Source organism: Pseudomonas sp. p50(2008) (assembly GCF_015351605.1).
Lineage (GTDB): Bacteria > Pseudomonadota > Gammaproteobacteria > Pseudomonadales > Pseudomonadaceae > Aquipseudomonas.
In genome coordinates this window covers 343,029-571,269 of record NZ_JACMYF010000003.1, presented here as the reverse complement: position 1 = coordinate 571,269, position 228,241 = coordinate 343,029, and the positions used below count along the sequence as shown (strand labels likewise).

Sequence of the window (228,241 nt, the reverse complement as noted above, 5' to 3'; positions counted from 1 at the left end):
CAGTATCAGGGCTCGCTGAACCATGGCGCCGCTGACACTGCGCGCAGCATCAGCCTGTTCTTCAAGGTTCACGACGCAGAACTGGCCTTTCAGCCGGGATGGCCACATGTAAGCAAGGTCAGCGGCGACGTGTTCATCGAAGACAGCGGCGTGCGGATTCTCGCCAGCAAGGGGCAATTGCTCGATACCCAGGTTCGCGATATCTACGTCAACATTCCCCATGTTCCTGCCGGCAAGAACAGTCATCTGTTCCTTGATGGCGCGTTCTCTGGCGTACTGGGCGATGGTCTGAAGATCCTCCAGACAGCACCGATAGGCACTGCGGAAACCTTTGCCGGTTGGGAAGGCGAGGGCGAGCTGCAAGGTAAGTTGAAACTGGATATTCCTCTGGCCAAAGGCGAGCAGCCGCAGATTCTTGTCGACTTCAAGACCGCCAAGGCACGACTGAAATTGCGCGACCCCGCCTTGGAGCTGACGCAGCTCAAGGGGGATTTCCGTTTCGACAGCGCCAAGGGGCTGAGCGGGCAAAACATTTCGGCGCGCGCTTTCGATAAACCGGTGAGTGCACAGATTTTTGCGGACGGCAGCGCGGGTAATCTCAAGACCCGTGTGACGGCATCGGGTCAGGTGGAGGTCAAGAAACTCACGGACTGGCTGAGCGTCACCCAGCCATTGCCGGTGTCCGGCCTGATTCCTTATCAACTGCAACTGAGCATCGGCGGCCCTGACAGCCAGTTACTGGTCAGCTCCAACCTCAAAGGCGTCGCCGTTGATTTGCCGGCTCCCTTCGGCATGACGGCTGACACGGGGCGCGACACGACATTCCGCATGACCCTGCAAGGCACGGATCGACGTTACTGGGTCAATTACGGCGAGCTGGCGAACTTCACCTATGAAGCGCCGGCCGGAAACTTCAACGACGGACGCGGTGAGTTGCTTCTTGGTGGCGGACGAGCGGTTGTGCCGGGCGCCAAGGGGCTTCGGGTACGGGGCACGCTGTCGGAACTGGATGTCGGCCCCTGGAAAGACCTGGCGGACAAATATGCCGGCCAGGATCCGGGTGGTAGTGCCAAACAGTTGCTCAGCAGCGCAGACTTGAAAATCGGCAAGCTCAGCGCTTTCGGCACGACCCTTGATCAGGCGTCGGTGCAGGTCAATCGCAAACCGGCCGCGTGGGCGTTGCAACTCGACAGTCAGCAGGTAAAGGGTTCGGTCGGTCTTCCCGATGCGAAATCCGCACCGATTGCGATCAATCTGCAAACCGTACGTTTGCCCGCACCGGATCCGACGGTCCTCGCCGACGAAAATTCGCCAGACCCGCTGGCCTCAGTGGACCCGACGAAAATCCCGGCACTGGATATCACCATCAATCAGTTGTACCAGGGAAAGGACCTGGTGGGCGCCTGGTCGCTGAAGGTCCGTCCGACGGCCAAGGGCATTGCGCTGAATACGCTGGATCTTGGGCTCAAGGGGATCTTGTTGCAGGGTAGCGGCGGCTGGGAAGGCACGCCCGGTGCTTCGAACAGTTGGTACAAAGGCCGGATCAGCGGCAAGAACCTCGCTGATGTGTTGAAGGGCTGGGGGTTTGCGCCGAGTGTCACCAGTGAAGATTTCCATATGGATGTCGACGGTCGCTGGCCGGGCTCACCCGCTTGGCTGGCCACCAAGCGCTTCTCCGGCACCCTCGATGCGTCGTTGAATAAGGGGCAGTTTGTCGAGGTTGAAGGCAGTGCCCAGGCCTTGCGAGTGTTTGGCCTGCTCAATTTCAACTCGATCGGTCGACGCTTGCGCCTGGATTTCTCCGACCTGTTTGGCAAAGGCTTGAGTTACGACCGGGTCAAAGGCCTGTTGGTGGCGACAAACGGTGTGTACGTAACCCGTGAGCCGATCCGGATGACGGGGCCGTCCAGCAACATCGAACTTAATGGGACGCTGGACCTGGTGGGCGACAAGGTCGACGCCAAGCTGATGGTCACCTTGCCAGTCACCAACAACCTGCCGATCGCGGCGTTGATCGTCGGCGCACCGGCTATCGGCGGCGCTTTGTTCCTGATCGACAAGCTGATCGGTGACAGTGTGTCGCGGTTCGCCAGCGTCAAGTACACCGTCAAAGGCCCGTGGAAAGAGCCGAAGATCACCTTCGACAAGCCTTTTTGAAATCATGTCTTTGGTCCGATGGAGTAGCATGGCAGCTCCTGTATTGATTTCAAGTAAGGAAAAGGCCATGTCCATAGCGGTGATTCAGATGGTCAGCCAGAGCGATGTACTGGCCAATCTGGCCCAGGCTCGACGTCTGCTTGAACAGGCGGCTGAAGGTGGCGCGCGCCTCGCGGTGCTACCGGAAAACTTCGCCGCCATGGGCCGTCGAGACATCGCTGACATCGGTCGCGCCGAAGCATTGGGAGACGGACCGATCCTTCCCTGGTTGAAACAGGCCTCCCGCGACCTCAAGTTATGGATAGTGGCCGGCACCTTGCCGTTGCCGCCGGTGGATCAACCGACGGCAAAAGCCAATGCCTGCTCATTGTTGGTGGACGATCAGGGCGAAACAGTGGCGCGCTACGACAAACTCCACCTGTTCGATGTGGATGTGGCAGACACTCGCGGGCGTTATCGCGAATCCGATGACTATGCTTATGGCAGTGGCGTCGTCGTGGCGGATACACCTGTCGGCCGAGTTGGCCTGACGGTGTGTTACGACTTGCGCTTCCCGGAGCTGTACAGCGAATTACGCGCTGCCGGTGCGGAGTTGATCACCGCGCCGTCAGCCTTTACCGCCGTGACCGGGGAAGCACATTGGGACGTGTTGATCCGGGCCCGGGCCATCGAGACACAATGCTACGTGCTCGCGGCGGCTCAGGGTGGAACGCACCCCGGCCCCCGAGAAACCTGGGGCCATGCCGCGATCATCGATCCTTGGGGTCGGGTGTTGGCGCAGCAGGATAAAGGCGAGGCCGTGCTGCTGGCCGAACGCGATAGCAGCGAACAGGCGTCCATCAGGGCGCGGATGCCGGTGTCCAGTCACCGGCGCTTTTTCTCGCAGGGCGCACAGCGACCTGCCTCAGAACGACGAATTTAAGGCGTAAAGCATATGAGCGAGTTGTTGTCCTCAGTCAGTGAACACCTCCTGGCGCCCGGCGGCGTCACCATCGAGAGCCTGCAAGGTGTGCTCGGGGATCTGGCCGGCCCGGGCATCGATGCCGCGGACCTGTATTTCCAGGGCCAGATCTCCGAGTCCTGGGCGCTGGAAGACGGCATCGTCAAGGAAGGCAGCTTCAACCTAGATCAAGGCGTCGGCGTGCGTGCACAATCGGGGGAGAAAACCGGTTTCGCCTACAGCAACGCCATCACCCTCGAAGCCCTCGGCGCAGCAGCCCGCGCGGCGCGTTCGATTTCCCGCGCTGGGCAGAACGGCACCGTGCAAGCGTTCACCACGCAAGATGTGGCGCAGTTGTACGGTCCCGACAACCCGTTGGAAGTGATGAGCCGTGCGGAAAAAGTCGAATTGCTCAAGCGTATCGACGTCGCGACCCGGGCCCTTGATCCGCGTATCCAGCAGGTTACGGTGAGCATGGCCGGTGTCTGGGAGCGCATCCTTGTAGCCTCTACCGACGGCAGCCTGGCGGCAGATGTGCGGCCGCTGGTGCGTTTCAATGTCAGTGTTATTGTCGAGCAGAACGGGCGTCGAGAGCGTGGCGGTCACGGCGGCGGTGGTCGTACCGATTACCGTTATTTCCTCAGTGATGACCGAGCCATGGGGTATGCCCGTGAAGCGCTGCGTCAGGCGTTGGTCAATCTCGAAGCTATTCCTGCGCCTGCGGGTACATTGCCAGTGGTATTGGGTTCCGGCTGGTCCGGCGTGCTGCTGCACGAAGCAGTCGGTCACGGTCTGGAAGGCGATTTCAACCGCAAGGGCAGTTCGGCATACAGCGGGCGGATGGGCGAGATGGTTGCGTCCAAGCTCTGCACGATCGTGGATGACGGCACGCTGGCCGGCCGTCGCGGGTCGCTGAGTGTCGATGACGAAGGTACGCCGACCGAGTGCACCACGTTGATCGAAAACGGCGTACTCAAAGGCTACATGCAGGACAAGCTCAATGCGCGACTGATGGGCGTAGCCCGCACCGGTAACGGTCGTCGCGAATCCTACGCACACTTGCCAATGCCACGCATGACCAACACTTACATGCTGGCAGGCGAAAGCGATCCGGAGGAAATCATTGCTTCGGTAAAACGCGGCATCTATTGCGCCAATCTGGGTGGCGGTCAGGTCGACATCACCAGCGGCAAGTTCGTGTTCTCCACCAGCGAAGCGTATCTGATCGAAGACGGCAAGATCACGGCCCCGGTCAAAGGCGCAACGTTGATCGGCAACGGACCTGAAGCCATGAGCAAGGTGTCGATGGTCGGTAATGACCTGTCGCTGGACAGCGGCGTAGGGACGTGTGGCAAGGATGGGCAGTCGGTGCCGGTGGGCGTCGGCCAGCCAACGTTGAAGATTGATGCGATCACCGTGGGTGGCACAGGATCGTAAGAAACATGCATCTCCCGCATAGGAGCTGCCGAAGGCTGCTCCTACAGGGGATGTGGTTGGTCGTTACTCAGCGCAGACCGCGTTGAGTCTCGTCCAGCTCACGGATGTACTTGAAGATTTTACGGCTCGAAGCCGGTGGCTTATTGGTCGCCAATTCGTGCTGGGCCTGACGGATCAGGGAGCGCAGTTGTTGACGATCAGCCTCCGGGTAGTCGACCACGAACTTCTCCAGGACCGCATCGTCGCCCGCGATCAAGCGATCGCGCCAGCGTTCCAGGCCATGGAAACGTTCGTTGTACTGCCGGGTGGAGGCATCGAGTTGATCGAGCAGAGTCAGAATGGCGTCAGTGTCCTGGTCGCGCATCAGTTTGCCGATGAACATAAGGTGCCGTTTACGCGCGATATTCGCGGTGTGCTTGGGCGCATCGGCCAGTGCCCGGCGCATGGCGTCGGTCAAGGGCAGTTTTGCCAGCAAGTCAGGCTTGAGTGTTGTAAGGCGCTCGCCAAGATCAACCAGAGCATGCAGCTCGCGTTTGACCTGGGATTTGCTTTTTTCTCCCGTATCGAGGGAGTCGTCGTAAGAATCAACCATGGTGGCCGTCCGCAAAGAATCGCCGCCATGATAACCAGTCGGGGGCCGCTTGTCCGGCCCGGTCGATCGAAGACCCTCGCCGAAAGCAGAATTTGAGTGGAGAACAGCATGAGTGCAGTTGAAAGCGTCGGCCCACAAGCGTTGCCGGCACTGCAGGAACAAGTCGAGCAGATCATCGCTGAAGCCAAACGCCAAGGCGCCAGTGCCTGCGAAGTGGCCGTTTCCCTGGAGCAGGGCCTGTCGACTTCGGTTCGCCAGCGTGAAGTCGAAACCGTCGAATTCAATCGCGATCAGGGCTTCGGCATCACCTTGTACGTGGGGCAGCGCAAAGGCTCGGCCAGCACCTCCGCCAGTGGGCCGGAAGCCATTCGCGAAACCGTTGCTGCCGCACTGGCGATCGCCAGGCACACCTCCGAAGACGAGGCCTCGGGCCTGGCTGATGCTGCGCTGATGGCCAAGGATCTTAAGGACTTCGACCTGTTCCACGAATGGGACATCACTCCTGAGCAGGCCATCGAGATGGCGCTGACCTGTGAAGCCGCGGCGTTTGCAGCGGACAGCCGGATCAAGAATGCTGACGGCACGACCCTGAGTACGCACCAGGGCTGCCGCGTCTATGGCAACAGCCACGGGTTCATTGGCGGCTATGCATCGACTCGGCACAGCCTGAGCTGCGTGATGATCGCCGAAGCCGACGGCCAGATGCAGCGCGATTACTGGTACGACGTGAGCCGTCAGGGCAATTTGCTCGCCGACCCTGTGAGTATCGGCCAGCGTGCTGCTCAGCGTGCTGCGAGCCGGTTGGGTGCGCGCCCGGTGCCGACGTGCGAAGTGCCGGTGCTGTTTTCCGCGGAATTGGCCGGTGGTCTGTTTGGCAGTTTCCTCTCGGCGATTTCCGGCGGCAGTCTGTATCGCAAATCGTCATTCCTTGAAGGCACTTTGGGGCAGAAGCTGTTTCCGGAGTGGCTGACTATCGATGAGCGCCCGCACTTGATGCGCGCCATGGGCAGCTCGGCGTTTGACGGTGATGGTCTTGCCACTTACGCCAAACCGTTCGTCGAAAAGGGCGAGTTGGTGTCGTACATCCTGGGTACCTATTCCGGTCGCAAGCTCGGTATGCCGAGTACCGCCAACGCCGGAGGGGTACACAACCTGTTCGTCACCCATGGCGACGAAGATCAGGCTGCCTTGTTGCGCCGCATGGGCCGAGGCCTGTTGGTGACCGAATTGATGGGCCAGGGTTTGAATATGGTCACCGGCGACTACTCCCGTGGCGCAGCGGGTTACTGGGTCGAAAACGGCGAAATCCAGTTCGCGGTCCAGGAGGTCACCATTGCCGGCAACATGCGCGACATGTTCAAGCAGATCGTTGCCGTGGGTAACGACCTGGAACTGCGTAGCAACATTCGCACGGGTTCGGTATTGATCGAGCGGATGACGGTGGCGGGTAGCTAACCCTTACCGCAATGCCAAAAAGGCGCACCACCCAATTGGGTGGCGCGCCTTTTTATTTGGGCTCATGAAAAACCTTGTGGGAGTGGGCTTGCCCGCGATGGCGGTGTGTAAGGCGACATGGATGTGGGTATACGGGCCTCATCGCGGGCAAGCCCGCTCCCACAATGAACTCGCTATATCGCTGGGGTTGTGTTGGTTCTCATTATCATCTAATAATAAATCTCATTACCGAATGAGCCCCGGATCATGAGTTCTGCCTTGCACGAGCAGCCCTATCAAGAAAGCTGGCGCTGGATGAGTCGCCAGATTCGTTGCGCAATGGACCCCGACGAGCCGCGCCTGATCGAGCATTACCTGGCTGAAGGCCGGTATTTGGCATGTTGCACGGCGACTTCTCCCTGGACCATCGCCGAGACCTCTTTTCGTCTCCTGCTCGATACTGCGGCCGATGTGGCGCTGCCGTGGCACTGGCGAAGCCTGTGTCTGGATCAGGCCTGGCGTCCATTGCGAGATCTGGAGCGCCTGTCTTTGTGCAAATGCCGACTCAAACGCTGGCAAAGCTACACCTGGCAACTGGCGACCTGCGAGTTGCAACCCTCGATTCCCCTCATAGAACTGGTGCAAGGATTTTCTGATGACCAAGACACGTATTGAGCGCGACAGCATGGGCGAGCTGCATGTCCCGGTAGATGCGCTCTACGGCGCACAGACCCAACGTGCAGTGAACAACTTCCCGATCAGTGGCAAGCCGATGCCCGTTCAGTTCATTCGGGCGCTGATCCTGGCCAAAGCGGCAGCCGCCCGTGCCAACGTTGAGCTCAAGCAAATCAGCGAATCCCAGGGCAAGGCGATTGTCGATGCCGCGCAAGGTCTGCTCGAAGACGACTTCATGCAGCACTTTCCGGTGGACATCTTCCAGACCGGTTCGGGCACCAGCTCCAACATGAACGCCAACGAAGTGATCGCCACGCTGGCCAGCCGTTTGCTGGGCGAGTCGGTCAATCCCAACGATCATGTCAACTGCGGCCAGAGCAGCAACGACATCATCCCGACCACCCTTCACGTGAGCGCCGCGCTGGCATTGCACGAGCAACTGCTTCCAGCGCTGTTGCGGCTTGTAGAGGTCATCGAGCGCAAGGCTGAGGAGGTCCATCACCACGTCAAGACCGGCCGCACGCACCTGATGGATGCGATGCCAGTACGCATGAGCCAGGTCCTCAACGGTTGGGCACAACAGCTCAAGGCCAACATCGGCCACTTGCAGGACTTGCTGCCAAGCCTTCAATCCCTGGCTCAGGGCGGAACGGCGGTCGGCACTGGCATCAACGCCCATCCCGAATTTGCGGCGCGGTTCAGTGAGCAGCTGAGCAAACTGACTCTCGTGCCGTTTACGCCGGGCAAGGATCTGTTTGCGCTCATTGGCTCGCAGGACACTGCTGTCAGCGTCTCTGGCCAGTTAAAAGCCACGGCGGTGTCGCTGATGAAAATCGCCAACGATCTGCGCTGGATGAATTCCGGCCCGCTGGCCGGTCTCGGCGAAATCGAACTTGAAGCGTTGCAGCCTGGCTCTTCAATCATGCCGGGCAAGGTCAATCCGGTGATTCCGGAAGCCACTGCCATGGTCGCCGCCCAGGTGATCGGCAACGACACGGTGATCACCATCGCCGGTCAGTCGGGCAATTTCGAACTCAACGTGATGCTGCCGATCATCGCCCAGAACCTGCTCAGCAGCATCGAGCTGCTGGCCAACTCCAGCCATCTGCTGGGCGAGAAGGCCATTGCCAGCTTCAAGGTCAACGAAGCCAGGCTCAAGGAAGCGCTGTCACGCAACCCGATCCTGGTGACAGCACTGAACCCGATCATTGGTTACCAAAAAGCCGCCGAGATTGCCAAGAAAGCCTATCAGCAGGGCCGCCCGGTAATCGATGTCGCTTTGGAACATACCGACCTGACACGCAGCCAACTGGAAGAGCTACTCAATCCAGAGAAGCTCACTGCAGGCGGCGTGTAATCACCGCAATCGCTTTGGAGGCTCACCATGGAGCATTGGAAACGCACGATCGAAAGGGCAAACCGTTGTTTCATGCTGGGCGAACTGGTCGATGCCCGAGAGGCCTACTTGCAGGCATTGGCGCTGGCCCAAGTGTTGTTCGAGCGCTGGCGGGACGCTGATGAAGCGGTTGCGGCCTGCGTGATCTCCCACCACAACCTGGCGGACTTGCATTTGCGTCTGAATCAGCCGGAGGAGAGCGCCGAGTACTTGTGCGCCATCCACCAGCGGCTGCTGCAGACCATGCAGAACGCGCGACTGGCACCGGCGCTGCGTGAAGCCGCGTTGCGTCAAAGCAGTAAAACCTATGTCGAGCTTTTGAACTTCATCAGTGAGCACGGTGAATACCCTCGTACTCATCGCCTGCTGCACATCGATGCCGCTTCAGCTGCCAATCCACCTGCGTCTCTTCATCATGGAGTTCACTGAAAATGGCTTTTACCTTGCCTGCATTGCCTTACGCCTACGATGCACTGGAACCGCACATTGATGCCAAGACAATGGAGATCCATTACACCAGGCATCACCAGACTTATATCAACAACCTGAACGCAGCCGTCGAAGGCACCGAATTCGCCGAGTGGCCAGTGGAGAAACTGGTGGCTGCCGTTCAGCAACTTCCTGAAAAACTTCGAGCAGCGGTCATCAACCAGGGCGGCGGACACGCCAATCATTCGCTGTTCTGGGAAGTGATGGCACCACAGGGTGGCGGCACACCTGAAGGTGCGCTGGCCAAGGCGATTGAAGAGCAGTTGGGTGGTCTGGACAGCTTCAAGGACGCGTTCACCAAAGCCGCACTGACTCGATTCGGCAGTGGCTGGGCCTGGTTGAGTGTCACCCCGCAGAAGACCCTGATCGTCGAAAGCAGCGGTAACCAGGACAGCCCATTGATGAATGGCAACACGCCCATCCTCGGCCTGGACGTCTGGGAACACGCCTACTACCTGCAGTATCAAAACCGTCGTCCGGAATACATCAACGCGTTTTACAACGTGATCAATTGGCCGGAAGTCGCAGCGCGCTATCAGGCTGCGCTGAGCTAAGTCTTCTATAAATACCAACCAGGGCTGATTATGGGCACTGAAACACTGGCGACCGGAAGTGGACGAATGTTTCGTTACGCGTTGGGATCGCTACTACTGCTGGCTGGCATGTCGTTGTTGTTTGTCCAGGGGCTGGCATGGCTGGATCTTGAGCCGAAACTGATGCGCGCATTACAAGGCGGGGCTATCTGCGCCTTGGGTACGGCCTTGGGCGCGGTGCCGGTTCTGGTCATTCGGCGGATGCCTCAGACCGTGAGCGATACGCTGCTGGGTTTCGGTGCCGGGGTGATGCTGGCGGCGACGGCGTTCTCGCTTATCGTGCCAGGCATCTCTGCTGCTGAAGGTCTGGGTCTGTCGCCTTGGGCCGCCAGTGGCCTGATCAGTTTTGGCATCATGCTCGGCGCGTTCGGGTTGTATCTGGTCGACCTGAAAGTCTCTGGCGCCAGTCCGGAAATGTTGGTCGGCACGCTGGAGCGACCGGTGATTCCGCCGCGGATCTGGTTGTTCGTGTTTGCCATCATCGCCCACAACATTCCCGAAGGCATGGCCGTCGGTGTTTCGGCAGGTGGTGGAATGCCTGATGCCGACAGCCTGGCGATGGGCATCGCGTTGCAGGACGTGCCGGAAGGCCTGGTAATCGCGCTGGTGTTGGCGGGGGCGGGCATGTCCAGGGTGAGGGCATTTCTGATCGGTGCAGCGTCAGGGCTGGTTGAGCCGGTTTTCGCACTGCTGTGCGCCTGGCTGGTCAGCCTTGCTGAGCTGCTACTACCGCTAGGACTGGCGCTGGCTGCCGGGGCGATGCTGTTGGTGGTCACGCACGAAGTCATCCCCGAGTCGCGCAGTAACGGTCACGACAAGCTGGCCAGCCTTGGGTTGCTGATCGGGTTTTGTCTGATGATGGTGATGGATACGGCGCTGGCCTGAGGTTAAAGATCTTTTGGCTTTACTCGCCTTCGCCGAAGTAGTCGTTGATCAACGCTTTGAGATCATCAAGCGCCTTTTGCTCATCTTCGCCTTCGGTGCTGATGTAAATTTTGGTCCCCTTGCCGGCCGCCAGCATCATCATTGCCATGATGCTTTTGCCGTCAACCGTTGATTCCGGCGTGCGTCCTACTCTGATCGTGCAATCCTTGAACTGCCCGGCAACGCCGACAAATTTTGCAGAAGCGCGAGCGTGCAGGCCCAGCTTGTTGATAATTTCGATTTCCAGAGCAGGCATCGCGATGTGAATCCTTTAGCTGAGGTCGCGGTGGCGGACCTGGACGTTCTTCAGGGATTGTTGCAGGGTCTGACCCAGGCGTTCGGTCAGGTAGACGGAGCGGTGATGCCCGCCGGTACAGCCAATAGCGATGGTGACATACGCGCGGTTGCTCGCGGCAAATCTTGGTAGCCATTTGAGCAGGTAGGTGGAAATGTCCTGGAACATCTCCTCTACGTCCGGTTGCGCTGCCAGGTAGTCGGCAACTGGTTGGTCCAGCCCGGACTGCTCGCGCAACTCGGGCTTCCAGTACGGATTGGGCAGGCAGCGCACATCGAACACCAGGTCGGCGTCCACCGGCATGCCACGCTTGAACCCGAAAGACTCCACCAGGAACGCCGTGCCGGGCTCAGGCTGATTGAGCAGCCGCAGCTTGATGGTGTCGCGCAGCTGATACAGGTTCAGGTTAGTTGTATTGACCTTGAGGTCAGCCAGGTCGGCGATAGGGCCCAGTAAATTGGTTTCGTCGGAGATCGCCTCGGCCAGCGAGCGATTGGCGTTGCTCAGCGGGTGCCGGCGACGGGTTTCCGAAAAACGCTTGAGCAGTGTTTCCTCGTCGGCGTCCAGGTACAACACATCGCACTTGATGTGTCGGCTGCGGACTTCTTCCAGCAGCTCTGGAAACCGCGACAGGTGGCTCGGCAGGTTACGCGCGTCGATGGACACGGCCACCAGCGGTTGCGCCAGTTCCGTGTGAATCAGTGCGCGTTCGGCCAATTCAGGCAGAAGCCCTGCGGGCAAGTTGTCGATGCAGTAGTAACCGTTGTCTTCAAGGACATCGAGCGCGGTACTTTTACCTGAGCCGGAACGGCCACTGACAATGATCAAGCGCATGATTACTGACCGTTCTGCTCGTCCAGGACAACCTGATACAAGGCTTCATTGCTCGAGGCACTACGCAGTTTTTCGCGCACTTCCTTGCGATCGAGCATGCTGGCGATCTGACGAAGTAGCTCCAGGTGCGCATCGGTGGCGGCTTGCGGGACCAGCAGAACAAACAGCAGGTCAACCGGAGCGCCGTCGATGGCGTCGAAATCGATGGGGGCGTCCAGGTGCATCAATGCACTGATTGGACTTTCGCAGCCTTTGAGGCGGCAGTGGGGGATCGCGATGCCGTTGCCAAAACCGGTAGAACCGAGTTTTTCACGGGCGACCAGGCTCTCGAAGACATCCTGCATGGCCAGATCCGGCACTTCGCGGTGGATTAGGTTGGCAATTTGCTCGAGGGCTTTCTTTTTGCTGCCGCCCGGCACGTTCACGAGGGAACGGCCGGGGGTCAGGATGCTTTCAAGTCGGATCATGGGTTGGGAGTGTTAACGACCGGTTGCGCCCTGGAGGAGGCTCTGGGTCTTTTCCTTATGCTTTTTGAGTTGGCGATCCAGCTTGTCGGTCAGCAGGTCGATGGCGGCATACATGTCTGAATGCTCTGCGTTGGCGACCACTTCTCCGCCGGGGATATGCAGCGTGGCTTCGATTTTCTGCAGCAGCTTCTCGACAGTCATCGTGACTTGCACGTTTGTGATCTTGTCGAAATGCCTCTCTAACCGGTCGAGTTTTTCGCCGATATAGGTGCGCAGGGGTTCGGTCACTTCCAGTTGGTGTCCACTGATGTTGACTTGCATACAGCTTCTCCTTCGTTGCCAGTGCATAAAGCGGTAGATCAGATGATCTACCACTGGAACGCTGTGGCGTGGCTTACATCAACCGCTTACGTTCGCTCGAAGGCGCGATCCCGAGGGATTCGCGGTACTTGGCGACGGTGCGGCGAGCCACCTGAATGCCTTGTGCCTCCAGTAAACCAGCGATCTTGCTGTCACTCAACGGCTTTTTCTGATTTTCCGCGGCAACCAGTTTTTTGATGATCGCGCGGATCGCCGTGGAAGAGCATTCGCCGCCTTCGGAAGTGCTGACGTGGCTGGAGAAAAAATATTTCAGTTCATAAATGCCCCGGGGGGTATGCATGAATTTTTGCGTGGTTACCCGTGAAATCGTCGACTCGTGCATGCCCACCGCCTCAGCGATGTCATGCAGTACCAGCGGTTTCATGGCTTCGTCGCCATACTCCAGAAAACCGCGCTGATGCTCGACGATCTGGGTGGCTACTTTCATCAACGTTTCGTTGCGGCTTTGCAGGCTCTTGATGAACCAGCGAGCTTCCTGCAACTGATTGCGCATGAAGGTGTTGTCTGCGCTGGTATCGGCGCGGCGAACAAAGCCGGCGTATTGGGCGTTGACCCGCAGTCGAGGCACCGATTCCTGGTTGAGCTCGACCAGCCAGCGTTCGTTGTCCTTGCGCACGATCACATCAGGAACGACGTATTCGGCTTCACTGGATTCGATTTGCGAGCCCGGGCGTGGATTAAGACTCTGAACCAGTTCGATCACCTGGCGCAGTTCGTCTTCCTTCAGCTTCATGCGGCGCATCAGCTGGCTGTAATCACGGCTGCCCAGCAGGTCGATGTAATCGGTGACCAAACGCTTGGCTTCGGCGAGCCAAGGGGTTTTGGCGGGCAACTGGCGCAGTTGCAACAGCAGGCATTCACCCAGGTTACGGGCGGCGATGCCGGCGGGTTCGAATTGCTGGATGCGGTGCAGGACGGCTTCGATTTCATCGAGCTCGATGTCCAGTTCCGGGTCGAAGGCTTCGAGAATTTCCTCGAGGGTTTCGTCCAGATAGCCCTGATTATTGATGCAATCGATCAGGGTCACGGCGATCAGGCGATCAGTGTCGGACATCGGTGCCAGGTTCAGTTGCCATAGCAAGTGGCTTTGCAGGCTTTCGCCGGCGGATGTGCGGGTGGTGAAATCCCACTCGTCGTCATCGTTGCTAGGCAGGCTGCTGGCGCTGGTCTGGTAGACGTCTTCCCACGCGGTATCAACAGGCAATTCGTTAGGGATGCGCTCGTTCCAGTCACCTTCCTCGAGGTTGTCCACCGTAGGGGCGGTTTCCTGGTAGGAGGGTTCCGAAACATCGGCGTTAGGTTGCTGTTCGGCTTTGTCGGCCAAAGGATCGGCGTTGTCGAAGTCGTCGCCTTCTTCCTGGCGTTCGAGCATCGGATTGGACTCCAGAGCCTCCTGGATTTCCTGTTGCAGGTCCAGGGTCGACAATTGGAGAAGGCGGATGGCCTGTTGCAGCTGAGGTGTCATCGTCAGCTGCTGGCCCATTCTCAAGACTAGCGATGGTTTCATGGCAGGGGCTTAAACCTTATTCGCCGGCGCGCTTGCGCCATCCACTACAGGGCGCCGAGGCGCCAAACATAAGCAAATTATATGCCCGAAACCGCAGCGTTTGCCTAGAGCGCTGTAACAATAAAAAAACGTTGATTTTTTATCGGTACGAGCGCTCGGACGAATGACCAGGCACTTCCGCGCTTACAAGCGGAACTCGTGCCCCAGGTACACTTCCTTGACCAAGTCGTTGGCCAGGATCGTGGCGGAGTCGCCTTCGGCAATCAGTTGGCCATCGTTGACGATATACGCCGTTTCGCAAATATCCAGGGTTTCACGGACGTTGTGGTCAGTGATCAGGACGCCGATGCCCTTGGCCTTGAGGTGATAAATGATCTGCTTGATGTCACCCACCGAAATCGGGTCCACGCCGGCGAACGGTTCGTCGAGGAGGATGAATTTCGGGTTGGTGGCCAGCGCGCGTGCAATCTCCACGCGGCGACGTTCACCGCCGGACAGGCTCATGCCGAGGTTGTCGCGAATGTGGCTGATGTGAAATTCCTGAAGCAGGCTTTCGAGCTCCTTCCGGCGGCCCGCCTTGTCGAGTTCCTTGCGGGTCTCGAGGATCGCCATGATGTTATCGGCCACCGACAGTTTGCGGAAGATCGACGCCTCTTGCGGAAGATAGCCGATACCGGCCTTGGCTCGGCCGTGCATTGGCTGATGGCTGACGTCGAGGTCATCGATCAGTACACGGCCCTGATCGGCCTGCACGAGGCCGACAATCATATAAAAGCAGGTGGTCTTGCCGGCGCCGTTGGGCCCGAGCAAACCGACGATCTGACCGCTGTCGATGGACAGGCTGACATCACGCACAACCTGGCGGCTCTTGTAGGCTTTGGCCAGATGCTGAGCTTTCAGAGTTGCCATTACTGGGCCTTCTGCTCGTCGGTTTTCTTTTTAGGTTGAATCACCATGTCAATGCGTGGACGCGACTCGGTCACCTTGCTACCTGTAGCGCGACCAGCGCTCGCCAGCTTTTTCTCGGTGTCATAGACGATTTTCTCGCCTTGAGTGACGTTGTTGTCCTTGTCGATGACCTTGGCCTTGTCGATCAGTACAACGCGGTTTTGCGTGGCGTGGTACTGGATGGTCACACCCCAGCCCTGAACGGGTTTGGCATCGCCGGCGGTTTGCAGTTGCTCGAAGTAAGCCAGGTTGCCGACCGAGGTCACCACGTCGATGTCGCCATTCGGCGCGCGGGTCATGGTTACCTTGTTACCGGTAACCTTCATCGACCCTTGGGTGATGATCACGTCGCCGGTGTAAGTGGCAACACCGTTCTTGTCGTCCAGTTGGGCATCGTCGGCCTGAATGCGAATTGGCTGTTGCTGATCGTTCGGCAGAGCCCAGGCGCTCACGCTTCCCAGTGCTGCGCCCAGACTGAGCAAAATAGGGAGGGTTTTAACGAGCCTCATACTGTCCTCTTACGTTCGATAGCAGGTGTATCCTGCTTTCTTTCAAATACGCTTTCATTCCCGTACCAGTCGAGACGCCACCGGCGCCGTCGATTCTAACGGGTTGCTCGGTCTGCGCATATTGCTCCTGCGGGAACACCGTCATGCGAGTACTGGTGATCAAGGTGTCGCGATTCTTCTCGTCGGTGCGTTTGACGCGGACGTTGTCAATCAGTTCGACTTCGGTGCCGCCTGAGTTCACTTCACCGCGTTCGCTGGTGACGTGCCATGGAAAATCTGTACCGCGGTACATGTTCAGGTCGGGTTTGGTAACCAGAGTAATGTCCGTGGCTTTCACGTGCTCGGCTTTCTCCGAGGTCATTTCATACTGCACTTTGCCGTCTTCGAGGTATTGCAGCGTGTGAGTGTTGGTCGCATACCAATCGATAGGGCTTTCTTCTGTATTGGTCGGAGGCTTGTCGAGGAAGCGTTCCGGGCTGATGTTCCAGTAGCCGACCGCGGCAAATATCGCCGCGATGCAACCGAACACCAATATGTTGCGAAACTTTTTGCTCAGCATAATGGGCTCACAGGTATGCAGCGTTCGCCGCATCAAGGCGGCCTTGGGCACGCAGGATCAATTCGCAGAATTCGCGAGCGGCACCTTCACCACCACGGGCATGAGTGACGCCATCAGCATGTTCGCGCACGAAACTGGCGGCATTGGCCACTGCCATGCCCAGGCCTACGCGGCGTATCACCGGCAGGTCCGGCAGATCGTCGCCGAGGTAGGCGACCTGTTCATAGCTTAGGCCGAGTTGGGCAAGAAGCTCGTCAAGCACCACCAGTTTGTCTTCGCGACCCTGGTAGAGGTGGGGAATGCCGAGATTTTTTGCCCGGCGCTCAACCACCGGAGTCTTGCGACCGCTGATGATAGCGGTCTGAACGCCGGCTGCCATCAACATCTTGATGCCCTGGCCGTCGAGGGTGCTGAAGGTTTTGAATTCGCTGCCATCTTCAAGGAAGTAAAGGCGTCCGTCAGTCAGGACACCATCGACGTCGAAGATCGCCAGCTTGATGTTCTTGCCGCGTTGCAGCAGATCGGTACTCATTACATGACTCCCGCGCGGAGCAGGTCGGAGAGGTTGAAGGCGCCGATCGGACGGTCCTCCTTGTCCACGACCACCAGGGCGTTGATTCGATGGTCTTCCATGATTTTCAGGGCTTCCGCGGCCAGCATGTCGGCGCGTGCGGTTTTGCCGTGAACCGTCATGACCTGGTCGATGGTTGCATTATGGATGTCGATGGCGCGGTCGAGGGTGCGGCGCAAATCACCGTCGGTAAAGATCCCGGCGAGTGTGCCGTCGGTTTCCAGGATCGCGGTCATTCCCAGGCCCTTGCGGGTCATTTCCATCAAGGCGTCCTTCAGCAGGGTGCCGCGCGGAACCTGCGGCAGCGCTTCACCCGCGTGCATGACGTTTTCCACTTTGAGCAGAAGACGACGGCCAAGGGCGCCACCTGGATGGGAAAAGGCGAAGTCTTCAGCGGTGAAGCCGCGTGCTTCCAGCAATGCGACGGCCAGCGCGTCACCCATGACCAGGGCGGCAGTGGTCGACGACGTGGGCGCCAGGTTCAGCGGGCACGCCTCATGTTCGACGTGGACGTTGAGGTTGACCTCGGCGGCTTTGGCCAGCGTCGAGTCAGGATTGCCGGTCATGCTGATCAGCTGGATGCCCAGGCGCTTGATCAGGGGCAGCAGGGTCACGATCTCGGAGGTCGAGCCGGAGTTGGACAGGGCAAGGATGACGTCGTCACGGGTGATCATGCCCATGTCGCCGTGACTGGCTTCGGCCGGGTGCACGAAAAAGGCCGTGGTGCCAGTACTGGCGAGCGTGGCAGCGATCTTGGTGCCGATGTGCCCGGATTTCCCCATGCCGACTACGACTAGGCGGCCTTTGCTGGCCAGAATCATCTCGCACGCGCGTACGAAATCTGCATCGATACGTGGAAGCAAGCCTTGTACGGCTTCCAGTTCGAGGCGGATGGTGCGTTGTGCTGATTGAACAAGCTCGCTGGATTGGCTCATGTCGGGAATCGTATAGCCTGATGAAAAGGCGGCGATTATAGCGGTTATGATCGAAACCCTCACGTAAGTTCGTCGCGCTTTGTCACTCCCTGTTACTAATCCGCTCTGAATGAGGCTTTTGCCCGTTCATGTGTCTGAATATCGGCCGGCTTTAGCCTTGGGCGGCGAGCCGTTGCAGTGATATAGTTCGCCGCCAGTTCGGCCTGTCCGGGAGGTATGTGCTTTCGCCAGAAAGTCAGGCGTCCGAGTGTGAGGCTGCATCGCAAGGAGTTTAGATGAGTGCCGATAACGCCTACGCGGTCGAGCTGAAGGGACTGACCTTCAAGCGCGGTGCGCGCAGCATTTTCAATAACGTCGATATCCGTATCCCGCGCGGCAAGGTCACCGGCATCATGGGACCTTCCGGGTGTGGCAAGACCACGCTTTTGCGGTTGATGGGCGCCCAGTTGCGTCCCACCGCCGGCGAAGTCTGGGTCAACGGCCAGAATCTGCCGAAATTGTCTCGCAGCGATTTGTTCGATGCGCGCAAGCATATGGGTGTGCTGTTCCAGAGCGGCGCACTGTTTACCGATCTCGATGTATTCGAGAACGTCGCCTTTCCGCTACGTGTTCACACCGAGCTTCCTGAAGAAATGATCCGGGACATCGTCCTGCTCAAATTGCAGGCGGTGGGTTTGCGTGGGGCCATCGACCTTATGCCTGACGAATTGTCCGGTGGCATGAAGCGTCGTGTCGCACTGGCCCGGGCGATTGCGCTGGATCCGCAGATTCTCATGTATGACGAGCCTTTTGTGGGGCAGGACCCGATCGCCATGGGCGTATTGGTGCGCCTGATCCGCTTGCTCAACGATGCATTGGGCATTACCAGTATCGTGGTTTCCCATGACCTGGCGGAGACCGCCAGCATCGCCGATTACATCTATGTAGTCGGCGACGGACAGGTATTGGGGCAGGGCACGCCGGACGAACTGATGAATTCGGATGATCCGCGTATCCGTCAGTTCATGACAGGCGAACCCGATGGTCCGGTCGCGTACCACTTTCCAGCGACGGATTACCGCGCAGATCTTCTGGGGAAGCGTTGATGCGCAAGATTTCACTAATAGAAAGAGTGCGCCGGTTCGGCCACGCGGCAATCGATGCCGTCGCGGTGTTCGGGCGTGCGACGCTGTTCCTGTTTCATGCCTTGCTCGGCCGTGGCGGCATTGGCGGCGGTTTCGGCCTGCTGATCAAGCAACTGCACTCTGTGGGCGTGATGTCCCTGGTGATCATTGTGGTCTCCGGGGTGTTCATCGGCATGGTGCTGGCGCTGCAAGGTTTCAACATTCTGTCCAGCTATGGTTCGGAACAGGCGGTCGGACAGATGGTTGCCCTGACGCTGTTGCGTGAATTGGGCCCGGTGGTCACTGCCTTGCTGTTCGCAGGACGCGCAGGGTCTGCGCTGACGGCCGAAATCGGCAACATGAAGTCCACCGAACAGCTGTCCAGTCTGGAAATGATCGGTGTCGACCCGCTCAAGTACATCATTGCCCCGCGCCTGTGGGCCGGCTTCATTTCCCTGCCGGTGCTGGCGATGATTTTCAGCGTGGTGGGTATCTGGGGTGGTTCGTGGGTGGCCGTCGACTGGCTGGGTGTCTACGAAGGCTCCTACTGGTCGAACATGCAAAACAGCGTGACGTTCACCGAAGATGTGCTCAACGGCATCATTAAAAGTATCGTCTTCGCCTTTGTTGTTACCTGGATTGCCGTATTCCAAGGTTATGACTGCGAGCCCACTTCCGAGGGGATCAGTCGTGCCACTACCAAGACCGTTGTGTACGCCTCGTTGGCTGTACTCGGCCTGGACTTTATTCTGACCGCCTTGATGTTTGGAGATTTCTGATGCAAAACCGCACCCTGGAAATCGGTGTCGGCCTTTTCTTGCTGGCTGGCATCCTGGCTTTGCTGTTGCTTGCGTTGCGGGTCAGTGGCCTGTCCCCTAGCGCAACAACCGATTCTTATAAACTTTACGCTTATTTCGACAATATCGCCGGTTTGACGGTCAGAGCTAAAGTGACCATGGCCGGTGTGACGATCGGCAAGGTGACAGCGATCGATCTGGACCGCGACAGTTTCACCGGTCGAGTGACGATGCAGCTGGAGAAGCGCGTAGATAATCTGCCGACTGACTCCACCGCATCTATCCTGACTGCTGGCCTGTTGGGCGAGAAATACATCGGTATCAGCGTGGGTGGGGAAGAAGCCCTGCTCAAGGATGGCGGAACCATCCACGACACGCAGTCGTCGCTGGTGCTCGAGGACCTGATCGGTAAATTCCTGCTCAACACCGTTAGCAAAGAAGCCAAATGAGGAGCTTTTGAATGATCTCTATCTTGCGACGTGGCCTGTTGGTATTACTCGCGGCCTTGCCGTTGATGGCTAACGCCGTGGCGGCGCAGTCGGCGCACGATCTGGTGCAGGACACGACTACCCGGTTGCTGGCCGATCTGGCTGCCAACAAAGAAAAGTACAAGCAGAGCCCGAACGAGTTCTATAACGCCCTCAACGGGATTGTCGGCCCGGTGGTCGATGCTGACGGCATTTCGCGCAGCATCATGACCGTCAAGTATTCCCGGAAAGCCACGCCGGAGCAGATGCAGCGCTTCCAGGAAAACTTCAAGCGCAGCCTGATGCAGTTCTACGGCAACGCGTTGCTTGAGTACAACAACCAGGGCATTACCGTTTCGCCGGCCAAAGATGAAAGTGGCACCCGTACCAGCGTTGACATGCAGGTCAAAGGCAGCAGCGGTTCGATCTACCCTGTGTCCTATACACTCGAGAAAATCAACGGCGAGTGGAAAGTACGCAACGTGATCATCAACGGTATCAACATCGGCAAGTTGTTCCGCGATCAGTTCCAGGATTCGATGCAGCGTAATGGCAACGACCTGGACAAGGTCATCAACAACTGGGCCGGCGAAGTTGCCAAGGCCAAGGAAACCACCGAGCAAGCGGCCGAGAAGCAAGCCCAATGAGTGAGTCGGCGGTTCAGATGATCGAAGCCGGCGAACTGCTGCTCAGCGGCACTCTGGATTACCGCAGCGGCCCTGTTTTGCGTAAGCAGGGTCAGGCGCTGATCAAGGCCAGCAAGGCTGCGGCATTGGTCGTGGATTGCTCGCAGGTGGTGAAATCCAGCAGCGTCGGTTTGTCGTTGTTGTTGTGCTTCATGCGAGATGCCCAGGCGGCCGGCAAGGCCCTGAGCATCCGCGCGATGCCCGAAGATATGCGCGAAATCGCTCAGGTCAGCGAACTGACCGAGCTGTTGGCGCATCCCTAACCCGCATCTATAAAGAAGCCCCCCGTCAGAGTCCTGCTTAGCGGGGTTCGCAGGCGCGGGGCTTTTTTGTATGATGTCCGACCCGCGCGCACTAGGCGCCGATTGAGGTTGAGCATGCAGGCCGTAGAAGTGAAGAGCTTCCTTGAAGGAAAGCTGCCTAATACAAAGGTGGAAGTTGAGGGCGAAGGCTGCAACTTCCAGCTGAACGTGATTAGCGATGAACTGGCGGCGTTGAGCCCGGTGAAGCGTCAGCAGCAGGTCTATGCCCATTTGAACCCATGGATCACCGATGGCAGCATCCATGCGGTCACTATGAAATTTTTCAGCAGCGCGGCCTGGGCCGAGCGCACCTGAGCCCACGGGCGTCGAGATTCTTATGGATAAATTGATTATTACCGGTGGCGTTCGTCTTGATGGCGAAATCCGCATCTCCGGGGCAAAGAACTCTGCCCTGCCGATCCTGGCTGCAACCCTGCTGTGCGATGGTCCGGTGACTGTTGCCAACCTGCCGCACCTGCACGACATCACCACCATGATCGAGCTGTTCGGCCGCATGGGCATCGAGCCGGTGATCGACGAGAAGCTCAGCGTCGAAATCGACCCGCGCACCATCAAGACCCTGATCGCCCCGTACGAACTGGTCAAGACCATGCGTGCGTCGATCCTGGTACTGGGTCCGATGGTTGCCCGTTTCGGTGAGGCCGAAGTCGCACTGCCTGGCGGTTGCGCCATCGGCTCGCGTCCGGTTGACCTGCACATCCGTGGTCTCGAAGCCATGGGCGCGGTGATCGACGTGGAAGGCGGCTACATCAAGGCCAAAGCGCCTGAAGGTGGCCTGCGCGGCGCTCACTTCTTCTTCGACACCGTCAGCGTGACCGGCACCGAAAACATCATGATGGCGGCCGCTCTGGCCAAGGGTCGCAGCGTTCTGCAAAACGCCGCTCGCGAGCCTGAAGTCATCGACCTGGCGAACTTCCTGATCGCCATGGGCGCCAAGATTTCCGGCGCAGGTACTGACACCATCACCATCGATGGCGTTGATCGTCTGCACCCGGCCACTTACAAGGTGATGCCTGACCGTATCGAAACCGGCACCTACCTGGTTGCCGCTGCCGTGACTGGCGGTCGCGTGAAGGTCAAGGACACGGATCCGACCATCCTTGAAGCCGTTCTTGAGAAACTCAAGGAAGCGGGTGCTGAAATCACCTGCGGCGAAGACTGGATCGAGCTGAACATGCACGGCAAGCGGCCGAAAGCCGTCAACGTGCGGACCGCTCCATACCCGGCGTTCCCGACTGACATGCAAGCGCAGTTCATCTCCCTCAACGCCATTGCCGAAGGCACCGGTGCCGTGATCGAGACGATCTTCGAAAACCGCTTCATGCACGTTTACGAACTGCACCGCATGGGCGCCAAGATCCAGGTCGAAGGCAACACGGCCATCGTGACCGGCACCGAGAAGCTCAAAGGCGCGCCAGTCATGGCCACCGACCTGCGTGCATCGGCCAGCCTGGTCATCTCGGCGTTGATCGCTGAAGGCGACACCTTGATCGACCGCATCTACCACATAGACCGTGGTTACGAGTGCATCGAAGAGAAACTGCAGATGCTCGGCGCCAAGATCCGCCGCGTACCGGGCTAGTTTCTGCTGTATGGGCGCAGGGACGCGTCCGTTGAATTGTTCAGAGTCGAGCCGGTTTCCGGCTCGATGTGTGTTCGGCGCCGATTGCGACCGGGCATGAGTACCTTGATAAGGACTGACGTTTCCCATGTTGACCATCGCACTGTCCAAGGGCCGCATCCTTGACGACACCCTGCCGCTTCTGGCTGAAGCGGGCATCGTGCCGACCGAGAATCCGGACAAAAGCCGCAAGCTGATCATCCCCACGACCCAGCCTGATGTACGTCTGCTGATCGTTCGCGCCACCGATGTGCCGACCTACGTCGAGCATGGTGCGGCGGATCTGGGCGTCGCCGGTAAAGATGTGTTGATGGAATACGGTGGCCAGGGCCTGTACGAGCCACTGGACCTGCAAATTGCCCAATGCAAGCTGATGACCGCGGGCAAGATCGGGGCGATCGAGCCCAAGGGCCGTCTGCGCATCGCTACCAAGTTCGTCAACGTTGCCAAGCGTTACTATGCCGAGCAAGGTCGTCAGGTCGACATCATCAAGCTGTACGGCTCGATGGAGCTGGCACCGCTGATCGGTCTGGCCGACAAGATCATCGACGTGGTCGACACCGGTAACACGCTGCGGGCCAACGGCCTTGAGCCACAGGATTTCATTGCGGCCATCAGCTCCCGGCTGATCGTTAACAAAGCTTCGATGAAGATGCAGCACGCCCGTATTCAGGCGTTGATCGACACCCTGCGCAAGGCAGTGGAGTCTCGACACCGCGGCTGATTCACCTGCGCGACGTTAAGTCGCGCCCGTCTATCCGCCTCATAGCCAGAATTCTCAGGTGCCCAAGCGGAAACGACTGCTAAGTTAGGGCGCCTGAGTTTTTGCCATTCCTATGAGGCTCTCGCTATGACCGCACCGACTGCAATTCGCCGACTCAACGCTGCCGATCCTGATTTCGCACATCATCTGGATCATCTGCTGAGCTGGGAAAGTGTGTCTGACGACTCGGTCAATCAGCGGGTGCTGGACATCATCAAAGCCGTGCGCGAGCGTGGCGATGCGGCGCTGGTGGAATTCACCCAGAAGTTTGACGGCCTGGAAGTCGCCTCCATGGCGGACCTGATCCTGCCGCGCGAACGCCTGGAACTGGCCCTGACCCGAATCACCATTCCTCAGCGCGAGGCGCTGGAAAAAGCCGCCACCCGTGTGCGCAGCTACCACGAAAAACAGAAGCAGGATTCCTGGAGCTACACCGAAGCCGACGGCACGGTGCTGGGCCAGAAGGTCACGCCGCTGGATCGCGCCGGTCTATATGTGCCGGGCGGCAAGGCGTCGTACCCGTCGTCCGTGTTGATGAACGCGATTCCGGCCAAAGTCGCGGGCGTGACCGAAGTGGTCATGGTCGTGCCGACTCCGCGCGGTGAAATCAACGAGCTGGTACTGGCTGCCGCCTGCATCGCCGGCGTCGACCGGGTGTTCACCATCGGCGGTGCCCAGGCCGTTGCCGCACTGGCTTATGGCACCGAAAGCGTGCCGAAGGTCGACAAGGTGGTGGGCCCTGGCAACATCTATGTCGCCACCGCCAAGCGCCACGTGTTCGGCCAGGTCGGTATCGACATGATCGCCGGCCCGTCGGAGATTCTTGTGGTGTGCGATGGTCAGACCGATCCTGACTGGATCGCCATGGACCTGTTTTCCCAGGCCGAGCACGACGAAGACGCTCAGGCGATTCTGGTCAGCCCGGACGCCGAGTTCCTCGACAAGGTTGCCGCGAGCATCAACAAACTAATGCCGACCATGGAGCGCGCCGAGATTATCGAAACATCGATCAATGGCCGTGGCGCCTTGATCCTGGTTCGAGACATGGAGCAGGCCATCGAAGTGGCCAACCGCATCGCGCCGGAACACCTGGAGTTGTCGGTGGCTGATCCACAAGCCTGGCTGCCGCAGATCCGTCACGCCGGTGCGATTTTCATGGGCCGTCACACCTCTGAAGCCTTGGGCGATTACTGCGCCGGTCCGAACCATGTGCTACCGACTTCTGGCACCGCGCGGTTCTCGTCGCCGCTCGGTGTGTATGACTTCCAGAAACGTTCGTCGATCATTTTCTGCTCCGAGCAGGGTGCGTCCGAACTGGGCAAGACCGCTTCCGTGCTGGCCCGTGGCGAGTCGCTGACCGCCCACGCACGCAGCGCTGAATACCGCATCGTCGACGGCAAGCAGGGGAACTGAAATGAGTAAATTCTGGAGCCCGTTCGTCAAGAACCTGGTGCCCTACGTACCGGGCGAGCAGCCGAAACTGGCCAAACTGGTAAAGCTCAACACCAATGAAAACCCTTACGGTCCATCGCCCAAAGCCCTGGCAGCGATGCAGGCCGAGTTGAACGACAACCTGCGCCTGTATCCGGACCCGAACAGCGATCTGCTGAAAAATGCCGTGGCCAAGTACTACGGCGTTCAGAGCAATCAGGTGTTCCTCGGCAACGGTTCTGATGAAGTCCTGGCGCACATTTTCCACGGCCTGCTGCAGCACGATAAGCCGCTGCTGTTCCCTGACATCAGCTACAGCTTCTATCCGGTTTACTGCGGTTTGTACGGCATAGCATTTGATGCGGTGCCGCTGGACGAGCAGTTCCAGATCAATCCGGCCGACTACACCAAGCCGAACGGCGGGATCATTTTCCCGAACCCGAACGCGCCGACCGGTTGCCTGCTGGCGCTCGAGGCTGTCGAGCAAATCCTCAAGGCCAACCCGGATTCCGTGGTTGTGGTGGACGAGGCTTACATCGACTTCGGCGGCGCAACGGCTATCACGCTGGTGGATCGATACCCGAACCTTCTGGTGACCCAGACCTTGTCCAAGTCCCGTTCGCTGGCGGGTCTGCGGGTTGGGCTGGCAGTAGGACACCCGGACTTGATTGAAGCGCTGGAGCGGATCAAGAACAGCTTCAACTCTTATCCGATTGACCGTCTGGCCATCGTCGGCGCCGCCGCCGCGTTTGAAGATCGCGAGTACTTCGACAAGACCTGCCGTCTGGTGATCGAGAGCCGCGACAAGGTAGTTGGGCAGTTGGAGACGAAGGGTTTTGAAGTGTTGCCGTCGGCAGCGAACTTCATTTTCGCCCGTCATCCGCAACACGATGCGGCCGGGCTGGCAGCAAAGTTGCGCGAGCAAGGTGTGATCGTTCGCCACTTCAAGCAAGAGCGCATTGCGCAGTTCCTGCGGATCTCCATTGGCACGCCCGAGCAGAATCAGGCACTGATCGACGGTCTGGGCGATCTTTGACCCGTACCTGATCCTGTAGAAGCATGCAGTGCAGCGTTCCGGCTTGCCCGCGGTGTTCCCACCGCGGGCAAGCTTGTTTTTACAGATCGAGAGTCAGGCTGACAGTGAAATTGCGCGGCTCACCGGGGTTCACCCAGTAGTTGCTGTACGAGCGCTCGAAGTATTTCTCATCGAAAAGGTTGTTCAGGTTCAGGCCGACGGTGACGGTGTCGCTGGCTTTGTAGTGCGCCAGCACGTCCACGGTGTGATAGGCCGGCAATTCAAAATCGCTTCCGGACTCACCCGAACGATCGCCGACATAGGTGAAGGCCGCGCCGACATCCGAGCCACGCAAACGACCCTCCTGAAACTCATAAACCCCCAACACGCTGCCGCTGCGTTTCGCTACGCCGAGGATGCGGCTACCAGTGGGAATGACGTTGTCGCCTTCGGTAACCTCGGCATCAATGTAGGCAAGCGCGCCGATCACTCGCACCGCGTCGGTCATTTGCCCGGTGACTTGCAGATCGAAGCCCTGACTGCGGGCCTTGCCCATGGCGCGGCTGGTGTCGGTGCCCGGGTCGAGTGCGAGGACGTTTTCCTTTTCGATATGGAAGAGTGCAAAGGTGCTGCTCAAGCGATCGTCAAACAGCTCGCTCTTGATCCCGAGTTCGTAGCCGACGCCTTGTTCCGGGTCGAAGGATTTCCCGCTGGCATCGAGGCCGTTGTTCGGCTTGAACGAAGTTGAGGCATTAGCGAACACTCCGACTTCGGGTGTCAGTTGGTAGAGCAGGCCGGCCCGTTGCGTAAGCGCGTCATGGCGCTGACGACTGTTGGCGCCTCGGGTGTGATCGTCGATGCGTTGCTCGAAATGCTCGAAGCGTATGCCGAGCATGCCGCGCAGTTTCTCGGTGAAGATAATCTGGTCCTGCAGGTTCAGCGCGTGGCTTTCGACGTGTTCGAAGAAGTCCGTGCCGGACCGTGTGCCGTCAGGTTTCGGCCGTCCATAGACCGGATGATAGATGTCAATGTCGTACGGGCCACCGGCAATTGTGGTCACGCGTTCGTTCTTGCGGTAGTTCTCGTATTCGCTGCCGATCAGCAGTTCGTGCTGCCAGCTGCCGAGGTCGAACAGGCCGCGCAGTTCGAGTTGCGTGATGCTGTCGTGCCAATCGTTGTCACGCTCGCGGTAGCGGCGATTGACCGTGTGCCCGTCGGCATTCAGCGGTCGAGCCTCCGAGGCGAAGCCCCAGAGTTTGCCTTCCTTGTAATGACTGGCGAGGCGCAGGCTCCAGCGGTCGTCGAGCTGATGTTCGAGCGCGGCTTGCAGCCTGTTGTTGTGGTTATCGATGTCACCATCGTTGGGCTCGCCCAGGAACGTCGAGCGCGACACACCGTTCCATGTGTTGTTCGGTGCGACGATGCCGCGGTCGAACGTCGAGTTGTGACGGACGAATTCGCTTTCCACCAGCAGGTGGGTGTCAGGGTTCAATTGCCAACTGAAGGAGGGTGCGACAAACACGCGCTGGCTGTCGACGTGGTCGCGAAAGCTGTGGTTGTCCTCGACCGCCAGGTTCACTCGAGATAACACACTGCCGGCATCGTCCAGCGGCGTATTGACGTCCACTGCGGTGCGATAGCGATCCCAGCTGCCGGCACTGGTATGCAACGTGGTGAAGGCTTCGGGCTGTGGTTTCTTGGTGACGATGTTCACCGTGCCGCCAGGATCACCACGGCCATAGAGGCTGGCGGCGGGGCCTTTGAGCACCTCGATACGCTCGATATTGGCCACGTCCGGTGTGCTCGGATAGCCACGGTTGGCGCTGAATCCGTCCGTGTAGAACTCGGAGGTGGTGAAGCCGCGCACACTGTATTCGTAAAGCGTCAGGCCTCCGAAGTTGTTCTGTTTCGACACACCGCCGGCATAATCCAGTGCGCGCTCGACGCTGGTGCTGCCCAGATCCTTGAGCACGCTGGCGGGAATCACACTGATGGATTGCGGGATATCACGGATCGCTGTGTCGGTTTTGGTCGCACTGGAGGAGCGCGTGGCACGGTAGCCTTTGACCGGCCCGGTGGGGGATTCGTACTCGGAGGTGACGCTGATGGCGTCCAGTTCGAGTGTGCCGGACTCTTCGGCGAAGACCGGATCACCCAGCAGGCTGAGGGTAAAACCTGCTACGGAGGCCATTGTTCGAGACGACATGTTATGTTGTTCCAATAGTGATATTGAAACAATATAACATGTCTAATGAGAATGTCTGCCGTTAACCCGAGTGTCTCGGGTTAGTGCTCACTCTTCTTCTTTTTCTTTGATCGGGGCCGGTGGTGGGCGCAGGCCGATCTCGGCGGTGAGCTTCAACTCCTTGCCGTTACGCATCACTTGAATCGACACCTTGTCCGTCGGTTTGATCCGCGCCACCTGGTTCATCGAACGACGGCCATCTCCAGCCGGTTCGCCGTCGATGGCGAGGATCACATCACCCAATTGCAGGCCGGCCTTCTGCGCCGGGCCGTCACGGAAGATCCCCGCGACCACGATGCCCGGACGCCCCGACAGACCAAACGACTCCGCCAGTTCCTGAGTCAATGGCTGCACTTCAATCCCGAGCCAGCCACGAATCACCTGGCCGTGCTCGATGATCGACTTCATCACCTCCATGGCCAGCTTGACCGGAATCGCGAAGCCGATGCCCTGGGAGCCGCCGGACTTGGAGAAGATCGCCGTGTTGATGCCCGTCAGGTTGCCGTTGGCATCCACCAGCGCGCCGCCGGAGTTACCCGGGTTGATCGCGGCGTCGGTCTGGATGAAGTCTTCGTAGTTGTTCAAGCCCAGCTGATTACGTCCAGTGGCGCTGATGATGCCCATGGTCACGGTCTGGCCGACGCCGAACGGGTTGCCGATGGCCAGTGCCACGTCGCCGATGCGGATGTTGTCGGAGCGGCCGATGGTGATCGACGGCAGGTTTTTCAGATCGATTTTCAACACCGCAAGATCGGTTTCCGGATCGCTGCCGATGACGCGTGCGAGGGTTTCACGGCCGTCCTTGAGCGCGACCACAATCTGATCGGCGCCACTGGTAACGTGGTTGTTGGTCAGAATGTAGCCTTCCGGGCTCATCATCACGCCAGAGCCGAGGCTCGACTCCATGCGCTTCTGCTTGGGCGAGTTGTCGCCGAAAAAGCGGCGGAACTGCGGGTCCTCAAACAGCGGATGGTTCGGCTTGTTGATGACTTTAGTGGTGTACAGGTTGACCACCGCAGGCGCTGCGGTGGTCACGGCGTCTGCGTACGACACCGGGCCTTGTTGCACACTGGTGGTTTGTGGCGCTTGCTGCAGGTTGACGTCGAGGCTTGGAAGCCCGACCCATTGCGGGTAACGCTGGATTATCAACAGAGCGATAAGCACGCCGGCCAACAGCGGCCAGCCGGAAAAACGCAGCGCCTTGAGCATTAAGCACGTCCTGAAAGGTTGCAGGCGGTATGAGACCGCCCATAATGTCGCGCATTATACGAGGCCAAGCGCGCCTCTGAACGGGATATTTAGGAGTCTTTTATGGCCGTCGCCTTGAGCACCCTGGTCGAAGAAGCCGACCGCTACCTCGCCAGTGCAAAGATTGCCGATTATTGCCCTAACGGATTGCAGGTCGAGGGCCGGCCGCAAGTGATGCGCATCGTCAGTGGCGTCACTGCAAGCCAGGCATTACTGGATGCCGCCGTCGAAGCGCAGGCCGACCTGGTGCTGGTGCATCACGGTTATTTCTGGAAAGGCGAGAACCCGTGCATCACCGGCATGAAGCAGCGTCGTTTGAAGACCTTGCTCAAGCACGACATCAGCCTGCTGTCTTATCACCTGCCGCTGGACCTGCATCCGGATGTCGGCAATAACGTGCAGCTGGCTCATCAGCTGGACATCACGGTCGAAGGCCCGCTTGATCCGGGTAACCTCAAAATCGTCGGCCTGGTGGGCTCGCTGAATGAGCCGATGACACCGCGTGATTTCGCTCGTCGAGTTCAGGACGTCATGGGCCGCGAGCCGTTGCTGATCGAAGGCAGCGCGATGATTCGTCGTGTCGGCTGGTGCACCGGTGGTGGGCAGGGCTACATCGATCAGGCCGTCTTGGCGGGTGTCGATCTTTACCTCAGTGGTGAAGCGTCCGAGCAAACCTTCCACAGTGCCCGTGAAAACGACATCAGCTTCATCGCTGCCGGTCACCACGCGACTGAGCGCTACGGCGTGCAAGCGCTGGGCGATTACCTGGCCCGCCGCTTTGCCCTCGAGCACATCTTTATCGATTGCCCGAATCCGATCTGATTTGCGTAGCCCCGCTGCGATCTTTTGATCTTAAAATCAACGTCAAAAGATCGCTGCCTTCGGCAGCGCCTACAGGGGGCAGTCCCAACCAGTCAGAGTAATCCACGCCCAAACGAGGGGGTATATTCATATACCCTTTCGATCTAGCTGGCGTCCTGATTAGAAGCAGTCGCTGTGCTAGCATTCCCCGCTCGAACACGGCCCGCTGGCCGTCCATAAGATCGTTTTCGTGAGTAGCCATGGTCGACAAACTGACGCATCTGAAACAGCTGGAGGCCGAAAGCATCCACATCATCCGCGAGGTCGCCGCCGAGTTCGATAACCCGGTGATGCTGTACTCCGTCGGTAAAGATTCCGCCGTGATGCTGCACCTTGCGCGCAAGGCGTTCTTCCCGGGCAAACTGCCGTTCCCGGTGATGCACGTCGACACCCGGTGGAAGTTCAAGGAGATGTACGCATTCCGCGATCGCATGGTCGAAGAGCTCGGCCTGGACCTGCTGGTGCACGTGAACCCCGATGGTGTTGCGCAGGGCATCAACCCGCTGACCCACGGTAGCGCAAAGCACACCGACATCATGAAAACCGAAGGCCTGAAGCAGGCTCTCGACAAGTACGGCTTCGACGCTGCTTTCGGTGGTGCCCGTCGTGATGAAGAGAAGTCTCGCGCCAAAGAGCGCGTGTATTCCTTCCGCGATACCAAGCACCGCTGGGACCCGAAGAACCAGCGTCCAGAACTGTGGAACGTCTACAACGGCAACGTCAACAAGGGTGAATCCATCCGTGTGTTCCCGTTGTCGAACTGGACCGAGCTGGACATCTGGCAGTACATCTACCTCGAAGGCATCCCGATCGTGCCGCTGTATTTCGCCGCCGAGCGCGACGTCATCGAGATGAATGGCACCTGGATCATGATCGACGACGAGCGCCTGCTCAATCACCTGAGCGAGGAAGACAAGAAGCGTATCGTCAAGAAGAAAGTCCGTTTCCGTACACTGGGTGACTACCCGCTGACCGGTGCGGTCGAGTCCGAGGCCACCAGCCTGACCGACATCATTCAGGAAATGCTCCTGACGCGAACTTCCGAACGCCAGGGCCGGGTCATCGACCACGATGGCGCAGGCTCGATGGAAGAAAAGAAACGTCAGGGTTATTTCTAAGGGGTTGTCATGTCGCACGTATCTGATTTGATCAGCGAGGACATCCTCGCCTACCTGGGCCAGCACGAACGCAAGGAAATGCTGCGCTTTCTGACCTGTGGCAACGTCGACGACGGCAAGAGCACCCTGATCGGGCGCCTGCTGCACGACTCCAAGATGATCTACGAAGATCACCTGGAAGCCATCACCCGCGACTCGAAAAAAGTCGGCACCACTGGCGACGATATCGACCTGGCGTTGCTGGTCGACGGCCTGCAGGCCGAGCGGGAGCAGGGCATCACCATCGATGTTGCCTACCGCTACTTCTCCACCGCCAAGCGCAAATTCATCATTGCCGACACCCCTGGCCATGAGCAGTACACCCGCAACATGGCCACGGGTGCTTCTACCTGTGACCTGGCGATCATCCTGATCGATGCCCGTTACGGCGTGCAGACTCAGACGCGTCGCCACAGTTTTATCGCCTCGTTGCTGGGTATCAAACACATCGTGATCGCCGTCAACAAGATGGACATCAATGGCTTTGATGAAACCGTCTTCGAGTCGATCAAGGCCGATTACCTGAAGTTCGCCGAAGGCATCGCCTTCAAGCCGACCACCATGGCGTTCGTGCCGATGTCGGCGCTCAAGGGCGACAACGTCGTGAACAAGTCCGAGCGCTCGCCGTGGTACACCGGCCAGTCGCTGATGGAAATTCTCGAGACCGTCGAAATCGCCAGCGACCGCAACTACACCGACCTGCGTTTCCCGGTGCAGTACGTCAACCGTCCGAACCTGAATTTCCGTGGTTTCGCCGGCACCCTGGCCAGCGGTGTCGTGCACAAGGGCGACGAAGTCGTTGTGCTGCCGTCGGGCAAAAGCAGCCGTGTGAAATCCATCGTCACCTTCGAAGGTGAGCTGGAACACGCAGGTCCAGGTCAGGCGGTGACGCTGACCATGGAAGACGAGATCGACATCTCCCGCGGCGATTTGCTGGTGCACGCCGATAACCTGCCGCAAGTGACCGACGCCTTCGACGCGATGCTGGTGTGGATGGCCGAAGAACCGATGCTGCCGGGCAAGAAATACGACATCAAGCGCGCCACGACGTACGTGCCGGGTTCGATCACCAGCATCGTCAACCGCGTTGATGTGAACACCCTTGAAGAAGGTCCGGCCAGCTCGTTGCAGCTGAACGAGATCGGTCGCGTCAAGATCAGCCTCGACGCCGCTATCGCGCTGGACGGTTACGCAAGCAACCGCACAACCGGTTCGTTCATCGTCATCGACCGCTTGACCAACGGTACTGTCGCCGCCGGCATGATCATCGCTCAGCCGTTGGCACATGGCAGCAGCACGCATCACGGCAAACTGGCTCACGTTGCCACCGAAGAGCGTGCCCAGCGCTTCGGCCAGCAGCCGGCCACCGTGCTGTTCAGCGGCTTGTCGGGCGCGGGCAAAAGCACCTTGGCTTATGCGGTTGAACGCAAGCTGTTCGACATGGGGCGTGCGGTGTTTGTGCTGGATGGCCAGAACCTGCGTCACGACCTGAACAAAGGTCTGCCACAGGATCGCGCCGGTCGTACCGAGAACTGGCGTCGTGCGGCGCACGTTGCGCGTCAGTTCAACGAAGCCGGCTTGCTGACGCTTGCTGCGTTCGTGGCACCGAGTGCCGAAGGTCGTGAGCAAGCCAAGGACCTGATCGGCAAGGAGCGTCTGCTGACGGTCTACGTCCAGGCCTCGCCAGCGGTCTGTGCCGAGCGTGACCCACAAGGTCTGTACGCAGCGGCCGGGGATAACATCCCGGGCGAATCCTTCCCGTTCGACGTGCCGCTGGATGCCGACCTCGTGGTCGATACCCAAGCGCTGTCGCTGGAAGAAAGCGTCAAGCAAGTGCTGGATCTGCTGCGCCAGCGCGGCGCGATCTAAGCGTTAGCCGCTAATAAGAAACCCGCCGATGAGTGATCATCCGGCGGGTTTTTTTGTTTCGGATCAACTCGGGCAACTGTAGGAGTGAGCCTGCTCGCGATAGCGGTGGATCAGTCGACGTAAACTCTGAATGTACGACCGCTATCGCGAGCAGGCTCACTCCTACAGGAGATCAATGTTTGCCTGGATACTCGCGATGCATCTGCTCCAGCAACGCATCCTTGTCTTCCCACAGCTGATTGATCCAGCCCTGGAACTGCAATCGGTACTCTCCATCCTGGTCGTAATTCTTGCCAATGAACTGCGGCGGAATCTTCAGCTCCTGAAAATGCACCACCACGTCCTTGACGTTCCCGCACAACAGATCCCAATACCCCGGACGACCGCCTGGATAGTGAATGGTCACATTGACGATGGATTCGAGCTGCTCACCCATCGCATCGAGTACGAAGGCAATACCACCGGCCTTGGGCTTGAGCAGGTACTTGAACGGTGACTTCTGCTGCGCATGCTTGCCCTCGGTGAAGCGCGTGCCTTCGACAAAGTTGAAAATACCCACCGGGTTATTACGAAACTTGTCGCAGGTCTTGCGGGTGGTTTCCAGGTCTTTGCCTTTCTTCTCCGGGTGCTTTTCCAGGTACGCCTTGGAGTAGCGCTTCATGAACGGAAAGCCCAGGGTCCACCACGCCAGACCAATCACCGGCACCCAAATCAGCTCTTGCTTGAGAAAGAACTTCAGCGGCTGGATGCGACGGTTGAGCACGTACTGCAGCACCATGATGTCGACCCAGCTCTGGTGGTTGCTGGTGATCAGATACGAATGCTGATAGTCCAGCCCCTCGAGGCCACTCAGGTGCCAGCGAGTGCGGCAGACGAGGTTCATCCAGGCCTTGTTGTTGCTGATCCAGGCTTCGTGCGTATGGCTCATCAGCCAGCGCGTGAATCGCTGGGTCAAGGCGAAAGGCAGTGCCTTGAAGATCGCCACACAGAACAGGAATGAGCAGAGCAAAATGGTATTGAGTGCCAGCAGTAACGATGCAATCACACCGCGCACGGCGGCAGGCAGGAAATCCAGCATTTAAAGATCCATAGGTCGGTTGGCAGCTTGGATCGCGGTCAACGCGATGGTGTACACAATGTCATCGACTTGCGCGCCGCGTGGCAGGTCGTTCACCGGTTTGCGCAGGCCTTGCAGCATCGGGCCGAGGCTGACGCAATCGGCACTGCGCTGCACGGCTTTGTGCGTGGTGTTGCCGGTGTTCAGGTCGGGGAACACGAACACCGTGGCGCGACCGGCCACCTGGCTGTTCGGCGCCAGTTGCCGGGCCACGGTTTCGTTGGCGGCGGCGTCGTACTGCAACGGGCCGTCGATCAGTAGAGAATGTTGCTGCTCGTGGGCAAGCAACGTCGCTTCGCGCACCTTCTCGACTTCTTCACCGCTGGCTGATTCGCCACTGGAGTAGCTGATCATGGCTACCCGTGGCGTAATGCCGAACGCGGCCGCCGAGTCAGCACTTTGCAGCGCGATTTCGGCCAGTTCGCTGGCACTCGGATGCGGGTTCATCACGCAATCGCCGTACACCAGTACTTCTTCCGGGAACAGCATGAAGAACACCGACGACACCAGCGTGCAGCCCGGTGCGGTCTTGATCAACTGCAAGGCCGGGCGGATGGTGTTGGCGGTGGAGTGAATGACGCCAGAGACGAGGCCATCGACTTCATCCAGCGCGAGCATCATGGTGCCGATAACCACAGTGTCTTCCAGCTGCTGCTCGGCCATCGGTGCATTGAGGCTTTTGCTTTTGCGCAGTGCGACCATCGGTTCGACGTAGCGCTCGCGGATCAGGTCCGGGTCGAGAATTTCCAGTCCCGGCGGCAGCTCGATGCCTTGCGCGCGAGCCACCGCTTCGACGTCCTCGGGTTTGGCCAGCAGTACGCAGCGGGCAATCCCGCGTGCCTGACAAATCGCCGCCGCCTGGACGGTCAACGGCTCGCTGCCTTCGGGCAGGACGATACGTTTGTTGGCCGCCTGGGCCCGCTGGATCAATTGATAACGGAATACGGCAGGCGACAGGCGCATTTCCCGTGGCGTGCCGCAGCGCTGGTGCAGCCAGTTGGCGTCGAGGTGGCTGGCGACGAAATCGGTGATGATCTCCGCGCGCTCACGGTCGTCAATCGGGATTTCCTTGTTCAATCCGTTCAGCTGGTTGGCGGTGTCGTAGGAACCGGTGCTCACCGACAGCACAGGCAAGCCAGCCTGCAGCGCGCCTCGACACAAATCCATGATGCGCGGATCGGGCAGGGTATCGCTGGTCAGCAGCAGGCCGGCCAATGGTACGCCGTTCATGGCGGCGAGGCTGACAGCGAGAATGATGTCGTCGCGATCGCCTGGGGTCACCACCAGTACACCGGGCTTGAGCAGCTCCACGGTGTTGCGCATGGTGCGGGCGCAGATAATGATTTTGGTCATGCGCCGGGTTTCGTAATCGCCGGCATTGAGAATCTGTGCGCCCATCAGGTCGGCGACGTCGCGGGTACGCGGTGCATTCAGTTCCGGCTGGAACGGGATGCAGCCCAGCAGACGGAAATCGCCGCTGCGCAGCAACGGCGAGTGTTCTTTCAGGCGCGAGGCGAAGACGTCCATGCTTTCGTCGGTCTTGACCTTGTTGAGGATCACGCCGAGGACTTTCGGGTCCTTCGGACCGCCGAACAATTGCGCCTGCAATTCGACGCGACCGGACAGTTCGGTCAGCACCTCGTTTTCCGGCGCCGACACCAGGATCACATCAGCGTCCAGGCTCTTGGCCAGGTGCAGATTCACCCGCGCGGCGTAGCTGGCGCTGCGGGTTGGCACCATGCCTTCGACGATCAGCACGTCCTTGCCGATAGCGGCCTGCTGGTAGAGGGTGATGATTTCTTCGAGCAATTCGTCGAGCTGACCATCGCCCAGCATCCGCTCGACATGCGCCAGGCCCAGCGGTTGAGGCGGTTTCAGACCATGGGTACGCGCCACCAGTTCGGTGGAGCGTTCCGGTCCTGTATCACCAGGGTGCGGCTGGGCAATCGGTTTGAAAAAGCCGACCTTGAGACCGGCGCGCTCGAGCGTACGCACCAGCCCGAGGCTGATGGAGGTCAGACCCACGCCAAAATCGGTGGGGGCGATAAAAAAAGTTTGCATGCGGATTCTCTAAGGGAGCGCAGGGGTGACCCTCTATATCTGACGGTCTACCGAAATTCAGTCGCCAAGGTTATCGCTAACCGAGCCCTGTGCGCACCAACCACAATCAAAGGGTTGGCCTATTTTTTCATTACGCAGCGATGGGTCCATGACCCAGGTCCGGGATTGCCACGGCGGCTGGTGACGCAGGTGTTGGGTATGACCGCAGGAAAGCTCGGCCACCCAGTGGCCGTCCTCGTCCTGATGGAAGCCTGTGACCGTAGAGTTCTGTGCTGCCATCCGTCTGTCCGGGTTGTGTTCGCTTTCGGGCGATTGCTTCGCTAAACTTGGTCTTTCTATATTCTTATGCAAAAGGTCTCGCCCCATGCTGATCGCCGCCAATAAGGCTGTCTCCATCGACTATACCCTGACCAACGACGCTGGTGAGGTCATCGACAGCTCCGCCGGCGGCGCGCCGCTGGTTTACCTGCAAGGCGCAGGTAACATCATCCCGGGCCTGGAAAAGGCACTGGAAGGTAAAGCCGTTGGTGATGAACTGACTGTTGCCGTAGAACCGGAAGATGCCTACGGCGAATACGCTGCCGAACTGGTCAGCACCCTGAGCCGCAGCATGTTCGAAGGCGTTGATGAGCTGGAAGTGGGCATGCAGTTCCACGCTTCCGCTCCGGACGGCCAAATGCAGATCGTGACCATCCGCGACCTGGACGGCGACGACGTCACTGTCGACGGCAACCACCCGTTGGCCGGTCAGCGCCTGAATTTCCAGGTCAAGATCATCGACATCCGTGATGCGAGCCAGGAAGAAGTCGCTCATGGCCACGTCCATGGCGAAGGTGGCCATCACCACTGATTTTCTGCGCTAAGCTCAGAGAACTGGAGAGGCGCCCGAGGGCGCCTTTTTTAGTCCGCGGTTGTCCATGGCAGCGCCGCCAGGTGGCTGTTTCGAGCAGAACACGGGAATTTGGAGTTCGTCATGAGTGCTTTTCACGACCTTAAATTGACAGCCCTGGATGGTCAGGAGCTACCTCTGGCGCCTTTCAAAGGGCGCGTCGTGCTGGTGGTCAATGTTGCCTCCAAATGTGGCCTGACCCCGCAATACGCGGCGCTGGAAAACCTTTACCAGCAATTCAAGGACAAAGGCTTCAGCGTACTGGGCCTGCCGTGCAACCAGTTTGCCGGACAGGAACCGGGTACCGAGCAAGAGATCCAGGATTTCTGCAGCCTGAACTATGGCGTGACCTTTCCGTTGTCCAGCAAGCTGGAAGTCAACGGGCATGATCGTCATCAGTTGTATCGTCTGCTGGCAGGCGAGGGTGCCGAATTCCCGGGCGACATCACCTGGAATTTCGAGAAGTTCCTGCTGGGCAAGGACGGCCGTGTGTTGGCCCGGTTTTCGCCGCGCACGGCGCCGGACGATCCGACGATCGTTCACGCGATTGAAAAAGCGCTGAGCTAGAAGATCAAAAGATCGCAGCCTGCGGCAGCTTCTACGGGGATACGCATTCCATGGTAGGAGCTGGCACAGGCTGCGATCTTTTGTTTCTGCCTTTTGACTCTAAATCACCAAAATCAATAATACTTCCCATCCCATTGCGCCCTCCATATTATAGCCGTCATAAAGCCTATCCCGTGGAGCGTTCCCATGCCCGTAAAAGCCCTGTTCAAACCGTTCCACCTCGGCACCCTCGAATTGCCGACCCGCGTCGTCATGGCCCCCATGACCCGCTCGTTCTCGCCGGGTGGCGTGCCTAATTCCAAAGTCATCGAGTACTACCGTCGTCGCGCGGCGGCGGGCGTGGGCCTGATCATCACCGAAGGCACCACCGTCGGTCACAAGGCCTCCAACGGCTACCCGAACGTGCCGCATTTCTACGGCGAGTCGGCGTTGGCGGGCTGGAAGAAAGTGGTCGATGCGGTGCACGCAGAAGGCGGCAAGATCGTTCCGCAACTGTGGCACGTCGGCAGCGTTCGTCGTATCGGTACCGAGCCGGACGCCAGCGTGCCGGGTTATGGCCCGTCGGAAAAATTGAAAGACGGCCAGGTCGTGGTCCACGGCATGACCAAGCAGGACATCCAGGACGTCATCGCCGCCTTCGCCCAGGCCGCGAAAGACGCGCAGAGCATCGGTATGGACGGCGTGGAAATTCACGGTGCCCATGGCTACCTGGTGGACCAGTTCTTCTGGGAAGGCAGCAACCAGCGCACCGATGAATACGGCGGCAGCCTGGCGAACCGTTCGCGTTTCGCCATCGAATTGATCCAGGCCGTGCGCGCAGCAGTGGGTGAAGGTTTCCCGATCATCTTCCGTTTCTCGCAATGGAAACAGCAGGATTACACCGCGCGTCTGGTGCAAACCCCGGAAGCGCTGGGTGAGTTCCTCCAGCCGTTGTCTGACGCGGGTGTGGATATTTTCCACTGCTCGACACGTCGTTTCTGGGAGCCGGAGTTCGACGGTTCGGAACTGAACCTCGCGGGCTGGACACGCAAGCTCACCGGCAAACCGACCATCACCGTGGGCAGTGTCGGCCTGGACGGCGAGTTCCTGCAGTTCATGGTCAACACCGACAAGATCGCGCAGCCGGCCAGCCTGGAAAAACTGCTGGAGCGTTTGAACAACGATGAGTTCGATCTGGTAGCGGTGGGTCGTGCGCTGCTGGTCGATCCGGACTGGGCGCAAAAAGTACGCGACGGTCGTGAAGAAGACATCCTGCCGTTCAGCCGTGAGGCGTTGATGACGCTGGTTTAAGTCGCATTTGAACTGACGCCATCGCTGGCATGCCAGCTCCCACAGGGTTTTGTGCCGGTCACATAACGTGTGAACGTCCCGGAACACTGTGGGAGCGGGCTTGCCCGCGATGGCGGCGTCGAGGTCTATAGAAAATCAAGGTACTGTCGGTGCATTCGGCACCACCAACTCCCCCACACAAGCCCCCCGCAACTGCCCTTCGAACTGCTCGATAATCGCCGGCCACCCCTGTCGACTGGCGTGCTGTCGGGCATTCAGCCTGACGCAACGCAAGGTTTCGCGCTCCTCAAGCAACCACGTCGCCGCATCGCAAAATGCATCCTCATCCCCTGGCATCGCCAGCACACCGTTGTAGCCATGACGAATATGTTGCGCCGCTGCGGCCTGATCGTAAGCCACCACGCCCAGCCCCGAAGCCAGCGCCTCCAGCACCACGTTGCCAAACGTCTCGGTCAGGCTGGGGAACAGAAATACATCCCCCGACGCATAGTGACTAGCCAGCGCTTCACCGCGTTGTGCGCCGCAGAAGATCGCTTCGGGTAATTCCTTTTCCAGCGCCACACGCTGGGGCCCGTCGCCAATCACGATCAGTTTGAGATTCCTCTGTGGATAACTTGCCTTCAGCGTGTCGAAACAGCGTTTGAGCAGACCCAGATTCTTCTCGGGCGCCAGACGGCCGACATGGATCACCGCGATGTCGCGCTCGGCCAGTCCCCACTGTTCGCGTAACGCCGTCAGCCGTTTGGTGGGATGGAACAATTGGCTGTCGACCCCACGAGACAACAACGCCAGGCGCTCGAAATGCCGACGCTCCAGCTCCAGCCGCTGGCTCACACTGGGCACCAGGGTCAGGTTCGAGCGGTTATGAAACCAGCGCAGGTAATGAGTCAGCAACCGCGTCAACAGTCCAAATCCATACTGGCTGGAATACTGCTGAAAGTTGGTGTGAAAACCACTCACCACCGAAATGCCCAGGCGCCGCGCAGCGCGCAATGCAGAGAGTCCGAGCGGTCCTTCGGTAGCGATGTAGAGCACGTCCGGCCGATGACGTTTCCAGCGGCGCAGCAACTTGTGCATCGACGACTGTCCCCACTGCAAACCCGGATAACCCGGCAAAGGCCAGCCCCGGCACAACAGAAGATCATCGTTGCTGCCGGTTTGCCGGTCACAACCCTGCCGGGGCCGCACCAGCTCCACTTGATGCCCGCGCGCGCGCAAACCGTCGCACAGACGGCCAAGGGTATTGGCCACGCCGTTTATTTCGGGAGGGAACGTTTCGGTGATCAGGGTGATATGCAGAGCTGTCGTCATGGCCTCAGTGTCGGCTGAGGCCATGTCGTCGTCATGACGGTGTGATGATGGATTTGTGACGGGATCAGCGTTGGGTCACCAGGTTTTCCGCGCCGCGTTCTCGCACCCAGAACAGGGTCGCGCCGGCCACGGCGGCCGGCATCATCAGAATGTTGACTACCGGAATCAGCAACACCAGATAAACACTGCCGCCGAAGCTCATGCTCTGCCAGCGTTTCTGGCGCAGCCAGGCGAGCATCTCGTTCCAGCCGAGCTTGTGGTTGTCCGCCGGGTAGTCGATGTACTGGATCGCCATCATCCACACCCCGAACAACAGCCACAGTGGCGCGGCAATAATGTTCACCACGGGGATAAACGACAGGATGAACAACCCGATTGCCCGCGGAAGAAAATAACCGAGCTTGCGCATTTCCCGAGCCAGGGTGCGCGGAATCATGGCAATCAGTTCGCCCCAGCTGAACGCCGGGAAGTCATCAGTGCCGCGCACCACCACTTCAACCTTCTCCGCGAGAAAGCCGTTGAAGGGGGCGGCAATGATGTTAGCCAGCATGGTGAAGGTGAAAAACACCATCAGCACCACCAGCACGACAAAGAGCGGCCACAGGACATAGCTTAGAAAACTCAGCCACTCGGGCAGGGACGGCATCAGCGTATCGACCCACAGGCTGAATTGATGGCTCGCCAGATAGATCAATCCGACGAACAGCACCAGGTTGATCACCAGGGGTAGCAACACAAACAAACGCAGACTCGGGCTCAGGACCAGCTTGAGGCCTTCGCGCAGGTATTGCGGGCCGGACAGAACGGGGGCGGGCATATCGTGCTCCGAGCAAAGGGAAAACGCGCCGACCTTACCGGCTTTGCCCAAGAGGCGAAAGCGCGGCAGCGACATCGACATCAACTGTAACAAAGGCGCCTGAATATGCGCGGCGATGGCATAGAGACCACCTATGAGCTGGATTGTTAATCCGTATTTCCTTAATCTTCGCCCCCTCGATACGCTGCACCCATTCTTTTTTCAGGACTGTCGAGTTCAAGCCTTCCCCAAGTGCTTTCAACGGTCCTTTTTTATTCCCGCCGGCAACCCGGCGTTCCGCGCCAGATGTTTCGGCCCGGTCAACAGGAGCAGGTCATGTCTGAAGTCCGTCATTCGCGAGTGATTATTCTCGGTTCCGGCCCTGCCGGTTACAGCGCCGCGGTCTATGCCGCCCGTGCCAACCTCAAGCCACTGCTGATCACCGGCATGCAAGCCGGCGGTCAACTGACCACCACCACTGAAGTCGATAACTGGCCGGGCGACGTCCACGGCCTGACCGGCCCGGCGCTGATGGAACGCATGAAAGAGCACGCCGAGCGCTTTGAAACCGAGATCGTTTTCGATCACATCAATGCCGTCGACTTCGCTTCCAAGCCTTACAGCCTGACTGGCGACAGCGCCACCTACACCTGCGACGCGCTGATCATCGCGACCGGCGCCAGCGCTCGTTACCTGGGCCTGCCGTCGGAAGAAGCGTTCATGGGCAAAGGCGTTTCGGCCTGCGCGACCTGCGACGGTTTCTTCTATCGCAACAAGCCAGTGGCTGTGGTCGGCGGCGGCAACACCGCTGTTGAAGAAGCCCTGTACCTGGCCAACATCGCCAGCACCGTGACCCTGATCCACCGTCGTGAAACCTTCCGCGCCGAGAAGATCCTGATCGACAAGCTGAATGCACGTGTGGCTGAAGGCAAGATCATCCTGAAGCTGAATTCGAACCTGGACGAAGTTCTGGGTGACAACATGGGCGTGACCGGTGCTCGCCTGAAGAACAACGACGGCAGCTTCGACGAGCTGAAAGTCGACGGCGTGTTCATCGCCATCGGCCACACCCCGAACACTTCGTTGTTCGAAGGTCAGCTGACGTTGAAAGACGGCTACCTGGTCGTGCACGGCGGCCGTGAAGGCAATGCGACAGCCACCAACCTCGAAGGTATCTTCGCGGCCGGTGACGTGGCTGACCACGTTTACCGCCAGGCCATCACCTCCGCTGGTGCCGGCTGCATGGCGGCACTGGATGCCGAGCGTTACCTGGACGATCTGCAGAACGCCAAGTTCTGAAATCGTTGAAATGAAAAAACCGGCCTCGGCCGGTTTTTTTCTGTCCACAAATTACCCTGTACCTACTGGCGAATCTGTATCCCTGTACCTACTGGCTAACCTGGAACCTTGTAGCAGCTGGCGAAGCCTGCGTTCGGCTGCGCAGCAGTCGTAAACAGTACGCCGCGGTCAGTCAGAAAAACCGTGAATGCAGATTTACGACTGCTTCGCAGCCGAACGCAGGCTTCGCCAGCTGCTACAGGGATAGGTGTTCGCCTTCAGCCTTTCAGCCTTTCCTGCACGAAGTCCATCACCTTCAACGACTGATAGATCGCATTCGCCGCCACCCGTCCAAACGGACCGCCATTCCAGTCCAGCAGGTACGGCTTGAACAGTTCATATCGCAAACTCTCCCCGCACACCGCCTCGGCGATCACCCGGCCGCCGATCGAGCCGGTGTTCAAACCATGACCGCCAAACGAAGTGCACGCCCAGACGCCCGGTTCCAGCAAGCCCAGGTTAGGCATTTTGTTGGTGGAGTAACCCATCAGGCCGGACCAGGCGAGATCGATTTTCACTGCGGCCAGCTGCGGGTACACCGCAACCATGTCCGCCTTGAGCATGGCCGCCAGGGCTTTCTCGTTCTGTTCATTGCGCGTGGTGATGCGGCCACCCCACAGCAAGCGGTCGCCTTCTACGACGCGGTAATAGTCCGATGCACGTCGGTCGTCAGAGAACGCAGCACCGGAGTCCAGCACTGTCTTGATCGAATCACCCAGGTGTTCGGTCAGCACCACGTAGGTGGCGATAGGCAGGTAGGCGCGACTGAGTTTCTGCAGCTCCGGTCCCCCGTAGCCGCCGGCGCAGAACACCAGATCCTTGCAGCGCACACTGCCGCGCGTGGTCTTGACGATTTTATCCGCACCTTCGCGCTGCCAGGCGAGCATCTTCGAATGTTCGAAAATCCTGCCGCCAGCTGCTTCAATGGCAAGGGCCAGGCCCAAACAATAATTCAGCGGGTGGAAATGCAGGGCGTTCGGATCTTCGACACCCTGGAAGTAGCGCAGCGTTTGAGCCCGCTCGCGGACCTGGGCAGTGTCGAGGAAATTGAGTTCATAGCCGAAGTCACGGCGCATGGTGTCGATGTGGTTTTTAATGCTGGCGCCATCGTCGTAGCGCTTGACCCGAATCGTACCGGCGGACGGCGCGCAGCCCGTCAGGGCGAGTTCTGTGATGTTGTGGCGGACGATCTCCACGCCTTCGACAGACATCTGGAACAGCGAGCGTGCGTGTTCCAGCCCGAGTTTTTTACGGATCGCGCCAGACCCTTCCGCCCAGCCCGGCGACACCACGCCGCCATTGCGACCGGATGCGCCCCAGGCCACCTGATGGGCTTCGAGGATGATCACGCGTTTGCCGCGCCGGGTCAGTTCCAGTGCGGCGGTGAGGCCGGCGATACCCGCGCCGATGATGCACACATCGCAGGTTTCATCGGTGTTCAATTCGGCCCGGGCCGCGCGGGGCAGCGAGGTTTGGGAATACCAGGTGTTGGGAAAGGACATGGTCGATCCTTGAGAAATTACCGCTCAGATGTCAGAGCGGACCTTGTGGCGAGGGGATTTATCCCCGTTCGGCTGCGAAGCAGTCGTAAATACGTTTTGACGCTGAAATGCCGGGGCCGCTCCGCAGCCCAACGGGGATAAATCCCCTCGCCACAGGGCTCGCTCCTACAGGGGGGCAAAGTGTTTACTTGACGGTCGAGTAATCCACGCCATACCACTTGTTCGACAGCTTGGTCAGCGTGCCGTCCTTGTGCATTTCGCCGATGATTTCACCGAGCTTGGCCTTCAACTCCGGGTCACCCTTGTCGGTGGCAACGGCCAGTGGCTCGTAGAACGCGACATCGTTGTCGACGGCGCGCAGCGGGTAGCCCTTCTTGACGGCGGCGTCCAGCGTGCTGCGTTGCGTGAGAATGGCGTCCAGTCGAGCGCCGTCGCCCAGGCGCAGATCGTCCAGCGGTCCGACGGAACCGGCGTAGGTCTTCATTTTTTCTGTTTTCACGTCGTAGACAACAGGCGGCACATCCGTGGTTTCAATGGCCAGCGCCTGGCTGAAATAGTCCTCGGACGTGGTGCCACCTTCGACGCCGATGGTTTTGCCATTGAGCGCCTTGTGGTCAGTGACCTTGGATTTGTCATGCACCGCAAAGACGTAAGGCACGTAGTAATAGGTGCCCGGGAAATCAAGAATGCGCGCGCGACTTTTGGTTGCGGTCATCGAACCCACGGACATGTCCCAGCGACCGTTCCACTTGCCGGCGGTGATCACGTCCCAGTCGGGCGTGATGAACTTGACCTCGACCCCGAGACGCTTGGCGATCTCCTTGGAAACGTCGATGTCAAAACCGTCGATTTCATTTTTGTCGTTGATAAAGCCCTGAGGAGGCCAGGTCGCCGACGTGGCGACGGTCATGGTTTTACTGCTCTGAATCTTGTCCAGCACTGCGCCAGCGTTGGCGGCACCAACGAACAACAGCGACAGTGCGGCGGTGAGGGTGATTACGCGTTTACTTCTGACCATGTCCATCTCCATGTCTCGTTATTGTTATGAGGGCAAAGCGGTCTTCAGTGGCCGATGATTTGCGACAGGAATTTCTGCGCGCGTTCGGTCTGTGGGTTATTGAAAAATTCGGCGGGGGTCGCTTGTTCGATGACCTGACCCTGGTCCATGAACAGCACGCGATCGGCGACCTTGCTGGCGAAACCCATTTCGTGGGTCACGCAAATCATGGTCATGCCATCGGTAGCCAGTTCGCCCATCACGTCCAGCACTTCGTGGACCATTTCCGGGTCGAGGGCAGAGGTCGGTTCATCAAACAGCATCACTTTGGGATTCATGCACAGGGCGCGGGCAATCGCCACCCGCTGTTGCTGGCCCCCGGACAACTGCGACGGGTATTTGTCGGCGTGTTCGGCGATCCGTACGCGCTCCAGGTAGACCTGGGCGCGTTTTTTCGCTTCCGCGCTCGACACGCCTTGCACCAGTTGTGGCGCCAGGGTCAGGTTGTCCATCACGCTCAAATGCGGGAACAGGTTGAAGCTCTGGAACACCATTCCGATTTCACTGCGCACGGCGCTGACGCTTTCTGCCTCGCTGGTGAGGGTGATGCCGTTGACCTGAATGTGGCCTTTCTGGAAATTCTCCAGATGGTTGATGCAGCGGATCATCGTCGACTTGCCCGAACCCGACGGCCCGCACACCACCAGGATTTCGCCGGTGGCCACGGTCAGGTCGACATCGCGCAACGCGTGGAAATTGCCGTACCACTTGTTCAGGCCAGAGATGGAAATCATCGCAGGGCTGGCTAACGCAGGGGACGCCAGGTCGAGTCGCTCAGCGGTATTGGTTCGAGTCATCACACATCAACCCCTTGCCGTGGATCGATTGACCCGTTTTTCGATTCGCGCCTGCACCCGTTCGAGGATGAACGACAGCGCCCAGTAGATCATCGCGGCAGTGATCAACATTTCCAGGTGGCGGAAGTCCGCACGGCCCTGTGTCTTGGCCAGGTACATCAACTCCCAGACGCCGATCACCGACACCAGGGAACTGTCCTTGAGCATGGCGATGAACTGGTTGCCGGTGGGCGGGATGATCACGCGCAAGGCCTGGGGCATGATCACCCTGCTCAAGGTTTTGAACGGGCTGATGTTCAGGGCCCGGGACGCTTCCCACTGGCCGACCGGAATGCTCTGGATGCCCGCACGGAAAATCTCCGTCATATAGGCGCCGTAGCACAGCGACAGGGCGAGGATGCCGGCGGGCACCGCGTCGACGACGTAGCCCAGTTGCGGCAGGCCGAGGTAGATCAGGTAAATCTGGATCAGCAGCGGCACACCGCGAAAGAACGAGGTGTAGAACGAGGCGAGGGCATTGGCGAGGCCGTTGCTCGACAGCTTGGCGACCGCGCCGATCAGCGCCAGGACGAAAGCAATCACAATCGCGACGGCTGAGATGTACAGCGTGGTGGCGGCACCCTGGATGATCAGGAAACCGATCTTGTCGAGAATGAAGCTGTAGGAGAGGTCGAAGGTATCGAAGAACGCCAGGAACAGGATCAGCAGTTCGATCCAGACGACGGTGGTCTGGACCTTGAACTTCAAGCGTCCGAGGACGTGGAAGTTCAGCGTGCCGAGTACGGCAATGGCCAGGCCGATGGCGATGTTGCGAGCGGTCAGGCTGTCCGGGGTATCGCCCAACAGGGGCTGGAGAAAGTGGCTGAGGGCGCTGTTACCGAGATTCATCAGGTAGGCGCCCAGGAAAAGCACTACGGCTACGCCGAGCAGGAACTGTGGATCATTGGACTTTTTCTTATAAATTATATTGTCGTGATACATGACTGCCTCAGCTGATAGGTGGTGATGATCTCGCTTGATAGATGGGGGCGTTGGCTAATCCGATTGGTCGGTCGCCTCCGAGTATTGCGATGCATTTTCAGGGACTGCAAGCGAACATAATTCGCTACGTCAGTCCCTGAGCTCATTTTGCTATCAGCGCAGTTTCGCCAGGCACCGCTCGAGGATGTCCAGGCCTTCCTCGAGCACGGCGGCTTCTGTGGTCAGCGGCGCCAGCAAACGAATGATGTGGCGCGACTTGCCGCTTGGCATCAGCAGCAGGCCGGCGTCCCGGGCCATGACCAGTAGCTGAGTCAACTGGGCCGATGCCGGTGAGCCATCGGCATTGATCAGTTCGATTCCCCGCATCGCACCGACCCCGGTCAAGCGACCCAGGTAGGGGGAAAGCGTGTTGGCGCGCCAGGATTCGTAGCGGCTGACGATGGCTTCTTCCTGTTGCGAGCCCCAGGCCTGCAGGTTCGCATCGCTCATCTCGTCCAGGGTCGCCAGCGCGGCGGCGCAGGCGATCGGATTACCGGAATAGGTCCCGCCCAGTCCGCCCTTGGGCAATGTGTCGAGCAACGTCTTGCGCCCGACCACCGCACCCAGTGGTAGGCCGCCGGCGATACTTTTGGCGAGCAGGATCAGGTCCGGCTCGATACCCAGGCGCGAAAACGCGAAGCGCTGTCCGGTACGACCAAACCCGGACTGGATTTCATCGGCGATCAACACAATGCCTTTTTCATCACAGAAACGTCTCAGCGCCTGGGCAAACTCCACGTCCATCGCCAAAAATCCCGCTTCACCCTGCACCGGCTCGACGATAAAGCACGCCACATCCTCGACATCGATTTCGACGCTGAACAGACGGTCCATGGCTTTCAGGGCCTCGGCGCAGGTCACGCCGTTGTCCTTGCTCGGGAAGGGCAGGTGATACACCGGGCCAGGCAGCACGCCGACTTTCTGTTTGTAGGGTGCGACTTTGCCGTTGAGGTTGAGGGTGGCCAGGGTGCGGCCGTGGAAGGCGCCGTCGAAGGCGATCACCGCGGTACGACCGGTGGCGCCGCGCACGATCTTGAGGGCGTTTTCCGCGGCTTCCGCGCCGCTGTTGGTGAGCATGCCGCTGACCGGATAGCCCACGGGCATAAACGCCGTCAGACGCTCCATCAATTCAATGTAGGGCGAATGAGGGGCGGCATTGAACGCATAGTGAGTCAGCCGGGTGGCCTGTTCGCGAATGGCGTCGACGATGCGCGGGTGGCAATGGCCGAGGTTAAGCACGCCAATGCCGCCGACAAAGTCGATGTAACGCTTACCCTGGGTATCCCAGACCTCGGCATTTTTGCCGTGGCTGAGGGTGACGGGATGGACGATGTTGATCGACTGGCTGACGGATTCGCTGCTCATGGATGACCGACTCTGAAGAAGGGATGCTTCTTTTTATCTAAGCCGTGAGCAGCGGTACCCGGCAAACGAAATAAAGTTGCCGGGTCAATCTTAAAAGTCGGGATGTGTCGACAAACAAACTGTAGGAACAACGCTTGTGTGGGAACAAAGCTTGCTCGCGATTGCGATCTCGAGGACGCCATCGCGAGCAAACTTTGCTCCCACAGAAAAAGGCTTTAACGGCGGGTCAGTGGCTGCGCGGTGAACTTCACACCGGCCAATCCATGCGCCATCAACGCCCGAATATTCCCGTGATCGCTGCCTTCAGGCGTCGCAACCACCGAACGGTAATGCTCGCCGAACGCCAACAGGGCTTCTTCATCGCTCAAGCCTTCCAGCAGCGCCAGGCCCAGGGTCTTGCACGATCCTTCGTTCTGCCCGGCAGCGTTCTCCACGTCACCGTTGTTGAACGCCTGGGGCTGATAGTCGTAACCGGCGGATATGAAGGACAGGGTGTCGGCAAAAACGTGTTCGCCGCTGTTGAGGCTGGCGCGCAGGGTGTTCAGATCACTCATGGGGTTTTCCTTTGGCAAACGCCGCTTGTTGTTCGGCGCTGGCTTCTTGCTGGTATTGGGCTTTCCACTCGGCGTACGGCATGCCGTAGACGACTTCACGGGCGTCATCGAGGCTGACATCGATCTGGCGTTCGTCCGCTGCAGCCTTGTACCACTTGGACAGGCAATTACGGCAGAAACCGGAGAGGTTCATCAGGTCGATGTTCTGCACATCCTTGCGGCTATCAAGGTGGGCGACCAGCCGGCGGAAGGCGGCGGCTTCAAGTTCGAGGCGTTGTTGCTCGGTCATGATGGGCTCTGGGCTACTGATTCGTGCGCGGAATGATAAAAGTCTGGCGAACAATGCGCCAGACGCGGTCAGCGACTTGCCGCCAGCGTAATCGACACTGACTCGGCGAAACGCAAGGCGTGGGGCTTGTCGACTTCGACCTCGGCGTACAGCACCGACTCGTTGACCATGATCAGATCGAGAATTTCCTGGGTCAGGCGTTCGAGCAGGGCAAAGCGGTTGCCCTCCACGTGAGCGATGATCGCTTTGGTGATGGTGCGGTAGTTCAGCGCGTGATCGATATCGTTGTCGCGCACCGCTTCCTGGGCCGCGTACAGGATGGTCAGATTGATCAGTACGTCTTGCTTGTTGAGGATCTCGTCCTCGTTGATTCCGATGAAGGTGCGCAAACACAGGTCCTTGACCCGGATGCGTGCCATTCCTGGCTGAAGTTGTGGCATTGCTACTTGCTCCGTCCAATCAATTGCAGGAATTCCTGGCGGGTATTGCTCGAGTCGCGGAAGGCGCCAAGCATCACCGAGGTGTTCATGGTTGAATTCTGTTTCTCGACGCCGCGCATCATCATGCACATGTGCTTCGCTTCAATGACCACGGCAACGCCGGCGGCGTTGGTCACCTGTTGCACTGCGTCGGCGATTTGCCGGGTCAGGTTTTCCTGGATCTGCAGGCGACGGGCGAACATGTCCACCAGCCGCGCGATTTTCGACAGGCCCAGCACCTTGCCTGTAGGAATATAAGCCACATGGGCCTTGCCGATGAAGGGCAACAGGTGATGCTCGCACAACGAATACAGCTCGATATCGGCAACGATGATCATCTCATCGGTGTCCGAGGCGAACAGCGCGCCGTTGACGATCTCTTCGACACTTTGCTCGTAACCATGACAGAGGTACTGCATGGCCTTGGCGGCGCGTAGGGGTGTATCTCGCAGGCCTTCGCGTTCGGGGTTTTCGCCAAGACCGATGAGGATCTCGCGATAGCTCTCGGACAGGCAGTTCCGGGGCAGGGATAACGTCATGGTAGATCCTCGCGGGGCACTTACTTGAGGTGCCTTCCGCCATTGACGGTCAGGGTCGTGCCGGTGACATAAGGGTTGTCGAGCAGATAGCGCAGGCTTTGGTAGATCACGTCGCTGCCGGGTTCGATGCCCAGCGCGGACTTTGCCAGCGCCTTGGCGCGGTACGCCGCGTCGTCGTCAGGGTTGAACAGTAGCAGGGCCGGCGCGATACCGTTGACCTTGATTGCCGGCGCGTATTTTGCGGCGAAGGACAGCGTCAGGCTGTCGAGCCCGGCTTTGCTGGCGCAATAGCCAATATGCTTGCTGCTGCCCTTGCGGGTCACGTCATCGCTGATGTGCACGATGTCGGCGGGGCTTGAACGCTGGAGCAATTCAACACAATGCAGGTTGATCAGGTATGGCGCCAGCATGTGAACGTTAAACATCCGGCTGAACGCCACTGCGTCGGTGTCCGGGGTTTCGGCGAGCCATTCGGAGGCGTTGTGAATAATTGCCCGCAGGCAGTCGGTATGGGTTTTCAGTTCGGCGATGAACGCGAGGATGCCGGCTTCGCTGGAGAAATCCGCGAACACGGCCGTCGCGCCCAAGTCGCGCAAGGCCTGTACGCCTGGGCGTTCACTGCGGAAAGTGAAGATTACCGCGTGGCCGTCTTCGAGCAAGCGCCGGGCACAGTGCAGGCCAACACGCTGACCTGCGCCGGTAATGAGAATAGGAGCTTCGGAAGAGGTCATGAACGGCTCGCATCGCGGTGAGAGCAAAACTATACCAGCGACGAGGCAAGTCCACCCCTGTCCCGTAGGCGCAAAGCTTGCTCGCGATAGCCGTTCTGCTTCAGGGGGCCTGTTGCCGAAAGGCTCAATGATTTTGCGTTGAGGTTTTCACGGACAAAGGTCGCGCCGGTGTGTTGTTCAGCCAGCCGGCCAGTAAACGGGTCGACAACGGAATAAAGAAGTAAACCATCAACGGCGTCAGGCACAGCGTGCTGATGAACACTCGCGGCAACAGGCTCATCTCGCCGAGCAACGGTCCCACTGCAAAGTTGAACAGCAACGACACCGGGAAGAACGCCAGCCAGATCGCCACCGCCTGTTTCCAGCGAGGCGGACGGGCGCCGACGGCACCAAACCAGCCTTCGATACCACTGACTCGATGCTCCTTAGGATGGGCGAACAAGTCGCTGCCGCGCTCAAGCCAGGCGGTGCGCGAGGCGGAGTGCTCCCATGCGTGCATGGTCTGCTCGTTTTCGAAGCGGAAGATGATCTGGAATTCGTTATCGCCGGGCGGCGGAGCAAGCACGCCTGAACCGAGATAACCCTGGAAGTCGGTGGCCAGCTGTTCGCCTTCGCGTAGCCAGGCCATCAGGTCCTGATAGCGGCCATCGGCGACGCGACGCGCAACCATCAGCGTAACGGGTGAGGTAGACATCATGTATCTCCGTAAGACAAATGCGTCACTCCGGGTAGGAGTTTCGCCAGACTCAGCACCGGGGTATTGGGCTGCGCCTTGAAACAAGCAAGGATTGTTCCTGATTCTGGATATTTCGCCAGTGTCTTTCATCGCTCATCAATGGCTTGGAAAGTCAGGGGCATGGAGGAGTAGACTACGTTCGATATCGAACATGGAAGTGAACGCCAAATGCCTGCACACACTGACATTGCACCCGATGCGTTGCACGCGCGCTCATTGGAACAGGAAGAGTTGTTCCCTATTCGCGAAGTCGCACGACTGACCGGCATCAACCCGGTCACTCTACGCGCCTGGGAGCGTCGCTATGGCCTGATTCAACCAACGCGCACCGAAAGCGGGCATCGGCTGTACTCGATGTCCGATATCGAAAAGGTTCGCAGCATCCTCGGCTGGATCGAACGCGGCGTTGCGGTCAGCAAGGTCGGCAAGATCCTGGCCAGGACCGAACCCCTTCAGGTGCTCGCGAAAATCATTCCGGATGAACTGGTACAGGCCGATTACATTCAGTGGCAACAGCAAGTCCAGGTCGCGGTGAGTGCGTTTGACGAAGTGAAGCTCGAGCAGGTTTATGGGCAGATCTTCTCCAGTTACCCGCTTACGGTGGTCTTCCAGGACATCCTGATCCCGCTCTGGAAGCAACTGTTAAGGCGCCATGAGGCATTCGGTCAGACCAGCGAGTGGCTTTTTCTGGATGGTTTTCTTCGTTCCCGAGTGTTGCAACGGCTGCTGCTGGTGCGGGTGCTGCAACCGCGTCGGGTCATTGTCTGTGCCTTGGATGAGCAGGTCCGCGAACTCGATGTGCTGATCACGGCGCTGTATCTCAGCCATGTCGACTCGGCGATGCAGTTGCTGTCGATCGGTCAACCATTCGATGAACTGACGCTTGTCTGCGAAAGGGTAAAACCCCAGGCGCTGATCCTGGTGTCCAATCACGCCCCCGCTGCTGATTTGCCCCGTCGTCTGAACCGTCTGGTCCTGAGCCTGGATTGTCAGTTGTTGCTGGCCGGTGATGCATCGGACCTGGCGCAGGAAAGCCTGGCCGGGTCGTCGGTCGGGTGTCTGGGTAATGAGGGGGCCGTGATGCGCCAGCGCTTGAAGCAGTTTCTGGCGGGTAATCTGGATACCTGATCGAACGATGCAGGGTCAGAGATGCAGGGCGGGGTGAGTCAGTCGATGCTGTTGAAGGATGAACTGGCGCAGGCGCTCGGTTTCGTCTTTGTCGCTCTGGCTCAACTGATAAGCGAAGAAGCCATTCTCTGTTTCTCGCTCGAACGTGCCGCGCAACGCGATTCGTTCATAGCCTGAGGGGCTGAACCACAGCGCAAAATGTTTTGGCGGTTTGGTCTTGTTGCGCACTTCCAGCAAAATTCCTTTGAACGACACCTCATGCACCCACATCGTGCCGGGCTGGCCGTTGGCATTTTCCAAGGCTACAGGCTCCTCCAGGGCCAGGCGCCATGGCCGGACCATGGGGCCGTCTTCATAGATGCTGGGTACACCCAGGCGCAAATGCAGCGCGTGAAATTCGTCTTCCACCAGGTGCAGCGGAAAGGTCATTTGCTGATTTTCGAAGTTGGCCTGGATGGTGACTTGCTCATTCGCGGCAAGGCGCGTGAGCAAATCACGGATTTGCGAACCACCATTAACGAGCAGGCTCGACGTCGCATCCCGCATATTGAGCTGCGGGTTATGTTGCATGGTCTGGATGAAATCCAGCTCATCCTGGGTAAGGAGCGCGTCGCGGTGCATGATCCACTCGAAGGATATAGTTACAAAGTCACTGGTGATTGTAGTTAATGACAATTAATCCGCGATTTTGTTTTGCCCATTCGTCGCATTTATTGCAGCAAGCTGCGCCTGGACCTCGGCGAGCTGCGCTTCCAGCTGCGCTACACGCTGTTGTGCCTTGACCTGGACGCTCACATCTTTCTGTACACCCACGAAATAGGTCATCCCGTCGCTTGGATTTTTTACTGTAGAAAGCGACAGTTCATTCCAGAATGGTGTGCCGTCCTTGCGATAATTGCGCAGGATTTCCCGGCAGGACCCGCCGCTTTTCAATGTCTGGCGAATGATTTCAATGGCTTGCTGGTCACGGTCTCCAGACTGCAGAAAGCGGCAATCCTGATAAAGGATTTCTTCGCTGGTGTACCCGGTCAGCCGTTCGAAGGCCGGGTTCACGTAAATCAGGATGTTGTCCTGCTCACCTTCCTTCTCGGCAATGACGATACCGTCGTTGGAGGCGTTGATGACCAGTTGAAGCAGCTGTGCGTTGATCATTGAAGAATCCCTTCCTTTTTGATGACTAGCCGCATTCTAAAAGAACATTGCCAAGGCTGCTGTTAACATCCCGTTTTTTTATTCAGTACAGGATCAGATTGATGAAAGTCGCCATCCTTTCCGGCTCGGTGTACGGCACGGCTGAAGAAGTCGCCCGCCACGCTGCAGGTATTTTGAAAGCCGCGGGCCATGACGCCTGGTACAACCCTCGCGCCAGCCTGGCCGATATCCAGGCCTTTGGCCCCGACGCTTTTCTGGCGGTGACGTCGACCACCGGCATGGGCGAGCTGCCCGATAATCTTCAGCCCTTGTACTTCGCCATCCGCGACCAGTTGCCGGCAGCCTGGCGTGGTTTACCGGGGGCGGTGATCGGCCTGGGAGACGCGAGTTACGGCGATACGTTCTGCGGCGGTGGCGAGATGATGCGCGAACTGTTCGGCGAATTGGGCATTCGCGAAGTGCTGCCGATGCTGCGTCTGGATGCCAGCGAAAGTGTGACCCCCGAAACCGACGCCGAGCCTTGGCTGGGGGAACTGGTCGACGCATTGCGTAACTGACTCGTACGGCCATCAAGCTGGCTGCCAATGCAACTACGCGAACCTCGGGGGCTGACTAGACTGCTGACACGTGCAAAACAATAAGAACAGGAGTTCCTTGTCGTGAGCGTAGCCCCCGTCCAGTCCCCCCCTAACGTCAAAGAACAGGTCAGCGCTGCCGAGTGGCAGACTCGCGTCGATCTGGCTGCCTGTTATCGGTTGATCGCCCAGCATGGCTGGGATGATCTGATCTTCACGCACATTTCGGCCAAGGTGCCCGGCACTGAAGACTTCCTGATAAACCCGTATGGGCTGATGTTCCACGAGATCACTGCATCGAGTCTGGTCAAGGTCGATCAGGCCGGGAACAAGCTGATGGACAGCCCCTACGAGATAAACCCGGCGGGGTACACCATCCACAGCGCCGTGCATGAAGTTCGTCACGATGTTGTCTGTGTCTTGCACACCCACACGGCCGCCGGTGTCGCGGTGTCGGCGCAGAAGCAAGGCATTTTGCCGATCAGCCAACAGTCGTTGTTTGTCCTGTCCAGCTTGGCCTATCACGCCTACGAAGGTGTTGCGCTCAACCATGAAGAGAAAGCGCGGCTGCAGTCCGATCTGGGTGAAAACAACTTCATGATGCTGCACAACCACGGGCTGATGACGTGCGGCAGCAGTATCGCTGACACCTTCCTGATGATGTTCATCTTCCAGCGCGCCTGCGACATCCAGGTGCTGGCGCAAAATGGTGGTGCCGAACTCATCGCCATCCAGCCGCAGATTCTGGCGGGGGCCAAGGCAATGATTGCAGGCGTCACCAAAAGTGCTCAAGGGATGGGTGGCGCACTGGCTTGGCCAGCGTTGCTACGCAAACTCGATCAACAAGACCCGGGTTATAAACTCTAATGCCACTCGCCGAGATTCCCCTGTGTGTCTGGCGCAAACGCGGCCAGACGTTTGATTTCCGTGGCCAATCCATTCGTTACTGGACGGCGGGGCAGGGTGAGCCGTTATTGCTCATCCATGGCTTTCCGACTGCCAGCTGGGACTGGCATTACCTGTGGCAGCCGTTGGCGCAGCGTTATCGGGTGATTGCGTGCGACATGCTCGGTTTCGGCGATTCGGCAAAACCGGCGAACCACGAATACAGCCTGTTGGAGCAGGCCGATTTGCAGCAGGCACTGCTGGCGCACTTGAGCGTCAAGCAACCGGTGCACCTGCTGGCTCACGATTATGGCGACAGCGTTGCTCAGGAATTGTTGGCCCGGCACTACGAAACGGGCATTGATCTGGCCAGCTGCGTGTTCCTCAATGGCGGCCTGTTTCCCGAAACCCATCGGCCGATACTCATGCAGAAGCTGTTGCTCAGCCCCTTGGGCTGGATGATCGGTCGCGCCTTTTCCCGGGATAGTCTGGTGAAGAGTTTTCGGCAGATCTTCGGTCCACAACGTCGACCCAGCGAAAGCGAGATGGATGATTTCTGGAGCCTGATCGACACTCATCGCGGGCCACGGATCATGCACAAATTGATCAGCTACATTCCTGAACGACGTGCGCAGCGAGATCGCTGGGTCACTGCGATGCAGCGCAATGAAGTGCCGGTGCGGGTGATCGACGGTGAAGCCGACCCGATTTCCGGCGGGCACATGGTCGAGCGCTATCGGGAGCTGATTCCAGACCCTGACACGGTGCTGTTGTCCGGTATCGGTCATTACCCGCAGATCGAGGCGCCTGCGCAGGTGCTCAAGCATTACCTGGATTTTCGCGACAACCTGGTTTCACCGACGCGCAAAGTGGCGTGTTCCTGAAAAGATCGCGGCCTTGATTCACTCTGTAGTTTTCCTGATGTACCCGGATCAAACTGTGGGGGTGAGCCTGCTCGCGATGGCGGCTTGATCGGCGGTGAGATTCTTGCTGGAGTACATATCCATTCCTGCGGTCACGGCTTCTATGGGTTTCGCCCTTACGGCGAGTCACTTTGAAAAGCGCAAAGTAACCAAACGCTCTTGCCCCTTTCGTCCGGTGCCTCGCCTGGGCTCGGCATTCCCTCGCTCCGGTCCTGCTCCGTTGGCCCGCCGCGATCGGCCATCCATGGCCGTGCGCGGCTAACCCGGCATCCATGCCGGGTTGCCCACTGCGCAGAACCTGCGTTCGGCCTTCCGAGGGGGCAAGAAGATCAAAAGCAGATCAAAAACAAAGCGAGGCGGCCTGACAGCCGACCTGACTCTCAATGTCTGCGCGCTCCTCTGTGGGAGCCGAGCTTGCTCGCGATGGCGGCCTCAAAGCCGATCGATATCTTCCTGATGCACCCGAATCAAACTGTAGGAGCTGGCCTGCCGGCGATGGCGGCCTGATCGGCGGTGAGATTCTTGCTGGAGTACATATCCATTCCTGCGGTCACGGCTTCTATGGGTTTCGCCCTTACGGCGAGTCACTTTGAAAAGCGCAAAGTAACCAAACGCTCTTGCCCCTTTCGTCCGGTGCCTCGCTCCGGTCCTGCTCCGTGGGCCCGCCGCGATCGGCCATCCATGGCCGTGCGCGGCTAACCCGGCATCCATGCCGGGTTGCCCACTGCGCAGAACCTGCGCTCGGCCTTCCCATGGGGCAAGAAAATCAAGATCAACAGCAGATCAAAAGCCAATGCGAGGCGGCCTGACAGCCGTCCTGACTTTGCGGGCGTGCCCCGCTCAACGTTATCCCTGCAGGAGGGGTGCCACGTCTTCGACGCCACGCTGTCGCGCAAGGAACTGGGTGTTCGCCGCATTGGATGTCTAAAGATGAGTAAAAAGCTCATTTTTAAAATCAATGGTTTAACGTTTGTTCCATAAGAGCTGTCGAGTGCAACGAGGCTGCGATTCTTTCAAATCCCCCCGGTCCCATTTCCAATCCACAATCCCGACCGCATCATCCCCCTGCCTTATCGCGCACCATTCAGCCTCACCTGTGTTCATTGTGACCAGCAACGCCGTGCCTGACACTCGGACTCATCGTCCTTTGTTCTGCTGGAGTTAAACCCTATGAGTGAGTCTGTTCGCTTCGAAGATAAAGTCGTGATCATCACGGGTGCCGGCGGCGGTCTCGGCCGGGCTCATGCTCTGCTGTTTGCCAAACAGGGCGCGCGGGTGCTGGTCAACGACCTCGGTGGCTCGGCTCAAGGCGAAGGCGCCAACGCTTCAGCGGCAGACCGGGTAGTGGCGGAGATTCGCGAGGCCGGCGGCACTGCCGAGGCCAACCACGACTCAGTGACCGATGGCGACAAAATCGTGCAACACGCTTTGGATGCCTTCGGCCGTGTCGACGTCGTGGTCAACAATGCCGGGATCCTGCGCGACAAGACCTTCCACAAAATGGAAGACGCCGATTGGGACCTGGTCTACCGCGTCCACGTCGAAGGCGCCTACAAAGTCACCCGCGCCGCCTGGCCGCACCTGCGCGAACAGAACTATGGCCGGGTGATCTTCACGGCGTCGACCTCGGGCATCTACGGCAACTTCGGCCAGTCCAACTACGGCATGGCCAAGCTCGGCCTCTACGGCCTGACCCGCACACTGGCCATTGAAGGGCGCAAGAACAACATCCTGGTCAACGCCATCGCCCCGACTGGCGGCACACGCATGACCGAAGGCCTCATCCCGCCCCAAGTGTTCGAACAACTCAAACCGGAACTCGTCAGCCCGCTGGTGGTGTACCTCGCCAGCGAGAATTGTCAGGAAACCTCGGGACTGTTTGAGGTCGGCGGCGGCTGGATGGGCAAAGTGCGCTGGGAACGCAGCCTGGGGGCAGGGTTTGACCCGCGGGTTGGATTCTCCCCCGAAGATGTGGCGGCGCATTGGCAGCAGATTTGCGATTTCGAAGGGGCGGCGCATCCGAAGGACAATATTGAAGCGTTGAAAGAGATGATGGGGAATTTGCAGAAGTATTCGATGTGATGAGAGCGGCAGGGGCAGAATTAAAGTTCTGTCCCTGCTGATATTGGTTATTCGGTTTCAGCATCAGATACTTCATCAATGATTTGTTGGCGAAGTAATTCAGCTTTTGCATCTAAGTATGCTCTTTCTGTGGCGACGCTGCTGCGTGGCGACGTTCGCCGCTTTTTTTGCCTGCTCTTCAGCTATTTCCAGTTGCTCATCCAAGGCTGCAAACCTCGCTAAAAGACGATTGTGGATTTCGCATTCCTCGTCTTTAGGCCTCGTCTCGGCGAGCGCATAGACATCAAAAAAAGCTGATTCTGATTGCTCTGATGGATTTCACATTTTTGTACCCGTCAATGCGCACTTGGTGGATGGATGACTCCAGGTCAATACAAGCGTTGGTTTGCGCCCGACAAGGGTAATGCGTCAGCGAAAAGGTTGGGTCTGAGAAGGGTGTAGGTTTTTACTTGAAGATTTGACAGCGCTTCCTATTAATGTGGATTTGTATCAATTTGTCTGCAACGCAGATAGATAAATCCTGCGTTCTTGAAGTATATGAATGTAGGACGGCACTCTTGTCCGAAGCGCCATTTGACACTGCGCTACAAAAACAGCGCCCATAAAAAAGGCCGCTGCAAACGCAGCGGCCAAAGTAAGACGTTGGATCAAGGAGCTACAAATCAACGTCTGTGTACACGGGGCGAAGAACCGGAAAACGCGATTCATCTGAAATCGGTAGATATCGGCGTGGACTGAACACACGCATCGTTACTGGCATCCAGGCTGTTTCCCTGAGAGCCCGGTAAGAATAAAGCCTTGTCTGCAAAGGAAAAATAGCGAATCCGGACATGCAGTGTTGCAGCCTGAGCAACAGTCCCCAGTCACCCACGATCCTGTAGCAGCTGCCGCAGGCTGCGTCCGGCTGCGCAGCAGTCGCGAAACCAATCACCGCGTTGTATCAGGAAAAAACTGCCTGCTGGAATTGCGACCGCTGCGCAGTCGGACGCAGCCTTCGGCAGCTGCTACGGGTCGGAGTTTGTACACGCCATGCGATTCGTTGATAACGCACAATCCAGCCCATTCATAACCCGCGCAAAACCTGATTCCACAACGCCAGTCATCCTTTAGAGCTACACCGCGAATACCTCCTTCGTGCGCTTATCGCTCCCAGTCTGCAGCAGTAGGGTGTGGCCTTCTGTCACTCACCGGGGAAGACGCATGACAAAAACAACAATGCGCGCCATCTTCACGCCGCAGGCGCTGGCCGCTGCGGTGGCCTTGGGCTGCTGTGCCCAGGCGCAGGCTGTTTCGTTCAATATCGGGGAAATCGAAGGGACGTTCGATTCTTCACTGTCGGTGGGTGCGAGCTGGGGCATGCGTGATGCCGACAAGTCACTGGTGGGCACTGTAAACGGCGGGACGGGCCAGGCTTCTACCGGGGATGATGGGCGGTTGAACTTCAAGAAAGGCGAAACCTTCTCGAAGATCTTCAAAGGGATACACGACCTCGAACTCAAGTATGGCGACACCGGCATGTTCGTTCGAGGCAAATACTGGTACGACTTCGAGCTGAAAGACGAGGACCGTCCCTTCAAGCCGATCAGCGATCACAATCGCAAAGAGGGCTCCAAGTCTTCGGGCGCTCAGATTCTCGATGCCTTCGTTTATCACAACTACTCTCTTGCCGATCTGCCGGGCACGGTGCGTGCCGGTAAGCAGGTGGTGAGCTGGGGCGAAAGCACCTTCATCGGCAACTCGATCAACAGTATCAATCCGGTCGACGTCTCCGCGTTCCGGCGCCCGGGGGCCGAGATCAAGGAAGGCCTGATTCCGGTCAACATGCTGTTCGCATCCCAGGGGCTGACGGACAAGTTGACCGTAGAAGGGTTCTATCAGCTGGAGTGGGATCAGACCGTTCTCGACAACTGCGGGACGTTCTTCGGCGGTGACGTGGCCGCGGACGGCTGTACCAAGGGCTATACGGTCGCGAGCCCGGCCATCGCGCCTTTGCAGCCGATCGCCGCAGCCTTTGGTCAGGGCTTCGAAGTCACCAGGGAAGGCGTGGTGGTGCCCCGTGGCGGCGATCGCGATGCCCGCGATTCCGGGCAGTGGGGTACGGCGCTGCGCTGGCTGGGTGACGACACCGAGTACGGCTTGTACTTCATGAATTACCACAGTCGCTCCCCGAATGTGGGGACCACGACCGCTGGCCTGGGGACGCTCGCCAGCCTTCCGGGGATCGTCGCCACCGCTAACCGTCTGGCACCCGGCACCGGCGCGGCGCTGGCCCAGAGCGTGATGCTCGGTCGCGGCCAGTATTACCTCGAATACCCCGAGGACATCCGTTTGTACGGCGCGAGTTTTTCCACCACCTTGCCGACCGGTACGGCGTGGACCGGCGAAATCAGCTATCGCCCCAATGCGCCAGTGCAAATCAACAGCACCGACCTGACCCTGGCCATGCTCAACCCGATTGCGGGTGGCGCCGCTTCTCCGATTGCTTCCGCACCCGGTGCCGACAACAAGGGCTACCGTCGCAAGGAAGTGACGCAGATCCAGAGCACCCTGACGCACTTCATCGATCAGGTGGCGGGTGCAGACCGTCTGACCCTGGTGGGCGAGGCGGCCGTGGTTCGGGTCGGTGGACTGGAGGCGCGCTCCAAGCTGCGTTATGGCCGCGACTCGGTGTATGGCCAGTATGGTTTCGGCGGGGACACCGATGGTTTCGTGACCTCGACATCCTGGGGTTATCGCGCTCGCGCCATCCTCGATTACAACAACGTGATCGCCGGCATCAACTTCAAACCCAATCTGTCGTGGTCCCACGACGTCTCCGGTTATGGCCCCAACGGGCTGTTCAACGAAGGCGCGAAGGCCGTCAGCGTCGGCGTCGATGCGGACTACCGCAACACCTATACCGCGAGCCTCAGTTACACCGATTTCTTCGGTGGTGACTACAACACGCTGGAAGATCGCGACTTCCTGGCGTTGAGCTTTGGCATGAACTTCTGATCTGGCTGACAAGGATAATTTTATGCGCACGATGATTCTGCAATGCGGCGTCCTGGCCCTGAGCCTGCTGGCTGCCAACGTGATGGCTGCGGTGTCGCCGGAAGAAGCGAACAAGCTCGGCACCAGCCTGACGCCGCTGGGAGGCGAAAAAGCCGGGAATGCCGACGGCTCCATCCCTGCGTGGACGGGGGGGCTGGCAAAAAATGCCGGTGCCGTGGACAGCAAAGGTTTCCTGGCCGACCCGTTCGCCAACGAAAAACCGCTATTCACAATTACTGCGGCGACGGTCGACAAGTACAAGGACAAGCTGTCCGACGGCCAGATCGCGATGTTCAAGCGCTATCCGCAGACTTACAAAATCCCGGTCTACCCCACGCACCGCACCGTTGCCGTGCCAGCGGAAATCAACGAGTCGGCCAAGCGTAGCGCCCTCAATGTGACGCCGATCAACGACGGTAACGGATTGGCCAACTTCACCGGCAATCGCTATTACGCTTTTCCGATACCCAAGAATGGCGTCGAGGTCATCTGGAACCACGTCACCCGTTACCACGGCGGTAACCTGCGTCGCACCATCACCCAGGCAACGCCGCAGTCCAATGGTGACTTCACGGTTATCCGGTTCAAGGACGAAGTCGCCGTGCCTTCGTTGCTGGGGGACCTGAAGCCGGGCAGCGATGAAAACGTGCTCAGTTATTTCAAACAGGAAGTCACCGCGCCCGCGCGACTGGCGGGCAACGTGTTGCTGGTTCACGAAACCCTCGATCAGGTGAAGGAACCGCGCAAGGCCTGGATTTACAACGCCGGACAGCGGCGTGTGCGACGGGCGCCGCAAGTGGCCTATGACGGTGTGGGCACGTCGTCCGACGGCCTGCGGACCACCGACAACTTCGACATGTTTTCCGGTGCTCCGGACCGTTATGACTGGAAGCTGATCGGCAAGAAAGAAATGTACATCCCGTACAACAGCTACAAACTCGATTCGCCTGACCTCAAGTACACCGACGTAATCAAGGCCGGTCATATCAATCAGGACCTGACCCGCTACGAGCTGCACCGGGTCTGGGAAGTCGTCGCCACGGTCAAGCCCAACGAGCGGCATGTGTACGCCAAACGGCACATGTACATCGATGAGGACAGCTGGCAAGTGGCCCTGGCTGACCACTACGACGGACGTGGCCAGCTATGGCGGGTCGCCGAAGGGCATGCGCAGTTCTACTACGATTACCAGGTTCCGGCGTACACGGTCGAGGCTTTGTATGACCTGATCGCCGGTCGCTACATCGCACTGGGAATGAAGAACGAGGAAAAGCGCAGCTTTGAATTCAACATCGACGCAAAAGCAGGGGACTACACCCCGGCAGCCCTGCGGAGTACAGGCGTGAGGTAAACGTCCTACAGGCTCTTACACAAAAAGGTGACCTCGCGGTCACCTTTTTTATGGCGGTTGATCAGTGCGCTGAATACTTCTTCAACAAGGCCTCGCGAGAAGACTAGGGTGGCGCCACAACGATAAAAAAGGCGCACCACAATGACTGCCATGACGCCATGTCTGGACCGTCCTGGACACTTGCCCCGATTAGCCTCCCATCACCTGTCTCGCACGCGGTTGATCGAGCCTTTGCTGGTGTCGACGGCCCGGGTGAAATTGTGCTGTGCGCCTGCCGGTAGCGGCAAGAGTGCCTTGTTGGTCGAGTGCCTCTTACGGGCGCCCGAAGGAACTCAAGTCTGTTGGCTGGCGTTGGCGGGAGAGGCGTTGAGTGCGGCCGATTTTCGACAGCGGCTGGCAGAAGTGTTGGGGCTTGCCTCGCCGGATAAGTCAGGTTTTCTATCGTCCCTGACTCGGTTGCAGACGCCCGTCTGGGTGTTTCTTGATGACTATTGCCGCATTCGCTCTGCGGAACTTGACGAATGCCTCGATCAAATACTGGCCGTCAGCAGCCCTATGGTCACCTGGTGGGTCAGTGGTCGCCGCCGTCCGCAGATCAACTGGCCCCGATTGTTGCTCAATGACGAACTCTACGATTGCGAGCCCGCCACGCTCGCATTCAGTCAGTCTGAAGTCGAACAGTTGCTGCATTTTCTGGAGCCGGAAAAAGCCGTAAAAGCCGCCAGCAGGGTATTTCAGCTAAGCGGCGGCTGGTGTGCCGGTGTCAGGATCGCCCTGCTGCAAAAATGCGATTGGACTCGTAATGTCGCGCTGGGACGAGCGGACACCCTGCATGATTATCTGGAGCACGAACTGTTCGGCAGTCTGGCACCCGAACTGAAGGAAACCTGGACGGTGCTGGCGCATCTGCCGCGATTCAACAGCCGATTGTGCGAGCATCTGTTTGGCGCGGGCGAAGGCATTCAACTTTTGCAAACGCTGCAGGAGTTGGGTTGTTTTATCGAGCCCTGGCAAGACTCCACAGACTGGCTGCAGATATTCGCGCCACTGACGCGATTGATGCGCGAAGAGCCATGGCCCGAAGGGCGTTCCTGGCATCGTCGCGCCTGTCAGTGGTTCGCGGGCGAACGTGATTGGAAAGCCGCGTTTGAGCAGGCATTGCTGGCTGAAGAATTCGAGGTCGCGGTGAGCCTGCTGCAGCATTTTAATTTCGCGCATTTGTTCGAGGCTCAGACGGTGACGCTTCTGTTGCAACTCCACGAGCAACAGAGCGAGACATTGATGTTCGGGTCGCCCCAACTCATCGGTTTGATCACTGCTGCCTTGTTGTTTGCCGGACGATTCGAACAGGCAGGTGAATCCATCACGCAGTTGTCACGTTTCACGCCTCAGCCTTCGGAATTTCTTCAGCGGCAACTGATAGCACGCTGGCAGGCGCAACAAGGTTGGTTGCTGCATTTGCAGGGGCGCATGGACGCTTCCCGTACGCACTTGCTGGACGCGTTGGATGAACTGGATCCGGAGCTCTGGACTGCACGGCTCATGTGCTTGTCCGGGTTAACCCAACAGGCCCTGCTGAGGGGTGAACTCGACGTTGCGCAGGCACTTAACCGAGAGGCGTTATGCCTCGCTCGAGCGCAAGGTTCATTGGTGTATGAGGCGTTGCTGGAGCTCGACCACGCACAGTTGCTTGAACAGCGGGGGGCGTTGGGCAGAGCAGAACACCTGCTCGCCACTGTGCACGATCTGCTCTGTGCACAAAAACCGCTTGCCGAGCCCTTGCTGGGACGGATTGCCCTGCATCGCGGGCGCTTGAGTCTGTGTCAGGACCAGGAAGTACAAGCGGCCATGTACTTCGAGGCAGGCCTGCAGATTTGCCTGCGAAGCCAGGACAAGCGAGCGCTGTATGGCTTTCTCGGCTTGGCCAAACTGGCGGCCAACCGACAGGATTACGCCCAGGCATTTGTCCAGCTGCGTGATGCGGAACGTCTGATGCAACAACGGCGGATTCCAGACACGGTCTACCGCGGGGTCCTGCTGCAGTTGAGCTGCCATTTCTGGCTGCAGCAGGGCCGGCCGGAGCTGGCTCACGAAGCGTTGATCCGAGTGTTGCGTCACTATCACGGTCCCCACGCACGCCAGGCTCCTCCGGCGACGCTGGAATTGATTCCCGGTCTGGAATACCTGCGGGTCCTTGCAGAGGTTTATCTGGGCGTGGCGCAATCGCCGCTGGCGCAGCTTGAGACGTTGTCGCAGTGGGCTGGACAACGGGGGATGGTCGGGCTGCAAGCGCAACTGCTGCTGGCTCTGGCTGAGGTTGCGTGGCTGACTGGCAACGCGCAAGTCGCCCGGCAAGCGATGCAGGACGGATTAGCAATCGTCGAGCGTTGTAACTTTCAACAAGCTTTGCGCGATTTGAAACTGCGCCAGCCACGGCTGCCTGAGGCCATCGATATTTCGGAGTCGGGCAACGTTCAGGACACGATGGCCTCACCCCGGACCTGCTTGAGTCATCGTGAAATAGAGGTGCTCACCTTAGTCGCTCAAGGCAACTCAAACCAACAAATTGCCGACTTGCTTTTCATTTCACTGCACACGGTGAAAACCCATGCGCGACGAATCAATGGCAAGTTAGGCGTGGAGCGTAGAACCCAAGCGGTGGCCAGAGCGAAAGTTTTAGGAATTGTTGTTTGAAGTGTAAGCAGGCACTTTGCCTGCTCGCGAACGCACACAAGTTTTGAGTTGAGCTCTACCGGAGTGTCCGTTTATAAGTCATGCGCCGTGAAGTTGACTGTCTGCTCACCCTAAGTATCGGATGACTGCTTGGCAACGGCATTAACTTATAACTGTAGTAACGGTTTTCGTTGCGACGTATGCAAAAGGAAAATGCATGGACACTAATGGATTAAACAAGGCCGGCGGTGAAGGGCAAGCGATTGCTCAACTGTCGAGGCCAACCTTCGCCACCCAGTTTCATGAGTTGCCGGATTGGCTACAGCGTGCAGGGGAAGATGATCGCCAGTATTACTTTGAAGCTGAACAGACGCTGGCGGCAGGAGAGGCAGCGCTGGATCAACTGCTTGGAGAAACCAAATCCCTTAAAGCGTTCGCAAGATTCTACGCGCAAGAGATCGTCAGGCTCATGACCGGTGAAGTCGTCGACCCGGATGAAATCTTCGTCAACGTAGGCCATACCTTTTTCGTTGGGAAACAGAAGGTCGTGCAGTCCAATCGACTGACGCTTCCCGAATTCATGCTCAACGATATGAATGACGCCCCCACCGTTCCACTGGAAATCAGTCTGGAGGGGGAACTGATTCCGTCCAGCTTGAGCGTCGACGGTATTCTGGACGCGATGGGCGATGCGAGCATGCGCGCGCTTTACGCTGAAAAATTCGAGAAGAAATATACCGACGAGGTTGTACTCCAGGCCTGGCAACACATGCTGGAAAGCCGCATTCGCCTGAGTGTCTTTAGTGCGAAGTTACAGGGGCATATCAGTGATGAGGCGCTGAGGACTGTGACAAGTGCCGGGCAGGATGACAGCGAGTCTTTCATGGGGGATCTGACGCTTGGACCTCTGAAAACCGCGGTCCGGGGCATGATTGTCTACTGCGGTCCCAAAGGTGAAGAAGGCTTTTGCGCTCTTTACGCGCCAGAGGCGCCGGGTGGCAGGGGGTGGTTTGAGTTTGCGAGCTTCAGACAGCTGAACGCCCATCTATTTGACTGGATCACTCAACCCGAAGGGCGCAGCTACCTGAGCGGACAGTCTCAAGCCCGTGAGCGTGACAGCGCCGACGCCTACATGCGACGTGTACTGGAGCTGCCAAGTCAGTGGCTCGGCATCAAGCACAACACCTGGTCGAACAGTGGAGAAGGTGTATTGCGCGAGGCCGTTATGCAGAATGTCGGTTGGCTGCGAGGGGAGTTAAACGCTGTTGTCCCTGCGGGATATCGTTCGGCAACCGTCGGTCAACGGCAATACTTCTCCCGGATAAATACCGAACTGAAAGGTTTGACCCACCTTGCCAACGACGCTGCAGCGCTGATCAGCTACGAGCAATTTGCCTATGATCTGGTCAAAAAACGCGCTGAAGAGGTGCTGGCACAAAATGGCGAGACGGTAACGGTGGACCCTGACCTGATCATGGTGGCGCTGGCTCCTTCGCAAGAGATGACCTTGTCTCAGCTCATCATCAACGAACGTCACATCACTGAAGAAAGCGGCCCTGAACATAGCCCTGGTCTCTACCCGGCGATTCGGTTGTTACCCGGTCATCCACCTGTTTCCAGCTTGCTGCTTAAATACGTACCGGGCTGGTCGAGGACATTGCGACCGGGTGAGAAGTACGTTGCAATGTTACGGTCCAGTTACCTGAACAAAGACGCCCCGGGTTATACATTGAAACGCGATGTGCACGTGAATGTGCAATTACATGAAATGCATCGTGCGGCATTGGCGGAACTGTTCAGTGGTTCTCTGGATCGCAGTCAATACAAGCAGATTGAGTTGCTCATTAATCAGTTGCGCGAACCGGAGCCTGCCGTAACTCATGAAGATCCGGAGATTACCTGGCGCCAAGCTGTTTACGCCTTTCATTTGAAAGGCTGCCGGATCGAAGGTGTTTATGTGTTCCGCTTCATGAGCGCTGAAACCCGGCAGGACTTCTTGTATACCCCTGCATCGCCAGATGGCAGGTTGTTCAGGCTAATGGGCGAGTTTTGCGATTCGGTGAAGACCGGCGGGCTTGGAAGTTATTACACCGACCGAGCCAAGTACACCCGGCAGAAAGTCGTCAATGAGTACATCAATAGTGTGCAGCGGGGCAGCGCAGTAGTATTGCCGTCGTTGCAAATCGATAGTCGTGTCAGCGATTTCTCACGGTGTTACGCGGATAAAATCAATCAGATCATCAACGGCGTTGACGCGAAAACCACCAGTCTCATGGAGATTGTCGGAAAAATCGTATACGACACCGCCGTTGCGGCAGTCGCCATCGTTAGCATTCCGTTCGCGCCTATCGGTCTAGGACTGAGCGCTGTAGTAATGACAAAAGCGGTCATTGACGGGGTGGAGGCTTACCAGGAAAGCAATTATGAACAGTTGTTTTCAAGTTACCTTGATTGCATGTTGGAACTGACCACTATGCGCATCGGCCACTTGGGCTTCTCCCTGGTGCAGAAGGCGATTGCCAGACAGTTGGGCAATGTTAATACCTGCATGGGTGCCATTTCAGCTTGCACAGGAAAAACGATGGATCTCGCCGTCGCCACGGAACTGATGAAGCAGGCGCTCGCCGAGCCCGATTCAAATGACAAGACCCTTCTGGCGTGACTCTACAATGATTTAACCAGCGCTGGCGGGTGGTTCATAACCCATCCGCCAGCTCACGGCCTGCGTCGCCGTCAATAAGCGCTGTGCGGCGGGACCGTTTTCATCGGCATGAAACAACGATGCCGGACCTACGATGGTCAACACCGCCACCACCTGTCCAACCGCATTGAATACCGGTGCCGACAAGGCGTCGACACCCGGCATCAGCAAGCCATGTACATGATGCAGGCCACGCTCGCGGATCTGTTCGCACAAGGTCGCGTAAACATGATCGTCTGCCAGCGCATGGGCATTCGCGCTCTTCAGTTCCTGTTCACGCAGATCCAGGGTTTCGCGCTTGGGAAGGTAGGCGCCAAACACCAGCCCTGTGGAGGAACTGAGCAGCGGCAACACCGAACCCAGTTGCGTGACCACTGTCACGGCGCGTACCGCCGGTTCGATATGCACCACCGTTGCGCCCTGATTGCCCCACACCGCGAGAAAACAGGTTTCGTTCAGCTCGTCGCGCAACTCGGCCAGGGGCAGGGCGGCGACTTTCAGCACGTCCATACTGTTGAGTGCCGCCAATCCCACACGCAAGGCTTCACGGCCGAGGCCGTAATGGTTGGTGGCGGCATTCTGCTCGGCAAACCCGCTGGCAATCAGCGCCTGCAAGTAACGGTGAACCTTGCTCGCCGGCATTTGCACGTGTTCGGCCAGGCGCGACAGTGATGTCGAGGGGGACAACTCTGCCAGCGCTTTGAGGATGTCGGTTCCGACCTCGGCCGAGCGGACTTTCTGTTTGCCGTTGCTTTCGCTAGTCATGGGGAGGCGGTGTGATCCAGGGACGAATGGGCGTCTTTATAGCTTGACGGTCAATACCAATCAAATTACGTTATGCGTAATCGAATTACGATAAAAATAACCCGGGCGTGCCGATACCTCTTCGATAGAGCGACAGGCCACGGCCTACTCCCTGTTCAGGAGGCTCCATGAACCTCGATTCAACGGCGCCCGCGCTGGCTTATCAGTCCGGCTTCGGCAATGAGTTCAGCAGCGAGGCATTGCCAGGCGCGTTGCCCGTCGGACAGAACTCCCCGCAAACAGCCCCCTACGGTCTCTATACCGAATTATTCTCCGGCACGGCATTCACCATGGCCCGCGCCGAAGCGCGCCGGACGTGGATGTATCGCATCCAGCCGTCGGCGAACCATCCGGCGTTCGTCAAGCTGGAGCGGCAACTGGCAGGTGGCCCACTGGGTGAAGTGACCCCCAATCGTCTGCGTTGGAACCCGCTGGACATCCCGGGTGAGCCGACTGATTTCATCGACGGCCTGGTGAGCATGGCCGCTAATTCGAGCGCGGAAAAACCGTCCGGCATCAGCATCTATAGCTACCGGGCCAACCGCTCCATGGAGCGGGTGTTTTTCAATGCCGACGGCGAGATGCTGCTGGTGCCGGAACAGGGTCGGCTGCGCATTGCCACCGAACTTGGCGTGCTGGAGCTCGAACCGCTGGAAATTGCCGTGTTGCCCCGTGGCCTGAAATTTCGTGTCGAACTGCTCGACCCGCAAGCGCGCGGCTACCTCGCCGAAAACCATGGCGCACCGCTGCGTCTGCCAGACCTCGGCCCGATCGGCAGCAACGGCCTGGCCAACGCACGGGATTTCCTGACCCCGGTCGCGCATTACGAAAACCTCAAGCAACCGACCACGCTGGTGCAGAAGTTTCTCGGCGAGCTGTGGGGTTGTGAGCTTGATCATTCGCCGCTGAACGTGGTGGCCTGGCACGGCAACAATGTCCCTTACAAATATGACCTGCGCCGTTTCAACACCATCGGCACGGTCAGCTTCGATCATCCTGATCCATCGATTTTCACTGTCCTGACCTCGCCCACCAGTGTCCACGGTCTGGCGAATCTCGACTTCGTGATTTTCCCGCCACGCTGGATGGTGGCCGAGAAGACGTTCCGTCCACCTTGGTTTCACCGCAATCTGATGAATGAGTTCATGGGCCTGATCAAAGGCGAATACGACGCCAAGGCGGAAGGTTTCGTCCCCGGCGGTGCGTCCCTGCACAGCTGCATGAGTGCCCATGGGCCTGACGGCGAAACTTGCACCAAGGCGATCAACGCTGAGTTGGCCCCGGCGAAAATCGACAACACCATGGCCTTCATGTTTGAAACCAGCCAGGTGCTGCGCCCGAGCCGTTTCGCGCTGGACTGTCCGCAGCTGCAACCCCATTACGACGCTTGCTGGGCCTCGCTGCCCGCCACTTTCGACCCGACCCGGAGATAACCCATGACTCAGACTTCCATCACTCGTAGCTGGGTTGCCTCTGCCAACGGCCATGTTGATTTCCCGCTGCAAAACCTGCCATTGGGCGTCTTCAGCGTGAACGGCGGCGCACCTCGCAGTGGTGTTGCCATCGGCGACCATATCTTCGACCTGGAAGCGGCACTCGATGCCGGGCTGTTTGAAGGCACCGCGAAAGCGGCGGTAGAAGCCACTCGTGGCGGTCAACTGAATGCATTTTTCGAGCTGGGCCGAGAAGCACGCGTGGCCTTGCGTGAACGTCTGCTGGAGCTGCTGAAAGAGGGCAGCACCCTGCATGGCAAGATCGAAGCCCAAGGCGCAAAACTGCTGCCAGTGGCGGCAAACTGCACGATGCACTTGCCGGCGAAAATCAATGATTACACCGATTTCTATGTCGGCATCGAGCACGCACAGAACGTCGGTAAGTTGTTCCGCCCGGACAATCCCTTGCTGCCGAACTACAAGTACGTGCCGATCGGTTACCACGGCCGTGCTTCGACCATCCGCCCATCAGGCACCGATGTCCGTCGCCCTAAAGGCCAGACGCTGCCGGCCGGTCAGACCGAGCCGACATTCGGCCCGTGCGCGCGCCTGGATTACGAACTGGAACTGGGTATCTGGATCGGCCAGGGCAATGAGATGGGCGACTCGATCGCCATCGGTGACGCCGCCGATCACATTGCCGGTTTCTGCCTGCTCAACGACTGGTCCGCGCGGGATATCCAGGCCTGGGAGTACCAGCCGCTGGGCCCGTTCCTGTCGAAGAGTTTCATCACCAGCATCTCGCCCTGGGTGGTGACGGCTGAAGCCCTCGAACCGTTCCGTCGTGCGCAACCAGCGCGTCCTGAAGGCGACCCACAACCACTGCCGTATCTGTCAGACGCGCGCGATCAAGCGGCTGGCGGCTTCGACATCGAACTGGAAGTACTGCTGCTCACCGAAACGATGCGCGAGCAGAACCTGCCCGCCCACCGTCTGACCCTGAGCAACACCCAACACATGTACTGGACCGTGGCGCAGATGGTCGCGCACCACAGCGTCAACGGCTGCCAGTTGCAGGCCGGTGACCTGTTCGGTTCGGGCACTTTGTCAGGTCCGGAGAGTGGTCAGTTCGGCAGCTTGCTGGAAATCACCGAAGGCGGCAAAAAACCAATCGAACTGGCGTCAGGCGAGGTGCGTAAATTCCTCGAAGACGGTGACGAAATCATCTTGCGCGCTCGTTGCAGCCGTGACGGTTTCGCCTCCATCGGTTTCGGCGAGTGCCGCGGCAAAGTGCTGCCGGCGCGCTAAGAGGGTCGGGTCATGGAACTCTATACCTACTACCGTTCGACATCGTCTTACCGCGTGCGGATCGCGCTGGCACTCAAGGGCCTGGACTTTCAGGCGCTGCCGATCAACCTGATCGCCCCGCAAGGAGGCGAGCATCGCCAGCCGCCGTACCTGGGCATCAATCCCCAGGGACGGGTGCCGGCCTTGCGCACGGACGACGGTGAGTTGCTGATCCAGTCGCCCGCCATCATCGAGTACCTGGAGGAGCGTTATCCACAGGTGCCGTTGCTGTCCAGGGATCTCGTCGCTCGTGCCCGCGAGCGCGGCGTCGCGGCAGTGATCGGCTGCGATGTGCATCCGCTGCACAACGTCAGCGTGCTCAACAAGCTTCGGCAGTTGGGCCACGACGAACCGCAGGTGGTGGAGTGGATCGGACACTGGATCAGCCAGGGCCTGTCGACGGTGGAGCAGCTGATCGGCCTGGAAGGTTACTGCTTCGGCGCCGAGCCGGGTCTGGCGGACTGTTATCTGATTCCTCAGCTGTATGCGGCCGAGCGGTTCAACATTTCACTTGAAGCGTATCCACGAATTCGCCGGGTGGCGGCACTGGCGGCCACTCACCCGGCTTTCATCAAGGCTCATCCGGCGAATCAGCCGGATACGCCCTGAACCGTTATACCTGTCCCTGGAGGACATGGGATTGATGAATCAGTGGACGATGGAGTTCGGAGGCAGATGCCCGAGCCGCTCTGTCAGGCGAATCCGTTGAATAGGATCGTCGCTGAGCATCAGCGCATGCTCCAGATCGAAGCGCTCGGCGTTGGGGCAGTCCAGGCGTTGATAGAGACTGGCCCTGGCCAGGTAATCGGCGGCGCTGGCATTTCCCAGTTCCAGCACTCGTTCGGCATCGATCAGGGCACCAATGTAGTCATCGTGGGAAAGGTGCAACTGACGCAGGTTGCGTGACAGGCGTTGCAGCATCTGGACGGGCGCGGCGGTGACGAGGTGCTCGGCGCTGAGTTTCATGTTCGGACCGTACTGGCGTTGCAGCAGCTCGCGGCAGTCGTTGGGATACAGACGGCGGCCGCCACAGGGGTCCAGGAGATGATCGGCGCCCGGTACGCGAAGTAGAAAATGCCCGGGGAAGTTGACCCCGACCATGGGGATCTCCAGGCATCTGGCCAGTTCCAGTGCAATCAAACCAAGGGCCAGCGGTTGCCCGCGCCGGCGTTCCAACACTTTGTCGACCAATGCTGCTTGCGGGCGCAGGGGCGAGAAATCGTCCTGTGCAAATCCCAGGTCATTCATACGGCGCAACAACGGCTGGGCCAACTCGCTTACTGGTAACATCGGCAGGCCATGACTGACCCGCTGTTGCAGGTCTTTGAAGTCTTCCAGCACCAAGCCGGGATTTACTGCTTTGTCATGCTCGGCGGCGATCCACAGCGCCGCTTCGAACAGCGCGGGCGGTGATCGTTGCAGGCATTCGAAAAAGCGTTGGCGAGGCGTCATCAAAATCTCCGAGGGAATGCCTCGTTTTAGCCCCGTCTCCATCATTCGTCCAGTACCTCGCCAGGTTATGTCCGAAAGCCTGAATGGCGGCGCCGCTTATTCCGGCGCGCTCCAGCAAATTTCGGGCGCGAGCCTATACTGGCGACTACAAGTCGTGATTCGGGAGCCCCTACGATGTTCGCTCTCATGCAAAGCAATCGCCTTGAATCGCTGCATCTGAGCGTTGACCCGATGACCGGGTTGAAGGCGGTAATTGCTATTCATAACAGTCGCCTCGGGCCAGCGTTGGGCGGCTGTCGTTACCTTACCTATCCTGACGACGAATCCGCTGTCGAGGACGCGGTGCGCCTGGCCCAGGGTATGAGCTACAAAGCCGCGCTGGCGGGGCTTGCTCAGGGTGGTGGTGTCGCGGTCATTGTCCGCCCCGTGCACGTGGAAAGTCGCGCGGCGCTGTTTGAAGCATTCGGCCGCTGCATCAACCAGCTCGACGGTCGATACATCACGGCCATCGACAGCGGCACCTCGGTCGCGGACATGGACTGCATCGCTCAACAAACCCAGCACGTCACCAGCACCACCTCGGCCGGCGACCCGGCGCCGCATGCCGCCATGGGCGTGTTCACCGGGATTCGCAGCACCGCGATGGCCCGGCTGGGTAGCGACAATCTTGAAGGCCTGCGAGTGGCGATCCAGGGTCTGGGCAACGTTGGCTATGCGCTGGCAGAACAACTGCACGCCGCTGGAGCCGAGTTGCTGGTCAGCGACATCGACCACGGCAAAGTGCAATTGGCGATGGAGCAGCTCGGTGCTCACCCGATCGCGAACGATGCACTACTCAGCACACCTTGCGACATCCTCGCGCCGTGTGGCCTGGGTGGCGTCCTCAATCGCCACAGCGTTGCGCAATTGCGTTGCTCGGCGGTGGCCGGTTCGGCGAACAATCAGCTGACGCATCTGGACGTGGCGGATCAACTGGAGCGGCGCGGCATTTTGTATGCGCCGGATTATGTGATCAATGCCGGTGGGCTTATCTACGTGTCACTCAAACATCGTGGCGAAGAGCTGACCACTATCACGGCGCACTTGTCGAAGATCAGTTCACGACTGACCGAGGTATTCGCTCACGCCCAGGCGGAAAAACGGTCGCCAGCGCGGGTGGCGAATGAATTGGCGGAGAGAGTGTTGTACCGATAGAAAGATGAAAATGAAAAAGGCCCTGAGTCATCTCTGACTCAGGGCCCATTCAATTCTGGCGCTGCTTACTTCGGCGTCTTGGCCGCTTTGGCAGGCTTGGTCGGCGTAACGGCTTCAGCCGGTTCGGCGACGTCGGCAACTTCAACCGGTGCAACGATTTCAACAGGCGCGCTCAACAGCTCGGAAAGGGCATCCGGCTGGCTCTTGAACGCTTTGGCGAACACATCGCGGTTCTTCGCCATGTAGATCCCGGCTTCTTCCACTTGCTGTTCGGTCAGGGACGGAACAGCTTTTTGCAACACTTCGGCCAGCAACTCGGCCAGTTCGAGCATTTTGTCATGACGGTCAGCTTCGGCTTTATCCATGAACAAGCGCTCCAGATCTCGGCTGCTGCGGTATACCACTTCGACGGCCATTCACCACCTCACATGCCTTCACATTAAGTTGTCTTATTCGACCACTGTATTTATATACAGCGAAAAGGATAAGCGAATCCCTGCGCTTTGGGTAGTGGCTTTTCAATGTAGACCGAATTCAGGTGGTCTGCGTAAACCTGTGGGAGCCGAGCTTGCTCGCGATGAGGACCGCGAATCCACCCCAAAAGTGTCCAATAGCAGCCCATCGCCATCTCACCCAACAGCCTCTGGCCTTTTTTCTGCATGCAGAACAACCGTCACGTCCAACCCGCATCATCCGGTCGAACCGACCTAAGGAAGAAACATCGTGAAAATCAATTGGGCCGAGAAGCTGCGGCAGAACGTGCATCAACTGGCCGAATCCCTCGGCAATCTCTTCGTTGAGACGTTCCACTACCTGGCGCTGTTCGCCATCGGTGCGGTGACCGCGTATGCCGCGGTGATGGAATTTCTGGGGATGATCGAAGAGGGGCACATCAAGATTGATGACATCTTGCTGCTGTTCATCTACCTGGAACTGGGGGCGATGGTCGGGATTTATTTCAAGACTAACCACATGCCTGTGCGCTTCCTGATCTACGTAGCGATCACTGCACTGACGCGGCTGCTGATCTCCAACGTCTCGCACCACAACCCGCCGGACGTCGGAATCATCTACCTGTGCGGCGGCATTCTGCTGCTGGCCTTCGCGATTCTGGTGGTGCGTTACGCCTCGTCGCAGTTTCCTTCGGTGAAGATCGAGCACCCGCAACGCAAGGCGGGTGCGGGTTCCAGCGAGCATCCTGAAGTAGAGAAGGGCGAGCTTTAAATCCCCATGGCGGGGCGGGGCTGACCTTTGATGAGGGGCGGCGGCAGGTTGCGATTGTCGCCGTCTGTCATCGCTTCAAGAATCGCCATTGCACTGTGGCCTTGCTCGATGGCGATGCCGAACTGGATGCTTTGCACCAGGCGCTTCAGGCGTTTTGGATCATTACGCTGCTCGGCGCTGATCATCCGTTTGGCCACCACACGGCCACTGTTGGACAAGGTCAGCATGATGCTGCCGTCCAGACCCTGAATGCTCAGGTTGATCTGATAATCCGGTGCAAAGGCATCGGTAATGAGCTGAAAAGGGTTGTCCATGATGCGTCACCGCCTGATTGAACGTGCAGTTGTTGACCGGCCATGATCATGTTGGTTCGCAATACCGGACCATTGGCAAGTCGTTCGCAGTCTCAAGTGGGATGTAGCAAGGGGCATGCCGGAAAGATTGTCATACAATAATCACGTCCCTCAATCGCTTCGCCACACACCTGTAGCAGCTGGCGCAGCCTGCGTTCGGCGGCGAAGCCGTCGTGAATCCGGAACTCGCGGTATAACTGAAACACCGCGTTATCTGATTTCACGACGGATCCGCCGCCGAACGCAGGCTGCGCCAGCTGCTACAGGGAACGTGCCTTATCTGCCCGATTCAGGGCAGAAACGAGTAAATGATCGCTGACAGTGCAATCAAACCGATCAACACCACAAACACGTTCGAGGCCTGACCCGAGTACTGGCGCAAGGCCGGCACGCGGCGGATGGCGTACATCGGCATCAGAAACAACAGACACGCAATGATCGGCCCGCCGAGGGTTTCAATCATGCCAAGGATGCTTGGATTGAAGGTCGCCACGGCCCAGCAGCTGAGGATCATGAACAGTGCGGTCGCACGATTCAGCCAGCTCGCCGACATCACTCGCCCACGACCCCGCAGGCTTTTCACGATCAGGCCCTGGAAGCCTTCGCTGGCACCGATGTAGTGACCGAGGAAGGATTTGGTGATCGCCACCAGCGCAATCAGGGGCGCTGCGTACGCGATGACCGGCGTCTGGAAGTGATTGGCGAGGTACGACAGGATCGAAATGTTCTGCGCCTTCGCAGCGGCCAGGTCAGCCGGGGAAAGGGCCAGCACGCAGCTGAAGCAGAAGAACATCACCGTCACGACCATCATGGCGTGGGCGATGGCCAGGATGCCGCTGCTCTTGGCTTCGGCTTGCTCGCCGTAACGCTGCTTCTGATCAACCGCAAACGCGGAAATGATCGGCGAATGGTTGAACGAGAACACCATCACCGGAATGGCCAGCCACAAGGTCTTGAAGAACAACGGCATCGGCATGCCTTCACTGGCGGTGGCGAAGAATGCGCCATTCCAGTTCGGGATCAGGCTGATGCCCAGCAACAACAACGCCGCCACAAACGGGTAAACCAGCACGCTCATGCACTTGACGATGACGCCCTGGCCACAACGAACGATGGCCATCAGACCGAGGATCAGCACCAGCGACAGAATGGCCCGGGGCGGCGGGGCGATGTGCAGTTGATGTTCCATGAAACTGCTCAGGGTGTTGGTCAGCGCTACGCTGTACACCAGCAGAATCGGGAAGATTGCGAAAAAGTACAGCAAGGTGATCAGTTTGCCGGCACCGACGCCAAAGTGTTCTTCAACCACTTCGGTGATGTCTCCCGAGCGTCCGGACAACACGAAACGGGTCAGCCCGCGATGGGCGAAAAAGGTCATCGGGAACGCCAGCACCGCCAGAATCAACAGCGGCCAGAAGCCACCCACACCGGCGTTGATCGGCAGGAACAACGTACCGGCGCCAATGGCCGTCCCGTAGAGGCCCAGCATCCAGGTGGTGTCGTGTTTGCTCCAGCCTTTGCTGACTGTCGCGGTCTCATGTTTTACGTCTACAGCGGGATTTTCGGCAGCAGGTGTACGCACATCGGTCATCGTTATGGCCTCGTTATTGTTCTTGCTCGGGCTCACGTGGTGCAGGCGGTCAGGGAATGCTCCTCAGCACTCCACCCAGCTAACAGCCAGGCCGCCCCGTGAAGTCTCTTTGTATTTGTCATGCATGTCGGCGCCGGTATCGCGCATCGTGCGGATCACCCGGTCGAGGGAAATGAAGTGCTTGCCGTCGCCACGCAGGGCCATTTGCGTGGCATTGATCGCCTTCACGGCGGCAATTGCGTTGCGCTCGATGCACGGCACCTGAACCAGCCCGCCGACCGGGTCGCAGGTCAAGCCGAGGTTGTGTTCCAGGCCGATTTCAGCGGCGTTTTCCAGTTGTTCCGGCGTTGCGCCCAGTACGTCAGCCAGCCCGGCAGCCGCCATGGCGCAGGCAGATCCCACTTCGCCCTGACAGCCGACTTCGGCGCCGGAAATCGAAGCATTTTTCTTGCAGAGAATGCCTACCGCCGCAGCGCCCAGAAAGAACGCGACCACGTCATCGTCGGACGCGTCCGGATTGAATTTCATGTAGTAGTGCAGCACCGCAGGAATGATCCCCGCAGCCCCGTTGGTGGGCGCTGTCACCATTCGACCGCCGGCCGCGTTCTCTTCGTTGACGGCAAGGGCGAACAGGTTGACCCACTCCATGGCCGACAGGGTGGAGGTGATGACATTCGGCTTGCCGATTTCCAGCAGGCTGCGGTGCAGTTTCGCTGCCCGACGCGGAACATTCAGACCGCCCGGCAGGATGCCTTCGTGACGCATGCCTTGCTCGACGCATTCACGCATCACCGACCAGATGTGCAACAGGCCCTGACGGATTTCGGCCTCGCTGCGCCAGGCCAGTTCGTTGGCCATCATCAGCTCGGAAACACGCAGGCCGTGCTGGTTGCACAGCTTGAGCAGCTCGGCAGCGCTGGAGAAATCGTAGGGCAGCACCACGTCGCTTGAGGGCGCAATACCTGACTCGGCTTCAGCCGCTTCAATGATGAAACCGCCGCCAATCGAGTAATACGTCTGCTCGGACAATTCGCCGGTTTCGCCAAAGGCTGTCAGGGACATGGCGTTGGGGTGGTAGGGCAGGCTCTCTTCGAGCAGCAGGAGATCGGTCTGCCAGTTGAACGCGATGGTCGCCTGGCCCGCCAGGTTCAGTTCACCGGTCTGACGCAGCGTGTTGATTCGGTCTTCGATGGACGTCGGATCAATGCTGTCCGGCCATTCCCCCATCAGCCCCATGACGCAGGCGCGGTCGGTGGCATGGCCAACGCCGGTGGCAGACAGAGAACCGTAGAGGCGAATCTCTACCCGACGGACGGCTGCCAGTATTCCTTGATCGAGCAGTGCTTGAGCGAAGGTGGCGGCGGCGCGCATGGGGCCGACGGTGTGGGAGCTGGACGGACCGATACCGACTTTGAAAAGATCGAAAACACTGATAGCCATGCTAAAGCCTATACAAGCAATGGAAGAGGAATCGCTGCCATTTTTGTAGGACAAGCGCAATGTCGGCGATACTGCCCACCTCGGTCCTACGTGACCAACGAAATTTCCTACTCGAGCCTTTAGCAGGACTAAACGATGAGTCGTCAATTGCATGCCCAGACCTACGTCTGGCTGCACGTATTTTCCTGTGCCGCCCGGCACCTGTCGTTCACCCGTTGCGCCGAAGAGCTGCACATCACGCCGGGTGCAGTCAGTCAGCAGATTCGGCAACTGGAAGAGCGTCTGGGTTTTCGCCTGTTTCACCGACGCGCCCGTGGCGTGGAATTGAGCGCGCAAGGCCAGCGGTTGGCCATTACCGTCAACGAGGCGTACGGCAGTATCGATGCGGAATTGCGACGACTGGACGCCGGAATGATCAGCGGAATTCTGCGCGTGCGTTCAATTCCGTCTTTTTTGAGCAAATGGCTGACGCCGCGCTTGCCGCGACTGCAGCAGCGCTTTCCGGACATTCAGCTGCGGCTGGTGGCAGAAGACAGCAGCGTGCCGCTGCACGAGGGCGACTTCGATCTGGCCATTGACCTGAATGACGGCAGTTATCCCGGACTGTTATCCACCACCTTGCTGGACGAGCAGATCTTTCCGGTCTGCTCGCCAGGCCTGTTGCGTGGGCGCCCACCGCTGCATGGGCCTGCCGACCTGCTGCACTTTCCCCTATTGCACGACATCACCGCCTGGCGCGGCAGTTATGAATATGCGGAATGGGAGTTCTATCTCAACGCCATCGGTTTCGAGGGCGCGGATGTGCGGCGCGGGCACACGTTCAATCGCAATCACCTGACGATCGAAGCCGCCATTGCGGGCATGGGCGTGGCGATTGCGCGTCGGACGTTGCTCAATGACGAACTGGAGCGGGGCACGTTGATCGTGCCGTTTGGCCTGGCGGTGCCCAATCACAAACGCTACGTGCTGCTCTATGCGCCGGGCGCGCTGAGCCATCCGGGCGTGCGTGCGGTACATGACTGGCTGGTGGAAGAGGCGGGGATTTTTCGCAGCCTGCACCCGCTGGCGGAGCGACAGATGTGAGTAGCTTGGGAATTCGGAAAGGGGCGACCCAACTCCCGACCTTAACAGCGCTTTTGCTCCCTGTCCGGCTTTTTTTGCGAATGAAAAATTATCTTTTTTTAGGGGTTGAATTGTTCTGCGTGCAGACCGATTGTGTAAGTAAGAGGTCACGGTGATGACGCCCAAGGGCTAGCCGAACGGCCTCTCGCGAGCTAGCTGAAATAAGGGATGAACTATGCAAATCCAAGTCAACAGTGATAACCATATTCAAAGCAGCATCCGACTGGAGGAGTGGGTACGTACTACCATTGAGAGCACGCTCGAACGTTATGAAGAGGACCTGACCCGGGTCGAGGTTCACCTGCGGGACGAGAATGGCGACAAGCCCGGTCCCCACGATATGCGCTGCCAGCTGGAGGCGCGGCCAAAAGGCCATCAACCGATTTCCGTCACCCACAAAGCCGACACCCTGGAGCAAGCGATCGACGGTGCGGCCGAAAAACTCGAACATGCACTGGAGCATTTGTTCGGCAAACTGCGGGGCAAACCACGTGCCGCTATCGTGCCGTTCGAAAGGGTTGCTGCGGACGCATTGCTGGAAGACGAGTTTCTCGAGAACGAACAGGCTGCGCAAAACGGCTGAAGCCTGATTTAATTTTTTATTGTTCCAATGACAACGGGCCTGCTTATGCAGGCCCGTTTTTGTTTGTGCAATCCACGATCCATGCCCCAAGACCCTCCATGTAGCAGCTGGCGAAGCCTGCGTCCGGCTGCGCAGCAGTCGTAAAGTTCTTCCCGAATAACCGCGCGGTCTGTTCTTGCGACTGCTGCGCAGCCGGACGCAGGCTGCTACAAAAGTGCGTTACGCGGTTCCCGGCAGTCCGTTCTCGCCGGACTCTTTTGCGTATGAGAATATTTATCATTAATATTGCGGCCTGCTTGGCTCCGTGACGTTCACGCAGCTCCACCTGTTTCAAGGCCGAAACATGAAAGTCAAAACCCGCTCGCTTCCCGTTTCCTACCGACTTGCCGTCACTTCGCGGGTGCTTGCCGCCGTGTTGGGCGGGTATGTCGTCGCGGCGTTAGCCAGTGTCAGCCTGACAATGTGGCTGCCCATGCCCCGCGCCGAAGCGGTAGTGACCGGCATGATGACTTCTTTTCTGGCGTACCTGTGCGCCGTGTTGTGGTGCTTCGCCTGCCGCAGTGCGTGGCAGGCGTGGTTGGGGGTGATCGTGCCGAGTGGGGTGCTGGCGGCAATATCCGGCGTGGCGTACTGGTTGGGGCAATCATGAAGGACGGATTTCGTCAGGCCATGGCCTGGCTCCATACGTGGACCGGTTTGATCTTTGGCTGGTTGCTGTTTGCGATTTTCCTGACCGGCACCCTCGCGTATTTCAAGGATGAGATCAGTCACTGGATGCAGCCGGAGATTCCCGCGCGATCGGTGTCTTCCGAGGCCAGTCTGGCCCTGGCGCAGGACTACCTGCAGCAGCACGCCCCAGGTGCCTCGCGCTGGCTGATCGATTTGCCGAGTGCCCGAGAGCCAGGCCTGTCGGTGCGCTGGCAACAGTCGCCAGCCAAGCGAGGCGAGCGCGGTCAATTCACCGAAAAACGCCTTGACCCGCAAACCGGCACCGAAGTGCAGGGCCGGGAAACCAGGGGGGGCGAGTTCTTTTATCGCTTTCATTTCCAGCTGCAAATGCCCTACCCCTGGGGCCGCTGGTTATCCACGATTGCGGCCATGGTGATGTTCATCGGCCTGATCACCGGGATCATCACGCACAAGAAAATCTTCAAGGACTTCTTTACCTTCCGCCCGCGCAAGGGCCAGCGTTCGTGGCTGGACGGGCACAACGCGGTGGGTGTTCTGGTGTTGCCGTTCCACTTGATGATCACCTACAGCAGCCTGGTGATTTTCATGTCGATGGTCATGCCAGCGAGCATTCTTGCGTCATACGAGGGCGATGTCCGGGCATTTTTCGATGACGTCTTCCCGGCTTCCAGCGTGCCTGAGCTCGCCGGGAAACCGGGTCAGCTGGCACCGATGGCACCGCTACTGGAGCGGGCTCGGGAGCAGTGGTCGGGCGGTCGCGTGCAGCGGTTGACGGTGAACAATCCGGGAGACGCAAATGCCTCGGTGGTGCTGGTGCGTGACGGTGCGGACCGGGTGGTTCATGACGTGAGCAGTGCCGTGACGTTCAACGGCGTTACCGGGCAACTGCTCAGCTCCACCCCGCAGCAGCCGGTCGCGATGGCCATCGCAGGCAGTTTCTATGGCTTGCACATGGGGCGTTTTGCCAGCCCCGTGGTGCGCTGGTTGTACTTCATTTTTGGTCTGGCGAGCACGGCCCTGATCGGCACAGGGCTGGTGATCTGGCTCGGCAAACGCCAGCTCAAACATGCGAAAAGCGCCGTGATGCCTTTCGAGCTGCGATTGGTCGAAGTGCTGAACATCGCCAGCATGTCAGGCTTGACGGTCGCCGTGGCGGCGTTCTTTTGGGCCAACCGCTTGCTACCGGTCGAGATGACGAACCGGTCGGATTGGGAAGTGAACAGCTTCTTCATCGTCTGGGGCCTGAGCGTGATTCATGCGATGGTCCGCCGGGGTCGCACTGCCTGGATCGAACAGTTGGCAGTGGCTGCGTTGCTGTTCTGTGCCGTGCCGCTGCTCAACGCATTGACCACGCCGTACCACTTGGGTGCGACGCTGCTGCAAGGTGACTGGATGATGGCCGGCTTCGATCTGGCGTGTCTGGTCAGTGGCCTGTTTCTGGCGTGGGCTGCATGGAAAATGCAGCGCTCGGGACAGGTGCCAGTCGCGACCGAACAGCGGGCCAAACCGATCACCCTTGAGCGCGAGGCGAACTGAATGCTACTGGCCCTGATGCTCTGTTACGGCGGTTTTACTGCGCTGTGTTTATCCATGGATCGGCATCACACTGACCTGCTCGGTCAAAAGCCGTCGGCCCGTCGTCGGCACGGGATGAAGATCGCCGGTTGGATATTGCTTGCCCTGTCGTTGTGGGCCGCCGTCTCGAAGACGGGTTGGTCGCTCGGGCTGGTCGAGTGGTCTGCAGTGTTGATGCTCAGTGCCTTGGTGCTGGTGCTGTTGCTGCCTTATCGCCCGCGTCTGGCGTTGTCGCTGGCCGGGCTGAGTCTGCTTGCCAGCCCCGTCGCGGCCCTTGCGCAGCAGTGATTTGATGATCAGCCCCCCTCCCGAATCCAGTGAAGACGACGCCCGTGGGGGACGTGCGCATTTCCTGCAGGTGTTCCTTTCCCAGCGATCACAGATGGAAGCGTTGGTGAGTCGTCGTGTGGGTTGTCGAGCGACCGCTGCGGACCTGGTGCAGGACCTGTTCTTGCGCTTCTGGCGCCGACCGCTGGTGCAGGTCGAAGAGCTCAGCACCTATCTGCTGCGGTGTGCCGGCAACATTGCCATCGACCATTTGCGCAGTGAAGGCGCGCGAGTGCGGGTAAACGAAGGATGGTTGCCGGAGCAACCGGAAAGTCGCGGCAGTGAACCGCAAGCGGCGCTGGAAGCCGGCAACGATCTGCGTCATGTCGAGGCCGCGTTGCGAGCGTTGCCTGAGCGTACGCGGCAGATCTTTTTGCTCAACCGTATCCACGGCCGCAAATACGCCGAGATCGCCAAGGCAATGGGGTTGTCCCAAAGCGCCGTAGAAAAACATATGATGCGCGCCCTCGAAGCCTGCAAGGCCAGCCTGCGGGAACCCGAACCGCGCACGCCAGGGAAAGCACCGTGAACCTTAAAGAACGCGTCACCCCGACGCCCGCTCAGGAGCAGGCAGCATTCGCCTGGCTGAGCCTGTTGCATGACCAACCCAGCAGCGGTGATCAAGTTACTTTCAGTCATTGGCTGCAAGCCGACCCGGCCCATGCTGAGGCGTACGCCCAGGCACAAGTGGTCTGGGAGATGAGCGAAGCGCCGGCGCGCACCCTGGCCGATGAGGACGCGTTGGCCTTGCAGGCTTATCTGAATGCCATGAACCGTTCACGCCAGGGCCGCGTTCGGCGTTGGTCCGGGGCGTTGGCGATGGCCGCGTGCCTGGTGCTGATGATCGGCATCGGTGCGGGATGGCAGCCATCGCGCTGGATGGACGATCTGGGGGCGGACTATGTCTCGGCACCGGGGGAAATTCGCACCGTGACGCTGGCCGATCAATCCCAGGTCACCCTGGACGCCGACAGCGCCATTGCGGTGGATTTCAGTCGTGGCGAACGGCATGTCCAACTGCGTCGCGGCGCCGGATTTTTCAGTGTGACGCACACCGGTGAGCCGTTTGTAGTCGACGCCGAAAAGGGCGAGGTACGCGTCTTGGGCACGCAGTTTGAAGTGCGCCTGCAACCTCGCGGCGCCCAAGTGACGGTGTTGTCCGGAAGGGTAGGGGTGACCGCGCAGAAGAACGCCGAACAACAGATCCTCACCGCCGGCCAGCAGGTGGCGTATGGCGAAGGCGCTGCGGAAAAATCCCATGCGGTCGACAGCGAAGCGCAACTGGCCTGGCGTCAGGGTTGGCTCAATTACTACAAGGCGTCGCTGGCCGACGTGGTGGAGGACCTGGGACGTTATTACCCGGGCCGGATCGTACTGCTCAACGATCAGCTCGCGGCGCGCCGGGTCAGCGGCAGTTTCCCCAGCAAAGACCCGATGGCCGTGCTGAGTTCATTGCAGGGGGTGTTGGGGTTTGAGCAGCATGCGGTAATGGGACGATTGATTATTTTGCAGTGAAAAAAAGTCAAAAGATCGCAGCTTGCGGCAGCTCCTGCAGGGGGCGCGTTTTCAAACTGTAGAGCTGCCGCAGTCCGCGATCTTTTGATCTTCCAAAAATATTTTCAACATTCTGATGAGGTAAAACCGATCGCCATCCGTGTAGTGACTGAAACTGCGAGTCATTCGCATCCGAAACAGTTCTACACAGGTCATGAGCAATGAAGTCCAGGGCAAAATCGGTGTCGGTCAAACAATGGTTGGGTGCTTCTGCACTGAGTTTCACGGCGCTGGCGCTCTTGCCATCGAGCATTGCAATGGCCGCCGATACCGGGACAGCGCAGCAGCGAACGCAATTCAGTTTCGCAATGACCGCCAAACCGCTGCCTCAGGCCCTGAGCGACTTCAGCCGGATCACTGGCATCAGCGTGGTCTACACCGATGAAGCGCCGTACGGCATCATCGCGCCCGCCGTGAACGGGCAGATGAGTGCCGAACAGGCGATGCAGCGTTTGCTCAGCCAATCGGGTTTCACCTTCCGTCGAACCGACGCTCACACCCTGGCCCTTGAACCCGTGTCCACCGATGGCGCGTTGAACCTGGGCGCGACCACCATCACCTCGGTGATGGATCAATCCCAGAGCTATCAACCCCCGCCAACCAGTTCGGTCATGCGGTCCTCCGCCTTGCTTCAGGAAATCCCCCAGACCGTCAACGTGATCCCGGCCCAGGTCATTCGCGATCAGGCGCCGCGTAATCTGGATGACGCACTGGCCAACGTCAGCGGCATCACTCAGGGCAACACTTTGGGCAGCACCCAGGACTCGGTGATGACCCGGGGCTTTGGTGACAATCGCAATGGCTCGATCATGCGCGATGGCATGCCGGTGGTGCAGGGAAGGGGGTTGAATGCCACGGTGGATCGGGTCGAAGTGCTGAAAGGGCCGGCGTCGTTGCTCTATGGCATCCAGGACCCGGGCGGGGTGGTCAACATGGTCAGCAAGAAGCCCGAACTTGAGCAGTACAACGCGCTGACCCTGCGCGGCTCGACCTATGGCGATGGCAAGAACGGCAGCGGTGGCAGCTTCGACAGCACGGGTGCGCTGGGAGATTCCGGGCTGGCGTACCGCATGGTGCTGGACCACGAAGACGAAGATTACTGGCGCAACTATGGTGTTCATCGCGAGACGCTGGTCGCGCCATCGTTGGCCTGGTTCGGTGAAAGCACCACCCTGTTGTTCGCCTATGAGCACCGCGAATTTCTCACCCCGTTCGACCGTGGCACGGTCATCGACCCGCGTGACAATCATCCGCTGGACATCCCCCGTGACCGTCGCCTTGATGAGCCGTTCAACAACATGGAAGGTCGCTCGGACCTCTATCACTTCGAAGCCGATCACGCGCTCGACGACAACTGGAATGCTCATTTTGGCTACAGCTGGAACCGTGAAACCTATGACGCCAGCCAAGTGCGCGTCACCGCTATCGACACCACCAAAGGCACGCTGACCCGCAGCATGGACGGCACGCAGAACGCGATCAGTACTGACCGCTTCACCACGGCCAGTCTCGAAGGCAATGTCAACGTGGCCGGCATGCAACATGACCTGGTGTTCGGTATCGATGATGAGTACCGCAAAATCTACCGCGCCGACCTGATCCGCCAGAAAAGCCTGAGTAATTTCAGCTACACCAACCCGGTCTATGGTCGCGAAGTCGAAGGCACCACCGTCAGCCCCGCGGACAGTGCGCAGACCGATCTGCTGCGCAGCGATTCGGTGTTCCTGCAGGACTCGATCCACCTCACCGATAAATGGATTCTGGTCGGCGGCGCGCGCTTTCAGGCGTACGACCAGTACGCTGGCAAAGGCGTGCCGTTCCAGGCCAACACCGACAGCAACGGTCAGAAGTGGGTACCGCGCGCCGGCCTGGTGTATCGCTACACCGATGCGTTGTCCTTCTATGGCAGCTACACCGAATCCTTCAAACCCAACTCCACCATCGCCCCGCTGAGTGGCAGCAGCACCGTGCTCGACGGCAGTATTGCGCCGGAAGAGGCCAAGTCGTGGGAAGTGGGCGCCAAGCTGGATATGCCAGGGCGTGTCACCGGCAACATCGCGTTGTTCGACATCAAGAAGCGCAACGTGCTGGTGGCCAATTCCGAAGGCCCCGTGACGATTTACAGCGCCGCCGGCGAAGTGCGCTCCCGTGGTCTGGAACTGGACCTGAGCGGTCAGCTCAGCGACCGTTGGAGCATGATCGGCAGTTATGCGTACACCGATGCCGAAGTCACCGAGGACCCGACCTACAAAGGTAAAAAACTGCAAAACGTGGCGAAAAACAGCGGCTCGCTGTCGGCTGTGTATGACTTCGGCACGATTGTCGGTGGGGATCAATTGCGGGTTGGGGCGGGTGCGCGATACGTCGGGGAACGGGCAGGCAACGCGGTGAATGATTTCGACTTGCCGAGCTACACCGTGGCCGATGCCTTCGCCACTTACGACACCCGGGTCGAAGGTCAGAAGGTCAAATTTCAGCTCAACGTGAAGAACCTGTTCGATCGCACCTACTACACCTCAGCGGCAAGCCGGTTCTTCGTGTCGATGGGGGATTCACGGCAGGTGACATTGTCCAGCACGCTGGAGTTCTAACATCCATTGCGGGAGTGAGCCTGCTCGCGATGACGGCCGTACATCCAGCATTGATGTTGCCTGACAGGGCCTCATCGCGAGCAGGCTCACTCCCACATTTGATTGGCAGTGAACACCAGATCCGCGTCCCACACAGACCCTGTGGGAGCCGAGCTTGCTCGCGAAGGGGCCCTGACAGGCACCAAAGAATCTCAGGATTACCGCAAAAACGCCTGCCGATACTCCCCAGGCGTTCCACCCAAGGACTGACGGAATCGATTGGTGAAATGACTGGCACTGGAGAACCCGCACGCCAGTGCAATCTCTCCCAATGGCTGTGACGTCGTGCGCAATAATTCCTGCGCCCGGCTCAGTCGTCGCGCCAGCACATACTGATGTGGCGGCAAACCAAAGCTCTCGCGAAACATCCGCGCAAAGTGATACTCCGACAACGCGCACAACCCCGCCAATTGCCCAAGGCTGATGGCCTCGGCCAACTGGCTGTCGATGAACTCAATGAGCTGCCGACGCTGATGCGCCGCCAGCCCGCCCTTGAGTCGCAATCCTTCGCGCTTGCCGACCTGACTCAGCAGCACATGGCTGAGCATTTCGTGCGCCAGACTGCTGGTCAGCAGGCGTTCACCGGGTTCGTCCCAATTGAGCGAGATCAGTTTCCGAAATCGCCGGGCCTGAATGGGATCGTCAAGAAAGGTGTGCTCGCGCAGCAGCAGTTCACGAGGTTCGCGGTCCAGCAGCGTGACGCAACCCAGCGCGAATTGTTCGGGGCTGAAATACACATGGGCCAGGCGAATGTCGCCGTTGATCACCCAGGCGGAAGGCTGATCCGCTGGCAGAATACACAACTTGTCCGGAGCACCCATGACACCGGGCCGGTCGCGGCGAAATGTGCCGGTGCCGCCAGCGATGTAGCAGGACAGCGTGTGATGGCTGGGCGCCTCGTAGTCCTGGGCGTCGTGATGGTTGCTCCACAAAGCTGCAGCCATGCCGTCACCGAGCTCGGCGCTGTGCTCGAGGCGAGCATGGTGCGAGCGGTTGAGGGCTTGAAAAACTTGCAACGATTCCAATGCGGGCATGATCACTTCTCTCTAACGCCTTGCATCCTACTCCGTAGAGCGTGCCTCGCCAGCCCGTCGCTCGACAAATGCGCAAGTTTTTGCAAGTGCGACCAGCGCCGACGCAGGACACTGATGCTCTACCGAGGAGCTTGCGCCATGAACCTTTCGTTGTATTTGCTGACCGTGCTGATCTGGGGCACCACCTGGATTGCCCTCAAATGGCAGCTGGGCGTGGTCGCGATCCCGGTGTCGATCGTCTATCGCTTCGGTCTCGCCGCGTTGGTGTTGTTCGCGATTCTGTTGCTCAGCCGTCGCCTGCAAGTGATGAACCGTCGCGGACATCTGATCTGCGTGGCGCAAGGGCTGTGCCTGTTCTGCGTCAACTTCATGTGTTTCCTCACCGCCAGCCAATGGATTCCCAGCGGTTTGGTCGCCGTGGTCTTCTCCACCGCCACCTTGTGGAATGCCCTGAATGCGCGGGTGTTCTTCGGTCAGAAAATTGCTCGCAATGTGCTGATGGGGGGTGCCTTGGGTCTGCTGGGATTAGGTCTGTTGTTCTGGCCTGAGTTCGCCGGTCATACCGCCAGCCCCGAAACCTTGCTTGGCCTGGGGTTGGCGTTGATCGGCACGCTGTGTTTTTCGGCGGGCAACATGCTGTCGAGCCTGCAGCAGAAGGCGGGCCTCAAACCCCTGACCACCAACGCCTGGGGCATGGCCTACGGCGCGGCGATGCTGTCGGTCTGGTGCCTGGTCAAGGGCACTCCGTTCGACATGGAGTGGAGCACGCGTTACATCGGCTCTTTGCTGTACCTGGTTATCCCGGGCTCGGTAATTGGCTTTACGGCCTACCTGACGCTGGTTGGGCGGATGGGGCCTGAACGCGCGGCTTATTGCACGGTGTTGTTCCCGGTCGTGGCGCTGAATGTCTCGGCATTTGCCGAAGGCTATCAGTGGACCGCTCCAGCGCTGGCGGGATTGGTGATGGTCATGCTGGGCAACGTACTGGTGTTTCGCAAACCTGGCGTGAGCGTAAAACCGGTAGAGGGAAAGTTGGCATAAGCGCACGCTGTTTAATTATCTTTAACCAGCACGAGATAAATAAGGCCGAGAAACATGAATTCAATGTTATTTCGCGCCCAGTGAAAGCCGTTGCCTTGTATCGAACTGTCCATGTCGAACCATTCATTGAGGACAATAACGTAGAACGTGAAATAGACAAAAATAGCGGTGGTAAAACCGACGATGGCAAACTTCTTTGCGTCATGAAATTCATGACGCGGGGCATTGATATTTCGGTATAGCTGATAAGTGCCCACCAGGAAGCTGAGCGTAAACATAATCTCGAGCGTAATGACCGCCCAGTAAAACCGATGATGGAACAGTGTTGAAGTGACCGCGCGATAGCGGCGTGATTCGTTGCCGACGGTGTCGCTCATGCTGATGATGCGCCCGATGTAGTCGGAGTAGGCCGTGTAATCGGTGAAGTTGTTGGTCAAGGTGACCAATCCAAAGAGTGCGGCCATTAAAACAATCAGTACTTTGCTCCGCCTGATCGTGCAAAGGGTGGTGAAGTTGCTCATGCAAGTAATCTCCGAATGTACGTATTGTGCTTTTAGCGTTGTCGGAGTTTATAGCGGATGGCGTGTAAGTTGCCGGCGACTGAGTTGCAGGTTATGTCGCTGTTACTTGATCATTTGTTATGAAAGTCGTTGGTGAAGTCGGCACGCGCTTGAGCACGTGCCGTCGCCTTTATCAGCCTTTCCAGACGTGCGGATTGACCAGATCCTGTGGTCGCTCACCCAGCAGAGCGCTGCGTAGATTGGTAATAGCGCGGTTGGCCATTGCATCACGGGTTTCGTGAGTGGCTGAGCCGATGTGCGGCAGCGTGACAGCATTTTTCAGCTGGAAAAGCGGCGATTCAGCGAGGGGCTCTTTCTCATAGACGTCCAGCCCTGCGCCACGGATGCGGTTGTTTTGCAGCGCTTCGATGAGTGCCGGTTCGTCCACTACGGGGCCGCGGGCAATGTTCACCAGAATCGCGCTCGACTTCATCAATGCCAGCTCGCGATGGCTGATCAGGTGCTTGGTCTTTTCGCTGAGCGGCACCACCAGGCACACAAAATCGGCTTCAGCCAGCAACTGGTCAAGACTGCGAAACTGAGCGCCGAGTTCTTGCTCCAGTGCGGTCTTGCGACTGTTGCCGCTGTAGATGATCGGCATGTTGAACCCCAGCCGGCCACGGCGGGCAATGGCTGCACCGATGTTGCCCATGCCGACGATGCCCAGGGTCTTGCCGTGTACATCACTGCCAAACAGCGGAGCACCGACGCTGGCTTGCCATTGACCGGCCTTGGTCCAGGCATCCAGCTCAGCCACCCGCCGCGCGCTGCTCATGATCAAGGCGAACGCCAGGTCTGCGGTGCTTTCAGTCAGGACGTCCGGGGTGTTGGTGAGCATGATGCCGCGCTCATTGAAGTAGGCAACGTCGTAGTTGTCGTAACCCACCGAGACGCTGGAGACCACTTCCAGTCTCGCCGCATTTTCCAGTTGCGTCCGCCCCAGTTTGCGACCGACGCCAATCAGGCCGTGGGCGTGAGGGAGGGCTTCATTGAACTGGGCATTGATGTCACCGTTTTTCGGATTCGGCACGATCACCTCGAAATCCTGTTTCAGGCTTTCGATCATGTCGGGCGTGATGCGGCTGAAAGCGAGTACGGTCTTTTTCATGAGAGGAGGCTCGTCGTGCTTGGAGAATGCCAAGCACGCTAACATTCTTCCCGGGTTTTGTGCGAGACCGTCGACGCAGATAAACCCTGTAGGAGCAGCCTGCGGCAGCTCCTGCAGTAGCCGGGTGGCATGACGGCTCAATTCGCCAACCGAGCCCCCGCCAGGCTTCCGCTCAGTTCATACGCCGTCAGTTCCGCCTGATGCGCTGCCAGTATTTCCGGCAACGAGCCGCGCAGGTACTCGACCCATGTCTTGATTTTCGCGTCGAGGTATTGGCGCGAAGGATAAATCGCGTACAGGTTCAATTCCTGCGAGCGGTAGTTCGGCATCACCCGCACCAGCGTGCCATTGCGCAAACCTTCAATGGCCGCATACACCGGCAACACGCCAACGCCCATGCCGCTGGTGATCGCGGTTTTCATGGCGTCCGCCGAGTTCACCAGAAACGGTGAGCTATTGATGGTGACCATTTCCTGCCCTTCAGGGCCGTCGAAGGTCCATTTTTCCAGCGGGATGACCGGGCTGACCAGGCGCAGGCAAGCGTGGTTCAGCAGATCGCTGGGTTTGTGCGCGCAGCCGTTGGCTTTTACGTAGGCTGGTGACGCGCAGACGATGCTGTAGGTAATGCCCAGGCGTTGCGAGACGAAACCCGAGTCCGGCAGTTCGCTGGCGAGCACGATGGACACGTCATAGCCTTCGTCGAGCAAGTCCGGCACGCGGTTGGCCATGGTCAGGTCGAACGTCACGTCGGGGTGGGTCTTGCGGTAGCGGGCGATCGCGTCGATCACAAAGTGCTGACCGATGCCGGTCATGGTGTGCACCTTGAGCTGCCCGGCGGGGCGTGCGTGAGCATCGCTGGCCTCGGCTTCCGCCTCTTCGACGTACGCCAGGATCTGTTCGCAACGCAACAGATAGCGCTTGCCGGCTTCGGTCAGGGCGATGCGCCGCGTGGTTCGATTGAGCAGTCGGGTTTGCAGGTGGGCTTCCAGATTGGAGACCGCGCGCGAGACGTTGGCTGTCGTGGTATCGAGCTGCACGGCGGCGGCGGTGAAGCTGCCAGCCTCGGCCACGTAGCTGAAGGCGCGCATGTTTTGCAAAGTGTCCATGGGGTGCTCTCGGGTTCGATGGCAAATTGTGACACGAAGTTTCAGGGTCTGAGACCCCCGACGAAGGGATTATCGCGTTAACGGTAACAAAGATTCACAAGAATCCCAGCTTATCGCCACTCCGGGCGCCCCCTAGAATTGCGCCCACCTCTGTAGGAGCCTCGTTTCACTCGACAGCTCCTCCAAAGGAACCCCCCTCAGCTCAGGAATTTGCAGCAGTGCCGCGTCGCATCAGCAGAGCGCTTCAGACGCTCAGTGTTTTGGCTCTATCCCTGACAATCAGCGGCTGCATCGGAACCGGCGGAATTGCCCCCCAGGGCAAGGCACTGGAGGCCAATTCACTGGCCACCGACGAAGCCATCCAAAGCGCCGCACAGGACGCTCACTGGCCCGCCACGCAATGGTGGCAGGCTTACGGCGACCCGCAGCTGAACCGCTGGATCGACCTCGCCCTGCAAGGCAGCCCCACCATGGCCATCGCTGCCGCCCGTGTACGTCAGGCGAAAGCCATGGCCGGCGTTGCCGAGTCCGCCGAGTCCTTGCACATCAACGCAGACTCCACCCTCAAACGTCACAACTGGCCCACCGATCAGTTCTACGGGCCGGGCGAGCTGGCGGACACCACGACCTGGGACAACAACGCCTCGCTGGGCTTCAGCTATGCACTCGATCTTTGGGGCCGTGAAAGCAATGCCACCGAACGCGCCGTCGATATGGCGCACATGAGCGCCGCCGAAGCGCGCCTTGCCCAGCTGGAACTGCAGAACAACATCGTGCGCGCCTACATCGAACTCTCGTTGCATTACGCACAACGGGACATCGTCACCGCGACGCTGACGCAGCAACAACAGATTCTCGACCTCGCGCAAAAACGCCTGGCGGGTGGCATCGGTACGCATTTCGAAGTCAGCCAGGCCGAAACCCCGCTGCCCGAAACCCATCGCCAGATCGATGCGCTGGACGAAGAAATCGCCCTCAGCCGCAACCAGCTCTCCGCACTGGCGGGCTTCGGACCGGGCCAGGGAACCCAATTGCAGCGACCCACGATGTCGCTCGCAGCGGCACTGAAACTACCGTCGTCGTTACCGGCGCAGTTGCTGGGTCAACGCCCGGACGTGGTCGCCAGTCGCTGGCAGGTCGCGGCGCAGGCGCGGGGAATCGACGTCGCTCACGCTGGTTTTTATCCCAACGTCGATCTCGTCGGCAGCCTCGGCTACATGGCGACCGGCGGCGGGGCGTTGGAGTTTTTGACCGGCAAAAAACTCAACTACAGCGTCGGTCCGGCGATCTCGCTGCCGATTTTCGATGGCGGGCGTTTACGCGCCGAACTGGGTGAAGCGTCAGCCGGTTATGACATTGCCGTCGCGCACTACAACCAGACCCTGATCAACGCGCTGAAAAATATCTCCGACCAGTTGATCCGTCGCGAGTCCATGGAGAAGCAGCAAACCTTCGCCGCCGAGTCGGTGGCGACCGCGCAGAAGACCTACGACATCGCAATGATCGCCTATCAGCGTGGGCTCACGGATTACCTCAACGTGCTCAATGCCCAGACGCTGCTGTTCAAACAGCAACAAGTCCAGCAACAGGTCCAGGCCGCGCGCCTCGGCGCTCATGCCGAGCTGGTGACGGCGCTCGGCGGCGGGCTGGGGGCGGGTAACGATGTGCCAAAAAACAGCCAGACCCAGGCACCGAAAACCCCGGTTCTATTACGTTGAACACACGATCTGTGGCGAGGGGATTTATCGGAATGCCGCACCACCCCGAACCACAATCTGTGGCGAGGGGATTTATCCCCGTTCGGCGGCGAAGCCGTCGTAGATCAGGTGAATGCGGTGTGTCTGGAAGAACAAGGTGCCTGGGTTTACGACGGCTTCGCCGCCGAACGGGGATAAATCCCCTCGCCACAGGTGGTGCGGCATTCTGATAAATGCCCTCACCACAAAATAGTATTCAACCTAAATTCGTTGAACAGGATTCCATGACTCCCTTGCCCGCACCACTGCGCTGGCTGTATTCCCTTGAATGGCGCCGGGGTTTCTTTGACTGGGCACGCAGCGACGGCGTGACCTGGGTGTACATATTCAAAGTGCTGTTCGCCGCTTTCCTGACCCTGTGGCTGGCCATGCGTCTGGAGCTGCCGCAGCCGCGCACGGCGATGATCACCGTGTTCATCGTCATGCAGCCGCAAAGCGGACAGGTGTTCGCCAAAAGCTTCTATCGTTTCCTCGGCACACTCACCGGCTCGGCGGTCATGGTCGCGCTCATTGCCCTGTTCGCGCAGAACACCGAACTGTTCCTCGGCTCGCTGGCGATCTGGGTGGGCATCTGTTCGGCAGGTGCAGCGCGTTACCGCAACTTCCGCGCCTATGGTTTTGTGTTGGCCGGCTACACCGCGGCGATGGTCGGTTTGCCTGCCTTGGCTCATCCGGATGGCGCGTTCATGGCGGCGGTCTGGCGGGTGCTGGAAATCTCGTTGGGGATTCTCTGCGCCACCGTAGTCAGCGCCGCGATCCTGCCGCAAACCGCCAGCGCCGCGATGCGCAATGCGTTGTACCAGCGCTTCGGTGTGTTCGCCTTGTTCGTCACCGACGGCTTGCGCGGTCGCAGCCAACGGGACGCTTTTGAAGCCAGCAACGTGCGGTTCATTGCCGAGGCGGTGGGGCTGGAAGGGCTGCGCAGCGTCACCGTGTTCGAAGACCCGCACATGCGTCGGCGCAACGGTCGCCTGAGTCGTTTGAACAGCGAGTTCATGGGCATCACCACACGTTTCAATGCCTTGCACCAGTTGCTCGAACGCTTGCGCAACAGTGACGCGGATCATGTGGTGGCCGCCATCAAACCGGGCTTGCAGGACCTCGCCGAAGTGCTCGACGGTTTCAGCGGTCGCGCGTTGACCAGCCCTGACGCTGTCCGTTTGGTCGCGGCCCTGAGCGCGTACAAAGAAGCGCTGCCAGCGCGTGTCCGCAGCCTGCGAGCAGCGTTTCAGGAGAGCGATCCGAGCGACGCCGAGCAACTGGATTTCCACACGGCCTACGAACTGCTCTACCGCTTCGTCGACGACCTGCACGGTTATGCACAGACTCACGCCTCCCTGGCGGATCACAGTCATGCTCGAGAGCAGTGGGATGAGCCGTTCACCCCGCAAACCAACTGGATGGCGTCGGCCGCCTCGGGGATTCGAGCGGCGTTCATTCTGGTAGTGCTCGGCAGTTACTGGGTAGCGACGGCGTGGCCGAGCGGCGCCACCATGACCCTGATTGCTGCGGCGACCGTCGGGCTTTCAGCCGCGACACCCAATCCGAAACGCATGGCCTTTCAGATGGCCTGCGGGACTTTTCTCGGGGCGTTGATCGGCTTCGTCGAGATGTTTTTCATCTTCCCGTGGATCGATGGTTTTCCATTGCTGTGCGTGATGCTGGCGCCGGTGATCGTGCTCGGCTCATTCCTGACGTCACGGCCCCAATACGCCGGTGTCGGCCTTGGCTTGCTGATCTTTTTCAGTACCGGATCAGTGCCGGACAACCTCACGGTCTACAACCCTTACGCGTTCATCAACGACTACATCGCCATGGTGCTGGGCATGCTGGTGTGCGCCGCCGCCGGGGCGATCATTCTGCCGCCTAACAGTCGCTGGCTATGGCGTCGGCTGGAGCAGGATTTACGCGGGCAAGTGGTGTACGCCATCAGCGGCAAGCTCAAGGGCCTGGCCTCCGCTTTTGAAAGCAGTACCCGCGACCTGCTGCACCAGGCCTATGGCCTCGCAGCGGGTCAGCCACAGGTGCAGCGTGACTTGCTGCGCTGGATGTTCGTGGTGCTCGAAGTCGGTCACGCGATCATCGAGTTGCGCAAGGAGCAGGCGATTCTGCCGGTGCATCCGGCCTACGCCGAAGCCCAGCCGTGGCGTCAGGCGATCCGCGTCATGGGCCGTTCGTTGATGCGCCTGTTCCTGCAACCCAGCGCCAGTAATCTGGAGCGTGGACTGATCGCCGTCGATCATGCAATCAGCCGTGTGCAGGCCACCGACGAACCCTTCGCCCCGCACTTCGACACCTCGGCTTTACGCCGGGTGAAGAGCTACCTGCACTTCATCCGCACGTCGCTGCTCGACCCGCAATCGCCACTCGCCGCCTACGCGAAAAGTACCCCTCAAGGACTTGAACATGCCTCGTGAAATCGCCTTCCACGGCGTGTACATGCCGACCATGACGCTGATGTTCTTCATCGCAGCGGCACTGGCCTGGGCACTGGACCGGTTCCTGTCCGGGTTCGACCTGTACCGTTTTTTCTGGCACCCGGCGCTGCTGCGCCTGAGCCTGTTTACCTGTCTGTTCGGCGCTTTGTCGCTGACCATTTACCACTGACTCTTACACTGAAGAAGGCCCTGATGAAAAAGCTTTTCAGCCTGCTCGCCACCTTGTTGGTACTGGCGCTGGCGATATGGATCGGCCGGACCCTTTGGGTGCATTACATGGACACGCCGTGGACCCGTGATGGTCGGGTGCGCGCCGACATCATCAACGTCGCGGCTGACGTCACCGGGGAAGTGGTAAACGTGCCGGTGCGCGACAACCAGTTGGTGAAGAAGGGCGATTTGCTCATGCAGATCGACCCTGAGCACTACCGCATCGCGGTCAAACAGGCGCAGGCACTGGTGGCGTCACGCAAGTCGACCTGGGAGATGCGCAAGGTCAACGCCCACCGCCGCGCCGACATGGACAACCTGGTGATCTCCCGGGAAAACCGTGACGACGCCAGCAACATCGCCGACTCTGCCCTGGCTGATTATCAACACGCCCAGGCACAACTCGAAGCCGCCCAGTTGAACCTCAAACGCACCGAAGTACGCGCAGCAGTGGACGGTTACGTGACCAACCTCAACGTGCATCGCGGCGACTACGCACGCATCGGCGAGGCAAAAATGGCCGTGGTGGATATGAACTCGTTCTGGGTGTACGGCTTCTTCGAAGAAACCAAGCTGCCCCACGTACGGGTAGGCGACAAGGCCGACATGCAACTGATGAGCGGCGAAGTCATGAAGGGCCACGTGGAGAGTATTTCTCGCGGCATCTACGACCGTGACAACCCGGAAAGCCGCGAACTGATCGCCGATGTAAACCCGACGTTCAACTGGGTGCGCCTGGCCCAGCGAGTACCGGTGCGGATCCACATCGATGAAGTGCCGGACGGGGTGCTGCTGGCGGCGGGGATTACTTGTACGGTGGTGGTCAATCCCGCAATTGGCGAATAGACCGAGACAAAGATAAACCTGTGGCGAGGGAGCTTGCTCCCTCGCCACACAAATGCGGGTGGCTCAGCTTTCGCAAAACGTCTCATGCAAATGCCGCCACACCACCCGTTCTAAAGGCTCTTTCTCAAACACCACCGTCGACCGCCGATCTGTCTCCAGCCCCGTCGCATCCACTTGCCGCTCGCGATAACTCACCGTCGCGCCGCGCTCGTGCTGATCAATCCCGCGCAACTCACTGAGCTCGATCCTGAACCCGGTCTTCATCCCTCCAGCGGTCCGGAACAATGCGGTCAGGGTGTCTAAATCCAATACCCGGGCCAACGGTGTGATCATCGAAAACCGGGGTGAGAAGCGGGTCAGCAAGTTATCCAGGGCGTCGTTGCCCTGAGGAAGTGCAAACCATTGTTCGATCAGTCGGTGGGCTTCAATCACTTCATCAAAGTAGTCTTGGTAATCATTCATGTGGTTTTTTCCTGTAGGGGAGCGGGTCGGACAAGGGCCCTCACGTGCGTCGCATCGAAACGCAAGACGGCGAAAATCGGCAGTAACGTCAGGACTGCAGCGACCAGAAAACAGTGCCTGAAGGCATCAGGTAACTGGGGGTTGAGTGCACCCAGCAACGAACTCAATACCGCTGCGCCAAGGCAGAAACTCAGCTGGCGGTTGATGTTCCACAACGCGCTGGCGTGGTTCATGCGATCAGCACGGATATCGATAAAGGCCAGGGTTTGCGCGCTGCTGCTGCACAAGCTGCCACCCAGTCCCATCAAGGCGTACGCGGTGACCGGTAACCATCCGTGAGGTTGTTCGATCAGCATCAACAAACCAATGCCCGCGCTCTGTAGCAGCATGCCGAACACCAGCAAGGGCTTGGGTCCCCAGCGATTGAAGCCCTGTTTGCCGGCGACAATCGCAACTGCCGAACCCAGTGCCCAGGGCAACATCAACCCACCGATTTGCGCAGTACCGAACCCCAGTTGATGCAGGTACAGCACAGCGATCAGGCTGGTGCCAATGAACACGCCGGGGACCAGCAAATACACGCACATCGCCAGGCGCAACGAAGGGCTGTGCAGCAATTGCAGATCGAGCAGCGCACCGGGCTTTCGCCAACCATCGCGCAGGTACAGCCCGAGTGTGACGGCGCTCAACAGCAGGCCGATCAAACCGAATTGACGTGTGCCAGCTTCACTCAACAGGCTCAAGGCAATCAGCAGCAAACTGAGGCTGGAGGCGGCCAGTAGCAGGCCACGGCTGTCCAGCGTCGGGCGATCGCTCGCGGGGTCGTCGACCTTCAACCACAGCGCCGCGAGCACCAACGCCACCAAGGTCAACGGCAGGTTCAGGTAAAACACCCAGCGCCAGGACAGGGCCTGGACAATCCATCCGCCGACCATGGGCGACAGCGCCGGGACCAGCAAGGCAACGGACAGCACCCACAGGGTCAAGCGGCTGCGCAGGTGTGCTGGACAGTGACGAAACGCCAACGCCTGGCCGACAGGAATCAACAACCCGCCGCCGAGTCCTTGCACCAGTCGCCAACCGATCAGCGCTTCAATCGAGTCAGCCCCTGCAACCAACAGCGAAGCGAGACCGAACAGCAGCAGTGATGCGAGTATCAAGCGCCGCTCGCCAACCCTTGCCGCCAGCCACACGCTCATCGGGATGATCAGCGTCAGCCCCAGCATGTAGGCATTGCTGATCCAGGCCAGTTGGGTCACCGAGGCGTGCAGGTGTTGTGCGATGTCGGGGTAGGCGATGTTGGCGACAAACATGTTCAGCAGATCGAGGGCAAATCCCAGCAGATACACCAGCGCGACTTTCGATCGATAGGACATGACTACTTCCCTGTGTTGATGCGTGCAGGGTAGGGCGCACGAAGCACTATGGAAACGCTGGTTTGGCTGCTAGTTTGTCAAAATTATTTTGACAGTGAGCATTTTCTGACATGGTCAGCCTGGACCGTTTTGACACCTTCAAGGCCGTAGTAGAGGCTGGGTCGCTGACGGCGGCGGCCGATCTGCTGGGGCAGACGCGCGCGGTGGTGAGCTTCAATCTCAAACGCCTGGAAGCCGAACTCGGTGTCACGTTGCTGACCCGCAGCACACGGAAACTGGCGCTGACCGATGCCGGCGAACGTTTTTACCAGCGCTGCGTGCGAACCCTGGACGAGGCCCGAATGGCCGTCGAGGAAGCCCGCAGCGAGCACCTGCAACTGCGGGGTACGTTGCGCATCACTACCACCGTGGAGTTTGCGTTGGCGCAGGTAGTGCCGGCGTTGACGGTCTTTCGTGAGCAACATCCACAGCTGCACGTTCACCTGTCGACGTCCTCGACCCATGCCGATCTGATCTCCGAACGCTTTGATCTGGCGATCAGGTTGGGTCGCATGCTGGACTCCAACCTGCGCGCGGTGCAGTTATCGACCTTCGATATTTTCGCGGTGGCGGCGCCTGCCCTGATCGAGCGTTTCGCCCCGGCGTCAACGTTGGCGGCACTGGAGCAATGGCCGACGCTGGGGCATGGGCGAGTGCCGGAATTGACGGTGACAGACCCCGAGGGCGTGGAGCATCTGTACCCTCCGGGGCCGTGGACAACGGCGATCGTCGCGGACAACTCGGTCACGCTGCGGGCGTTTGCCTTGGCCGGGCAAGGCGTGGCAGTGCTGCCTGACTGGCTGGTTCAAGAGGATCTTCAGGCGGGGCGGTTGGTGCGCTTGCTGGGGGATCATTCGTTTGCCCGGCAAGGGGTGTATGCGCTGTACCCGGACACCCGGCACTTGCCGCTGAAGGTGCGGGCGTTTATTGATTTCATGAAGGCGTGGGGCTGATTGTTGCGGTGACTGTTCTGGCCCAATCGTCGGAATGCCGCCCAGACCAAGCCACGCTCCCACAGGATCGAGTGAACACATCCACTGTGTACGGCGCAAATCCCCTGTGGGAGCTAGCTTGCTAGCGATAGCGTCACTCGGTCTCAAAGCTGCCCCTTCAACCCGAACCGCTTCATCAACCCAGCTTCCAACAACCCTTTTGGCAACAACCCTGCCAACAGCGGCAAAGCCCGAGACCCATTGCCCAGGCGAATCAACCGTGGTGGTTTGCTCTGCTGCACAGCCTTCAGCAAACCGGCAGCAAACTCACTGGCCGGCGTCGGCTTGTCCTGGGACGCCTTGGCCCGCGCCCGAATGCCTTCACGCAACGGCCACCATGGCGACTGTTCGGTGATCAACTGTTCGGCTTCGTGACCGGCATTTTTGGCGAAGCTGGATTCGATGGCCCCCGGCTGGACCTCCATCACACGAATACCGAATGGCGCCAACTCCATGCGCAAGGCATCGCTCAGTGCATGCACCGCGGCCTTGGACGCGCAGTACGCACCGGCAAATGGCGTGACGAGCACCCCGGACACGCTGCCAATGTTCACCACTAATCCTTTGGCGCGACGCAGCACCGGAAACAGCGCCCGGGTGACGCCGACGATGGCAAACACATTGGTTTCGAACTGACGTTGCATCGCCGCAACACCGCCATCGAGCAGCGGCCCCATGGCGCCATAACCGGCGTTGTTGATCAGCACATCAAGCCCGCCACGCTCCTGATTGATCCGTGCGCTGAGCAGCTCAAGCGCCGCGCCGTCATTGACGTCCAGTTGCACGGCGGTGAACCCGGCGGCGGACAGGAGGGCCACATCTTCCGCCTTGCGTGCGCTGGCCCAAACTTCGTAACCGGCCGCTTTAAACGTATCGGCGAGGGCGCGGCCAATGCCGCTGGAACATCCGGTAATCAACGCAACGGGCATGGCGCGGTCCTTGTGCAACGGGAGGAATGGGACGATCAGTCGGAGAAACTACCTTGCAATCGCTCGGCGCGAAACTCGAGGGTTTGCGGGCGATAACCCGGACGCAATGGCGGCATGGGCAAACAGTCTTCCCAGCTGGCACCGGCCTGCAGTTCGCCGGGGCCACGGTAGCGGGGCGCGGCGTATTGATTATCGGCCAGATTGACCGTGTCTCCCGGTGCGTACGCGGCGACTTTCCAGCGCAATTCCGTCAACGGTACATCGTTGCCGTTGTTCATTTTCAGCTGCAACGGACGATCCGCCGGGCACTGTTCGGGCGCATAGGCAATGCGCAACTCAAGCCGCGCCAACTGCTTGACCTCGCGGTTGTCCAGCCAGATCACCCACGCCGCTACCAACCCCAATCCGATGGCGGCGGCCACAGAGACAGGCAAGGCTTTGGACGGGTAGCGCAGTAACAGGATCAACCAGGTAATGACCAGCAGGACGCCGATGAACATCACGCAAACCTCGGGGGGAGAGAAGGACATCCTACCTAAGCGCAGGTGAGGTTGGCGATGGGCTTGGGAGGTCGATCGTTCCCACGCTCTGCGTGGCAATGCCTCACTGGACGCTCTGCGTCGGCTTCGGCATGTGACGCGGAGCGTCGGGGGCTGCATTCCCATGCAGAGCGTGGGAACGAGAAATCTTGATTGGCAGACAAAAAAAGCCCCCGCCCAACCCGCTGCGGATAGGGGACGCAACGGGCTGGACGGGGGCTTCTTTTTTTGCCGATCAATTACTGCGCGATGGTTTTCACCGACACGCCGCGCTCGATCGGGTTGGAACGACCGTAGATATCTTCAAATCGCTCGATATCGTCTTCGCCCAGGTAGCTGCCCGATTGCACTTCGATGATTTCCAGCGAGATCTTGCCCGGGTTGCGCAAGCGGTGGACCGAGGCGATCGGGATGTAGGTCGACTGGTTTTCAGTGAGCAGGAACACGTTCTCATCGCAGGTCACTTCAGCGGTGCCGCTGACCACGATCCAGTGTTCGGCGCGGTGGTGATGCATCTGCAACGACAGGCACGCCCCCGGCTTGACCGAAATGCGCTTGACCTGGAAGCGGCCGCCCATGTCCACCGAGTCGTAGGAGCCCCACGGACGATAGACTTCACAGTGGGTCTGGGTTTCGCTGCGGCCCTGTTCGTTGAGGGTGTTGACCATCTGTTTCACGCCTTGGACCTTGTCCTTGTGCGCGATCATCATGGCGTCTTTGGTTTCGACCACCACGATGTTTTCCAGACCGATCACCGACACCAGTTTGCCGTTGCCATGGATCATGCAGTTCTTGCTGTCCTGGATGACCACGTCGCCTTTGGTGACGTTGCCGTTAGCGTCTTTTTCATTCACTTCCCACAGCGACGACCAGCAGCCGACATCACTCCAGCCAGCGGTCAGCGGCACGACGCAGGCGCGCTGGGTTTTTTCCATCACCGAGTAGTCGATGGAGTTGTCCGGGCAGCAGGCGAAGGTCGCGGAATCGATGTCGACGGTGTCGGCATCCTGCTCGCTGCGTTCCAGGGTCAGGACGCAGGTGTCGTAGATGTCCGGATCGTGTTTTTTCAGCTCTTCGAGGAAGCGGCTGGCGCGGAACAGGAACATGCCGCTGTTCCAGAAGTAACCGCCGGACTGGACGAACTCGGTGGCGCGTTTCACGTCCGGTTTTTCGACGAATTGCGAGACGCGGCTGATGCCTTCCGGCAGCAACGAATCATTGGTCGACTTGATGTAGCCGTAACCGGTTTCCGGTTTGGTGGCGGGGACGCCGAACAGCACCATTTCGCCATTTTCAGCCGCAACGGTGGCCAGGGCCAACGCGCGTTGCAGGGCTTTCTGATCTTCGAGCACGTGATCCGCCGGTAGCACCAGCATCAATTCATCGCGACCTTCATTGACCAGCATCATCGCCGTCAGGGCAACCGCTGGCGCTGTGTTGCGGCCGAACGGTTCCATCAGGATGCGTTGGGTGTCGAGGTTACGCGCGCTCAACTGCTCGTTGACGATGAAGCGGTGTTCCTTGTTGCAGACCACGATCGGAGTGTCCATGCCTTCGAACACCAGACGCTCCAGGGTTTGCTGGAACAGTGTGTGTTCGCCGGTCAGGGCGAGGAACTGTTTAGGGAATTGCTTACGCGAAAGCGGCCAAAGACGTGAGCCGCTACCACCTGACAAGATCACCGGAATCATGTTGTTACTCCTTGAAAATCGTTTGGTTAGAGCTACGAACGCTGTGTCGTTTCACTCTTGTTTTTGTTTCGTAGTCAGGCCGGATACCAAGCTCTGTAGCAGCTGCCGAGCCTGCGAGGCTGCGTTCGGCGGCGTAGCCGTCGTAATCCCGGTCATCGCGGTCATTCTGTGAGACCGAGGTGCCTGGATTTTCGACGGCTTCGCCGCCGGGCGCAGGCTTCGCCAGCTGCTACAGGGGATCACCGTGCTGACGAATCTATTAGCGCGTCGACACCGGGCGTTTTACCCAGACTGGCGACAGACTGCTGCCGTTGCCGGTGACGTACAGCACCGCAGCTTCACCGCGTTCCAGGGCAACCGGCTTCACGTCGCCGACTTTGGTGGCGCCGTCGTACAGGGCCAGGCTGACTTTCACCGGGTTGATTTCACGTTCGCCACGACCCTTGGCGGCCACGGACGGGACCACTTCAGTCTTGCCATCGGCAGTCTTCAGGGTCAGGGCCTTGTCGCTCAGGTTCTGCACGCGAACCAGGGCTTTCTGCTTGTTCTTGAACGGCGGCTCTTCGATCAATTGCGGTGCGCCGCTGGCGTTGTTGACCAGGGTGTAATAGTGATCACCGGCCAGTTTCACCGGCAGGGACTGGCTGCCGACCTTGGCGCTGTAGTCACCGCCCGGCATGAAGCTGAAGTCACTGCTGGACAGCGGCGCGACATCGCTCAGGTTGGTGGTGCCGACGGTGGCGCTGACTTCAGCGTTACCGGCGTTGTAGATACGTACAAAGCTCGATCCTTTCGGTGCGGTCGGGCCGTAGAGCGCCGAGTCACCGCCAGCGAAGGCGTTCATGGACAGAACGCTGAAGGTGGCTGCCAGAGCAAAGGTCTTAGCGAGACGGCGAGGAGTAGTAGTGAAAGTCATGGTGTACCTCTCTTTCAGTTTTGCGCCCGGTCGGGCGTCTCGGATTTAGTGTTTGCGGCTACGTTTTGTTGGCGGGCGCCGGCTTGTTTAAGCTCTGCGACCCACTGCGGGTCGGCGTCACCGATTTCGTTGTTCACAGGCAGATAACGTTCAGGAAACTCCCAGATCAGCACCTGTGGCGGGCTGTTCTTGAAAGCATCGCTTTTCAGGTAGCTGAGCATCGGCAGAATCGGGCCATGGCCGTCTTCGGCGTAATTGACCACGTCGCTGTTCAGCGCTTGTTTGAGCGCACCCACAAAATTCCAGTTGGGGTTGGCGCTGTAGCTGGTGCCGATCAAGGCCACCGGCACTTCGGTGTTGGCGAACAGAGCGTCATCACCGGCAGGCTGATCAGAGACGGCCACGGTGTTGCGCTTCTGCAGCGGCTCTGGTGCTGGCATCAGGTTTTCGAACAGCGGGTCCAGCGGCAGGAACAGACGAAGGTCGCCCTTGTGGGTAACTTTCTCCGCGGGCTTGGTGACGAACTGCTGCGGCTCGCCGCTGAGCGGGAACTTGGCCTGAATGGTTTTCGCCAGGGTTTCGGCGGCGACCTGCGCGCCTTCCGGGGTCCAGTGGGTGTCGGTGCGCAGGAACACTTGCTCACCGTTCAGCTTGGCCTTATTGAACGGGCCCAGCAGGTCAGGGGCGAGGATCTTGTCGGCCGCCACACGAGCGTGGAAGTCCTGGTACAGGTTGCCGTGGATGCTCGAAGGTTTTACTTCACCCAAGTGCTCCGGGTACAAGCGCGCCTTGGCCGGCACGATCGCCATCACCAGTTTCACGCCTTTCTCTTTCAGGGTCTGGCGTACGCCTTCAACCAGCGCGTAGTTGCCTTGCAGGTTCAGCTCTTCGTTGACGATCGGGTTGAACTCTTCATCGCTGTAGAGCCACTGATCGCGACCGAGCACGACGCCTGGACGACCTTCGTTGAACAGTTTGAAATCCAGAGCAGCCCACAGGTTGGTACCCAGGCGCTTGATCGGGAATTCGTCGTCGTAGTGCGTCTCGACGGCCTTGGTCCAGCGACCGTTGAGTACCGTGGTGTCGGCATTGGTGCTGAAGCCCATGAAGCTGCGCGTGGACCACAGGCCCAGGACAACCAGCGTCACCATGAACAGGGCGATGTAGAAGATGCGTAATGAGCGGGTCATGGTCAGATCCCTCAGAACTGGAAGTAAAGGAACGGCGAGAAGCTTTGCGCCGAGAGTTTGAAAATCGAGGCGATGAACAGCAGCAGTACCAGCGTGCGCATCACGTAGCGCGACCAGTCAGCGGTCCAGTAAGCCGGTTGCACGGTGGCTTCAACGCCAACGGTGTAGCCCGGTTCGTGGATGCTGGCCGGGTTATCGCCCGGTACGGCTTTGATCATTCCCGGTGTTGCCGTGGCAGGGCCGTCGGCTTCGACGTTCACCACCGGCTTAGTCTTCTCAGGCGGCAGGTTGCTGTAGAAATCGCGGATGCCGAAGAACGCCAGGGTTGCGTACGCCACAATCAGCGTCGCGACTTGCAGGCCGGTGAGGCTGGCCTGGTTGAGTTCCGACAGCGACCATTCGCCGAAGCTGAACATCGCGCCATACATGCGGCCGGCGACGTGCAGGTTTTCCGAACGGAAGATCACCCAGCCCATGACCACCAGCAGGAACGTCAGCGCCCAACGGACCGGATTGATGCTGCGCGGCGAAGTGTTCAGGCCGAGCGCTTTTTCGATCGCCAGCCACATGCCGTGCCATGCACCCCACACGATGTAAGTGATGTTCGCGCCGTGCCACAGACCACCGAGCAGCATGGTCAGGAACAGGTTGCGATAGGTCATCAACGTGCCTTTGCGGTTACCGCCCAGGGTGATGTACAGGTAGTCGCGCAGCCAGGTGGACAGGCTGATGTGCCAGCGGCGCCAGAACTCGGTAATCGACTGGCTGATGTACGGCTGCTTGAAGTTTTCCATGAAGCGGAAACCCATCATCAAGCCCAGGCCGATGGCCATGTCGCTGTAGCCGGAGAAGTCGAAATACAGTTGCGCGGTGTAGGCGAGGGCGCCGAGCCAGGCATCACCCGTGGTCGGGTTCTGCAAGGCGAAGCAGTGATCGGCAACGACGGCGAGGGTGTCGGCGATGAAGACCTTCTTGATGAAACCCTGCATGAACCGCGTGCAGCCCTCGGAGAACTTGTCGAGGGTGTGTGTGCGGTTATTGAACTGATCGGCCAGGTCGCGAAAACGCAATACCGGGCCGGCGATCAGGTGCGGGAAAATCGCCACGAACGCCGCAAAGTCGATCAGGTTGCGGGTCGCCGGGGTATCACCACGGTAGACGTCGATGATGTAGCTGATGGACTCGAAGATGTAGAACGAGATACCGATCGGCAACAGCACGTGCGTCAGGATGAACGGCGACAGGCCGACCGACGTCATCATTGCGTTGATGCTGTCGACACCGAAGTTGGCGTACTTGAAGTAGCCGAGAATGCACAGGTCGACCGCCACGCCAAGCAGCAGCCAGCGCTGGGCCGGTTTGGTCCGCACGCCTGCGGCGCCGACTTTGAGGCCGATCCAGTAATTCCACAGCGTAACCGCCGCGAACAAAGCCAGAAAGTCCACGCGCCACCAGGCATAGAACACATAACTGGCGATCAGAAGCAGCAGGTTGCGATAGCGTATTCCGCTCAGGTAATACATGCCGAGAAAGATCGGCAAGAACAGAAACAGGAACACGTTGGATGAAAATACCATCCCGATCTCTCCATGTTTAACCAACAGTCAAGGGCCAACGGCCCCCCCAAACCCCCCACAGAAATCTGGAGGGCAACACACAAAACTGAAACCTGACGCTGACCCTGTGGGAGCGGGCTTGCCCGCGATAGCGTTGGGTCAGTCGACATCAATGTTGAATGTCAGACCGCCATCGCGGGCAAGCCCGCTCCCACAGGGTTTAATAATGTTCCTAAGAACCTTTGCCTTTCTCGTTGGCCGGGTCGTAGACCTTGGTCAGGTCACCCCCGAGGCGGAAGGTCTTGAACGGCTGCATCTCGTGCTTTTTCTCAAGCACATCCGGCGAGCAGGTGTAGAGCGTGCAGAACGGTTCCAGCCAGGCAAATTTCGAGTCGACCTTGAGGTCGGTCATGTCCTGTTCCTTGCCGTTCTTCTCTTCGAATTCGTCCGGGTCGTTAACCCCGGCGAGCACCCGATCACCCAGGCGTTTCAACGCGCCGTTGTTTTCCTGACGCAGATCCACACCGTTGACCTGGGCAAAACTGGCGATCATTGCCAGCGGTGGCAGGGCGTAGTTGTGGTAGGCGAGGGCGCGCTGCTGACGCTTGAGTTCGTTCGGCAGGTAGCCGTCGGCGTCGACCTGATTGACGCCAACCTTGTATTCCTTGACGGCCCAGTCGAACAGGTCACGGCGGTTGGTGGCGACGGACGTTGCCATCACCGACCAGGCGGCCCAGTACGAGTGGTTGTTGGTTTTTTCCAGCGGCAGGTTGTCCCAATCGCTGACCACCTGATCCGCCATCTTGCTGAACCAGGCTTCGATCAACTGCGACTCTTGCTGATGGTTGGCCAACGGATGCGAGTCGGAGAACTTCAGGCGAATATACGAAGACGCCATGCTGCCCAGCGCCCATTTGCGCATGGACTTGCCGGTGTGGTTGAAGTCCTTGGACATCAACGCATCCGACTTGGCCCAGGCCGTCAGCCAGTTGAGCGTGCATTCCAGTTGTTCCGGGCGACCGTCACGCATGTACTGCATGACGCGCTTGCTGGTGCCGCGTTCCATCTTGGTGATGTCGGCGGTGGTGTCGCGAAAGGCTTTTTCCGACTGCACGTTCAGGGTCGAACGGGCCTTGTCGGAACCTTCGTACTTGCTGCGAAATTGCAGCGAACCGGTGTACGGCGTCGGCATCGCATCACAGCCTTTGCTGCTGTCGCCGGTTTTGACTTTTTCAATCGGCGCGAAGTAGCCCTGTGGCGGGCGCAACGGCGCGGCAGCCTGGGTGGCGCCGGCGAACATCGCCAGCGTCAGCAGCGATGGCGCGAGTAAATTTTTCAACGTTCGGTTTCGCATGGCAGACCTCATTGCCCGACCTGAGCGGTACGTTGCTCAGCACTCGGGAATACGTTGCGTTTGCAGATTTTCGCTTCGACCTTCTGTGGCGCGGCACCTGCTTCAGGGCCCTGGACTTCGACGGCCAGCAGATTCTGCGAGGCCCAGTCTTCGTCCGTGCGCAACTCGAAGGCAAAACGCCCGTCGGTGTCGGAAGTTTCCGGTTTGTCGATTTTGATGTCCTCGTGGCGACCGTTCATGTACCAGAGGGTGGCTTGCAGGGTTTTCACCGATGGATCGGCGAAGCGGATGTCTACCTGGTGACTGCTGTTTTGCAGGTTCAGGTTCTTGCTGTTGACCATCAATTCGTTCTTGCCCGGTTTCAACGTGGTGCTGCCGGTCATCTGTGCATCCTTTCCTTCGCAACCGTTGTCCAGCAGCGCCATCATCTGGCGGTAGATGGTTTCCTGGTCGAGGCGATAGAGCGGCGAGAATTCCCAGATCAGAATCTTCGGTGGCTTGGTCTGGAATTCTTCGCTGCCCAGGTACTGCAGCATCGAACCTTCCAGGCCACCGCCGGGGAACGCCACGTTGAGGATGTCGGCGCCGATGGCCTCTTGGAGGAAACCGGCGAAGTTGTAGTTCTTGCCACTGTGGCTGGTACCGACCAGGGTGATCTCCGGATTGCCGGAGTCACTGAACAGATCGCCATCGGCGGCTTCGCCTTTGGGTTCTGTGGTGAATTGATCCATGTACTGGATTGCGTAGCTGGTGCCGCAGAGTTGACCGGCCATATTGTGTAATGTTCCGGTCTTGCCCATGCGACCCGACCTGTGGGTCTCGAATTCGCGTTTCGGAATGTCGGCGTAGGCCGGAATCTGCTTGACCTTTTCAGCCACGATTTTCGCCGTACGCTGGGCGCCATATGGCGTCCAGTGCTGGTCGCCGCGGAAGTAGAAATCGTGGGCGGGCAGGGTGTCTGGCAGCGATTCGTTGGTCAGCGGCGACAGGTCCGGCACCACGTAACCCATCTGCGCGAAACGCCCGAGCATGGTCTTGTAATTCTTCAGTGCCTTGTCGAAATCGAACTTGGCTTTTTCTTCCGGATTGAGCTTGTTGCGGTTCACCAGGCCACGGGTCGGCTGGTAAACCACCACCAGTTCCACACCTTTGCTCTTGAACGCATCGTGCAGTTCTTTCATGCGTTTGTAGCCGGCCGGCGTGGTGTCGAATTCGGTGCGCAAGTCTTCTTGCGTACGGAACAGCCAATCGCCCTGAGCCTGTACCAGCGTGGTGAAGTTCTGCTGATAGCGCGTGGTGTAGTTCTTCGCGTCGTGCGCTTCCGGGCACAGGTTGCAGCACGGATCAGCGGTGAATGTCGGCGCTTGAACCTCATCGGCACGGACGCCATTGCTGGCCGCGAGAATCCCGAGAGTCAGGCCTGACAGGCTGAGTAATTTGATCAAGTGTGGGTGCATAAAATTATCCTCAGTCCTGCATTTCGGTCTGGCGTTCGACAGGGTCGATCAGCACGGCTTTCTGCTGGCGTACCAGCAGGTCGAGAATTTCATCCTGGCGCTCACCGAGAATGCCGTTGAAGCTGATGCCGCTGGATTTGGTCGGGGCGAGCATGGACACGCGATACAGCTCGACGCTCAGCGGCGAGTCGATGGACAGCGGTCCGCTGCCGTTACCGGCCAGTTCACCGCCGACGATGATCAGCGACACCTGGGCGTCGAACGGGTCGAGCTTGATGTCCCGGTCGGTGTCGGTCAGGTCTTTGATGTGGCCGTAGACGCCGGTCAGGCCGTTGGCCAGTGACAGGTTTTCGTAAAGGCGAATGTTCACGCTGTTACGAATACGGATGCCGTGACGACGGTTGCTGATGACCTTGTTGCCATAGATCAGGTTATCGGCACTCTCGTAGAGGGTGATCCCGTCGGTGTGGTTCTTGTAGATCTCGTTGTAGGCAACCAGGTTGTTGACGCTGTTACGGTCGATCACCAGGCCCGACAATTTGTTGTCGAAGCTGCGGTTGTTGAAGATGAAGCTGTCGTTGACCTCACGGGAAATAATGATCCCGTGCTTCTTCTTCGTGCCGTACACCGTGTTGTCCGCAATGATCAGGCCGTGTGAACGGTCGTGCGGGTCGATGCCGTAGACGATGTTGTCTTTGTAGGTGTTGCCCTTGACCACGAAGCCGGTGGTTTCGTAGCAGTAGAAGCCGTACCACATGTCCGAGAATTCGGAGCCGACGATCCAGCCGGTCGGTTCAGGACGCTTGAGCACCTTGGCCATGTTTGGCGTGTATTGAGAAATACTCACGCCGTACGACTTACTGTTGGCGTAGCCGAAACTGGCGATCTTGCTGTTGGCGATGTAGGTCTCGGTGCCGCCCCAGGACAGCAGGAAAGGACGGAATTCCTTCGGCGACTTGAAGGCCGCCGGGCCGTTTGCCTTCTCGCTCCAGCCAGTGATTTTGGTGTCACGCACAAACAGCTGGCCGTCGTTGACCAGGAACGAACCGGCCTCTTGGGACAGGCGCAATTCCTGGGTCTGCTTGTCGATTTCCAGGATGCCTTTGTTCCCGACCACGATCGGCAACTTCGCCAGGTAAACCCCCGGCGAGGTTTCGCTGAAGTACTGCTTGGGTACTTTCTTCGCCAGGTCCTTGAGGTTCATGTAGCCGTCGTCGATGAAAATCGCCTGGGGAATGCCGTGCTGACGCACCACCCACTCGGCCATTTTGTTATCGCCGCCGATGAAGTCCTTCAGGGCATTTTCCTGCATCATCCGGCGCACACTGATCTTGCCGGCCTTGGTGCGCACGACTTTCGCGGCGATGGCTTCGGCGGTGTAGCCGGAGGTATCAGGCAGTGTTGGCTTTGCAAGCTCCAGCGGCGCGGTCGGCGCGCTGGTGACGGTGTAGGTCTTGGCCTGTTGCAGCTCTTTGCCGAGGGTCACAGGCTTGGTCGCCGGCTCCACGTTGGCGAAGGCAGCCGAGCTTGCCAGCAGCATCGCGCCGGCCAGCAAGGTGATCGAACCTCGCTTCGGATTATTCATGTCGGGCACTCCCTTCGCGGTTCGCATCAGAAGCGCCAGATCACGTCGATGAATGCGCGGTGCATGTACGAGTCAACGCCTTTGCCGTAGGCATCGCCTGGCTTGAAGACACCGCCACGCAAACGCACCAGGGCGGAAGGCTCATCGATCGACTGGCTTAGCGAAGCAGGCAGCAAGCCTTGCTTGAAGTACTTGGTGACCACCACGTCCATTTCCTGGCCGAGGTCCTTGTTGCCGTCTTCCAGCGGCAGGGACGTGCTGGAGAGGATGGCGCCGGTCACGTCGTCGGTGTCGTTCTGTACGGCGTTGATGCCGTTGCTGCCGACCGGCTTGTTGCCGTCGACGCGCCAGAATTTGTGGTAGATCACACTGGCGTCGTATTCGTCGTTGAGCATCCACGAACCGAACAGGGAAGCGCTCTGCATGTTGTTCATTTCGCCGCGGAAAGCCTCGCCGAAACGGTGAACGCGCGAGCGGGTACCGGTGTAGTTCGAACGGTTGCTTTCCAGGCCATTCTGTTCGTAATCGGCACTGGCACGGGCATACGCCGCACCGACTTGCCATTGCGGATCGAGGCGCAGACGCACACCCAGGTCGGTGGCCCAGCCATCGACGTTACCACTGGTCTTGGCTTGCGCAGGCGCGGTGCCGTCAGCGTTCAGCGGGTTGACCTTGTCGCGGTCGCCGCTCATGCCGGTGACGCTGCCCCAGTAGTTGACGGTGTTGGTGTTGCGCCAGTTATAGGCATCGCTGTCAGCGGTGAGGCCGATCCAGCTGAGGTCGCCGTTCTGTTTCTTGTCCAGGGAATCAGGTGCCACACCCGGTTCTGCGTAGTCGAGCTTGCCGTCATCGTGGGTGTGATGACCGCGAATGCCGACCCAGTTGCCCGGGGTCCACTGGTACGCCGCATCGGCGTAGGCATGCAGGCGATCCTTGTCTTTTGGCGCCAGCTCCTTGAGGTCAGTGCGGTATTCGCTGAAGCGTTCGGCGACACCGGCGTTGGCACGCAACAGGGTGGTGTCGAACGTCCAGTTCAAGGCTTCGATGTTGGTGTCGCGCCATTGGCCGTCGTCGTTGCGCAGGCGCTGGCGGCCGAGCTTGAGCATCTCGCCAGGGTAGGGCGTGAGGCCGCTGTAGCCGACCCAGAACTCACGCATCGCCAGGTAGTTTTTCTTGGTCTTGCGATCACCGTTGTCGGTGGTCTGGGTGCCGTCGCTGTCGGACTGCTGCAGCGTGTCGGTCTCGATGATGTCGGTCGACGTCACCGCCTGACCCATCGCATAGGCGCTCCACGCGCCGCTTTCGCCATACACCCAAGGGCGCAGGTCGAGGCCGACGCCGTTGACGTCGCCGCCTTTTTGCGTGCCCAGGTCGGTATCGTCTTCGGATTGGGCGGTGACCTTTACATCAAGGCCGTAGTTCTGGCTTTCAGTCAGGGCCGCGAGGGTCGGGCACGACCACATCAAGGCGAATGTCAGGCCAATACCGGCCTTAACGAATGGATTCAACTTCATAGGGATTCCTCGCCGTCTTCTTCTTGCAGGGCATGCAGATCCAGCGTGTTCTGGCTCAAGGCACCACGAACGGCCTGTTCTTGTTTCAACAGGCGTTGGGCCTCGGCGAGCTGGGCAGGCGGCAGTTGGGCTTCGAGTGTTTGCGCAAGCTCGGTGGCTTGCGGGGTGTCTTGAGCCTTGGCTAGCTGGCTGAAGACATACGCGTTGAGCGGGTTGGGCTTGGTGCCTTTACCTTGGGAAAACAGCTGGGCAATGGCGAAGTCGGCGCTGTTCTGGCCGTTGCGCGCAGCGGTCAGCAAGTGGTCCAGCGCTTTCTGCGAATAGACCTTGCCCAGGTAACCACGGCGATAGATCTGGCCGAGGTAGTAATCGGCGGCGACTTCGCGGCCAACGGCTTTCTGGAAGTGTTCTTCGGCAGCCTTGGCATCGGCCGGCACCATTTTGCCTTCGTAGTAAAGCTTGCCCAGCAACAGCTCGGCGCGCGGCTGATCGGCGGCGCGGCCGTTGTCCAGGTACTTCATCATCGTGTCGACGTCGCCGAGTTCGGGGAAGTCGTAGAGCAGTTGGGCAAGGCTGACCCACGACGCCGGGTAGCCAGGGGCGATGCCTTCGAGCAGCGACTGCGCGGTTTTTTCGTCGGTGGTGCCCAGGGTCGGGTCGCCGAGTACGCGAGCGACGCTGTCCACGCGCTGAGCGGAAACGGTGCCGCGAGCGTGAGCCGCTTGCATCTGCTTGATCAGCTCGGCTTGCAGGTCGGGCTTGGCTTGTTTCTGATAAACCGTGGCCAGCTCGACGTAGCAGATGTCGGTGGTGTTCAGCGCGGCTTTGCAGATGGTTGCGACTTCGTCCAGGTGCTGGTCGTAAGTGCCTTGGGTGCGATACAGCAACACTTGGGCGAGACCCGCTTCAGGCTTGCCTTCGGCGCGCCATTGGCTGATCTGCTGCTGGGCGTTGATGTTCGGGAAGCTGTGAGGGTATTGCAGGTACAGCATGGCCAGCGGGATCAGCGTATTGCCTTCGCCATTGGCCGAGGCCTTTTTCAACAGGCCTTCGGCTTCGTGCTGTTCGGCTTCGGTCGAACCCGGTTTGGCGACCAGCAAGCGACCCAGGCGAGCCTGGGCTCGTGGCGAGACATCGGCGGCGGCGCGGTAAGTCGCTTCGGCCTGCCGGATCTGCGCCGGGTCACGGCTGTCGACCTGGATATCGGCGAGGCCCACCTGCGCTTCGCTGTAGCCGAGGTCGGCCAGTTGCTTGTAGTTCTGCTGCGCCAGCGCGGTGTCGCCGCGCTTGAGGGCTTCATTGGCCAGGCGCTGGTCGGGCAGGCCGGCGCAACCGGCCAGGCTGACGGCCAATGCCAGTGAGCACACCAGATGCCCCCTGTGGGAGCTGGCTTGCCAGCGATCGGCCGGGGTCGCGCTCGACCGGCTCGGTGTTTCAGGAAAACCGGGGTGATCCAATCGCTGGCAAGCCAGCTCCCACAGGGATCGCGGTGTTTTCAGGAGACTGATGATCGTCACGGGCATGTCCTCCGGTTACAGACCAGCAGCCATGGCTTTGTCGATCAGCCAGTTCAGGTTCGGGCCGCGATCGCTGTTCACTTCAACCGGGTGACCGGCGAACTTGCTGTCCAGAGGTTCGTCAGGCTGGATCAGCACGCGGATGTCGGAGGACAGATCAGCGCTTTTCAGGCTGGTGCTGCTGACGATCTTGCCGGTGCGGGTCTTGTCTTCGCCGGCAATCTGGAAGCTGACGTTGGTGCCTGGACGAACGTCGCCGAACTGGCGATAGGAGAAGCGCGCTTCGACGTTGGCTTCGCTGTTACGCGGTACCAGGTTGAAAATCACATCGCCCTTGCTGGCGTACTGACCGTCGGCAACCAGTTGCTGCGCCACGGTGCAATCGCACGGCGAGGTCAGGGTGCCGGTCATTTGCTTGCCGAACAGCTCTTCAACCTTGGCCGGTTGCAGCTGGTCTTCGTCCAGATGACCTTTGAGCACGTCGAGCATGCTGGTGCTGAATGTCGCCAGCGGTGCGCCTTTGGCGGCAACGCCGTCTGCCTTGATCAGGCTTTGCACGGTGCCGTCACGCGGCATGGTGATGTTCATGCCCGGCACGCTGACCAGACCGGCCTGGGCGTGGCTGACGAAGTACATGCCGTACACCGACTTGAAGATGAAACCGAACGCGGTCAGGCCAACCAGGAAAATCGCCAGGCTGAAGGTCACTGCACGCAGACGACCAAACGGCGTCATGCCGTGGCCGCCGTCCTTGACCTTGCGCGCCTTGGTGAAGTTGTCGCGCTGCAAGGTCGCCAGCACTTCACCCATGCTGACGATGTCGCCGGCCAGGTGAGAGGTGATCAGGTGGCGCAAGGTCGAGATGTCCTGCTGTTCCAGGTTCTGGAACTGGCAACCGGCGCGACCGGTCTGGCGATCGTAGGAGCGAACCTGCAACTCCACGTCCATGGCCAGGCCGAGGTTATCGATGACGAACTGCAGGCGAGCCTTGTACACATCGCCGATTTTCAGCGGCAGCTGACCGGCGTTGAAGGCCAGGCCGCCAGCAGAAAGGTCGATCACTCGAGCTTCAACCGGGGTCCGGTCAGGGCCGAAGAAGCGCAGCTTGGCCGGGATTTTCACTCGGGCGTGTTGGCGCTGGGCTTCAGATTCGTGCACTACGTTGGCATTGACGGCGGTATTCATAAGGGCGATTTCCTGGTTAATTCAATAAGGGGGCGGTCAGACCATCATCAGCAGCACGGCGACAAATATGCTGCCGGCGGAGAAGGTCATGGTCCGAGACGACCAGGTGTTGAACCAACGTTGAAAGCTGGCGAGATCACGGGTCAGGGAAGTGGGCTGGCGAGTCCAGGATTGTTGATCGAGGCGGAAGAACACGTAGATCTTCACCAGCGCGCCGACAATCTGGTTGTAATAGAGAATCGCCGGGTAAGCCGGGCCGATCTTGTGACCGGAGCAGGACAGCAGCAGGGTCAGAATCAGGCGGGTGATGCCGATCCACAGCAGGTACGCGAGGATGAACGCGGTGCCGTATTTGAAGCTGGCGATGATCGCGACGGTCAGGCCGAGCAGCGAAGTCCACATCGACACGCGCTGGTCGAACAGCACCACCGAGGTGAACAGGCCGAGGCGTTTCATCCCCAGGCCCAGGGCACGGGAGTTCTGGCGCAGGTTGTTGCCGTACCAGCGGAACATCAGTTTGCGGCTGGCCTTGATGAAGCTTTTTTCCGGCGGGTGTTCCACGGTGTTGATCGCGGCGTCGGGCACGTAGAAGGTGTCGTAGCCCAGACGCATCAGGCTGAACCAGCTCGACTTGTCGTCACCGGTCAGGAACTTGAAGCGGCCCAGGCGCCAGTGCTGCAACGAGTCGCTTTCGACGTCGGCAATGAATTCCGGGTTGGTCACCACAGTGGCACGGAACACCGACATCCGGCCGGTCATGGTCAGCACGCGCTTGGACAAGGCCATCGAGCACATGTTGATGTGGCGCTGGGCGAAACGCAGTTTGTGCCATTCGCTCATGATGTAGCCGCCGCGCACTTCGCAGAACTCGTTGGTGGTCAGGCCGCCGACGTTGCCGAACAGCTGGAACCACGGCACGGTCTTGCGCACGGTGCCTTCGCCGAGCACGGTGTCGCCATCGATCACGGCAACCACGGCGCGGTCGTCCGGCAGGTGGCGGGAGATGGCGCGGAAACCGTAGGCCAGGCCGTCGCGTTTACCGGTGCCGGGAATGCGCACGAAGTCGAGCTTGACCCGGTCCGGCGGATTCATCCGCGACCAGAGGCTCTTCACCAGTTTCTCATCGGACATTTCCACGATGGAGCAGACCATCGTGGTCGGCAGACCGCAGTCGATCGCTTCGCGGATCACCGAGGCGTAGACCTGCGCTGTGGTCAGCGCGTCGATACGGAAACTGGTGACCATCAGGAACACGTGGGACGGGTCTGCCGCTTTGCCCAGCTTGCGCACTTTGCGTCGCAGGTGCGGGTAGACCACGTACAAGAACAGCATGCCGCGCAGGAAGTGCGTGGCACCCATCGAGTAACGCCAGATACCGACGATGCCGATCAGAAAGATGAAGTCTTTCGATTCGGAGTCGAAGGTGGACACAGGCAACGCCATGGCGATGCCCATCAAAATACTGAGGTAAAACAGCCAACCGGCGGCCTGAAGTAGGCCGTTCTTTAGCCTGTGCATAATCGGAATCCTAAAGTCAGTTGCAAGCTCCTTGCCCGTGTAGGAACACAGCTTGCTGGCGATGGCGATTTCAAAACCGTCATCGCCGGCAAGCCGTGCTCCCACAGGTTTTAACGGAGACGGGATTCCGTGTTACCAGCAGATGCCTTCGGTGCGACCGGCGACGCTGGTGGCTTGGGACATGAAGCCGACCAGGTCGATCACTTGCTTGCCGTGCGGGGCGTTCTGCGCCAGGGCGCGGAATTTCTCGTCACGGTTGCCGAGGATGATCACGTCGGAGTTGTTGATCACGTCGTCGAAGTCCGAGTTGAGCAAGGACGAGACGTGGGGGATTTTCGACTCGATGTAATCCTTGTTCGCGCCGTGAACACGGGCGTATTCGACGTTGCTGTCGTAGATGCTCAGGTCGTAGCCTTTGCCGATCAGCATTTCGGCCAGGTCCACCAGCGGGCTTTCGCGCAGGTCATCGGTACCGGCCTTGAAGCTCAGTCCCAGCAGGGCGACTTTGCGTTTGTCGTGGCTGGAAACGATGTCGAATGCGTTCTGCACTTGCGACACGTTGCTGCGCATCAGCGAGTTCAGCAGCGGCGCATCGACGTCCAGGGAACCGGCACGGAAGGTCAGGGCGCGAACGTCCTTTGGCAGGCACGAGCCGCCGAAGGCGAAACCTGGACGCATGTAGTACTGGGACAGGTTCAGTGTCTTGTCCTGGCAGACCACTTCCATCACTTCACGACCATCGACGCCGACAGCCTTGGCGATGTTGCCGATCTCGTTGGCGAAGGTCACTTTGGTGGCGTGCCAAACGTTGCAGGTGTACTTGATCATCTCGGCAACGGCGATGTCCTTGCGGATGATCGGTGCATCGAGTTCTTCGTACAGCGATTGCAGAACGTCACCCGAAGCTTTGTCGAACTCGCCGATGACGGTCATTGGCGGTTGGTCGTAGTCGGCGATCGCGGTGCTTTCACGCAGGAACTCAGGGTTCACTGCAACGCCGAAGTCGACGCCTGCTTTCTTGCCGGAGCAGTCTTCGAGGATCGGGATGACAACGTTTGCGACAGTGCCCGGCAGAACGGTGCTGCGAACCACGATGGTGTGGCGGGTGGTCTTGTCACGCAGGACAAAACCGATCTCGCGGCACACGGCTTCGATGTAGTTCAGTTCCAGGTCGCCGTTTTTCTTGCTCGGCGTACCAACGCAGATCATCGACAGGTCAGTGTCGCGGATGGCTTCTGCGAAGTTGGTCGTGCCGCGCAGTTTGCCGGTCTCGATACCCTTCTGCAGAAGTTCGCCCAGACCCGGTTCAACGATCGGCGATTTACCGGCGTTGATCATATCGATCTTGTCTTTGGCTACATCGACGCCAACGACGTCATGGCCCCGGGCAGACAGGCAACCGGCACAGACTGCGCCAACGTAACCCAAACCAAATATGCTGATGCGCATCGCAATTACCTCTCTATTTTCAAGCCGGTATTAACCAGGCCATTAGATGGCCGGTATTAATGGTATTCAGCGGTCTTAGTGCACTCGCAAGTGCCGCAATTAAGCGCCACAGTGCCGCGTGCAGGCATATAAGTTCCGAGTGACTAAATAAGTGCACTCAAGATGTGCGCAACCAGGCTTTATTATTATGAAGTGCCCTGTTATGCAGCTGATCCTCGAATCGGAGGACCGCTTGTGCAAAGGTCGTGCGCGCTCAATGGCGGGCGATAAGCCCGTAGATCAAGCGGTTGGGTGCTCTGGCGAGCACGTTTATAAGGGCGCAGCCTTGGCCTTTTAGGGGATATGAGTGCTGCGTATCTCCTTTCCTTCAGAGGTTGTCCAAATGAGGGATTAATCAGCGCTAGTTAATGTGACAACTTCGCTATCTGAATCTCTTATCTGCGTAAGTTATCTCGTACAACCTCACGGATAATCGTTACCGGTGGTATGAGCGACGCATTTGGACATAGTTCCGGTCCGCCCATCGTGAAACCTGAAATTTCTTGAAATATTGAGAAAGATGGCACTGCTCTCATATTGATAGCACGTGCGGTTTCGCCCTTTATATATAGGCGGATAATCGGCGGGGATAGTTTTGTGCCACTACTGATAAAAATTTTCAGTGCCACTACTGAAAAAAATCACCGAAGTCGAGTGAAACAAAAGTTAGAAGATTGCGCGGTGGATTTCTGGCGCCAATAACTCGGCGAATCTGGCGGGGAATTGTCAGACGATCAATCGATGGCGCACGAAGTTCGTGCGCCGATCCGGGGCGTCACTCGGGCGCGTGATCGCGGAGGAATACCAGGTGGTCCGGTTTCGACTGTTCGGCGCTGTAGCGATAGCCTTGAACGTCAAATTGCTTGAGGGCTGCCGGGTCGTTGATGCGTTCTTCAATGACGAAACGGCTCATCATTCCGCGGGCTTTTTTCGCGTAGAAACTGATGATCTTGTACTGGCCGTTTTTCAGGTCCTTGAAGTCGGTATTAATGATGCGAGCGTTCAGGGCGCTGCGTTTGACGGCCGAGAAGTATTCGTTGGACGCCAGGTTCAGCAGCACGTCATCCCCCTGATCTGCCAGGGCTTCGTTCAGCCATTCGCTGATTCGCGTGCCCCAGAAGGCATACAGATCCTTGCCGCGAGCGTTCGCCAGTTTGGTGCCCATTTCCAGTCGATACGGCTGCATCAGGTCCAGTGGGCGCAGCAGGCCATAGAGCCCGGAGAGCATGCGCAGGTGTTGCTGGGCGTAATCGAAATCGTCTTCGCTGAAGGTTTGCGCGTTCAGCCCGGTGTACACATCTCCCTTGAACGCCAGCAATGCCTGCTTGGCGTTTTCCGGTGTGAACGCGGGCGTCCAGCTGCCGAAGCGCGCGGCGTTGAGCCCGCCGATCTTGTCGGAGACGTGCATCAACTCACTGATCTGCGCGGGCGTCAGGTCACGCAATTGCTGGATCAGCTCCTGGGAATGGTCAAGGTATTGCGGTTGGGTAAAGCGCTGGGTCGCCGGCGGTGTTTCGTAATCGAGGGTCTTGGCGGGGGAAATCACCATCAGCATGAAGTCGTCTCCTTTAATCGTGGGGGCGATTCTAGGGGGTTGTCTCTGTTGACTCCAGCTATGAGGGTGATAGGTGATCGGCGGCTGCCCAAGTTTCCTGATCGTTCCCACGCTTTGCGTGGGAATGCCTGGTTCTGATCGTTCCCCTGCGGGAGCGGTGGTGCTGCGGGTATACGGATGGGATCAGCTATAGTGCCGCGCGGGTTTTGTTATGGAGACATCCCATTGCGTATCGTTTTTTTCTGCTTCACCTGGCTTCTGAGTTTCGGTGCCCTGGCGGCGCCCGGCGACGTGGCGACGCTGGATCGCAGCACCTGGCCCGAACAGCTCGGCAGCCCGACCCTGTTCGATGTCGCGTCGCGTGCCGAGATCCTCATGTTCGCGCGTGTCTTGCTGGCCAGTGAGTCAATGGATGAGGCGGGCCTGGCGCAGCGCCTGGGGCTGCGAACCGTTAATGTGGATGCCATCAACAGCCTGCGCCAGCGACTGTGGCAGCGTTTGTTGACCAACTACAACTTCGCCCAGCAGAGCTGCGACCAGGATGCGTCCTTCTGCTTCCTCGTCGAAGACATGGCAACCCTGCGCGAGCAAGCCGCCAAGTTCCAGGTCAGCGACGACAGCTATTACATCAAGTGGGCCGAGCCGAGTCGCTTGTTCCACGCGCAGTACCTGGACGAGCAACTGCGCAAGGCAGCGCTGTTTCCCCAGACCAGCAGCGAAGTCGATCGTTTTGGCGACTTTGAGCGCAACGGCGATGCCATGCATGACCGACTGTTTCTGCTGACTTTCGACAGCGCCGCCAATGCCGCGCCGGACAACACCGACTGGGTCGCGGACTACCTCCGCAAGTCGAACATGAACGGCACGTTCTTCGCCCTCGGCAAAGACATCCAGGCGCGCCTTGCCGGCCGCCCGGAGACCAGCTTGCAGGCAACCTATTCACAGCAGTGCATCGGCGTGCAGGGCTGGGAATTTCGCTCCCATAGCCATTGGCAGGACTGGCAGGACTCGGTGCGACGCAGCGCCGATCTGGTCAAAAACAAATTGCCGGAGAATTACGTGCCGCTGTTTCGCCCGCCCGATGGTCAGCGACGCTCGGACGCGGCAGGATTCTTCGAGGCCCAGGGCTTGCGAGTGGCGCTCTGGGACATCGATGCCCAGGACGGAGCGGGCAAGCTGAAGGCCAGTCAAAGCGCTCAGCGGGTGCTGACCTTGATGCTGCTGTGGCGGCACGGGGTGATTAATTTCAATGTGAAGCAGGACGGCGTGAAAACGGCGCTGCCCTGGCTGATCACGCAAACGGCGCCCAGCGGGATCGGTTGGGAAGACTGTCAGGACGGTTTTCGTTGAACAGGACAAAAGCCCGTAAACATTGAGCGAGGGGTGGATTTCTGGTGAAATTCGATGCAGGCGGACTTCCGACTTTAACGGCACATTGCCTGCACGCCAAGGGCTATTCGTCACTCTGAAAAATAAACTTCAAAAAAGCGTCAAAGTGCTTTTTTCTGTCATGGGTTTTGGAGTATTACGAAGACAGACCGCCGAAACCTGCAACACAGGTGGCGTCTCCCAAGACCCAGTTTGTGTGCGCAGTTCACTTGATCCCTCGCAGGTGAATTCGGCAGTCACTTCGAGGCGCAGCACCGCCGAGGTATTGCGTCGAATGGCTCCCACAAAGGTGACCGAGTATGGATGATCACGGACGTAGTTCTTCCTCCAACCAGCCAATCCTTTATGTACTCGATACCAACGTATTGATTCACGATCCAAACGCCCTGCTTAACTTCGAAGAACACCACGTCGCCATCCCGATGACCGTGCTTGAGGAGCTGGACAAGCTCAAGAGCGGGCATCACAGCGTGGCTGCTGAATGCCGTCAGGCCATTCGCCTGATCGACAAGACGCTGGGCGATGCCAGTCCTGAAGACGTCGAGCTAGGCGTACCGATCCAGCGCGGCAAAAGTGGGCCCAAGGGTTTGCTGTCAATTCTGATGAGCAAGCGTGCTGAGCCGAACATCATTCTTCCCGAACACCTGAACGACAACATCATCATCAACCAGTTGATCGACCTGCACGCGCGCGAGCCGAAACTGCCCGTGGTGCTGGTGACCAAAGACATCAACATGCGCCTCAAGGCCCGGGCGTGCGGGATTGCGGCCGAGGACTACAGCACCGACCAGTTGGTCGACGACGTGTCGTTGCTGCCCAATGGCTATCACAACATGGACGGTTCCTTCTGGGACCGTGTGAGAAATGTCGATACCCGTCAGGATCATGGCCGCACCTGGCACCAGGTGCAGTTGATCGACAACCTGCCGGCGGTGCATATCAATGAATTCATCATCGACGAACAGGGCTTTGTCGGCTGGATCAAAGAGATCGACGAAGACAAGCTGCTGATTCTCGACCTGCATCAGGAACCCCTGTTGCACCAGGAAGCCTGGGGCCTGAAACCGCGAGACATTTATCAAAGCCTGGCGCTGTATGCCTTGCTCGATCCGGATATCCACCTGGTCAACCTCTCTGGCGCGGCCGGTTCCGGTAAAACCATTCTGGCGCTGGCGGCTGCGATCGAGCAGACCATGGTCAGCAAGCGCTATCGCCGCATCATCGCGACGCGCAGCGTGCAGGGCCTGGACCAGGAGATCGGTTTCCTGCCCGGCACCGAAGCGGAAAAAATGGAGCCATGGCTGGGCGCTATCACCGACAACCTTGAAGCCCTGCACATGGATGACGAAAACACCCATGGCAGCGTCGACTACATCCTCAGCAAAGTGCCGTTGCAGTTCAAATCCCTCAACTACATACGGGGCCGCAGCTTCCAGCAAAGCCTGATTTTGATCGATGAATGCCAGAACCTCACGCCGCACCAGATGAAAACCATCATCACCCGTGCCGGCGCCGGTTCCAAAGTGGTGTGCCTGGGCAACCTGGCGCAGATCGACACTCCTTACCTGTCCGCGACCAGCTCCGGGCTGACGTACCTGACTGAACGCTTCAAGGATTTCCCGAACGGGGTGCACATCACCTTGCAAGGGGTCCCACGCTCGATTCTGGCTGAATACGCCGAAACGCATCTGTAACCGCGTCACCAGAACCGGGCGGCCCCAAAAGCTGCCCGGTTTTTTATGGCCAATACAAATCCCCTGTAGGAGCTGCCGAAGGCTGCGATCTTTTGATCTTGCGTTTAAAGAGCAAAGTCAAAAGATCGCAGCCTTCGGCAGCTCCTGCAGGGGGATGTGACGACACGATAATCAAACGTGCGAAAAATTGACCCGCAGGTTTACAATCGGGATTCCTGATCAGGAGTAACCCTGTGCTGACTCATCTCGATTCCCAAGGTCGCGCCAACATGGTCGACGTCACCGAAAAAGCCGTGACTTTCCGTGAAGCGACGGCCCAAGCGCTGGTGCGCATGCTGCCCGACACCCTGCAGATGATCGTCAGCGGCGGTCACCCCAAAGGTGATGTGTTCGCTGTGGCGCGTATTGCGGGTATCCAGGCCGCGAAGAAAACCAGTGATCTCATTCCTCTGTGCCATCCGCTGATGCTCACTGGCGTAAAAGTCGAACTCAGTGCCGAGGGCGACGACACCGTTCGCATCGTGGCGCGCTGCAAGCTGTCCGGGCAGACCGGCGTCGAGATGGAAGCGCTGACGGCAGCCAGTGTCGCGGCGCTGACAATCTATGACATGTGCAAGGCCGTTGACCGTGGCATGACCATTGAAAGCGTGCGGCTGCTGGAAAAAGTCGGCGGCAAGAGCGGGCATTTCCAGGCGGATCAGCCATGAACCTCACTGTGAAGTTTTTCGCTCGTTATAGAGAAGCACTGGGCGTCGACGCGGTGAACGTGGAAGGCGACTTCGCTACCGTCGACGACGTGCGTGCGCTGCTGGCTAAAAGAGATGGCGCTGAGGTGTTGAGCGAGCAGAATCTGATGTGCGCCCGCAACGAAGACCTCTGCCAGCTCGACGAACCCGTCAGCGATGGCGATGAAGTGGCGTTTTTCCCGACCGTGACCGGGGGCTGAGCATGGCGATTCGCGTGCAGTCCACGGCGTTCGATCCGGGCGCTGAAGTCAATGCCATGCACGCCGCCAACGTTGGCGTAGGCGCGGTGGTGAGTTTTGTCGGCTATGTTCGCGACTTCAATGACGGGCTGGATGTGGCCGGGATGTTTCTCGAGCACTACCCGGGCATGACCGAAAAAGCCCTGGGCAAGATTGCCCTGGAAGCCGAGCAGCGCTGGCCACTGCTCAAGCTTGAAGTGTTGCACCGCATCGGCGCCCTCGAGCCAGGCGAACCGATTGTTTTTGTGGGCGCTGCGAGTGCCCATCGCCAGGCGGCGTTCGACGCCTGCGCATTTGTCATGGACTACCTGAAAACCCGCGCACCGTTCTGGAAGAAAGAAAACACCAGTGACGGGCCGCGATGGGTGGAAGGGCGGGACAGTGATCATGCGGCGGCGGGGCGCTGGAAACAGTGATTCCCGTGGCGCATTCAAGTAAGTCATCGCGAGCAGGCTCACTCCTACAGTTGATCTTCGTCGTACGCAAAATTTGTGTTCATGAAGTTCAACTGTAGGAGTGAGCCTGCTCGCGATAACGCCATCTGCAACACCAAAAATCTCCCTGACTCACCTCCCGACCATCGGCCGGTACTTCCTCATACCCCCCGATTGACGATCAGTACACAAAAGTCCAGTATGGAATTCCAAGTACAAAAAAGACTTTTCCTTCCCGTTTGATTTTTCATTCTGTCTTGCCAAACCAACAACAACTTTGCGAGAGAACGAATATGAAGAAATTTCCCCTCATCACCGGTCTGGCCCTGAGTCTGTTGGCGTGCAGCTCTGTGTTCGCCGCCGAGAAAACCTTGCGCATCGGTATCGAGGCGGCCTATCCGCCGTTCGCCTCCAAAACCGATAAAGGTGAGATCGTCGGTTTCGACTACGACATAGGCAATGCCCTGTGCGCGCAGATGAAGGTCAAGTGTGTGTGGGTCGAAGGCGAGTTTGACGGTCTGATTCCTTCTCTTAAAGTGAAGAAAATCGACATGGCGCTTTCCTCTATGACGATCAACGAAGACCGCAAGAAGTCCGTGGACTTCACCCACAAGTACTATTTCACCTCATCGCGCCTGGTCATGAAGGACGGTGCGGTGGTGGATGACCAGTACGCCAGCCTCAAGGGCAAAAATGTTGGCGTGCAACGGGCGACCACAACGGATCGTTTCGCCACCGAGGTGTTCGAGCCCAAGGGCGTTAACGTCAAGCGCTACAGCAACAACGAAGAGATCTACATGGACCTGGCGGCCGGCCGTCTCGACGCCATCTTCGCCGACACCATCCCGCTGAACGACTTCCTCTCGATGCCTCGGGGCAAGGGTTATGCCTTTGTCGGCCCGGAACTCAAGGACCCGAAATACGTGGGCGAGGGCGCCGGTATTGCGGTGCGCAAGGGTAATACCGAGCTGGTCAGCGAGCTGAACACCGCCATCGACGGCATTCGCGCCAACGGCGAATACCTGAAGATTTCCGAGAAGTACTTCAAGTCGGATATCTACGGCGACTGATCAAAAAGCATCGCCAGCAGGCTGGCTCCCACAATTGGCCGCATTCCAAGGTGGGAGCCAGCTCAGGCGGTGGTCTGATGCTTCACGGTTGAACGCATTCCAAGGTGGGAGCCAGCCTGCTGGCGATGAGGCCCTAGGATCATCCAAATCCCTGGAAGTAGCCCGACGTTAATCCCTTCTTAACCGCCCTGTCGTTTATTCCCCGAATCTATCCACGCACCCCGGGCTCTCAACCTTGGGGCCAGCGTGTAGACTTCCGGTCAATCGATATTCAGAAGGGAAACGCAATGAGCGAGGAAACGATGCGGTTGGGCCGTGAGCGACGCTACCTGGTGTTGCTGGGCATCATCTGCCTGGGGCTGATCGGCGGCGCGCTGTACATGCAAATTGTCTTGGGCGAGGCGCCATGTCCGCTGTGCATCCTGCAGCGTTATGCGTTGTTGCTGGTTGCGATCTTCGCCTTCATCGGTGCGGCGATGAGCACCCGCCGCAGCATCACGATCCTTGAAACCCTGGTGGTGATCTGTGCGTTGGCCGGTGTAGGTGTGGCCGGCCATCACGTCTACACGCAGTTCTACCCGACCGTCAGCTGCGGCATCGACGTCTTGCAGCCGATTGTCGATGGTTTGCCACTGGCGAAAATCTTCCCGCTGGGCTTTCAGGTCGATGGCTTCTGCTCCACGCCGTATCCGCCGATCCTCGGTCTGTCGCTGGCGCAATGGGCGCTGGTCGCCTTCGTGCTGATCGTCATCCTGGTGCCGGTGCTGACGATGCGTAATCGCAAAGCGCTGCGCTGAGTTCTTCAGCGACCTCAAAGTGCCCTGCAAAAATGCCCCGGTCCTCGTTGAGAGGGCCGGGGCATTTTTTGTGCGCCAAAGCACGTTTCAGGGCTCAGGTAAAAAGAGCGTGATGTGCGACAGCGAACGGTGCGACAGGTGTGCGACATGTTGTCACAGAGCGAGTGTCGCAAGGCATTTCAAAAGTGCAGATTGGTGCACATCCATGGCGCTGAATTGGCCTGGTTCCAGGCAGAACTCCAATAACCCTGAAACCCCGTAGCAGGCAGTTTTAACAGGGCCTGGCGAATTGCCAGAGCCCTTGTCATATGGGGGCTACGCCAGGGTGTCGGGTAGGTGCAACGCCTCCGATGCTGTCTGAACTGAGCAAGGAACACCTACTATTTTTGGTGTTTTTGTTGAGAATCAATTTCGATACCATGGCGCACTTTTGCACAAACCGTTAATGATTGTTGCTGGAATGGATAAAAATTATTTCGGGATGAGACATGGTTTATAAAACGTTACATATCTACAATCGCCCGCACTGAATTCCCGGCACTGCTCATCCCTGAGCAGAAATAGGGTGTCGAGAGGCCGGTTGGCTTTGTACGACGCCCAGGTGTCGGTGCCTTCCAATTATCCGCACCAAATGGAATTGGTCTGTAACAAGGCCTTTGACCACGAATTCGAATAAGAACTCACCGCTGGCCCAGGATTTGTCGAGCAGCGTCTGACGCGCGACGGGCAGCCCTTATTCAATCCAAGAAAAATGCCAACCCTTGGCAGGGTGAAGTGTTGGCGATCAAAACCCAACTGCATTGCGCAAGCTGCTTTAGAGGTCGTGAGATGAGTAAAAACAGGTACCCCAGACTACTAGGCTTATTGCCGCTGATCGGCGCGTTGCTGCTGTCAGGCTGCAACATGACCTTGCTCAACCCAACAGGTCAGGTTGGCCTGGAGCAGCGCAACCTGATCATCACTGCAACGTTGCTGATGCTGTTGGTCGTGGTCCCGGTCATCGTCATGACCTTCCTGTTCGCCTGGAAATACCGCGCGACCAACACTGACGCCGTGTACACGCCGAAGTGGTCGCACTCCACCAAGATCGAAATCGCGGTGTGGGCTGTTCCAGTGCTGATCATCATTGCTCTGGGTTACGTCACCTACGTGTCGACCCACGCTCTGGACCCTTACAAGCCGCTGGAATCCGACGTCAAGCCGATCACCATTGAAGTGGTCGCGCTGGACTGGAAGTGGGTGTTCATCTATCCGGAGCAGGGCATCGCCACGGTTAACAAGATCGTGTTCCCGACGAATACCCCGGTCAATTTCAAGGTGACGTCGGACTCGGTGATGAACTCGTTCTTCATTCCAGGCCTGGGCGGCCAGATCTACGCGATGGCCGGCATGCAGACCAAGTTGCACCTGATTGCCAACCGTGACGCTGAAATGGAAGGCATCTCTGCCAACTACAGCGGCGCAGGTTTCACCGGCATGAAATTCAAAGCGATCTCGACTTCCCAGGAAAATTTCGACGCCTGGGTAAGTGAAGTCAAAAAGGCACCTAAACAGCTGGAAAAAGCTGAATACGAAGCCCTTACCAAACCAAGCCAGAACAACCCAGTCGAGCTCTACTCCTCGGTTACGCCGAACCTGTTCCAGTTCATCGTCGACAAGTACGAAGGCATGAACCCGGGCAAGCCGATGCACCACGAGAAGAAAGAGAAAGAAGTGGCCCATATGGAAGGGATGGACATGAGTTCGCATTCAGCTGCCGGGGCAGAGGAGTAAACGATGTTTGGTAAATTAAGTTGGGAAGCGGTCCCGTTCCACGAACCGATCGTGATGATTACCATCGCCATGATCGCGCTCGGTGGTCTGGCGCTGTTCGCTGCAATCACCTACTTCAAGAAGTGGACCTATTTGTGGACCGAGTGGTTGACCTCGGTCGACCACAAGAAAATCGGCGTGATGTACATCATCGTCGCCATGGTCATGCTGCTGCGTGGTTTTGCCGACGCCATCATGATGCGTACCCAGCTGGCCATGGCCACCGAGGGTTCGCCTGGCTACCTGCCGCCTGAACACTATGACCAGATCTTCACCGCTCACGGTGTGATCATGATCATCTTCATGGCGATGCCTTTCTTCACCGGCCTGATGAACCTTGCAGTGCCGCTGCAGATCGGTGCCCGTGACGTTGCCTACCCGTTCCTGAACTCCCTGAGCTTCTGGTTGCTGGTGTCCGGCGTTGTGCTGATCAACCTGTCCCTGGGCGTCGGCGAATTCGCCAAGACCGGTTGGGTTGCCTATCCACCGCTGTCGGGCCTGCAATACAGTCCGGGCGTGGGGATGGATTACTACATCTGGGCGCTACAGCTATCCGGGCTAGGTACGACGCTAACGGGGGTCAACTTCCTGGCCACCGTGCTGAAAATGCGTACCCCTGGCATGAAGCTGATGGACATGCCGATCTTCACCTGGACCTGCACCTGGGCTAACGTCCTGATCGTGGCTTCGTTCCCGATCCTGACCGCTACCCTGGCACTGCTGACCCTTGACCGTTACATGGATTTCCACATTTTCACCAATGAACTTGGTGGCAATCCAATGATGTACGTCAACCTGTTCTGGGCCTGGGGTCACCCCGAGGTTTACATCCTGATTCTGCCGGCGTTCGGGATCTTCTCCGAAGTCATCTCCACCTTCACCGGCAAGCGTCTGTTCGGCCACCACTCGATGATCTACGCTTCCGGCGCGATCTCGATCCTGGGCTTCATGGTCTGGCTGCACCACTTCTTCACCATGGGTTCGGGTGCCAGCGTCAACGCCTTCTTCGGTCTGGCGACGATGCTGATTTCGATCCCGACGGGGGTGAAGCTATTCAACTGGCTGTTCACCATCTATCAGGGCCGTCTGCGTTTCACCAGCCAGGTTCTGTGGACCCTGGGCTTCATGGTGACCTTCGCCATCGGCGGCATGACCGGCGTACTGCTGGCCATTCCGGGTGCTGACTTCGTACTGCACAACAGCCTGTTCGTGATCGCTCACTTCCACAACGTGATCATCGGCGGCGCGGTATTCGGTTACATCGCAGGCTTCGCGTTCTACTTCCCTAAAGCGTTCGGCTTCAAGCTGCACGAAGGTTGGGGCAAGGCAGCATTCTGGTTCTGGATCACCGGCTTCTTCGTCGCGTTCATGCCGCTCTATGTACTGGGCTTCATGGGCATGACCCGTCGTCTGAACGCCACCACCAACCCTGAGTGGGTGCCGTACCTGTACGTCGCCATGTTCGGCGCGGTGATGATCGCCGTGGGCATCGCCTGCCAGCTGATCCAGCTGTACGTCAGCGTGCGTGACCGCAACAAGCCAGAAAACATGTGCGATCACGGTGACCCGTGGAATGCCCATACCCTGGAATGGTCGACCTCGTCGCCACCACCGTTCTACAACTTCGCTGTGCTGCCAAAAGCAGAAAGCATCGACCCGTTCACCGAGGCCAAGGAAAACGGTACCGCGTACCAGGCTCCAGCCAAGTACGAACCGATCCACATGCCAAACAACACCGCTACGGGTGTGGTTATGGGCGCGCTGTTGACCGTGTTCGGTTTCGCGATGATCTGGCACATCTGGTGGCTGGCAATCGTTGGTCTGGTTGGCACCGTGGTGTATTTCACTATCCATGCCGCCCGTGACGATCAGGGCTACATGGTGCCGGTGGATGTCATCGAGCGCATCGAAGCCGAGCAGCACAAACGTCTGGTAGCGGCCGGGAAAATCCCAGCCAACGCCACCCGTGTTGAAACCTCGTTGGAACAGGCTTAAACCATGTCGAACTTAGTGACCAATGCTGGACACACCCATGTCGATGGACATGGGCACGATGACCATCACCACGACTCGGGCGAGATGACCGTATTCGGTTTCTGGCTCTACCTGATGACCGACTGCATTTTGTTTGCGTCGATCTTCGCGGTGTACGCGGTACTGGTTAACAACGTAGCGGGCGGCCCGTCGGGCGCCGACATTTTCGAGCTGCCGTACGTACTGGGCGAAACCGCTCTGCTGCTGTTCAGCTCGATCACCTACGGCTTCGCCATGCTGGCGTTGTTCAAAGGCAAGAAGACACAGGTCCTGGGCTGGCTGGCCATGACCTTCCTGCTGGGCGCCGGCTTTATCGCCATGGAGATCAACGAGTTCCACCTGCTGATCTCCGAAGGCTACGGCCCTAGCCGCAGCGGCTTCCTGTCCGGGTTCTTCACCCTGGTCGGCACCCACGGTCTGCACGTGACCAGCGGTCTGATCTGGATGGCGATCATGATGTACCAGGTCCAGAAAAACGGCCTGACGGCGACCAACAAGACCCGTCTGAGCTGCCTGAGCCTGTTCTGGCACTTCCTGGACGTTGTGTGGATCTGCGTATTCACCGTTGTTTATCTGATGGGGACTATGTAAATGGCTAACGCTCATTCCCACGATAGCCACGACGCCGGCCACGGCAGCGTCAAGTCTTACGCTATCGGTTTCATCCTGTCGGTGATCCTGACCGTCATTCCTTTCGGCCTGGTGATGTACCCGTCGCTGCCGAAAGCCATGACCCTGTGGATCGTACTGATCTTCGCAGTCGTCCAGGTGCTGGTGCACCTGGTGTACTTCCTCCACCTGGACCGCTCTGCCGCCCAGCGTAACAACGTGATCGCGTTTATCTTCGCTGCGCTGGTCATTGTCCTGTTGGTCGGCCTGTCGCTGTGGATCATGTTCAGCATCCACACCAACATGATGGCGCACTGAGGTAAATCCGGATGTCCTTGAAGCACTTTATCCAAATCACCAAACCGGGGATCATTTTCGGTAACGTGCTTTCAGTGGCAGGCGGATTTTTCCTGGCCTCCAAAGGGCATGTCGATCTGGCCATCTTCCTGGCCGCCATGATCGGCACGTCCCTGGTCGTCGCTTCCGGTTGCGTGTTCAACAACTGCATCGACCGCGACATCGACCTGAAGATGGAACGCACCAAGAACCGGGTGCTGGTGCAGGGCTTGATCTCCCTGAAACTGGCCCTGATCTATGCGACCGTCCTGGGTGTCGCCGGCGTTGCCCTGTTGTACACAGTGGCCAATCCGCTGGCCGCGTTGTTTGCGGTGATCGGGTTTGTCATCTACGTCGGCTTCTACAGCCTGTACCTCAAGCGCAAGTCGGTTCACGGCACGCTGGTGGGCAGTCTGTCGGGCGCGATGCCGCCGGTGATTGGTTACGTCGCCGTCAGCAACAGTTTCGACATGGCTGCACTGACGCTGCTGGTGATGTTCAGCCTGTGGCAGATGCCGCATTCCTACGCCATCGCGATCTTCCGCTTCAACGATTACCTGGCCGCATCGATTCCGGTGCTGCCAGTGAAGCGCGGGATTCAAGTGGCGAAGAAGCACATCCTGCTCTACATCCTGGCCTTCCTCGTGGCGACCTTGATGCTGACCTTCAGCGGCTATGCCGGCATGAGCTACCTCGCCGTCGCCGCGGCCATGGGCATGTACTGGTTGTACATGGCCTGGACCGGCTACAAGGCAGTGGATGACACGGTCTGGGCACGCAAGCTGTTCGTGTTCTCGATCTTCACCATCACCGCGTTGAGCGTCATGATGTCCCTGGACTTCAAAGTGCCCGCCGAGCTGTTGCTGACGTACGCGCCTTAAGCGTCGGATGCTGTAAAGAAAACCCCGCCTTCGAGAGAAGTGCGGGGTTTTTTGTTGGGACCGCTTTTCGCGGGAGCAGTGGTGATCAGCCTTTCCGTGCCGGGCGAAGACTCATTGTAGGAGCGAAACTTGCTGGCGATGACGAGGCCTCGATCTGTCAGCTCACCTGTAGCAATTCGTCCGTTACCCCAGTTTTCTGCTTGCTGACTATAAGCAACTTGCCTATAGTTTTGCGATGCGCACTGTATTCTTCGAAACCACGTCCTTCACTGCCTCCGTCGGCAATTATCTGACGGACGATGAGTATCGTACGCTGCAGACCCACATGCAGCTGAATCCGGAGGCGGGCGATGTTATGCCTCGATCAGGTGGTTTCAGAAAATTACGTTGGGCAGATGGACGCAGAGGCAAAGGCAAGCGAGGTGGCTTGCGGGTTATCTATTATTGGCTTATGAATGATGGTCAGTTTTGGATGTTTGCAATTTATGACAAAGATGAGCTTGTGAACTTGACCGCCGAGCAAGAGAAGGCGCTCAAGAAGGCCATAGAGACAGAGTTAAAAAAAAGAGGTACCCCATGAAAAAGCGCGACCTGTTTGCAGAGTTGATGCAGGGCGTTGACGAGATGGCGGCTCAACGCGAAGGCAAGATTACCCTGCGCAACACGACGATTGAGAATATGCCAGCGCCTGAAATTGACGCGCAGGAAATTGTTGCACTGCGAGAAAAGTTACATATGTCTCAAGCTGTTTTCGCCAAGCGAATCAGGACCAGTCCCAGCACGCTGAGAAATTGGGAGCAGGAAAAATCCAGGCCCAACGCGCAGGCTGCATTGTTGATCAGACTGGTGGAGAAATTCCCCGATATGGTGGAGCGGCTGGCAACCGTTTAACCAGATCGCCAAATATTTGAAACCCCGCCTTCGAGAGAAGCGCGGGGTTTTTTGTTGGGTGGTCAGACTCTTCGAAACGGGTCTTTATAGGGCGGCGGACATGGCGAGGCGGCGGATGCGCGGTGAGATTGTAGGAAGCCTCTGAAGGCGTGTTCTGAAAATCTAAAATGCTGTGTTTGGATCGTTGTGAGTGATCAGCTTCTGCCGTTAGATTGATTTGTCGGGTGGTTTTCAAGAGCCCTCAAGTCAACTGGCGTTAGAGGGCTGTTAGCGTGAATGCATCAAAAAAATACCTGACCGATGCGGCTGTCCAGCAGGCTCTGTTACTGGTTGATCTGACCGAAAAAAGCACACCCGAGCACGCTGTCCGGTTATTGCTGAATGAAATCCTTCAGCGACTGGCTGAAAACGGCTGGCCTGAAGCTCAACTACAGACAGGCCCGCGCGTTGTGTCTGCTGAGGAAAATTACGGGCTGCTTGGTTACGACCCCACCGAAATCACGCTGGGCAGTGAACACACCCGCTGGGTCGATGAGCACTCTCTGCTCCGCACGCAAACTACCAGTCAGATTCCATCGGCGTTGCAGCGTGCGGCTCGTGATCGGCAGCCGGGGGAAACGATATTGCTGGCAGCGCCCGGTATCACGTTTCGCCGGGACAGTCGTGACCGCTGGCATTGCGCGGAGCCGCATCAGATGGACATCTGGGTACTCGGTGATCCGCAACTGTCGACCCACGAGCATTTGCTGCGCCTGGTCGGCGATATTCTTAAAGCCGCCGTGCCTGACAAACCATGGGTCTACTGCGATAGCCCGCATCACTACACCGAGGGCGGGATCGAAGTGAATGTGTTGGATGACGGCGCTCCCATCGAGGTCCTGGAGTGCGGTCGTATTGCGCATTCGTTATTGGAACGGTTGCAGATCGATCCATTACGCCATGGTGGCTTGGCGCTCGGGATGGGGCTGGATCGCCTGACGATGCTGCGCAAGGGCATTCCGGATATTCGCTTGCTGCGGGATCAGAATGTAAGGGTGCAGGCGCAGATGCATGATCTGAATCCATGGCGTGCGGTTTCGCGTTTGCCGTCGATTGCTCGCGATATTTCATTGGCAGTTACCCCGGGGTTAAGCGAGGAGGTGCTGACCGAGAAAATGTTGCTGGCCGCGGGTGACTGCGCTGATTGGATTGAGGAAATGCAGGTCAAGGGCCGTTGGGGATTCGCTGATTTGCCGGTGCAGGCCATCGAACGCCTCGGGCTGTTGCCGGGTCAGGAAAATGTGCTGCTTCGGGTGGTGCTGCGAGATTGTTCGCGATCGATCACGACAGCTGAGGCGAATGCCTTGTACGCGGATATTCAATCCGCGTTGCATGAGGGGGCACCCGGGGCGGGGTACAGGATGGATGTTTCGAAGGTTTGAGTCAGCTATCCAGCAACCTGAAAAACCGCTCACGCACTTGAGTGTGATCGCTGTGGGCCACGTTGAAGCGCATGTAATGGCTGGCTTCCGAGCCCTTGCTGAGGAGGGTGCCGGGGGCGAGGACCAGGTTGTTTTCCAGGCCTCTGCGGGCGAGGGTTTCGGCGTGCAGGCCGTCCGGCAAGCGCGTCCAGATGAACAAACCCTCTCCCGGCAACGACGACAGCGAGCAACCGGCTTCGGCCAGCCAGCTCGTCACCCGGCTGTTGGATTCATACAGCCGGTCCACCGTACGGCGCGTGTGTTTGGTGTAGCTGCCGTCGCTGAGCATTGTGCAGGTGATGTGTTCCGCCAGTTCCGAGGTGACTCCGCCGCAGGCCATTTTCAGGGCGACCAGGCGTGCCGCCAGTTGCGGTGACAGCACCGCGTAGCTGACGCGGCTGTTCGCCGTCAGGGTCTTGGAGAAACCGGAAATGTACGTGACGTTGTCCAGCCCGCTGGCGGCCAGTCGCGGGGTGCGGCGCTGTTGAATGTCGCAGTAAAGGTCGTCTTCGAGAATATGGAAACCGTACCGGTGGCTCAGCTCCAGCAACCGATACACCTGAGCGGGGGAAAAGGAATGCCCGGTCGGGTTATGCAGGGTGCTGTTGGTCATGTAGAGCACGGGTTTGTGGGCGATCAACAGTTGCTCGAAGGCCTCCAGGTCCATGCCATCGCAATCGCGAGCGATGGTGATGACCTTCGCCCCGTGCAGCGCCAGGTTGGCGTGCATGTTGAAGTAGCACGGATCATCCAGCAGCACCGTGTCGCCCGGCTTGATCAGCAGGCGCATCAGCAGGTCGATGGCCTGCATCGTGTTGGCAGTGGTGATGATCTGGTCTACCGGCACTTCGATGCCAAAGGTCGACAGCTTGACCCGCAAGGCCTGGCGCAGCGGCAAATACCCGCCGGCTACACCGTACTCGCCCATGCGCAGACTCGTCGCGCGCAAGGTGCCGCGCACCGCTTTTAGCAGTTCATCGGCTGGCAGCCATGAAGTTGGCAGGAAACCGCAGCCGGGGCGCAGGGCGCCGTTGTCCAGCAGCAACGCGCGGCGGACCACGCTGAGGGTGTCCTGAGGTTGCAGATCGGGGCCGGTGTCGGTGTTCAACGTGGTGCTGGTGCGGTGCACGTAGTGCCCGGAACCTTGGCGTGACACCACCAGACCCTTGGCGCGCAAGCGATCCAGGGCATCGACCACCGTGGACTTGCCCACGCTCATCAAGTCGGAGAGTTCGCGAATCGGTGGCAACTTTGCCCCGTGAGGCAAGCCGCCCTGGCTGATCGCTACCGACAACTGATCGACGATCTGCTGAACCAGCGGTACTCCGGGCTGGAACACGACGGCGGCGATCACTGCTCGCTGAACCTGCATTTTACTGGTCTCTCCGGCAGTAAAGTTCGTTCGATTCTATACGAACTTGCTCTGCTGCAAACAACCCTCTCTCCCTACTATCGCTTTAGTGACGTTTTTGATGGTGGGCGCCTTATGGCCCCGCAATTGCTTGGTATCAGAGGTGCTGCATGAGTGTTCAAACAACGGCCGCCGTGGCCAAACCGGTGATTAACATTCGCCTGTTCACGATACGCATCATCACGGCGGTGTCGCTGTTTGCGGTGTTGGGCAAGGCCAACGTCTGGCTCGACACGGCCACCAACAGCATTCTCGCCCTCGGCTATCGAGCCTTGTTGCTTCTTCTGCCCCTGACTTTGCTGGTGCTGGGACGTCGCTCCCTGAGTGTCACGCTGCTGTGCGCCGGCCTTGGACTGGTGTTGCTGGCGATCACCCGCAACCAGGGCATGGTGATGTTTGCGGCGGCATTGTTCGCCTACGGCATCGCCATCGCCGGTTACCTGATCAAGAGCGAAGCGGCGCAAACCAAGGAGGGCGCCGCCTACAACCGGGTCGCCATGAACATGGGCAGCCTGGTCGCAGGGCTGATCCTGCTGTCACCGCTACTGACCCCGACGATGTTTTTCCTCGGCGCCGCCGCTTTCGTGCTGCTGTGCCTGCCCATCGCCATGGGCGCGACCTTCACCACGCAACCCGCTACTGCCCGCGCGGCCAGCCAGGAGGGCAGTGGCTGGCGCAACAAACTGCCGTGGGTCATCGCCGGCCTGATCATGGGGATCAAGTTGTTCGGCGTGTTCTCGATCCTGCCCCAGGCCATCCTGCTGAAGACCGGTGAGCTGCCGGCCTGGTACGGCCTGATGCTGATCCTCAACAGCGCCGTGGTGGTGTTCGCGCAGATGCCGGTAATGAAACTCATAGAACGCACCGGGCGTTTCAAAGTGGTCGCGGTGATCGGGATCATCATTGGCGGTTTTGCCGTGCTCTCGTCTCCGGGCGCATTCCATGTCGAAACACTGATCGGTGCACTGATCTGGGTGGCCCTGCTGTCGGTCGCCGAGTGCGCGTTCAGCTACCTCGATTACTTCTCGGTCAAGCAGAACAACATGTTCGTCAAGGAAGTGTCCCTGGGCGTCGGCGCGGGGCTCACGGTGCTGATCATGCGTGTCGTGCCCGCCCCCTATAACGCCCTGGTGCTGGCAGCCATTGGTGCGGGCGGGATTCTCGCCTGGTACTGGTTCAACCGTAAATCCAACGCATCACTGCACGACTGAGTCATCGCGGTAGCGTTTTTTGCATCACAGGTCGGAGGTTTCATGAAGACGACGTCATGCGTAGTAGTGGTCGGTTACAACGGCAATCGGGTACAGGATATCCAGAAGTTGCGCGATCTCTGCAAGACGCTCTACAACGCCCGGCTCATCCTGGTGGTTGAGCGAATTGCACCCGAGGATGACCAGGTCGCGGACCACGTCTGCAGCGCTTCGCTGGCGCCGCAGGACGTTGCCGAGTCACTGGAACTGGTGGCCGGGTGCCTGGATGTCGACCGCTGGAAGCTGATTGGCGTGTTGCCGTTTTCCGATCGAGGCGTGTTGCTTGGTGCGGCGCTGGCCACCTATTACGGCCTGCCCGGCATCACGCCCGGCGAGGCCCGGGCCGGCCTGGACAAACAGATCTTCCGCAAGCTCGAAGCTGCTTGCGACACGGCGCCCGACGACTACCGTCCGGTGTTCTCCACGCGGGTCGAAAGCCTTGGCGAACTGCGTCAACGGGTTGTCGAGCTGGGAGGCAAAGCCTTTATCAAACCGGCCTGTGAAGGCGCGAGCCGGGGTTGCCGGGTCATTCATCATCCGTCCGAATGCGACGAGGCATGGCAGGCGCTCAAGCCATACCGGGAAGGTGGCATCGTCCTTGAAGAACTGGTCCGTGACGCTCGCGAATACAGCTGGGATTACGTCGCCGGCAGCACCTGGGTCACGGAAAAAACCACCACCGAAGGCGCCTTTCGCGCAGAAATCCAACAGGTAGTGCCCGCGCCGTTGACGCAGGGTGTACAGGCGCGACTGGGCGCTGCCGGTCGGCACATGTCCGGGTTGGTTTCACTGGATAACGGCGCTTATCACAACGAGATTTTCCTGCGCAGCGACGGGCTGACTTCGGCGGTGGAAACCAACATGCGGCCTGGCGGCATGCACATCTGGGACCTGGCGCGTCTGGCCTTTGTCGACTTCAACCCATGGGAACACTGGGTCAGGTGGGCGGTGGAGGGCAAGACCGCTCAGCAGGACCCGGTTGCACGCGGCTATTGCGGCATTCGCCTCCTCAGAGCGCCCGCCGCTGGCCTTTTGCGAGACCTGCCGGACATCGAATCCCTGGCCCGGGAACTGAACATCGAGTTGGTCGAGGCCGCTTACGAAAAGCGTGTCGGCGACACGGTCATGGCCCAGGTGAAGGACAACACCGCGTTCATTGGCCACATCGTGTTGTTCAGCGAGCACTACGACCAACTCAACAATGAATTGCTGCGCCTGGCCGAAGCCATCGAGTCCCGCGTCGGGGTCAACTGCCTGGCGTCGCCAGTCAGAGCCGTCGGCTGATTCACGTTGTTGTCTTATTGATTTAGAGGGTTTGGTAATGATTGAGCACAAGACCTGTGATGAGCGTTTCATCGACCTGGCCAAGGAGCTTGGCTATGACATCTATGGCGAGAACACCGCCGGCGGCCATTACGCCCCGCTGATTCGTCATCACGACGAGCTGTACATCAGCGGTCTGGTGCCACGCATGAACGGCGCGATCCAGTACCCCGGCCGTGTCGGGCTGGAACTCAGCCTGAGCGATGCTCAGGCCGCTGCCAGCATCAGCGCCATGCGCGCGCTGGCATTGATCGTGGACGCCATCGGTTCGCTGGACAAGATCAAGTCGCTGGTTCGCGTCACCGTTTATGTGAAGTCCACAGCAGATTTTGTCGACCTCAGTGAAGTTGCAAACGGTGCGTCGGATGTCTTCAGTCACGTATTGGGGGATGCGGGGAAACATACCCGTACGACCGTCGGAGTTTATCAACTACCGAAAAATGCGGCGGTAGAAGTTGATTTGATCGCTGCGCTGAGACCAATGCCTTTATAAGTGTTAGTTGCTCGGCTTTACAGGGTGGAGTGGGTAACCTAAGGTGCTGTTACTCAGTGGGCAGCCTAAGTTGGAACGTGGTGATGAATAACGTTAAAGGCGCGTTTTTTTCATATAAGGATTTTCGTGAAAGTTTGCACCATCAATCGGTCGGCCCGCGGGTATGGAGGGAAGCCGAGCTGACAGACATGCGTCAGACCCTGGAGGCCAGCGAGGTCGACATCGTGGCGCTGGCCCACGACAACAGCCTCAACGGATGCGAGGTCATGCCCGGTGTGGCGATAGCCATGCAATGGCTAAAACCCGGCGCCGTGCTTAACGGTCACGCTCATTCCTGGTGGCACCTGTTTATCATTCAATCCGGCCGCGGCGCGGTGACGTTGGGCGATGCCGACGAAGTGGACGTCAGCGCAGGTGATGTGTTGCTGGTGCCGGCCTGGACCCGGCACGGCTTCATCAACACGAGTACCGATGAAGCGTTGGCGATGCTGAACCTGAGCAACATGCCGCAGATGGCGCTATTGTCGAATTTTGCGGACAGTCACGGGCTGATCACCAGCCGATCCTGAAGCACCGTTTCACTGAAGGGAGTCAGCATTTGCCGAACTCCCTTTTTTTGTGCCTGCGAACTTTCTGTATCGATAGAATCAGATAATTTCTGTATCTGTTCAGCATCAGATCAACTAACTAGGATCACTTCCATGGCAACGGATTTAGTTTCGTTAAGCAGGGGAAGTGCTCTATGGAAAGTGCAAAAATAAAGTTGTATGTCGGTGCGGATTTTGTCAGCGCTTTTGCGATGTCCACGTTTGTGGCGTTAAAAGAAAAGCAACTTTCATTTGAACTCGTGACACTCGATCTTAAAGCCCGGGAGAACTATCAACCGGGTTATCGTGATCTGTCGTTAACCTGCAAAATACCCACGCTGGTTCACCAAGGTTTCGCCCTGTCGGAGTCTTCAGCCATCGCCGAATACCTCGACGAGATCGCCCCGCAGCCGCAAAAGCTGTTTCCCCTGGACACCCGGCAACGCGCACGGGCCCGCCAGCTTCAAGCCTGGCTGCGCAGCGATCTGTTGATCATTCGCAAGGAGCGTCCGGCCGATCTCATTTACTTCGGCAAAAAAGACACGCCCTTGAGCGACGACGCGTTGGCGGCCGTCGACCGGCTGTTCTTTGTGGCTGACCGGTTGCTCAAGGGCGGCGCCGATCATCTGTTTGGTGACTGGAGCATCGCTGATACCGACCTGGCAATCATGCTCAACCGTCTGCTCGCCAATGGCGATCACGTTCCCGCGCGACTCGCCGCCTATGTCCGGCGCCAGTGGGACCGCGACAGCGTTCGGGCATGGATGGACATTGAGCGCACGGCGCCCGCAGTCAACTAACACCGCCAGGAAGACATCGGGAGCGCTGCCATGCATGGAATGTCGGAATCGCCAAGATACAAACCCTATAACTCACGCACCATTCGCGACACGGCGTACTGGCACAGGCTCACGCCAGCGCTGCAAGAAGCCATGAACGTAGTCGCGCGGGTCATGCCGTTTCGCACTAACGAATACGTACTGGGGACGCTGATCGATTGGGACAACATCCCGGACGATCCGATTTTCCGCATGACCTTTCCCCACAAGGACATGCTGCTGCCGGACGAGTACGCCTCGCTCAAGCACCTCATCGAACTGGATGACAGCGTCGCCATCAAGCGTCGAATCGAGGCGATCTGGTTGCGCATGAACCCGCACCCGGCCGGGCAGTTGACGCACAACGGCGTGACCCTGGACGGAAAAGTCCTACCGGGCATTCAGCACAAGTACCGCGAGACCGTACTGTTTTTTCCCGGCGCCGGTCAGACGTGTCACGCCTATTGCACCTTCTGTTTCCGCTGGGCGCAGTTCATCGGCGAAGAAGAGCTGAAGTTCAACGCCCGTGAATCCCAGGAACTGGTGAGCTATTTGCGGGTGCACACCGAGGTCACCGATGTGCTGATCACCGGCGGTGATCCGATGATCATGAACACCCGCTCGCTGGCCGGCTACATCGAGCCGCTGCTGCATCTGCCGCACCTGAAGAGTATCCGCATCGGCACCAAGTCGGTGGCGTACTGGCCGCAGCGCTTTGTCAGCGACAAGGACGCGCCGGAACTGCTGGAACTGTTCAAACGTATTGTGGCTGCGGGGAAAAACCTGTCGGTGATGGGGCACTACAACCACCCGGTTGAGATCCGCCAGGACATCGCCCGCCAGGCCATCGAGCGTATTCGCTCCACCGGTGCCACCTTGCGCATGCAGGCACCGGTGATTCGCCACATCAACGAGAACCCCGCCGATTGGGCCGAGCTCTGGACTGAAGGCGTGCGGCTGGGGGCGGTGCCTTATTACCTGTTCGTCGAGCGTGATACCGGCCCCAGTCATTACTTCGCCATGCCATTGGCTCGGGCGTTCGAGATTTTTCAGGCGGCGTATCGCACGGTCTCCGGGCTGGCGCGTACGGTCCGCGGGCCGTCCATGAGTACCTTCTACGGCAAGGTGCTGATCAACGGCATCGAGACCGTCGCCGGGGAAAAAGTTTTCGTCCTGCAGTTTCTGCAGGCCCGCGATCCGCAATGGGTATTGCGCGTCTTTTATGCGCGGTTCGATCCCCATGTGACCTGGTTCGATGACTTGCGCCCCGCGTTTGGCGAGCGCTTGTTTTTCTTTCAGACCGAGCCCGTGGCAGCGCCGGAATTGATACAGGTCCTGCTGGAAACGGCGTAGGGCGATTCTCAAGGAGACAGGGATATGAGCAGTGGCGGGTTTGATCAGCGAGAAGGATTTATCTGGCTCGACGGCGAGTTTGTCGAGTGGTCCCAGGCGCGTCTGCATGTGCTCTCCCACGGTCTGCATTATGCGAGCACCGTGTACGAGGGCGAGCGTGTCTACAACGGCAGGATTTTCAAACTGCGCGAACACAGCGAGCGGTTGTACCGCTCGGCGGCGCTGATGGATTTCGTGATTCCGTATGAGCTTGAAGCGCTGGAAGCGGCCAGTCATGAATTGCTGCGCCGCAACGGGATCGTCGACGGATATGTGCGGCCCGTGGCCTGGCGCGGCAGCGAAATGATTTCCACCTCGGCGCGCTTCAACAGCGTTCATGTGGCGATCGCCTGTTGGCAGTGGCCGAGCTATTTCGACCCGGCGGCGCGCATGGCGGGCATCCGTTTGAAGACCGCCGAGTGGCGCCGGCCGCCACCAGGCTGTAGTCCTTTTGAAGCCAAGGCATCGGGGCATTACCAGATCGCGACGCTGAGCAAACACGACGCGGAAAACAGTGGCTACCACGACGCGCTGATGCTCGACTGGCGTGGTCACGTGGCCGAAGCCACCAGCGCCAATGTGTTCTTCGTCAAAGACCGGACCCTGCACACGCCGTTGGCGGATTGCTTCCTCAATGGCATCACTCGCCAGACCGTGATCGAACTGGCCAGGGCGCTGGATTACCAGGTGCTCGAGCGGGTCATTCTTCCTACGGAGCTTGGCGACTTCGATGAATGTTTTCTCACGGGTACGGCGGCCGAAATCACACCGGTGCAAAGTATCGATGAGCATCGGTACCGACCGGGCCGCGCGTGCAGCGAATTGATTGATGCATACACCTCAACCGTCAACGCCTGATAAACAGCCGGGAATCTCACCATGTCAGATCAAGGGATTGTTGCGTCTAAACCTTACGTTTCGCTGGGGCACCGCCACGAGGAATTGTCAGCCCGCGGCTGGACCGTGCTGGCCCCGGACGAGTTCGCCGATGATGTTGTCGGCACCTTGCAGGAATTCGGTCCGATCATTCCGCAATTCAACGGGCAGATGGCGTTTGCGATCACCCGCAAACCCGGTTACGAAGACCTGCCGTATTCCCAGAGCATGAACGGCATTGGCCCGCACACCGAAGCGCCGGTGTACGGACCACCGCCGCGTTACCTGGCGTTGCATTGTCATCAACAGGCAACGTGTGGCGGTGGGCATACCGGTCTGGTGGACGGCATCGAGTTTCTGGCATTTCTCGAACACACGGACCCCGAGCTGCGTGAATGGATCGATGACACGCCGGTGGAGTTCGTCGCCACCGCCAAACCCGGTGAACCGGCACAACGCCGGGTCAAGGAATACATCCTGACGCCGACAGAAGAAGGGGACATTTTCCGCTTCAGCTACAACCAGTTTCACTACGGCGATGTGAACCCCTCCAGGGAGCATCTGCAGCAATCACTGGTCACAAACAGCACGACGCCGTTGGCCAGGTTTGCCGTACTGGGTGAAGCCTATTTCGTGGAGCACAACACGCCGGTGTTGATTCCCGACGGTTGCCTGCTGATTTGGGACAACTGGCGAATGATCCACGCCCGCAGTCGTTACACTGACCCGGCGCGCAACCTGACCCGCTATTGGCTGGCCTGATTTTTCCGTCGCCCATCACTCCATCGGCGTACCCCCAACAGGGTGCGCGTCCTACAGGTATCGCGTTATGCAAACAGCCATCGAGATCGCCAAGGTCGATCATCAACTGATCGTGCGGCTCAATCAGGCGTGGACCAAACGGGCCACGGTGTGCGCGCCGGACAAGGCGCTGGTCAGCGAGCCGTTCGATCCGGCGCGTCCGGATTATCCGGAGTCCATGGTGCCGTTTTTCCACCACCCGGCATTCCAGGCCTTGAGCGAGGAGCTCAAGAGCAACGTCGTGACCTGGGGCTGGATCGGCTACAACCTGCGCACGGTCACCGCCGAAGAACACGTGGTGAACCCGGCGCTTAGCGTCATCGCCAATCAGTATCTGGGCAAGGACGACTGGCATTTTCGCGAGGCGATGCAGCAGACATTGATCGACGAGCATTACCACACGCTGATGCACCTGCGTGCCATCGAGCGCACCCGGCTGGACAGGGCGCTGGACCATGACCTGGACTTGCCGCCGTCAGTGACCTACCTGCGTCTAGTCGCATTGCGTGAAGAATTGCCCGAGCAGTGGCAGCGGGATCTGGCGGCCATCACCTTTGCGATAGTGGCTGAAATCAGCGTCAACGCCTACCTGGATCTGCTGGCGGACGATCACAGTATCCAGCCGCAAAACCGTCGCGTGGCCGAACTGCATAACCGCGATGAATATGCCCACAGCAAGGTGCTCGCCGAAGTGGCCAAGGTCATGTACGCGAATATGCAGCCACCGCAGCGGTTATTTTTCGCACGTACGTTGTCGGTAGCGCTGAGTGCCTTTGTCGCCCAGGACTACTCGATGTGGGAGGCGATTCTGACGCAGCTCGGGGTCGAGGCCGCCAGTCAGATCATCGCCGACACTCGCGAGAGCAACAAGAACGCCACGATCATGCGCGACTACAGCGGTCTGCTGCGTCTTGCGCAGGACCTGGGCATTACCGAGGAGATCGATTTCGACTTCCGTCCGACCCTCAACGCGGCCGCTGTGGCCTGAATCGGGAGGTGTGCATGTCCGTTCCTGAGTACGAAGTGTTCGCCATTCGTGTGGGCGCCAATGCCCAGCGCACCGCTCGAGAAAATTTTCTGTACGACGCCTGCTGTGGCGACCCGAATGCGTCGATGCCCCTGGACTATTACTTCTGGGTTATTCGAAACGCCCGGCAGATCATCGTGGTCGACACCTGTTTTCAACCGGCCACGGCGGATCGGCGCAACCGGCAGATGTACCGCTTGCCTGAAGATTCGCTGCGACAACTGGACATCGATCCGGCGCAGGTCGACACCTTGATCCTGACGCATCTGCACTGGGATCACGCCGGCAATATCGGGTTGTTCCCCAAGGCCACGGTGCACCTGCAGGAAGCGGAGTTGCGCTTCTGCACGGGACCGAAAATGACCCATCGCACGGTGAACAAAACCTACGAGGTGGACGACGTGATGTCGGCCCTGCCGCCGTTGTTCGAAGGGCGGATGCGCTTGCACTCGGGCAGTGTCGAGGTGGTGGCGGGCGTGACCCTGCACCCGGTCGGCGGGCATACGCCGGGCAGCCAGGTGGTGCGGGTGAACACCGCGCGCGGGTGGATCGTGCTGGCCTCGGACGCTGCGCATCTGTGGGCGAACATTCGCCAGCGCAGTCCGTTTCCGATCCTCGATGACCTGGCCCAGACGCTGGAAGCCTTCAGCCTGATCGACAGCCTGGCGGACAGTGAAGACCACGTCATCCCCGGCCACGACCCGCTGATCGCCGAACGCTTCCCCCATTGGAACGACGACCCGCACATCATCTGCCTGCACAACCCACCGGTTTGAACGATTCCCCTGTAGAAGCTGCCGAACCTGCCTCTGTGGCGAGGGGATTCATCCCCGTTCGGCGACGCAGTCGTCGTAAAACCCGCGCACTCGGTATGACTGATTCATCCAGGTCGCCTGATTTGGGGTCGCTTCGCAACCCAGCGGGGATGAATCCCCTCGCCACAAGGGCGGGCTCGGCAGCTGCTACAGAGATACTTGCAGGCTGCTACAGGGTTAGTGTTGGTTTTTGAGGATTTGACCAAGGGTCGCCAGCGCCTCATCTATCCGGGGCGAATAGGGCGCGCCGCAACCGATGCGAACGAAATGATCGAAACGCTGGGCGTTGGAAAAGATATCCCCCGGTGAAATCTGGATACCTACCTTCAACGCCTCCTGGAAAAGCATCATCGACGAATACTGGTGCGGCAGCTCCACCCATAACAAGGTGCCGCCTCGCGGGTTGCTCACGCAGGTGCCCGAGGGGAAATAGCGCAGGATGGCCGCACTCATCTGCTGGCGTTGCTGCGTCAGGGTTTTCCTGAGCCGGCGCAGGTAACGTTCATAGGACGGCGTTTTCATGAACGCACTGACCGCCAGTTGCGACAACGTTTCGCAGCCTCTGGACTGGGTGTGCTTGAGCATTTCCACGCGCTCGTGCCATCGACCTGCACTGATCCAGCCCAGTCGCATGCCCGGAGCGAGGGTTTTGTTCAGCGATGCGCAATAGATCAGGTTGTCAGTGCGGTCCCAGTGTTTGAGCGTGGACAAGGGCTGATCGGTGTCCACCAGGTCGCCATAGGTGTCGTCTTCGATCAGCACCGTGCGGTACTCGGCGCACAGTTGCACCAGGCGTGCCTTGTTGGCGTCGGGCATGATGCTGCCCAACGGATTTTGCAGATTGGGAATGACGATCAGCGCGCGAATTGGTTCGGGACCCAGTAGCAGTTTTTCCAGCGCAAACAGGTTGATCCCCGAGTGCGCGGTCGCCGGAACTTCCAGCACGCGCAGGCTCAGGCTTTCGAGAATCTGCAGCAAGCCATAGAAGGTCGGCGATTCAACGGCCACGGTGTCGCCGGGTTGGGTGACGGCGCGCAAGGCGAGGTTGATCGCCTCGGTCGCACCGTGGGTGATCACGATTTTCTCGGCGCTCACGTTGGTCTTGGCGGTCAGCGCACGCCGGGCCAGGGTATTGCGCAGCGCAAGGTTGCCGCAGGTCGAACCGGGTTTGCCGAGCAATTGCTGATCCTGGCGCAGCGCCTTGATCATGTGGTCCTGCAAAACCTTCAGGGGATAGAGTTCCGGTGCGCAGTAGGCGCTGGCGAAGTTGACCTTGATGTTCGCCCGCTGGCCAGCCTTGAGCACCGACGACACCTGCTCGTGAATGCCCACATACACCCCGGTGTCCAGCGGTGCAGGAGGCACGGGCTTGGGCACATTGTCCGGCTGACGGATGTAGTTGCCGGAGCGCGGACGCGCTTCAAGCACCCCGTAGTCCTCAAGCTCGCGGCACACCTGCACGGCGGTCGAAAGGCTGACGGCGTGTTTTTCCATCATCAGTCGAATGGAGGGAAAGCGTTCTCCCGTTTTCAAGGTGCCGCTGCGGATCGCGTCGAGGTAGTGGTGGGCTAACTGACGGTAAAGGGGCGTTGTGTTCATGGCGACCTCAGCAATCGCACCACTGAGGTCTTGGGCTGGAAAGTGAGATGACGCTCCCCGCAGGCGGACCTGTGGCGCTCAAGGGTTATGGGAAGTGTTGGTCCTGCTGTCGATACTGGAACAGGAATCGCGGTCTTGCCGGAATCGCAGGCAATAAAAAGCCCCGCACGAGGGCGGGGCTGAAGGGGTATTGAAGTTAACGAAGAACCTGTGGCTTGCCAGAAATCTGCAGATATCGCGATATCGGTGTTGCCCCCCGGGGGTCGCTTCGCAACCCAACGCAGGCTTCGCCAGCTGCAACATGAAGCGTTGTGCTGCTTATACGATCCCGGTAGCAGCTGCCGAAGGCTGCGTAGCAGTCGTCCTGCTACTCAGGAACCTGTGGTTAACCAGATATCTATGGCTAATCAGATACCGGTGGCGAGCGAGCTTGCTCGCGCTTGAGTGCGTAGCACTCACAAAAATGTTCAGAATTTTGGGGCCGCTTCGCAACCCGGCGGGAGCAAGCTCCCTCGCCACAAGTCCGGGTTACTGCGCAGCGATGCTGTAGCCATCGAACGCTGTCTGTTGCTGCAGCGCAGTGATGATGTTCTTGCGGTTGCTGGCGTGCTCAGTCCCGGCATTGTCCAGGAAGGTCTCGCTTTCCAGCTCGGCTTCATCACCTTCACCGACGAAGGTCAGTCCCAGGAATTCCAAGGCTTCGCGATCGACATTCATTCGCGAACGCGGTGTGCGCATCGGCAGGGTGACGCTCACGCCGTCCTTGCTGATGGTAAAGATTTCGACGTCTTTCTTTGCCCGCGCTGTCTTGCTCTTGCCGCTGCTCGGGTTGCTGATGGCCTGATGGGTCTGGTTCAGCACTTTAAGCGCCAGGCCGTAGACGATTTCCTGGAACGCGGGATCGTCCTTGAAGCTGGACAGGATGCGGCTGATCGGGAACTTGCTGCTCAGGTCTTCGAGGGCCGCGATGTCGGCCGCTTCGGCATCCTTGAGTTGCTTGAGTTCGCCCATCAGCTCGTAGGCCTTGTCGTCGTCGAAGCTGTCATGAGCCTGACGAATCGCGGCGCGCAGCTCGCGGATCTGGTCGCTTTCACGGGTGGACTGGAACGAATCCAGGACCATCTCGGCGATGGTCTTGGCCTGGGGCACATGCTGTGAAAGATTGATGGAGTTTTCGTATTCCGCTTTGGACGACAAGGTGACTACGGATTCAGCGGTGTTGGAATCGGACATTGAAATTTCACTACTTCTTTTAACTTGGGATGAGGCGAGAAAGCACAGGGCCTTTTCAGGCCGCCTAATCTATTGGACAGCGACGCAGTTGTCACGGTTGAACAGGCGGGCGGACGAAAGATTGGCCCGACCCTCCTACAACGGCGCAGTCCTGAGGGAGCGGAACACCTGATAGAACCTGATCGACCGCCCGCAGAACAAACCGCTGGCCACGCCTGACGCACAAGCCTTGAGCAACACGATGGGGAGTGTCGCCGAGTACGCCGGGTGAACCTCGGCCTCGTAGCCAAAATAGTAGTTAACCGCAAAGAACAACAGGTAGAGCACCAGCGTCTTGATCGTGCCTGGCAGGATCAATCCGGTTCCCGTGTCATCCAGCGCGACGTTCTTGCTGGAAAAAATCAGCAGGGCGGCGGCGCTGCCTACCAGCACGGCGATCAGCCAGAAACCTGTCGCTAATGCGGGATGCAGCGAAAGGTTCAGCGAATAAAAGGACCAGCCGAGCAAAATCGGCGGGGTGATCAACAAGGAGGTTTTGCTTTCGCGCGTCGGGGACAGGGCCTTGATGCCAAAGAAGCACAGCAGGGCAAAGATCCCATAAACCCACAGCGGGGTGTTTTGCAGGGCGTTCATCGAGACGCGTCCATGTCGAAAAGTGTGCGGGGATAATAGTCCTACTGCGGCCTGACAGCCGACTATTTCCCCGACACCTTCACGGATGCAGCAACTTCTGCGCGCGCTTGTCGGCCAGATGCTGCAGCACCAGCCGCCCGATCAGCACCAGCAAGGTCAGCGAGATCAGCAGCACGGAGATGGCGGCCACGCTTGGATCGACGTTATCGCGCAGACCGCTCCAGATCCGTTTCGGCAGCGTGTCCACGTTGACGCTGGTGATGAACAGCGTCACCGCGACTTCTTCCCACGACAAGGCAAAGGCCAGCAGCGCAGTGGACGCGATGCCCAGTTTCAGGTTCGGCAGGATCACCATGAACGTGGTTTGCATCAGGCTGGCGCCGAGGTTGCGCGAGGCCAGTTCGATACGTCGGTCAATCTGACTGAGCGCCACCATCATGGTGACGACGCCGTAAGGCACCACCATGATGACGTGGGCGATCACCACGCCCGTCAGGGTGTCGTAGCCCATTCCCGGGGCGAAGCGCCCGAGCTTGGTTTCCATGAAGTACAGCACCAGTGCCGAAATCACCGGCGGAATGGCCATGGGCAACAGCACCAGGCCGATCAGCGCCGTGGCCCATTTTGAGCGCAGGTACCAGATGCCGAGGCTGAAGCTGGCCGCCAGCAATGTGGCGATCACACTGGTGGCGAAGGCGATGGTCAGGCTCTGGCTGATGGCGTGGAACCAGTCGGGGTTGCTGACCAGTGCTTCGTAATGGCGCAGCGACCAGTTGCCTTCCGGCATCGACAGGAAGCGCTTGCTGGTGAAGGACACCGGGATGACCGTCAGCAACGGGAACAGCATGAAAGCCATGGCGATCACGGCCAGCAGCCGCGTACTCAGGCTTGTGCGATGGGTATTCATAATGACCTCAGCCGACCAGTCGATTCACGCGGGTGATTTTCAGCAGCACCCAGATCAGCGCACTGACCAGCGCCAGCAGCACCACGCTAAGCGCAGCCCCCAGGCCCCAGTTGCTGGTCTGGAACATTTGCAGGAACACGTATTCGGCAATCATCACCGTTTGCCCGCCGCCCAACAGCACGGGCGTGATGAAGAAGCCCAGGCAGAACACAAAGACCATGATGAACGCGCCCAGCATGCCCGGCAGGGTCTGTGGCAATAGCACTTGCCAGAAGGTGCGCAGCGGGCCGGCACCCAGGCCGCGGGAAGCCATGAGGATGCGTTGATCCAGCTGGCGCATGCTCGACAGCAGCGGGAACACCGCATACGGGATCATCACGTGGAGCATGCCGATGACCACGCCGATTTCATTGCGACTCAGCTGTAACGGTTGGTCGATCAGCCCCATGCCCATCAGGCCATTGTTGAGCACACCGTTGCTGCGTAGCGCGATCAGCCAGCCGAAGGCGCGCACCAGCACGGAAATCCAGAATGGAATGAAGATGCAGATCTCCACCACGCGCTGCCAGAACGGTGGGCTGAACACCCAGCAGTAGGCCAGCAGATAGCCGATCAGCAATGCCAGGCAACTCACCGTCATGCACAGGCGCAGGGTGCGCCACAGCATGTCGTGGATCGCCGGGTCCGTGGCGATGCGCTCGTATTGCTCGATGCCCGGTGTCGGCAAGGAGAAGCTCCAGCCCACCACGCCCAGAAACGGCAGCACGTAGAACACCAGCAGTAACACGGGCAGCGGAAACAGCAGTAAACCGCGTTCCAGGCCCGGTGAACTGAATCGGGGCTTGGGCGCAGTCAAGGTTGAGGTCAGGGTCGTCGTCATGGTCGATGGCTCACTTGGACAGCCGTGTCAGGTACGTTTCCAAGGTTTTTGAGTAGTTGTCGGCGTACCACTGGGCGTTCAGGGCGATCTGCTTTTTCAGGTTCTCGGCCGACGCGCAGTTGGCTTCCAGTTGCTCGGCCGACATCAGTTTCTCGGTGGCGCTGTTCGACGGACCGTTGCCCAGCAATTCGAACAACTTGAGCTGGCCTTCGGGTTGCAGCGCCTGCTGGATGAATTGCATGGCCGGTTGCGTACCTGCCGGGTTGCCCTGCAACACCGCCCAACTGCTGGAGTTGATGAAGCCATTTTCAAAGCTCCAGCGCACGCGGTTGTCGGTGTCTTCGGCGAGCAGCTTGGCGCGGGTATGCCAGATCGCCCCCACCGACACTTCGCCATCCACCATCAGTTGCTGGCTTTCGGCACCCGAACTCCAGAAGGACAGCACGTGGGGCTTGATCTCATCGATCTTGGCCATCGCGCGGGCGACGTCCAGTGGGTACAACTGATCAGCCGGCACACCGTCGGCCAGCAACGCCGCCTCCAGCATCCCGTTCATCCATTTGTACAAAGTGCGCTTGCCGGGGAATTTCTTCACGTCCCAGAAATCGGCCCAGGTCTTGGGACCGTTATCGCCGAATTTTTCACTGTCCCAGGCCATCACGTAGCTGAACTGGTAGCTGGCGATACCGTGATCGGAGGAGAGCGCCGGGGCCACCAGGTCGCGCTTGATCACGTTGTAGTCCAGCGGTTGCAGGATCTTTTCCTTGCCCAGGACGATAGCGCTGTAACTCTCGACGTCGACCACGTCCCAGCTCGGCTGACCGCTGGCCAGCTGTGAGCGAATCGCCCCTTCGGTCGGACCCGCGCCGTCGATGCGCACCTGGATGCCGGTGTTTTTGGTGAAGGTGTCGGTCCATGCCGAACGGAAGGCGTTCAGTGCGTCACCGCCCCAGTTGACCACCACCAACGGCTTGTCGGCCGACCAGCTGATGCCACTGCGCAGCGCCAGCGGCACGGCGGCCAGCAACCCCATGGCCTGCATGAAGGTACGACGGTTGATCTGCCCGCCACGGGCCTTTTCGATAAGCACTTCAATACAGTCGCGTTGATGATCCTGGCTCATTGCAAGTCCTCAGTCGGCGGGTGTCCTTCGGACAGTGGCCTTTTTGTTGTCGTTAGGAGAGAGAGCTTTTTGACGCATGTGATACCGGCTTCAGGCCTGTAGCAGGAAGCTTTGCTGCACCGGCCAACTCAGCCACACCGGCGCACCACTGGGCATCAGCGCGCCCGGATGATTGCCGGGGACGGACAGGTTGACGGGCAAGGCATCGTTGCCGACCTTGAGGGCCAGGTGGGTGCTGGAGCCCTGGTAAACCTTGTCGGTGAGTTGCGCGGGGATGACGTTGTAACCGTCCCGGGTCGGGCAGTCGCTGTGCAATTCCATGTGTTCGGGGCGCACCGCCAACACGGTCGGCTGAGCGCTCAACGGGTTGGGGGCGAAAGCGTGCAGCACGCTGTTGCCACAGCGACCGGTGGCGGTCGGGCCATTGCGGGTCAAGTCCGCCAGGGGGAAGAGATTCATCTTGCCGAGGAATTCGGCGACGAACCGGCTCTCGGGCCGGTTGTAGATATTTTCCGGCGTGTCGACCTGGGTCAATTTGCCGTGGTTGAAAATCGCGATGCGCGACGAAAGCGCCAGGGCTTCGCCTTGGTCGTGGGTCACGAACACGAAGCTGGTGCCGACCTGGCGATGTATGCGCTGCAGCTCGGTCTGCAATTGTTCGCGCAGGTTTTTGTCGAGGGCCGACAGCGGCTCATCGAGCAACAGCAGTTCCGGCTCGAACACCAGTGCCCGGGCAATCGCCACGCGCTGTTGCTGACCGCCGGACAGCTCAGACGGCTTCTTGTGCATGTGCGCGCCCAGGCCAACCACTTCCAGAATGTGCTTGACCCGACGCTGGCGTTCCTCGGCGGCGACTTTGCGGATGCGCAGCGGATAGGCCACGTTATCGGCGACGCTCATGTGCGGGAACAGTGCGTAGCCCTGGAACACCATGCCGTAGTTTCGCTTCTCGGCAGGGCGCTTGATGATGTCCACGCCTTGCTCCATCAGCTTGCCCGACGTCGGGCTGAGAAAGCCGGCCAGGATCATCAGCAACGTGGTCTTGCCCGAACCGGACGGGCCCAACAGGGTCAGGAATTCGCCTTGGCGTACGTCCAGATCGACGTTATCCAGCGCCGCAAAACGACCGTAATACTGGCTGATGCCTTGTGCACTGAGCTGAACCGTTGAACGGCTGGACACGATGAGAGTTCCTCTTTTTATTTGCCCCAGGGCGTGCGAGGACGGATGTCAATCCGGCCGGGGCTTTGGGCTCATTATTGTTAAAAATATCGCTACATCAATGGAATTATTTTGCAGGTATTGGTTAGTTTTTTTACTCATTTCTCTGGCGCGGTTAACCATCACCTGTAGCAGCTGGCGAAGCCTGCGTCCGGCTGCTACAGGGATCAGCGTTACAAAGTGTCTTGCCAGGTTTGATGGGACGACTGCAACTGCGTCTTGACCCAATTGCTGAACGCCTGGACCACCGCGCGCTCGGCTTTTTGCGGGTCGGCGGCGAGGTAGTAGCCCCGGTGCAAGTCGATGGTGATGTCGAAGGGGCGCACCAACAGGCCTTTGGACAGGGCATCGCCACTGATCAGGTTGTCGCCGATAGCGATGCCCTGACCGGCAATGCACGCCGACTGCGCGCAATGCGCATCGGAGAACAGGATCCCGCTGACCGCGTTCACCCCGGAAGCGCCGGCGGCGGTCAGCCAGACGCGCCAGTCCGAATAGTCCGTCATGTGCAGCAGTGGGTAGCCGCTGAGTTCCTGCGGGTTTTTCAGGCCGCTCAAGGCATTGATCAAGCGCGGGCTGCACACGGGGAAGAAGCGCAGGGCGACGATTTCTTCCACGACCATTTCCGGCCAGTCACCGATGCCATAGGCGATGAACAGGTCGGCATTCGGGTTACTGATGTCGTCCGGCGTCCTGGGAGAGATCAACTGCAATTGCACTTGCGGGTATTGCCGCAGGAACGCGCCGATGTGGTGGCACAGCCAATAAGTGGCGAAACCTGGTGCGCAACTGACGCACAGTCGCCCGGAAATCTCCTGGTCGTCGACGAGCTGACCAGCGTCCAGCAGGTTCAACAAAATCCCGTGGACTTCACGCGCATAGCGTTCGCCCTGATAGGTGAGGCCAATCCCCCGGCCAATCCGCTCGGTGAGGGCGAAGCCGACACATTCCTCAAGCTTGCTGATCTGGTGACTGATGGCGCTGCGCGTCAGGTTCAGTTCGCGAGCGGCGACCGACACGCTGCCGAGACGGGCGACCGCATCCAGGGCGCGAAGGGCTGTCATCGATGGAAAACGCATAAATCATCCCGCTGAAAGTTGAAGGAACAGGTCTGCATTCATAAGTGCGAGCGCGATCCCCTCGCCACAGGGGTTGTGTTTGCCTGAGGTCGCATTCCGGCAATGACTGTACTTATGGTGACGGAAATTGAACAGTCAGGCCAAAAAAAATCGATTGTTGTATCGCTTGGTTCAACAATACTAGCCCCATTCGTCATCGGGCCGCGCTGGCCCTTATCAAAGAGGTGCTGCATGACCCGTTGTGCCGAGGCGCTCGTTCAGTTGCTGGAAGGCTATGGCGTTGACACTGTCTTCGGCATCCCCGGCGTGCACACCGTCGAGCTTTACCGTGGCCTGGACGGCAGTCGCGTGAAGCACGTCAGCCCGCGTCACGAGCAAGGGGCCGGGTTCATGGCGGACGGTTATGCCCGTGCCAGTGGCAAACCCGGTGTGTGCTTCATCATCACCGGCCCGGGCATGACCAATATTCTGACCGCCATGGGTCAGGCTTATGCGGACTCGGTGCCGATGCTGGTGATCTCCACCTGCAATCGCCGCGAACACTTGCGCCTGGGTCATGGGCATCTGCATGAATTGCCCGATCAGCGCGCCATGGTCGCCGGGGTGTGTGCATTCAGTCATACCGTGCAGCATCCGGATCAACTGCCGGAAGTCCTGGCCCGTGCCTTTGCGCTGTTTGGCTGTACGCGGCCACGTCCTGTGCACATCGAGATTCCGCTGGATGTACTGGAGATGTCGGCCGATGGCCTGGACCTGCGTCCTCGTGCCTTGCCCCCGGCTCCTGCGCCAGCCACTTCGGCTATCGACGCCGCGATCGAACTGATCAACCACGCCCGCAGGCCATTGATTCTGGCGGGTGGCGGCGCCCGTCGAACGAGTGCTGCCCTGACCTCGCTGGCTGAACGGTTGCAAGCCCCGGTCGCGCTGACCACCAATGCCCGTGGCTTGCTGGCGCCCGAGCATCCCCTGCTGCTCGACGGTGTGCAGTCCTCCGCACACGGTCGCAAGCTGTTCGCCGAGGCGGATGTGGTGCTGGCGATCGGCACCGAACTGGGGGAAACCGACTATGACTTTTTCGGCCTTGGACCCTTGGCGTTCAAGGCGCCGCTGATTCGGCTGGACATCGATCCGATGCAGGTCCTCGGCGCGCAACCGGCCCAGGTCGGCTTGTTGGGGGATGCCGGGGAAGGGTTGCGTGCACTGTTGGCGCGACTCTCGCAGAGAGAGGCTGATCAGGCGTGGGCCGGAAATCGTGTGGCCCAGGTCAATGCGCTGGAACACGCTGGCTGGAGTCCGAAACAACGCTGTCTGCAGACGGTGCTGGACACGGTGCGTGATCACCTGCCGCAGCCGCTGATTGTCGGCGATTCGACTCAGCCGGTGTATCAGGGCGCGTTGGGTTATCGAGCCCCGACACCCAACAGTTGGTTCAATGCCGGCACCGGTTACGGAACCCTGGGTTATGCGTTGCCGGCCGCCATTGGCGCGAAGCTGGCGCAACCCTCACGTCCGGTCGTGGCATTGGTGGGTGACGGTGGACTGCAGTTTTCCAGCGCCGAACTGATCGCTGCAAAAGAGGCGGGCGCCGGGGTGATCCTGTTGCTCTGGAACAATGCCAGCTACGCCGAAATCCGCGACTACATGAACGCCAAAGACGTGCCGCTGGTGGGCGTGGACATTCTCACGCCGGACTTCCAGGCCCTGGCGCGCAGCTGCCATGTGGCCCATCACCGGGTGACCAATCTGCACGCCCTTCGCGAGTTGCTGGGCCAGCTCGGTCACTGCGACGAACCGGTGATGGTCGAGCTGGACGCCGCCGCGTTTCTGGCGGAGTAGGCCGCGCGTTACTGGCGACAAAAACAAGAATTTCCAGGTCCTTGAAGCGCCGAGTGCGCGGGACCTTTCTATCGCACTGAACTGAAAGGTGGCTTACGTGGCTGAGTCCGACAACTTTACCTCGACCCATTCCGCACAAGGGACATACGCCGATCTCATCCTCGGTAACGGTCGCATCTATACCCAGGATCCGGCGAACCCGTGGGCCGAGGCCGTGGCCATTCGCGACGGCAAGTTGATCGGTGTCGCCAGCCTTGGCGAACTGGAAACGTTCAAGGGCCCGAACACCGTCTTGCATGACCTGCAGGGCGCCTTTTGCATGCCGGGCCTGCACGACATGCACACCCACCCGGACCTCGCACTGGCCCCGCGCTACAGCGATGACCTGGACGTGGGCATCGAAGACCCGACGCCCGAACAGCTGCGCGAAAGCATCCTGGCCTATGCCGACAGTCATCCGGGCGATGGCTGGATTTATGGGCAGTACTGGGTGCGCTACACCTTCCGCGAAGCCGGGTTGACTCCGGGGCGGGCGTGGCTCGACAGCGTCATGCCGGACCGTCCGGTCGCGCTGCTCGACCGGATGTGGGGCACCATGATGGTGAACTCCAAGGCCCTGGAACTGGCCGGCATCGATCGCCATACCGCCGACCCGCGCAACGGCTATCTGGAGCGTGACGAACTGAGCGGCGAACCCACCGGCCTGATGATCGACGGTGCCTACGCAATGATCCATGCCGCCATGCCGCCTACGCCGGTCAGCGTGCTGCGTCGCGCCTACCGCGACGGCGTGCATTTCCAGAGTTCGCGCGGGGTGACGGCGAGCAAGTACGTGCACGTTTGCGAGCAGCGTTTGCAAGCGCTGAAAGAGCTCGACGACAGCGGTGAGCTGACGGTTCGCATCGAGGCGGCAATCAGTTGGCAGGACGATATTTTCCCCGTGCGTCGTCGCTGGGAATTGCTCAGTGGTGAACGTCACTACTACCGCAGCGCGCGCCTGAGTGCGAACGCAGTGAAGTTCCATTTCGACGGCACGGTGGAGCCGAAATCGTCCTACCTGCTGACGCCCTGGCCACAAGAGAAGAGCTGGCGCGGCAAGCTCAACCTGACCCCTGAACACATCACCGACATGGTGGTGGACATGGACAGCAAGGGCATCCGGGTGATTGCCCACTGCACCGGTGACGGCGCGTCCGACGTGTTCCTCGATGCAGTCGCCGAGGCCCGCCGTCGCAATGGTTTCAGCGGCGTGCGTCATCAATGCGCACACAGCACGTTGCTGCACCCGGGCAATCTGCCGCGCTTCAAGGAACTGAACGTCATTGCCGAGTTTTCCCCGGCCGCCTGGTACCCGACGCCGTTCGCCAGCGGTGCGCGTTCGGGTTACGGGCAGGAGCGGCTCAAGCGCATCTACGATTTCAAAGGCGTCCTCGAAGCGGGCGGCACCGCGGTGATGGGCACCGATTGGCCGGTGGCGTCCATCGACCCGTGGCTGGCGCTGGAAACCATGGTCACCCGCCAGAACCCATGGAACGATGATCCGGCGTGCTTCGGCGAGCCCATCAGCCTCGAGCAGGCTTTGAGCGTGATCACCTCCAACGGCGCCGTGGCCATGGGGCTGGAGCACATGACGGGCAGTCTGCAAGTCGGCAAGTCCGCAGACCTGATCGTGATCGACCGCGACCTGTTCGCCGAACCTGCGCGCAACTACATCCACCGTACCAACGTGCTGCTGACCTTTGTCGAAGGGCAGTTGGTCTACGACCGTCATTCGACACTGGCACCGGCTGGGCTGAAAGCGGTCTGGCAGGGTGAGCCGCCCGTGCTGGAGGGTAAGGCGTGATGGACGTTCCACGCATTGCAGTCACGGTGGTTTCGGGTTTCCTCGGCGCGGGTAAAACCACCTTGCTCAACCGTATGGTGCGCCGTGCGGAAGGCAGTCGGCTGGCGGTGATCGTCAACGATTTCGGCGAGCTGAACATCGATGCAGCCATTGTTTCCGAAGTCACCGACGCGGTGTACAGCCTGCAAAACGGCTGCATTTGCTGCACGGTTCAGGAGGATCTTCTGGCGCAACTGGCGAGCCTGGCGCAACTGCAGCCTCGGCTTGAGCGCATTGTCATCGAGTGCAGCGGGGTGTCCGATCCGCAGCGCATCGTGCAAACCCTGGCGTACCCGCAACTGCGCAGCCAGATGCAACTGGACATGGTGATCACCGTCGTTGACGCGACCCGCCACCTGCAACTCGAAGGCGAGTACGCACGACTGGCCAGGGCACAAGTCGCTGCCGCCGACCTGCTGCTGTTGAACAAGACCGATCTGGTGGACGACACGCAGTTGCAGGCACTGCGCGATGCGCTTGGCGTCCGCACACGGGTGCACGAATGTGTTCAGGCTGAGCTGCCGGATGCGCTGTGGCTGGACACCGATCTGGATCTTGAACCCCGTGCGCAAAAACCGATGACACGGGTGTCGGCGGACGATCACGGCGAAATGTTCAGCAGCTGGCTGTGGCAGGATTCCACCGGGCTTGATGCCGAACGTTTACGCGGTTGGCTGCACGCCTTGCCGGGCGATGTCTTCCGCGTAAAGGGGCTGGTGTTGCTGGCGCAGGGCGGCAAGGCGTACTGGCTGCAGCACGTTGGCACCCGCAGTCAGTTCTTGCCGGCTACCGACGAGGCACTGGCCAGCAGTTCCCGATTGGTGTTTATTGCTCGTCGTGGCTTTGACGGCTGGGAAGCGTTGGGGCAAGGACTGGAGGCTTGCAAAGTGACGGAGGAAGCGCTGACATGAACCCGATGGAACAACGTTTACGTGAAGAGTTGGCAGCCTGTTATCGGTTGATCGCGCATTTTCGCATGAGCGATCTGATCTTCACGCACATCTCGGTGCGCCTGCCGGGGCCTGAACATCATTTTCTGATTAATCCCTATGGTTTGATGTTCGATGAGATTACCGCGTCGAACCTGGTCAAGATCGACCTCGAAGGCCGGGCGGTCGAGGCCAGTCCTTATCCGGTCAATCCGGCAGGCTTTGTCATTCACAGCGCCATTCACGGTGCCCGTGAAGACGCCCAGTGCGTGCTGCACACGCATACCAGGGCGGGGTGCGCGGTCGCGGCGCTGAAATGCGGGCTGTTGCCGGTGAACCAGATCTCCATGGAGTTTTACGGTCGGGTGGCTTACCACGACTATGAAGGCGTGGCGCTGGACATGAGTGAGCAACAGCGCCTGGTGCAGGACCTGGGTGACAAGACGGTGTTGATGTTGCGCAACCATGGTTTGCTGACAGTAGGCGAAACCGTGAGCCAGGCGTTCTTGCGCATGTATTACCTGGAAAAAGCCTGTGAAATCCAGCTGGCGGCCCAGGCTGCCGGCGAGGTAATTTTGCCGCCGCCAGAGGTGTGCGCGCATACCGAGCGTCAGTTCAATGATCCAGGGCGGCCGCTGGAGGAGGGTCAGTTGAACGACCCGGATGCAATGCAGTTGGCGTGGGCAGCGTTGATCCGAATGCTGGATCGCGTGGCTCCGGGGTATCGGGACTGATCCGGGTTTTTCTGTGATCGGGCTGGCGCCATCGCTGGCAAGCCAGCTCCCACAGGGGGCCGCACGCATGTCTTCCTGTAGGAGCTAGCCTGCTAGCGATGGTCTCCCAGCCAAAACAATCCCCCTGACCCACCGCCATCGCCGGCAAGCCAGCTCCCACACTTTATCTGGCCATCTTCAAATGCTGCGGGCACTGAAAATCCCTGTGGGAGCGTGGCTTGCCCGCGATGCAGGCGCCACGGTCTCTCAGGCCTGCCCCGGTGTATTCAGGTTCATCGACCGCACCGCCAGCGCCGTCGCGGTTTCTTCATCGATAGGCAATGAAAAGACGAACGTGGCGCCTTGCCCCGCGACATCCACCAAACGAACTTCCCGGCCATGCAACTGCAGGATCCGCTGCACGATGCGCAACCCCAATCCTCCATCACGCCGTGCGCCACCAATATTGAACGGCCGCAGAAACAATCCTTCGCGCAGTTCCGCCGCAATGCCCGGCCCGCTGTCGCTGATGGTGATTTCAACGAACCTGCCTTGAGGGACCAGGCTGATGCCGATGGTTCCGCCGAGGGGGGTGTGACGCAAAGCGTTGTCGAACAGGTTGGTGAGCACACGCTCGATCAGCCCCAGGTCGGCGAACACGCCAGACACAGTGGGTGCGAAGCTCGCCTTGAGTTGCACTTGCCGGGCTTCGGCCGTCAGTTCGAATTTCTGGAAAATGTCCTGCACCAGATCGGTCAGTGAAAAGCGCTCCAGCACCGGCTGCACAAAACCATGTTCGAGCCGCACCAGTTCCAGCAGTGACTGCGCCAGCCCGCCGACCTTGCGGCTTTGATCCAGCGCAATCCCCAGGTAACGACGGCGATCGGCGGCGGACAAGGTGGCGTCCTTGAGGGAAAGGGTTTCCAGGTAACCGTGCAGCGAGGCCAGAGGCGTGCGCAGATCGTGGGAAATGTTCGCCACCAGCTCCCGACGTTCCTGATCCTGACGGGTCAGCGAGCGCCATTGTTCACTGAGACGTGCCTGCATCTGGCGGAAGGCTGCGTCGAGTACGGCAATTTCATCGTGGCTCGCCGCTTTTTCCACAGGGATGGGTTCAGTGGGTATGACCGGGACGCCGTCGATGTCGAACTGGCTGACAGTTTCGGTCAGGCGACGCAAAGGCCGGGTGATCAGGGCAAACGCCGTGAGGCCGGCGATCAGGCACAGCAACGCGACTAATCCGATGGACAGCAGTGCGGTATTGAGCGCAGCGCTGGTGGCGCCCCGTTCGGCGAAGCGGTCGTGCTCCTCGCCGAGCAAGACCACGTAGAGATAACCCGCCGGTTTGCCGTTGACCTTCAACGGCGCGGCGCTGAACACTTTGCGTGCTTCGGTACTGCGTGGGTCGTCGCCGAGAATGGGCAGCGCATCCCCTTTGAGCAGGCGTTGAATCGGCGCCAGATCCACCTGCTCGCGGCGAATCCGTCCCTCGGGCGCAGCGCTTCCGACAATCCGCCCCTGGGTGTCCAGCAAGTACACCTCGACGCTCGGGTTGACCAGCATCAACTGGCTGAAGAGGCTGCGCACGGCGTCGGGCATCAGGCCCTGGGTGTCCATCAGTACCGTGTCGTTGGCGATGTGTTGTGCCAGGTCCCGGGAAAGCCCTTGCACCACTTCCTGTTCATGCATCTGGTTGGAGCGCACCTGCATCCACGCAGACGTACCGCAGCAGACCAGCAACAGCACCGCGAACACCAGTGACAACCGTTGTGTCAGGGTCAGCCTCACGAGTGTTCCTCCCTGGCCGCGAATTTATAGCCGCGGCCCCACACCGTGAGGATGCGCGCCGGTTGCGTCGGATCGGCTTCGATCTTCGCCCGCAGGCGGTTGATGTGGGTATTGACGGTGTGCTCGTAGCCTTCGTGGCTGTAGCCCCAGACGGCGTTGAGCAAGTCCATGCGCGAGAACACCTTGCCCGGCTGGCGGGCGAAGAAGTACAGCAAGTCGAACTCCCTTGGCGTGAGGTCGAGGCGGCGACCCTCGAGGGACACGTCGCGAGTGATCGGATCAATGGTGAGACCGTCGAGGGTCAGGCTGCCGGCATCCATTTTCAGGTTGCGCGCCATGGCATCGACCCGTCGCAACAGGGCTTTGACCCGAGCCACCAGTTCGAGCATGGAAAACGGCTTGGCCAGGTAGTCGTCGGCGCCCAGTTCGAGCCCCAGGATCCGGTGCATTTCGCTCGAACGGGCGCTGGTGATGATGATCGGCGTATAGCGGGCCATGGCCCGGGCGCGACGGCAGATTTCCAGACCGTCGACCCCCGGCAACATCAGGTCCAGGACCAGTGCGTCCCAGTTGCCTTGCTGCAACAGGCGCATGCCTTCGTCGCCGTCGGCGCAGTGCACCACCTCGAACTGCTCGTCGCGAAGATGCAGGCAGATCAGGTCGGCGATATGCAGGTCGTCCTCGACCACGAGGACGCGTTTGGTCTGTTCCATCAAGCTCAATCCTTCAGCGCAATGCACACAGTGTGCGGGTTTTTCCATGGCCGAGTTATCACGAATTGTTTAACTCCGCGTGAGGATTTGGCGATCAACCCAAGCCTAGGCTGTGTTCCATCAAAGGCACCCTCATTTTTGGACCGGCTGGCATTTTCGGACAGGCTGGATTTTGGAGACGACCATGTTTTCACGGCGGCAATTTCTTGTGGCAAGCGGCGGGCTGGGGATTGCAGCCCTGGCCATCGGCGCATTACCAAAATTTACCGCAGGTTCCGCGCTGATCAGCGAGGCCAGCGCCGCAGAGGTCTTCGAAGTGACCCACAGTGACAGCGAATGGCACGCTCTGCTCAGCGACGAGCAGTACGACATCCTCCGGGAGGAAGGCACCGAGCGGGCCTACAGCAGCGCACTGAACAACGAACATCGCGACGGTACGTTCACCTGTGCCGGTTGTGATCTGGCGCTGTTTTCTTCCGCGACCAAGTTCGACAGCCGTACCGGTTGGCCAAGCTTCTGGGCTCCGCTGGACAAGGCCGTGGCCACGCGTCAGGACCGCTCCTTCGGGGTGCTGCGTGAGGAAGTGCACTGCAGGCGGTGTGGCGGGCATCTGGGCCATGTCTTCGACGACGGGCCAAAACCGACCGGGTTGCGCTACTGCATGAACGGTCTGGCGATGAAATTTCAGCCCAAGGCTGCCTAGGCGATCGCGTGTGGGTGATGTGCCGTTCTCTTATTCAGGAGTCAGTCCCATGAAAGCTACCTTTACCTGGCGTCGCACACTGCTCGGCCTGGCGGCTGCCAGTGTCATCGGTCAATGCTCGGCATTCTCTTTCGGGGCCGAAGACGCGGTGGTCATCGCCCCACCCGCGCTCGACGAAACCACCCAGGCACACAGCGAAACCGTGGTATTCGCCGGTGGCTGTTTCTGGGGCGTTCAAGGCGTGTTCCAGCATGTCAAAGGCGTGAAAAAAGCGGTCTCGGGATACGCAGGCGGTGCCGCCAATACCGCGCAGTATGAGCGGGTCAGCGCAGGCGATACCGGCCATACCGAATCGGTCGAAGTGACCTTCGATCCGTCACAGGTCAGCTACGGCACCTTGTTGCAGATCTACTTCTCGGTGGCCCATAACCCCACGGAACTCAATCGTCAGGGACCGGACAGCGGTACGCAGTATCGGTCGGCGATCTTTACCCAAAGCAGCGAGCAGCAGCGGGTGGCGCAGGCCTACATCGCCCAGCTCGACGCCGCGCATTCCTTCAGCAAACCGATCGTGACCAAGCTGGAGAGCTACAACGGTTTTTACCCGGCGGAGGAAGAGCACCAGGACTTCCTGACCGAGCACCCCACCTATCCCTACATCGTGATCAATGATCTGCCGAAGGTGGCGCAGTTGAAGCAGCTGTACCCGGATCGTTATCAGGATAAGCCGGTGTTGGTGAAGGGCGGGTCGTAATCGCCCTCCTCGAAGACTTTTCAAACCACGTCCACCTGCCTACTGCTTGCCCCATACCTGCATCGCGAATTCGACAAAGTGGCGCAGTTTGGGAAGGCGGTAGCGATCCTGAACGTAGATCAGGCTCATTGGGCGACTCGGCAGTTGGTAGGCGGGCATCAGCGCGACCAGTTTGCCGTCGAGCAGGTCTTGTTCTACCAGCGCATCCGGCAGCATCACGATGCCCATGCCGGTGCGAGCCGCTTGGTGCAAACCTGCCGAGCTGTTGATCAGCAGGGTGCCACTGACGGCCACCATGACTTCACCTTCCGGCCCGCTCAGGCGCCAGTTTTTAGACACGGAATGCCAGTCATCCCCGGCGGGATAGGCAAAGGACAGGCAGTCGTGGTGCTGGAGGTCTTCAGGGGTTTTCGGCACGCCCCGGCGGGCCAGGTATTCGGGTGAGGCGCACATCGTCAGGGTGTAGTCGATCAGCGGACGCGCGATCACGTTTGACGACTCGATAGCACCCAGGCGAAACGCTACGTCGAGGTTGTTTTCGAGCAGCTCGGGTCGCCCGTTGGAGAGCATCACGTCGAGTTTGACTTGTGGGTAGCGCAGGGCAAATTCGCTCAGCGCCGGTGCGAGCTTTTCAGTGCCGAAGGTCAGCGGAGCCGTGATGCGCAACGTGCCAACGGGCGTGTCCTGGCTCTGTTCGGCCAGACGCTCGGAATCGGCCACCAGGCCCAGTACTTCGAGGCAACGCTGATAGTAGGCCGTGCCGAACTCGGTCAGTCGCTGGCGTCGGGTCGTACGATTGAGCAGGCGCACGCCCAGCCGTTTCTCAAGGGCCCGCAGGTGATTTCCCACCATGGTGGTGGACATTTCGCACTGGAATGCAGCGGCGGTCATGCTGCCGGATTCCACAACGCGCACGTAAACAGTCATTGCCTGGAACAAATCCATTATCAAGCCCAGCTTTAAAATGATTGAAGTATTGCAGCGTTTATCCAATTCAGGTGGCTAACGATACTGCAAATACACCGACCATTGATGGAGCTTGATGTCATGACCGCCGCCTGCCTGATGACCACTTATCAACCACTGGCCTTGAGCTTTTGCAAAGGCCTGGGCACACGCCTGTGGGATCAGGCGGGCCGCGAGTACCTCGATGCGGTGGCCGGCGTGGCGGTGACCAACGTCGGCCACTCTCATCCGAAAATCGTCTCGGCGATCAGCGAGCAGGCAGGCCTGCTGCTGCACACTTCCAATCTGTACAGCATCGACTGGCAGCAGCGGCTGGCGCAAAAACTGACCCGGTTGGCGGGGATGGAACGGGCGTTCTTCAACAACTCCGGCGCCGAAGCCAACGAAACCGCATTGAAGCTGGCGCGGTTGCACGGCTGGCGCAAAGGGATCGAACAGCCGATGGTGGTGGTCATGGAAAACGCGTTCCACGGTCGAACCCTCGGAACCTTATCCGCCAGCGATGGCCCGGCCGTGCGTCTTGGATTCAACGAGCTGCCGGGTGATTTCGTCAAAGTACCGTTCGGTGACCTCAACGCGCTGGATAAGGTGCAGCAACGGTACGGTTCGCGCATCGTGGCGGTTCTGATGGAACCGATCCAGGGCGAAAGCGGGGTGCAGCTGGCCCCCCCTGGCTATCTGAAAGCCGTGCGAGAACAGTGCGACCGGCGCGGGTGGCTGTTGATGCTCGACGAGATTCAGACCGGGATCGGGCGTACCGGTCAGTGGTTTGCGTTCCAGCATGAAGGCATCGTTCCGGACGTGATGACCCTGGCCAAGGGGCTGGGTAACGGCATCCCCATTGGTGCCTGCCTGGCACGGGGTAAAGCCGCCAACCTTTTCACGCCGGGCAGTCACGGCAGTACGTTCGGTGGCAATCCGTTGGCCTGCCGTGTCGGGTGCACCGTGCTGGAGATCATCGAAGAACAAGGGCTGCTGGAAAACGCCGCAGTGCAGGGCGAACGGTTGCTCGCCAGATTGCGCACCGAGCTGGCAGAAAACCCCAATGTGCTGGCCATCCGTGGACAAGGCTTGATGATCGGTATCGAACTCAAACAGCCAATCCGCGACCTGACCCTGATCGCCGCTCGGGATCACGGCTTGCTGATCAACGTGACACGGGGCAAGACCATACGCCTGCTGCCGCCGCTTACGATTGATGAGCGGGAGGTGGAGATTATTGTCAGAGGGGTGTGTCGGGCGGTGTTTTCAGCCCAAGGTTGATTTTCAGTAGTGGTATCGGCACATCACGTTATTTTTGCTGGAACCACAGATAGTCGTCCCAACCCTCAGGTGTGAACTCAATATTCATTCTTAAATGAGTTGCCTGGTTCTGGTTTTCTCCGCGCGTGAATTCGCGATTGATTTGATCAGACGCTCGGCGTTGGCGGGAGAGCGCAGCAGATAAGCGGTCTCTTCCAATGCGTTGTACTCCGCCAGGGACATCATCACCACCGGCTCACCTTTTTGGCGAGTGATCAACAGCGGGGCGCGGTCTTCACTCACTCGATCCATGGTTTTGGCCAGGTGCGCCCGAGCGCTTGTGTAGTTGATGGTTTGCAAGGTAATACCTCTGAATGGTCGTTACATAACGGTGGTGTTATGCAGGGACTGAAGTATCGCCGAGTGGCCGTCGAGACGTTTCCGTGACCGATGTAGGCCCGTTCCGGTTATTTCGCCATCTAACAGGGGCGCTCCCCAAGGCTTTCCACTAACCGCACCAGATAGCCATCCGGGTCCTGCACCAGGAACTCGCGTTGGCCGACTTCCACCCTGTCGGCGCGATACCAGGTGTCGGCACAGGCGCGGAACAACGGCCATTCCACTTCGGCCAGTCGATGAAGAATCGGTTCAACTGAATCGACGGTGATCTGAAAGTTGATACCACGACCAAACGGCCTTTGCAGCGTCCCGCTAAGCCATTGCCCTTCAGCGGGATCGTATTGCTCCAGCATGAGTTGCACACCGTTGTGATCAAGGTAGGCAAATCCGACTTCCGGGCGTTCGTAGGCGATCGGAATACCGATCAGGGACGTCCAGAAATGCAGGCTTTTCCTGATGTCGGTCACCATCAGTTCGGGTACCAACTTGCTCCGTGCGAACATACATATCCTTGTTTGAAGCTAAAGAGGTGACTCGGCCTGTTCGTCCACCGGCGCAACCATCCGGGTCTTCGGTAACCCGTTTGAGTTGTGCTGATAGATGCCCTGCGGCTGGCCCTTTTCATTAAAGAACACCTGGCCGATCCCCGCCGAGTTCCACAACCGCTCGCCCGCTTCGGCGTGCTCCGGAACATGCGGAACAATGCGCATGCGCCGGCGCTTGGTCAGCCAGTTCAGCGGCGAGCGCGGGGAATAGAGCCAGCGGTTGAGACGGTCGAACCACTCCAGCAGCGTCGGCGGAAATTCATTCTTGATGCCACTGCTGGTGATCTGCCAGATTCGCGGGCCAGCCTTGCGGTGGCGGATGAAAACTTCGTAGACGAAGGAATAGTGCACATCCCCCGACAGCACCACGTAGTTACCCGGCGTTCGCGAGTGGCGGAAAATGTTCAGGATCACCTGGGCAGCACCGCGATGGGCCATCCAGTTTTCCGCATCCACCAATAGCGGATACCCGCACCAGCTGAAGACTTTCTGCACGGTTTCGATCAACTTGACGCCGAAGATGGGCGCGGGCGAAACGATGATCGCCGAGGGATGGTCCAGCAGTTCCTGCTGCAGTTCGCTGAGGGCTTCCCAGTCCAGCAGGCCCGAGGGTTGCTTGAGGTTCATCTCGCTGCGCCAGCGTCGGGTGCGGGTGTCGATGACCACCAGCGCAGGACTCGTCGGCAGTACGTAGTGCCAGTGCTGAAACTTCAGCAACTCATCGATCAAAGCATCCTGCACCGGGCTGTCGAGATAGCCGTCGTGGCCGGTCGTACTGAAGCCATCGGTCTTTTCCAGCAGCGTGCCGAACGCATCGGGATTGTTGCCCCAGCCCTGGCACAGCATGTAAGCAATCAGCGCGTTACCGATGATGCGTTTGGAGAACGGATGGCCGTAGGCCGTTTCCTCCCATTGCGCAGAAAGATTCCAGTCATCGGTAATGTCGTGATCGTCGAAAATCATCAGGCAAGGCAAGTGCGCGAACGCCCGCGCGACACCGCCCAGACCGGCCTTGAAACCGTCGATGCGCGTCTGTTCCAGCGCGTAACGTTTCTGTCGTTCGGGGTTGAGTTGCGGTGGTGTGGGGGCGATCAGGGTCCAGGGTGTCGGCGACCACACCAGGAGGTACATCGCCATGACTTCGGCGAAGGTCACCAGGTGGTTGTCGGCACTGCTGCTGGTGAAAATCGGCTTGCGCGCACCGCCGAAAAATCGCTCGCGCAACGTCTCGTTGCTCTCAAGCGCCGGTAACAAATCCGCACGGTGGTAATAACTGGCCGAGTGCTCATAGAGCTTGGCGCTGTCGCTGACCACCGCCCCTTCAAGGTGCTCGCCAAACAACCCCAGCCGTTCAATCAGTGTATGGATGGCGCGCAACATGGGCCCGGCGACGTCGTCGGCGTACACCTGGTCGCCGCTCATCATCAACAAGGCCGGGCGTTCCGTGGCTTCATGGGTTGATGCCAGCAATTGATCGACGCAGAGCAAGCCGTCGGTGGCGGGGTGATGGGGTTTGCGACAAGAGCCATGCAGCAACTGATCGATCCGCGAACGCAGCACGAAATTCGGACAGCGTGCGTCGCCATACAGCAGATGCGGTGCCCACTCGGCGATCCCGGTGGCGGTGTCGTCGATCAGCAGGTCGTACTCGATCAACGTGTCCCAGGGCAGGGTGGTGTCCAGCGGCACATCGATCAAATGAACGAAGGCATGACGACCGACAGGAATGATCGTGCATTGTCCGGCGTCGAGGCGAATATCGCCGACATCCTGCAGACGCAACGTCAGCCCCAACGCCCGGGTTCCTACGAGCCACAGCACCAGCCGCGCAGGCTCCAGCCGCCGCAACAGCGGTCCGGCCAGAACCGGTGGCAGTAATTGATCAGCGTCGGGCAGGGGCAAAGACATGGACATCCGGATTCGTCGTACACAGAGGCGCAGGATAATAGCGCAGGTGATGTCAATGAATTGCAAACGCTTGCACGGCAACCGTCATCGTGGCGAATTATCCGCTTTCACCACGTCCACCTCGCCATTCGCCACTAACCAGCGAAACAAATCACTCACCGACACTGTATGGCTGCGTTCAATCCAGCGCACCAGCGCCGGGCCGTAATGCTCGGTGTAGCGGCTGAGCACCAGGTGTCGACAGTCGTCTGACAGGCGCAGGGTAATTTCCCGACAGTGCAGGGTGGACGGGTCCTGCCGCGTCACCCGCTGTTGCAGCACCACGCTTTCAGAAGCCATCGGCGGGCGCTCCTGTGCACTGGGAGGTGGTTTTGTCCGGGGAACCTCGTTGGCCATCGATGATGAAATCGGCGCGATGCTCGGCGACCACGTTACGCAGCGCGCTGTAGTAGTCCGGCAGTTTTTGCAGGCTGTCGGTCAGCGGCAAGGCCTCTGCGCGCCCATCGATGGTGCCGCCGACCAGGTTGACGGTGGACAGTGTCTCTACAGTGTCGCTGTTGCTGCCGAACGGATCGACCACAAAGCTCAACACACGTCCGGCCGCGTCGCGGCTGTTGGAGGTGCCGAGCAAAGGCAGTTCGACGATCGGCCCGTTGGCGATGCCCCACACGCCAAAGGTCTGGCCAAAGTCCGCTGTGTGCCGCGCAATGCCGACTTTGCCGGAAACATCGATTAGCCCGACTACACCGACGGTGGTGTTCAACGCGAAACGCCCCAGGGTATTGACCGAACGCATCGGATTGCCTTGCAACAGGTCGTTGATGAAGACCTTGGGCTCGCCAAAGTTCGCCACAAAGTTATGCACTCCCGTCTGGAAAAAATCCGGCATGTAGCGGTAGCCGCGAGCGACCGGCGCCAACGCATAATCGTCCACCACCCGGTTAAACGCGAAGACCCCGCGATTGAACGGCTCCGCCGGGTCGTAAACGGTGTAGGCGATGTCGGCGCAACCGACATCAGCGGGGGGTGATGGCTGGCTGCTGCAACCCGCCAGTCCGGCGGTGAGCATGGCAATCGAGGTAGTGCGGACCAGCCAGGGGGTACATCTCAAAGGCAACATGAACGCAAGTCTCGTGAGGAATTCGCTGCGATGCTGGCCCCCGAGCCTTGCGCAAAGATGTCCGGTTTATTGCGCCGTTGACGCTTTATTGCAGAATTGAAATATATGACGCGCTGCCGTGAATGGTTTTAGATGGCGGTTCTATTCGGCCCTTAAGTGACCTTCGGTGAACAGCCTTTTAATTGTCGACGACGACCTCGAAGTCCTCGATCTGCTGAAAAAATTCTTCGTGCAGCACGGCTACAGCGTCCAGGTCGCCACCGACGGCGCGTCGTTGTGGGCCGCCATCGAGCGACAGCCGCCGGACCTGATCATTCTTGACGTTATGTTGCCCGGCGACAGCGGGCTGATCCTGTGCCAGCAACTGCGCATTCGCCACACGATTCCCGTGATCATGCTGACCGCCATGGGCGAGCTCAGCGACCGGGTGGTCGGCCTGGAGCTGGGCGCCGACGATTACCTGACCAAGCCGTTCGACGCCCGTGAATTGCTGGCCCGGGTGCGTGCGGTGCTGCGTCGGGTGGACGAACGCCGTCCAGTGATTCAGGAGCGCGCAAGGCCGCTGATCGACTTCGCCGACTGGCACCTCGACGTCACGCGCCGTGAATTACGTTCCCCGGACAACGTGATGATCCCGCTGTCGGCGGGCGAGTTCGACCTGTTGCTGGTCTTCATCGAACACCCGCAACGCATCCTCACCCGCGAACAATTGCTCGACCTCGCGCGGGGGCATTGTCATGACGCGTTCGACCGCAGCATCGACGTGCAGGTCAGCCGACTGCGGCGCAAACTAGAGTCGGATACCAAGCGCCCGGCGATGATTCGCACCGTGCGCAATGGCGGTTACCTGTTCACCCCCAGCGTGACGCGGCGATGAACTGGCTGAGACGATTGCGCCGGGACACCGTGGCGGGCTGGATTGCCTTGACCATCATCCTGGCCATGCTCATTTCATTGGCGCTCAACGGGCTGTTCATTCAGTTGGCCGGCGTCTGGGCGCGCCCGCCGCTGACCGAAATCGGCCTGCTGGAAAAGGCCGCCGCCATCACCCGGGTCATTGATTCCGCCCCGGCACCGTTGCGCAGTCAGTTGGCGCAAGCCGCCAGCGAAAAGGGCTTCACCGCCAGTTGGCACCCCGATCGACGCGAGCTCGATCTGCCGCCGCCGGAAGACCCGGATTCTGAAATCGGCATGAGCATTTTGCGGCCATTGCTCAACTCCCCTGATCGACGCATCGACGCATCGAAGCCTATGAGCCGTCTGACTGGACCGAGCACCCGGCCAATGCGCATTACGCGCTGCTGATCGAGCTGTCGGATTCGACCTGGCTGATGTTCTCGGCGCCTTCACGCAGTTGGGGGCTCGACGAAGCGCCGCGTTACCTGATCGTCATCCTGCTGGTGCTGATCTCCACGGCGCTGGTCGCCTTGATCGCCACCCGCCGCCTCGCCACACCCTTGCAGCGCTTCGCCGAGGGCGCCCGGCGCTTTGGCGTCGACTTTCGCGCCCCGCCCATCGAGCCTCTTGGCCCGCAGGAAATCCGCCAGGCCATCCTCGCCTTCAACGCCATGCAGGCCCAGTTGCAGCACTTCATCCGCGACCGAACGCAAATGCTCGCCGCCATCTCCCACGACCTGCGCGCGCCCCTGACGCGGATGCGCTTGCGGGGTGAATTCATTGAAGACGGCGAGCAACAGCAACGGCTGTTTCGCGACGTGGATGAGATGCAGGCGATGATCAATTCGGCGCTGGAATTCTTCCGTGATGACGCGCGCCTTGAACCGGCGACCCAGTTCGATTTGGCTGAACTGTTGCAAACTCTGCTGGATGATTATCGCGATCAAGGTGTCGACATTGCCTTCAGTGGACCGCTGAGGCTGGTGTATTTCGGGCGGCCGCTGGGACTCAAACGGGTGATGACCAACCTGCTGGACAACGCGATCAAGTACGGCAAGGAACCGGCCATTGAGCTGATGTCCGATGCCGGCCAGGTGCGGATCAACGTGCTGGATAGCGGGCCGGGCATTCCCCAGGCCAGTCTTGAACAGGTGTTTGCGCCGTTCTTTCGCATGGAAGGCTCGCGCAACCGAAGCACGGGCGGTGTGGGGCTGGGATTGTCGGCGGCGCGGGCGATTGTGCTGGAGCATGGCGGCGAATTGAAACTCAGGAATCGACCGAAAGGCGGCTTGGTAGCGGCGGTGGTTTTACCGGTGCAACCCGGTGCATGATTCGGGCTACAGTGATCTATCCAGACACCTTGCGAGCGCTCGGGAAGGCGCTGACCAACGGAGAGCATCCATGAACAGAATCATCCTGCCGGCACTGGCCGTTTTGCTGTTTGCGCAATCCCCGGCCTATGCCATCAACGACAAATACCGCAAACAACTGGAGCAATCGGGCTGCACCCAGGTCAGCGAAGCCCAGGGCTGTGATATCCACAAGTCCAAGGCTGAAAACGCCAAGGCCGGGTTCAGCAATCCGCAGGCACCTGCCGCCGACAGCGCCAATCCGCCGACCCCTTACGCCGGGCAATGGGTCGCCAAGAGTGACACTGGCGCGACCGTCGCGACCATCCGTATCGACGCCAGGGAGAGGGTTTGGGTCAACGGTGAACGGGTCAACGTCAAACGCACCGACGGCGCGCTGCAGTTCCGTCAGGGCAAGCTCACCTTCACCATTCAGGGGGATCGTCGCCTCAAGGATGAAGACTATTGGACCGACAGCGATGCCGGGACCAAAGGGCCGATTCAGGTCGAGTAGCTCTGGCCGGCAGGGCAGGTCTGTCATCAAATGAAAAGCCATTGTCGTCTGATGAGAAGCATCTCAACAGGCCTCGACCTACAGTCCAATCAGCGCAATTCGATGCAACACGCCCATATTGCAGATTGGAGAATAAGAAAAAATGGCCAAAGCCGTACGCTTCTACGAAACCGGTGGTCCCGAAGTTCTACGTTATGAGGACGTCGAGGTCGGCGATCCCGGTCCTGGCCAGGTTCGTCTTCGTCATGTGGCGGTCGGCCTGAACTATGCCGACACCTACTTTCGCAACGGCACCTACCCGATTCCGATGCCCAATGGCATGGGCGTCGAAGCGTCGGGTGTCGTCCAGTCCGTTGGCGAAGGGGTGACCAACGTTCAGGTGGGGGATCGTGTCACCTACACCGGTTTTCTCAACACCCTCGGCGCCTACAGCACCGAACGCCTGATCTCGGCCGAGCCGCTGATCAAACTGCCGGAAACCATCAGCTTCGAAACCGCCGCCGCGATGACCATGCGTGGCTTGACCTCGTCGTACCTGATGCGCCGCATCTATGACTTCAAGGCCGGCGACAGCATCCTGTTGCATGCCGCCGCCGGGGGCGTTGGCCTGATCGTTTCGCAGTGGGCCAAACTGCTGGGGCTGAACGTGATTGGCACCGTATCGACTGAACAAAAAGGCGAAATCGCCAAGGCTCACGGTTGCGACCATGTGATCAATTACAGCCATGAAGACGTCGCTTCGCGCGTTCGTGAACTGACCGACGGTGTCGGCGTCAACGTGGTGTTCGACAGTGTTGGCAAGAACACCTTCGCCGGCTCCCTGGACTCGCTGAAACGCCGTGGCCTGATGGTCTGCGTCGGAACGGCCTCCGGCCCGATCCCCGAGTTCAACCCTGTGTTGCTGGCAATGAAGGGCTCGCTGTTCATGACGCGCCCGGCGCTGGCCGACTACATCGCCGACCCGGCGGAAAAAGCCGCCCTGGCCGGTGAATTGTTCGACCTCGTTGGCAGCGGCCGGATCAAGATCGAGATCAACCAGCACTACGCTCTGCAAGACGCCGTGCAGGCCCATCGCGATCTTGAATCCCGCAAGACTACCGGCTCGTCAATCTTCGTCATTTAAGGAGCTGCCAGCCATGAAAGTCGAACAATTGACCTGCAACATTGGCGCCGAACTGATCGGCGTCAACCTGGCTGACGCGGTGCATGACAACGACCTGTTTGCCGAAATCCGTGCCCAGTTGCTCAAGCATCGCGTGGTGTTTCTGCGCGATCAGGACATCACTCGCGCCGAACACGTGGCCTTCGCCCGGCGCTTCGGCGAACTGGAAGATCACCCGGTGGTGGGCAGCGATCCGGACCATCCGGGGCTGGTGCGTATCTACAAGACCCCGGAACATCCAGCAGACCGCTATGAAAACGCCTGGCACACCGACGCCACCTGGCGCGAGGCGCCGCCGATGGGCTGTGTGCTGCGCTGTGTGGAATGTCCTCCAGTCGGCGGCGACACCATGTGGGCCAACATGGTCCAGGCCTATGCCAACTTGCCGGAAGACGTGAAGCTGAAGATTGCCGACTTGCGTGCTCGTCACAGCATCGAGGCAAGTTTCGGCGCCGCCATGCCTGTCGAGAAACGTCTGGCGCTCAAGGCGATGTACCCGGATGCCGAACACCCGGTGGTGCGCATTCACCCGGAGACCGGCGAGAAGGTGCTGTTCGTCAACTCTTTCACGACCCACTTCAGCAACTTCCACACGCCGGACCGTGTGCGCTTCGGCCAGGACTTCACCCATGGTACGTCCGAGCTGCTGCGCTACCTGACCAATCAGGCCAGCATCCCCGAGTATCAAGTGCGCTGGCGCTGGAAGCCCAACAGCATCGCCATCTGGGACAACCGCAGTACCCAGCATTACGCCGTCATGGACTACCCGGCCTGCCATCGCAAGATGGAGCGCGCCGGGATCATCGGCGAAAAGACCTACTGATCCACCGCTTCTGCATTAGCTCTCGTAAACACGCCTGCCCGGTGCGACCCCGGGTGGGCGGGACAATCATAAGAACTGGCATAAGAACTGGAGTAACCATGCAATTCTTCGACGATTCCCTGCACCCCGAAAACATGGAAAAAGTGGTCATCACCGTGGCCCCTTACGGCCCGGAGTGGATGCCTGAAGACTTCCCTGAAGACATCCCGCTGACCATGGATGAGCAGGTCCAGAAAGCAGTCGATTGCTATGAAGCCGGCGCCACCGTATTGCACCTGCACGTGCGTGAGCTGGATGGCAAGGGTTCCAAGCGCCTGTCGAAATTCAACGAGCTGATCGCCGGTGTGCGTGAAGCCGTGCCGGACATGATCATTCAGGTCGGCGGCTCGATTTCCTTTGCCCCGGAAAGCGATGGCGAAGCGGCCAAGTGGCTGTCCGACGACACCCGCCACATGCTGGCCGAGCTGACGCCGAAACCGGATCAGGTCACGGTGGCGATCAACACCACCCAGATGAACATCATGGAGTTGCTGTACCCGGAGTACCTGAAGGGCACTTCCCTGGATAACCCGATGATCCACGCCGCCTACAGCGAAATGACCGTACCGGCCGGCCCGGCCTGGGTTGCCGAGCACCTCAAGCGCCTGATGGACAACGGCATCCAGCCGCACTTTCAGCTGACCGGCATGCACGCCCTGGAAACCCTTGAGCGCCTGGTGCGCCGAGGTGTCTACAAGGGCCCGCTGAACCTGACCTGGATCGGCATCGGCGGTGGTTTCGACGGCCCGAACCCGTTCAACTTCTTCAACTTCATCCACCGCGCGCCGGACGGTTGCACCCTGACCTCCGAGTCGCTGCTCAAGAACGTCATGCCGTTCAACACCATGTCGATGGCCATGGGCATGCACCCGCGCGTGGGCAATGAAGACACTATCATTGATCACAAGGGCGACCGTTTCGGCTCGGTGGCGCAGATCCAGCAAACCGTGCGCATTGCCCACGAACTGGGTCGTGAAATTGCCACCGGCAAAGAAGCCCGCGAGATCTATCGTATTGGCGTTCAGTACGAAACGATCGAGCAAACCCTGTTGGCCAACGGTATGGCCCCGAACCGCAAGGCCGGGCAAAAAGGTGTGCCGCAACGCGGCTGACCGACACGGTGAACGGGCGGCCGTGACCGCTCGTTCGCCGTATAGCAACACGCTTGATAAAAAAAATAAAACGAAGCTCTGAGGAGGCTGCATGGCCTTTCACACAATCGCCGCCGACGATGACGACGTAGGTTGCGTCGGCGTTACGCGCCAATATGCCTGGATCGTCTTTGCCTTGACGTTCGGCCTGTTGATTTCCGATTACATGTCGCGTCAGGTACTGAACGCGGTGTTCCCCCTGCTCAAAAGCGAGTGGGCGCTGAGTGACGGTCAGCTCGGTCTGCTCAGTGGCATTGTCGCCCTGATGGTCGGCCTTCTGACGTTTCCCCTGTCGTTGCTGGCGGACCGCTTCGGCCGGGTCAAGAGCCTGGCGCTGATGGCGTTTTTGTGGAGCGTCGCGACCCTGGGCTGCGCGTTGGCCCAGGACTATCAACAGATGTTCATCGCGCGATTCATGGTCGGCGTTGGCGAAGCCGCCTATGGCAGCGTCGGCATCGCGGTGGTGATTTCGGTGTTCCCCAAACACATGCGCGCCACCCTGGCGAGTGCCTTCATGGCCGGCGGCATGTTCGGTTCGGTACTGGGCATGGCCTTGGGCGGTGCGATTGCCGCCAAGCTGGGCTGGCGCTGGTCGTTCGCCGGCATGTCGTTGTTCGGGCTGGTGCTGGCGATGCTGTATCCGCTCATCGTCAAGGAAGCGCGCATCGCTCCGAAGCGTGTGGCCAAGGCCGTTGCCGAGGTCAAGCGACCGCTGCGCACGTTGTGGTCCAGCCGTTCGGTGGTCGCCACTTACGTCGCCAGCGGCTTGCAGTTGTTCGTCGGCGGCACGGTGATGGTGTGGATTCCCAGCTACCTCAACCGCTACTACGACATGCCTACGGACAAGGCTGGCGGCATGGCGGCCATCATCGTGTTGTGCAGCGGTACGGGAATGATTCTGTGCGGCATCCTCAGCGATCGCCTGTGCCGTCACTCGCCGGAGCGCAAGGTCAGCCTGGCCATCGGCTTTTGTCTGGGCAGTTGCCTGTTGCTGTCGGCGGCTTTCGCTTTGCAGGCGGGGCCGGTGCAACTGCTGCTGATCTGCCTGGGCATGGCGATTGCGACCGGCACAACCGGCCCTTGCGGCGCGATGGTCGCCAACCTGACCCATTACTCGGTGCACGGCACGGCGTTCGCCACGTTGACCCTTGCCAACAACATGCTGGGGCTGGCGCCGGGACCGTTTATTACTGGCCGGGTGTCTGACCTCATCGGTCTGCATGCCGCGTTTCAACTGGTGCCGCTGGTGAGTCTCGCGGCTGCCGCAGTGTTCTTCTACGCCAAGTGTCATTACCACAAAGATATTGCCCGGCTTCAGGGACAGAGCGTCGCTCATCCCGTCGGCGAAACCGGGTTAGAGGTGAAGTTGTGAGTCGTCGTTTAGAGATTGATGTGTTTTTTGATTTTATCTGCCCCTGGTGCCTGATCGGCAAACGTCAGCTGGAGCATGCGCAGGTGCAGTTTCGCAGCCGCCATCCGGATGTGCAGATCAACACGGTGTGGCATGGCGTGCAGTTGTTGCCGCAGCTGCCTGCGGAGGGTGAGCCCTTCGCCGACTTCTATCGCAAACGCCTGGGCAGTGCCAGCGCCATGACCATGCGCCAGGCCCAGGTGCAGCAGGCTGCCAGCGCCGTTGGACTGAACATTGATCTCAGTCGCATCGAGACGATGCCCAACACCGCTGACGCCCATCGTATGTTCGAACGCGTCAGCGCGCTGGGCAATGCGGCTCAGCGTGAAATGTTGCTGGAACGGCTGTTCGCCGCGTATTTCCTCAGGCGCGAAAACCTGGGTAACCGTGAAACCTTGCTCGCCATTGCCAGCGCCTGCGGCATTGAAGCCGCACGGGTGATCGATTGCCTGAAGGGCGACGGCACGCCTTTTGAAGGATCCCCCGGTGCCACCAGTGGCGTACCGAGTTTCCAGTTCGATCGCCGCGTGACGGTGATCGGTGCGCAACCGGCTCAGGCTCTGCTCGGGGCCATGAACGAAGCGCTGAAGGAAAGCGAGCGCGAGCGTCAGTCGGCATGACCCGGCGCATACCCGTACCTGCCGGGAAACACCCGCAGGCCGGTGGTCGAGCGCTGTTCGAATTCGAAGACAAAAGCCTGGCGTTGTTCAACGTCGATGGGCAGCTGTTTGCCATCGATGACAGTTGCCCGCATCAAGGGGCTTCGCTGTGTGGCGGGCGACTGGAAGGGCGGGTGATTCAGTGTTGCGCCCACGGGCTGCGCTTCAATTTGCACACGGGTTACCTGCTCAATTCCACCCAGGTCAAAGTCAACAACTACCCGGTCGAGATCATCGACGACCAGGCGTTTATCGTCATTACCGAGGAGTCCGCGCCATGAGCGCCATTGCGCTGACCCGTCTCCACAGTCGCACGCGCGAACTGGTGCCGGGTTTTATCGTCAGCTTGATCGTGGCGGCCGCCGCGTCGTTTTTGTCCGAGCACTACGGTGCGCCGGTGATGTTGTTTGCCTTGTTGCTGGGGATGGCGCTGAACTTCCTCGCCGACGACGGCCCGTGCAAGGCCGGTGTCGAATTCACCGCGCGCACGGTGCTGCGTATTGGTGTGGCGCTGTTGGGCATGCGCATCACCCTGGAGCAGATGGCGGCGCTGGGCTGGAAGCCGATTGCACTGGTGGTGATTCTGGTGGTGGTGACCATCGGCGCTTCCGTGATCGCGGCCAAGGCGATGGGGTTTCAGCGGTTGTTCGGCATGCTCACCGGCGGCGCAACGGCGATCTGCGGTGCCTCGGCAGCATTGGCGCTGGCGGCGGCGTTGCCGAATCATCCACAGAAAGAGCGGGCGACGTTGTTCACGGTGATTGGCGTTTCGGCGTTGTCGACCCTGGCGATGATTGTCTACCCGATGATTGCCAACTGGCTGGAATTGTCGCCGCAGGTCGCGGGGGTGTTCCTTGGCGCGACCATCCACGATGTCGCCCAAGTGGTCGGTGCCGGGTACAGCATGTCGACCGAGACGGGTGATACGGCGACGGTGGTCAAGCTGATGCGTGTTGCCATGCTGCTGCCAGTGATCGTCACCGCGGCGATGATCACCCGCATGCAAGGTGCCGATCCGACAGGTAAGCGACCGCCGTTGCTGCCGTGGTTTGCGGTCGGGTTTCTGATTCTGGCCTGCATCAACAGCACCGGCTGGATCGCCCCGGCGGTACAGGGTTCGGTCAATGAACTGTCGCGCTGGTGCCTGGTGGTTTCGATCAGCGCCCTAGGCATGAAGACCCGCCTGAAAGAGCTGGCGTCGGTCGGCATCAAACCGATCCTGCTGATGGTGGGGGAGACTGTGTTTCTTGTCGTGCTGGTGCTGCTGTTACTGCGGTGGGGCATATAACAACCCCTTGTAGCAGCTGGCGAAGCCTTCGTTCGAGGACGCAGTCCTCGTAAAACCGGGGTTCGCGGTGCATCGGCAAGACGACTGCTACGCAGCCGAACGCAGCCTCGCCGGGGCTCGGCAGCTGCTACAGGGAATGCATTTCAATTCGCTCTTTACGGCGTCTGTGCCAGCAGTCGCCGTTTTTTTTTTGCCGTGGATCAGGTCGGTTTTGTACCGGCCTGTTTTTGTGCGCGCCATGTGGCGGGCGGCATGCCGAACTGGGTGATGAACCAGCGGGTGAAGGAGCTGGCCATGGAGTAGCCGAGCATGTCGGCGATGCGGCTGAGGGGGTAGTTCGGGTTGTCCAGGTAGCGCAGCACCAGGTCGCGGCGCACGTCGTTGATCACATCGTTGAAGGCGCAGCCATCATCCTTCAGACGTCGCTGCAGGGTGCGTACGTTCATGCCCTGGCTCTGGGCAACCTGCTCGATGGTGGCGCGGCCCATGGGCAGCAGCAGGTAGATGGCCTTGCGCACCTCGAACAGCATCGAGGCGCCTTCGTGGCCTTGCAGCGAGTCGAGGTAGCTCTGGGCATAGCGGGCCATGGCCGGGTCGGCATTGGGGTTGGCCATGTCGAGGCTGGTGTCGGGGCAGACGATGCCATTGAACTCGCTGCCGAACTCCAGCTTGCAGCCGAACAGTCGTCGATGCAGCTGCAGGTTGTCCGGCGGCTGGTGCATGAAATTGACGCTGTAGGGATGCCAGTGCGACCCGAGCAGCGCGGCGCACAGGCGGAACATCACGCCAATCGCCAACTCCGTGGCCTGGCGGCTGGGCATGGGCGTTTCAGTGACTACCTCTTCGCGAATGATCACCATCTTGCCGGCCTCTTCAATGAAGATGGCCAGCGAATTGTTCATCAGGTGCCGGTAGTGCAATACCACCTGCAAGGCATCGCGCAGGGTGCGTTGGTGGCTGAGCAACAGACTGACCACGCCGAAGTCCGAGAGCTGGCGTGATTCGGCCATGCTCAGGCCGAAACTCTGGCAGCCACTGGCCGCCGCTGAGCTCTCCAGCAGACGCACGGCGGAATCGATGGGGATGCGGCTTTCAGGCGCTTGCAATTGGGCCTTGCTCAGGCCGACGTCAGCCATGACATCGCGCGGGTTGAATCCCAGGTACTGGGTGACCTCCAGGTAGTTGGTCAGTACAGCTGCGCGAACAAGCTTGGGCATGCGTGGGTTTCCCTGGGCCGATGACGATTGGCGTGAGCGTGGCGACTATATCCAGCGCATCGTCCGTTGAACAGTTGCGCTGTTGCCGATGGTTCGTCAGTCGCCCCGTCGCCAATGAGCGGCGCTGCGGTGAGCAGTCGAGCCTCATCCGTTGATTACAGTGACCCTGCGCCCACCCGCGGGGTTTTTCGACCAGCGGTCAGCGCCGCTGAAGTGTCCGACAATCTGTCATGAAAAGAAAAGTGGCTGACGTCCAATGTAAAGCACCCCGGGTGGCCGCTCTCTAATGTCGACACTACAAAAAGCCCCTGGCGAAAACAGCCAGTCGAGATATCGAGAAAGCGAAGGTGTTGACCGTGGACAAATTGCAAACCGCCGCCACCGTTCTGATCGTACCGGGTCTGCGCGAGCACGTTGCCGAGCATTGGCAAACGTTGCTGGAAGCCAGGCTCGCCAAGGTACGCAGCGTTGCGCCGCTGGAGACCGACAAGCTCGACTGCATGGCGCGCGTGCGGGCGATCCAGCACGAGCTGGAGCAGATCGACGGTCCGGTGATCCTGGTTGCCCACAGCGCCGGCGTACTGATGGTTGCGCACTGGGCGGCGCATTTCAGCCGTCCGATCAAGGGCGCGCTGCTGGCCGCGCCGCCGGACCTCGATGCCGTCTGGCCGTCAAACTACCCCTCTTCCGAAACCCTCAGCCGCCACGGCTGGAACCCGTTGCCTCAACGCCCGTTGCCGTTTCGCAGCATCGTGGCCGGCAGCACCAATGATCACCTCGCCAGTTTCTCCGCCGTGACCCGCATGGCTGAAAACTGGGGCGCCGAATTGCTCGATCTGGGCGATGTCGGTCATCTCAATCCGGCCGCAGGATTTGGCCACTGGGCGCAAGCCGAAGCACTCATCCTGCAACTGGATCGTTAGAACAAGGAGCTGGACTGGCAGTACGCCAACCGGCATTTGCCCTCATTCCTTAAACGCAAACCCGAAGAGGATTGCGTGAGGGCGGCTGCGCTAAAAACAAATAAAAAAAGGCGGAGACACGCAATGCACAACAACAAGCGTCACGGGTTCACCTCTTCACGCTACACCTTGCTGGCCTCGGCCATTCTTGCTGCTATGGCGCCAATGGCCCATGCGGGCGAGATCGAGACGGGTAACCCGGACTGGAACGTTCGCCTGGATAACACCGTCAAGTACAACTATGGCGTGCGCACGGAAAGCGCCGACAAACGCATGTTGGCCTCCCCGAACAACAACGACGGTGACTACAACTTTCGCAAGGCCGGGACCAACATCACCAACCGTGTCGACTTGTTGACCGAGATGGATGTGGTCTACCAGAACCACATGGGTTTTCGCGTCAGCGCCGCCAGTTGGTATGACAAGGCCTACGAGAACACCGGGTCCAACTCCAACCCGTTCGTCAACGGCAACGGTTCGACCTCTGGCCTGATCGCCAATGACCCGCGCCTGGCAGGTGTGACAAATGACAACGTCGGCACCGGCAGCCCGCACCTGAGCAACTACGCCCGGCGCTACTACAACGGCCCGTCCGGCGAAATCCTCGACGCCTTCGTGTTCTACAGCACTGAAGTGGGCGAAGAGTCGATGCTCAGCGTCAAGGCCGGTCAGCACAACGTGTTCTGGGGCGAGACCATTCTCAACCCGGTGCATTCGATCAGCTACGGGCAATCCGGCCTCGACCTGGCCAAGCTTGCAGCGTCTCCCGGCACCGAAGCCAAGGAGCTGTTCGTCCCGCGCAATCAGTTATCGATGACCTTCACCGTCAACCCCGAGCTGACCGTGGGCGCTCAATACTTCCTAGATTGGGACGCCGCGCGCCTGCCGGAAGCGGGCACCTATTACGGCGGTTCCGACCTTGTCGGTACGGGCGCGCAGTCGTTCCTGCTGGGCAACACCAACGGCGTGGTGCCGGGCAGCCCGCTGGGTTGCGGCCTGGCGCCGTGCAACGGCTTGACCAACGTGCGTCGCGGCCATGACCTGACGCCGGACAAGCGTGGCGACTGGGGCATCATGGCCAAGTGGTCGCCGGTCTGGCTCGATGGCACCCTCGGCGTCTACTACCGCGAAACCTCCGAGATCCTGCCGCAAGCCTGGCTGGATGCCCGCGGCCTGAGTTCGGCCAACCCCAACGGCACTCGTCCGGCTGGGCAAGTGCCGGCGGTGATCAACACCCTCAACTCACTGAACTCCGCCACCTATCAATTGGCCTACGCCGACAACATCAAGATTGTCGGCCTGAGCCTGTCCAAGGACGTGGGTGGCATCAGCGTGGGCTCGGACCTGAACGTGCGCCACAACATGCCGCTGGCCAGTATTCCGGCGATCGTCAGCACCAACAGCCCCTTGGGCCTGGGTCAAGGGCTTGGCTTGTTGCCAGCGCGAACCGCCGCCACCGGCGTGGTCTACGACACCCCGGGAAAAGGCGACAGCATGGCCGCCACCGGCGACACCTTGCACTGGACGGTCAATGGCCTGATGACCATGCCGAAAACCCGGTTGTTCGATTCCGCGACCCTGCTCGGCGAGCTGTACTACAGCAACCTGCTCAAGCTCGATAGCAAGAACGAGGCGCTCTACAAGGGCAAGTCCAGCTATCGCGGGATCGACGCGCCGACCCGGGACAACTGGGGCATCGCGGTCAACTTCACACCCACCTGGTACCAGGTTTTTCCTGGTGTCGACCTCAACGCGCCAATGTCCGTCAACGTCGGTCTTGATGGTGTGTCACCGGTCTCCGGTGGCGGTGCCAAAGACACCGGCAATTACGCGGTCGGCCTCGGCGCCGTTGTGTACAACAAATACTTTGTCGACCTGAAGTACGTGGACTCTTTCGGCAAGACCGACAAGTGCAACGTCAGCGGTGTCAGCACCGGTCCGAACGGTGGCGACGGTTCCACCCCGAACGCCTTTAGCGGCAACGAAAACTACGCCTGTTACGCCGGTGGCTACTCGGCCTTTTCCGGAGGAGGTGCCACGACCGAGGACCGTGGCGCCGTGTACCTGACGATGAAAACCACTTTCTGATTCACCACTGATTTGCTCAATGCAAGCAGGAGAATAACAAGATGAAATTCGCACAAACCGTGTTGGCCGCCTCTCTGGCCATGGTCCTTGCCGCTCAGGCACAGGCCGTCGTTTCAACTCAGGACGCCGCTAAACTGGGCACCAGCCTGACCCTGGTGGGCGCCGAAAAGTCCGGGAACGCTGATGGTTCGATCCCGGCCTACAGCGGTGGCTTGACCACCGCGCCGGCCGGTTTCAAAGCCGGCGACAGCATGCGTCCGGACCCGTTTGCCAACGAAAAACCAGTGCTGGTGATCGATGGCAAAAACGTCGACCAGTACAAGGGACTGCTCAGCGCGACCACGGTGGAATTGGCCAAGCGCTTCCCGACGTTTCGCGTCGATGTGTTCCCGACGCACCGCACCGTCTCGCTGCCCCAGGCCATTCTGGATAACGGCGTGAAGAACGCCAGCGGCGCCAAATCCCTGGAAGGTGGTTTGGCCATCGATAACGTGCTGCCGGGCGTGCCGTTCCCGATTCCACAATCGGGCAACGAAGCGATGTGGAACTTCCTGCTGCGTTATCAAGGCGTCAGCATCAACTCCAAGTACGACTCGTGGAACGTCGATTCCGCTGGCGTACCGAGCCTGGCGATCACCGGGCAGGCGTTCATTTCCTACCCGATCTACGAAAACCTGACGCAGCCGATCAGCAGCGCCGACGTCTACTACCAGATGAAGCTGTCGTACACCGGCCCGGCGCGCCGTGCGGGGGAGGCGATCATGCTCAAGGATGCGGCCAACCCGCTGCAGCAGCCACGCCGCGCCTGGCAGTACTTGCCCGGGCAGCGTCGGGTGAAACTGGCCCCGAACCTGGCCTACGACACGCCGAACCCGGGCACCGCTGGCGCAGGCACTTACGATGACGTGTTCGTGTTCAACGGTGCGCTGGATCGCTACGACTGGAAGCTGGTGGGCAAGCAGGAAATGATCGTGCCCTACAACACCTACAAGCTGACCTACGCCCAGGACCCTAAATCGCTGACCAGCGCCAATCACCTGGCACCGGATTTCGTGCGCTGGGAAAAACACCGCGTCTGGGTCGTCGAAGGCACCCTAAAGGCCGGTGCTCGCCACATCTACGCCAAGCGCCGCTTCTACCTCGACGAAGACAGCTGGACCGCTCTGGCCTCGGATCAATACGACGCCCGTGGTCAGCTTTATCGCGGTTCCTTCGCGTTCCTCAGCCAGAGCTACGACAAGCAGGTGCCGGACTCCACGCCGTTCATGATCTATGACCTGGTGGGCGGTTCGTACAGCATCAATGGCGTCGTCGGCCCGTACGGCGGCATCAAGTACATCGACCCGCTCTCCAAGGCGCAGTGGTCGTCGGAATCCCTGGCCGGCGCCGGTATTCGCTAAGCCAACTGCAAGCTGGCGCTCGCACGATTCACTGTGGCGATCTTCAGATGAGCAGAAATCTGTGGTGAGGGGATTTATCCCCGTTGGGATGCGCAGCAGCCCCAAGACCAGCACACGCGGTGTACTTGATACACCTCGGTAGCAGCATTTGGGGCTGCTTCGCAGCCCAACGGGGATGAATCCCCTCGCCACAGTGAACAGCATTCTGCACGGCGACAGGGTTTGACGTCGGGCACACAGCAGTGTGCCTCGGCGCGGTTTTTTGATGAGGGCGCAGTATGTATTCCAACAAAAAATATTTGCACCTGGCGCTCGGCATCGTGCTCGTCCTGTCGCAGGGCGTCGCCCAGGCGGCCGCTTATGTCGATGTGCTGGACCTGCCTGCCAAGGTCAGCGCCCTGGCGATCAACAGCCCTTTGTCCGGCATGACCCGCGCCGGCGAGCGGGTGATTACTGTGGGCCAGCGTGGCCATATTCTGTTTTCCGATGATGCCGGGCAGCACTGGCAACAGGCGGCAGTGCCCGTCAGTGCTGACCTGACGGCGGTGAATTTCCCCACCACCACCCAGGGCTGGGCGGTGGGCAATGACGGCGTGGTGTTGCACAGCGGCGATGCCGGTGCGACCTGGGCCAAACAGCTGGACGGCCGTCAGATCGGCGACCTGCTGGTCAACCATTATTCCGCGTTGGCCGCTGCCGAACCGGGCAACGAGCAATGGCCGTTGCTGGTCGCCGAGGGCCAGCGGATGGTCGAGCAGGGCGCGGACAAACCGCTGCTCGATGTCTGGTTCGCCAACGACAAAACCGGCTACGTGGTCGGCGTCTTCAATCTGATCCTGCGCACCGACGACGGCGGCCAGACCTGGACGCCGTTCCAGGACCGCACCGACAACCCGCAGGGTTTCCACCTCAACGCCATCGCCTCCACGGGGGACGCGTTGTACATCGCCGGCGAGCAGGGCCTGTTGCTGAAATGGGACGACAGCGCCCAGCGTTTCAACGCTGTGCCGACGCCGTATCAGGGCAGCTTCTTCGGCGTGCTCGGCAAGCCCGGCGAAGTGCTGGTCTACGGCCTGCGCGGCAACGTTTTGCGCAGCACCGACGGCGGCCAGCGCTGGACCGCCCTCAACACCGGTTTGCACGTCAGCATCACCGCCGGGCTGATCGATGCCCGTGGCCACTACCGCCTGTTCACCCAGGGCGGGCAGATGCTGGTCAGCCAGGGCACCGGTGCGCAATTGCAGCTAGTGCGCAAGCCCGCACGCACACCAGTTTCCGGTGCCGCTCAGTCCGCCGATGGCGCACTGGTACTCGCCGGCAGCCGTGGCGCCCTGACGCTGGCCGCCGACCCAGCCCTCGAACCCTAAGAGCGAGAACCCAGACATGGGCACTATCAAACAAGACGCCATGCCGGTGATCCGCGACCTGCGCGATTTCGACCAGCACTCTGGCAACCTCCTCGAACGGCTGGTGTTCAACTTCCGGCCGCTGTTCATGCTGCTGATGGCGATCGCTACCGTGGTGTTCGGCTTCATGGCGGTGACGCGTCTGGAGCTGCGGCCCAGCTTCGAAAAAATGATCCCGCAGAGCCAACCGTACATCCAGAATTTCCTCGAAAACCGTGCGTCGTTGCGCGGCCTGGGCAACTCGGTGCGCGTGGTGGTGGAGAACACCCAGGGCGATATTTTCGACCCGGCGTATCTCGACGTGCTCAAGCAGGTCAACGACCAGCTGTTCCTCACCGAAGGCGTCGACCGCGCCTGGATGAAATCGCTGTGGAGCCCGGCGGTGCGCTGGACCGAAGTCACCGAGGAGGGGTTTCAGGGTGGCCCGGTGATGCCCGACACCTACTCCGGGCAGCCTGAACAGATCGAACAACTGCGCCAGAACATCTCCCGCGCTGGCCTCGTCGGCGGCCTGGTGGCCAGTGATTTCAAATCCACCATGTTGATCGTGCCGTTGCTGGACAAGGCCGCGGCCGGTGGCCAGCCCATCAACTACCACGCGTTTTCGCAGATGCTCGAAGAGCAATTGCGCGACAAGATCGAATTCGCCGGCGACAGCGCCGCGCGCAAATCCGGCGTCGAGGGCAAGGGTCAGTACAAGGTGCGAGTGATCGGCTTCGCCAAACTCATGGGCGACCTGATCGACGGCCTGATCCAGGTGATGATGTTTTTCGGCCTGGCGGTGATCACCTCGCTGGCGATCATTTATGCCTACACCCGCTGCGTACGCAGCACCTTGCTGGTGGTCGGCTGCTCATTGATCGCGGTGGTGTGGCAGCTGGGCATCGTCGCCTGGCTGGGTTACGCCATCGATCCGTACTCGGTGCTGGTGCCGTTTCTGATCTTCGCCATCGGTGTGTCCCACGCGGCGCAGAAGATGAACGGGATCATGCAGGACATCGCCCGCGGTACGCACAAGCTGATCGCGGCGCGCTACACCTTCCGCCGTTTGTTCATCGCGGGCGTAACGGCGTTGCTGGCGGATGCAGTGGGGTTCGCGGTGCTGATGCTGATCGACATTCCGGTGATCCAGGACCTGGCGATCACCGCCAGCATTGGCGTTGCAGTCTTGATCTTCACTTCGCTGTTGCTGATGCCGGTGGCGCTGTCCTACGTCGGTGTTGGCGCCAAGGCCGCCGAGCGCGCGCTGAAAATCGACACCCGCGCCGAACACCACAAAGGCTTCGGCAAACTCTGGGATGCGCTCGACCGCTTCACCACGCGAAAGTGGGCCACGGGCGCGGTGCTGGTCGCGGTGCTGATGGGCATTGGCGGTTTCATGGTCAGCCTGAACCTGAAAATCGGCGACCTCGAAAGCGGCGCACCGGAGCTGCGCGCCGACTCGCGCTACAACCGCGACAACGCCTACATCACCCAGCATTACGCGCTCTCGAGCGACATGTTCGCGGTGATGATCAAGACCGCACCGGAAGGCTGCCTGAACTACAAAACCCTGGTGCTCGCCGACCGCCTGGCCTGGGAGCTGCAACAGTACCCCGGCGTGCAAGCCACGGTTTCGCTGGTCAACGCCGTGCGGCAGATTACCGCTGGCACTTATGAGGGCAACCCCAAGCTCAACAGCATCCAGCGCAACCAGGACGTATTGAATTACGCCGCGCAGCAAGCCTCGGTGAACTCGCCGGAGCTGTTCAACAGCAACTGCTCGCTGATGCCGGTGATCACTTTTCTCAAGGATCACAAGGCTGAAACTTTGGATGCCGTGGTGGCGATTGCCGACAAGTTTGCCAAGGAAAACAGCACCGACGATCGTCAGTTCCTGCTGGCCGCAGGTACGGCGGGCATCGAAGCAGCGACCAACATTGTCGTGCGCGAAGCCAATCGCACCATGCTGCTGTACGTCTACGCGGCGGTGACGCTGTTCTGCCTGATCACCTTCCGCAGCTGGCGCGCCACGCTGGTCGCGCTGTTGCCGCTGGTGCTGACGTCGATCCTCTGCGAAGCGCTGATGGTCGCCATGGGTATTGGCGTAAAAGTTGCGACCTTGCCGGTAATCGCCCTCGGGGTGGGCATCGGCGTGGACTACGCGCTGTACCTGCTCAGCGTGCAATTGCACTTCCAGCGCCAGGGGTTGCCGTTGTCCCAGGCGTACCGCAATGCCGTGTCGTTCACCGGTCGGGTCGTCGGTCTGGTGGGCATCACCCTCGCAGCGGGCGTGGTGTGCTGGGTCTGGTCGCCGATCAAGTTCCAGGCCGACATGGGCATCCTGCTGACCTTCATGTTCCTGTGGAACATGCTCGGCGCGCTGATCCTGATTCCGGCTTTGTCGTACTTCCTGCTGCGTGAACGGGTGCCGCAAAACGTGCCTGCCGACGGCATCGAATCCACTGAACGTCGCGGCATGCCTCTTGCCGTGACCACTTCCGAGTAAGCCAACAATGTCTGACTACAAAGCTCCCCTGCGCGACATGCGCTTCGTCCTGAACGAGGTTTTCCAGGTGTCCCGGCTCTGGGCCAAGCTGCCTGGCCTGGCCGACGTGATCGACGAAGAAACCGCCGCCGCGATTCTTGAAGAGGCCGGCAAGATCAGCGGCGAAGTGATCGCGCCATTGAACCGCGCCAGTGACGAACAGGGCTGCACCTGGAACAACGGTGCGGTGAGTGCTCCGGACGGTTTTGCCGAGGCTTATCGGGCTTTCGCCGAGGGTGGCTGGGTCGGTGTTGGCGGTGATCCGCAGTTCGGTGGCATGGGCATGCCCAAGGCGATTTCGGCGCAGGTCGAAGAGATGGTCAACTCGGCCAGCCTGTCGTTCGGCCTGTACCCGATGCTGACGGCCGGCGCCTGCCTGTCGCTGAATGCCCACGCCAGTGAAGCGCTGAAAACCAAGTACCTGCCGAACATGTACGCCGGTATCTGGACCGGTTCGATGTGCCTGACCGAGGCCCATGCGGGCACCGATCTGGGCCTGATTCGCACCAAGGCCGAGCCTCAGGCCGATGGCAGCTACAAGGTCAGCGGCAGCAAGATTTTCATCACCGGCGGCGAGCATGACCTGACGGAAAACATCATCCATCTGGTGCTCGCGCGTCTTCCCGATGCGCCAGCAGGACCCAAGGGCATCTCGCTGTTTCTGGTGCCCAAGGTGCTGGTCAATGACGACGGTTCGCTCGGTGAACACAATGCCCTGTCCTGCGGCTCCATTGAACACAAGATGGGCATCAAGGCTTCTGCCACCTGCGTGATGAACTTCGACGAGGCCACCGGCTGGATCGTCGACGCGCCGAACAAAGGTTTGGCGGCAATGTTCACCATGATGAATTACGAGCGCCTGGGCGTCGGCATTCAGGGCCTGGCCCAGGGCGAGCGTTCGTACCAGAACGCCGTCGAATATGCCCGTGATCGTCTGCAAAGCCGAGCACCCACCGGCGCACAAAACAAGGACAAGCCAGCGGACCCGATCATCGTGCACCCCGATGTGCGCCGCATGTTGCTGACCATGAAAGCCCTGAACGAAGGCGGTCGCGCGTTCTCCAGCTACGTGGCGCTGCAACTGGACATCGCCAAGTTCAGCGACGACGCGACGGCCCGTCACCGCGCGCAGGAACTGGTCTCGCTGCTGACACCGGTGGCCAAGGCGTTCCTCACCGACATGGGCCTGGAAACCACGGTGCTCGGCCAGCAGGTGTTTGGCGGCCACGGCTACATTCGTGAGTGGGGCCAGGAGCAACTGGTGCGCGACGTACGCATTACGCAGATTTACGAAGGCACCAACGGCATCCAGTCCCTTGACCTGGCCGGGCGCAAGATCGTCGGCAGCGGCGGGGCGCTTTACCGTTTGTTCGCCTCGGAAATCCGCGACTTTACCGCCAAGGCCTGCGCCGACCTTGGCGAGTTCACCCAGCCGTTGAACGCCGCCGTGGATACCCTCGATGAACTGACCGAGTGGCTGCTGGACCGCGCGCAGAACAACCCGAATGAAATCGGCGCGGCCTCCGTCGAGTACCTGCACGTGTTCGGCTATACCGCCTACGCCTACCTGTGGGCGCGGATGGCCAAGGCGGCCATGAGCACCCATTCCAAAGATGATTTCTACGCCAGCAAACTGGCCACTGCGCGCTTCTACTTCGCTCGCTTGCTGCCGCGCATTCATTCGTTAAGTGCCTCGGCCAAGGCCGGCAGCGAATGCCTGTATGCCTTGCAAGCCGAGCAATTCTGAAAGGACAAGGAACCCTGTTCATGATGGCGACAAAAATAATTCCGCCCGCCGAAGGCGCCTATGCCTATCCGTTGCTGATCAAGCAATTGCTGTTGTCCGGCGTACGCTACGAGCCGGGTCGGGAAATCGTCTACGCCGACAAACTGCGCTACAGCTACCAGACCCTCAATCAGCGTATTCGGCGTTTGGCCAATGCGCTGACCGCTGCCGGGGTCAAGGCCGGGGACACCGTGGCTTTGCTCGACTGGGACAGTCATCGCTACCTGGAATGTTTTTTCGCCGTGCCAATGATTGGCGCGGTACTGCACACGGTGAACATTCGTCTGTCGCCGGAGCAGGTGCTCTACACCATGAACCACGCCGAGGATGACCTGGTGCTGGTGCATGATGATTTCCTGCCGCTGGTTGAGCAGATTCAGGGGCGGCTGACCACGGTTAAGGGCTTCATGCGGCTGACTGACGATGCGCCCGTGGATACCTGTCTGCCGATGGTGGGCGAGTACGAAAGCGCGCTGGAGAAAGCATCCGACCAGTACGCGTTTCCTGACTTCGATGAGAACTCGGTGGCGACGCTGTTCTACACCACCGGCACCACGGGCGACCCGAAAGGCGTGTATTTCACCCACCGCCAACTGGTGCTGCATACCCTGAATGCCGTCGGCACCCTGGGCGTCTATCAAGGCCAGCCGTTGCTGCGGTCCGACGATGTGTACATGCCCATCACGCCGATGTTTCACGTGCATGCGTGGGGCGTGCCGTATGTCGCCACGCTCATGGGGATCAAGCAGGTGTATCCCGGTCGTTATGAGCCCAACAGCTTAGTCCGGCTTTATCGCGAGGAGAAAGTCACCTTTTCTCACTGCGTGCCGACCATTTTGCAGATGATCCTTAATTGTGAAGAAGGCAAGGCGACTCGTTTCGACGGCTGGAAAATGCTCCTGGGCGGCAGCGCGCTGACCCTCGGTATCGCCAACGAAGCGAGCGCCAAAGGCATGGTGGTGCATGCCGGCTATGGCATGTCGGAAACCTGCCCGTTGTTGTGCCTGACCTATTTGCGCGATGAAGACCTGGCGCTCCCTGGCGAAGCTCAACTGCCCATCCGTATCAAGACCGGCACGCCGGTGCCGATGGTTGACCTGAAAATCATCGACGCCAACGGTGACGACGTCGCCCATGACGGTGAGTCCCTCGGGGAAATCGTGGTGCGCGCACCGTGGCTGACCCAGGGCTATTTGAAGGATAAAGAGAAGGGTGCCGAACTCTGGCACAACGGCTGGCTGCACACCGGTGACATGGCGTCCATTGACGCGTTGGGTTGCGTGGAAATCAAAGACAGGATCAAAGACGTGATCAAGACCGGCGGCGAGTGGATCAGCTCTCTGGAGCTGGAAAGCCTGATCAGCGAGCATCCGGCCGTGATGTCGGTCGCGGTGGTGGGCATCGTCGATGAGCAATGGGGCGAACGGCCCATGGCGATGGTGGTGTGCGAACCGGGGCAATACCTTGATCGCAAGCTGCTGGAAGTCCACCTGCAAGCCTTTGTCGACGGCGGGCGCATCAACAAATGGGCCATCCCCAAGCAGTTCAAGTTCGTGGCGGAAATTCCCAAGACCAGCGTCGGCAAGATCAACAAGAAGCTGATTCGCGAGAGCGAGTCGGGCTGACGGAAACAGCTGCCGGGTCAATTTATGGGCCCGGCCGTCAATTTTCCAAACTTGTGCCAAGCTGATGGAGTACTGAAAACCCAGGACGACCCGCCCATGAACTTCACCCAAGCATCGCAAATGCGTCGAGAGTTCTACAAAGCCGTCTGGCTCTACTTCCATGTGGTCTGGCCGATTATTTCCATGCTTCTTGTGATGATCGTGCTGTTCGGCTTGATCATCAGCTACCTGGAAGGATGGGGCCCGTTCGATGGCATTTACTTTGGTTTCGTCACGGGCTTGACCATCGGGTATGGGGAGCTGGTGCCGAAACTGGCCATCTCGCGGGTGCTGGCGATTTTGCTGGGGTTTAACGGCATCCTGATGACGGCGATTTTTGCGGCGGTGTGCATTCGGGGGATAGAAATTGCGGTGCGGGTGACGGGGGCGGATCGACTGGAGGAGCCCAAAGGTTGAGTGGCATGGTTAGATACCAGTTTTGAACAACAGGGAACGAGCCATGATCGACTTCAACAACAAGGGTTTCTTCAAGCTCAAGCAGAACGACGAATACGCCGAACGCGTCACGGCCTTGCTGCTGGACGGGGAGACGGTTATCGACTCCTACAAATCCATGCGCGATGGCGTGGTGTTTACCAACAAACGGATCATCGCGGTCAACGTCCAGGGTTTGACCGGCAGCAAAAAAGACTTCACCTCGTTGCCGTACAAAAACATAGTGGCGTATTCGGTGGAAACCTCAGGCACCTTCGACCTGGACTCCGAGCTGGAAATCTATTTCTCGTCGTTGGGCAAAGTGAAGTTTGAATTCACCGGTAGGACCTCGATGGTTGAAGTGTCGAAACTGATTTCCCAGCATTTGTTGTGAATTGATTGCCCTTGTGAACGCCACGGCCCCCTGTAGGAGTGAGCCTGCTCGCGATGGCGGTGGGTCAGGCGATGATGATGTTGGCTGAACGGACGCCATCGCTGGCAAGCCAGCTCCCACAGGGTTTCACTGTTTTTTGGACGGTGTTTATGGCCCCCAACCTGCGCCACTGACCGCTTCTTGCGCCAGTGGGTGCATGTCTGCCCCGTGGTGCTCTGTTTGCCAGGCCAGCAATTCCTTGCGCATGCCCGGCGTCCAGAACATTTGCAGATGATTGCGCACGCCGAGTACGGCCGCGTGCTGGTCCGGTTCGCTGGCGAAGTACTGGGCGATCTGGTTGACCATCTTGATCAGGTTGTCCGTGCTCATCGGCGTACCTCCGCTTTTGCGCCACGTGCCTGACGGCGATCCTTAAGCAGGCGGGCCTGTTCTTCGCTGAAGGCTTGAAAGCGTTTTTGCCACTCGGAAGGGTGGTACACGCGGCTGACTTCCACGGCGGTGACCTTGTATTCCGGGCAGTTGGTCGCCCAGTCGGAGTTGTCGGTGGTGATGACGTTGGCCCCCGATTCCGGGAAGTGGAAGGTGGTGTACACCACACCCGGCGCGACCCGTTCAGTGACCCGCGCCCGCAACACGGTCTGCCCGGCGCGGCTGCCGATACCGACCCAGTCACCTTCATTGATGCCACGGCTCTCGGCATCGGTCGGGTGGATTTCCAGACGGTCTTCGTCATGCCAGGCGACGTTGTCGGTGCGCCGTGTCTGGGCGCCGACGTTGTACTGGCTGAGGATGCGCCCGGTGGTCAGCAGCAACGGATAACGGCCGTTGACCTTCTCCTCGGTGGGCACATACCCGGTGAGCATGAAGCGCCCCTTGCCGCGCACGAACTGCTCGATGTGCATGGTCGGCGTGCCGTCCGGTGCCGCGGCGTTGCACGGCCATTGCAAGCTGCCGTGACGGTCCAGTTCGGCGTAGCTGACGTTGGTGAACGTCGGCGTCAGGCTGGCGATTTCATCCATGATGTCCGACGGATGCGCGTAGTTCATCGGATAGCCCAAGGCGTTGGCCAACGCCACGGTGCCTTCCCAGTCGGCCTTGCCGCCCAGCGGTTCCATGACCTTGCGCACTCGCGAGATGCGTCGCTCGGCGTTGGTGAAGGTGCCGTCCTTTTCCAGGAACGAACAGCCCGGCAGGAACACGTGGGCGAACTTGGCGGTTTCGTTGAGGAAAATGTCCTGCACCACGATGCATTCCATCGCCGACAGCGCTGCCGTCACGTGCTGTGTATTCGGATCACTCTGGGCGATGTCTTCACCCTGGCAATACAAGCCCTTGAACGTGCCGCCCAGCGCAGCCTCAAACATGTTGGGAATGCGCAGGCCCGGGTCAGGTTGCAGCGTGACGTTCCACGCCTGTTCAAACTCCGCGCGTACCACCTCGTTGGAGATGTGCCGGTAACCGGGCAACTCGTGGGGGAACGAGCCCATGTCGCAGGAGCCCTGAACGTTGTTCTGCCCCCGCAGCGGGTTCACGCCCACGCCTTCACGACCGATGTTGCCGGTGGCCATCGCCAGGTTGGCAATGCCCATGACCGCAGTGCTGCCCTGGCTGTGTTCGGTGACGCCGAGGCCGTAGTAGATCGCCGCGTTGCCGGCGCTGGCAAACAGGCGGGCGGCGGCGCGGATGTCGGCAGGCGCCACGCCGCAAATCTCGCCAAGGACTTCAGGCGAGTTTTCAGCGCGGCTGACGAACTCGCTCCAGCGAGCAAAATCGCTACCCTCGCAACGGGCGTCGATAAAGGCTTGGTCGAGCAAACCTTCGGTGACGATCACATGGGCCAGGGCGTTGAGCATGGCCACGTTAGTGCCCGGACGCAGGGCCAGGTGCAGCTCGGCGCGGGCATGCACCGAGTCCACCAGATCGATGCGCCGCGGGTCGATCACGATCAGCCGTGCGCCTTCACGCAAACGGCGTTTGAGTTGCGATGCGAACACCGGGTGGGCATCGCTGGGGTTGGCGCCCATCACCAGGATCACGTCGGCTTTCATCACCGAGTCGAAACTCTGCGTGCCGGCGGACTCGCCCAGGGTTTGCTTCAGGCCGTAGCCGGTCGGCGAGTGGCAGACCCGCGCACAGGTGTCGACGTTGTTATTGCCGAACGCCGCGCGAACCAGTTTCTGCACCAGGTAGGTTTCTTCGTTGGTGCAGCGACTGGAGGTGATACCACCAATGGAATCGCGGCCGTATTTCTGCTGCAACCGACGGAATTCGCTGGCCGCGTAAGTCACTGCTTCCTCCCAGCTGACTTCCTGCCACGGGTCGCTGATGTGCTGGCGGATCATCGGTTTGGTGATGCGATCCGGGTGAGTGGCGTAGCCCCAGGCGAAGCGCCCTTTAACGCAAGAGTGGCCGTGGTTGGCCTGGCCGTTTTTATCCGGAACCATGCGCACCAGCTTGTCGCCTTTCATCTCGGCACGGAACGAGCAGCCCACGCCGCAATAGGCACAGGTGGTGATCACGCTGCGTTCGGGTTGACCCAGTTCGACCACGCTTTTTTCCATCAGGGTCGCGGTCGGGCAGGCTTGCACACAGGCGCCGCAGGACACGCATTCGGAGTCGAGGAAGTTGTCACCCCCAGCGGCGGCCACCCGGGATTCAAAACCGCGCCCGGTGATGGTCAGCGCAAAGGTGCCCTGGGTTTCTTCGCAAGCGCGTACGCAGCGGTTGCAGACGATGCACTTGCTCGGGTCGAAATCGAAATAGGGGTTGGAGGTGTCCTTGACGTCGGCGAGATGGTTGTCGCCTTCGTAGCCGTAACGCACTTCCCTCAGGCCGACTTGACCGGCCACTGTTTGCAATTCGCAGTTGCCGTTGGCCGAGCAGGTCAGGCAGTCCAGCGGGTGATCGGAGATGTACAACTCCATGACGTTGCGCCGCAGGGTTGCGAGCTTCGGCGTCTGGGTGTGCACGCTCATGCCTTCGGTGACCGGCGTGGTGCATGAGGCCGGATAGCCGCGCATGCCGTCGATTTCCACCAGGCACATGCGGCAGGAACCGAAGGCTTCCAGGCTGTCGGTGGCACAGAGTTTCGGAATGGTGGTGCCCAGCAGTGCAGCGGCGCGCATTACCGAGGTGCCTTCGGGCACGCTGATGCTGCGACCGTCGATGTTCAGGGTGATTTGCACCTGGCTGTCGCGGGCAGGCGTGCCCAGATCGATGTCGGTTTTCGGGTCGAAGAGAGTGATCATTGCTCGGCCTCCGAAGGCTGCAGACCGAAGTCGGCGGGGAAGTACTTGAGAGCGCTGGCCACCGGAAACGGGGCCATGCCGCCCAACGCACAGAGCGAACCGTATTGCATCGTGTCGCACAGGTCCTTGAGGATGATGGCCTGCGCATCGCGTCCGTTCTGGTCCGGTGCGGCCAGCAGGCGGTCGATCACCTCCACGCCACGGGTCGACCCGATTCGGCAGGGCGTGCATTTGCCGCAGGATTCCTCGGCGCAGAACTGCATCGCAAAACGCGCCATTTGGGACATGTCCAGCGTGTCGTCCGCCACCACCACACCACCGTGGCCGAGCATCGCGCCCATGGCTGCGAAGGCTTCGTAATCCAGCGGCGTATCGAACTGCGACGGCGGCACCCACGTTCCGAGCGGACCGCCCACTTGCACAGCCTTCAATGGTCGGCCACTGGCGGTACCCCCGCCGTAGCCTTCCACCAGTTCGCGCAGTGTCAGGCCAAATGCCCGTTCCACCAGACCTCCGTGACGAACATTGCCCGCCAACTGGAAAGGCATGGTGCCCAGGGAACGGCCCATGCCGTAATCACGATAAAACTGCGCGCCCTTGGCCAGAATCAGCGGCACCGAAGCCAGGGTCAGCACGTTGTGCACCAGGGTCGGCAGGCCGAACAAACCTTTCAAGGCGGGGATGGGCGGCTTGGCGCGAACGATCCCGCGCTTGCCTTCGAGGGAGTCCAGCAGCGCGGTTTCCTCACCGCAGATGTAGGCACCGGCACCGACGCGCACCTCCATGTCGAAGGCCTGACCGCTGCCGCCGACATTCGCGCCCAGGTAGCCGGCGGAACGGGCGATGTTCAGCGCTGCACGTAACGTGGCCACGGCGTCTGGGTATTCCGAGCGCACATAGATGTAGCCATAAGTGGCGCCGACGCAAAGACCGGCAATGGCCATGCCTTCGATCAGCAGGAAAGGGTCGCCTTCCATCAGCATACGGTCGGCAAAGGAGCCGGAATCGCCTTCGTCGGCGTTGCACACGATGTACTTTTGCACAGCCTCGGTAGCGCGCACCGTGCGCCATTTGATCCCGGCGGGAAACGCTGCGCCGCCACGGCCACGCAGGCCTGAATCGAACACTTCAGTCGCAGTGTGCTCGCCGCCTATTTTGACGGCCCTGTGCAAACCCTCGAATCCACCGTGGGCCCGGTAATTGTCCAGGGACAGCGGCCGAGTGATGCCGGCGCGGGCGAACAGCAGGCGTTGTTGCGTCTTCAGATACGGTAATTCTTCCACCAGACCCAAGGCCAGCGGGTGCGCGGATGGCTCGCCTTGCAGCGCGTCGAGCACGGACGGCACATCGGCAGCGGTCAGTGGGCCGAAACCGATCCGGCCTTGCGGGCTGTCCACTTCCAGCAGCGGTTCCAGCCAGTACAAGCCGCGAGAACTGGTGCGCTGCAACTCCAGCGGCAGATTGCGTTCCTGGGCCTGGGTAATCAGAGCGACGGACACTTCATCAGCGCCCACGGCACGGGCGAGCGAATCAGCAGGCAAATAAAGAGGCATCACGCGTCCTCCCGGCAAGCGTCGAGCAAGGCATCCAGACGCTCGGCACTGAGTCGCGCATGCACCTGGCCATCCAGCTCCAGGGCAGGCGAACAAGCGCAGGCGCCGAGGCAATACACCGGACGCAAACTGATGCTGCCGTCGGCGCTGCTGCCGTGGTCATCGAGCTGCAGACGATCGCGCAACTGCGCCGCCAGCTGCTCGGCGCCGCGACTCTTGCACGACTCGGCGCGGCACAGACGCAGGATATGCCGCGCTGGCGGCGCAGTACGGAAATCATGGTAGAAGCTGATCACGCCACGAATCTCGGCCTGACTCTGGTTCAGGGCGTGGGCAATCTCGGGGACGGCGGCGTCGGGGATGTAGCCGATGCGTTCCTGAATATCATGAAGAATGGGCAACAGCGCACCCGGGGAGCCCTTATGGCGCTCCAGCAGACTGTTGACCACTGGCAGGTGCAGCATCTCATCAGGCATTCAGCAATCCTCACGGTCACGGACGAACCAGAAGGTCGTCGGTCGTCCGAAAGTGTCGGCTGCGGCATTCACACCACGTCACGGTATCGTGGATTTTCAGGCCGTTGGCCAGGGCACCCTGAACGGGCATCTTGTTGTGCCCGGTGCGGTCTTTGCCGCACCTCTACTGGGCATAAAGAGCAGCTTGCCACGCGGCTATTGATCGAACGGCACCAAAGCGACGTGTTCGGTTCTGCCTACGACTCTCCATTGAGTCTAGATGACTGCCGCAACAGGCGTTCACTCACCGGCCTGATTCCCTCAGGGCCGGTCGATGGCTCATGTATAGCAAGCATTGTGGGTAGGAAACAGCGTCAGATCCGTGGGTATTTCGAGGAGCAGATGCATTGAGCCACGCCACAAAACCCCTGTGGGAGCCAGCCTGCTGGCGATAGCGCCAGCCCAGCCCTGCTGCAAACTTATCCAGATGAGTCCACCTTCCCAAACGCCAGAAACACAAAAGCCCGGCGAACCGGGCTTTCTCGAGCCGAACGCCGCTTAGTTAGCCGTTTTCAGCTTGATCACATCGCCGGAGACGGTGGTGGTGTAGCCGTTCAGGACCCAGGCCCAGAACCACTTTTCCTGCACTTGAGTATTGATCAGTGCATCGCCACCCTTGGCCTGGATTGCAGCATCCTGCGCGCGAACAAAACGGGAGTTCTGACGAATCGGGATCAGACCGAACAGCATCAGGCCTGTAGCGCTGGCCTCACTGTGGCCAACGACGGTGTACTGATTGCTTTCGTAATGCGGGGACTTCATAGCGGTACCGGTGCAGCCCGCAAGAACCAAACCACATACTGCAGAAGCGATGATTTTACCGAAGGACTTCAAGGTGTTACTCCATGGAAAAGCGCCCGGATCCAATTACCGGGGAGCGGCACTTTACCGGAAGAGCTCGCGCTTTAGGCATTTTCGACACCTATGCCCCCTCTTGTTAGCGCTGACGTCTATTGATCGTGATGACCCAAGGCGAAACATCAGGGGTTTGTTTTCAAAGCGTCGGCATGCGTCAGTAACCAGTGCTGGAAACTGCGAACGGCAGGCAGCGGGTTGCGGTGGTGCGGTTGCATCAGGTACAGGCGGCCACGGCTGCGCATGCTGTGGGGTAATGCCATCTGCAGGCGGCCCGACGCCAGCTCGCCTTCAAGCAGGCTTTTCCAGCCCAGGGAAACCCCTTGGCCCATGACCGCCGACTGCATCAGCAATTGGTAGCTGTTGGTGCGCAAGGCGTGCCTCGGGCTGTGGTAGCTGGCGCCGGCGTCGGAGAACCAGTCGGCCCAGGTCAGCCAGTCGTGGTAATGGTCTTCCACGATCAGCAGGGTGTGGTCTTCGAGCAGATGCGCCGCGTCTCGAATCTCGCCTCGGCGCTGCAAATACCCGGGGCTGCAGACGGCGATCACTTCCTCTGTTTCAAACACCGGTGACAGCTCCAGACCATGGGGCGCGGGCAATTCGTCGAGGTGATAGAACAAGCCCAGGTCGTATTCGCTGACGTCCAGGTGGCTCGGGCTTTCGCTGCACAGAATGCGGATGTCCAGGTCCGGGTGCTGGCTCTGGAAGTGCGGCAACAGCGCTGCCAGCCAGATCGAACTGATGGTCGGTGTGCTCGCCAGGGTGAGTTGCCGATCCGCGCCACGGCGGCGCAGTTCGGCGGATTCGCGATCCAGCTCGCGCAACAGGCGCTGGATGGTGCGGAAGTAACGCTCACCGGCCGGCGTCAGGCTGATGCCCAGCGTCAGACGGTGGAACAGCGGGCGCGCCAGGTCTTCTTCCAGACGCTTGATCTGTCGGCTGACCGCGCTTTGGGTCAGGTTCAACTCGTGGGCCGCCTGGGTAAAACTCAAATGACGGGCGGCGGCCTCAAAGGTCTGCAGACAGTTGAGCGGTGGGAGATCGACGTTTCGGCGCGACATGAAGTATCCACTGGCAAGAGGTAACCCCAGCGAACTGGGGTCGACCGGTAATCAGATTCCGGAGCATCCTGCCATTCCCGGCCTCACAGTGCGACCCGGGCGACGCGTTTGCTCCACTGGCGGTGATGCACCTGCTCGCCGTTCTCCCGTGCCACCTGCTCGGCCTCCACGTAGAACCATTGATCATCCGCGCGCAAATGCAGGCTGCTGTCGACCTCTACGGACCACTGATCGCGCCCGACGCGGTACTGCCACTGAATATCGGCACGGGTCGACATCGGGTCCCACGGCAAGGTGCAGTATTCCTCGGTGCACCGCTGATCGACCCACAAGCCATGGTCGAGAAAGCGCACCGCCCCCAAATCGTCTTCGATGCGCACGCACACTTCACCGCTGCTGACGTCTTCGATCAAGGTGCGCTTGGGCGCGGCGGCGCGCAGGACGTCCAAAGCTGCCGGTGGCGCACTTTGCGGTGCTTCGAACGGGCATTCCACTGCCTCACCGGTGAATACCGGCAACTGCACGCTTTGCAGCCCGGGCAACAAGGTCAGGGTGGTCAGTTCGCGGCTCGGCCACAGCAGCGGAAAGCTGGCGGTACTGAGTGCGAGGCGCAAACGATAACCGGTCGGCAGGCGTACACCCACCTGATCCAGGCTCAAGTTCACGTCCATTGGCTCGCCCGGCACAGGCGGCGTCAGCTGGGCGAAGTCGTCGCGCAGGTTGAGGTTCAGCACGCCATAGGTGAGCTGGCTGACCTGGCCATCCGGCGCGACGGCGTTGAGTCGGGCGACCAGTTGTCCACAGGCGGTGTCGCTGCTCAGGCGCAACTTCAGGCGCACATCCCCCAGCAACGCCAACGGCTCGGTCAGCGGTTGTGAGTCGAAGCACAGGGACTGCGCATCGTCGCGGCGCTGATCGGTCGGGCCATCGGGGCCGAACCATATCGCGCAGTACTCGCCCTGATGCAGCCCGGTGGTCAGCGGCGAGCAGATGCTGCGTGAAGCGCTCAACGACTGTTGGCCCTGGCCCAAACCTTGATCATCGAGGCTGAAGTCCGTCCATTGAACCTGCGGATCAGGCCAGCCGGTGGTCTGCACCCAGATGCCCGGACGCTCGGCGTAACTGCCCTTGGGAGGCAGTACGTCTTGCAGATAAAACGTGCACGCGGCCTCGTCCATCACGCCATTGTCGATACCCTTGAGCCAGTGATCCCACCAGCGCTTGGCTTCCTGCAGGAAACCGATGGCCGGGTTGGGCACGGCAAAGTGCGGGTACTTGTGAATCCACGGCCCGATCATGGCTTTTTTTGGGCACTCAAGATTTTCCATAAGGCGTGGCACGGCATTCTTGTACGCATCGCCCCAACCGCCCACGGCGTAGACCGCCGCCTTGATCGCCGAATAGTCCTCACACACTGAACCATGGCGCCAGTAGTCGTCGCGCGTCTGGTGTTGCAGCCAGGTCTCGGCCAGCAACGGCATGGCGTCCAGACGCTCCTGCCACAGTCCTTTCCAGCTATCGCCCACCAGCAATGGATCAGGCACCGCTGCGCTGAAGTTGAGCATGGTCGCCGCCCAGCCGAAGTTCTCCATCAGCAGGTTGCCACCCTTGTAATGGATGTCATCGGCATAACGGTCATCGGTGGAGCACAACGTGATGATCGCCTTCAGGGCTTCAGGTTGACGCGCCGCCACCTGCAAGCCGTTGAAGCCGCCCCACGAGATGCCCATCATGCCGACGTTGCCGTCGCACCAGGATTGCTGGCACAGCCACTCGATCACTTCCAGCGCGTCATTCTGTTCCTGGAGCAAGTACTCGTCGGCCATCAGGCCTTGAGACTCGCCGTTGCCGCGCATGTCCACACGAATGCACACGTAACCCTGACCGGCCATCCACGGGTGGGTCAGCGCATCACGCACGGCCGTGCCGTCACGCTTGCGATAAGGCAAGTACTCGAGGATCGCCGGGAACGCCTGCTCACCCGCCGTATCGGGCAGCCAGATGCGCGCCGCCAGTTGAGTGCCATCGCGCAACGGGATCAGGCAATGCTCGATTTCACGAACCCTGTGGGCAAACTCGGTGATGATGTCCATCGGAGACTCCAAAGCAATATTCAAGATTTTGATCGCGAGCCAATGCCTCGCCCAAACATCGGGGAGGCAGGCGCTTGCTGAAACGGGAAGGGGTCAGGCCAGAGGCGGTTTTATCGCGAGAGCTCCGGCGTTGGGGTGACGCCGACGGGCATCTCCCGGGCTCGGGTGGCCTGGCTGACAGGGACGGTTTTTACGTCCAGCAGCGCCGGATTCTTCAGCCAGTAAATCAGCGAGGTGCTGGCCAGCAGCACCAGAATCATTCCCGGCAGCCCACCCAAGTTGGACAGCATCTTCACCCCGTCGATGCCGACGAAGGCCACCATCACCCACGACACCGTCCCGATGATCACGCCCCACACCACTTTGAGCATCGGGTTACCGTCCAGATCCGAATCCGCGGTGACGCCCTTGCTGCACAGGTTAGAGATCACGTCGGTGCTGGAGTCCGCTGCCGTGACGAAAGAAATGAACGCGATGAACAACAGGAAGGCGACCATCAGGCCACTGGCCGGCAACTGCTGGAACATCTGGTACAGCACATGCTCGACGCCTTGCTCGTTAAGCACACGGTTCAAACTGCCGTCGCCCAGCGCGTCGAAGTACAGGCTGCAACCGGAGAAAATGCAGATCCACAGCGCGGTGAACAGCGCCGGGTAGAGCATGTTGATATGGATGAACTCGCGGACGGTGTAGCCACGACCGATCTTGCCGAGAAACAAGGCACTGACCGGGGCCCAGGCGAACCAGACCGACCAGTAGAAAATCGTCCAGCTTTGCGGCCAGCTGTCACCACTCGCGGCGCCGGTGAAGAGGCTGCGGCTGAAAAAGGTGTCCAGGTAAACACCCAGGGACTCGACGCCCAGGCTGATCATGAACAGCGTCGGGCCGCAGAGCAGCACGAACAACCCCAGCGCCAGCATGATCCAGGTATTGAATGACGACAGCATCACGATGCCGCGCTGCAATCCGCTGGCGGCCGAGGCGACGAAGGTGATGACGATCACGCCAATGATGATCGCCAGGCGCAGCGGCGTGGTCTCACCGCCGATGTACTGGCTCAAGCCGCCGGCCAGGGTCAACGCACCGGTGCCCAGAGAGGACGCCATACCCGCAACCAGTGCAAACATCGCCAGGGTGTCGATCAGTCCCGCATAGCGCTTGACCCGTGCGGCACCCAGCAACGGTTGCAGCATGGAGCCAATAGAGAAGTTGGCGCGCAGGTTGTAGAACACCAGCGCGAACACCAGCGAAGGCACCAGATAAATCGCGTAAGGGGTGATGGTCCAGTGCAGGAACATCGTCGACATCGCAAAGGTCTTCGCCGCCGCCGAACCCGCCTCGATTGCCATGCTAGAAGGTGGGGAATACAGGTGATACAGCGGCTCGGCCGTGGTCCAGAACAGCACACCGACGGCAAGCGTGGTGCACAGCGCGACCATGAACCAGCGCCACTTGCTCAACAACGGCTGGGCCTGCTCGCCACCGATGCGCACCTTGCCCAATGGCGAGAAGTATACGATTGCCGTGAGGACCACCATCGCGAAAGAGCCCGCGCTGAACAGCCAGGAGAAATTCCTGAGGATCATCGTATTGAGCTGTTTGCTCACCGCGAGGAACGCATTCAGGTCGACATAGCTGGCAATCACCGCTGCCAGCAAGATCAGAAACGTTGGCCAAAAAACCAACGGCCGCAATGGATACTTCATATCGTGCGATTCCCCAGACTGATTATTCTTATCGCCTTTAAAGGCATTTTTAGGCGCGAACCGGGCAGGGTGTTGCTGCGGGTGGTTCGCTTTGCGTCTTCGCTGGGGCTTAGATAACCGTTTATTCGATAGCGGGTGCAATCGATGAATGGGTATGGGGGTATTCCCGGAAGTCATGGGGTAGCGGGGTTAGGTCATGGGGGATGGCGTGCGGTTCAAATGTCATATCGCTCGGACAGGGAGATCAAGCGTTGTGAGTTTTGGATGCTGCTACATCCATGTTATCCACAGGCGAAAAAAAGGCCCTGCAATGCAAGGCCTTTCTAGATTTGGGCAGGCGACTCGAACCCCCACTAGTTCAGAAAAACGGGATCGAGGTAAAGGGGCGCGAATAGTTATCAGCTTCAAACCGAAAGCCATTCACCCAAATCCGAACACTCAAATAGCCCCGAAAAATCTCAAGGCCGACCCCTGACGCCAGCCCCCACAAACAACCCCTGTAGGAGCCAGCCTGCTGGCGATAGCGCCCACCCAAACAACAAAAATACCAAAGCTGAACCAAAAACCCACTCACATCAAACAGCCCAACAATGCCCGCCAACCCACCACAATTCCTGTGGGAGCCAGCCTGCTGGCGATAGCGCCAGCTCAAACAACAAAAATACCAAAGCTGAACCTAAAACCCACTCACATCAAACAGCCCAACAATGCCCGCCAACCCACCACAATTCCTGTGGGAGCCGGGCTTGCCCGCGATGACGCCAGCCCAGCCAACATCAATGCTGAATCAACTACCACCATCCCAGGTACCCCACCCCACACAGGCCTCAGCGCAACTAAGTGTCAGCCGTCACCCTCTGTCCGCTTAGAGGCCGGCCCGCAAGCCTGATCCCGCTCCAGCACCTTCCGCACATCATCAACCACCGCCATACCCATCGCCGTCAGGTAATGCGCAGCACACGCGTGGTAATTCGTGTCGCTTGGGTACGCCGCATCCTTGGTGAGTGCTTTCGCGAGGAAGAGGAAATCGGACGCCATTATTAATGCATCGCCGAGGGGGACGTTGCAGGTGACGTGGAAGAGGGCTTGATCGCCGCAGTAGATGGCCGGGGTGAGGCCGATGGTTGTTAGCTTTGGTTGGTCGGTCATTGGGCATCTCCGGGGATGGAGAGGCAATGGGGGAGGGCGTTACGCGATTGGGAATTGCGTAAAGGGGGAAGCCAAACTTCGTACGGTTTGATGCTGCGCATTATCCAACTCCTTGATATGGGAGCTGCCACGTTCGTTTCCACACGAATGGGTGACAGCTGTGCGCAGGGTGGAAAACCGGTAATCAAGGAAACCGGCACGCCCGAAGACGTCCCACGCACAGCCGCCATAACTCACGCTGCTGGCATAAAAATAGCGCCGGCAAACGTGATTGGGGCGCTGTTGCGCCTTGATTTACGCGGGTTTCCACACCCGGTCGCTGAATTTGCAGCGACGGTGGGAGGTTATCGTGCGGGCGTATATCCTGCAACCTTGCCCAAAAAATATCCGAGAAGCGAAATGTGACCCTCCTCATTTGCAGTAGACGGAAGGATGGCAAAATAGTAGCTTCGCGCCACCGCTCGCGTCTATTTACTAGATCGATAGATGTGCATGGGATTTAAGGTCGAAGTGGGAACGCTGTCGCAGATGTATTAGCAAGGACTTGGGGCTAGCCAAGAGGTTAGGAAGTTTTGTGTTTCGCTAAATTCCTGTACGAATTTTAAAAAGTTGCTTATTGAATTTAGTGTTTTCAGTTAGTGGTGTAGTCCAAGGGCGGATTATGAAACAAGAGTATATTGAAGTGCCTGTAGGGGGCTTTGAGCTTCTAGAAAGGCCTGCAGGTCAGTTATTAAATGACTTTGGTAGCGGGAAAGCATCGCCTGGTTCAGGCAGTGCGGCCGCACTTCTTAGCATACTTGCCGCTAAGATGGTGGTGACGGTGTGCAGCATAAGCTTGAGAAAAGATGATTGTATCAATGCACATAAAACTTTTGAGTTTATTTCAAGTAAAGTAATTTCTGATATAGAGCCGAGACTTAGGTTTTTATTTGAGCAGGATGCAAAGGATTTTGAGAGGGTAGTCGCGTTGCGAGTGCAACGAGACAAGTCTACGGATGTAAATGAAAAAGCGCAGTGTTCTAGAGACTCCTTCGATTTATTGCAAACGGCAACAGACTATACGTTTGAAGTCGCAGAGTTGTCGCTTGAATTGATGGGGTTTGGTGTCGCTATGTTTGATCATGGATGGCATGCTGTTCGGGGAGATGCTGGGGTATCTATCAGTGCGGCAATGTCAGGTGTTATGTCTTCGATCTTTATTATTAATCTTAATTTGAAAACCTTACGGCGTAGGAAGTACGCTTCTGAGAATTTAAAGCGCTGCGAACGAATACAGAAACAGCTCGAAGAATTGCAAATGAAAGCATTTTCTTGTGTTGCTCTTAGCAGCGCTGAATCGCTAAAGTCGATTCAGTTGGAACTGGTTGCCGGTGACGTATAATGGGTAGGGGAGATATTGGGTGAGTCGAAAGTGGAACTCCCTATGTCTCCAATGTCAACTTTATACACTCCTAAATTTCTCGTTGGATTCTCGCCTACTGAAAGGGGGCAGATTTATTGGCGGAGAATATAAATCTGCCAGCTTCTTTGTGAGCTTGTTCTGCATTTATTTTTTGCGTCGTCGCGTCGTCGCGTAGTTTTTGGTTAAATATTTTTATAATACCAGAGGATTACATTTTCTAAATTTTCAATATGGTGGGAGATGTTTTCAGGTGTGTGATTTGCTAATTCGTGCGCAATCGAATTCCTGGCTTTGTAGGCTTTAGTTAGACCGGTATAAATAGAATTCGGGAGGGTGTAGCCGTATGATGAAATTAATATCTTGGCACGATTTCTAAATGTATGGCTTGTTATTTTTGATTTTGTGCCTTGAATATCTCCCCGTTCTAAGTGTAAGACGATCTCAAAAAATGCTGTTTCAACTGCAGAAATAGCTGCTACTAGAGCGATTTCATGAAAGCCGTCAGCGCTTAATAATTTTGATTTGTATAAAGATCTTAATGGTTGCCTGCAATCCCACGAGCTTGGGGCATTAGCCCAAGAGCCCAATTGATCTCCTGGGTCATATAGATTTTTATTGAGATATGAAAATTTATCGCCAAACTGTATTGGTGAGGCAAGCAAAATACGATGAATCTCTTTGCTCTGATGATGGATCCAAATGAAAACTGCATCTTTAAGTTGTCGCTGTCCGAATGGCCAGCCTGAAAAACGTGGGCCAGTGATATCATTTATCGCCTGAATATATTTGGTTATGAGCTTGCCTCTAAGTTTGTCATCATGCAGTCCATGAAATATTCTAGAGTCATTGTCTGCCCATTCAGTGCCTGCATAGGCGCTGAGGTCTTCTGCTGGTAAACTATATTTTGTATTGCGGTCATAGACGGTGATTCCTGGCAGCCAACTCCAGAAATTCATGGGGTCGGTTTTTAGAGATTTTCTTTTAACGGCATTAACGCCCCAGCTGTTATATGGGTCGTGAGTGCGAGATAAGTAAAAGTCAGACGGTTGGAACTTAAGGTTGGGGGATAAGACCCCGTTTCCGTCAATAATAGTAAATGGGGAAATGTGAAATGACATTCCAATGTAATAGTCTCCACCAGCTTTGCTAAGCCAGTTTTCAGGGGCGTTTTCTGGGATGTCTAGTTCAGCGCTCCATAATTTTGTAGGCGTTTGCCAAATACCATTTTCTGAGTTCCAAGCCACTGAGTTATTCTCTCTATTAATGGGGGTAGAGCTATATATTGGTTTTGCTATTAATATATAAATAGAATGCAATCATATTGGAACGGTAAATCATGCCGCAAATTAAATCACGTCGCAAAAATTGATTTTATTGAGATATAGAAAAATAAAAAATGGGCAGATTTATTTTCTTGAACACAAATCTGTCACCTTTTTTTTCCAAAATATGCTTAATAACGATTGCTGTATTTTACCAAGTCATAGAAGCAGACAAGTCGTGCAAAGCCGCTGGCATTAGACGTGTCTACGTGTTTTTTTAGAATTTCTACCAAGTCTGTGAGACCATCTTTTATAAGCTTGGGATCCATATATGGCAGCATCCTCATAAATAGCTCGAATCCTTGCTTGTGATAGAGCTCATTAACGCCGATTGTCACCTCAGGGACTGTCTTAGATCTTTTTAGCTCCCAGCCTTTGTTCAATTCAGCGAAGTGATCGGCTTCGAAACGCGACTGTGCACCAGTACAGAGAATGGGCGAGTTAGGATTCAGCTTACCATCAGGTAATAAATACCCAGCTTTGTTCAAATAGTAATGTATAGGGAGCTTTACATTTCCTTTGGCAAGCTTTGGTAGCACTGTAGCTATTACAGATCCACTTTCATACTTGTCTGTTTCGAAAATTATATCTCGAATAAGATCGGATCGCTCCAAACCAATCAAACCTTTGTTTGATAAGGCTTCGCCTTTTTTTGTGGTTGAAATCGCGCCATAGCCGACAACGAATTCTGTAAGAGAGTCGCCTTTCGCAAGCTCACTTTCATTTCTTACATAAAGTTGGCCTTTAGGGTCATCAGTCACGACCAGTTCGTACAACTCATCCTTGATGAGCCGGAAGATATGGGCGGGAATTCTTTTCTTTGTCTCAGACAAAACTTCATATATTTCTACGAAGTTATTAACCCGAAGAAGCTTTACCGGTATTCTTTTGTGGATAACCGAATCAGTGATCGTCGGTTCTTCGAGCTCTTTATGCCATTCTACAAATATTAATTTATCTCTCAAGAACTCTAAGCTCTTTTCTGGGAAGCATTCGATAATATCTTCTAGAATGTCAGAGATGTGTGGGTCGGTAAGAGAGTAGCCAAGAAATATTACAGGTCGCTCAATAAATATTGTCAAAAGTTTTGAAGATAGGTACGGATTCTTTCTTCGGTACTCTGCATAGTCTTCGGAGGTTAATACCAGAGAGTTGGGGGTGCTGGAACATCCATGGATTTTATATATTTCAGCGATACCATGACTTCTGCCGGCAATCAATCCATCTTGCCCTATAAACGTAGTGAACTTCGGAAAGATACTTTCGATTAGGCAATCCCAGTTTGTGGTTATTACCCCATCAATGTTTGCCTTCTCTAATAAGGCGAATTCTTCACGGATTTCTGGAATGATGTTTTCATGCGCTTTCTGAAGGTATCTTGATATTTCGATTTTCAGAATAGAGCTGTCATTAATAAAGTGCTCTTTAAATTCTTCTGAGATTTCTTTAGAGTTGGGTAGGTCCCACCAACGCGCTTCATAACTTTTCGCTAGCAGCTGTGCATATTTTGTAAGGTCACCATTTGAGCTTGTTTTAAGCCTTAGAGAATTCTCCCCGATGGCATTACAAAACTTAAGTAGAAGCTGTTCCCAGTTTTCGGTTCCTATGTACCGCCTAGATATACCAGAGCCAATAAACAACATCGGAGACGCTTCGAATTTTTTGAAATGTTCAGTAAGCGATTTCTTAAATTCCATGTGTTTAGGGCTGCATTAGTTGGTGGGGGGCATGGGTTCGGAGTATAGAGCTTCGGTCGTCGAAGGGCTAAAGGAATAACGCCGCAAAAAAAAGCTCTGAAAAAATCACTTTTCCCCTCCTGTTTATAGGGTTTGTGTCCTTTTTTTGCAATCCGGATGTAGCGCAAACCATCCTACTGCCCAGGCAGCTGCGGGGCTCTGCGGGTGATAGGCAATTTCGCAGAGTGCGAAGTGTCGAAAGGAATTTGCAGCCCGTTTGCACAGATTGGCAGGGTGCAGTCACGGCAGGGTCGTTCTGGAGTATTCGGTTTCATTGGGCGAAAATTTTTAAAAACTTGGAAAATGGGACAAGTTTATTATTGGATAAAACGCTAGCGATCAGCGTCGGTCCAGCTGTCGGGCGTTCCCGTTTGGGTCGCCCGCTTTCATTCATTGAATGTTTTTCAGATAATCCTTGAGCGTAATGGCCGGCGCTTCAAGCTGATCCATCGTCCGCGCATCACTGAAATCAGCAAACAACCGGTGCAGCTCCCGCCCAAGCGGCGTATCACCACCGCCTATAGCCTCCAGCGCCAAACCCACACAATGCGCCACTCGAAACTGAATCCCCTCAACATCCCCCCGCCTCACCAGCAACCCAAAAACCTCCCGCTCATAATCGCTCATCAGCAAATCATCCCGCAGAATCGGACTCGAATCCTCCGTCTCATACGCAAGCTTCATGCAGAACAAAGCAACAGTTTCCAGCAGCAGTTCCATGGGGGAATCCTTGTGAATGGGTCCATCACGGCGGGCGGCGGGGAAGAGCAGCAAGATCAAAAGATCGCAGCCTTCGGCAGCTCCTACACGGGACGGTGGGGTGTCAGCCACTTTATCGCAGGCGAAAAAAAAGGCCTTGCAAAGCAAGACCTTTCTTAATTTTGGTGCCCCGAGGGAGACTCGAACTCCCACTTCTTGCGAAAACGGATTTTGAATCCGCCGCGTCTACCAATTCCGCCATCAGGGCTCAATGGCGGCGAAGTATAGAGATGAGATTACCGTTGGTCAATCATGTACATAGAGAATTTTCACTATTTCGGCTAGACTTCCGGCCCCTGCTAGACGAACCCCATCATGCGCGTTGCTGACTTTACTTTCGAACTCCCTGATTCGCTGATTGCTCGCCACCCTTTGGCCGAGCGTCGCAACAGTCGCCTGTTGACCCTTGATGGGGTCAGCGGCGCCCTGGCACACCGTCAATTCACTGATTTGCTCGAGCATTTGCGCCCGGGCGATTTGATGGTGTTCAACAATACCCGGGTGATTCCGGCACGGCTGTTTGGCCAGAAAGCGTCCGGCGGCAAGCTGGAAATTCTGGTGGAGCGGGTGCTCGACAGTCATCGCGTGCTGGCCCATGTGCGGTCCAGCAAGTCGCCCAAGCCTGGGTCGAAGATCCTGATTGATGGCGGTGGCGAAGCCGAGATGCTGGCGCGTCACGATGCGTTGTTCGAGCTGGGCTTCACTGAGGAGGTGTTGCCGCTGCTCGATCGCGTCGGGCACATGCCGCTGCCTCCTTATATAGACCGCCCGGATGAAGGCTCGGACCGCGAGCGTTATCAGACGGTGTACGCCGAGCGCCTGGGCGCGGTGGCGGCGCCGACGGCGGGGCTGCATTTCGATCAGCCGCTGATGGAGGCGATTGCCGCCAAGGGCGTCGAGACGGCGTTCGTGACCTTGCACGTGGGTGCGGGCACGTTCCAGCCGGTGCGCGTCGAGAAGCTTGAAGATCACCACATGCACACTGAATGGCTGGAAGTCGGCCAGGATGTGGTGGATGCGGTGGCTGCGTGCCGCGCTCGCGGTGGTCGCGTGGTGGCGGTGGGGACCACCAGTGTGCGTTCCCTGGAGAGTGCCGCGCGTGATGGCGTGCTCAAGCCGTTCAGTGGCGACACCGATATTTTTATTTACCCTGGCCGACCGTTTCATGTGGTCGATGCCCTGGTCACCAACTTCCATTTGCCTGAATCCACGCTGTTGATGCTGGTTTCGGCGTTCGCCGGTTATCCCGAAGCCATGGCTGCCTATAAAGCAGCGGTGGAGCATGGTTACCGCTTTTTCAGCTACGGTGATGCGATGTTTATCACCCGTAATCCTGCGCCGACTGCCCCTAAAGAATCGGGCCCTGAGGAAACTGTATGAGTCGTATGTCGTTTGAATTGCTGGCCACCGACGGCAAGGCGCGTCGCGGTCGTTTGACCTTCCCGCGCGGCACCGTCGAGACCCCGGCTTTCATGCCGGTGGGCACGTACGGCACCGTGAAGGGCATGCTGCCGCGGGATATCACCGCCACGGGCGCGGAAATCATTCTGGGCAACACGTTCCACCTGTGGCTGCGTCCTGGCACTGAAGTGATCAAGAAGCACGGCGACCTGCATGACTTCATGCAGTGGAAAGGCCCGATCCTGACCGACTCCGGTGGTTTCCAGGTGTTCAGCCTGGGCGCGATGCGCAAGATCAAGGAGGAGGGCGTGACCTTCGCCTCTCCGGTGGATGGCGCCAAGGTGTTCATGGGGCCGGAAGAGTCGATGCAGGTTCAGCGCGACCTGGGCTCGGACATCGTGATGATTTTCGACGAGTGCACGCCTTACCCGGCTGACGAAGACGTGGCTCGCGTTTCCATGGAGCTGTCGTTGCGCTGGGCTCAGCGCTCGAAAAATGCGCACGGCGACAATACGGCGGCGCTGTTTGGCATCGTTCAGGGCGGCATGCACCAGGACCTGCGCATGCGTTCCCTGGAAGGCCTCGACAAGATCGGCTTCGACGGCCTGGCCATCGGCGGTCTGTCGGTGGGCGAGCCCAAGCATGAAATGATCAAGGTGCTGGATTACCTGCCGGGCCAGATGCCGGCTGACAAACCTCGTTACCTTATGGGCGTTGGCAAACCTGAAGATCTCGTGGAGGGTGTGCGCCGCGGTGTGGACATGTTCGATTGCGTGATGCCAACCCGTAATGCCCGCAATGGGCATCTGTTCATTGATACAGGCGTGCTGAAGATCCGGAATGCGTTCCATCGCCATGATGATTCGCCACTGGATCCGACCTGCGATTGCTATACCTGCCAGAACTTCTCCCGCGCTTATCTGCATCACCTGGACAAGTGCGGCGAAATGCTGGGGAGCATGCTCAATACCATCCATAACTTGCGTCATTATCAAGTGCTTATGGCTGGTTTGCGCGAGGCTATTCAACAGGGTACATTGGCCGCCTTTGTCGATGCCTTCTACGCCAAACGCGGGCTTCCTGTTCCGCCTTTGGACTGAGTTTTCTGACCCCAAGATTCAACATTTGCAACTGGAGTGCTAAATGAGCTTTTTTATCTCTAATGCCATGGCTGACGCTGCTGCACCGGCAGCTGCCGGCCCTATGGGCGGCGGCTTTGAGTGGATTTTCCTGGTCGGCTTCCTGGTCATCTTCTACCTGATGATCTGGCGTCCACAGGCCAAGCGCGCCAAAGAGCAGAAGAACCTGCTGAGCAGCCTGCAGAAAGGCGACGAAGTTGTGACCACCGGCGGTATCGCCGGCAAGATCACTAAAGTGGCTGACGATTTCGTGGTTCTGGAAGTTTCCGACACCGTCGAAATGAAGTTCCAGAAAGGCGCCATTGCCGCCACGCTGCCAAAAGGCACGCTGAAAGCGATCTAAGTTTCAACTTCTACTCAATCGACGGGGCGCGCAAGGCGCCCCGCGTCATAAGCGGGCGGCGTGATGCTGAACAAATACCCTCTGTGGAAATACATTCTGATCCTGGCGGTGCTGGCGGTCGGTCTGATTTATTCCGCTCCCAATCTATATCCTGATGACCCGGCCATTCAGGTCAGCGGTGCAAGTACTGCGCTGCAGGTCAATCAGGCTGATCTGGACCGTGTGAGCGTTGCGCTCAAGGAATCCGGGATCAACGTCAAGGCTGCCACGCTGGCTGCCAATGGCAAGGGTGGTCTGATTCGTCTGACCAAGGCTGAAGACCAGCTGCCTGCCAAAGACGTCGTGCGCAAGGCGTTGGGTGATGACTATGTCGTTGCACTGAACCTGGCACAAACCACTCCACAATGGCTGCGCAGCCTGGGCGCGCACCCGATGAAGCTGGGTCTGGACTTGTCCGGTGGTGTGCACTTCCTGCTCGAAGTGGACATGGACAAAGCCCTCGACGCACGCCTGAAAGTCTACGAAGGCGACGTCAAGAGCCTCCTGCGTAAAGAGAAACTGCGTTATCGCAGCCTGCCGCAACTCAACGGCGCCATTCAGCTGGGTTTCAGTGATGAAGCTTCCCGCGAACAGGCCCGTGCGCTGATCCGCAAGAACTTCAACGATTTCGACATTGTTCCGGCCGACCTCAATGGTCAGGCGGTACTGCGTCTGGCGATGACCCCAGCCAAGCTGGCGGAAATCCGCGAATACTCCATCAAGCAGAACTTGACCACGGTACGTAACCGCGTCAACGAGCTGGGTGTTGCCGAACCGATCGTTCAGCGTCAGGGCGCCAACCGCATCGTGGTTGAGCTGCCAGGCGTGCAGGACACTGCAGAAGCCAAACGTATCCTCGGCAAGACGGCCAACCTTGAGTTCCGTCTGGCTGCAGAGCCGGGTGCTTCGAAAGCGACCTCCGAAAGCTTCGAGTTCCGTGAAGGCAATCGTCCGCCGGCACAGATCGAGCGTGGCCTGATCATCACCGGTGACCAGGTGACGGACGCCAAGGCTGGTTTCGGCGAGCACGGCACGCCAGAAGTGAACATCCGTCTGGATGGTCATGGTGGCGAGCTGATGAGCCGCGCGACGCGCAGCAACGTCGGTCGCAGCATGGCGGTGATCTTCATCGAGCAGCGCCCAGTCACCACTTACGTCAAGCAAATGGTTAACGGCGTCGAGAAAGACGTACCGGTCCAGACGTTTAAAGAAGAGAAGAAGATCATCAGCCTGGCGACCATTCAGTCGCCACTGGGTGCTCAATTCCGCATCACTGGCCTGAACGGCCAGGGCGAATCGTCCGAACTGGCGCTGCTGTTGCGTGCCGGTGGTCTGGCGGCACCGATGTACTTCGCTGAAGAGCGCACCATTGGCCCGAGCCTGGGTGCCGACAACATCACCAAAGGTATCGATGCATCGCTGTGGGGCATGCTGTTTGTCTCGCTGTTCATCATCGCCATCTACCGCTTCTTCGGCATCATCGCCACCGTCGCACTGTCGGTGAACATGGTGCTGTTGCTGGCCTTGATGTCGCTGCTGGGTGCAACGCTGACCCTGCCGGGTATCGCCGGTATCGTGTTGACCATGGGTATGGCGGTCGACGCCAACGTACTGATCTTCTCGCGGATACGTGAAGAGATCGCGGCGGGCATGACGGTACAGCGGGCAATCAACGAAGGCTTCGGCCGGGCGTTTACTGCGATTCTCGATGCCAACCTGACCACGTTGCTGGTCGGCGGGATTCTCTTTGCGATGGGCACCGGCCCGGTCAAAGGTTTCGCAGTGACCATGTCCCTCGGGATCTTTACCTCGATGTTCACGGCCATCATGGTGACCCGCGCGATGGTCAACCTGATCTTCGGCGGTCGTGACTTCAAGAAGTTGTGGATTTAAGGGGCTGCCATGTTACGTACAATCAACTTCATGGGCGTTCGCAACTTCGCGTTCGGCGTCACATTGTTTCTTACTGTACTGGCGTTGTTCAGTGTCGCTACCAAGGGCATGAACTGGGGTCTGGACTTCACCGGCGGTACGCTCATCGAGCTGACCTACGAGCGTCCGGCCGATGTCACCAAGGTGCGTGAACAACTGGTCACCTCGGGCTATCACGAGGCAATCGTGCAGAGCTTTGGTGCGACCACTGACCTGCTGGTGCGTATGCCAGGTGAGGACCCTCAACTGGGTCACCAGGTGGCAGAAGCGCTGCTGAAGGTCGGCGGTGACAACCCGGCGACGGTCAAGCGCGTTGAGTTCGTCGGCCCTCAGGTCGGTGAAGAGCTGCGCGACCAGGGCGGCCTCGGCATGCTGATGGCGCTGGGTGGCATCCTGATCTACCTGGCTTTCCGCTTTCAGTGGAAGTTCGCGGTCGGCGCCATCGTTTCGCTGATCCACGACGTGATCGTGACCATCGGTATCCTGTCGTTCTTCCAGATCACCTTCGACCTGACGGTGCTGGCGGCGGTACTGGCGATCATCGGTTACTCGCTCAACGACACCATTGTGGTATTCGACCGGGTTCGAGAGAACTTCCGTGTGCTGCGCAAGGCCAGCCTGATCGAGAACATCAACATCTCGACCACGCAAACCTTGCTGCGGACCATGGCGACGTCGATCTCCACCTTACTGGCGATCGCTGCACTGCTGTTCTTCGGTGGTGACAACCTGTTCGGCTTCTCCATTGCCCTGTTTATCGGTGTACTGGCGGGTACCTACTCGTCGATCTACATCGCTAACGTGGTGCTGATCTGGCTGAACCTGAGCAGCGAGGATCTGATTCCTCCTGCGGCAACCGAGAAGGAAGTCGACGACCGTCCATAACGGTAATCGCTTCCAGTGGTCTGCCAAAAAAGGCGCGAGTTGAACTCGCGCCTTTTTTTATGCTCCAAGGCTGGGAGAAGCGCGGGCATTGTCCCGCATGTGATGGTCAGGAGGTTCATGTGAACAAGTCGTTGCTGGTTGGTGCGGTATTGGGTGCTGTCGGTGTAACTGCCGGGGGTGCTGTTGCCACCTACAGCCTGGTTAAAAGCGGCCCTGAGTATGCGCAAGTGCTAGCCGTTGAACCGGTCAAGACACAAATCAAGACGCCACGTGAAGTGTGCAAGGATGTCGCTGTAACCCGGCAAGCGCCGGTGAAAGATCAACATCAGATCGCCGGTACCGTAGTCGGTGCATTGGCTGGCGGTCTATTGGGTAACCAGATCGGCGGCGGCACGGGCAAGAAGATTGCTACGGTTGCAGGCGCGGTCGGTGGTGGTTACGCCGGTAATAAGGTTCAGGAGGGTATGCAGAATCGCGATACCTACACCACGACCCAGACTCGCTGTAATACAGTGAATGACATCAGCGACAAAGTGGTCGGCTATGACGTTCGTTATTCGCTGGATGGCAAGGAAGGCAAAGTGCGGATGGACCGTGATCCGGGCAACCAGATTCCTGTCGATAAGGAAGGTAAGCTGGTTTTGTCGCAGAATGAGCCTGGTCAGTAAATAGCTGATATTCAGATTCAAAAAGAAGCACCCTGCGGGGTGCTTTTTTTGTACCCGTGATTTATGCCCAACCGCGATCTCCTGTAGGAGTGAGCCTGCTCGCGATAGCGGTTTCCCGTTGGGATGCATGCTGGCTGATACACCGCTATCGCGAGCAGGCTCACTCCTACAGGGGGCGGCGGGGTGTTTGAGGTCGAATTCCAGGCATAAAAAAAGCACCCCGAAGGGTGCTTTTCTGTCGCTGGAACTTAGCGTTTCAGCGAGGCTGGCAGGTGCGGCTGGATCGCCGTCAGTACTGCCTTGAAGCATTTGGTGTTGCCGGCAACGATGTGGCCTTTTTCAAGGAAGTCGTGACCGCCGGTGAAGTCGCTCACCAAGCCGCCTGCTTCCTGAATCAGCAGGGCGCCTGCAGCCATGTCCCACTCGGACAGGCCCGACTCCCAGAATGCGTCGAAACGACCGGCCGCTACGTAAGCCAGGTCCAGGCTCGCCGAGCCGGCGCGGCGGATGCCGGCGGTCTGGCCAACCAGGGCGCGGAACATGCCCAGGTAGTTGTCGAGGTTGTCCATCTGGTCGTCGCGGAACGGGAAGCCGGTACCCAGCAGGGCGCCGTCGAGGCTGGTGCGACCGCTAACACGCAGACGACGACCGTTCAGCTGGGCGCCACGGCCACGGCTGGCGGTGAATTCTTCCTGGCGAACCGGGTCCAGAACAACGGCGTGTTCCAGGCGACCGCGATATTTGCAGGCGATGCTGACTGCAAAGTGAGGGATGCCGCGCAGGAAGTTGGTGGTGCCGTCCAGCGGATCGATGATCCACAGGTACTCTTCGCCTTCGATACCGCTACCGGCGTGCATACCGGTCTCTTCACCCCTGATCGAGTGATTCGGGTAGGCCTTGCGCAGTGCGTCGATGATTTTCTGTTCGGCGGCGCGATCCACCTCGGATACGTAATCCTTGGCGTCTTTTTCGTCGACCTTGATGGTATCCAGGCGCTCGATGGAGCGGAAGATCAATTCACTGGCGCTGCGGGCGGCGCGCAGCGCGATATTCAGCATGGGCTGCATGGATGTGTCACCTAAGGTTGTTAAAGAAAGCCGGGCATTCTATCAGAAACTTTCTTCAGGTGAAGGACGACGTTCGCTTTCGTAGCTTAACGGTAGGTCTCGCTGTAAGATTCGGCTCCCCTTTATTGTGTTCGAGAGCGCCTCCCTTGCTGCAAAACATTCGTGTCGTCCTGGTCAATACCAGCCATCCCGGGAATATCGGCGGGGCTGCGCGTGCCATGAAGAACATGGGCCTGACGCGGCTGGTGCTGGTCGAACCGCGGTTATTCCCGCATCACGAGGCTGATGCCCGGGCCTCCGGCGCCGGCGACATCCTTGAAAACGCGCAAATCGTCGCCACCCTGGAAGATGCCTTGGTCGGCTGCAATCTGGTGCTCGGCACCAGTGCGCGCGACCGGCGCATCCCCTGGCCGCTGCTCGATCCCCGTGAATGCGGTGTGAAAGTGGTCGAGGAAGCCGGGCAGGGCGCTGAAATTGCCTTGGTGTTCGGTCGTGAAGATTCCGGCCTGACCAATGAAGAGCTGCAGCGATGTCATTATCACGTGCACATCCCATCAGACCCTGAGTTCAGTTCGCTGAATCTCGGGGCAGCGGTGCAAGTGTTGAGCTATGAAGTGCGCATGTCCTGGCTCGCGGCCCAAGGCCAGCCGAGCAAGGTCGAGAAGGAAGAAGTGGCCTCCGTCAAAAGCGCTGAGCTGGCGACCATGGATGAGCTGGAGCGATTCTATGAGCACCTGGAGCAGACCCTGGTGGCCATCGAATTCCTCGATCCGGAAAAACCGCGGCACTTGATGGCGCGCCTGCGCCGGTTGTACGGACGAAGCTCGGTCAGCCGGGCGGAGATGAATATATTGCGTGGCATCCTCACGGAAACCCAGAAAGCGGCCCGTGGTGAGCTTCTAAAGCGGAAGGATTAATGATGTTCGAGCGTTTGCGTGAAGATATCCAGAGTGTTTTCCATCGTGATCCGGCGGCGCGTAACGCATTTGAAGTTCTGACTTGCTACCCCGGCATGCACGCCATCTGGATCCACCGCCTGTCATCGGCGCTGTGGGGGATGGGCTGGAAGTGGCTGGCGCGCCTGGTATCGAACTTCGGTCGCTGGTTGACCGGGATCGAGATCCATCCGGGGGCGAAGGTCGGGCGTCGTTTCTTCATTGACCATGGCATGGGCATTGTTATTGGTGAAACGGCCGAGATCGGCAACGATGTCACGCTTTACCAGGGCGTAACCCTGGGGGGCACCAGCTGGAACAAGGGCAAGCGTCACCCGACACTGGAAGATGGTGTTGTGGTCGGGGCTGGCGCCAAGGTGCTCGGGCCTTTCACTGTCGGTGCGGGTGCCAAGGTGGGCTCGAACGCGGTGGTGACCAAGGCAGTGCCGGCTGGAGCGACCGTTGTCGGTATTCCAGGGCGGATCATCGTCAAGTCCGATGAAGAGCAGGATGCCAAGCGCAAGGCCATGGCCGAGAAGATCGGTTTCGATGCCTATGGTGTCGGCGAAGACATGCCCGATCCGGTGGCGCGGGCCATCAATCAGTTGCTTGATCATCTGCAGGCAGTTGATGGGCGTCTGGAGGGTATGTGCGGGGCGTTGAAGGATCTGGGCAGTAATTACTGTGCCAAGGATCTGCCTGAGCTGCGTGAAGAAGACTTTGCGTGTGTGAAGGACAAGGATCAGAGTCAGGCCGGCTAGACCGAGTCAGCTTCATCGCGAGCAGGCTCACTCCTACATTTGAAATGCGTTTCCTGTAGGGGTGAGCCTGCTCGCGATGAACGATCACTCGGTACTACTGGCTGTTAAAGGCCAGCCTTTGCTATGATGCGCGCGCTCTTTTGCGGGTAATCCTGACTAAAGTACTAGGTCTTATAGTTGACTTAAATACTCGGGAATTGCATACTCGCCCCATTCCGAACTCCGTGGTAATTGTCCATGAGACTGACTACAAAAGGCCGATACGCCGTGACCGCCATGCTTGATCTGGCGTTGCACGCGCAGCACGGGCCGGTGTCCCTGGCCGATATCTCCGAGCGCCAAGGCATCTCCCTGTCCTACCTTGAACAGCTTTTCGCCAAGTTGCGTCGCAGCAATCTGGTCTCCAGCGTTCGTGGTCCGGGCGGAGGCTACCAACTGTCCCGCGACATGCAGGGCATCCAGGTCGCCCAGGTGATCGATGCAGTAAACGAATCGGTCGATGCCACCAAATGCCAGGGCCAGGGTGATTGCCATCAAGGCGACACCTGTCTGACCCATCACTTGTGGTGCGATCTGAGCTTGCAGATTCACGAATTTCTGAGCGGTATCAGCTTGGCTGATCTTGTCACTCGCCGTGAGGTACAAGAAGTAGCCCAGCGTCAGGACCAGCGCCGTTGCAACAGCAAGGCGCCACGCCTGGACAAGATTGAAGCGTCCGCCGTCGAATGACAGCCAAAGAGCTAGCGGCACGCCAGCCAGCCTGATTTAGGAGATAGTCCATGAAATTGCCGATTTACCTTGATTACTCTGCAACTACCCCGGTTGATCCGCGTGTTGCGCAAAAAATGAGTGAATGCCTGCTGGTCGACGGAAACTTCGGTAACCCGGCGTCCCGTTCCCACGTGTTTGGCTGGAAAGCTGAAGAGTCCGTCGAAAACGCTCGTCGTCAGGTCGCTGACCTGGTCAACGCCGATCCGCGTGAAATCGTCTGGACCTCCGGTGCCACCGAATCCGACAACCTGGCAATCAAGGGTGCGGCGCATTTCTACGCCACCAAAGGCAAGCACCTGATCACCACCAAGATTGAGCACAAGGCTGTCCTAGACACCATGCGCCAACTGGAGCGTGAAGGTTTCGAAGTCACCTACATTGAGCCTCGCGATGATGGCCTGGTGACGCCTGAGATGGTTGAGGCGGCCCTGCGTGACGACACCATCCTGGTTTCGATCATGCACGTGAACAACGAAATCGGCACCGTCAACGACATCGCCGCTATCGGCGAGCTGACTCGCTCGAAAGGCATCCTGTTTCACGTCGACGCTGCTCAGTCCACCGGCAAGGTCGATATCGACCTGTCGAAGCTGAAAGTCGACATGATGTCGTTCTCTGCCCACAAAACTTATGGCCCTAAGGGCATCGGCGCGCTGTACGTGAGCCGCAAGCCGCGTGTTCGCATCGAAGCGACCATGCACGGTGGCGGTCATGAGCGCGGCATGCGTTCCGGCACGCTGGCGACCCACCAGATCGTTGGCATGGGTGAAGCCTTCCGTGTAGCCAAAGAAGACATGGCTGCGGAAAACATTCGTATCAAGGCCTTGAGTGACCGCTTCTTCAAACAGGTCGAAGGCCTGGAAGAGCTGTACATCAACGGCAGCATGACCGCCCGCGTACCGCACAACCTGAACCTGAGCTTCAACTACGTTGAAGGCGAGTCGCTGATCATGGCGCTCAAGGATCTGGCGGTTTCGTCCGGTTCGGCTTGCACCTCGGCTTCCCTTGAGCCTTCGTACGTACTGCGCGCCCTGGGCCGCAACGACGAACTGGCGCACAGCTCGATTCGCTTCACCTTCGGCCGTTTCACCACCGAAGAAGAAATCGATTACGCCGCGCAGAAAGTCTGCGAGGCCGTCACCAAGCTGCGCACTTTGTCGCCGCTGTGGGACATGTACAAAGACGGTGTCGACATTTCGAAAATCGAGTGGGCGGCACACTGATTTCAAGTCGCCGCAAACCAGCCCTGCGCATCTTTGGATGGCAGGGTTCAAGAGCGACTCTCTGATGAGTGAGGATTAAGAATCATGGCTTACAGCGAAAAGGTCATCGACCACTACGAGAACCCGCGCAACGTCGGCAAGATGGACGCGGAAGACCCAGACGTCGGCACCGGCATGGTCGGCGCACCGGCATGCGGTGACGTGATGCGTCTGCAGATCAAGGTCAACGAGCAAGGCATCATCGAAGACGCCAAGTTCAAGACCTATGGCTGCGGTTCGGCAATCGCTTCAAGCTCCCTGGCGACCGAGTGGATGAAAGGCAAGACTCTGGATGAAGCAGAGACCATCAAGAACACTCAGCTGGCTGAAGAACTGGCCCTGCCGCCAGTAAAAATTCACTGCTCCGTACTCGCCGAAGACGCTATCAAAGCGGCTGTTCGCGACTACAAGCAGAAGAAAGGCTTGATCTAAGCATTGGGCGACGAGTAAGGAGTCAACGATGGCTATCAGCATGACAGAAGCGGCTGCTCGGCACGTGCGACGCTCCCTTGACGGGCGCGGCAAAGGTGAGGGGATTCGTCTGGGTGTTCGCACCACGGGCTGTTCCGGCCTTGCCTACGTGCTGGAGTTTGTCGACGAGGTGGTTGCAGAGGATCAGGTGTTCGAAAGTCACGGCGAGAAAGTGATCATCGACCCTAAGAGCCTGTCCTACCTGGACGGCACCGAACTCGATTTCGTCAAGGAAGGGTTGAACGAAGGCTTCAAGTTCAACAATCCCAACGTACGCGGTGAATGTGGCTGCGGCGAAAGCTTCAACATCTGAGGCTGCTCGTGGGTACTCCTTGTCATTTCGCTTTATTTGAACTGCAGCCGAGTTTCCGTCTGGATCTCGAGCAGTTGGCTACGCGCTATCGAGAGTTGGCGCGCGGCGTTCATCCGGACCGCTTCGCAGACGCTTCCGAGCGCGAGCAGCGGCTGGCGCTAGAGCAATCCGCGAGCCTCAACGAGGCCTACCAGACGCTCAAAAGTCCCCCAAAGCGCGCGCGATACCTGCTCGCCATGGGTGGTCGCGAGTTGCCGCTGGAGGTCACGGTGCATGATCCGGATTTTCTTCTGCAGCAAATGGCGCTGCGTGAAGAGCTCGAAGACCTGCAAGACAGTGCCGACGTGGCAGGTGTTGCAGTGTTCAAGCGTCGCCTGAAGTCCGCCCAGGATGAGCTGAACGACAGCTTCGCAGCCTGTTGGGATGATGCAGCGCAACGTGAGCAGGCCGAACGCCTGATGCGGCGCATGCAGTTCCTCGACAAGCTCACCTACGAAGTGCGCCAGTTAGAAGAGCGCCTCGACGATTAACCCAGTGCCGCTCCGGTCGCACGCCTGATATACAGATAAGTCCTGATAACGATGGCCCTACTGCAGATCGCCGAACCCGGCCAAAGTCCTCAACCGCACCAGCGTCGTCTGGCTGTGGGGATCGACTTGGGCACTACCAATTCGCTGGTCGCTGCGTTGCGCAGTGGTCTTTCCGAGCCTCTGGCTGACGCTGACGGGCAGGTCATTCTGCCGTCTGCCGTGCGCTACCACGCCGATCGCATCGAGGTCGGCGAGTCCGCCAAGCTGGCTGCCGCCTCTGATCCCTTGAATACTGTGCTGTCGGTCAAGCGCCTGATGGGTCGTGGTCTGTCCGACGTCAAGCAGCTGGGCGATCAACTGCCGTACCGCTTTGTCGGCGGCGAATCGCACATGCCGTTCATCGACACCATTCAGGGCCCGAAAAGCCCGGTCGAGGTCTCTGCCGACATTCTCAAAGTGCTGCGTCAGCGCGCTGAAGAGGCGTTGGGTGGGGAGCTGGTTGGCGCGGTGATCACTGTTCCGGCCTATTTCGATGATGCCCAGCGTCAAGCCACCAAGGATGCGGCCAAACTGGCCGGTCTGAACGTGCTGCGCTTGCTCAACGAGCCTACGGCGGCGGCGGTGGCTTACGGTCTGGATCAGCATGCTGAAGGCCTGGTCGCGATTTACGACCTGGGCGGCGGTACCTTCGATATTTCGATTTTGCGCCTGACAGGCGGCGTGTTTGAGGTTCTGGCAACCGGTGGCGACAGCGCTCTTGGTGGCGATGACTTCGATCACGCAATTGCGGGCTGGATCATCGAGAGTGCCGGTTTGTCGGCCGATCTGGATCCGGGCGCGCAACGCAACCTGCTGCAAACCGCCTGTGCGGCAAAAGAAGCGCTGACCAATGCGGCGTCTGTTGAAGTCGCTTACGGAGAGTGGAAAGCCGAGCTGACCCGTGAGGCGTTCAATGCGCTGATCGAGCCAATGGTTGCCCGCAGCCTGAAAGCCTGTCGTCGTGCGGTACGTGATTCGGGTGTCGAACTCGAAGAAGTGCACGCCGTGGTCATGGTGGGTGGATCGACTCGCGTTCCTCGTGTTCGTGAAGCGGTGGCCGAAGCCTTTGGTCGCGAGCCGCTGACTGAAATCGATCCGGATCAAGTGGTGGCCATCGGTGCCGCGATCCAGGCCGATACGCTGGCGGGCAACAAGCGCGATGGCGGCGAACTGCTGTTGCTTGATGTGATTCCATTGTCCTTGGGGCTGGAAACCATGGGTGGCCTGATGGAGAAGGTGATTCCGCGGAACACCACCATCCCCGTCGCCCGCGCCCAGGACTTCACGACGTACAAAGATGGCCAGTCGGCCATGGCAATCCACGTATTGCAGGGCGAGCGCGAGCTGATCAGCGATTGCCGCTCCCTCGCACGCTTCGAATTGCGCGGTATTCCGGCGATGGTGGCCGGTGCGGCGAAGATTCGCGTGACCTTCCAGGTCGATGCCGACGGTCTGCTCAGCGTTTCCGCTCGTGAGCTGGGTTCGGGCGTAGAAGCCAGCATCCAGGTCAAGCCGTCCTATGGCCTGACTGATGGCGAAATCGCGAAGATGCTCAAGGATTCATTCCAGCACGCCAACGACGACAAGGTCGCCCGTGTCCTGCGTGAGCAGCAAGTCGATGCCCAGCGCCTGATTGAAGCGGTGCAGGCTGCGCTTGATGTCGATGGCGAGCGTCTGCTGGATGCCGAAGAGCGCATGGTCATCGAGCTGCAGATGCAGGAGCTGACTGAATTGATGAAAGGGTCTGATGGTTATGCCATCGAGCAACAGACCAAGCGTCTGTCGCAAGTGACCGATGCTTTTGCTGCCCGCCGTATGGATTTGACGGTGAAAGCCGCTCTGTCGGGGCGCAACCTGAATGAAATCGAGGATATCTGATGCCGCAGGTCATTTTTCTGCCACACGAGAAGTTTTGCCCGGATGGCATGGTTGTGGAGGCTGAGCCGGGGACTTCCATTCTCGAGCTGGCCCACGAACACCATATCGAGATGGAAAGCGCCTGTGGCGGCGTCTGCGCTTGCACCACCTGTCACTGCATCATTCGTGAAGGCTTTGACTCGCTGGCAGAAGCGGACGAGCTGGAAGAAGATTTTCTTGATCGGGCCTGGGGTCTGGAAGCGCAATCGCGTCTAGGCTGTCAGGCGATCGTCGGGACTGAAGACCTGACCGTTGAAATTCCGAAATACTCGCTCAACCATGCTGCCGAAGCGCCGCACTGATTCAAGGAAGCTGACATGAGTCTGAAATGGGTTGATGTGCAGGAAATCGCTATCCAGCTTGCAGAAAGCAAGCCGGATGTTGATCCAAGATCGCTTAACTTCGTCGATCTGCGCAAATGGGTGATGGAATTGCCCGAGTTCGATGATGCGCCGGATCGCAGTGGCGAAAAAGTTCTGGAGGCCATTCAGGCCTACTGGATCGAAGAGCTCGACTGAGCCCACGCTGCAGGTTAGGCAATACCAAAGAACCCGCGTATAATTCGCGGGTTTAATTTTTCACAAATTACCGTTTCTGGAGTTACACCATGGCTGTTCAACGTACTTTCTCCATCATCAAGCCTGACGCTGTTGCAAAAAACGTTATCGGCGAGATCACCACTCGTTTTGAAAAAGCTGGCCTGCGCGTTGTAGCTTCGAAACTGAAGCAACTGTCCAAAGCAGAAGCTGAAGGCTTCTACGCTGAGCACAGCGCTCGTGGTTTCTTCGGCGACCTGGTTGCTTTCATGATCTCCGGTCCGGTTGTCGTTCAGGTTCTGGAAGGCGAAAACGCTATCGCTCTGAACCGTGAGCTGATGGGCGCTACCAACCCTAAAGAAGCTGCTGCCGGCACCATCCGCGCTGACTTCGCTGACTCCATCGATGCCAACGCTGTACACGGTTCGGACTCCGAAGCCGCTGCTGCTCGCGAAATCTCGTACTTCTTCGCAGCTACTGAAGTAACCACTCGCTAAGCATTGGCTTAAGAGTGAAGGTGAATCCATGACTACATCGACTGTTAAAACCAACCTGCTGGGTCTGACTCAGCTGGAAATGGAAAAATTCTTCGACTCAATCGGGGAGAAGCGTTTCCGTGCCGGTCAGGTAATGAAATGGATTCACCACCTTGGCGTCGATGATTTCGACGCCATGACGAACGTCAGCAAGGCCCTGCGCGACAAGCTCAAGGTCATTGCCGAAGTTCGTGGTCCCGAAGTCGTCAGCGAGGACATTTCCACCGACGGCACCCGTAAGTGGGTGGTGCGCGTGGCGTCCGGCAGCTGCGTCGAGACCGTCTACATTCCCCAGGGCAAACGCGGCACTCTGTGCGTTTCGTCCCAGGCAGGCTGTGCCCTGGATTGCAGTTTCTGCTCCACCGGCAAGCAAGGATTCAACAGCAACCTCACCGCCGCCGAAGTAATTGGGCAGGTGTGGATTGCCAATAAATCGTTTGGCAGCATCCCGGCGACCGCCGACCGTGCCATCACCAACGTGGTGATGATGGGCATGGGCGAGCCGCTGCTGAACTTCGACAACGTCGTCGCCGCCATGCATCTGATGATGGATGACCTCGGCTACGGGATTTCCAAGCGCCGCGTGACCCTGTCCACTTCGGGCGTGGTGCCGATGATCGATGAGCTGTCCAAGCACATCGACGTCTCCCTGGCGTTGTCCCTGCACGCACCCAATGACGCATTGCGTAATCAATTGGTGCCGATCAACAAGAAGTATCCGCTTAAGATGCTCCTCGAGTCGTGCCAGCGCTACATGTCGTCCCTGGGCGAAAAGCGCCTGCTGACCATCGAGTACACCTTGCTCAAGGACATCAATGACAAGGTCGAGCATGCGGTCGAGATGATCGAGTTGCTCAAGAACATCCCGTGCAAGATCAACCTGATTCCGTTTAACCCGTTCCCGCATTCCGGTTACGAGCGTCCGAGCAACAATGCGATTCGCCGTTTCCAGGATCAGCTTCATCATGCAGGCTTCAATGTCACTGTACGCACCACCCGTGGTGAAGACATCGACGCGGCCTGTGGACAATTGGTAGGGCAGGTGCTGGATCGCACCCGTCGCAGCGAACGTTATATCGCCGTGCGCGAGTTGAGCGCCGAAAACGATATCGCAACAAACGCCGCGAAATAATTAAGAGAGGATCTCTATGTCCCTGCGCTTTGCGCTGCTTGTGCTGTTGGCCAGCCTGTGTGCTGGTTGTGTCCTGTCGGGCGATTTCAATCCGATGAAGACCAGCAAGGGCCGCGACGAAGCGCGTGCTGCTTACGTGCAGCTGGGGCTGGGGTACTTGCAGCAAGGCATGACCGAGCGTGCCAAGGTCCCGCTGAAGAAGGCGCTGGACCTGGACAGCTCGGACCCTGACGCCAACGCGGCGCTGGGGCTGGTGTTCCAGGCCGAGATGGAGCCGGAGTTGGCCGACGAGCACTTTCGCAAGGCGCTGTCTTCCCGCCCCAAGGATGCTCGGATCCTGAACAATTACGGCAGTTTTCTTTTCGAAGAGAAACGCTACAAAGAAGCTTACGAACGTTTCGAACAAGCCGCTGCCGACACCCTGTATCCCGAACGCTCACGGGTGTTTGAAAACCTGGGAATGACCGCTTCGAAGCTGGGCGAACGTGATCTGGCTCAGCAGCAACTGGAAAAAGCCCTGAGATTGAATCGTCAGCAGCCACGCGCATTGCTGGAAATGGCTGAGTTGTCGTTCGAAGACAGGCATTATGTGCCCTCGCGTGACTACTACGACCGTTTTAGCCTGCTCGCCGAACAAAATGCACGTAGTCTATTGCTCGGCGTTCGGCTGGCAAAAGTGTTTGAAGATCGCGACAAGGCTGCCAGTTATGGCCTGCAACTAAAACGACTCTATCCCGGTACGCCGGAATATCAGCAATACCTGTCGGAGCAATGATGAAAGCGGCGCATCCCGAAGTTGTAGCAGCGAATCGCGTTAATCCCGGTGAGACTTTGCGCCAGGCCCGCGAAAGCAAAGGCTGGTCGCTGGCCGAAGTGGCCCTCAAGCTCAACCTCACCGTCAGCTCCCTGAGCAATCTTGAAGCCGGTGCTTTCGATAAGCTGCCTGGGCATACGTTCGCTCGCGGCTACATCCGTGCATACGCCAAATTGCTGGGCATGGATCAAACCGTCCTAGTTCAGCAGTTCGACCAATCCACCGGTACCGACTCCCAGGGCAGTAATGTCCACAGCCTGGGACGCATCGAAGAGCCGGTTCGGGTTTCTCACACTATCTTGCGAATTGTCAGCCTGCTGTTGCTGGTAGCCGTAATCGGTGGTGGTTTTGTCTGGTGGCAGGATCAAA

215 protein-coding genes, 1 tRNA gene and 2 pseudogenes (2 of these 218 only partly in view) are annotated in these 228,241 nt (G+C 59.0%); 127 read left to right on the top strand and 91 right to left on the bottom strand.

Annotated features, from left to right (window positions below; all coding sequences use genetic code 11):
- From H7698_RS11115 to tldD, 3 genes are all read left to right on the top strand, one after another.
- Positions 1-2,157, top strand: the 3' portion of a protein-coding gene (locus tag H7698_RS11115; RefSeq protein ID WP_194691407.1) for a YhdP family protein. The gene continues 1,647 nt to the left of window position 1, outside the view; only the last 2,157 of its 3,804 coding nucleotides appear in the window; its start codon lies off the left edge, out of view; the stop codon is at positions 2,155-2,157.
- A gap of 67 nt (positions 2,158-2,224) precedes the next feature.
- Positions 2,225-3,079: a carbon-nitrogen hydrolase family protein gene (locus H7698_RS11110; protein ID WP_162439241.1), complete on the top strand. Its 855-nt coding sequence runs from the start codon at positions 2,225-2,227 to the stop codon at positions 3,077-3,079.
- A 12-nt stretch (positions 3,080-3,091) separates the two neighbouring features.
- Complete coding sequence (gene tldD / locus H7698_RS11105) at positions 3,092-4,534, top strand: metalloprotease TldD (protein ID WP_194691406.1); 1,443 nt, start codon at positions 3,092-3,094, stop codon at positions 4,532-4,534.
- A 67-nt stretch (positions 4,535-4,601) separates the two neighbouring features.
- Here tldD and yjgA read toward each other — a convergent pair whose 3' ends face one another.
- Positions 4,602-5,126: a ribosome biogenesis factor YjgA gene (gene yjgA, locus H7698_RS11100; RefSeq protein ID WP_033058015.1), complete on the bottom strand. Its 525-nt coding sequence runs from the start codon at positions 5,124-5,126 to the stop codon at positions 4,602-4,604.
- A gap of 108 nt (positions 5,127-5,234) precedes the next feature.
- Here yjgA and pmbA point away from each other — a divergent pair, with 108 nt between their 5' ends.
- The 6 genes from pmbA (at position 5,235) to H7698_RS11070 (ending at position 10,598) form a co-directional block, all read left to right on the top strand.
- The gene (pmbA, locus tag H7698_RS11095; protein ID WP_162439243.1) at positions 5,235-6,581 is read left to right on the top strand and encodes a metalloprotease PmbA; all 1,347 of its coding nucleotides are present in this window, start codon (positions 5,235-5,237) and stop codon (positions 6,579-6,581) included.
- Between the two features lie 246 nt (positions 6,582-6,827).
- On the top strand, positions 6,828-7,235 hold the full coding sequence (locus tag H7698_RS11090; protein ID WP_194691405.1) for a FagA protein: 408 nt from the start codon (positions 6,828-6,830) through the stop codon (positions 7,233-7,235).
- Positions 7,216-8,592: a class II fumarate hydratase gene (locus H7698_RS11085; protein ID WP_194691404.1), complete on the top strand. Its 1,377-nt coding sequence runs from the start codon at positions 7,216-7,218 to the stop codon at positions 8,590-8,592. The genes H7698_RS11090 and H7698_RS11085 overlap by 20 nt, the downstream gene beginning before the upstream one ends.
- Positions 8,593-8,619: 27 nt before the next feature.
- Positions 8,620-9,060, top strand: a complete 441-nt coding sequence (locus H7698_RS11080; protein WP_162439246.1) for a hypothetical protein — start codon at positions 8,620-8,622, stop codon at positions 9,058-9,060.
- 2 nt (positions 9,061-9,062) lie between these two features.
- Positions 9,063-9,674: a superoxide dismutase gene (locus tag H7698_RS11075; protein WP_162439247.1), complete on the top strand. Its 612-nt coding sequence runs from the start codon at positions 9,063-9,065 to the stop codon at positions 9,672-9,674.
- A gap of 30 nt (positions 9,675-9,704) precedes the next feature.
- Entirely contained in the window at positions 9,705-10,598 is an 894-nt protein-coding gene (locus H7698_RS11070; RefSeq protein WP_194691403.1) for a ZIP family metal transporter, read from the top strand.
- A gap of 19 nt (positions 10,599-10,617) precedes the next feature.
- On the opposite strand, the gene H7698_RS11065 is transcribed toward H7698_RS11070, so the two are convergent.
- From H7698_RS11065 to H7698_RS11020, 10 genes are all read right to left on the bottom strand, one after another.
- Complete coding sequence (locus tag H7698_RS11065) at positions 10,618-10,893, bottom strand: HPr family phosphocarrier protein (protein WP_162439249.1); 276 nt, start codon at positions 10,891-10,893, stop codon at positions 10,618-10,620.
- Between the two features lie 15 nt (positions 10,894-10,908).
- A complete protein-coding gene (rapZ, locus tag H7698_RS11060; protein ID WP_162439250.1) occupies positions 10,909-11,766 on the bottom strand; it encodes an RNase adapter RapZ in 858 nt (285 codons plus the stop codon).
- 2 nt (positions 11,767-11,768) lie between these two features.
- A complete protein-coding gene (gene ptsN / locus H7698_RS11055) occupies positions 11,769-12,233 on the bottom strand; it encodes a PTS IIA-like nitrogen regulatory protein PtsN (RefSeq protein WP_162439251.1) in 465 nt (154 codons plus the stop codon).
- A gap of 12 nt (positions 12,234-12,245) precedes the next feature.
- Positions 12,246-12,554 carry a ribosome hibernation-promoting factor, HPF/YfiA family gene (gene hpf, locus H7698_RS11050; protein ID WP_025211856.1) on the bottom strand — a complete coding sequence of 103 codons (309 nt, stop codon included), beginning with the start codon at positions 12,552-12,554 and terminating at the stop codon, positions 12,246-12,248.
- Positions 12,555-12,627: 73 nt separating this feature from the next.
- Positions 12,628-14,121 (bottom strand): RNA polymerase factor sigma-54, encoded by a 1,494-nt coding sequence (locus H7698_RS11045; protein ID WP_162439252.1) that lies wholly within the window; start codon positions 14,119-14,121, stop codon positions 12,628-12,630.
- Positions 14,122-14,304: 183 nt separating this feature from the next.
- A complete protein-coding gene (gene lptB / locus H7698_RS11040; RefSeq protein WP_162439253.1) occupies positions 14,305-15,030 on the bottom strand; it encodes an LPS export ABC transporter ATP-binding protein in 726 nt (241 codons plus the stop codon).
- Positions 15,030-15,578 (bottom strand): lipopolysaccharide transport periplasmic protein LptA, encoded by a 549-nt coding sequence (gene lptA, locus H7698_RS11035; RefSeq protein ID WP_162439254.1) that lies wholly within the window; start codon positions 15,576-15,578, stop codon positions 15,030-15,032. Before lptA ends, lptB begins: the two co-directional genes overlap by 1 nt.
- Entirely contained in the window at positions 15,565-16,137 is a 573-nt protein-coding gene (lptC, locus tag H7698_RS11030) for an LPS export ABC transporter periplasmic protein LptC (protein ID WP_162439255.1), read from the bottom strand. Before lptC ends, lptA begins: the two co-directional genes overlap by 14 nt.
- A 7-nt stretch (positions 16,138-16,144) precedes the next feature.
- Positions 16,145-16,669 carry a KdsC family phosphatase gene (locus H7698_RS11025; protein ID WP_162439256.1) on the bottom strand — a complete coding sequence of 175 codons (525 nt, stop codon included), beginning with the start codon at positions 16,667-16,669 and terminating at the stop codon, positions 16,145-16,147.
- Entirely contained in the window at positions 16,669-17,643 is a 975-nt protein-coding gene (locus H7698_RS11020; protein ID WP_194691402.1) for a KpsF/GutQ family sugar-phosphate isomerase, read from the bottom strand. Before H7698_RS11020 ends, H7698_RS11025 begins: the two co-directional genes overlap by 1 nt.
- Positions 17,644-17,918: 275 nt before the next feature.
- Between H7698_RS11020 and H7698_RS11015 the strand changes: the two genes are divergently transcribed.
- The 10 genes from H7698_RS11015 to hisC all read left to right on the top strand — a co-directional run bounded on the left by H7698_RS11015 (position 17,919) and on the right by hisC (position 25,870).
- A complete protein-coding gene (locus H7698_RS11015; RefSeq protein ID WP_162439258.1) occupies positions 17,919-18,728 on the top strand; it encodes an ATP-binding cassette domain-containing protein in 810 nt (269 codons plus the stop codon).
- On the top strand, positions 18,728-19,525 hold the full coding sequence (mlaE, locus tag H7698_RS11010) for a lipid asymmetry maintenance ABC transporter permease subunit MlaE (protein ID WP_162439259.1): 798 nt from the start codon (positions 18,728-18,730) through the stop codon (positions 19,523-19,525). The genes H7698_RS11015 and mlaE overlap by 1 nt, the downstream gene beginning before the upstream one ends.
- Positions 19,525-19,992, top strand: a complete 468-nt coding sequence (gene mlaD / locus H7698_RS11005; protein WP_162439260.1) for an outer membrane lipid asymmetry maintenance protein MlaD — start codon at positions 19,525-19,527, stop codon at positions 19,990-19,992. The genes mlaE and mlaD overlap by 1 nt, the downstream gene beginning before the upstream one ends.
- 11 nt (positions 19,993-20,003) lie before the next feature.
- A complete protein-coding gene (locus H7698_RS11000) occupies positions 20,004-20,657 on the top strand; it encodes an MlaC/ttg2D family ABC transporter substrate-binding protein (RefSeq protein ID WP_162439261.1) in 654 nt (217 codons plus the stop codon).
- Positions 20,654-20,959 (top strand): STAS domain-containing protein, encoded by a 306-nt coding sequence (locus H7698_RS10995; RefSeq protein WP_194691401.1) that lies wholly within the window; start codon positions 20,654-20,656, stop codon positions 20,957-20,959. The genes H7698_RS11000 and H7698_RS10995 overlap by 4 nt, the downstream gene beginning before the upstream one ends.
- Before the next feature lie 114 nt (positions 20,960-21,073).
- Positions 21,074-21,313, top strand: coding sequence for a BolA family protein (locus tag H7698_RS10990; RefSeq protein WP_007901566.1), 240 nt, complete (start codon positions 21,074-21,076; stop codon positions 21,311-21,313).
- A gap of 22 nt (positions 21,314-21,335) precedes the next feature.
- On the top strand, positions 21,336-22,601 hold the full coding sequence (gene murA / locus H7698_RS10985) for a UDP-N-acetylglucosamine 1-carboxyvinyltransferase (RefSeq protein ID WP_122837518.1): 1,266 nt from the start codon (positions 21,336-21,338) through the stop codon (positions 22,599-22,601).
- A gap of 127 nt (positions 22,602-22,728) precedes the next feature.
- Positions 22,729-23,364, top strand: coding sequence for an ATP phosphoribosyltransferase (gene hisG / locus H7698_RS10980; protein WP_162439263.1), 636 nt, complete (start codon positions 22,729-22,731; stop codon positions 23,362-23,364).
- Between the two features lie 126 nt (positions 23,365-23,490).
- A complete protein-coding gene (gene hisD, locus H7698_RS10975) occupies positions 23,491-24,816 on the top strand; it encodes a histidinol dehydrogenase (RefSeq protein WP_162439264.1) in 1,326 nt (441 codons plus the stop codon).
- Between the two features lies 1 nt (position 24,817).
- Complete coding sequence (gene hisC, locus H7698_RS10970) at positions 24,818-25,870, top strand: histidinol-phosphate transaminase (protein WP_194691400.1); 1,053 nt, start codon at positions 24,818-24,820, stop codon at positions 25,868-25,870.
- Between the two features lie 79 nt (positions 25,871-25,949).
- Here the strand turns inward: hisC and H7698_RS10965 are convergent, their stop codons facing one another.
- Positions 25,950-28,055, bottom strand: a complete 2,106-nt coding sequence (locus H7698_RS10965) for a TonB-dependent siderophore receptor (RefSeq protein WP_194691399.1) — start codon at positions 28,053-28,055, stop codon at positions 25,950-25,952.
- Between the two features lie 87 nt (positions 28,056-28,142).
- On the bottom strand, positions 28,143-29,303 hold the full coding sequence (gene algW, locus H7698_RS10960) for a Do family serine endopeptidase AlgW (protein WP_194691398.1): 1,161 nt from the start codon (positions 29,301-29,303) through the stop codon (positions 28,143-28,145).
- A gap of 102 nt (positions 29,304-29,405) precedes the next feature.
- Between algW and H7698_RS10955 the strand changes: the two genes are divergently transcribed.
- From H7698_RS10955 to cysN, 3 genes are all read left to right on the top strand, one after another.
- Positions 29,406-30,164: a Nif3-like dinuclear metal center hexameric protein gene (locus H7698_RS10955; protein WP_194691397.1), complete on the top strand. Its 759-nt coding sequence runs from the start codon at positions 29,406-29,408 to the stop codon at positions 30,162-30,164.
- Between the two features lie 239 nt (positions 30,165-30,403).
- Positions 30,404-31,321, top strand: a complete 918-nt coding sequence (gene cysD, locus H7698_RS10950) for a sulfate adenylyltransferase subunit CysD (RefSeq protein ID WP_194691396.1) — start codon at positions 30,404-30,406, stop codon at positions 31,319-31,321.
- A 9-nt stretch (positions 31,322-31,330) separates the two neighbouring features.
- On the top strand, positions 31,331-33,229 hold the full coding sequence (gene cysN / locus H7698_RS10945; protein ID WP_194691395.1) for a sulfate adenylyltransferase subunit CysN: 1,899 nt from the start codon (positions 31,331-31,333) through the stop codon (positions 33,227-33,229).
- Positions 33,230-33,401: 172 nt separating this feature from the next.
- Here the strand turns inward: cysN and H7698_RS10940 are convergent, their stop codons facing one another.
- Genes H7698_RS10940 through H7698_RS10930 form a run of 3 tightly spaced genes read right to left on the bottom strand, consistent with a single transcriptional unit; the run spans position 33,402 to position 36,803 of the window.
- Positions 33,402-34,307: an acyltransferase gene (locus H7698_RS10940; RefSeq protein WP_194691394.1), complete on the bottom strand. Its 906-nt coding sequence runs from the start codon at positions 34,305-34,307 to the stop codon at positions 33,402-33,404.
- Positions 34,308-36,407 carry a phosphate acetyltransferase gene (pta, locus tag H7698_RS10935; protein ID WP_162439273.1) on the bottom strand — a complete coding sequence of 700 codons (2,100 nt, stop codon included), beginning with the start codon at positions 36,405-36,407 and terminating at the stop codon, positions 34,308-34,310.
- 57 nt (positions 36,408-36,464) lie between these two features.
- Positions 36,465-36,803 (bottom strand): DUF3565 domain-containing protein, encoded by a 339-nt coding sequence (locus tag H7698_RS10930; RefSeq protein ID WP_194691393.1) that lies wholly within the window; start codon positions 36,801-36,803, stop codon positions 36,465-36,467.
- Here H7698_RS10930 and H7698_RS10925 point away from each other — a divergent pair.
- The 3 genes from H7698_RS10925 (at position 36,772) to H7698_RS10915 (ending at position 39,153) form a co-directional block, all read left to right on the top strand.
- On the top strand, positions 36,772-37,257 hold the full coding sequence (locus tag H7698_RS10925; RefSeq protein ID WP_045061434.1) for an FKBP-type peptidyl-prolyl cis-trans isomerase: 486 nt from the start codon (positions 36,772-36,774) through the stop codon (positions 37,255-37,257). The two genes, H7698_RS10930 and H7698_RS10925, sit on opposite strands and share 32 nt — an antisense overlap.
- A 123-nt stretch (positions 37,258-37,380) precedes the next feature.
- On the top strand, positions 37,381-37,863 hold the full coding sequence (locus H7698_RS10920; RefSeq protein ID WP_162439275.1) for a glutathione peroxidase: 483 nt from the start codon (positions 37,381-37,383) through the stop codon (positions 37,861-37,863).
- A gap of 186 nt (positions 37,864-38,049) precedes the next feature.
- The gene (locus H7698_RS10915) at positions 38,050-39,153 is read left to right on the top strand and encodes an NADH:flavin oxidoreductase (protein WP_194691392.1); all 1,104 of its coding nucleotides are present in this window, start codon (positions 38,050-38,052) and stop codon (positions 39,151-39,153) included.
- Positions 39,154-39,288: 135 nt separating this feature from the next.
- Here the strand turns inward: H7698_RS10915 and H7698_RS10910 are convergent, their stop codons facing one another.
- A complete protein-coding gene (locus tag H7698_RS10910; protein ID WP_194691391.1) occupies positions 39,289-40,488 on the bottom strand; it encodes a glycosyltransferase family 4 protein in 1,200 nt (399 codons plus the stop codon).
- Between the two features lie 40 nt (positions 40,489-40,528).
- On the bottom strand, positions 40,529-41,281 hold the full coding sequence (gene cysZ, locus H7698_RS10905) for a sulfate transporter CysZ (RefSeq protein ID WP_162439278.1): 753 nt from the start codon (positions 41,279-41,281) through the stop codon (positions 40,529-40,531).
- Positions 41,282-41,596: 315 nt separating this feature from the next.
- Between cysZ and trxB the strand changes: the two genes are divergently transcribed.
- A complete protein-coding gene (gene trxB / locus H7698_RS10900; RefSeq protein WP_162439279.1) occupies positions 41,597-42,559 on the top strand; it encodes a thioredoxin-disulfide reductase in 963 nt (320 codons plus the stop codon).
- Positions 42,560-42,816: 257 nt separating this feature from the next.
- Here the strand turns inward: trxB and H7698_RS10895 are convergent, their stop codons facing one another.
- The 11 genes from H7698_RS10895 to H7698_RS10845 all read right to left on the bottom strand — a co-directional run bounded on the left by H7698_RS10895 (position 42,817) and on the right by H7698_RS10845 (position 51,625).
- Entirely contained in the window at positions 42,817-44,100 is a 1,284-nt protein-coding gene (locus tag H7698_RS10895) for an NAD(P)/FAD-dependent oxidoreductase (RefSeq protein ID WP_194691390.1), read from the bottom strand.
- A gap of 184 nt (positions 44,101-44,284) precedes the next feature.
- Positions 44,285-45,118: a transporter substrate-binding domain-containing protein gene (locus H7698_RS10890; protein ID WP_194691389.1), complete on the bottom strand. Its 834-nt coding sequence runs from the start codon at positions 45,116-45,118 to the stop codon at positions 44,285-44,287.
- A 44-nt stretch (positions 45,119-45,162) separates the two neighbouring features.
- Positions 45,163-45,891, bottom strand: a complete 729-nt coding sequence (locus H7698_RS10885; protein WP_162439296.1) for an amino acid ABC transporter ATP-binding protein — start codon at positions 45,889-45,891, stop codon at positions 45,163-45,165.
- Positions 45,892-45,960: 69 nt separating this feature from the next.
- Positions 45,961-46,935, bottom strand: a complete 975-nt coding sequence (locus H7698_RS10880) for an amino acid ABC transporter permease (RefSeq protein ID WP_194691388.1) — start codon at positions 46,933-46,935, stop codon at positions 45,961-45,963.
- A 153-nt stretch (positions 46,936-47,088) separates the two neighbouring features.
- Entirely contained in the window at positions 47,089-48,339 is a 1,251-nt protein-coding gene (locus H7698_RS10875; protein ID WP_194691387.1) for a 2-aminoadipate transaminase, read from the bottom strand.
- Between the two features lie 215 nt (positions 48,340-48,554).
- Positions 48,555-48,893 (bottom strand): HopJ type III effector protein, encoded by a 339-nt coding sequence (locus H7698_RS10870; RefSeq protein ID WP_194691386.1) that lies wholly within the window; start codon positions 48,891-48,893, stop codon positions 48,555-48,557.
- On the bottom strand, positions 48,886-49,182 hold the full coding sequence (locus H7698_RS10865; protein WP_194691385.1) for a DUF1244 domain-containing protein: 297 nt from the start codon (positions 49,180-49,182) through the stop codon (positions 48,886-48,888). The genes H7698_RS10870 and H7698_RS10865 overlap by 8 nt, the downstream gene beginning before the upstream one ends.
- Before the next feature lie 68 nt (positions 49,183-49,250).
- A complete protein-coding gene (folX, locus tag H7698_RS10860) occupies positions 49,251-49,622 on the bottom strand; it encodes a dihydroneopterin triphosphate 2'-epimerase (RefSeq protein WP_162439286.1) in 372 nt (123 codons plus the stop codon).
- 2 nt (positions 49,623-49,624) lie between these two features.
- A complete protein-coding gene (gene folE, locus H7698_RS10855; protein WP_162439287.1) occupies positions 49,625-50,200 on the bottom strand; it encodes a GTP cyclohydrolase I FolE in 576 nt (191 codons plus the stop codon).
- 20 nt (positions 50,201-50,220) lie between these two features.
- Positions 50,221-50,931: a dihydromonapterin reductase gene (folM, locus tag H7698_RS10850; protein WP_194691384.1), complete on the bottom strand. Its 711-nt coding sequence runs from the start codon at positions 50,929-50,931 to the stop codon at positions 50,221-50,223.
- 124 nt (positions 50,932-51,055) lie between these two features.
- Entirely contained in the window at positions 51,056-51,625 is a 570-nt protein-coding gene (locus H7698_RS10845; RefSeq protein WP_194691383.1) for an antibiotic biosynthesis monooxygenase, read from the bottom strand.
- Between the two features lie 210 nt (positions 51,626-51,835).
- On the opposite strand from H7698_RS10845, the gene H7698_RS10840 reads away from it, so the two are divergent.
- Positions 51,836-52,795: a MerR family transcriptional regulator gene (locus tag H7698_RS10840; RefSeq protein WP_194691382.1), complete on the top strand. Its 960-nt coding sequence runs from the start codon at positions 51,836-51,838 to the stop codon at positions 52,793-52,795.
- Positions 52,796-52,810: 15 nt separating this feature from the next.
- Here H7698_RS10840 and H7698_RS10835 read toward each other — a convergent pair whose 3' ends face one another.
- Together H7698_RS10835 and H7698_RS10830 are read right to left on the bottom strand one after the other, a co-directional pair.
- A complete protein-coding gene (locus H7698_RS10835) occupies positions 52,811-53,416 on the bottom strand; it encodes a hypothetical protein (RefSeq protein WP_194691381.1) in 606 nt (201 codons plus the stop codon).
- A 54-nt stretch (positions 53,417-53,470) separates the two neighbouring features.
- On the bottom strand, positions 53,471-53,947 hold the full coding sequence (locus H7698_RS10830; protein WP_194691380.1) for a PAS domain-containing protein: 477 nt from the start codon (positions 53,945-53,947) through the stop codon (positions 53,471-53,473).
- Positions 53,948-54,048: 101 nt separating this feature from the next.
- Here H7698_RS10830 and H7698_RS10825 point away from each other — a divergent pair, with 101 nt between their 5' ends.
- The 8 genes from H7698_RS10825 to H7698_RS10790 all read left to right on the top strand — a co-directional run bounded on the left by H7698_RS10825 (position 54,049) and on the right by H7698_RS10790 (position 68,131).
- The gene (locus tag H7698_RS10825; protein WP_194691379.1) at positions 54,049-54,504 is read left to right on the top strand and encodes a flavodoxin; all 456 of its coding nucleotides are present in this window, start codon (positions 54,049-54,051) and stop codon (positions 54,502-54,504) included.
- A 102-nt stretch (positions 54,505-54,606) separates the two neighbouring features.
- The gene (locus H7698_RS10820; protein WP_194691378.1) at positions 54,607-55,389 is read left to right on the top strand and encodes a class II aldolase/adducin family protein; all 783 of its coding nucleotides are present in this window, start codon (positions 54,607-54,609) and stop codon (positions 55,387-55,389) included.
- Complete coding sequence (locus tag H7698_RS10815) at positions 55,389-56,291, top strand: alpha/beta fold hydrolase (protein ID WP_194691377.1); 903 nt, start codon at positions 55,389-55,391, stop codon at positions 56,289-56,291. The genes H7698_RS10820 and H7698_RS10815 overlap by 1 nt, the downstream gene beginning before the upstream one ends.
- A 1,209-nt stretch (positions 56,292-57,500) precedes the next feature.
- Positions 57,501-58,412: an SDR family oxidoreductase gene (locus H7698_RS10810; RefSeq protein WP_194691376.1), complete on the top strand. Its 912-nt coding sequence runs from the start codon at positions 57,501-57,503 to the stop codon at positions 58,410-58,412.
- A gap of 1,200 nt (positions 58,413-59,612) precedes the next feature.
- Positions 59,613-61,406, top strand: a complete 1,794-nt coding sequence (locus tag H7698_RS10805; RefSeq protein WP_194691375.1) for a DUF1302 domain-containing protein — start codon at positions 59,613-59,615, stop codon at positions 61,404-61,406.
- Positions 61,407-61,428: 22 nt separating this feature from the next.
- Entirely contained in the window at positions 61,429-62,796 is a 1,368-nt protein-coding gene (locus tag H7698_RS10800; RefSeq protein ID WP_194691374.1) for a DUF1329 domain-containing protein, read from the top strand.
- Between the two features lie 141 nt (positions 62,797-62,937).
- Positions 62,938-65,490: a LuxR C-terminal-related transcriptional regulator gene (locus H7698_RS10795; protein WP_194691373.1), complete on the top strand. Its 2,553-nt coding sequence runs from the start codon at positions 62,938-62,940 to the stop codon at positions 65,488-65,490.
- Positions 65,491-65,686: 196 nt separating this feature from the next.
- On the top strand, positions 65,687-68,131 hold the full coding sequence (locus H7698_RS10790; RefSeq protein WP_194691372.1) for a dermonecrotic toxin domain-containing protein: 2,445 nt from the start codon (positions 65,687-65,689) through the stop codon (positions 68,129-68,131).
- A gap of 12 nt (positions 68,132-68,143) precedes the next feature.
- On the opposite strand, the gene H7698_RS10785 is transcribed toward H7698_RS10790, so the two are convergent.
- Positions 68,144-68,935 (bottom strand): IclR family transcriptional regulator, encoded by a 792-nt coding sequence (locus tag H7698_RS10785; RefSeq protein WP_194691371.1) that lies wholly within the window; start codon positions 68,933-68,935, stop codon positions 68,144-68,146.
- Positions 68,936-69,102: 167 nt separating this feature from the next.
- Between H7698_RS10785 and hmgA the strand changes: the two genes are divergently transcribed.
- Genes hmgA through maiA form a run of 3 tightly spaced genes read left to right on the top strand, consistent with a single transcriptional unit; the run spans position 69,103 to position 72,363 of the window.
- Positions 69,103-70,407 carry a homogentisate 1,2-dioxygenase gene (gene hmgA / locus H7698_RS10780; protein ID WP_194691370.1) on the top strand — a complete coding sequence of 435 codons (1,305 nt, stop codon included), beginning with the start codon at positions 69,103-69,105 and terminating at the stop codon, positions 70,405-70,407.
- Positions 70,408-70,410: 3 nt separating this feature from the next.
- Positions 70,411-71,715 (top strand): fumarylacetoacetase, encoded by a 1,305-nt coding sequence (fahA, locus tag H7698_RS10775; protein ID WP_194691369.1) that lies wholly within the window; start codon positions 70,411-70,413, stop codon positions 71,713-71,715.
- Between the two features lie 12 nt (positions 71,716-71,727).
- Positions 71,728-72,363: a maleylacetoacetate isomerase gene (gene maiA / locus H7698_RS10770; RefSeq protein ID WP_194691368.1), complete on the top strand. Its 636-nt coding sequence runs from the start codon at positions 71,728-71,730 to the stop codon at positions 72,361-72,363.
- A gap of 39 nt (positions 72,364-72,402) precedes the next feature.
- Here the strand turns inward: maiA and H7698_RS10765 are convergent, their stop codons facing one another.
- Positions 72,403-73,206 (bottom strand): SirB1 family protein, encoded by an 804-nt coding sequence (locus tag H7698_RS10765; protein ID WP_162437285.1) that lies wholly within the window; start codon positions 73,204-73,206, stop codon positions 72,403-72,405.
- Between the two features lie 174 nt (positions 73,207-73,380).
- Here H7698_RS10765 and H7698_RS10760 point away from each other — a divergent pair, with 174 nt between their 5' ends.
- Entirely contained in the window at positions 73,381-74,400 is a 1,020-nt protein-coding gene (locus H7698_RS10760; RefSeq protein WP_162437286.1) for a Glu/Leu/Phe/Val dehydrogenase family protein, read from the top strand.
- Positions 74,401-74,576: 176 nt separating this feature from the next.
- Here H7698_RS10760 and H7698_RS10755 read toward each other — a convergent pair.
- Positions 74,577-74,816 (bottom strand): annotated as a pseudogene (locus H7698_RS10755) (YebG family protein); the annotation flags it as partial.
- Between the two features lie 307 nt (positions 74,817-75,123).
- On the opposite strand from H7698_RS10755, the gene H7698_RS10750 reads away from it, so the two are divergent.
- The gene (locus H7698_RS10750) at positions 75,124-75,624 is read left to right on the top strand and encodes a phosphate-starvation-inducible protein PsiE (RefSeq protein ID WP_194691366.1); all 501 of its coding nucleotides are present in this window, start codon (positions 75,124-75,126) and stop codon (positions 75,622-75,624) included.
- Here H7698_RS10750 and H7698_RS10745 read toward each other — a convergent pair.
- The 3 genes from H7698_RS10745 to H7698_RS10735 all read right to left on the bottom strand — a co-directional run bounded on the left by H7698_RS10745 (position 75,621) and on the right by H7698_RS10735 (position 79,008).
- Positions 75,621-75,938, bottom strand: coding sequence for a DUF3509 domain-containing protein (locus tag H7698_RS10745; protein WP_162437289.1), 318 nt, complete (start codon positions 75,936-75,938; stop codon positions 75,621-75,623). The two genes, H7698_RS10750 and H7698_RS10745, sit on opposite strands and share 4 nt — an antisense overlap.
- 328 nt (positions 75,939-76,266) lie before the next feature.
- The gene (locus H7698_RS10740) at positions 76,267-77,568 is read right to left on the bottom strand and encodes an HAAAP family serine/threonine permease (RefSeq protein WP_194691365.1); all 1,302 of its coding nucleotides are present in this window, start codon (positions 77,566-77,568) and stop codon (positions 76,267-76,269) included.
- A gap of 63 nt (positions 77,569-77,631) precedes the next feature.
- Positions 77,632-79,008, bottom strand: coding sequence for an L-serine ammonia-lyase (locus tag H7698_RS10735; protein ID WP_194691364.1), 1,377 nt, complete (start codon positions 79,006-79,008; stop codon positions 77,632-77,634).
- Positions 79,009-79,143: 135 nt separating this feature from the next.
- On the opposite strand from H7698_RS10735, the gene H7698_RS10730 reads away from it, so the two are divergent.
- From H7698_RS10730 to H7698_RS10695, 8 genes are all read left to right on the top strand, one after another.
- Positions 79,144-80,091, top strand: a complete 948-nt coding sequence (locus H7698_RS10730; protein WP_194691363.1) for a LysR substrate-binding domain-containing protein — start codon at positions 79,144-79,146, stop codon at positions 80,089-80,091.
- A gap of 214 nt (positions 80,092-80,305) precedes the next feature.
- Positions 80,306-80,713 carry an HPF/RaiA family ribosome-associated protein gene (locus tag H7698_RS10725; protein WP_149657528.1) on the top strand — a complete coding sequence of 136 codons (408 nt, stop codon included), beginning with the start codon at positions 80,306-80,308 and terminating at the stop codon, positions 80,711-80,713.
- Positions 80,714-81,056: 343 nt separating this feature from the next.
- Positions 81,057-81,362, top strand: coding sequence for a DUF3649 domain-containing protein (locus H7698_RS10720; protein ID WP_162437293.1), 306 nt, complete (start codon positions 81,057-81,059; stop codon positions 81,360-81,362).
- Positions 81,359-82,939, top strand: coding sequence for a PepSY-associated TM helix domain-containing protein (locus tag H7698_RS10715; protein ID WP_194691362.1), 1,581 nt, complete (start codon positions 81,359-81,361; stop codon positions 82,937-82,939). Before H7698_RS10720 ends, H7698_RS10715 begins: the two co-directional genes overlap by 4 nt.
- Positions 82,940-83,266, top strand: coding sequence for a DUF3325 domain-containing protein (locus tag H7698_RS10710; RefSeq protein ID WP_194691361.1), 327 nt, complete (start codon positions 82,940-82,942; stop codon positions 83,264-83,266). It begins immediately after the preceding gene.
- A 1-nt stretch (position 83,267) separates the two neighbouring features.
- Entirely contained in the window at positions 83,268-83,834 is a 567-nt protein-coding gene (locus H7698_RS10705; protein ID WP_442966283.1) for an RNA polymerase sigma factor, read from the top strand.
- Positions 83,831-84,820, top strand: a complete 990-nt coding sequence (locus H7698_RS10700) for a FecR family protein (RefSeq protein ID WP_194691360.1) — start codon at positions 83,831-83,833, stop codon at positions 84,818-84,820. Before H7698_RS10705 ends, H7698_RS10700 begins: the two co-directional genes overlap by 4 nt.
- 200 nt (positions 84,821-85,020) lie before the next feature.
- The gene (locus tag H7698_RS10695; protein WP_194691359.1) at positions 85,021-87,450 is read left to right on the top strand and encodes a TonB-dependent siderophore receptor; all 2,430 of its coding nucleotides are present in this window, start codon (positions 85,021-85,023) and stop codon (positions 87,448-87,450) included.
- A 197-nt stretch (positions 87,451-87,647) separates the two neighbouring features.
- Here the strand turns inward: H7698_RS10695 and H7698_RS10690 are convergent, their stop codons facing one another.
- Positions 87,648-88,523: an AraC family transcriptional regulator gene (locus H7698_RS10690; RefSeq protein ID WP_194691358.1), complete on the bottom strand. Its 876-nt coding sequence runs from the start codon at positions 88,521-88,523 to the stop codon at positions 87,648-87,650.
- 138 nt (positions 88,524-88,661) lie between these two features.
- Here H7698_RS10690 and H7698_RS10685 point away from each other — a divergent pair, with 138 nt between their 5' ends.
- Positions 88,662-89,564, top strand: a complete 903-nt coding sequence (locus H7698_RS10685; protein WP_194691357.1) for a DMT family transporter — start codon at positions 88,662-88,664, stop codon at positions 89,562-89,564.
- 11 nt (positions 89,565-89,575) lie between these two features.
- Here H7698_RS10685 and H7698_RS10680 read toward each other — a convergent pair whose 3' ends face one another.
- From H7698_RS10680 to H7698_RS10670, 3 genes are all read right to left on the bottom strand, one after another.
- On the bottom strand, positions 89,576-90,085 hold the full coding sequence (locus H7698_RS10680; protein WP_162437301.1) for a DUF2165 family protein: 510 nt from the start codon (positions 90,083-90,085) through the stop codon (positions 89,576-89,578).
- Between the two features lie 172 nt (positions 90,086-90,257).
- Positions 90,258-91,232: a 2-hydroxyacid dehydrogenase gene (locus tag H7698_RS10675; protein ID WP_194691356.1), complete on the bottom strand. Its 975-nt coding sequence runs from the start codon at positions 91,230-91,232 to the stop codon at positions 90,258-90,260.
- 137 nt (positions 91,233-91,369) lie between these two features.
- Positions 91,370-92,338, bottom strand: a complete 969-nt coding sequence (locus H7698_RS10670; protein WP_162437303.1) for a LysR family transcriptional regulator — start codon at positions 92,336-92,338, stop codon at positions 91,370-91,372.
- Between the two features lie 218 nt (positions 92,339-92,556).
- Between H7698_RS10670 and H7698_RS10665 the strand changes: the two genes are divergently transcribed.
- The gene (locus H7698_RS10665; protein WP_194691355.1) at positions 92,557-94,056 is read left to right on the top strand and encodes an efflux transporter outer membrane subunit; all 1,500 of its coding nucleotides are present in this window, start codon (positions 92,557-92,559) and stop codon (positions 94,054-94,056) included.
- Positions 94,057-94,128: 72 nt separating this feature from the next.
- On the opposite strand, the gene H7698_RS31625 is transcribed toward H7698_RS10665, so the two are convergent.
- Positions 94,129-94,260 (bottom strand): hypothetical protein, encoded by a 132-nt coding sequence (locus tag H7698_RS31625; RefSeq protein WP_268932892.1) that lies wholly within the window; start codon positions 94,258-94,260, stop codon positions 94,129-94,131.
- 59 nt (positions 94,261-94,319) lie between these two features.
- Between H7698_RS31625 and H7698_RS10660 the strand changes: the two genes are divergently transcribed.
- From H7698_RS10660 to H7698_RS10650, 3 genes are read left to right on the top strand one after another with little or no spacing between them, the layout of a single operon-like run.
- Positions 94,320-96,512: an FUSC family protein gene (locus tag H7698_RS10660; RefSeq protein WP_162437305.1), complete on the top strand. Its 2,193-nt coding sequence runs from the start codon at positions 94,320-94,322 to the stop codon at positions 96,510-96,512.
- Complete coding sequence (locus H7698_RS10655; protein WP_162437306.1) at positions 96,502-96,702, top strand: DUF1656 domain-containing protein; 201 nt, start codon at positions 96,502-96,504, stop codon at positions 96,700-96,702. Before H7698_RS10660 ends, H7698_RS10655 begins: the two co-directional genes overlap by 11 nt.
- A 23-nt stretch (positions 96,703-96,725) precedes the next feature.
- Complete coding sequence (locus tag H7698_RS10650; RefSeq protein WP_194691354.1) at positions 96,726-97,589, top strand: efflux RND transporter periplasmic adaptor subunit; 864 nt, start codon at positions 96,726-96,728, stop codon at positions 97,587-97,589.
- Positions 97,590-97,652: 63 nt separating this feature from the next.
- On the opposite strand, the gene H7698_RS10645 is transcribed toward H7698_RS10650, so the two are convergent.
- Together H7698_RS10645 and H7698_RS10640 are read right to left on the bottom strand one after the other, a co-directional pair.
- Positions 97,653-98,051: a DUF4440 domain-containing protein gene (locus H7698_RS10645; RefSeq protein WP_194691353.1), complete on the bottom strand. Its 399-nt coding sequence runs from the start codon at positions 98,049-98,051 to the stop codon at positions 97,653-97,655.
- Positions 98,048-99,427 carry an MFS transporter gene (locus tag H7698_RS10640; RefSeq protein ID WP_194691352.1) on the bottom strand — a complete coding sequence of 460 codons (1,380 nt, stop codon included), beginning with the start codon at positions 99,425-99,427 and terminating at the stop codon, positions 98,048-98,050. Before H7698_RS10640 ends, H7698_RS10645 begins: the two co-directional genes overlap by 4 nt.
- Before the next feature lie 110 nt (positions 99,428-99,537).
- Between H7698_RS10640 and H7698_RS10635 the strand changes: the two genes are divergently transcribed.
- The gene (locus H7698_RS10635; RefSeq protein ID WP_194691351.1) at positions 99,538-100,419 is read left to right on the top strand and encodes a LysR family transcriptional regulator; all 882 of its coding nucleotides are present in this window, start codon (positions 99,538-99,540) and stop codon (positions 100,417-100,419) included.
- A 143-nt stretch (positions 100,420-100,562) separates the two neighbouring features.
- Here H7698_RS10635 and H7698_RS10630 read toward each other — a convergent pair whose 3' ends face one another.
- From H7698_RS10630 to yaaA, 15 genes are all read right to left on the bottom strand, one after another.
- On the bottom strand, positions 100,563-101,387 hold the full coding sequence (locus H7698_RS10630) for an SDR family oxidoreductase (protein ID WP_162437311.1): 825 nt from the start codon (positions 101,385-101,387) through the stop codon (positions 100,563-100,565).
- 35 nt (positions 101,388-101,422) lie between these two features.
- Positions 101,423-101,887 carry a multidrug transporter gene (locus H7698_RS10625; RefSeq protein ID WP_194691350.1) on the bottom strand — a complete coding sequence of 155 codons (465 nt, stop codon included), beginning with the start codon at positions 101,885-101,887 and terminating at the stop codon, positions 101,423-101,425.
- 278 nt (positions 101,888-102,165) lie between these two features.
- Entirely contained in the window at positions 102,166-103,617 is a 1,452-nt protein-coding gene (locus tag H7698_RS10620; protein ID WP_162437313.1) for a mannose-1-phosphate guanylyltransferase/mannose-6-phosphate isomerase, read from the bottom strand.
- Positions 103,618-103,876: 259 nt separating this feature from the next.
- Entirely contained in the window at positions 103,877-104,533 is a 657-nt protein-coding gene (locus tag H7698_RS10615; protein ID WP_162437314.1) for an alginate O-acetyltransferase AlgF, read from the bottom strand.
- 14 nt (positions 104,534-104,547) lie between these two features.
- Positions 104,548-105,723, bottom strand: coding sequence for an alginate O-acetyltransferase (locus tag H7698_RS10610; RefSeq protein WP_194691349.1), 1,176 nt, complete (start codon positions 105,721-105,723; stop codon positions 104,548-104,550).
- Between the two features lie 11 nt (positions 105,724-105,734).
- The gene (locus tag H7698_RS10605) at positions 105,735-107,300 is read right to left on the bottom strand and encodes an MBOAT family O-acyltransferase (protein WP_162437316.1); all 1,566 of its coding nucleotides are present in this window, start codon (positions 107,298-107,300) and stop codon (positions 105,735-105,737) included.
- Between the two features lie 211 nt (positions 107,301-107,511).
- A complete protein-coding gene (locus H7698_RS10600; protein WP_194691348.1) occupies positions 107,512-108,633 on the bottom strand; it encodes a mannuronate-specific alginate lyase in 1,122 nt (373 codons plus the stop codon).
- Between the two features lie 8 nt (positions 108,634-108,641).
- Complete coding sequence (locus H7698_RS10595; protein WP_194691347.1) at positions 108,642-110,090, bottom strand: alginate O-acetyltransferase; 1,449 nt, start codon at positions 110,088-110,090, stop codon at positions 108,642-108,644.
- A gap of 10 nt (positions 110,091-110,100) precedes the next feature.
- Entirely contained in the window at positions 110,101-111,675 is a 1,575-nt protein-coding gene (gene algG / locus H7698_RS10590; protein WP_194691346.1) for a mannuronan 5-epimerase AlgG, read from the bottom strand.
- A gap of 26 nt (positions 111,676-111,701) precedes the next feature.
- Positions 111,702-113,189 carry an alginate export family protein gene (locus H7698_RS10585; RefSeq protein ID WP_162437320.1) on the bottom strand — a complete coding sequence of 496 codons (1,488 nt, stop codon included), beginning with the start codon at positions 113,187-113,189 and terminating at the stop codon, positions 111,702-111,704.
- A complete protein-coding gene (gene algK / locus H7698_RS10580) occupies positions 113,186-114,712 on the bottom strand; it encodes an alginate biosynthesis TPR repeat lipoprotein AlgK (RefSeq protein WP_194691345.1) in 1,527 nt (508 codons plus the stop codon). Before algK ends, H7698_RS10585 begins: the two co-directional genes overlap by 4 nt.
- Positions 114,713-114,721: 9 nt before the next feature.
- A complete protein-coding gene (locus H7698_RS10575) occupies positions 114,722-115,891 on the bottom strand; it encodes an alginate biosynthesis protein Alg44 (RefSeq protein ID WP_194691344.1) in 1,170 nt (389 codons plus the stop codon).
- 36 nt (positions 115,892-115,927) lie between these two features.
- Positions 115,928-117,409, bottom strand: a complete 1,482-nt coding sequence (gene alg8 / locus H7698_RS10570) for a mannuronan synthase (RefSeq protein ID WP_162437323.1) — start codon at positions 117,407-117,409, stop codon at positions 115,928-115,930.
- 132 nt (positions 117,410-117,541) lie between these two features.
- Positions 117,542-118,858: a nucleotide sugar dehydrogenase gene (locus H7698_RS10565; protein ID WP_162437324.1), complete on the bottom strand. Its 1,317-nt coding sequence runs from the start codon at positions 118,856-118,858 to the stop codon at positions 117,542-117,544.
- Positions 118,859-119,672: 814 nt separating this feature from the next.
- Complete coding sequence (gene yaaA / locus H7698_RS10560) at positions 119,673-120,452, bottom strand: peroxide stress protein YaaA (RefSeq protein WP_162437325.1); 780 nt, start codon at positions 120,450-120,452, stop codon at positions 119,673-119,675.
- 225 nt (positions 120,453-120,677) lie between these two features.
- Between yaaA and H7698_RS10555 the strand changes: the two genes are divergently transcribed.
- The 15 genes from H7698_RS10555 to srmL all read left to right on the top strand — a co-directional run bounded on the left by H7698_RS10555 (position 120,678) and on the right by srmL (position 134,805).
- Entirely contained in the window at positions 120,678-121,802 is a 1,125-nt protein-coding gene (locus H7698_RS10555; RefSeq protein ID WP_235992786.1) for a polysaccharide deacetylase family protein, read from the top strand.
- Between the two features lie 338 nt (positions 121,803-122,140).
- Positions 122,141-123,535 (top strand): PhoH family protein, encoded by a 1,395-nt coding sequence (locus H7698_RS10550; protein ID WP_162437326.1) that lies wholly within the window; start codon positions 122,141-122,143, stop codon positions 123,533-123,535.
- A 233-nt stretch (positions 123,536-123,768) separates the two neighbouring features.
- Positions 123,769-124,242 carry a cyclic pyranopterin monophosphate synthase MoaC gene (gene moaC, locus H7698_RS10545; RefSeq protein ID WP_162437327.1) on the top strand — a complete coding sequence of 158 codons (474 nt, stop codon included), beginning with the start codon at positions 123,769-123,771 and terminating at the stop codon, positions 124,240-124,242.
- Positions 124,239-124,481, top strand: coding sequence for a molybdopterin converting factor subunit 1 (gene moaD / locus H7698_RS10540; RefSeq protein ID WP_194691342.1), 243 nt, complete (start codon positions 124,239-124,241; stop codon positions 124,479-124,481). Before moaC ends, moaD begins: the two co-directional genes overlap by 4 nt.
- A gap of 2 nt (positions 124,482-124,483) precedes the next feature.
- On the top strand, positions 124,484-124,936 hold the full coding sequence (gene moaE / locus H7698_RS10535; protein ID WP_194691341.1) for a molybdopterin synthase catalytic subunit MoaE: 453 nt from the start codon (positions 124,484-124,486) through the stop codon (positions 124,934-124,936).
- Between the two features lie 311 nt (positions 124,937-125,247).
- Positions 125,248-126,024, top strand: coding sequence for an ABC transporter substrate-binding protein (locus H7698_RS10530; RefSeq protein ID WP_162437330.1), 777 nt, complete (start codon positions 125,248-125,250; stop codon positions 126,022-126,024).
- 287 nt (positions 126,025-126,311) lie between these two features.
- Complete coding sequence (locus H7698_RS10525; RefSeq protein ID WP_194691340.1) at positions 126,312-126,821, top strand: disulfide bond formation protein B; 510 nt, start codon at positions 126,312-126,314, stop codon at positions 126,819-126,821.
- A gap of 828 nt (positions 126,822-127,649) precedes the next feature.
- Complete coding sequence (gene cyoA / locus H7698_RS10520; RefSeq protein ID WP_194691339.1) at positions 127,650-128,594, top strand: ubiquinol oxidase subunit II; 945 nt, start codon at positions 127,650-127,652, stop codon at positions 128,592-128,594.
- 3 nt (positions 128,595-128,597) lie between these two features.
- Complete coding sequence (gene cyoB, locus H7698_RS10515; protein WP_162437333.1) at positions 128,598-130,628, top strand: cytochrome o ubiquinol oxidase subunit I; 2,031 nt, start codon at positions 128,598-128,600, stop codon at positions 130,626-130,628.
- Positions 130,629-130,631: 3 nt separating this feature from the next.
- Complete coding sequence (locus H7698_RS10510) at positions 130,632-131,258, top strand: cytochrome o ubiquinol oxidase subunit III (RefSeq protein WP_045062707.1); 627 nt, start codon at positions 130,632-130,634, stop codon at positions 131,256-131,258.
- Positions 131,259-131,594: a cytochrome o ubiquinol oxidase subunit IV gene (gene cyoD / locus H7698_RS10505; protein ID WP_194691338.1), complete on the top strand. Its 336-nt coding sequence runs from the start codon at positions 131,259-131,261 to the stop codon at positions 131,592-131,594.
- Between the two features lie 11 nt (positions 131,595-131,605).
- Positions 131,606-132,493 carry a heme o synthase gene (gene cyoE / locus H7698_RS10500; protein WP_194691337.1) on the top strand — a complete coding sequence of 296 codons (888 nt, stop codon included), beginning with the start codon at positions 131,606-131,608 and terminating at the stop codon, positions 132,491-132,493.
- A 235-nt stretch (positions 132,494-132,728) separates the two neighbouring features.
- On the top strand, positions 132,729-133,073 hold the full coding sequence (locus H7698_RS10495) for a toxin (protein WP_194691336.1): 345 nt from the start codon (positions 132,729-132,731) through the stop codon (positions 133,071-133,073).
- Positions 133,070-133,384: a helix-turn-helix domain-containing protein gene (locus H7698_RS10490; protein WP_194691335.1), complete on the top strand. Its 315-nt coding sequence runs from the start codon at positions 133,070-133,072 to the stop codon at positions 133,382-133,384. Before H7698_RS10495 ends, H7698_RS10490 begins: the two co-directional genes overlap by 4 nt.
- Positions 133,385-133,656: 272 nt before the next feature.
- Positions 133,657-134,805 (top strand): PheS-related mystery ligase SrmL, encoded by a 1,149-nt coding sequence (gene srmL, locus H7698_RS10485; RefSeq protein ID WP_194691334.1) that lies wholly within the window; start codon positions 133,657-133,659, stop codon positions 134,803-134,805.
- Between the two features lies 1 nt (position 134,806).
- On the opposite strand, the gene H7698_RS10480 is transcribed toward srmL, so the two are convergent.
- A complete protein-coding gene (locus tag H7698_RS10480) occupies positions 134,807-136,216 on the bottom strand; it encodes an aminotransferase-like domain-containing protein (protein ID WP_162437337.1) in 1,410 nt (469 codons plus the stop codon).
- A 149-nt stretch (positions 136,217-136,365) separates the two neighbouring features.
- Here H7698_RS10480 and H7698_RS10475 point away from each other — a divergent pair, with 149 nt between their 5' ends.
- From H7698_RS10475 to H7698_RS10430, 10 genes are all read left to right on the top strand, one after another.
- Positions 136,366-137,466 carry a hypothetical protein gene (locus tag H7698_RS10475; RefSeq protein ID WP_194691333.1) on the top strand — a complete coding sequence of 367 codons (1,101 nt, stop codon included), beginning with the start codon at positions 136,366-136,368 and terminating at the stop codon, positions 137,464-137,466.
- Positions 137,467-137,508: 42 nt separating this feature from the next.
- Positions 137,509-138,789, top strand: a complete 1,281-nt coding sequence (locus H7698_RS10470) for an ATP-grasp domain-containing protein (protein WP_194691332.1) — start codon at positions 137,509-137,511, stop codon at positions 138,787-138,789.
- A gap of 37 nt (positions 138,790-138,826) precedes the next feature.
- The gene (locus H7698_RS10465; protein ID WP_194691331.1) at positions 138,827-139,321 is read left to right on the top strand and encodes a RidA family protein; all 495 of its coding nucleotides are present in this window, start codon (positions 138,827-138,829) and stop codon (positions 139,319-139,321) included.
- Positions 139,322-139,404: 83 nt separating this feature from the next.
- Positions 139,405-139,890, top strand: coding sequence for a cupin domain-containing protein (locus tag H7698_RS10460; protein ID WP_194691330.1), 486 nt, complete (start codon positions 139,405-139,407; stop codon positions 139,888-139,890).
- A gap of 173 nt (positions 139,891-140,063) precedes the next feature.
- Positions 140,064-140,708, top strand: a complete 645-nt coding sequence (gene yfcF / locus H7698_RS10455; RefSeq protein ID WP_194691329.1) for a glutathione transferase — start codon at positions 140,064-140,066, stop codon at positions 140,706-140,708.
- Positions 140,709-140,738: 30 nt separating this feature from the next.
- Complete coding sequence (locus tag H7698_RS10450; RefSeq protein ID WP_194691328.1) at positions 140,739-142,079, top strand: KamA family radical SAM protein; 1,341 nt, start codon at positions 140,739-140,741, stop codon at positions 142,077-142,079.
- Between the two features lie 24 nt (positions 142,080-142,103).
- Positions 142,104-142,976 carry a branched-chain amino acid aminotransferase gene (locus H7698_RS10445; RefSeq protein WP_194691327.1) on the top strand — a complete coding sequence of 291 codons (873 nt, stop codon included), beginning with the start codon at positions 142,104-142,106 and terminating at the stop codon, positions 142,974-142,976.
- A gap of 21 nt (positions 142,977-142,997) precedes the next feature.
- Positions 142,998-143,756, top strand: a complete 759-nt coding sequence (locus H7698_RS10440) for a TauD/TfdA family dioxygenase (protein WP_194691326.1) — start codon at positions 142,998-143,000, stop codon at positions 143,754-143,756.
- A 67-nt stretch (positions 143,757-143,823) separates the two neighbouring features.
- The gene (locus tag H7698_RS10435) at positions 143,824-144,783 is read left to right on the top strand and encodes a diiron oxygenase (protein WP_194691325.1); all 960 of its coding nucleotides are present in this window, start codon (positions 143,824-143,826) and stop codon (positions 144,781-144,783) included.
- A 14-nt stretch (positions 144,784-144,797) separates the two neighbouring features.
- Positions 144,798-145,598, top strand: a complete 801-nt coding sequence (locus tag H7698_RS10430; protein WP_194691324.1) for an N-acyl homoserine lactonase family protein — start codon at positions 144,798-144,800, stop codon at positions 145,596-145,598.
- Positions 145,599-145,814: 216 nt separating this feature from the next.
- Here H7698_RS10430 and H7698_RS10425 read toward each other — a convergent pair whose 3' ends face one another.
- The 8 genes from H7698_RS10425 to H7698_RS10390 form a co-directional block, all read right to left on the bottom strand.
- On the bottom strand, positions 145,815-147,236 hold the full coding sequence (locus H7698_RS10425; protein WP_194691323.1) for an aminotransferase-like domain-containing protein: 1,422 nt from the start codon (positions 147,234-147,236) through the stop codon (positions 145,815-145,817).
- Between the two features lie 528 nt (positions 147,237-147,764).
- Positions 147,765-148,469: a hypothetical protein gene (locus tag H7698_RS10420; RefSeq protein ID WP_162437349.1), complete on the bottom strand. Its 705-nt coding sequence runs from the start codon at positions 148,467-148,469 to the stop codon at positions 147,765-147,767.
- 135 nt (positions 148,470-148,604) lie between these two features.
- Positions 148,605-149,102: a hypothetical protein gene (locus H7698_RS10415; protein ID WP_194691322.1), complete on the bottom strand. Its 498-nt coding sequence runs from the start codon at positions 149,100-149,102 to the stop codon at positions 148,605-148,607.
- Between the two features lie 79 nt (positions 149,103-149,181).
- Positions 149,182-150,009: an ABC transporter permease gene (locus tag H7698_RS10410; RefSeq protein ID WP_162437351.1), complete on the bottom strand. Its 828-nt coding sequence runs from the start codon at positions 150,007-150,009 to the stop codon at positions 149,182-149,184.
- A 7-nt stretch (positions 150,010-150,016) separates the two neighbouring features.
- Positions 150,017-150,889 carry an ABC transporter permease gene (locus H7698_RS10405; RefSeq protein ID WP_162437352.1) on the bottom strand — a complete coding sequence of 291 codons (873 nt, stop codon included), beginning with the start codon at positions 150,887-150,889 and terminating at the stop codon, positions 150,017-150,019.
- Between the two features lie 10 nt (positions 150,890-150,899).
- Complete coding sequence (locus tag H7698_RS10400) at positions 150,900-152,012, bottom strand: ABC transporter substrate-binding protein (protein ID WP_194691321.1); 1,113 nt, start codon at positions 152,010-152,012, stop codon at positions 150,900-150,902.
- A 90-nt stretch (positions 152,013-152,102) separates the two neighbouring features.
- Positions 152,103-153,194 carry an ABC transporter ATP-binding protein gene (locus tag H7698_RS10395; protein ID WP_194691320.1) on the bottom strand — a complete coding sequence of 364 codons (1,092 nt, stop codon included), beginning with the start codon at positions 153,192-153,194 and terminating at the stop codon, positions 152,103-152,105.
- Positions 153,195-153,406: 212 nt separating this feature from the next.
- Complete coding sequence (locus H7698_RS10390) at positions 153,407-154,312, bottom strand: LysR substrate-binding domain-containing protein (RefSeq protein WP_162437355.1); 906 nt, start codon at positions 154,310-154,312, stop codon at positions 153,407-153,409.
- Between the two features lie 231 nt (positions 154,313-154,543).
- Here H7698_RS10390 and H7698_RS10385 point away from each other — a divergent pair, with 231 nt between their 5' ends.
- The 4 genes from H7698_RS10385 to H7698_RS10370 all read left to right on the top strand — a co-directional run bounded on the left by H7698_RS10385 (position 154,544) and on the right by H7698_RS10370 (position 159,693).
- Positions 154,544-156,148: a 5-guanidino-2-oxopentanoate decarboxylase gene (locus H7698_RS10385; RefSeq protein ID WP_194691319.1), complete on the top strand. Its 1,605-nt coding sequence runs from the start codon at positions 154,544-154,546 to the stop codon at positions 156,146-156,148.
- Positions 156,149-156,245: 97 nt separating this feature from the next.
- The gene (locus H7698_RS10380; protein ID WP_194691318.1) at positions 156,246-157,991 is read left to right on the top strand and encodes an amidohydrolase; all 1,746 of its coding nucleotides are present in this window, start codon (positions 156,246-156,248) and stop codon (positions 157,989-157,991) included.
- Entirely contained in the window at positions 157,991-158,941 is a 951-nt protein-coding gene (locus tag H7698_RS10375; protein ID WP_194691317.1) for a CobW family GTP-binding protein, read from the top strand. The genes H7698_RS10380 and H7698_RS10375 overlap by 1 nt, the downstream gene beginning before the upstream one ends.
- Positions 158,938-159,693, top strand: a complete 756-nt coding sequence (locus H7698_RS10370; protein WP_194691316.1) for a class II aldolase/adducin family protein — start codon at positions 158,938-158,940, stop codon at positions 159,691-159,693. Before H7698_RS10375 ends, H7698_RS10370 begins: the two co-directional genes overlap by 4 nt.
- Before the next feature lie 246 nt (positions 159,694-159,939).
- On the opposite strand, the gene H7698_RS10365 is transcribed toward H7698_RS10370, so the two are convergent.
- Positions 159,940-161,460 carry a sensor histidine kinase gene (locus H7698_RS10365; RefSeq protein WP_194691315.1) on the bottom strand — a complete coding sequence of 507 codons (1,521 nt, stop codon included), beginning with the start codon at positions 161,458-161,460 and terminating at the stop codon, positions 159,940-159,942.
- The gene (locus H7698_RS10360) at positions 161,457-162,173 is read right to left on the bottom strand and encodes a response regulator transcription factor (RefSeq protein WP_194691314.1); all 717 of its coding nucleotides are present in this window, start codon (positions 162,171-162,173) and stop codon (positions 161,457-161,459) included. The genes H7698_RS10365 and H7698_RS10360 overlap by 4 nt, the downstream gene beginning before the upstream one ends.
- Positions 162,174-162,357: 184 nt before the next feature.
- Between H7698_RS10360 and msrB the strand changes: the two genes are divergently transcribed.
- Together msrB and msrA are read left to right on the top strand one after the other, a co-directional pair.
- Positions 162,358-162,876, top strand: a complete 519-nt coding sequence (gene msrB / locus H7698_RS10355) for a peptide-methionine (R)-S-oxide reductase MsrB (RefSeq protein WP_194691313.1) — start codon at positions 162,358-162,360, stop codon at positions 162,874-162,876.
- A 49-nt stretch (positions 162,877-162,925) separates the two neighbouring features.
- Positions 162,926-163,630: a peptide-methionine (S)-S-oxide reductase MsrA gene (msrA, locus tag H7698_RS10350; protein ID WP_194691312.1), complete on the top strand. Its 705-nt coding sequence runs from the start codon at positions 162,926-162,928 to the stop codon at positions 163,628-163,630.
- A gap of 39 nt (positions 163,631-163,669) precedes the next feature.
- Here the strand turns inward: msrA and H7698_RS10345 are convergent, their stop codons facing one another.
- Positions 163,670-164,575 carry a LysR family transcriptional regulator gene (locus tag H7698_RS10345; RefSeq protein WP_194691311.1) on the bottom strand — a complete coding sequence of 302 codons (906 nt, stop codon included), beginning with the start codon at positions 164,573-164,575 and terminating at the stop codon, positions 163,670-163,672.
- 102 nt (positions 164,576-164,677) lie between these two features.
- Between H7698_RS10345 and H7698_RS10340 the strand changes: the two genes are divergently transcribed.
- Entirely contained in the window at positions 164,678-165,859 is a 1,182-nt protein-coding gene (locus H7698_RS10340; RefSeq protein WP_194691310.1) for an aspartate aminotransferase family protein, read from the top strand.
- A 90-nt stretch (positions 165,860-165,949) separates the two neighbouring features.
- Here H7698_RS10340 and H7698_RS10335 read toward each other — a convergent pair whose 3' ends face one another.
- The 5 genes from H7698_RS10335 to H7698_RS10315 all read right to left on the bottom strand — a co-directional run bounded on the left by H7698_RS10335 (position 165,950) and on the right by H7698_RS10315 (position 169,810).
- The gene (locus H7698_RS10335; protein ID WP_162437367.1) at positions 165,950-166,198 is read right to left on the bottom strand and encodes a type II toxin-antitoxin system prevent-host-death family antitoxin; all 249 of its coding nucleotides are present in this window, start codon (positions 166,196-166,198) and stop codon (positions 165,950-165,952) included.
- A gap of 119 nt (positions 166,199-166,317) precedes the next feature.
- Positions 166,318-166,740, bottom strand: a complete 423-nt coding sequence (locus H7698_RS10330; RefSeq protein WP_194691309.1) for a bleomycin resistance protein — start codon at positions 166,738-166,740, stop codon at positions 166,318-166,320.
- An 18-nt stretch (positions 166,741-166,758) separates the two neighbouring features.
- Positions 166,759-168,696 (bottom strand): alkaline phosphatase D family protein, encoded by a 1,938-nt coding sequence (locus H7698_RS10325; RefSeq protein WP_194691308.1) that lies wholly within the window; start codon positions 168,694-168,696, stop codon positions 166,759-166,761.
- Between the two features lie 78 nt (positions 168,697-168,774).
- On the bottom strand, positions 168,775-169,029 hold the full coding sequence (locus H7698_RS10320) for a hypothetical protein (protein ID WP_162437370.1): 255 nt from the start codon (positions 169,027-169,029) through the stop codon (positions 168,775-168,777).
- Entirely contained in the window at positions 169,019-169,810 is a 792-nt protein-coding gene (locus tag H7698_RS10315; protein WP_194691307.1) for an MlaA family lipoprotein, read from the bottom strand. Before H7698_RS10315 ends, H7698_RS10320 begins: the two co-directional genes overlap by 11 nt.
- Before the next feature lie 166 nt (positions 169,811-169,976).
- Between H7698_RS10315 and H7698_RS10310 the strand changes: the two genes are divergently transcribed.
- The 10 genes and pseudogenes from H7698_RS10310 to H7698_RS10265 all read left to right on the top strand — a co-directional run bounded on the left by H7698_RS10310 (position 169,977) and on the right by H7698_RS10265 (position 179,103).
- The gene (locus H7698_RS10310; RefSeq protein WP_194691306.1) at positions 169,977-170,687 is read left to right on the top strand and encodes a response regulator; all 711 of its coding nucleotides are present in this window, start codon (positions 169,977-169,979) and stop codon (positions 170,685-170,687) included.
- A pseudogene (locus H7698_RS10305) lies at positions 170,684-172,038 on the top strand (ATP-binding protein). Before H7698_RS10310 ends, H7698_RS10305 begins: the two are co-directional and overlap by 4 nt.
- Positions 172,039-172,108: 70 nt before the next feature.
- Positions 172,109-172,570 carry a hypothetical protein gene (locus tag H7698_RS10300; protein ID WP_194691305.1) on the top strand — a complete coding sequence of 154 codons (462 nt, stop codon included), beginning with the start codon at positions 172,109-172,111 and terminating at the stop codon, positions 172,568-172,570.
- Between the two features lie 142 nt (positions 172,571-172,712).
- Complete coding sequence (locus H7698_RS10295; RefSeq protein ID WP_194691304.1) at positions 172,713-173,693, top strand: quinone oxidoreductase family protein; 981 nt, start codon at positions 172,713-172,715, stop codon at positions 173,691-173,693.
- Between the two features lie 13 nt (positions 173,694-173,706).
- Positions 173,707-174,555 carry a TauD/TfdA dioxygenase family protein gene (locus H7698_RS10290; protein ID WP_194691303.1) on the top strand — a complete coding sequence of 283 codons (849 nt, stop codon included), beginning with the start codon at positions 173,707-173,709 and terminating at the stop codon, positions 174,553-174,555.
- Between the two features lie 98 nt (positions 174,556-174,653).
- Complete coding sequence (locus H7698_RS10285; RefSeq protein WP_162440904.1) at positions 174,654-175,706, top strand: 3-keto-5-aminohexanoate cleavage protein; 1,053 nt, start codon at positions 174,654-174,656, stop codon at positions 175,704-175,706.
- Between the two features lie 91 nt (positions 175,707-175,797).
- The gene (locus tag H7698_RS10280) at positions 175,798-177,117 is read left to right on the top strand and encodes an MFS transporter (protein ID WP_194691302.1); all 1,320 of its coding nucleotides are present in this window, start codon (positions 175,798-175,800) and stop codon (positions 177,115-177,117) included.
- Positions 177,114-177,776 carry a DsbA family oxidoreductase gene (locus H7698_RS10275; RefSeq protein ID WP_194691301.1) on the top strand — a complete coding sequence of 221 codons (663 nt, stop codon included), beginning with the start codon at positions 177,114-177,116 and terminating at the stop codon, positions 177,774-177,776. The genes H7698_RS10280 and H7698_RS10275 overlap by 4 nt, the downstream gene beginning before the upstream one ends.
- Entirely contained in the window at positions 177,773-178,096 is a 324-nt protein-coding gene (locus H7698_RS10270) for a Rieske (2Fe-2S) protein (RefSeq protein ID WP_162440907.1), read from the top strand. Before H7698_RS10275 ends, H7698_RS10270 begins: the two co-directional genes overlap by 4 nt.
- On the top strand, positions 178,093-179,103 hold the full coding sequence (locus H7698_RS10265) for a YeiH family protein (RefSeq protein ID WP_194691300.1): 1,011 nt from the start codon (positions 178,093-178,095) through the stop codon (positions 179,101-179,103). Before H7698_RS10270 ends, H7698_RS10265 begins: the two co-directional genes overlap by 4 nt.
- Positions 179,104-179,303: 200 nt before the next feature.
- Here the strand turns inward: H7698_RS10265 and H7698_RS10260 are convergent, their stop codons facing one another.
- Positions 179,304-180,320 (bottom strand): AraC family transcriptional regulator, encoded by a 1,017-nt coding sequence (locus H7698_RS10260; protein WP_162440909.1) that lies wholly within the window; start codon positions 180,318-180,320, stop codon positions 179,304-179,306.
- Positions 180,321-180,676: 356 nt separating this feature from the next.
- Here H7698_RS10260 and H7698_RS10255 point away from each other — a divergent pair, with 356 nt between their 5' ends.
- The 9 genes from H7698_RS10255 to H7698_RS10215 all read left to right on the top strand — a co-directional run bounded on the left by H7698_RS10255 (position 180,677) and on the right by H7698_RS10215 (position 192,982).
- On the top strand, positions 180,677-181,243 hold the full coding sequence (locus H7698_RS10255; RefSeq protein ID WP_194691299.1) for an RBBP9/YdeN family alpha/beta hydrolase: 567 nt from the start codon (positions 180,677-180,679) through the stop codon (positions 181,241-181,243).
- Between the two features lie 123 nt (positions 181,244-181,366).
- The gene (locus H7698_RS10250; protein WP_194691298.1) at positions 181,367-183,370 is read left to right on the top strand and encodes a DUF1302 domain-containing protein; all 2,004 of its coding nucleotides are present in this window, start codon (positions 181,367-181,369) and stop codon (positions 183,368-183,370) included.
- A 41-nt stretch (positions 183,371-183,411) separates the two neighbouring features.
- Positions 183,412-184,770 (top strand): DUF1329 domain-containing protein, encoded by a 1,359-nt coding sequence (locus tag H7698_RS10245; RefSeq protein ID WP_194691297.1) that lies wholly within the window; start codon positions 183,412-183,414, stop codon positions 184,768-184,770.
- A gap of 278 nt (positions 184,771-185,048) precedes the next feature.
- Positions 185,049-186,137 carry a WD40/YVTN/BNR-like repeat-containing protein gene (locus H7698_RS10240; protein WP_194691296.1) on the top strand — a complete coding sequence of 363 codons (1,089 nt, stop codon included), beginning with the start codon at positions 185,049-185,051 and terminating at the stop codon, positions 186,135-186,137.
- Between the two features lie 16 nt (positions 186,138-186,153).
- A complete protein-coding gene (locus H7698_RS10235) occupies positions 186,154-188,664 on the top strand; it encodes an efflux RND transporter permease subunit (RefSeq protein WP_194691295.1) in 2,511 nt (836 codons plus the stop codon).
- Between the two features lie 7 nt (positions 188,665-188,671).
- Positions 188,672-190,450, top strand: a complete 1,779-nt coding sequence (locus H7698_RS10230) for an acyl-CoA dehydrogenase C-terminal domain-containing protein (protein ID WP_194691294.1) — start codon at positions 188,672-188,674, stop codon at positions 190,448-190,450.
- 20 nt (positions 190,451-190,470) lie between these two features.
- Positions 190,471-192,114 carry a fatty acid--CoA ligase gene (locus H7698_RS10225; RefSeq protein WP_194691293.1) on the top strand — a complete coding sequence of 548 codons (1,644 nt, stop codon included), beginning with the start codon at positions 190,471-190,473 and terminating at the stop codon, positions 192,112-192,114.
- A gap of 96 nt (positions 192,115-192,210) precedes the next feature.
- Complete coding sequence (locus H7698_RS10220; protein WP_194691292.1) at positions 192,211-192,570, top strand: potassium channel family protein; 360 nt, start codon at positions 192,211-192,213, stop codon at positions 192,568-192,570.
- 43 nt (positions 192,571-192,613) lie between these two features.
- Positions 192,614-192,982: a PH domain-containing protein gene (locus H7698_RS10215; RefSeq protein WP_162438225.1), complete on the top strand. Its 369-nt coding sequence runs from the start codon at positions 192,614-192,616 to the stop codon at positions 192,980-192,982.
- Positions 192,983-193,129: 147 nt separating this feature from the next.
- Here the strand turns inward: H7698_RS10215 and H7698_RS10210 are convergent, their stop codons facing one another.
- From H7698_RS10210 to H7698_RS10170, 9 genes are all read right to left on the bottom strand, one after another.
- Positions 193,130-193,351, bottom strand: a complete 222-nt coding sequence (locus tag H7698_RS10210) for a formate dehydrogenase subunit delta (protein ID WP_194691291.1) — start codon at positions 193,349-193,351, stop codon at positions 193,130-193,132.
- Positions 193,348-196,230, bottom strand: a complete 2,883-nt coding sequence (fdhF, locus tag H7698_RS10205; RefSeq protein ID WP_194691290.1) for a formate dehydrogenase subunit alpha — start codon at positions 196,228-196,230, stop codon at positions 193,348-193,350. Before fdhF ends, H7698_RS10210 begins: the two co-directional genes overlap by 4 nt.
- Entirely contained in the window at positions 196,227-197,783 is a 1,557-nt protein-coding gene (locus H7698_RS10200) for a formate dehydrogenase beta subunit (RefSeq protein ID WP_194691289.1), read from the bottom strand. Before H7698_RS10200 ends, fdhF begins: the two co-directional genes overlap by 4 nt.
- Positions 197,783-198,259 carry a formate dehydrogenase subunit gamma gene (locus H7698_RS10195; protein WP_194691288.1) on the bottom strand — a complete coding sequence of 159 codons (477 nt, stop codon included), beginning with the start codon at positions 198,257-198,259 and terminating at the stop codon, positions 197,783-197,785. The genes H7698_RS10200 and H7698_RS10195 overlap by 1 nt, the downstream gene beginning before the upstream one ends.
- A 537-nt stretch (positions 198,260-198,796) precedes the next feature.
- A complete protein-coding gene (locus tag H7698_RS10190; RefSeq protein ID WP_162438230.1) occupies positions 198,797-199,132 on the bottom strand; it encodes a hypothetical protein in 336 nt (111 codons plus the stop codon).
- Between the two features lie 146 nt (positions 199,133-199,278).
- Entirely contained in the window at positions 199,279-200,214 is a 936-nt protein-coding gene (locus H7698_RS10185) for a LysR substrate-binding domain-containing protein (protein ID WP_194691287.1), read from the bottom strand.
- 83 nt (positions 200,215-200,297) lie between these two features.
- Entirely contained in the window at positions 200,298-202,307 is a 2,010-nt protein-coding gene (locus H7698_RS10180) for a CocE/NonD family hydrolase (RefSeq protein WP_194691286.1), read from the bottom strand.
- Between the two features lie 110 nt (positions 202,308-202,417).
- Positions 202,418-204,013 (bottom strand): BCCT family transporter, encoded by a 1,596-nt coding sequence (locus tag H7698_RS10175; protein WP_235992784.1) that lies wholly within the window; start codon positions 204,011-204,013, stop codon positions 202,418-202,420.
- Between the two features lie 843 nt (positions 204,014-204,856).
- Entirely contained in the window at positions 204,857-205,162 is a 306-nt protein-coding gene (locus H7698_RS10170; protein ID WP_194691285.1) for a DUF3077 domain-containing protein, read from the bottom strand.
- 90 nt (positions 205,163-205,252) lie between these two features.
- Between H7698_RS10170 and H7698_RS10165 the strand changes: the two genes are divergently transcribed.
- Positions 205,253-205,567, top strand: coding sequence for a hypothetical protein (locus tag H7698_RS10165; RefSeq protein WP_194691284.1), 315 nt, complete (start codon positions 205,253-205,255; stop codon positions 205,565-205,567).
- Between the two features lie 256 nt (positions 205,568-205,823).
- Positions 205,824-206,543: a cyclodeaminase/cyclohydrolase family protein gene (locus H7698_RS10160; protein ID WP_194691283.1), complete on the top strand. Its 720-nt coding sequence runs from the start codon at positions 205,824-205,826 to the stop codon at positions 206,541-206,543.
- A 203-nt stretch (positions 206,544-206,746) separates the two neighbouring features.
- Here H7698_RS10160 and H7698_RS10155 read toward each other — a convergent pair whose 3' ends face one another.
- The 4 genes from H7698_RS10155 to H7698_RS10140 all read right to left on the bottom strand — a co-directional run bounded on the left by H7698_RS10155 (position 206,747) and on the right by H7698_RS10140 (position 210,589).
- Positions 206,747-207,808: a hypothetical protein gene (locus tag H7698_RS10155; protein ID WP_194691282.1), complete on the bottom strand. Its 1,062-nt coding sequence runs from the start codon at positions 207,806-207,808 to the stop codon at positions 206,747-206,749.
- Positions 207,809-208,017: 209 nt separating this feature from the next.
- Positions 208,018-209,583, bottom strand: a complete 1,566-nt coding sequence (locus H7698_RS10150) for an SIR2 family protein (RefSeq protein ID WP_194691281.1) — start codon at positions 209,581-209,583, stop codon at positions 208,018-208,020.
- A gap of 429 nt (positions 209,584-210,012) precedes the next feature.
- Complete coding sequence (locus tag H7698_RS10145) at positions 210,013-210,342, bottom strand: hypothetical protein (protein ID WP_194691280.1); 330 nt, start codon at positions 210,340-210,342, stop codon at positions 210,013-210,015.
- Between the two features lie 162 nt (positions 210,343-210,504).
- Positions 210,505-210,589, bottom strand: a tRNA-Leu gene (locus tag H7698_RS10140).
- A 107-nt stretch (positions 210,590-210,696) separates the two neighbouring features.
- On the opposite strand from H7698_RS10140, the gene queA reads away from it, so the two are divergent.
- The 6 genes from queA (at position 210,697) to H7698_RS10110 (ending at position 216,788) form a co-directional block, all read left to right on the top strand.
- The gene (gene queA / locus H7698_RS10135) at positions 210,697-211,761 is read left to right on the top strand and encodes a tRNA preQ1(34) S-adenosylmethionine ribosyltransferase-isomerase QueA (RefSeq protein WP_194691279.1); all 1,065 of its coding nucleotides are present in this window, start codon (positions 210,697-210,699) and stop codon (positions 211,759-211,761) included.
- Between the two features lie 5 nt (positions 211,762-211,766).
- Positions 211,767-212,882, top strand: coding sequence for a tRNA guanosine(34) transglycosylase Tgt (gene tgt / locus H7698_RS10130; RefSeq protein ID WP_162130630.1), 1,116 nt, complete (start codon positions 211,767-211,769; stop codon positions 212,880-212,882).
- Positions 212,883-212,925: 43 nt separating this feature from the next.
- The gene (gene yajC / locus H7698_RS10125; RefSeq protein ID WP_007916913.1) at positions 212,926-213,264 is read left to right on the top strand and encodes a preprotein translocase subunit YajC; all 339 of its coding nucleotides are present in this window, start codon (positions 212,926-212,928) and stop codon (positions 213,262-213,264) included.
- Between the two features lie 63 nt (positions 213,265-213,327).
- Positions 213,328-215,196, top strand: coding sequence for a protein translocase subunit SecD (secD, locus tag H7698_RS10120; protein ID WP_194691278.1), 1,869 nt, complete (start codon positions 213,328-213,330; stop codon positions 215,194-215,196).
- Between the two features lie 9 nt (positions 215,197-215,205).
- Complete coding sequence (gene secF, locus H7698_RS10115) at positions 215,206-216,120, top strand: protein translocase subunit SecF (RefSeq protein ID WP_162438242.1); 915 nt, start codon at positions 215,206-215,208, stop codon at positions 216,118-216,120.
- 119 nt (positions 216,121-216,239) lie between these two features.
- Positions 216,240-216,788: a glycine zipper 2TM domain-containing protein gene (locus H7698_RS10110; RefSeq protein WP_162438243.1), complete on the top strand. Its 549-nt coding sequence runs from the start codon at positions 216,240-216,242 to the stop codon at positions 216,786-216,788.
- Between the two features lie 248 nt (positions 216,789-217,036).
- Here H7698_RS10110 and suhB read toward each other — a convergent pair whose 3' ends face one another.
- The gene (suhB, locus tag H7698_RS10105) at positions 217,037-217,855 is read right to left on the bottom strand and encodes a type III secretion system regulator SuhB (RefSeq protein WP_162438244.1); all 819 of its coding nucleotides are present in this window, start codon (positions 217,853-217,855) and stop codon (positions 217,037-217,039) included.
- 146 nt (positions 217,856-218,001) lie between these two features.
- On the opposite strand from suhB, the gene trmJ reads away from it, so the two are divergent.
- The 14 genes from trmJ to H7698_RS10035 all read left to right on the top strand — a co-directional run.
- A complete protein-coding gene (gene trmJ / locus H7698_RS10100; RefSeq protein WP_194691277.1) occupies positions 218,002-218,772 on the top strand; it encodes a tRNA (cytosine(32)/uridine(32)-2'-O)-methyltransferase TrmJ in 771 nt (256 codons plus the stop codon).
- 2 nt (positions 218,773-218,774) lie between these two features.
- On the top strand, positions 218,775-219,551 hold the full coding sequence (cysE, locus tag H7698_RS10095; RefSeq protein WP_162438246.1) for a serine O-acetyltransferase: 777 nt from the start codon (positions 218,775-218,777) through the stop codon (positions 219,549-219,551).
- Positions 219,552-219,788: 237 nt separating this feature from the next.
- Positions 219,789-220,280 (top strand): Fe-S cluster assembly transcriptional regulator IscR, encoded by a 492-nt coding sequence (iscR, locus tag H7698_RS10090; RefSeq protein ID WP_007903581.1) that lies wholly within the window; start codon positions 219,789-219,791, stop codon positions 220,278-220,280.
- A gap of 50 nt (positions 220,281-220,330) precedes the next feature.
- Complete coding sequence (locus tag H7698_RS10085; RefSeq protein ID WP_162438247.1) at positions 220,331-221,545, top strand: IscS subfamily cysteine desulfurase; 1,215 nt, start codon at positions 220,331-220,333, stop codon at positions 221,543-221,545.
- 84 nt (positions 221,546-221,629) lie between these two features.
- Positions 221,630-222,016, top strand: a complete 387-nt coding sequence (gene iscU, locus H7698_RS10080; RefSeq protein WP_003443374.1) for a Fe-S cluster assembly scaffold IscU — start codon at positions 221,630-221,632, stop codon at positions 222,014-222,016.
- 28 nt (positions 222,017-222,044) lie between these two features.
- Positions 222,045-222,368 carry an iron-sulfur cluster assembly protein IscA gene (iscA, locus tag H7698_RS10075; protein ID WP_028620147.1) on the top strand — a complete coding sequence of 108 codons (324 nt, stop codon included), beginning with the start codon at positions 222,045-222,047 and terminating at the stop codon, positions 222,366-222,368.
- A gap of 8 nt (positions 222,369-222,376) precedes the next feature.
- Positions 222,377-222,898 carry a co-chaperone HscB gene (hscB, locus tag H7698_RS10070; RefSeq protein WP_194691276.1) on the top strand — a complete coding sequence of 174 codons (522 nt, stop codon included), beginning with the start codon at positions 222,377-222,379 and terminating at the stop codon, positions 222,896-222,898.
- Positions 222,899-222,949: 51 nt separating this feature from the next.
- Positions 222,950-224,815: a Fe-S protein assembly chaperone HscA gene (gene hscA, locus H7698_RS10065; RefSeq protein ID WP_162438248.1), complete on the top strand. Its 1,866-nt coding sequence runs from the start codon at positions 222,950-222,952 to the stop codon at positions 224,813-224,815.
- Positions 224,815-225,156: an ISC system 2Fe-2S type ferredoxin gene (gene fdx, locus H7698_RS10060; protein WP_194691275.1), complete on the top strand. Its 342-nt coding sequence runs from the start codon at positions 224,815-224,817 to the stop codon at positions 225,154-225,156. The genes hscA and fdx overlap by 1 nt, the downstream gene beginning before the upstream one ends.
- Positions 225,157-225,171: 15 nt before the next feature.
- A complete protein-coding gene (gene iscX, locus H7698_RS10055; protein WP_194691274.1) occupies positions 225,172-225,372 on the top strand; it encodes a Fe-S cluster assembly protein IscX in 201 nt (66 codons plus the stop codon).
- An 89-nt stretch (positions 225,373-225,461) separates the two neighbouring features.
- Positions 225,462-225,887, top strand: a complete 426-nt coding sequence (gene ndk / locus H7698_RS10050) for a nucleoside-diphosphate kinase (RefSeq protein WP_007916882.1) — start codon at positions 225,462-225,464, stop codon at positions 225,885-225,887.
- 28 nt (positions 225,888-225,915) lie between these two features.
- Positions 225,916-227,058: a 23S rRNA (adenine(2503)-C(2))-methyltransferase RlmN gene (gene rlmN / locus H7698_RS10045; protein WP_194691273.1), complete on the top strand. Its 1,143-nt coding sequence runs from the start codon at positions 225,916-225,918 to the stop codon at positions 227,056-227,058.
- A gap of 16 nt (positions 227,059-227,074) precedes the next feature.
- Positions 227,075-227,833, top strand: coding sequence for a type IV pilus biogenesis/stability protein PilW (gene pilW, locus H7698_RS10040; RefSeq protein ID WP_162438251.1), 759 nt, complete (start codon positions 227,075-227,077; stop codon positions 227,831-227,833).
- Positions 227,833-228,241, top strand: partial view of a RodZ domain-containing protein gene (locus tag H7698_RS10035; RefSeq protein WP_194691272.1) — the start only. The gene runs 599 nt beyond the window's last position; the window shows 409 of its 1,008 coding nt (coding positions 1-409); the start codon lies at positions 227,833-227,835; the stop codon falls past the right edge of the window. Before pilW ends, H7698_RS10035 begins: the two co-directional genes overlap by 1 nt.

Excerpts from the sequence above, each read along its gene's own strand:
- H7698_RS11110 (WP_162439241.1), top strand. The coding sequence starts at position 2,225 with ATGTCCATAGCGGTGATTCAGATGGTCAGCCAGAGCGATGTACTGGCC.
- tldD (WP_194691406.1), top strand. The coding sequence starts at position 3,092 with ATGAGCGAGTTGTTGTCCTCAGTCAGTGAACACCTCCTGGCGCCCGGC.
- yjgA (WP_033058015.1), bottom strand. The coding sequence starts at position 5,126 with ATGGTTGATTCTTACGACGACTCCCTCGATACGGGAGAAAAAAGCAAA.
- pmbA (WP_162439243.1), top strand. The coding sequence starts at position 5,235 with ATGAGTGCAGTTGAAAGCGTCGGCCCACAAGCGTTGCCGGCACTGCAG.
- H7698_RS11090 (WP_194691405.1), top strand. The coding sequence starts at position 6,828 with ATGAGTTCTGCCTTGCACGAGCAGCCCTATCAAGAAAGCTGGCGCTGG.
- H7698_RS11085 (WP_194691404.1), top strand. The coding sequence starts at position 7,216 with ATGACCAAGACACGTATTGAGCGCGACAGCATGGGCGAGCTGCATGTC.
- H7698_RS11080 (WP_162439246.1), top strand. The coding sequence starts at position 8,620 with ATGGAGCATTGGAAACGCACGATCGAAAGGGCAAACCGTTGTTTCATG.
- H7698_RS11075 (WP_162439247.1), top strand. The coding sequence starts at position 9,063 with ATGGCTTTTACCTTGCCTGCATTGCCTTACGCCTACGATGCACTGGAA.
- H7698_RS11070 (WP_194691403.1), top strand. The coding sequence starts at position 9,705 with ATGGGCACTGAAACACTGGCGACCGGAAGTGGACGAATGTTTCGTTAC.
- H7698_RS11065 (WP_162439249.1), bottom strand. The coding sequence starts at position 10,893 with ATGCCTGCTCTGGAAATCGAAATTATCAACAAGCTGGGCCTGCACGCT.
- rapZ (WP_162439250.1), bottom strand. The coding sequence starts at position 11,766 with ATGCGCTTGATCATTGTCAGTGGCCGTTCCGGCTCAGGTAAAAGTACC.
- ptsN (WP_162439251.1), bottom strand. The coding sequence starts at position 12,233 with ATGATCCGACTTGAAAGCATCCTGACCCCCGGCCGTTCCCTCGTGAAC.
- hpf (WP_025211856.1), bottom strand. The coding sequence starts at position 12,554 with ATGCAAGTCAACATCAGTGGACACCAACTGGAAGTGACCGAACCCCTG.
- H7698_RS11045 (WP_162439252.1), bottom strand. The coding sequence starts at position 14,121 with ATGAAACCATCGCTAGTCTTGAGAATGGGCCAGCAGCTGACGATGACA.
- lptB (WP_162439253.1), bottom strand. The coding sequence starts at position 15,030 with ATGGCAACTCTGAAAGCTCAGCATCTGGCCAAAGCCTACAAGAGCCGC.
- lptA (WP_162439254.1), bottom strand. The coding sequence starts at position 15,578 with ATGAGGCTCGTTAAAACCCTCCCTATTTTGCTCAGTCTGGGCGCAGCA.
- lptC (WP_162439255.1), bottom strand. The coding sequence starts at position 16,137 with ATGCTGAGCAAAAAGTTTCGCAACATATTGGTGTTCGGTTGCATCGCG.
- H7698_RS11025 (WP_162439256.1), bottom strand. The coding sequence starts at position 16,669 with ATGAGTACCGATCTGCTGCAACGCGGCAAGAACATCAAGCTGGCGATC.
- H7698_RS11020 (WP_194691402.1), bottom strand. The coding sequence starts at position 17,643 with ATGAGCCAATCCAGCGAGCTTGTTCAATCAGCACAACGCACCATCCGC.
- H7698_RS11015 (WP_162439258.1), top strand. The coding sequence starts at position 17,919 with ATGAGTGCCGATAACGCCTACGCGGTCGAGCTGAAGGGACTGACCTTC.
- mlaE (WP_162439259.1), top strand. The coding sequence starts at position 18,728 with ATGCGCAAGATTTCACTAATAGAAAGAGTGCGCCGGTTCGGCCACGCG.
- mlaD (WP_162439260.1), top strand. The coding sequence starts at position 19,525 with ATGCAAAACCGCACCCTGGAAATCGGTGTCGGCCTTTTCTTGCTGGCT.
- H7698_RS11000 (WP_162439261.1), top strand. The coding sequence starts at position 20,004 with ATGATCTCTATCTTGCGACGTGGCCTGTTGGTATTACTCGCGGCCTTG.
- H7698_RS10995 (WP_194691401.1), top strand. The coding sequence starts at position 20,654 with ATGAGTGAGTCGGCGGTTCAGATGATCGAAGCCGGCGAACTGCTGCTC.
- H7698_RS10990 (WP_007901566.1), top strand. The coding sequence starts at position 21,074 with ATGCAGGCCGTAGAAGTGAAGAGCTTCCTTGAAGGAAAGCTGCCTAAT.
- murA (WP_122837518.1), top strand. The coding sequence starts at position 21,336 with ATGGATAAATTGATTATTACCGGTGGCGTTCGTCTTGATGGCGAAATC.
- hisG (WP_162439263.1), top strand. The coding sequence starts at position 22,729 with ATGTTGACCATCGCACTGTCCAAGGGCCGCATCCTTGACGACACCCTG.
- hisD (WP_162439264.1), top strand. The coding sequence starts at position 23,491 with ATGACCGCACCGACTGCAATTCGCCGACTCAACGCTGCCGATCCTGAT.
- hisC (WP_194691400.1), top strand. The coding sequence starts at position 24,818 with ATGAGTAAATTCTGGAGCCCGTTCGTCAAGAACCTGGTGCCCTACGTA.
- H7698_RS10965 (WP_194691399.1), bottom strand. The coding sequence starts at position 28,055 with ATGTCGTCTCGAACAATGGCCTCCGTAGCAGGTTTTACCCTCAGCCTG.
- algW (WP_194691398.1), bottom strand. The coding sequence starts at position 29,303 with ATGCTCAAGGCGCTGCGTTTTTCCGGCTGGCCGCTGTTGGCCGGCGTG.
- H7698_RS10955 (WP_194691397.1), top strand. The coding sequence starts at position 29,406 with ATGGCCGTCGCCTTGAGCACCCTGGTCGAAGAAGCCGACCGCTACCTC.
- cysD (WP_194691396.1), top strand. The coding sequence starts at position 30,404 with ATGGTCGACAAACTGACGCATCTGAAACAGCTGGAGGCCGAAAGCATC.
- cysN (WP_194691395.1), top strand. The coding sequence starts at position 31,331 with ATGTCGCACGTATCTGATTTGATCAGCGAGGACATCCTCGCCTACCTG.
- H7698_RS10940 (WP_194691394.1), bottom strand. The coding sequence starts at position 34,307 with ATGCTGGATTTCCTGCCTGCCGCCGTGCGCGGTGTGATTGCATCGTTA.
- pta (WP_162439273.1), bottom strand. The coding sequence starts at position 36,407 with ATGCAAACTTTTTTTATCGCCCCCACCGATTTTGGCGTGGGTCTGACC.
- H7698_RS10925 (WP_045061434.1), top strand. The coding sequence starts at position 36,772 with ATGCTGATCGCCGCCAATAAGGCTGTCTCCATCGACTATACCCTGACC.
- H7698_RS10930 (WP_194691393.1), bottom strand. The coding sequence starts at position 36,803 with ATGGAGACAGCCTTATTGGCGGCGATCAGCATGGGGCGAGACCTTTTG.
- H7698_RS10920 (WP_162439275.1), top strand. The coding sequence starts at position 37,381 with ATGAGTGCTTTTCACGACCTTAAATTGACAGCCCTGGATGGTCAGGAG.
- H7698_RS10915 (WP_194691392.1), top strand. The coding sequence starts at position 38,050 with ATGCCCGTAAAAGCCCTGTTCAAACCGTTCCACCTCGGCACCCTCGAA.
- H7698_RS10910 (WP_194691391.1), bottom strand. The coding sequence starts at position 40,488 with ATGGCCTCAGCCGACACTGAGGCCATGACGACAGCTCTGCATATCACC.
- cysZ (WP_162439278.1), bottom strand. The coding sequence starts at position 41,281 with ATGCCCGCCCCCGTTCTGTCCGGCCCGCAATACCTGCGCGAAGGCCTC.
- trxB (WP_162439279.1), top strand. The coding sequence starts at position 41,597 with ATGTCTGAAGTCCGTCATTCGCGAGTGATTATTCTCGGTTCCGGCCCT.
- H7698_RS10895 (WP_194691390.1), bottom strand. The coding sequence starts at position 44,100 with ATGTCCTTTCCCAACACCTGGTATTCCCAAACCTCGCTGCCCCGCGCG.
- H7698_RS10890 (WP_194691389.1), bottom strand. The coding sequence starts at position 45,118 with ATGGTCAGAAGTAAACGCGTAATCACCCTCACCGCCGCACTGTCGCTG.
- H7698_RS10885 (WP_162439296.1), bottom strand. The coding sequence starts at position 45,891 with ATGATTTCCATCTCTGGCCTGAACAAGTGGTACGGCAATTTCCACGCG.
- H7698_RS10880 (WP_194691388.1), bottom strand. The coding sequence starts at position 46,935 with ATGTATCACGACAATATAATTTATAAGAAAAAGTCCAATGATCCACAG.
- H7698_RS10875 (WP_194691387.1), bottom strand. The coding sequence starts at position 48,339 with ATGAGCAGCGAATCCGTCAGCCAGTCGATCAACATCGTCCATCCCGTC.
- H7698_RS10870 (WP_194691386.1), bottom strand. The coding sequence starts at position 48,893 with ATGAGTGATCTGAACACCCTGCGCGCCAGCCTCAACAGCGGCGAACAC.
- H7698_RS10865 (WP_194691385.1), bottom strand. The coding sequence starts at position 49,182 with ATGACCGAGCAACAACGCCTCGAACTTGAAGCCGCCGCCTTCCGCCGG.
- folX (WP_162439286.1), bottom strand. The coding sequence starts at position 49,622 with ATGCCACAACTTCAGCCAGGAATGGCACGCATCCGGGTCAAGGACCTG.
- folE (WP_162439287.1), bottom strand. The coding sequence starts at position 50,200 with ATGACGTTATCCCTGCCCCGGAACTGCCTGTCCGAGAGCTATCGCGAG.
- folM (WP_194691384.1), bottom strand. The coding sequence starts at position 50,931 with ATGACCTCTTCCGAAGCTCCTATTCTCATTACCGGCGCAGGTCAGCGT.
- H7698_RS10845 (WP_194691383.1), bottom strand. The coding sequence starts at position 51,625 with ATGTCTACCTCACCCGTTACGCTGATGGTTGCGCGTCGCGTCGCCGAT.
- H7698_RS10840 (WP_194691382.1), top strand. The coding sequence starts at position 51,836 with ATGCCTGCACACACTGACATTGCACCCGATGCGTTGCACGCGCGCTCA.
- H7698_RS10835 (WP_194691381.1), bottom strand. The coding sequence starts at position 53,416 with ATGCACCGCGACGCGCTCCTTACCCAGGATGAGCTGGATTTCATCCAG.
- H7698_RS10830 (WP_194691380.1), bottom strand. The coding sequence starts at position 53,947 with ATGATCAACGCACAGCTGCTTCAACTGGTCATCAACGCCTCCAACGAC.
- H7698_RS10825 (WP_194691379.1), top strand. The coding sequence starts at position 54,049 with ATGAAAGTCGCCATCCTTTCCGGCTCGGTGTACGGCACGGCTGAAGAA.
- H7698_RS10815 (WP_194691377.1), top strand. The coding sequence starts at position 55,389 with ATGCCACTCGCCGAGATTCCCCTGTGTGTCTGGCGCAAACGCGGCCAG.
- H7698_RS10810 (WP_194691376.1), top strand. The coding sequence starts at position 57,501 with ATGAGTGAGTCTGTTCGCTTCGAAGATAAAGTCGTGATCATCACGGGT.
- H7698_RS10805 (WP_194691375.1), top strand. The coding sequence starts at position 59,613 with ATGACAAAAACAACAATGCGCGCCATCTTCACGCCGCAGGCGCTGGCC.
- H7698_RS10800 (WP_194691374.1), top strand. The coding sequence starts at position 61,429 with ATGCGCACGATGATTCTGCAATGCGGCGTCCTGGCCCTGAGCCTGCTG.
- H7698_RS10795 (WP_194691373.1), top strand. The coding sequence starts at position 62,938 with ATGACTGCCATGACGCCATGTCTGGACCGTCCTGGACACTTGCCCCGA.
- H7698_RS10790 (WP_194691372.1), top strand. The coding sequence starts at position 65,687 with ATGGACACTAATGGATTAAACAAGGCCGGCGGTGAAGGGCAAGCGATT.
- H7698_RS10785 (WP_194691371.1), bottom strand. The coding sequence starts at position 68,935 with ATGACTAGCGAAAGCAACGGCAAACAGAAAGTCCGCTCGGCCGAGGTC.
- hmgA (WP_194691370.1), top strand. The coding sequence starts at position 69,103 with ATGAACCTCGATTCAACGGCGCCCGCGCTGGCTTATCAGTCCGGCTTC.
- fahA (WP_194691369.1), top strand. The coding sequence starts at position 70,411 with ATGACTCAGACTTCCATCACTCGTAGCTGGGTTGCCTCTGCCAACGGC.
- maiA (WP_194691368.1), top strand. The coding sequence starts at position 71,728 with ATGGAACTCTATACCTACTACCGTTCGACATCGTCTTACCGCGTGCGG.
- H7698_RS10765 (WP_162437285.1), bottom strand. The coding sequence starts at position 73,206 with ATGACGCCTCGCCAACGCTTTTTCGAATGCCTGCAACGATCACCGCCC.
- H7698_RS10760 (WP_162437286.1), top strand. The coding sequence starts at position 73,381 with ATGTTCGCTCTCATGCAAAGCAATCGCCTTGAATCGCTGCATCTGAGC.
- H7698_RS10745 (WP_162437289.1), bottom strand. The coding sequence starts at position 75,938 with ATGGACAACCCTTTTCAGCTCATTACCGATGCCTTTGCACCGGATTAT.
- H7698_RS10740 (WP_194691365.1), bottom strand. The coding sequence starts at position 77,568 with ATGACCGATGTGCGTACACCTGCTGCCGAAAATCCCGCTGTAGACGTA.
- H7698_RS10735 (WP_194691364.1), bottom strand. The coding sequence starts at position 79,008 with ATGGCTATCAGTGTTTTCGATCTTTTCAAAGTCGGTATCGGTCCGTCC.
- H7698_RS10730 (WP_194691363.1), top strand. The coding sequence starts at position 79,144 with ATGAGTCGTCAATTGCATGCCCAGACCTACGTCTGGCTGCACGTATTT.
- H7698_RS10725 (WP_149657528.1), top strand. The coding sequence starts at position 80,306 with ATGCAAATCCAAGTCAACAGTGATAACCATATTCAAAGCAGCATCCGA.
- H7698_RS10720 (WP_162437293.1), top strand. The coding sequence starts at position 81,057 with ATGAAAGTCAAAACCCGCTCGCTTCCCGTTTCCTACCGACTTGCCGTC.
- H7698_RS10715 (WP_194691362.1), top strand. The coding sequence starts at position 81,359 with ATGAAGGACGGATTTCGTCAGGCCATGGCCTGGCTCCATACGTGGACC.
- H7698_RS10710 (WP_194691361.1), top strand. The coding sequence starts at position 82,940 with ATGCTACTGGCCCTGATGCTCTGTTACGGCGGTTTTACTGCGCTGTGT.
- H7698_RS10695 (WP_194691359.1), top strand. The coding sequence starts at position 85,021 with ATGAAGTCCAGGGCAAAATCGGTGTCGGTCAAACAATGGTTGGGTGCT.
- H7698_RS10690 (WP_194691358.1), bottom strand. The coding sequence starts at position 88,523 with ATGCCCGCATTGGAATCGTTGCAAGTTTTTCAAGCCCTCAACCGCTCG.
- H7698_RS10685 (WP_194691357.1), top strand. The coding sequence starts at position 88,662 with ATGAACCTTTCGTTGTATTTGCTGACCGTGCTGATCTGGGGCACCACC.
- H7698_RS10680 (WP_162437301.1), bottom strand. The coding sequence starts at position 90,085 with ATGAGCAACTTCACCACCCTTTGCACGATCAGGCGGAGCAAAGTACTG.
- H7698_RS10675 (WP_194691356.1), bottom strand. The coding sequence starts at position 91,232 with ATGAAAAAGACCGTACTCGCTTTCAGCCGCATCACGCCCGACATGATC.
- H7698_RS10670 (WP_162437303.1), bottom strand. The coding sequence starts at position 92,338 with ATGGACACTTTGCAAAACATGCGCGCCTTCAGCTACGTGGCCGAGGCT.
- H7698_RS31625 (WP_268932892.1), bottom strand. The coding sequence starts at position 94,260 with ATGCCGCACCACCTGTGGCGAGGGGATTTATCCCCGTTCGGCGGCGAA.
- H7698_RS10660 (WP_162437305.1), top strand. The coding sequence starts at position 94,320 with ATGACTCCCTTGCCCGCACCACTGCGCTGGCTGTATTCCCTTGAATGG.
- H7698_RS10655 (WP_162437306.1), top strand. The coding sequence starts at position 96,502 with ATGCCTCGTGAAATCGCCTTCCACGGCGTGTACATGCCGACCATGACG.
- H7698_RS10650 (WP_194691354.1), top strand. The coding sequence starts at position 96,726 with ATGAAAAAGCTTTTCAGCCTGCTCGCCACCTTGTTGGTACTGGCGCTG.
- H7698_RS10645 (WP_194691353.1), bottom strand. The coding sequence starts at position 98,051 with ATGAATGATTACCAAGACTACTTTGATGAAGTGATTGAAGCCCACCGA.
- H7698_RS10640 (WP_194691352.1), bottom strand. The coding sequence starts at position 99,427 with ATGTCCTATCGATCGAAAGTCGCGCTGGTGTATCTGCTGGGATTTGCC.
- H7698_RS10635 (WP_194691351.1), top strand. The coding sequence starts at position 99,538 with ATGGTCAGCCTGGACCGTTTTGACACCTTCAAGGCCGTAGTAGAGGCT.
- H7698_RS10630 (WP_162437311.1), bottom strand. The coding sequence starts at position 101,387 with ATGCCCGTTGCGTTGATTACCGGATGTTCCAGCGGCATTGGCCGCGCC.
- H7698_RS10625 (WP_194691350.1), bottom strand. The coding sequence starts at position 101,887 with ATGTTCATCGGCGTCCTGCTGGTCATTACCTGGTTGATCCTGTTACTG.
- H7698_RS10620 (WP_162437313.1), bottom strand. The coding sequence starts at position 103,617 with ATGATTCCGGTGATCTTGTCAGGTGGTAGCGGCTCACGTCTTTGGCCG.
- H7698_RS10615 (WP_162437314.1), bottom strand. The coding sequence starts at position 104,533 with ATGACTTTCACTACTACTCCTCGCCGTCTCGCTAAGACCTTTGCTCTG.
- H7698_RS10610 (WP_194691349.1), bottom strand. The coding sequence starts at position 105,723 with ATGACCCGCTCATTACGCATCTTCTACATCGCCCTGTTCATGGTGACG.
- H7698_RS10605 (WP_162437316.1), bottom strand. The coding sequence starts at position 107,300 with ATGGTATTTTCATCCAACGTGTTCCTGTTTCTGTTCTTGCCGATCTTT.
- H7698_RS10600 (WP_194691348.1), bottom strand. The coding sequence starts at position 108,633 with ATGCGAAACCGAACGTTGAAAAATTTACTCGCGCCATCGCTGCTGACG.
- H7698_RS10595 (WP_194691347.1), bottom strand. The coding sequence starts at position 110,090 with ATGCACCCACACTTGATCAAATTACTCAGCCTGTCAGGCCTGACTCTC.
- algG (WP_194691346.1), bottom strand. The coding sequence starts at position 111,675 with ATGAATAATCCGAAGCGAGGTTCGATCACCTTGCTGGCCGGCGCGATG.
- H7698_RS10585 (WP_162437320.1), bottom strand. The coding sequence starts at position 113,189 with ATGAAGTTGAATCCATTCGTTAAGGCCGGTATTGGCCTGACATTCGCC.
- algK (WP_194691345.1), bottom strand. The coding sequence starts at position 114,712 with ATGCCCGTGACGATCATCAGTCTCCTGAAAACACCGCGATCCCTGTGG.
- H7698_RS10575 (WP_194691344.1), bottom strand. The coding sequence starts at position 115,891 with ATGAATACCGCCGTCAATGCCAACGTAGTGCACGAATCTGAAGCCCAG.
- alg8 (WP_162437323.1), bottom strand. The coding sequence starts at position 117,409 with ATGCACAGGCTAAAGAACGGCCTACTTCAGGCCGCCGGTTGGCTGTTT.
- H7698_RS10565 (WP_162437324.1), bottom strand. The coding sequence starts at position 118,858 with ATGCGCATCAGCATATTTGGTTTGGGTTACGTTGGCGCAGTCTGTGCC.
- yaaA (WP_162437325.1), bottom strand. The coding sequence starts at position 120,452 with ATGCTGATGGTGATTTCCCCCGCCAAGACCCTCGATTACGAAACACCG.
- H7698_RS10550 (WP_162437326.1), top strand. The coding sequence starts at position 122,141 with ATGGATGATCACGGACGTAGTTCTTCCTCCAACCAGCCAATCCTTTAT.
- moaD (WP_194691342.1), top strand. The coding sequence starts at position 124,239 with ATGAACCTCACTGTGAAGTTTTTCGCTCGTTATAGAGAAGCACTGGGC.
- moaE (WP_194691341.1), top strand. The coding sequence starts at position 124,484 with ATGGCGATTCGCGTGCAGTCCACGGCGTTCGATCCGGGCGCTGAAGTC.
- H7698_RS10530 (WP_162437330.1), top strand. The coding sequence starts at position 125,248 with ATGAAGAAATTTCCCCTCATCACCGGTCTGGCCCTGAGTCTGTTGGCG.
- H7698_RS10525 (WP_194691340.1), top strand. The coding sequence starts at position 126,312 with ATGAGCGAGGAAACGATGCGGTTGGGCCGTGAGCGACGCTACCTGGTG.
- cyoA (WP_194691339.1), top strand. The coding sequence starts at position 127,650 with ATGAGTAAAAACAGGTACCCCAGACTACTAGGCTTATTGCCGCTGATC.
- cyoB (WP_162437333.1), top strand. The coding sequence starts at position 128,598 with ATGTTTGGTAAATTAAGTTGGGAAGCGGTCCCGTTCCACGAACCGATC.
- H7698_RS10510 (WP_045062707.1), top strand. The coding sequence starts at position 130,632 with ATGTCGAACTTAGTGACCAATGCTGGACACACCCATGTCGATGGACAT.
- cyoD (WP_194691338.1), top strand. The coding sequence starts at position 131,259 with ATGGCTAACGCTCATTCCCACGATAGCCACGACGCCGGCCACGGCAGC.
- cyoE (WP_194691337.1), top strand. The coding sequence starts at position 131,606 with ATGTCCTTGAAGCACTTTATCCAAATCACCAAACCGGGGATCATTTTC.
- H7698_RS10495 (WP_194691336.1), top strand. The coding sequence starts at position 132,729 with ATGCGCACTGTATTCTTCGAAACCACGTCCTTCACTGCCTCCGTCGGC.
- H7698_RS10490 (WP_194691335.1), top strand. The coding sequence starts at position 133,070 with ATGAAAAAGCGCGACCTGTTTGCAGAGTTGATGCAGGGCGTTGACGAG.
- H7698_RS10480 (WP_162437337.1), bottom strand. The coding sequence starts at position 136,216 with ATGCAGGTTCAGCGAGCAGTGATCGCCGCCGTCGTGTTCCAGCCCGGA.
- H7698_RS10475 (WP_194691333.1), top strand. The coding sequence starts at position 136,366 with ATGAGTGTTCAAACAACGGCCGCCGTGGCCAAACCGGTGATTAACATT.
- H7698_RS10470 (WP_194691332.1), top strand. The coding sequence starts at position 137,509 with ATGAAGACGACGTCATGCGTAGTAGTGGTCGGTTACAACGGCAATCGG.
- H7698_RS10465 (WP_194691331.1), top strand. The coding sequence starts at position 138,827 with ATGATTGAGCACAAGACCTGTGATGAGCGTTTCATCGACCTGGCCAAG.
- H7698_RS10460 (WP_194691330.1), top strand. The coding sequence starts at position 139,405 with ATGAATAACGTTAAAGGCGCGTTTTTTTCATATAAGGATTTTCGTGAA.
- yfcF (WP_194691329.1), top strand. The coding sequence starts at position 140,064 with ATGGAAAGTGCAAAAATAAAGTTGTATGTCGGTGCGGATTTTGTCAGC.
- H7698_RS10450 (WP_194691328.1), top strand. The coding sequence starts at position 140,739 with ATGCATGGAATGTCGGAATCGCCAAGATACAAACCCTATAACTCACGC.
- H7698_RS10445 (WP_194691327.1), top strand. The coding sequence starts at position 142,104 with ATGAGCAGTGGCGGGTTTGATCAGCGAGAAGGATTTATCTGGCTCGAC.
- H7698_RS10440 (WP_194691326.1), top strand. The coding sequence starts at position 142,998 with ATGTCAGATCAAGGGATTGTTGCGTCTAAACCTTACGTTTCGCTGGGG.
- H7698_RS10435 (WP_194691325.1), top strand. The coding sequence starts at position 143,824 with ATGCAAACAGCCATCGAGATCGCCAAGGTCGATCATCAACTGATCGTG.
- H7698_RS10430 (WP_194691324.1), top strand. The coding sequence starts at position 144,798 with ATGTCCGTTCCTGAGTACGAAGTGTTCGCCATTCGTGTGGGCGCCAAT.
- H7698_RS10425 (WP_194691323.1), bottom strand. The coding sequence starts at position 147,236 with ATGAACACAACGCCCCTTTACCGTCAGTTAGCCCACCACTACCTCGAC.
- H7698_RS10420 (WP_162437349.1), bottom strand. The coding sequence starts at position 148,469 with ATGTCCGATTCCAACACCGCTGAATCCGTAGTCACCTTGTCGTCCAAA.
- H7698_RS10415 (WP_194691322.1), bottom strand. The coding sequence starts at position 149,102 with ATGAACGCCCTGCAAAACACCCCGCTGTGGGTTTATGGGATCTTTGCC.
- H7698_RS10410 (WP_162437351.1), bottom strand. The coding sequence starts at position 150,009 with ATGAATACCCATCGCACAAGCCTGAGTACGCGGCTGCTGGCCGTGATC.
- H7698_RS10405 (WP_162437352.1), bottom strand. The coding sequence starts at position 150,889 with ATGACGACGACCCTGACCTCAACCTTGACTGCGCCCAAGCCCCGATTC.
- H7698_RS10400 (WP_194691321.1), bottom strand. The coding sequence starts at position 152,012 with ATGAGCCAGGATCATCAACGCGACTGTATTGAAGTGCTTATCGAAAAG.
- H7698_RS10390 (WP_162437355.1), bottom strand. The coding sequence starts at position 154,312 with ATGCGTTTTCCATCGATGACAGCCCTTCGCGCCCTGGATGCGGTCGCC.
- H7698_RS10385 (WP_194691319.1), top strand. The coding sequence starts at position 154,544 with ATGACCCGTTGTGCCGAGGCGCTCGTTCAGTTGCTGGAAGGCTATGGC.
- H7698_RS10375 (WP_194691317.1), top strand. The coding sequence starts at position 157,991 with ATGGACGTTCCACGCATTGCAGTCACGGTGGTTTCGGGTTTCCTCGGC.
- H7698_RS10370 (WP_194691316.1), top strand. The coding sequence starts at position 158,938 with ATGAACCCGATGGAACAACGTTTACGTGAAGAGTTGGCAGCCTGTTAT.
- H7698_RS10360 (WP_194691314.1), bottom strand. The coding sequence starts at position 162,173 with ATGGAACAGACCAAACGCGTCCTCGTGGTCGAGGACGACCTGCATATC.
- msrB (WP_194691313.1), top strand. The coding sequence starts at position 162,358 with ATGTTTTCACGGCGGCAATTTCTTGTGGCAAGCGGCGGGCTGGGGATT.
- msrA (WP_194691312.1), top strand. The coding sequence starts at position 162,926 with ATGAAAGCTACCTTTACCTGGCGTCGCACACTGCTCGGCCTGGCGGCT.
- H7698_RS10345 (WP_194691311.1), bottom strand. The coding sequence starts at position 164,575 with ATGGATTTGTTCCAGGCAATGACTGTTTACGTGCGCGTTGTGGAATCC.
- H7698_RS10340 (WP_194691310.1), top strand. The coding sequence starts at position 164,678 with ATGACCGCCGCCTGCCTGATGACCACTTATCAACCACTGGCCTTGAGC.
- H7698_RS10330 (WP_194691309.1), bottom strand. The coding sequence starts at position 166,740 with ATGTTCGCACGGAGCAAGTTGGTACCCGAACTGATGGTGACCGACATC.
- H7698_RS10325 (WP_194691308.1), bottom strand. The coding sequence starts at position 168,696 with ATGTCCATGTCTTTGCCCCTGCCCGACGCTGATCAATTACTGCCACCG.
- H7698_RS10320 (WP_162437370.1), bottom strand. The coding sequence starts at position 169,029 with ATGGCTTCTGAAAGCGTGGTGCTGCAACAGCGGGTGACGCGGCAGGAC.
- H7698_RS10315 (WP_194691307.1), bottom strand. The coding sequence starts at position 169,810 with ATGTTGCCTTTGAGATGTACCCCCTGGCTGGTCCGCACTACCTCGATT.
- H7698_RS10300 (WP_194691305.1), top strand. The coding sequence starts at position 172,109 with ATGAACAGAATCATCCTGCCGGCACTGGCCGTTTTGCTGTTTGCGCAA.
- H7698_RS10295 (WP_194691304.1), top strand. The coding sequence starts at position 172,713 with ATGGCCAAAGCCGTACGCTTCTACGAAACCGGTGGTCCCGAAGTTCTA.
- H7698_RS10290 (WP_194691303.1), top strand. The coding sequence starts at position 173,707 with ATGAAAGTCGAACAATTGACCTGCAACATTGGCGCCGAACTGATCGGC.
- H7698_RS10285 (WP_162440904.1), top strand. The coding sequence starts at position 174,654 with ATGCAATTCTTCGACGATTCCCTGCACCCCGAAAACATGGAAAAAGTG.
- H7698_RS10280 (WP_194691302.1), top strand. The coding sequence starts at position 175,798 with ATGGCCTTTCACACAATCGCCGCCGACGATGACGACGTAGGTTGCGTC.
- H7698_RS10270 (WP_162440907.1), top strand. The coding sequence starts at position 177,773 with ATGACCCGGCGCATACCCGTACCTGCCGGGAAACACCCGCAGGCCGGT.
- H7698_RS10265 (WP_194691300.1), top strand. The coding sequence starts at position 178,093 with ATGAGCGCCATTGCGCTGACCCGTCTCCACAGTCGCACGCGCGAACTG.
- H7698_RS10260 (WP_162440909.1), bottom strand. The coding sequence starts at position 180,320 with ATGCCCAAGCTTGTTCGCGCAGCTGTACTGACCAACTACCTGGAGGTC.
- H7698_RS10250 (WP_194691298.1), top strand. The coding sequence starts at position 181,367 with ATGCACAACAACAAGCGTCACGGGTTCACCTCTTCACGCTACACCTTG.
- H7698_RS10245 (WP_194691297.1), top strand. The coding sequence starts at position 183,412 with ATGAAATTCGCACAAACCGTGTTGGCCGCCTCTCTGGCCATGGTCCTT.
- H7698_RS10240 (WP_194691296.1), top strand. The coding sequence starts at position 185,049 with ATGTATTCCAACAAAAAATATTTGCACCTGGCGCTCGGCATCGTGCTC.
- H7698_RS10235 (WP_194691295.1), top strand. The coding sequence starts at position 186,154 with ATGGGCACTATCAAACAAGACGCCATGCCGGTGATCCGCGACCTGCGC.
- H7698_RS10230 (WP_194691294.1), top strand. The coding sequence starts at position 188,672 with ATGTCTGACTACAAAGCTCCCCTGCGCGACATGCGCTTCGTCCTGAAC.
- H7698_RS10225 (WP_194691293.1), top strand. The coding sequence starts at position 190,471 with ATGATGGCGACAAAAATAATTCCGCCCGCCGAAGGCGCCTATGCCTAT.
- H7698_RS10220 (WP_194691292.1), top strand. The coding sequence starts at position 192,211 with ATGAACTTCACCCAAGCATCGCAAATGCGTCGAGAGTTCTACAAAGCC.
- H7698_RS10215 (WP_162438225.1), top strand. The coding sequence starts at position 192,614 with ATGATCGACTTCAACAACAAGGGTTTCTTCAAGCTCAAGCAGAACGAC.
- H7698_RS10210 (WP_194691291.1), bottom strand. The coding sequence starts at position 193,351 with ATGAGCACGGACAACCTGATCAAGATGGTCAACCAGATCGCCCAGTAC.
- fdhF (WP_194691290.1), bottom strand. The coding sequence starts at position 196,230 with ATGATCACTCTCTTCGACCCGAAAACCGACATCGATCTGGGCACGCCT.
- H7698_RS10200 (WP_194691289.1), bottom strand. The coding sequence starts at position 197,783 with ATGCCTCTTTATTTGCCTGCTGATTCGCTCGCCCGTGCCGTGGGCGCT.
- H7698_RS10195 (WP_194691288.1), bottom strand. The coding sequence starts at position 198,259 with ATGCCTGATGAGATGCTGCACCTGCCAGTGGTCAACAGTCTGCTGGAG.
- H7698_RS10185 (WP_194691287.1), bottom strand. The coding sequence starts at position 200,214 with ATGTCGCGCCGAAACGTCGATCTCCCACCGCTCAACTGTCTGCAGACC.
- H7698_RS10180 (WP_194691286.1), bottom strand. The coding sequence starts at position 202,307 with ATGGACATCATCACCGAGTTTGCCCACAGGGTTCGTGAAATCGAGCAT.
- H7698_RS10175 (WP_235992784.1), bottom strand. The coding sequence starts at position 204,013 with ATGAAGTATCCATTGCGGCCGTTGGTTTTTTGGCCAACGTTTCTGATC.
- H7698_RS10170 (WP_194691285.1), bottom strand. The coding sequence starts at position 205,162 with ATGACCGACCAACCAAAGCTAACAACCATCGGCCTCACCCCGGCCATC.
- H7698_RS10165 (WP_194691284.1), top strand. The coding sequence starts at position 205,253 with ATGCTGCGCATTATCCAACTCCTTGATATGGGAGCTGCCACGTTCGTT.
- H7698_RS10160 (WP_194691283.1), top strand. The coding sequence starts at position 205,824 with ATGAAACAAGAGTATATTGAAGTGCCTGTAGGGGGCTTTGAGCTTCTA.
- H7698_RS10150 (WP_194691281.1), bottom strand. The coding sequence starts at position 209,583 with ATGGAATTTAAGAAATCGCTTACTGAACATTTCAAAAAATTCGAAGCG.
- H7698_RS10145 (WP_194691280.1), bottom strand. The coding sequence starts at position 210,342 with ATGGAACTGCTGCTGGAAACTGTTGCTTTGTTCTGCATGAAGCTTGCG.
- queA (WP_194691279.1), top strand. The coding sequence starts at position 210,697 with ATGCGCGTTGCTGACTTTACTTTCGAACTCCCTGATTCGCTGATTGCT.
- tgt (WP_162130630.1), top strand. The coding sequence starts at position 211,767 with ATGTCGTTTGAATTGCTGGCCACCGACGGCAAGGCGCGTCGCGGTCGT.
- yajC (WP_007916913.1), top strand. The coding sequence starts at position 212,926 with ATGAGCTTTTTTATCTCTAATGCCATGGCTGACGCTGCTGCACCGGCA.
- secD (WP_194691278.1), top strand. The coding sequence starts at position 213,328 with ATGCTGAACAAATACCCTCTGTGGAAATACATTCTGATCCTGGCGGTG.
- secF (WP_162438242.1), top strand. The coding sequence starts at position 215,206 with ATGTTACGTACAATCAACTTCATGGGCGTTCGCAACTTCGCGTTCGGC.
- suhB (WP_162438244.1), bottom strand. The coding sequence starts at position 217,855 with ATGCAGCCCATGCTGAATATCGCGCTGCGCGCCGCCCGCAGCGCCAGT.
- cysE (WP_162438246.1), top strand. The coding sequence starts at position 218,775 with ATGTTCGAGCGTTTGCGTGAAGATATCCAGAGTGTTTTCCATCGTGAT.
- iscR (WP_007903581.1), top strand. The coding sequence starts at position 219,789 with ATGAGACTGACTACAAAAGGCCGATACGCCGTGACCGCCATGCTTGAT.
- H7698_RS10085 (WP_162438247.1), top strand. The coding sequence starts at position 220,331 with ATGAAATTGCCGATTTACCTTGATTACTCTGCAACTACCCCGGTTGAT.
- iscU (WP_003443374.1), top strand. The coding sequence starts at position 221,630 with ATGGCTTACAGCGAAAAGGTCATCGACCACTACGAGAACCCGCGCAAC.
- iscA (WP_028620147.1), top strand. The coding sequence starts at position 222,045 with ATGGCTATCAGCATGACAGAAGCGGCTGCTCGGCACGTGCGACGCTCC.
- hscA (WP_162438248.1), top strand. The coding sequence starts at position 222,950 with ATGGCCCTACTGCAGATCGCCGAACCCGGCCAAAGTCCTCAACCGCAC.
- fdx (WP_194691275.1), top strand. The coding sequence starts at position 224,815 with ATGCCGCAGGTCATTTTTCTGCCACACGAGAAGTTTTGCCCGGATGGC.
- iscX (WP_194691274.1), top strand. The coding sequence starts at position 225,172 with ATGAGTCTGAAATGGGTTGATGTGCAGGAAATCGCTATCCAGCTTGCA.
- ndk (WP_007916882.1), top strand. The coding sequence starts at position 225,462 with ATGGCTGTTCAACGTACTTTCTCCATCATCAAGCCTGACGCTGTTGCA.
- rlmN (WP_194691273.1), top strand. The coding sequence starts at position 225,916 with ATGACTACATCGACTGTTAAAACCAACCTGCTGGGTCTGACTCAGCTG.
- pilW (WP_162438251.1), top strand. The coding sequence starts at position 227,075 with ATGTCCCTGCGCTTTGCGCTGCTTGTGCTGTTGGCCAGCCTGTGTGCT.